General features: G+C 65.3%; 195 protein-coding genes, 4 tRNA genes and 1 pseudogene (1 of these 200 running past the window's edge). 118 read left to right on the forward strand and 82 right to left on the reverse strand.

The annotated features are described in order from the left end of the window. Together ACQ5BL_RS02695 and ACQ5BL_RS02700 are read right to left on the reverse strand one after the other, a co-directional pair. Positions 1-1,428, reverse strand: a 1,428-nt coding sequence (locus tag ACQ5BL_RS02695) for a VCBS domain-containing protein (RefSeq protein WP_430292775.1), incomplete at its 3' end; no start/stop codon positions are given. Positions 1,429-1,975: 547 nt separating this feature from the next. Next, entirely contained in the window at positions 1,976-3,004 is a 1,029-nt protein-coding gene (locus ACQ5BL_RS02700) for an AraC family transcriptional regulator (RefSeq protein WP_243805112.1), read from the reverse strand. A 128-nt stretch (positions 3,005-3,132) separates the two neighbouring features. Between ACQ5BL_RS02700 and ACQ5BL_RS02705 the strand changes: the two genes are divergently transcribed. The 6 genes from ACQ5BL_RS02705 to ACQ5BL_RS02730 all read left to right on the forward strand — a co-directional run bounded on the left by ACQ5BL_RS02705 (position 3,133) and on the right by ACQ5BL_RS02730 (position 10,964). Beyond that, on the forward strand, positions 3,133-4,728 hold the full coding sequence (locus ACQ5BL_RS02705) for an FAD-binding oxidoreductase (RefSeq protein WP_243805111.1): 1,596 nt from the start codon (positions 3,133-3,135) through the stop codon (positions 4,726-4,728). A gap of 4 nt (positions 4,729-4,732) precedes the next feature. Then, positions 4,733-6,316, forward strand: coding sequence for a glycerol-3-phosphate dehydrogenase/oxidase (locus tag ACQ5BL_RS02710; protein WP_243805110.1), 1,584 nt, complete (start codon positions 4,733-4,735; stop codon positions 6,314-6,316). A gap of 34 nt (positions 6,317-6,350) precedes the next feature. Beyond that, entirely contained in the window at positions 6,351-7,910 is a 1,560-nt protein-coding gene (locus tag ACQ5BL_RS02715) for an FGGY-family carbohydrate kinase (RefSeq protein ID WP_243805109.1), read from the forward strand. 81 nt (positions 7,911-7,991) lie between these two features. Then, positions 7,992-8,900 (forward strand): lipid kinase YegS, encoded by a 909-nt coding sequence (yegS, locus tag ACQ5BL_RS02720; RefSeq protein WP_243805108.1) that lies wholly within the window; start codon positions 7,992-7,994, stop codon positions 8,898-8,900. A 113-nt stretch (positions 8,901-9,013) separates the two neighbouring features. Further along, positions 9,014-9,943, forward strand: a complete 930-nt coding sequence (locus tag ACQ5BL_RS02725; RefSeq protein WP_243805107.1) for a chemotaxis protein CheV — start codon at positions 9,014-9,016, stop codon at positions 9,941-9,943. Between the two features lie 211 nt (positions 9,944-10,154). Then, entirely contained in the window at positions 10,155-10,964 is an 810-nt protein-coding gene (locus tag ACQ5BL_RS02730) for an MOSC domain-containing protein (RefSeq protein WP_243805106.1), read from the forward strand. Positions 10,965-11,199: 235 nt separating this feature from the next. Here ACQ5BL_RS02730 and ACQ5BL_RS02735 read toward each other — a convergent pair whose 3' ends face one another. Continuing rightward, positions 11,200-11,580, reverse strand: a complete 381-nt coding sequence (locus ACQ5BL_RS02735; protein WP_243805105.1) for a lysozyme inhibitor LprI family protein — start codon at positions 11,578-11,580, stop codon at positions 11,200-11,202. A 61-nt stretch (positions 11,581-11,641) separates the two neighbouring features. Continuing rightward, on the reverse strand, positions 11,642-13,567 hold the full coding sequence (locus tag ACQ5BL_RS02740) for a transglycosylase SLT domain-containing protein (RefSeq protein WP_243805104.1): 1,926 nt from the start codon (positions 13,565-13,567) through the stop codon (positions 11,642-11,644). A 185-nt stretch (positions 13,568-13,752) separates the two neighbouring features. On the opposite strand from ACQ5BL_RS02740, the gene ACQ5BL_RS02745 reads away from it, so the two are divergent. Together ACQ5BL_RS02745 and ACQ5BL_RS02750 are read left to right on the forward strand one after the other, a co-directional pair. After that, the gene (locus tag ACQ5BL_RS02745; RefSeq protein ID WP_243805103.1) at positions 13,753-15,669 is read left to right on the forward strand and encodes an ATP-binding cassette domain-containing protein; all 1,917 of its coding nucleotides are present in this window, start codon (positions 13,753-13,755) and stop codon (positions 15,667-15,669) included. Between the two features lie 320 nt (positions 15,670-15,989). After that, complete coding sequence (locus tag ACQ5BL_RS02750; protein WP_243805102.1) at positions 15,990-16,670, forward strand: DUF6901 family protein; 681 nt, start codon at positions 15,990-15,992, stop codon at positions 16,668-16,670. 37 nt (positions 16,671-16,707) lie between these two features. Here ACQ5BL_RS02750 and ACQ5BL_RS02755 read toward each other — a convergent pair whose 3' ends face one another. Then, positions 16,708-17,148: a universal stress protein gene (locus tag ACQ5BL_RS02755; protein WP_207884398.1), complete on the reverse strand. Its 441-nt coding sequence runs from the start codon at positions 17,146-17,148 to the stop codon at positions 16,708-16,710. Positions 17,149-17,219: 71 nt separating this feature from the next. Here ACQ5BL_RS02755 and ACQ5BL_RS02760 point away from each other — a divergent pair, with 71 nt between their 5' ends. Beyond that, on the forward strand, positions 17,220-17,654 hold the full coding sequence (locus ACQ5BL_RS02760; protein WP_243805101.1) for a hypothetical protein: 435 nt from the start codon (positions 17,220-17,222) through the stop codon (positions 17,652-17,654). A 5-nt stretch (positions 17,655-17,659) separates the two neighbouring features. Here the strand turns inward: ACQ5BL_RS02760 and ACQ5BL_RS02765 are convergent, their stop codons facing one another. Continuing rightward, on the reverse strand, positions 17,660-18,466 hold the full coding sequence (locus ACQ5BL_RS02765; RefSeq protein WP_243805100.1) for a hypothetical protein: 807 nt from the start codon (positions 18,464-18,466) through the stop codon (positions 17,660-17,662). Positions 18,467-18,976: 510 nt separating this feature from the next. On the opposite strand from ACQ5BL_RS02765, the gene fadB reads away from it, so the two are divergent. The 6 genes from fadB to ACQ5BL_RS02795 all read left to right on the forward strand — a co-directional run bounded on the left by fadB (position 18,977) and on the right by ACQ5BL_RS02795 (position 26,381). Then, complete coding sequence (fadB, locus tag ACQ5BL_RS02770) at positions 18,977-21,124, forward strand: fatty acid oxidation complex subunit alpha FadB (protein WP_243805099.1); 2,148 nt, start codon at positions 18,977-18,979, stop codon at positions 21,122-21,124. A 30-nt stretch (positions 21,125-21,154) separates the two neighbouring features. Further along, positions 21,155-22,330 carry an acetyl-CoA C-acyltransferase FadA gene (gene fadA / locus ACQ5BL_RS02775; RefSeq protein WP_207884402.1) on the forward strand — a complete coding sequence of 392 codons (1,176 nt, stop codon included), beginning with the start codon at positions 21,155-21,157 and terminating at the stop codon, positions 22,328-22,330. Positions 22,331-22,477: 147 nt separating this feature from the next. Next, positions 22,478-22,741, forward strand: a complete 264-nt coding sequence (locus tag ACQ5BL_RS02780) for a DUF1653 domain-containing protein (protein WP_207884403.1) — start codon at positions 22,478-22,480, stop codon at positions 22,739-22,741. A gap of 92 nt (positions 22,742-22,833) precedes the next feature. Then, complete coding sequence (topA, locus tag ACQ5BL_RS02785; protein WP_243805098.1) at positions 22,834-25,440, forward strand: type I DNA topoisomerase; 2,607 nt, start codon at positions 22,834-22,836, stop codon at positions 25,438-25,440. 68 nt (positions 25,441-25,508) lie between these two features. Then, positions 25,509-26,030, forward strand: coding sequence for a DUF6586 family protein (locus ACQ5BL_RS02790; RefSeq protein ID WP_243805097.1), 522 nt, complete (start codon positions 25,509-25,511; stop codon positions 26,028-26,030). Between the two features lie 111 nt (positions 26,031-26,141). Next, entirely contained in the window at positions 26,142-26,381 is a 240-nt protein-coding gene (locus tag ACQ5BL_RS02795) for a hypothetical protein (protein ID WP_207884406.1), read from the forward strand. A gap of 39 nt (positions 26,382-26,420) precedes the next feature. Here the strand turns inward: ACQ5BL_RS02795 and sulA are convergent, their stop codons facing one another. Then, entirely contained in the window at positions 26,421-26,894 is a 474-nt protein-coding gene (sulA, locus tag ACQ5BL_RS02800; protein WP_243805096.1) for an SOS-induced cell division inhibitor SulA, read from the reverse strand. Positions 26,895-26,907: 13 nt separating this feature from the next. Continuing rightward, positions 26,908-27,522, reverse strand: a complete 615-nt coding sequence (lexA, locus tag ACQ5BL_RS02805; protein WP_207884408.1) for a transcriptional repressor LexA — start codon at positions 27,520-27,522, stop codon at positions 26,908-26,910. A 253-nt stretch (positions 27,523-27,775) separates the two neighbouring features. Here lexA and ACQ5BL_RS02810 point away from each other — a divergent pair, with 253 nt between their 5' ends. The 4 genes from ACQ5BL_RS02810 (at position 27,776) to ACQ5BL_RS02825 (ending at position 30,962) form a co-directional block, all read left to right on the forward strand. After that, positions 27,776-28,486: a TetR/AcrR family transcriptional regulator gene (locus tag ACQ5BL_RS02810; protein ID WP_243805095.1), complete on the forward strand. Its 711-nt coding sequence runs from the start codon at positions 27,776-27,778 to the stop codon at positions 28,484-28,486. A gap of 56 nt (positions 28,487-28,542) precedes the next feature. Continuing rightward, positions 28,543-29,067, forward strand: coding sequence for a L,D-transpeptidase (locus tag ACQ5BL_RS02815; protein WP_243805094.1), 525 nt, complete (start codon positions 28,543-28,545; stop codon positions 29,065-29,067). An 11-nt stretch (positions 29,068-29,078) separates the two neighbouring features. Beyond that, the gene (gene nagZ / locus ACQ5BL_RS02820; protein ID WP_243805093.1) at positions 29,079-30,077 is read left to right on the forward strand and encodes a beta-N-acetylhexosaminidase; all 999 of its coding nucleotides are present in this window, start codon (positions 29,079-29,081) and stop codon (positions 30,075-30,077) included. A 147-nt stretch (positions 30,078-30,224) separates the two neighbouring features. Beyond that, the gene (locus ACQ5BL_RS02825; protein WP_243805092.1) at positions 30,225-30,962 is read left to right on the forward strand and encodes an S-methyl-5'-thioinosine phosphorylase; all 738 of its coding nucleotides are present in this window, start codon (positions 30,225-30,227) and stop codon (positions 30,960-30,962) included. Between the two features lie 125 nt (positions 30,963-31,087). Here the strand turns inward: ACQ5BL_RS02825 and ACQ5BL_RS02830 are convergent, their stop codons facing one another. The 3 genes from ACQ5BL_RS02830 to mfd are packed head-to-tail and all read right to left on the reverse strand — an operon-like array spanning position 31,088 to position 38,533. Further along, entirely contained in the window at positions 31,088-34,372 is a 3,285-nt protein-coding gene (locus ACQ5BL_RS02830; protein WP_243805091.1) for a DEAD/DEAH box helicase, read from the reverse strand. Positions 34,373-34,396: 24 nt separating this feature from the next. Then, positions 34,397-35,056 (reverse strand): CsiV family protein, encoded by a 660-nt coding sequence (locus tag ACQ5BL_RS02835; RefSeq protein WP_430292776.1) that lies wholly within the window; start codon positions 35,054-35,056, stop codon positions 34,397-34,399. A 12-nt stretch (positions 35,057-35,068) separates the two neighbouring features. Then, positions 35,069-38,533 (reverse strand): transcription-repair coupling factor, encoded by a 3,465-nt coding sequence (gene mfd, locus ACQ5BL_RS02840; RefSeq protein WP_243805089.1) that lies wholly within the window; start codon positions 38,531-38,533, stop codon positions 35,069-35,071. 140 nt (positions 38,534-38,673) lie between these two features. Between mfd and ACQ5BL_RS02845 the strand changes: the two genes are divergently transcribed. The 4 genes from ACQ5BL_RS02845 (at position 38,674) to sthA (ending at position 44,385) form a co-directional block, all read left to right on the forward strand. Beyond that, entirely contained in the window at positions 38,674-40,137 is a 1,464-nt protein-coding gene (locus tag ACQ5BL_RS02845) for a glyceraldehyde-3-phosphate dehydrogenase (RefSeq protein ID WP_243805088.1), read from the forward strand. A 106-nt stretch (positions 40,138-40,243) separates the two neighbouring features. After that, positions 40,244-41,641 carry an amino acid permease gene (locus ACQ5BL_RS02850; protein WP_207884417.1) on the forward strand — a complete coding sequence of 466 codons (1,398 nt, stop codon included), beginning with the start codon at positions 40,244-40,246 and terminating at the stop codon, positions 41,639-41,641. Between the two features lie 92 nt (positions 41,642-41,733). Further along, positions 41,734-42,780 (forward strand): FAD:protein FMN transferase, encoded by a 1,047-nt coding sequence (locus ACQ5BL_RS02855; protein WP_243805087.1) that lies wholly within the window; start codon positions 41,734-41,736, stop codon positions 42,778-42,780. Positions 42,781-42,990: 210 nt separating this feature from the next. Next, positions 42,991-44,385, forward strand: coding sequence for a Si-specific NAD(P)(+) transhydrogenase (gene sthA, locus ACQ5BL_RS02860; RefSeq protein ID WP_207884419.1), 1,395 nt, complete (start codon positions 42,991-42,993; stop codon positions 44,383-44,385). 42 nt (positions 44,386-44,427) lie between these two features. On the opposite strand, the gene ACQ5BL_RS02865 is transcribed toward sthA, so the two are convergent. Genes ACQ5BL_RS02865 through ACQ5BL_RS02875 form a run of 3 tightly spaced genes read right to left on the reverse strand, consistent with a single transcriptional unit; the run spans position 44,428 to position 46,051 of the window. After that, positions 44,428-45,150: a glycerophosphodiester phosphodiesterase gene (locus ACQ5BL_RS02865; RefSeq protein ID WP_207884420.1), complete on the reverse strand. Its 723-nt coding sequence runs from the start codon at positions 45,148-45,150 to the stop codon at positions 44,428-44,430. Continuing rightward, entirely contained in the window at positions 45,147-45,461 is a 315-nt protein-coding gene (locus tag ACQ5BL_RS02870) for a phosphodiesterase (RefSeq protein WP_243805086.1), read from the reverse strand. The genes ACQ5BL_RS02865 and ACQ5BL_RS02870 overlap by 4 nt, the downstream gene beginning before the upstream one ends. 14 nt (positions 45,462-45,475) lie before the next feature. Beyond that, entirely contained in the window at positions 45,476-46,051 is a 576-nt protein-coding gene (locus ACQ5BL_RS02875) for a PilZ domain-containing protein (RefSeq protein ID WP_243805085.1), read from the reverse strand. Between the two features lie 323 nt (positions 46,052-46,374). On the opposite strand from ACQ5BL_RS02875, the gene ACQ5BL_RS02880 reads away from it, so the two are divergent. From ACQ5BL_RS02880 to ACQ5BL_RS02890, 3 genes are read left to right on the forward strand one after another with little or no spacing between them, the layout of a single operon-like run. Next, positions 46,375-47,628 (forward strand): lipoprotein-releasing ABC transporter permease subunit, encoded by a 1,254-nt coding sequence (locus ACQ5BL_RS02880; protein ID WP_207884423.1) that lies wholly within the window; start codon positions 46,375-46,377, stop codon positions 47,626-47,628. Then, on the forward strand, positions 47,621-48,319 hold the full coding sequence (gene lolD, locus ACQ5BL_RS02885; RefSeq protein WP_207884424.1) for a lipoprotein-releasing ABC transporter ATP-binding protein LolD: 699 nt from the start codon (positions 47,621-47,623) through the stop codon (positions 48,317-48,319). The genes ACQ5BL_RS02880 and lolD overlap by 8 nt, the downstream gene beginning before the upstream one ends. 11 nt (positions 48,320-48,330) lie before the next feature. Further along, positions 48,331-49,578, forward strand: coding sequence for a lipoprotein-releasing ABC transporter permease subunit (locus ACQ5BL_RS02890; RefSeq protein ID WP_243805084.1), 1,248 nt, complete (start codon positions 48,331-48,333; stop codon positions 49,576-49,578). Positions 49,579-49,697: 119 nt separating this feature from the next. On the opposite strand, the gene ACQ5BL_RS02895 is transcribed toward ACQ5BL_RS02890, so the two are convergent. Further along, positions 49,698-50,228, reverse strand: coding sequence for a DUF2062 domain-containing protein (locus ACQ5BL_RS02895; RefSeq protein ID WP_243805083.1), 531 nt, complete (start codon positions 50,226-50,228; stop codon positions 49,698-49,700). A gap of 164 nt (positions 50,229-50,392) precedes the next feature. Here ACQ5BL_RS02895 and ACQ5BL_RS02900 point away from each other — a divergent pair, with 164 nt between their 5' ends. The 8 genes from ACQ5BL_RS02900 to murB all read left to right on the forward strand — a co-directional run bounded on the left by ACQ5BL_RS02900 (position 50,393) and on the right by murB (position 57,254). After that, the gene (locus ACQ5BL_RS02900) at positions 50,393-52,603 is read left to right on the forward strand and encodes a DNA internalization-related competence protein ComEC/Rec2 (RefSeq protein ID WP_243805123.1); all 2,211 of its coding nucleotides are present in this window, start codon (positions 50,393-50,395) and stop codon (positions 52,601-52,603) included. 71 nt (positions 52,604-52,674) lie between these two features. After that, entirely contained in the window at positions 52,675-53,310 is a 636-nt protein-coding gene (locus ACQ5BL_RS02905) for a MotA/TolQ/ExbB proton channel family protein (protein ID WP_207884427.1), read from the forward strand. Next, positions 53,307-53,756 (forward strand): ExbD/TolR family protein, encoded by a 450-nt coding sequence (locus ACQ5BL_RS02910; protein WP_207884428.1) that lies wholly within the window; start codon positions 53,307-53,309, stop codon positions 53,754-53,756. The genes ACQ5BL_RS02905 and ACQ5BL_RS02910 overlap by 4 nt, the downstream gene beginning before the upstream one ends. After that, complete coding sequence (gene lpxK, locus ACQ5BL_RS02915; RefSeq protein ID WP_243805082.1) at positions 53,756-54,754, forward strand: tetraacyldisaccharide 4'-kinase; 999 nt, start codon at positions 53,756-53,758, stop codon at positions 54,752-54,754. Before ACQ5BL_RS02910 ends, lpxK begins: the two co-directional genes overlap by 1 nt. Before the next feature lie 66 nt (positions 54,755-54,820). Then, positions 54,821-55,006, forward strand: a complete 186-nt coding sequence (locus ACQ5BL_RS02920; RefSeq protein ID WP_009621404.1) for a Trm112 family protein — start codon at positions 54,821-54,823, stop codon at positions 55,004-55,006. A 3-nt stretch (positions 55,007-55,009) separates the two neighbouring features. Further along, the gene (gene kdsB, locus ACQ5BL_RS02925; RefSeq protein ID WP_207884430.1) at positions 55,010-55,774 is read left to right on the forward strand and encodes a 3-deoxy-manno-octulosonate cytidylyltransferase; all 765 of its coding nucleotides are present in this window, start codon (positions 55,010-55,012) and stop codon (positions 55,772-55,774) included. Next, positions 55,774-56,238, forward strand: a complete 465-nt coding sequence (locus ACQ5BL_RS02930) for a low molecular weight protein-tyrosine-phosphatase (protein ID WP_243805081.1) — start codon at positions 55,774-55,776, stop codon at positions 56,236-56,238. The genes kdsB and ACQ5BL_RS02930 overlap by 1 nt, the downstream gene beginning before the upstream one ends. After that, the gene (gene murB, locus ACQ5BL_RS02935) at positions 56,235-57,254 is read left to right on the forward strand and encodes a UDP-N-acetylmuramate dehydrogenase (RefSeq protein ID WP_243805080.1); all 1,020 of its coding nucleotides are present in this window, start codon (positions 56,235-56,237) and stop codon (positions 57,252-57,254) included. Before ACQ5BL_RS02930 ends, murB begins: the two co-directional genes overlap by 4 nt. 462 nt (positions 57,255-57,716) lie before the next feature. On the opposite strand, the gene rne is transcribed toward murB, so the two are convergent. After that, positions 57,717-60,923, reverse strand: coding sequence for a ribonuclease E (gene rne, locus ACQ5BL_RS02940; protein ID WP_243805079.1), 3,207 nt, complete (start codon positions 60,921-60,923; stop codon positions 57,717-57,719). A 577-nt stretch (positions 60,924-61,500) separates the two neighbouring features. Between rne and rluC the strand changes: the two genes are divergently transcribed. Genes rluC through sppA form a run of 3 tightly spaced genes read left to right on the forward strand, consistent with a single transcriptional unit; the run spans position 61,501 to position 64,130 of the window. Further along, positions 61,501-62,457, forward strand: coding sequence for a 23S rRNA pseudouridine(955/2504/2580) synthase RluC (rluC, locus tag ACQ5BL_RS02945; protein ID WP_243805078.1), 957 nt, complete (start codon positions 61,501-61,503; stop codon positions 62,455-62,457). Beyond that, positions 62,450-63,145 (forward strand): HAD-IA family hydrolase, encoded by a 696-nt coding sequence (locus ACQ5BL_RS02950; protein ID WP_243805077.1) that lies wholly within the window; start codon positions 62,450-62,452, stop codon positions 63,143-63,145. Before rluC ends, ACQ5BL_RS02950 begins: the two co-directional genes overlap by 8 nt. After that, positions 63,135-64,130: a signal peptide peptidase SppA gene (gene sppA / locus ACQ5BL_RS02955; RefSeq protein WP_243805076.1), complete on the forward strand. Its 996-nt coding sequence runs from the start codon at positions 63,135-63,137 to the stop codon at positions 64,128-64,130. Before ACQ5BL_RS02950 ends, sppA begins: the two co-directional genes overlap by 11 nt. A gap of 64 nt (positions 64,131-64,194) precedes the next feature. Here the strand turns inward: sppA and ACQ5BL_RS02960 are convergent, their stop codons facing one another. After that, positions 64,195-64,773, reverse strand: coding sequence for a Maf family protein (locus ACQ5BL_RS02960; RefSeq protein ID WP_243805075.1), 579 nt, complete (start codon positions 64,771-64,773; stop codon positions 64,195-64,197). A gap of 112 nt (positions 64,774-64,885) precedes the next feature. On the opposite strand from ACQ5BL_RS02960, the gene ACQ5BL_RS02965 reads away from it, so the two are divergent. The 13 genes from ACQ5BL_RS02965 to ACQ5BL_RS03025 all read left to right on the forward strand — a co-directional run bounded on the left by ACQ5BL_RS02965 (position 64,886) and on the right by ACQ5BL_RS03025 (position 75,019). Beyond that, positions 64,886-65,416, forward strand: coding sequence for a YceD family protein (locus ACQ5BL_RS02965; protein WP_207884438.1), 531 nt, complete (start codon positions 64,886-64,888; stop codon positions 65,414-65,416). A 13-nt stretch (positions 65,417-65,429) separates the two neighbouring features. After that, positions 65,430-65,612 carry a 50S ribosomal protein L32 gene (gene rpmF / locus ACQ5BL_RS02970; protein ID WP_009621425.1) on the forward strand — a complete coding sequence of 61 codons (183 nt, stop codon included), beginning with the start codon at positions 65,430-65,432 and terminating at the stop codon, positions 65,610-65,612. A gap of 3 nt (positions 65,613-65,615) precedes the next feature. Next, positions 65,616-66,623, forward strand: coding sequence for a phosphate acyltransferase PlsX (gene plsX / locus ACQ5BL_RS02975; RefSeq protein WP_207884439.1), 1,008 nt, complete (start codon positions 65,616-65,618; stop codon positions 66,621-66,623). Positions 66,624-66,725: 102 nt separating this feature from the next. After that, positions 66,726-67,664 (forward strand): ACP S-malonyltransferase, encoded by a 939-nt coding sequence (gene fabD, locus ACQ5BL_RS02980; RefSeq protein ID WP_243805074.1) that lies wholly within the window; start codon positions 66,726-66,728, stop codon positions 67,662-67,664. 13 nt (positions 67,665-67,677) lie between these two features. Continuing rightward, a complete protein-coding gene (gene fabG, locus ACQ5BL_RS02985; protein ID WP_207884441.1) occupies positions 67,678-68,421 on the forward strand; it encodes a 3-oxoacyl-ACP reductase FabG in 744 nt (247 codons plus the stop codon). A gap of 192 nt (positions 68,422-68,613) precedes the next feature. Then, positions 68,614-68,850 (forward strand): acyl carrier protein, encoded by a 237-nt coding sequence (gene acpP, locus ACQ5BL_RS02990; protein WP_015477931.1) that lies wholly within the window; start codon positions 68,614-68,616, stop codon positions 68,848-68,850. Positions 68,851-68,968: 118 nt separating this feature from the next. After that, the gene (gene fabF, locus ACQ5BL_RS02995; RefSeq protein WP_243805073.1) at positions 68,969-70,213 is read left to right on the forward strand and encodes a beta-ketoacyl-ACP synthase II; all 1,245 of its coding nucleotides are present in this window, start codon (positions 68,969-68,971) and stop codon (positions 70,211-70,213) included. Then, positions 70,213-71,028 carry an aminodeoxychorismate lyase gene (gene pabC / locus ACQ5BL_RS03000; RefSeq protein ID WP_243805072.1) on the forward strand — a complete coding sequence of 272 codons (816 nt, stop codon included), beginning with the start codon at positions 70,213-70,215 and terminating at the stop codon, positions 71,026-71,028. Before fabF ends, pabC begins: the two co-directional genes overlap by 1 nt. Positions 71,029-71,034: 6 nt before the next feature. Continuing rightward, complete coding sequence (mltG, locus tag ACQ5BL_RS03005) at positions 71,035-72,111, forward strand: endolytic transglycosylase MltG (RefSeq protein ID WP_243805122.1); 1,077 nt, start codon at positions 71,035-71,037, stop codon at positions 72,109-72,111. Positions 72,112-72,150: 39 nt separating this feature from the next. After that, on the forward strand, positions 72,151-72,783 hold the full coding sequence (gene tmk, locus ACQ5BL_RS03010; protein ID WP_243805071.1) for a dTMP kinase: 633 nt from the start codon (positions 72,151-72,153) through the stop codon (positions 72,781-72,783). Beyond that, on the forward strand, positions 72,776-73,762 hold the full coding sequence (locus tag ACQ5BL_RS03015) for a DNA polymerase III subunit delta' (protein ID WP_243805070.1): 987 nt from the start codon (positions 72,776-72,778) through the stop codon (positions 73,760-73,762). The genes tmk and ACQ5BL_RS03015 overlap by 8 nt, the downstream gene beginning before the upstream one ends. Before the next feature lie 35 nt (positions 73,763-73,797). Next, complete coding sequence (locus ACQ5BL_RS03020; protein WP_009621447.1) at positions 73,798-74,154, forward strand: PilZ domain-containing protein; 357 nt, start codon at positions 73,798-73,800, stop codon at positions 74,152-74,154. Positions 74,155-74,242: 88 nt separating this feature from the next. Beyond that, positions 74,243-75,019, forward strand: a complete 777-nt coding sequence (locus ACQ5BL_RS03025) for a TatD family hydrolase (protein ID WP_243805069.1) — start codon at positions 74,243-74,245, stop codon at positions 75,017-75,019. Between the two features lie 279 nt (positions 75,020-75,298). Here the strand turns inward: ACQ5BL_RS03025 and ACQ5BL_RS03030 are convergent, their stop codons facing one another. Continuing rightward, positions 75,299-76,432, reverse strand: a complete 1,134-nt coding sequence (locus ACQ5BL_RS03030; protein WP_243805068.1) for an aminotransferase class V-fold PLP-dependent enzyme — start codon at positions 76,430-76,432, stop codon at positions 75,299-75,301. 84 nt (positions 76,433-76,516) lie between these two features. Between ACQ5BL_RS03030 and ACQ5BL_RS03035 the strand changes: the two genes are divergently transcribed. The 5 genes from ACQ5BL_RS03035 (at position 76,517) to ACQ5BL_RS03055 (ending at position 81,147) form a co-directional block, all read left to right on the forward strand. Beyond that, positions 76,517-77,155 (forward strand): TetR/AcrR family transcriptional regulator, encoded by a 639-nt coding sequence (locus ACQ5BL_RS03035; RefSeq protein WP_152224531.1) that lies wholly within the window; start codon positions 76,517-76,519, stop codon positions 77,153-77,155. Between the two features lie 93 nt (positions 77,156-77,248). Next, on the forward strand, positions 77,249-78,217 hold the full coding sequence (locus tag ACQ5BL_RS03040; RefSeq protein WP_243805067.1) for a GTP 3',8-cyclase MoaA: 969 nt from the start codon (positions 77,249-77,251) through the stop codon (positions 78,215-78,217). A 182-nt stretch (positions 78,218-78,399) separates the two neighbouring features. Beyond that, complete coding sequence (locus tag ACQ5BL_RS03045) at positions 78,400-79,860, forward strand: ArnT family glycosyltransferase (RefSeq protein WP_243805066.1); 1,461 nt, start codon at positions 78,400-78,402, stop codon at positions 79,858-79,860. 106 nt (positions 79,861-79,966) lie between these two features. Next, a complete protein-coding gene (locus ACQ5BL_RS03050; RefSeq protein ID WP_243805065.1) occupies positions 79,967-80,578 on the forward strand; it encodes a DUF4823 domain-containing protein in 612 nt (203 codons plus the stop codon). After that, positions 80,575-81,147 carry a DUF1285 domain-containing protein gene (locus ACQ5BL_RS03055; RefSeq protein ID WP_430292777.1) on the forward strand — a complete coding sequence of 191 codons (573 nt, stop codon included), beginning with the start codon at positions 80,575-80,577 and terminating at the stop codon, positions 81,145-81,147. The genes ACQ5BL_RS03050 and ACQ5BL_RS03055 overlap by 4 nt, the downstream gene beginning before the upstream one ends. Positions 81,148-81,266: 119 nt before the next feature. Here the strand turns inward: ACQ5BL_RS03055 and ACQ5BL_RS03060 are convergent, their stop codons facing one another. Next, complete coding sequence (locus tag ACQ5BL_RS03060; protein ID WP_279577196.1) at positions 81,267-82,955, reverse strand: electron transfer flavoprotein-ubiquinone oxidoreductase; 1,689 nt, start codon at positions 82,953-82,955, stop codon at positions 81,267-81,269. Between the two features lie 311 nt (positions 82,956-83,266). Between ACQ5BL_RS03060 and ACQ5BL_RS03065 the strand changes: the two genes are divergently transcribed. The 3 genes from ACQ5BL_RS03065 to fabV all read left to right on the forward strand — a co-directional run bounded on the left by ACQ5BL_RS03065 (position 83,267) and on the right by fabV (position 86,357). Then, positions 83,267-84,016, forward strand: coding sequence for an electron transfer flavoprotein subunit beta/FixA family protein (locus ACQ5BL_RS03065; RefSeq protein WP_243805063.1), 750 nt, complete (start codon positions 83,267-83,269; stop codon positions 84,014-84,016). Beyond that, a complete protein-coding gene (locus ACQ5BL_RS03070; RefSeq protein WP_243805062.1) occupies positions 84,016-84,945 on the forward strand; it encodes an electron transfer flavoprotein subunit alpha/FixB family protein in 930 nt (309 codons plus the stop codon). Before ACQ5BL_RS03065 ends, ACQ5BL_RS03070 begins: the two co-directional genes overlap by 1 nt. Positions 84,946-85,160: 215 nt before the next feature. Beyond that, complete coding sequence (gene fabV, locus ACQ5BL_RS03075; protein ID WP_207884455.1) at positions 85,161-86,357, forward strand: enoyl-ACP reductase FabV; 1,197 nt, start codon at positions 85,161-85,163, stop codon at positions 86,355-86,357. Positions 86,358-86,436: 79 nt separating this feature from the next. Here the strand turns inward: fabV and ACQ5BL_RS03080 are convergent, their stop codons facing one another. Then, positions 86,437-87,387, reverse strand: coding sequence for an alpha/beta fold hydrolase (locus ACQ5BL_RS03080; RefSeq protein ID WP_243805061.1), 951 nt, complete (start codon positions 87,385-87,387; stop codon positions 86,437-86,439). Between the two features lie 96 nt (positions 87,388-87,483). Here ACQ5BL_RS03080 and ACQ5BL_RS03085 point away from each other — a divergent pair, with 96 nt between their 5' ends. The 9 genes from ACQ5BL_RS03085 (at position 87,484) to ACQ5BL_RS03125 (ending at position 95,777) form a co-directional block, all read left to right on the forward strand. Next, the gene (locus tag ACQ5BL_RS03085) at positions 87,484-88,311 is read left to right on the forward strand and encodes a transporter substrate-binding domain-containing protein (protein ID WP_207884457.1); all 828 of its coding nucleotides are present in this window, start codon (positions 87,484-87,486) and stop codon (positions 88,309-88,311) included. A 28-nt stretch (positions 88,312-88,339) separates the two neighbouring features. Next, positions 88,340-88,684 (forward strand): DUF4398 domain-containing protein, encoded by a 345-nt coding sequence (locus tag ACQ5BL_RS03090; RefSeq protein ID WP_243434540.1) that lies wholly within the window; start codon positions 88,340-88,342, stop codon positions 88,682-88,684. After that, on the forward strand, positions 88,681-89,493 hold the full coding sequence (locus tag ACQ5BL_RS03095) for an OmpA family protein (protein ID WP_243805060.1): 813 nt from the start codon (positions 88,681-88,683) through the stop codon (positions 89,491-89,493). The genes ACQ5BL_RS03090 and ACQ5BL_RS03095 overlap by 4 nt, the downstream gene beginning before the upstream one ends. A gap of 156 nt (positions 89,494-89,649) precedes the next feature. Continuing rightward, the gene (locus ACQ5BL_RS03100) at positions 89,650-90,285 is read left to right on the forward strand and encodes a response regulator transcription factor (protein ID WP_207884460.1); all 636 of its coding nucleotides are present in this window, start codon (positions 89,650-89,652) and stop codon (positions 90,283-90,285) included. A gap of 123 nt (positions 90,286-90,408) precedes the next feature. Continuing rightward, positions 90,409-91,848 carry a PLP-dependent aminotransferase family protein gene (locus ACQ5BL_RS03105; protein WP_207884461.1) on the forward strand — a complete coding sequence of 480 codons (1,440 nt, stop codon included), beginning with the start codon at positions 90,409-90,411 and terminating at the stop codon, positions 91,846-91,848. Positions 91,849-92,103: 255 nt separating this feature from the next. After that, positions 92,104-93,840, forward strand: a complete 1,737-nt coding sequence (locus ACQ5BL_RS03110) for a vWA domain-containing protein (protein ID WP_243805059.1) — start codon at positions 92,104-92,106, stop codon at positions 93,838-93,840. 1 nt (position 93,841) lies between these two features. Further along, on the forward strand, positions 93,842-94,432 hold the full coding sequence (locus ACQ5BL_RS03115; RefSeq protein WP_243805058.1) for an RNA polymerase sigma factor: 591 nt from the start codon (positions 93,842-93,844) through the stop codon (positions 94,430-94,432). Further along, on the forward strand, positions 94,429-95,067 hold the full coding sequence (locus ACQ5BL_RS03120; protein ID WP_243805057.1) for a hypothetical protein: 639 nt from the start codon (positions 94,429-94,431) through the stop codon (positions 95,065-95,067). The genes ACQ5BL_RS03115 and ACQ5BL_RS03120 overlap by 4 nt, the downstream gene beginning before the upstream one ends. A gap of 80 nt (positions 95,068-95,147) precedes the next feature. After that, entirely contained in the window at positions 95,148-95,777 is a 630-nt protein-coding gene (locus tag ACQ5BL_RS03125) for a hypothetical protein (protein WP_243805124.1), read from the forward strand. Between the two features lie 247 nt (positions 95,778-96,024). Here the strand turns inward: ACQ5BL_RS03125 and ACQ5BL_RS03130 are convergent, their stop codons facing one another. The 8 genes from ACQ5BL_RS03130 to ACQ5BL_RS03165 form a co-directional block, all read right to left on the reverse strand. Continuing rightward, the gene (locus ACQ5BL_RS03130; protein ID WP_243805056.1) at positions 96,025-97,851 is read right to left on the reverse strand and encodes a long-chain-acyl-CoA synthetase; all 1,827 of its coding nucleotides are present in this window, start codon (positions 97,849-97,851) and stop codon (positions 96,025-96,027) included. 228 nt (positions 97,852-98,079) lie between these two features. After that, the gene (locus tag ACQ5BL_RS03135) at positions 98,080-98,901 is read right to left on the reverse strand and encodes an SDR family oxidoreductase (protein WP_243805055.1); all 822 of its coding nucleotides are present in this window, start codon (positions 98,899-98,901) and stop codon (positions 98,080-98,082) included. Between the two features lie 220 nt (positions 98,902-99,121). Continuing rightward, positions 99,122-101,113 (reverse strand): geranyl-CoA carboxylase subunit apha, encoded by a 1,992-nt coding sequence (gene atuF / locus ACQ5BL_RS03140; RefSeq protein ID WP_243805054.1) that lies wholly within the window; start codon positions 101,111-101,113, stop codon positions 99,122-99,124. 127 nt (positions 101,114-101,240) lie between these two features. Next, the gene (atuE, locus tag ACQ5BL_RS03145) at positions 101,241-102,035 is read right to left on the reverse strand and encodes an isohexenylglutaconyl-CoA hydratase (RefSeq protein WP_243805053.1); all 795 of its coding nucleotides are present in this window, start codon (positions 102,033-102,035) and stop codon (positions 101,241-101,243) included. 4 nt (positions 102,036-102,039) lie between these two features. Further along, positions 102,040-103,200, reverse strand: a complete 1,161-nt coding sequence (atuD, locus tag ACQ5BL_RS03150; RefSeq protein WP_243805052.1) for a citronellyl-CoA dehydrogenase — start codon at positions 103,198-103,200, stop codon at positions 102,040-102,042. Between the two features lie 40 nt (positions 103,201-103,240). Then, entirely contained in the window at positions 103,241-104,857 is a 1,617-nt protein-coding gene (gene atuC / locus ACQ5BL_RS03155; protein WP_243805051.1) for an acyl-CoA carboxylase subunit beta, read from the reverse strand. Between the two features lie 3 nt (positions 104,858-104,860). After that, a complete protein-coding gene (locus ACQ5BL_RS03160; protein ID WP_243805050.1) occupies positions 104,861-105,736 on the reverse strand; it encodes an SDR family oxidoreductase in 876 nt (291 codons plus the stop codon). Between the two features lie 107 nt (positions 105,737-105,843). Continuing rightward, positions 105,844-107,634, reverse strand: coding sequence for an acyclic terpene utilization AtuA family protein (locus ACQ5BL_RS03165; RefSeq protein WP_243805049.1), 1,791 nt, complete (start codon positions 107,632-107,634; stop codon positions 105,844-105,846). 209 nt (positions 107,635-107,843) lie between these two features. Here ACQ5BL_RS03165 and ACQ5BL_RS03170 point away from each other — a divergent pair, with 209 nt between their 5' ends. Continuing rightward, positions 107,844-108,464 (forward strand): TetR/AcrR family transcriptional regulator, encoded by a 621-nt coding sequence (locus tag ACQ5BL_RS03170; protein ID WP_243805048.1) that lies wholly within the window; start codon positions 107,844-107,846, stop codon positions 108,462-108,464. A 78-nt stretch (positions 108,465-108,542) separates the two neighbouring features. Here ACQ5BL_RS03170 and ACQ5BL_RS03175 read toward each other — a convergent pair whose 3' ends face one another. The 3 genes from ACQ5BL_RS03175 to ACQ5BL_RS03185 all read right to left on the reverse strand — a co-directional run bounded on the left by ACQ5BL_RS03175 (position 108,543) and on the right by ACQ5BL_RS03185 (position 110,584). Further along, positions 108,543-109,307: a CPBP family intramembrane glutamic endopeptidase gene (locus ACQ5BL_RS03175; protein WP_207884475.1), complete on the reverse strand. Its 765-nt coding sequence runs from the start codon at positions 109,305-109,307 to the stop codon at positions 108,543-108,545. Positions 109,308-109,407: 100 nt separating this feature from the next. Next, entirely contained in the window at positions 109,408-109,578 is a 171-nt protein-coding gene (locus tag ACQ5BL_RS03180; RefSeq protein WP_243805047.1) for a DUF2897 family protein, read from the reverse strand. Between the two features lie 82 nt (positions 109,579-109,660). After that, positions 109,661-110,584, reverse strand: coding sequence for a YeeE/YedE thiosulfate transporter family protein (locus ACQ5BL_RS03185; protein WP_243805046.1), 924 nt, complete (start codon positions 110,582-110,584; stop codon positions 109,661-109,663). A 296-nt stretch (positions 110,585-110,880) separates the two neighbouring features. On the opposite strand from ACQ5BL_RS03185, the gene pyrF reads away from it, so the two are divergent. Then, positions 110,881-111,579 (forward strand): orotidine-5'-phosphate decarboxylase, encoded by a 699-nt coding sequence (gene pyrF, locus ACQ5BL_RS03190; protein WP_243805045.1) that lies wholly within the window; start codon positions 110,881-110,883, stop codon positions 111,577-111,579. A 108-nt stretch (positions 111,580-111,687) separates the two neighbouring features. Here the strand turns inward: pyrF and ACQ5BL_RS03195 are convergent, their stop codons facing one another. Next, entirely contained in the window at positions 111,688-112,134 is a 447-nt protein-coding gene (locus tag ACQ5BL_RS03195; RefSeq protein WP_243805044.1) for a multidrug/biocide efflux PACE transporter, read from the reverse strand. A 119-nt stretch (positions 112,135-112,253) separates the two neighbouring features. Between ACQ5BL_RS03195 and ACQ5BL_RS03200 the strand changes: the two genes are divergently transcribed. The 6 genes from ACQ5BL_RS03200 (at position 112,254) to ACQ5BL_RS03225 (ending at position 118,855) form a co-directional block, all read left to right on the forward strand. Further along, positions 112,254-113,114: a LysR family transcriptional regulator gene (locus tag ACQ5BL_RS03200; RefSeq protein WP_243805043.1), complete on the forward strand. Its 861-nt coding sequence runs from the start codon at positions 112,254-112,256 to the stop codon at positions 113,112-113,114. Positions 113,115-113,232: 118 nt separating this feature from the next. Further along, on the forward strand, positions 113,233-114,150 hold the full coding sequence (locus ACQ5BL_RS03205) for an AAA family ATPase (protein WP_243805042.1): 918 nt from the start codon (positions 113,233-113,235) through the stop codon (positions 114,148-114,150). A 9-nt stretch (positions 114,151-114,159) separates the two neighbouring features. Further along, positions 114,160-115,113, forward strand: a complete 954-nt coding sequence (locus ACQ5BL_RS03210) for a DUF58 domain-containing protein (protein WP_243805041.1) — start codon at positions 114,160-114,162, stop codon at positions 115,111-115,113. Then, positions 115,110-117,098 (forward strand): transglutaminase TgpA family protein, encoded by a 1,989-nt coding sequence (locus ACQ5BL_RS03215; RefSeq protein ID WP_243805040.1) that lies wholly within the window; start codon positions 115,110-115,112, stop codon positions 117,096-117,098. The genes ACQ5BL_RS03210 and ACQ5BL_RS03215 overlap by 4 nt, the downstream gene beginning before the upstream one ends. A 75-nt stretch (positions 117,099-117,173) precedes the next feature. Next, positions 117,174-117,935, forward strand: coding sequence for a CHAD domain-containing protein (locus ACQ5BL_RS03220; protein ID WP_207884484.1), 762 nt, complete (start codon positions 117,174-117,176; stop codon positions 117,933-117,935). 119 nt (positions 117,936-118,054) lie between these two features. Then, complete coding sequence (locus tag ACQ5BL_RS03225; protein WP_243805039.1) at positions 118,055-118,855, forward strand: acyl-CoA thioesterase; 801 nt, start codon at positions 118,055-118,057, stop codon at positions 118,853-118,855. On the opposite strand, the gene ACQ5BL_RS03230 is transcribed toward ACQ5BL_RS03225, so the two are convergent. The 5 genes from ACQ5BL_RS03230 to ACQ5BL_RS03250 form a co-directional block, all read right to left on the reverse strand. Further along, entirely contained in the window at positions 118,852-120,423 is a 1,572-nt protein-coding gene (locus tag ACQ5BL_RS03230) for a diguanylate cyclase (RefSeq protein ID WP_430292872.1), read from the reverse strand. The two genes, ACQ5BL_RS03225 and ACQ5BL_RS03230, sit on opposite strands and share 4 nt — an antisense overlap. After that, positions 120,423-120,869, reverse strand: a complete 447-nt coding sequence (locus tag ACQ5BL_RS03235; RefSeq protein WP_243805037.1) for an oxidoreductase — start codon at positions 120,867-120,869, stop codon at positions 120,423-120,425. Before ACQ5BL_RS03235 ends, ACQ5BL_RS03230 begins: the two co-directional genes overlap by 1 nt. 138 nt (positions 120,870-121,007) lie before the next feature. Then, positions 121,008-121,367: an Mpo1-like protein gene (locus ACQ5BL_RS03240; protein WP_243805036.1), complete on the reverse strand. Its 360-nt coding sequence runs from the start codon at positions 121,365-121,367 to the stop codon at positions 121,008-121,010. Between the two features lie 112 nt (positions 121,368-121,479). Further along, the gene (locus ACQ5BL_RS03245; RefSeq protein ID WP_243805035.1) at positions 121,480-122,958 is read right to left on the reverse strand and encodes a methyl-accepting chemotaxis protein; all 1,479 of its coding nucleotides are present in this window, start codon (positions 122,956-122,958) and stop codon (positions 121,480-121,482) included. Between the two features lie 137 nt (positions 122,959-123,095). Next, complete coding sequence (locus ACQ5BL_RS03250; RefSeq protein WP_243805034.1) at positions 123,096-123,896, reverse strand: TatD family hydrolase; 801 nt, start codon at positions 123,894-123,896, stop codon at positions 123,096-123,098. Between the two features lie 224 nt (positions 123,897-124,120). Here ACQ5BL_RS03250 and ACQ5BL_RS03255 point away from each other — a divergent pair, with 224 nt between their 5' ends. Both ACQ5BL_RS03255 and ACQ5BL_RS03260 read left to right on the forward strand, forming a co-directional pair. Continuing rightward, on the forward strand, positions 124,121-125,545 hold the full coding sequence (locus ACQ5BL_RS03255) for a transglycosylase SLT domain-containing protein (RefSeq protein ID WP_243805033.1): 1,425 nt from the start codon (positions 124,121-124,123) through the stop codon (positions 125,543-125,545). A gap of 117 nt (positions 125,546-125,662) precedes the next feature. After that, positions 125,663-126,097, forward strand: a complete 435-nt coding sequence (locus tag ACQ5BL_RS03260) for a DoxX family protein (RefSeq protein ID WP_207884490.1) — start codon at positions 125,663-125,665, stop codon at positions 126,095-126,097. 67 nt (positions 126,098-126,164) lie between these two features. Here the strand turns inward: ACQ5BL_RS03260 and ACQ5BL_RS03265 are convergent, their stop codons facing one another. After that, positions 126,165-127,193, reverse strand: coding sequence for a YeiH family protein (locus ACQ5BL_RS03265; RefSeq protein WP_430292778.1), 1,029 nt, complete (start codon positions 127,191-127,193; stop codon positions 126,165-126,167). A 93-nt stretch (positions 127,194-127,286) separates the two neighbouring features. Here ACQ5BL_RS03265 and ACQ5BL_RS03270 point away from each other — a divergent pair, with 93 nt between their 5' ends. After that, positions 127,287-128,171, forward strand: coding sequence for a LysR family transcriptional regulator (locus tag ACQ5BL_RS03270; RefSeq protein ID WP_243805031.1), 885 nt, complete (start codon positions 127,287-127,289; stop codon positions 128,169-128,171). Here ACQ5BL_RS03270 and thpR read toward each other — a convergent pair. After that, positions 128,157-128,675 (reverse strand): RNA 2',3'-cyclic phosphodiesterase, encoded by a 519-nt coding sequence (gene thpR / locus ACQ5BL_RS03275; RefSeq protein ID WP_243805030.1) that lies wholly within the window; start codon positions 128,673-128,675, stop codon positions 128,157-128,159. The two genes, ACQ5BL_RS03270 and thpR, sit on opposite strands and share 15 nt — an antisense overlap. Positions 128,676-128,868: 193 nt before the next feature. Between thpR and ACQ5BL_RS03280 the strand changes: the two genes are divergently transcribed. Next, positions 128,869-129,189, forward strand: a complete 321-nt coding sequence (locus ACQ5BL_RS03280) for a hypothetical protein (protein WP_279577194.1) — start codon at positions 128,869-128,871, stop codon at positions 129,187-129,189. 84 nt (positions 129,190-129,273) lie between these two features. On the opposite strand, the gene greB is transcribed toward ACQ5BL_RS03280, so the two are convergent. The 3 genes from greB to ACQ5BL_RS03295 are packed head-to-tail and all read right to left on the reverse strand — an operon-like array spanning position 129,274 to position 133,012. Then, entirely contained in the window at positions 129,274-129,771 is a 498-nt protein-coding gene (greB, locus tag ACQ5BL_RS03285; RefSeq protein WP_243805029.1) for a transcription elongation factor GreB, read from the reverse strand. Between the two features lie 42 nt (positions 129,772-129,813). Next, positions 129,814-132,315, reverse strand: coding sequence for an ABC transporter permease (locus tag ACQ5BL_RS03290; protein WP_430292779.1), 2,502 nt, complete (start codon positions 132,313-132,315; stop codon positions 129,814-129,816). A gap of 13 nt (positions 132,316-132,328) precedes the next feature. Continuing rightward, on the reverse strand, positions 132,329-133,012 hold the full coding sequence (locus ACQ5BL_RS03295) for an ABC transporter ATP-binding protein (protein WP_243805027.1): 684 nt from the start codon (positions 133,010-133,012) through the stop codon (positions 132,329-132,331). 10 nt (positions 133,013-133,022) lie between these two features. Between ACQ5BL_RS03295 and ACQ5BL_RS03300 the strand changes: the two genes are divergently transcribed. The 3 genes from ACQ5BL_RS03300 (at position 133,023) to ACQ5BL_RS03310 (ending at position 135,033) form a co-directional block, all read left to right on the forward strand. Then, positions 133,023-133,628 (forward strand): arylesterase, encoded by a 606-nt coding sequence (locus ACQ5BL_RS03300; RefSeq protein WP_243805026.1) that lies wholly within the window; start codon positions 133,023-133,025, stop codon positions 133,626-133,628. A gap of 69 nt (positions 133,629-133,697) precedes the next feature. Continuing rightward, on the forward strand, positions 133,698-133,976 hold the full coding sequence (locus tag ACQ5BL_RS03305; RefSeq protein ID WP_207886418.1) for a hypothetical protein: 279 nt from the start codon (positions 133,698-133,700) through the stop codon (positions 133,974-133,976). Between the two features lie 73 nt (positions 133,977-134,049). Beyond that, positions 134,050-135,033 carry a L,D-transpeptidase family protein gene (locus ACQ5BL_RS03310; RefSeq protein WP_207886419.1) on the forward strand — a complete coding sequence of 328 codons (984 nt, stop codon included), beginning with the start codon at positions 134,050-134,052 and terminating at the stop codon, positions 135,031-135,033. 145 nt (positions 135,034-135,178) lie between these two features. On the opposite strand, the gene oprI is transcribed toward ACQ5BL_RS03310, so the two are convergent. Continuing rightward, positions 135,179-135,430: an outer membrane lipoprotei OprI gene (gene oprI / locus ACQ5BL_RS03315; RefSeq protein ID WP_017517003.1), complete on the reverse strand. Its 252-nt coding sequence runs from the start codon at positions 135,428-135,430 to the stop codon at positions 135,179-135,181. A gap of 403 nt (positions 135,431-135,833) precedes the next feature. Further along, positions 135,834-135,923, reverse strand: a tRNA-Ser gene (locus tag ACQ5BL_RS03320). A gap of 164 nt (positions 135,924-136,087) precedes the next feature. Between ACQ5BL_RS03320 and earP the strand changes: the two genes are divergently transcribed. Beyond that, positions 136,088-137,215, forward strand: a complete 1,128-nt coding sequence (gene earP, locus ACQ5BL_RS03325) for an elongation factor P maturation arginine rhamnosyltransferase EarP (protein WP_243805025.1) — start codon at positions 136,088-136,090, stop codon at positions 137,213-137,215. A gap of 42 nt (positions 137,216-137,257) precedes the next feature. Beyond that, entirely contained in the window at positions 137,258-137,824 is a 567-nt protein-coding gene (gene efp / locus ACQ5BL_RS03330) for an elongation factor P (RefSeq protein WP_017517001.1), read from the forward strand. Between the two features lie 71 nt (positions 137,825-137,895). Here efp and ACQ5BL_RS03335 read toward each other — a convergent pair whose 3' ends face one another. The 3 genes from ACQ5BL_RS03335 to ACQ5BL_RS03345 form a co-directional block, all read right to left on the reverse strand. Further along, positions 137,896-138,324 (reverse strand): organic hydroperoxide resistance protein, encoded by a 429-nt coding sequence (locus ACQ5BL_RS03335; protein ID WP_207886421.1) that lies wholly within the window; start codon positions 138,322-138,324, stop codon positions 137,896-137,898. Between the two features lie 147 nt (positions 138,325-138,471). After that, complete coding sequence (locus tag ACQ5BL_RS03340) at positions 138,472-138,921, reverse strand: MarR family winged helix-turn-helix transcriptional regulator (protein WP_207886422.1); 450 nt, start codon at positions 138,919-138,921, stop codon at positions 138,472-138,474. A gap of 151 nt (positions 138,922-139,072) precedes the next feature. Continuing rightward, positions 139,073-139,924 carry a LysR substrate-binding domain-containing protein gene (locus ACQ5BL_RS03345; protein ID WP_207886423.1) on the reverse strand — a complete coding sequence of 284 codons (852 nt, stop codon included), beginning with the start codon at positions 139,922-139,924 and terminating at the stop codon, positions 139,073-139,075. A 97-nt stretch (positions 139,925-140,021) separates the two neighbouring features. On the opposite strand from ACQ5BL_RS03345, the gene ACQ5BL_RS03350 reads away from it, so the two are divergent. The 3 genes from ACQ5BL_RS03350 (at position 140,022) to ACQ5BL_RS03360 (ending at position 142,078) form a co-directional block, all read left to right on the forward strand. After that, complete coding sequence (locus ACQ5BL_RS03350; RefSeq protein WP_347881008.1) at positions 140,022-140,252, forward strand: DUF1127 domain-containing protein; 231 nt, start codon at positions 140,022-140,024, stop codon at positions 140,250-140,252. Positions 140,253-140,326: 74 nt separating this feature from the next. Continuing rightward, positions 140,327-140,797 (forward strand): DUF3291 domain-containing protein, encoded by a 471-nt coding sequence (locus tag ACQ5BL_RS03355; RefSeq protein ID WP_207886425.1) that lies wholly within the window; start codon positions 140,327-140,329, stop codon positions 140,795-140,797. A gap of 60 nt (positions 140,798-140,857) precedes the next feature. After that, on the forward strand, positions 140,858-142,078 hold the full coding sequence (locus ACQ5BL_RS03360; protein ID WP_243805024.1) for a winged helix-turn-helix domain-containing protein: 1,221 nt from the start codon (positions 140,858-140,860) through the stop codon (positions 142,076-142,078). 36 nt (positions 142,079-142,114) lie between these two features. Here ACQ5BL_RS03360 and ACQ5BL_RS03365 read toward each other — a convergent pair whose 3' ends face one another. From ACQ5BL_RS03365 to ACQ5BL_RS03375, 3 genes are all read right to left on the reverse strand, one after another. Next, the gene (locus ACQ5BL_RS03365) at positions 142,115-142,876 is read right to left on the reverse strand and encodes a M48 family metalloprotease (RefSeq protein ID WP_430292780.1); all 762 of its coding nucleotides are present in this window, start codon (positions 142,874-142,876) and stop codon (positions 142,115-142,117) included. A gap of 133 nt (positions 142,877-143,009) precedes the next feature. After that, positions 143,010-144,356: a class II 3-deoxy-7-phosphoheptulonate synthase gene (locus tag ACQ5BL_RS03370; protein WP_207886427.1), complete on the reverse strand. Its 1,347-nt coding sequence runs from the start codon at positions 144,354-144,356 to the stop codon at positions 143,010-143,012. Positions 144,357-144,398: 42 nt separating this feature from the next. Then, entirely contained in the window at positions 144,399-145,739 is a 1,341-nt protein-coding gene (locus ACQ5BL_RS03375; RefSeq protein ID WP_207886428.1) for a flavin-containing monooxygenase, read from the reverse strand. A gap of 193 nt (positions 145,740-145,932) precedes the next feature. On the opposite strand from ACQ5BL_RS03375, the gene ACQ5BL_RS03380 reads away from it, so the two are divergent. After that, positions 145,933-146,679: a spermidine synthase gene (locus ACQ5BL_RS03380; RefSeq protein ID WP_243805023.1), complete on the forward strand. Its 747-nt coding sequence runs from the start codon at positions 145,933-145,935 to the stop codon at positions 146,677-146,679. A gap of 15 nt (positions 146,680-146,694) precedes the next feature. On the opposite strand, the gene ACQ5BL_RS03385 is transcribed toward ACQ5BL_RS03380, so the two are convergent. The 3 genes from ACQ5BL_RS03385 to ACQ5BL_RS03395 form a co-directional block, all read right to left on the reverse strand. Next, on the reverse strand, positions 146,695-148,362 hold the full coding sequence (locus tag ACQ5BL_RS03385) for a ShlB/FhaC/HecB family hemolysin secretion/activation protein (RefSeq protein ID WP_243805022.1): 1,668 nt from the start codon (positions 148,360-148,362) through the stop codon (positions 146,695-146,697). A gap of 80 nt (positions 148,363-148,442) precedes the next feature. Then, positions 148,443-150,122, reverse strand: coding sequence for a collagen-like triple helix repeat-containing protein (locus tag ACQ5BL_RS03390; RefSeq protein ID WP_430292781.1), 1,680 nt, complete (start codon positions 150,120-150,122; stop codon positions 148,443-148,445). Positions 150,123-150,377: 255 nt separating this feature from the next. After that, a complete protein-coding gene (locus ACQ5BL_RS03395) occupies positions 150,378-151,169 on the reverse strand; it encodes a crotonase/enoyl-CoA hydratase family protein (protein WP_207886432.1) in 792 nt (263 codons plus the stop codon). A gap of 303 nt (positions 151,170-151,472) precedes the next feature. Here ACQ5BL_RS03395 and ACQ5BL_RS03400 point away from each other — a divergent pair. Next, positions 151,473-153,205: pseudogene (locus ACQ5BL_RS03400) on the forward strand (DEAD/DEAH box helicase). Positions 153,206-153,339: 134 nt separating this feature from the next. Here ACQ5BL_RS03400 and ACQ5BL_RS03405 read toward each other — a convergent pair. Continuing rightward, positions 153,340-154,110, reverse strand: coding sequence for a DODA-type extradiol aromatic ring-opening family dioxygenase (locus ACQ5BL_RS03405; RefSeq protein WP_243805020.1), 771 nt, complete (start codon positions 154,108-154,110; stop codon positions 153,340-153,342). Positions 154,111-154,516: 406 nt separating this feature from the next. On the opposite strand from ACQ5BL_RS03405, the gene ACQ5BL_RS03410 reads away from it, so the two are divergent. Beyond that, entirely contained in the window at positions 154,517-155,173 is a 657-nt protein-coding gene (locus ACQ5BL_RS03410; RefSeq protein ID WP_243805019.1) for a thiopurine S-methyltransferase, read from the forward strand. Positions 155,174-155,231: 58 nt separating this feature from the next. Here the strand turns inward: ACQ5BL_RS03410 and htpX are convergent, their stop codons facing one another. The 3 genes from htpX to ACQ5BL_RS03425 form a co-directional block, all read right to left on the reverse strand. Beyond that, on the reverse strand, positions 155,232-156,107 hold the full coding sequence (htpX, locus tag ACQ5BL_RS03415; protein ID WP_207886436.1) for a protease HtpX: 876 nt from the start codon (positions 156,105-156,107) through the stop codon (positions 155,232-155,234). A gap of 150 nt (positions 156,108-156,257) precedes the next feature. Then, positions 156,258-156,710 carry a hypothetical protein gene (locus ACQ5BL_RS03420; protein ID WP_243805018.1) on the reverse strand — a complete coding sequence of 151 codons (453 nt, stop codon included), beginning with the start codon at positions 156,708-156,710 and terminating at the stop codon, positions 156,258-156,260. Between the two features lie 28 nt (positions 156,711-156,738). Continuing rightward, the gene (locus ACQ5BL_RS03425; protein WP_205336467.1) at positions 156,739-157,950 is read right to left on the reverse strand and encodes a pyridoxal phosphate-dependent aminotransferase; all 1,212 of its coding nucleotides are present in this window, start codon (positions 157,948-157,950) and stop codon (positions 156,739-156,741) included. A gap of 310 nt (positions 157,951-158,260) precedes the next feature. Between ACQ5BL_RS03425 and msrB the strand changes: the two genes are divergently transcribed. The 3 genes from msrB (at position 158,261) to ACQ5BL_RS03440 (ending at position 159,916) form a co-directional block, all read left to right on the forward strand. Next, a complete protein-coding gene (msrB, locus tag ACQ5BL_RS03430) occupies positions 158,261-158,656 on the forward strand; it encodes a peptide-methionine (R)-S-oxide reductase MsrB (protein ID WP_017516978.1) in 396 nt (131 codons plus the stop codon). Between the two features lie 307 nt (positions 158,657-158,963). Then, the gene (locus ACQ5BL_RS03435) at positions 158,964-159,446 is read left to right on the forward strand and encodes a glutathione peroxidase (protein WP_243805017.1); all 483 of its coding nucleotides are present in this window, start codon (positions 158,964-158,966) and stop codon (positions 159,444-159,446) included. Beyond that, positions 159,446-159,916 (forward strand): MarR family winged helix-turn-helix transcriptional regulator, encoded by a 471-nt coding sequence (locus tag ACQ5BL_RS03440; RefSeq protein ID WP_243805016.1) that lies wholly within the window; start codon positions 159,446-159,448, stop codon positions 159,914-159,916. Before ACQ5BL_RS03435 ends, ACQ5BL_RS03440 begins: the two co-directional genes overlap by 1 nt. Positions 159,917-159,918: 2 nt before the next feature. Here the strand turns inward: ACQ5BL_RS03440 and ACQ5BL_RS03445 are convergent, their stop codons facing one another. Then, a complete protein-coding gene (locus ACQ5BL_RS03445; RefSeq protein ID WP_243805015.1) occupies positions 159,919-162,240 on the reverse strand; it encodes an ATP-binding protein in 2,322 nt (773 codons plus the stop codon). A gap of 110 nt (positions 162,241-162,350) precedes the next feature. On the opposite strand from ACQ5BL_RS03445, the gene ACQ5BL_RS03450 reads away from it, so the two are divergent. Together ACQ5BL_RS03450 and ACQ5BL_RS03455 are read left to right on the forward strand one after the other, a co-directional pair. Then, positions 162,351-163,247: an ATP-binding protein gene (locus tag ACQ5BL_RS03450; RefSeq protein ID WP_243805014.1), complete on the forward strand. Its 897-nt coding sequence runs from the start codon at positions 162,351-162,353 to the stop codon at positions 163,245-163,247. Next, positions 163,244-163,726 (forward strand): GAF domain-containing protein, encoded by a 483-nt coding sequence (locus ACQ5BL_RS03455; protein WP_207886442.1) that lies wholly within the window; start codon positions 163,244-163,246, stop codon positions 163,724-163,726. The genes ACQ5BL_RS03450 and ACQ5BL_RS03455 overlap by 4 nt, the downstream gene beginning before the upstream one ends. A gap of 395 nt (positions 163,727-164,121) precedes the next feature. On the opposite strand, the gene ACQ5BL_RS03460 is transcribed toward ACQ5BL_RS03455, so the two are convergent. After that, positions 164,122-164,784, reverse strand: a complete 663-nt coding sequence (locus ACQ5BL_RS03460; RefSeq protein WP_243805013.1) for a glutathione S-transferase family protein — start codon at positions 164,782-164,784, stop codon at positions 164,122-164,124. Between the two features lie 46 nt (positions 164,785-164,830). Then, positions 164,831-165,604 (reverse strand): hypothetical protein, encoded by a 774-nt coding sequence (locus tag ACQ5BL_RS03465; RefSeq protein ID WP_243805012.1) that lies wholly within the window; start codon positions 165,602-165,604, stop codon positions 164,831-164,833. A 215-nt stretch (positions 165,605-165,819) separates the two neighbouring features. Here ACQ5BL_RS03465 and ACQ5BL_RS03470 point away from each other — a divergent pair. The 7 genes from ACQ5BL_RS03470 to ACQ5BL_RS03500 all read left to right on the forward strand — a co-directional run bounded on the left by ACQ5BL_RS03470 (position 165,820) and on the right by ACQ5BL_RS03500 (position 172,289). Beyond that, positions 165,820-165,895: transfer RNA gene (locus ACQ5BL_RS03470), tRNA-Glu, on the forward strand. A 2-nt stretch (positions 165,896-165,897) separates the two neighbouring features. After that, positions 165,898-165,973: transfer RNA gene (locus tag ACQ5BL_RS03475), tRNA-Gly, on the forward strand. A gap of 86 nt (positions 165,974-166,059) precedes the next feature. Further along, positions 166,060-166,135 (forward strand) — tRNA-Gly (locus ACQ5BL_RS03480). 260 nt (positions 166,136-166,395) lie between these two features. Continuing rightward, complete coding sequence (locus tag ACQ5BL_RS03485) at positions 166,396-168,213, forward strand: type I secretion system permease/ATPase (RefSeq protein ID WP_243805011.1); 1,818 nt, start codon at positions 166,396-166,398, stop codon at positions 168,211-168,213. Beyond that, on the forward strand, positions 168,194-169,507 hold the full coding sequence (locus ACQ5BL_RS03490; RefSeq protein ID WP_243805010.1) for an HlyD family type I secretion periplasmic adaptor subunit: 1,314 nt from the start codon (positions 168,194-168,196) through the stop codon (positions 169,505-169,507). The genes ACQ5BL_RS03485 and ACQ5BL_RS03490 overlap by 20 nt, the downstream gene beginning before the upstream one ends. Positions 169,508-169,509: 2 nt before the next feature. Continuing rightward, the gene (locus ACQ5BL_RS03495) at positions 169,510-170,889 is read left to right on the forward strand and encodes a TolC family protein (protein ID WP_243805009.1); all 1,380 of its coding nucleotides are present in this window, start codon (positions 169,510-169,512) and stop codon (positions 170,887-170,889) included. 626 nt (positions 170,890-171,515) lie between these two features. Next, complete coding sequence (locus ACQ5BL_RS03500) at positions 171,516-172,289, forward strand: response regulator transcription factor (RefSeq protein WP_207886448.1); 774 nt, start codon at positions 171,516-171,518, stop codon at positions 172,287-172,289. A 75-nt stretch (positions 172,290-172,364) separates the two neighbouring features. Here the strand turns inward: ACQ5BL_RS03500 and ACQ5BL_RS03505 are convergent, their stop codons facing one another. From ACQ5BL_RS03505 to ACQ5BL_RS03525, 5 genes are all read right to left on the reverse strand, one after another. Further along, the gene (locus ACQ5BL_RS03505; protein ID WP_243805008.1) at positions 172,365-178,700 is read right to left on the reverse strand and encodes a beta strand repeat-containing protein; all 6,336 of its coding nucleotides are present in this window, start codon (positions 178,698-178,700) and stop codon (positions 172,365-172,367) included. 280 nt (positions 178,701-178,980) lie between these two features. Continuing rightward, a complete protein-coding gene (locus tag ACQ5BL_RS03510) occupies positions 178,981-185,319 on the reverse strand; it encodes a beta strand repeat-containing protein (protein ID WP_243805007.1) in 6,339 nt (2,112 codons plus the stop codon). Between the two features lie 310 nt (positions 185,320-185,629). Beyond that, entirely contained in the window at positions 185,630-186,040 is a 411-nt protein-coding gene (locus ACQ5BL_RS03515; protein WP_243805006.1) for a PA2817 family protein, read from the reverse strand. Positions 186,041-186,105: 65 nt separating this feature from the next. Further along, positions 186,106-186,546, reverse strand: a complete 441-nt coding sequence (locus tag ACQ5BL_RS03520) for a PA2816 family glutamine-rich protein (RefSeq protein WP_243805005.1) — start codon at positions 186,544-186,546, stop codon at positions 186,106-186,108. 127 nt (positions 186,547-186,673) lie between these two features. Next, complete coding sequence (locus ACQ5BL_RS03525; protein WP_243805004.1) at positions 186,674-189,109, reverse strand: acyl-CoA dehydrogenase; 2,436 nt, start codon at positions 189,107-189,109, stop codon at positions 186,674-186,676. Positions 189,110-189,341: 232 nt separating this feature from the next. Between ACQ5BL_RS03525 and ACQ5BL_RS03530 the strand changes: the two genes are divergently transcribed. The 4 genes from ACQ5BL_RS03530 to ACQ5BL_RS03545 all read left to right on the forward strand — a co-directional run bounded on the left by ACQ5BL_RS03530 (position 189,342) and on the right by ACQ5BL_RS03545 (position 192,560). Further along, positions 189,342-190,013 (forward strand): transglutaminase-like domain-containing protein, encoded by a 672-nt coding sequence (locus ACQ5BL_RS03530; RefSeq protein WP_243805003.1) that lies wholly within the window; start codon positions 189,342-189,344, stop codon positions 190,011-190,013. A gap of 115 nt (positions 190,014-190,128) precedes the next feature. Then, a complete protein-coding gene (locus ACQ5BL_RS03535; protein ID WP_243805002.1) occupies positions 190,129-190,746 on the forward strand; it encodes a glutathione S-transferase in 618 nt (205 codons plus the stop codon). A 105-nt stretch (positions 190,747-190,851) separates the two neighbouring features. Beyond that, positions 190,852-191,784 (forward strand): ABC transporter ATP-binding protein, encoded by a 933-nt coding sequence (locus ACQ5BL_RS03540; protein ID WP_207886458.1) that lies wholly within the window; start codon positions 190,852-190,854, stop codon positions 191,782-191,784. Continuing rightward, complete coding sequence (locus tag ACQ5BL_RS03545) at positions 191,781-192,560, forward strand: ABC transporter permease (protein ID WP_207886459.1); 780 nt, start codon at positions 191,781-191,783, stop codon at positions 192,558-192,560. Before ACQ5BL_RS03540 ends, ACQ5BL_RS03545 begins: the two co-directional genes overlap by 4 nt. Before the next feature lie 265 nt (positions 192,561-192,825). Here ACQ5BL_RS03545 and ACQ5BL_RS03550 read toward each other — a convergent pair whose 3' ends face one another. Then, on the reverse strand, positions 192,826-194,142 hold the full coding sequence (locus ACQ5BL_RS03550; RefSeq protein ID WP_243805001.1) for a heavy metal sensor histidine kinase: 1,317 nt from the start codon (positions 194,140-194,142) through the stop codon (positions 192,826-192,828). Further along, a complete protein-coding gene (locus ACQ5BL_RS03555; RefSeq protein WP_243805000.1) occupies positions 194,136-194,819 on the reverse strand; it encodes a heavy metal response regulator transcription factor in 684 nt (227 codons plus the stop codon). Before ACQ5BL_RS03555 ends, ACQ5BL_RS03550 begins: the two co-directional genes overlap by 7 nt. A 262-nt stretch (positions 194,820-195,081) precedes the next feature. Here ACQ5BL_RS03555 and ACQ5BL_RS03560 point away from each other — a divergent pair, with 262 nt between their 5' ends. The 4 genes from ACQ5BL_RS03560 (at position 195,082) to queF (ending at position 199,400) form a co-directional block, all read left to right on the forward strand. Next, on the forward strand, positions 195,082-195,633 hold the full coding sequence (locus ACQ5BL_RS03560; RefSeq protein ID WP_243804999.1) for a cupredoxin domain-containing protein: 552 nt from the start codon (positions 195,082-195,084) through the stop codon (positions 195,631-195,633). A gap of 15 nt (positions 195,634-195,648) precedes the next feature. Then, a complete protein-coding gene (locus tag ACQ5BL_RS03565; RefSeq protein WP_243804998.1) occupies positions 195,649-197,358 on the forward strand; it encodes a copper resistance system multicopper oxidase in 1,710 nt (569 codons plus the stop codon). Positions 197,359-197,367: 9 nt separating this feature from the next. After that, a complete protein-coding gene (locus tag ACQ5BL_RS03570) occupies positions 197,368-198,075 on the forward strand; it encodes a copper resistance protein B (protein ID WP_243804997.1) in 708 nt (235 codons plus the stop codon). A gap of 494 nt (positions 198,076-198,569) precedes the next feature. Further along, positions 198,570-199,400: an NADPH-dependent 7-cyano-7-deazaguanine reductase QueF gene (queF, locus tag ACQ5BL_RS03575; RefSeq protein WP_207886465.1), complete on the forward strand. Its 831-nt coding sequence runs from the start codon at positions 198,570-198,572 to the stop codon at positions 199,398-199,400. A gap of 64 nt (positions 199,401-199,464) precedes the next feature. Here the strand turns inward: queF and ACQ5BL_RS03580 are convergent, their stop codons facing one another. The 3 genes from ACQ5BL_RS03580 to ACQ5BL_RS03590 form a co-directional block, all read right to left on the reverse strand. Further along, entirely contained in the window at positions 199,465-199,728 is a 264-nt protein-coding gene (locus ACQ5BL_RS03580) for a DUF4404 family protein (protein WP_207886466.1), read from the reverse strand. Between the two features lie 76 nt (positions 199,729-199,804). Further along, positions 199,805-200,386, reverse strand: a complete 582-nt coding sequence (locus ACQ5BL_RS03585) for a phosphonate degradation HD-domain oxygenase (RefSeq protein WP_243804996.1) — start codon at positions 200,384-200,386, stop codon at positions 199,805-199,807. After that, entirely contained in the window at positions 200,383-201,126 is a 744-nt protein-coding gene (locus ACQ5BL_RS03590; RefSeq protein WP_243804995.1) for an HAD family phosphatase, read from the reverse strand. Before ACQ5BL_RS03590 ends, ACQ5BL_RS03585 begins: the two co-directional genes overlap by 4 nt. A gap of 112 nt (positions 201,127-201,238) precedes the next feature. Here ACQ5BL_RS03590 and ACQ5BL_RS03595 point away from each other — a divergent pair, with 112 nt between their 5' ends. The 4 genes from ACQ5BL_RS03595 to rssC all read left to right on the forward strand — a co-directional run bounded on the left by ACQ5BL_RS03595 (position 201,239) and on the right by rssC (position 204,677). Next, complete coding sequence (locus ACQ5BL_RS03595; protein WP_243804994.1) at positions 201,239-201,955, forward strand: UTRA domain-containing protein; 717 nt, start codon at positions 201,239-201,241, stop codon at positions 201,953-201,955. Positions 201,956-202,126: 171 nt separating this feature from the next. Then, positions 202,127-202,831 carry an MlaA family lipoprotein gene (locus tag ACQ5BL_RS03600; RefSeq protein WP_207886470.1) on the forward strand — a complete coding sequence of 235 codons (705 nt, stop codon included), beginning with the start codon at positions 202,127-202,129 and terminating at the stop codon, positions 202,829-202,831. A 182-nt stretch (positions 202,832-203,013) separates the two neighbouring features. After that, positions 203,014-204,198: a two-component system response regulator RssB gene (gene rssB, locus ACQ5BL_RS03605; protein ID WP_207886471.1), complete on the forward strand. Its 1,185-nt coding sequence runs from the start codon at positions 203,014-203,016 to the stop codon at positions 204,196-204,198. Beyond that, complete coding sequence (gene rssC / locus ACQ5BL_RS03610; protein WP_243804993.1) at positions 204,195-204,677, forward strand: anti-sigma factor antagonist RssC; 483 nt, start codon at positions 204,195-204,197, stop codon at positions 204,675-204,677. The genes rssB and rssC overlap by 4 nt, the downstream gene beginning before the upstream one ends. A gap of 61 nt (positions 204,678-204,738) precedes the next feature. Here rssC and tal read toward each other — a convergent pair whose 3' ends face one another. Together tal and dusA are read right to left on the reverse strand one after the other, a co-directional pair. Further along, on the reverse strand, positions 204,739-205,659 hold the full coding sequence (gene tal / locus ACQ5BL_RS03615) for a transaldolase (protein WP_243804992.1): 921 nt from the start codon (positions 205,657-205,659) through the stop codon (positions 204,739-204,741). A 62-nt stretch (positions 205,660-205,721) separates the two neighbouring features. Continuing rightward, a complete protein-coding gene (gene dusA / locus ACQ5BL_RS03620) occupies positions 205,722-206,726 on the reverse strand; it encodes a tRNA dihydrouridine(20/20a) synthase DusA (protein ID WP_243804991.1) in 1,005 nt (334 codons plus the stop codon). 644 nt (positions 206,727-207,370) lie between these two features. On the opposite strand from dusA, the gene ACQ5BL_RS03625 reads away from it, so the two are divergent. Beyond that, the gene (locus ACQ5BL_RS03625) at positions 207,371-208,543 is read left to right on the forward strand and encodes a methyl-accepting chemotaxis protein (protein ID WP_430292873.1); all 1,173 of its coding nucleotides are present in this window, start codon (positions 207,371-207,373) and stop codon (positions 208,541-208,543) included. A gap of 308 nt (positions 208,544-208,851) precedes the next feature. Here the strand turns inward: ACQ5BL_RS03625 and ACQ5BL_RS03630 are convergent, their stop codons facing one another. The 5 genes from ACQ5BL_RS03630 to puuE form a co-directional block, all read right to left on the reverse strand. Further along, positions 208,852-210,198 carry a nucleobase:cation symporter-2 family protein gene (locus tag ACQ5BL_RS03630; protein ID WP_207886476.1) on the reverse strand — a complete coding sequence of 449 codons (1,347 nt, stop codon included), beginning with the start codon at positions 210,196-210,198 and terminating at the stop codon, positions 208,852-208,854. Positions 210,199-210,851: 653 nt separating this feature from the next. Next, on the reverse strand, positions 210,852-212,180 hold the full coding sequence (locus ACQ5BL_RS03635; RefSeq protein ID WP_243804990.1) for a urate hydroxylase PuuD: 1,329 nt from the start codon (positions 212,178-212,180) through the stop codon (positions 210,852-210,854). Between the two features lie 52 nt (positions 212,181-212,232). Next, positions 212,233-212,739, reverse strand: a complete 507-nt coding sequence (locus ACQ5BL_RS03640; protein WP_207886478.1) for an ureidoglycolate lyase — start codon at positions 212,737-212,739, stop codon at positions 212,233-212,235. Positions 212,740-212,819: 80 nt separating this feature from the next. Further along, positions 212,820-213,335, reverse strand: a complete 516-nt coding sequence (uraD, locus tag ACQ5BL_RS03645; protein WP_243804989.1) for a 2-oxo-4-hydroxy-4-carboxy-5-ureidoimidazoline decarboxylase — start codon at positions 213,333-213,335, stop codon at positions 212,820-212,822. Continuing rightward, the gene (puuE, locus tag ACQ5BL_RS03650) at positions 213,332-214,267 is read right to left on the reverse strand and encodes an allantoinase PuuE (RefSeq protein ID WP_207886480.1); all 936 of its coding nucleotides are present in this window, start codon (positions 214,265-214,267) and stop codon (positions 213,332-213,334) included. The genes uraD and puuE overlap by 4 nt, the downstream gene beginning before the upstream one ends. Before the next feature lie 410 nt (positions 214,268-214,677). On the opposite strand from puuE, the gene uraH reads away from it, so the two are divergent. Together uraH and ACQ5BL_RS03660 are read left to right on the forward strand one after the other, a co-directional pair. Further along, positions 214,678-215,031: a hydroxyisourate hydrolase gene (gene uraH, locus ACQ5BL_RS03655; RefSeq protein ID WP_152224418.1), complete on the forward strand. Its 354-nt coding sequence runs from the start codon at positions 214,678-214,680 to the stop codon at positions 215,029-215,031. Positions 215,032-215,193: 162 nt separating this feature from the next. Next, positions 215,194-216,987 carry an ATP-binding protein gene (locus ACQ5BL_RS03660; RefSeq protein ID WP_243804988.1) on the forward strand — a complete coding sequence of 598 codons (1,794 nt, stop codon included), beginning with the start codon at positions 215,194-215,196 and terminating at the stop codon, positions 216,985-216,987. A gap of 98 nt (positions 216,988-217,085) precedes the next feature. On the opposite strand, the gene ACQ5BL_RS03665 is transcribed toward ACQ5BL_RS03660, so the two are convergent. Then, on the reverse strand, positions 217,086-218,432 hold the full coding sequence (locus ACQ5BL_RS03665; protein WP_243804987.1) for an NCS2 family permease: 1,347 nt from the start codon (positions 218,430-218,432) through the stop codon (positions 217,086-217,088). A 398-nt stretch (positions 218,433-218,830) separates the two neighbouring features. On the opposite strand from ACQ5BL_RS03665, the gene ACQ5BL_RS03670 reads away from it, so the two are divergent. Further along, the gene (locus ACQ5BL_RS03670; protein ID WP_152224415.1) at positions 218,831-219,607 is read left to right on the forward strand and encodes a GntR family transcriptional regulator; all 777 of its coding nucleotides are present in this window, start codon (positions 218,831-218,833) and stop codon (positions 219,605-219,607) included. 303 nt (positions 219,608-219,910) lie between these two features. Here ACQ5BL_RS03670 and guaD read toward each other — a convergent pair whose 3' ends face one another. The 4 genes from guaD to xdhA form a co-directional block, all read right to left on the reverse strand. Further along, positions 219,911-221,215: a guanine deaminase gene (gene guaD / locus ACQ5BL_RS03675; RefSeq protein WP_430292782.1), complete on the reverse strand. Its 1,305-nt coding sequence runs from the start codon at positions 221,213-221,215 to the stop codon at positions 219,911-219,913. Positions 221,216-221,298: 83 nt separating this feature from the next. Continuing rightward, entirely contained in the window at positions 221,299-222,150 is an 852-nt protein-coding gene (xdhC, locus tag ACQ5BL_RS03680; protein ID WP_243804985.1) for a xanthine dehydrogenase accessory protein XdhC, read from the reverse strand. Positions 222,151-222,377: 227 nt separating this feature from the next. Next, a complete protein-coding gene (xdhB, locus tag ACQ5BL_RS03685; protein ID WP_243804984.1) occupies positions 222,378-224,768 on the reverse strand; it encodes a xanthine dehydrogenase molybdopterin binding subunit in 2,391 nt (796 codons plus the stop codon). After that, positions 224,761-225,211 carry the final stretch of a xanthine dehydrogenase small subunit gene (gene xdhA / locus ACQ5BL_RS03690; protein ID WP_243804983.1) on the reverse strand. 1,013 nt of this gene lie beyond the right edge of the window, so the window shows 451 of its 1,464 coding nt (coding positions 1,014-1,464); the start codon falls outside the window, past its right edge — the gene reads right to left on this strand; it ends in the stop codon at positions 224,761-224,763. Before xdhA ends, xdhB begins: the two co-directional genes overlap by 8 nt.

The following is a 225,211-nucleotide window of genomic DNA, read 5'->3' on the forward strand; positions in this document are numbered from 1 at the left end:
GCCGCTATTAGCCAGGTACAGGGTGCCGAAGCTGCCGACCAGTTTTTGCTGGTAGTTGGTTCCGTTGATATCGAAGGACCCGGTGGTCGCTCCGTCGATCGTATAGGTCGCACTGTCGCCGGCATCACGGTCCGCCGTCGTCAGCTGGCCGGTCACGCTGGTGAAGGTGTCATCGCCCGAGGTATCGAAATAAGTCTTGGCCGTCAGCGAGGCGGAAAGCTCGGGCGTGTCGTTGGCACCGGTCAGGCTGATGGTCAGGGTCTTGGTATCGGTCGCATTCGAGCCGTCGGTGACCTTGAGCGTGAAGTTCTCACTGGCGTTGGTCTTGAGCCCTTCGATGGCCCCGTCGTCGGGGACGTATTCGTAGGCACCGCTATTAGCCAGGTACAGCGTGCCGAAGCTGCCAACCAGTTTTTGCTGGTAGGCGGTTCCGTTGACATCGAAGGACCCGGTGGTCGCTCCGTCGATCGTATAGGTCGCACTGTCGCCGGCATCGCGGTCCGCCGTCGTCAGCTGGCCGGTCACGCTGGTGAAGGTGTCGTCTGCCGAGGTGTCGACATAAGTCTTGGCGGTCAGCGAGGCATTGAGCCCGGGCGTATCGTTGACGCCCTTCAGGCTGATGCTGATGGTCTGGGTGGCGCTGTCGGCCGTGTCGTCGGTTGCGCTGACCGTGAAGTCCACGGCCTGGGTGATCTTCAGGCCCTCCACCGCCGCATCGTTGGCGACGAACTTGTAGGCGCCGCTCGTGGTGTTCAGGTAGAAGGTGCCGTAGGCCGAACCCTTCTGCACGTCGAAGCCCAGGCTATCCCCCGTCCCGCTCGCGGCGACGGAGCCCGCTAGCTTGTAGCTCACCGTATTGCCGTCGGAATCGCTGCCGTGCAGGGTGCCGGTCACAGCGGCATAGGTGTCGTCGCCCGCCGTATCGGTCACCGTGCCGTTGCTGACGGTGTCCAGAGTCGGCGCATGGTTGACGCTGGTGATCAGCGTGCCGCTGGTGTCGACGTACTTTCCTTCGCCGCTGATCGAGCTGTCGCTGGTGACTCGCACACCAATGGTCAGGAGCGTCGGGTTGCTCGCTAGCAGCGCGGTGATGGCCGTCGGCAGGTCGAGCGTCGTCGCCGAGAATGACATCGACTCGCCGGCGGTGAGATAGCTGATCTTGTTGACGCCGTCCGATCCGAGCCCGGTGCTGGAAACCTTGTAGACGTCGTCCCAGGTAATGCCGGTGCCATTCATGTTGAGGCTGTTGTCGGACTTGGCCAGGGTGACCGTTCCTTCAACGAGCTTGTCGCCATCCGAGAACCAGAGCGCATTGAGGTCCAGGTGCCCGGTTGTACAGGTCACCGTGAAGGTGCCGGCGCTGTTGTAGACGACCTTGAACTGCAAACCGGACGCGGCAGAACCGAAGTCCCACTGATATTCGCTCATGATCCTTCCCTCACATCAAAGCTGAAATGCCTCGGACAACCTCTGTTTTGGAGCTCGCGGCCAATTAATCCCTGATTTGGGATCCTGCGGATTCGGGGTGGGGGAGTCTTTCGAGCCGCCAAGAGGGGGGCTGCAAGCGTGGTGAGTGCCGACGTCGGTGCAGGTCGATTCTTCGTCGTCCCGGAAAACTGCGCACTTTACGGTGGCAACGCTTATCGAAACCTCCCATCCATGCATCCGTCAGGTCATTGGTTTCTTGATTCTCCGCTCGGTACCAAACCCGCTCAGGTGCATGGAGCACTCGACGCAACCGATATAAGGAATACGGGCCCAATAACGCGGCTGCATACCTTTACGTTGCTTTGGCTTTACACCCAATTCAGGTTTGTACTGCCCTTGGACGGTAGCTCAATGCCATTAAAGTGTTCGTCGGTTCGACGGGGAATTGACGAAATGCAGGGGTTAATCCGATGAGTGGCGAAAAGCGTCAATATCCAAGCGTCAGCCGCAAGGGCGAATAGGTTGGCCGCAATGAAAAACGCCAGTCTCAGACCGGCGTTTTCTTTTGTTGCTGGCGGTATTCGCCGGGTGTCTGGTCGGTCCAGGCCTTGAAGCTGCGGTGGAATGAGCGCGACTCGGTGAAGCCCAGGTACTGGGCGATGTCCTGGATGGGCAAATCACTGTGCACCAGATAATGCTCGGCCAGTTCCTGGCGCAGTTCGTCGAGGATCTGCTGGTAGCTGGTGCCGGCCTGTTGCAGGTGGCGCTGCAGGGTGCGCACGGTCATCTCGAAGCGCTCGGCGACGCGCTCCTTGCGCGGCAGGCCGTCCTTGAGCAGCAGGCGCAGCGCGTTTTTCACCCGCAGCGGCAAGGGTTCGTCGTCGTCCAGTTCGGCCATCAGCGCCAGGGCGTGCTCTTCCAGCGTGCGCAGCAGGTTGGCGTCGGCCTGGCGCAGCGGGTAGCTGAGCAATTGCAGGGGCACCAGCAAGGCGCTGCAGGGTTGCCCGAAACGCACCGGGCAGCAGAACAGCTGCTCGTACTCGGCAACGTCGGTGCCTTGGGGTTGAGCGTGTTCGAACCAGACTTCCTGCGGTGAGCCATTGGTGTCGGCGATCCAGCGGGCATAGAGAAGCCATGAGGCAAGCACGTTCTCCACCATGTGCCGGCGGATCGGCGCTGCGTCGTGGCGGCAGTTCCAGATCAGCTTCACATGATCGTCCGCCGGCTCCAGCGCACTGGTGCCCATGTCGCCCACCAGTTTCTCGTACGGAATGATCCGGCCCATGGCTTCGCCGAGATTGGCGCAGTTCATGGTGATGTAGCCGAGTACGCTCCAGGAGCCGGGTTGGACGAAGCGCGCCGAGTGCAACCCGAACAGCGGGTCGCCGGAGTGTGTGCAGAGATACTGCAGCAGGCGCTCATGGGCCTCGCTGGGCAGGCGCTGGCTGTTGTCGCTCAGTTGCGAGCGTTCGAGGCCCGCGGCCTGCAAGGCAGCGTCCAGGTCCATGCCGAGGGATTCGGCGTGGCGCAGGTATTTCAGCAGGGCGGGGACGGAGGTGTAGCCGAGGGAATGCATGGCGCTCGTTCTTGTTCTGGTGTCTCGATCGGCAACTGCGCCTGTCTTGATCCGACAGTGACAGGGCAGGGCGGCTGGCTAGTATAGGCAGCCATCAGGCGCTATCGAAACAGTAAAAAGGAGCGGGCATGCGACGCTGGAACGGCTGGGGTGAGGAAACGACGGTAGTGGAACTGCCCGAGAACGGGCGCGGTTTTCTCGCCGAGCTGGTTGGCGCTGGCCAGCCATTGCCGGATGCCACGCTGGAGAGCGTGCTGGCGAAAGTACCGACTTCGCGTCTGCCGGAGCACCCGCTGGTGGTGCGTGATGCCCGTGATCGCCTCCTGCACGCCCGTGGCCAGAGCCTGCCGGACTGGCTGGCGATGCGCGAAGGCGAATTCGGCGTGTTCCCCGATGGTGTCGCCTACCCGCAGACCGCCGAGCAGATTCGCGAACTGTTGCGTTTCGCCGAACTCTGGGACTGCCTGGTGATCCCCTACGGCGGCGGCACCTCGGTGGCCGGCCACATCAATCCGCCGGCGTCCGACAAGGCGGTGCTCACCGTTTCCCTGGAACACATGAACCGCCTGCTGGAGCTGGACGAACAGAGCCTGATCGCCACCTTCGGCCCTGGTGCCAACGGCCCGCAGGTAGAAAGCCAGTTGCGCGCCCGTGGCTATACCCTCGGACACTTCCCGCAGTCGTGGGAACTCTCCACCCTCGGCGGCTGGGTCGTCAGCCGTTCCAGCGGCCAGCAGTCGCTGCGCTACGGACGCATCGAGCAACTCTTCGCCGGCGGCTCGCTGGAAACCTTCGCCGGCACACTGGAGATCCCCACTTTCCCGGCCTCCTCGGCAGGGCCTGATCTGCGCGAGGTGGTGATGGGCTCCGAAGGGCGCTTCGGTATCCTCTCCTCGGTGAAGGTACGTGTTACTCGCATCGCCGAGGACGAGCGTTTCTATGCCGTGTTCCTGCCGTCCTGGGAGCAGGCGCTGGAAGGCATCCGCACCCTGGTGCAAGCGCGGGTGCCGCTGTCGATGCTGCGCCTGTCCAACGCCATCGAGACCAAGACCCAGCTCGCGCTCGCCGGCCACCCCGGGCAGATCGCGTGGTTGGAGCGCTACCTGAAGATGCGCGGCGCGGCGGAGGGCAAGTGCATGCTGACCTTCGGCGTCACCGGCGACCGGGCGCAGAACGCCACCTCGCTGCGCGCTGCGCGCCGCCTGCTCAAGGGATTTGGCGGCGTGTTCACCGGCACCCTGCTGGGCAAGAAGTGGGCGCAGAACCGCTTCCGCTTCCCCTACCTGCGCGAGGCGTTGTGGGAGAACGGCTACGTGGTGGACACCCTGGAAACCGCCACCGACTGGTCCAACGTCGACAACCTGCTGAACCGCATCGAAGCCAGTCTGCGCGACGGCCTGGCCGCCGAGGGCGAGCGGGTGCACGTGTTCACCCACCTCTCCCACGTCTATGGCGAAGGGTCGAGCATCTACACCACCTACGTGTTCCGCCCGGCAGGCAGCTACGCGCAGACCCAGGAGCGCTGGCGCAAGCTCAAACACGCGGCGAGCCAGACCATCGTGCAGAACCGCGGCACCATCAGCCACCAGCACGGCGTGGGCAAGGATCACGCGCCCTACCTGCCGGTGGAGAAGGGCCCGCTGGGCATGGCGGCGATCAAGGCGCTGGCCGGGCATTTCGACCCGTCCGGCCGGATGAACCCCGGCACCCTGCTGCAGGACTGACGGCATGTCCGCCTGGAACGCAGCCTGGCGTGAAAAGGCGCTGTCTGAGCTGGCGACACGCGACTGGGACCTGATCGTGGTCGGCGGTGGCATCAGCGGTGCCGGCATCCTGAGGGAGGCCGCGCGGCGCGGCTGGAGCTGCCTGCTGATCGAGCAGCGCGACTTCGCCTGGGGCACTTCCAGTCGCTCGTCGAAGATGGTCCACGGCGGCCTGCGCTACATCGCCAAGGGCCAGTTCGGCCTGACCCGCGACTCGGTGCGCGAACGCCAGCGTCTGCTCGGCGAAGCGCCGGGGCTGGTCGATCCGTTGAGCTTCATCATGCCGCACTACCGGGGCGGCTTCCCCGGCCCGCGGGTGTTCGGCACGCTGCTGTCGCTGTACGACGCCCTGGCCGGGCGGCGCAATCATCTGTTCTACCGGCTCGAAGAGCTGCGTTACCTGGCGCCCGGGCTGAAGGAAGAGCACCTGCTGGGCGGCACTCGCTTCCAGGATGCGGTGACCGACGATGCGCGCCTGGTGATGCGCGTGATCGCTGAGGCGCGGGCTGAAGGTGCCGAGGCGCTGAACGGCCTGAAGGTGATTGAACTGGAACGCCGCGATGGCCGTGTGCAGGGCCTGCTCGCCGAGGACCGCGAGAGCGGCCGGCGCTTCGGCTTCCGCAGCCGCGCCGTGGCGTTGGCCACCGGCGCCTGGGCCGATGCGCTGCGGCAGAAGCAGGGCAGCGAACACATCCGTCCGCTGCGCGGCAGCCACCTATTGTTGCCGGCCTGGCGCTTGCCGGTGGCCCATGCCTTCAGCTTCATGCATGGCCAGGACAAGCGCCCGGTATTCGTCTTCCCCTGGGAGGGCGCGACGGTGGTTGGCACGACCGACCTCGATCACCGTGACAGCCTGGATGACGACGCGGCCATCAGTCGCGAAGAGCTGGACTACCTGCTGGCCGCCTGCGCCCAGCAGTTCCCGTCCGCACAGATTACCGCCACGGACGTGCGCTCCACTTGGTCCGGCGTGCGTCCGGTGGTCAGCGATGGCGCCCTGACGCTCAAGCCTTCGGATGAAAAGCGCGAACACGCACTGTGGGTCGAGCCCGGCTGCGTGACCCTGGCCGGCGGCAAGCTCACCACCTTCCGCCTGTTGGCGCTGGAGGTGCTGGAGGCCTGCGCGCCGATGCTGGAACGGCCGCTGGAAGCCGCGGGAGAGAGCGTCTTCAGCACCGGCGCCGCCGTGGTATTGCAGGGCCTGACACCGACCCAACGGCGCCGCCTGAGCGGCCGCCATGGACGTGCGTTGCCGGAGCTCGCACGCCTGCTGAAAAGCGTAGGCACCGGACGCATCGGCGACACCGACTGCCTCTGGGCCGAACTGGCCTGGGCGGCGGAGGGGGAAATGGTGCTGCACCTGGACGACCTGTTGCTGCGCCGCACCCGTATCGGCCTGCTGCTGGCCGACGGCGCCACCGCCGAGCTGCCGAAGGTCCGTGCACTGTGCCAGCCGCGCCTGGGTTGGGACGATGCCCGCTGGAAGCAGGAAGAACAGGATTACCTGGCGCTCTGGCGGCGTTGCTACAGCCTGCCGGACCCGCGCTGAGCGGGCGCCTGTCAAGAACAAGAAGGATCGCACCTTGAGCGAACAGAACTACCTGCTGGCCATCGACAACGGCACCCAGAGCGTGCGCGCACTGCTTTTCGACCTGGAGGGAAACCTTGTCGGCAAGGGCAAGGTGGAGCTGGAGGCCTATTTCTCCGACCACCCCGGCTGGGCCGAGCAGCACCCGGACTATTACTGGGAACAACTGGGCGAGGCGTGCAAGCGTTTGTGGGCCAGCGTGGACATCGATCGCAGCCGCATCCGTGGCGTGTCGCTCACCACCCAGCGTGGCACGGTGATCCACGTCGATGAAGCGGGGCAGGCCCTGCGCCCGGCGATCATCTGGCTGGACCAGCGCCGCGCCGAGCTGGGCGAGTCGATCAAGGGCCCCTGGGGCTGGCTGTTCAAGCTGGTGGGTGCGCAGGGCGCGGTGGACTACTTCCGCACCCAGGCCGAAGTGAACTGGGTGGCCCAGCAGCAGCCGGACATCCACCGCCGCACCCACAAGGTGCTGCTGCTCTCCGGCTTCCTCACCCAGCGCCTGTGCGGGCGCTATGTGGATTCGGTGGCGTGCAGCGTCGCCTACCTGCCATTCGACTACAAGAAACTGCAATGGGCCGCGCCGCGCGACTGGAAGTGGCAGGCGCTGGACGTGCGTCGCGAGCAACTGCCGGAGCTGCTCAAACCCGGCGAGCGGCTGGGCGAGATCAGCGCCGAAGCGAGCCGTCACACGGGGATTCCCGAGGGCCTGCCACTGATCGCCGCAGGTGCGGACAAGGCCTGCGAAGTGCTCGGCGCCGGCGCCATCGATCCCACCGTAGCCTGCCTGTCCTATGGCACCACGGCGACCATCAACACCACGCGCTCGTGCTACCTGGAAACCATCCCGCTGATCCCGCCGTACCCGGCAGCGATCCCCGACCACTTCAACACCGAGGTGATGATCTACCGGGGTTTCTGGATGGTCAGCTGGTTCAAGCGCGAGTTCGGCCTGCGCGAAATGCAGCGCGCCGCCGAGCTCGGCGTCGAGCCGGAGAAACTGTTCGACGAGCTGGTGAACAGCGTGCCCGCCGGCTCCATGGGCCTGATGCTGCAACCCTACTGGACCCCCGGCATCCGTGAGCCGGGGCTGGAGGCCAAGGGCTCGATCATCGGCTTCGGCGACGTGCATACCCGTGCGCACATCTACCGCGCCATCCTCGAAGGCCTGGCCTATGCGTTGCGCCAGGGCAAGGAGCGCATCGAGAAGCGCTCCGGCACCCGCATCCAGCGCCTGCGCGTGGCCGGTGGCGGCTCGCAGAGCGATGCGGCGATGCAGCTCACCGCCGATATCTTCGGTCTGCCGGCGGAGCGCCCGCACGTCTACGAGGCATCCGGCCTGGGCGCGGCCATCGACTGCGCGGTGGGGCTCGGACTCTACCCGGACTTTGCCAGCGCCATCGCCGCCATGACCCGCGTGGGCGAGGTCTTTCAGCCACGTCCCGAGGCGCAGCGCACCTACGAACGGCTGTACAACGAGGTCTACCAGCGCATGTACAAGCAGCTCAAGCCGCTGTACCAGAGCATCCGCGAGATCACTGGTTATCCGGCGTGAACCGGCTGGATTAAGGTTGGCGCAAGTCCTGTCCGCTACTCTGGGGTCACAGTTAGGGGAATTATCGGGAGACGGCCGACCATGACGAAACCCAGGGCCATGCTGATCCTGCATGGCAAGCAGGCAACCAATGACGCGGTGCGCGAGGCGGTGAAGACCACGCGCCGGGCCGGGCGCAAGCTGGATGTGCGGGTGACCTGGGAGGGTGGAGACGCCCGGCGTCTGGTCCAGGAAGCATTGGCGGCCGGTTACACGACCATAGTCGCCGGCGGGGGCGACGGTACCGTACGCGACGTGGCCGAAGCGCTGGTCCAGTGCGAGGGACGGGCCAGCCTGGCGATCCTGCCGCTGGGCACCGCCAACGATTTCGCCCGCGCCGCCGGGGTACCGCTGGAGCCGGCGGCTGCGCTGGCGCTGCTGGAAATCCCGCCGCGCCCGGTTGATATCGGTGAGATGGACGGCCATCTGTTCCTCAACATGGCCACCGGCGGCTTCGGCTCGAAGGTCACCGCCAACACGCCCGAGGAGTTGAAGAAGCTGCTGGGCGGCGCCGCCTACCTGCTGACCGGCCTGACGCGTTTCTCCGAGGTGCACACCGCACGCGGGAGCTTCCGTGGGCCGGGCTTCCACTGGGAAGGTGAGTTTCTCGCCCTGGGCATCGGCAACGGCCGGCAGGCCGGCGGCGGACATGCGCTGTGTCCGGAGGCGTGGGTGGATGACGGGCTGCTGGACGTCAGCATCCTGCCGGCGCCGCAGGACATGGTCGACGCGCTGGGCGCCTTGCTTGGCAGTGGGTTGGGTGGCCAGGAGGTGTTCGTCCGCGCGCGCCTGCCCTGGCTGGAAGTGGATGCCGCCGAGGGGCTGGACGTAAATCTCGACGGCGAGCCGCTCGGAGGACGACACCTGCGCTTCGCGGTGCGGCCGAACGCGCTGTCCATGCACCTGCCGGAGGACTCTGCGCTGCTGGCCAAGGCGCTGCCGTCCCGCTGAAGCGTACTGGCAGCCTGTGAGGGAGTCGGGCATGATGGCTTCGAGCCATTATCCTGGATCGGGATGACTGGCCGATAGCCTTTCGCACGATCCCTTTCGAAGCAGGAGCAGGCATGGCCGGTATTCTCGACAGCGTCGATTCACGCACCCAGCTGGTGGGACAGAACCGCCTGGAAATCCTCGTCTTCCGCCTGGCCGGACGGCAGCAGTTCGCGATCAACGTGTTCAAGGTGCAGGAAGTCCTGCAGCTGCCGCGCCTGACCCTGATCCCGCAGCGCCACCCGATGATCTGCGGGGTGATCAACCTGCGCGGCCAGACCCTGCCGGTGATCGACCTGTCCCGCGCCATCGGCATGCGCGCGCTGACTCCTGATGCGAACAGCACCATCATCGTCACCGAGTACAACCGCTCGGTGCAGGCCTTCCTGGTCGGCGGGGTGGAGCGCATCCTCAACCTCAACTGGGAGGCGGTACAGCCGCCGCCCGGTGGCGCCGGGCGGCAGCACTACCTCACCGCGATCACCAAGGTGGACGACCGCCTGGTGGAAATCATCGACGTGGAGAAGGTGCTGGCCGAGATCGTACCAATGAACACCCGCGTATCCGCCGATCGCCTGGACGACGAACTGCTCGAACGCACCCGTGGTCGCGAAGTGCTGGTGGTGGATGACTCCAGCGTGGCCATTACCCAGTTGCGCGACACCCTGACCCAGCTCGGCCTGCGCCTGCACGTGGCCACCGATGGCCTGCGTGCGCTGCAGCAGCTCAAGCGCTGGGCGGACGAGGGGCATGACATGGAAGAGAAGCTGCTGATGGTCTTCACCGATGCCGAGATGCCCGAGATGGACGGCTACCGGCTGACTACGGAGATCCGCAACGACCCGCGCCTGCGGGACCTCTACGTGGTACTGCACACCTCGCTGTCGGGCAGCTTCAACGACGCCATGGTGAAGAAGGTCGGCTGCGATGACTTCCTCTCCAAGTTCCAGCCGGATCAGCTAGTGGAGGTGATCCGCCGCCGGGTACAGAAAGTCCCCGCCTGACGTCGATCCTCCCTGTAGGAGCGGGCCATGCCCGCGATCGCGCCCATGGGGCGCTCCTACAGGGCGTAGGAGCGGACCTTGCCGCGAAGTCCCGCCGGGTAACTCCACTGCAACAGGCGCGCACCTGCCGCGCCTCCTTCCCCTACGCCATTGCTAGGCGCCCGCTCCACCCCGTATAAGGTCGCTTTCGCCCACGTGAAAGGACGCCCCGATGTACAGCCTCAGCGAACTCTACCGCTACCCGGTCAAATCCACCGCCAATGAACCCCTGCAGTCTATCCGCCTGGACGCGCTGGGGCTGGAAGGTGACCGCCGCTGGATGGTGGTCGAAGCCGCCAATGGTCGCTTCCTGACCCAGCGCCTGTTGCCGCAGATGGGGCGCATCGAGGCGCGCTGGCAGGATGACTTCCGGGCGCTGCGCTTGCGCGCGCCGGGCATGGATGACTTGCTGGTGGACGTTCCGGGCCGCGACGACAATCTGCGTGGCGTGGTCATCTGGCGCGACATGCTGCAGGTGCCGGATGCCGGCGATGCCGCCGCCCAGTGGCTGAGCACCGTCCTCGGTCGTGACGTGCGTCTGGTGCAGATGCCCAAGCAACGCGCGCGGCAGGTGGATACCGCCTATGCCGAGCCGGGCGAGCAGGTGCATTTCGCCGATGGCTTCCCGCTGCTGCTGATCGGTCAGGGCTCCCTGGATGATCTTTCCGCGAAGGTCGGCCGCCCGCTGGAGATGCTGCGCTTCCGTCCGAACCTGGTGGTGGCCGGTGCCGAGCCGTTTGCCGAGGACAGCTGGAAACGCATCCGCATTGGCGACGTCACCTTCAAGGTGGCCAAGCCTTGTGCGCGCTGCATTCTCACCACCATTGACCCACACACCGGCGAGCGCGATGCCAACCGTGAACCGCTGGCGACTCTGCTGGGTTACCGCAACGTCAATGGCGAGGCGCTGTTCGGGCAGAACCTGATTGCCCTGAATGGCGGCGAGCTGCGCGTGGGCATGGATGTGGAAGTTCTGGAGTAGGGCCAAGGCCAATCGGCGTATAACGCGGACGTCGTACGTCCTTGCTGCCAATACCGGGGTGGGCACCTTTTGTAGGAGCGAGCTTGCTCGCGAACCGCCCAACGCCAGAGCTGCCGGTGGGTTTGTTCGCGAGCAAGCTCGCTCCTACAGATAGCCTGCAACCGTTTGCGGCTGCTGGCCGTCGGACCGACGCCTTTGGCCACACCATCGTCAGGCGTGGCCAACGGCTCTCGTCTTACAGCTTGGCCTCGACGCAACCGGTGCTCTGGCACTCGCGCTCCCGCTCGCGCAGCACATCCAGGCGTTCGTTGGTCTTGTCCACCGCGCACTGCAGGTTCACGAAGTAGCCATCGTCGCGCTCATAGCTGCATTGCGCGTCGCGGTCCTTGATCCAGGCGATCTGGCTCTTTTTCAGCGCGGCCTTCTGGCCATCGTTGAGCAGCTTGCGCAGGGTGCCGAATTCCTGGTTCAGCTCGCGGTCGACCTGGGCGTACTCGGTGCTCAGGCAGTACACGCTGTCGAAGGCGTTGCGCGGCTTTTCACAGGCGGCCATTGCCAGGTTGGCGCCCAGCAGGCCGGCGGCGAGGGCGGTGAAAGACAGGAGGGGCTTGCGCATGGGAATTTCCTTTTCCTTGAGGGGATGAAAACCGCCCGGCGGGTGCCGGGCGGGGAGTGGATCAGAGTTCGTCGAAGAAGCGCTCGTGCCAGTCGACGATGGGCTGCGGGGCGTTGAGCTTCTGCCCGTAGATCACCGCGTAGGACAGCACGTTCTGCACGTAGGTGCGGGTCTCGTCGAACGGGATGGTCTCTACCCAGACGTCGAAGGCCAGGTGGCGCGCATCCTTCAGCCACTGGCGCACGCGTCCGGGGCCGGCGTTGTAGGCCGCGGTGGCCAATACGCGGTTGCCGTTGAACTGGGCGTGCACCTGGCTGAGGTAGGCGGCGCCGAGCTGGATGTTCACGTCCGGCAGGATCAGCTGTTGCGGCGAGGCCAGCGGGATGCCGAAGCGCTTCGCGGTTTCCTTGGCGGTGCCCGGCATCAGCTGCATCAGGCCGGTGGCGCCGACGCCCGAGCGCGCATCGGACATGAAGGCGCTCTCCTGGCGGGTGATGGCGAACACCCAGCTCGAATGCAGGCCGCGATTGCGCGCCTCGCGCACCAGGGTGTTGCGGTGCGCCATGGGGAAACGGATGTCCAGGTCGTCCCAGTACTTGGCCTGGCTGATCGCGCGGATCGCCGGGAAGTACCACTGCATGTCATAGGCGATCTTCGCCTGGGCCAGCAGTTCGTCGTGGCTCAGGTGGCGGGCGGCGTGGTACCACTCGCGACGGGCGTTGATGATCTCGCCACGGGCATAGAACTCCAGGGCGCGGCGCGTGCACGGGGCGTTGCGCACGCGCAGCAGGGTGCCGGCATCGGGTGAGACGGGGCGGTTGTTCAGGTGGTAGGGCGCATTGATCCGGTCGGCGGCGAGGAAGCCGTAGAAGTCGCGCTCATCGGCCACCGGCTTGTACAGGCTGATGGCCTGCTGGTTCTGCGGCTGCGCCAGTTGCAGGGCACGCGCCTTCCAGTACTTCCAGCGGTTGGTGTCGGCCAGTTCCGGCGGCAGCGCACGGGTCAGCTCGTAGGCGTCTTCCCAGCGGCCCAGGCGCAGCAGCAGGCGCAGGCGCCATTCGGTGACGGTGTTGTCGCGCAGTTGCGGGTCGTACTTCTCCATCAGCGGCAAGGCGCGCGAGTCGTAGCTGCGCGCCAGGCTCAGGCCGATCTCGCGGGCGATGGAAACTTTCTCGTCGCTGGAGAAGGGCAGTACCGAGCTGTAGTAGTCGAGCAGGCCGATGGCCCTTTCCGGGTCCTGCTTGGCCAGGCGGCGCAGACCCAGGCCAACCACGTCGGCGGTGGCATGGTCACGGGCAGTGAAGCGCGTGGTCTGGCTGACCTGGGAGGGGTTCTGCGCCACGCTGACCATCAGCGCGCCCTGGCTGCCCAGGGTCGGCAGGCGTTTCGACAGGGTGGTCGCCAGGCCATAGTTGCGGGCCTCGGCGGCGAGCTTCAGGCGCTTCCAGACCTTCTCTTCGGTGAGCTGCCCGTCGGCCTGCCACAGGGCGAAGGTGGTGTCGCAGGCGTCAGGCTGCGGCTTGCCCACCAGCCAGAGTTTTTCGGCGGTGGCGTAGCCTTCGGCCTTGTCGCCATGGCCGAGCTGGTACTGGCCGTAGAGGCAATCCAGCTCGGTGAAATTCATCTTCGGATCGTAATAGGTGACGAAGGTGGGCCAGTCGCCGCGGTCGGCCAATTGGCGCATCCAGCGCAGTTTCAGCCAGTTGATCTGCGGCAGGTCGCCGTGCTCGCTGATGAAGCGTTCGATCTCGGCGTTGCTGGCGCTTTTCAGACGGTTGGTCAGCTCGTCATAGGCCAGGTAGGGTTCCAGCGGATAATCGGCGAGCGCCGACTGGTAGCGGAAGTAGGGGCCGCTGTCATTGCGGGCGAGGGCTTTTTGCGCCTCGTCGTACATCTGGCGCTGCTGGGACAGGGACGCTGCGTTGGCCGTGTGGGCGGACAGGCTGAGGACGAAACAGGACAACAGTGTGAAAAGACGACCGCGCATGGCACTTCCGTGATGATGATCGGAGGGCGGGCGAAGGCTCGCGCCGCTGCCGGTAGCTTAGCCGTTGCGCCGGGGTGGTGAAAGCGCCATCCAAGGCTGCTGAGCGGCAGTCGATGATTGCGCGCAACCCTCTGACTTTTCCGCGCTTTCCCGTAAACTGCGCGCCCTGCTTGTGGAGATGCCCCATGACCCTGCTGAAGTTCACCGATGTGTCCCTTGCCTTTGGCACTACGCCCTTGTTGGACAAGGTGTCCTGGCAGATCGCCCGGGGCGAGCGGGTCTGCGTCATCGGCCGCAATGGCACCGGCAAGTCGAGCATGCTCAAGCTGGTCAAAGGCGAGCAGAAGCCCGACGACGGCGATATCTGGCGCGCGCCTTCGCTGAAGATCGGCGAGCTGCCCCAGGAACTGCCGCGCGCCGATGACCGTACCGTCTACGACGTGGTGGCCGAAGGCCTGGCCGAAGTCGGCGAGCTGCTGGCGCGTTATCACCACCTGAGCCTGCACATCGAGAACGAGGACGACCTGGCCAAGCTGGCCCGCGTCCAGCAGGAACTGGAAGCCCGCGATGGCTGGCGCCTGGGGCAACTGGTAGACACCACCCTGAGCCGCCTGCAGCTGCCGGCCGACAAGACTCTCGCCGAGCTGTCCGGTGGCTGGCGCCGCCGCGTGCTGCTGGCCCAGGCACTGGTCGCCGAGCCCGACCTGCTGCTGCTGGACGAGCCGACCAACCACCTGGACATCGGTGCCATCGCCTGGCTGGAAAACGCCCTGGCCGACTTCCCCGGCGCCGTGCTGTTCATCACCCACGACCGCGCCTTCCTGCAGGCCGTGGCCACCCGCATCCTCGAACTGGATCGCGGCCACCTGATCGACTGGAACGGCGACTACGCCAGCTTCCTGGTGCACAAGGAGCAGGAGCTGGCAGCGGAAGAGGCCGCCAACGCGCTGTTCGACAAACGCCTGGCCCAGGAAGAAGTGTGGATTCGCCAGGGCATCAAGGCCCGTCGTACCCGTAACGAAGGCCGCGTGCGCGCGCTCAAGGCGATGCGTAACGAGCGCGCCGAGCGCCGCGAGCGCCAGGGCAAGGCCAGCTTCCAGCTGGAGACGGCGGAGAAGTCCGGCAAGCAGGTGATCGTCGTCGAAAATGCCGGCTTCGCTCACCCGGGCGGCCCGGCGCTGATCCGTGATTTCTCCCTGGTGCTGCAGCGCGGCGACCGCATCGGCCTGCTGGGTGCCAACGGCACCGGCAAGACCACACTGCTCAAGCTGCTGCTGGGCGACCTGCAGCCGACCTCCGGCACCGTCAAGGAAGGTACCCGACTGGAAGTGGCCTATTTCGACCAGTTGCGTCACCAGCTGGAGCCGGAAAAGACCGTCATCGACAACATTTCCGAAGGTCGCGAATTCATCACCATCAATGGGCAGAACCGCCACGTACTCAGCTACCTGGGCGATTTCCTGTTCTCCCCGCAACGCGCCCGCACCCCGGTGAAAGCGCTGTCCGGTGGCGAACGGGCACGCCTGTTGCTGGCGAAGCTGTTCAGCAAGCCGGCCAACCTGCTGGTGCTGGATGAACCGACCAACGACCTGGACGTGGAAACCCTGGAACTGCTGGAAGAGGTGCTGCTGACCTTCGACGGCACCGTACTGATGGTCAGCCACGACCGGGCCTTCCTTGACAACGTGGTGACCAGCACGCTGGTGTTCGAAGGCGAGGGGCGTGTGCGCGAGTTCGTCGGTGGCTACCAGGACTGGCTGCGCCAGGGCGGCTCGCCCAAATTGCTGGGCGTGGGTGAGGAGAAGGGCGACAAGCCCGCTGCCGAACCTGCCCCGGTGCAACCGGCAGCGGCAGCCAGCGCCACGGCGGAAGCCGCCGCGCCGAAGAAAAAACTGAGCTACAAGCTGCAGCGCGAGCTGGAAGCCATCCCCGGGCAGATCGACGCCCTGGAGGCCGAAATGGCCGCGCTGCAGGAAGAAACCGCGTCGCCGGACTTCTACCAGCGCCCGCAGGGTGAAACCCAGGCTGCCCTGGCGCGCCTGAGCTCCCTGCAGGAAGAGCTGGACCGGTTGATCGAGCGCTGGGCCGAACTGGAGGAGTGATCCGTTCGGTCCGGCGATGTGCCCGTGCGTGTCGCTGATCAAAGACTGTTTAGAGCCTGTTCAAAATCTTGCGAGCTAGAGCAGAACAAGGCGCAACGACCAGCGGGAGTAACAGCCGAAGGCTGGCCCGAAGGGCGAGCGCCAGCGAGTCAAACAGGCGAGGAAGCGGAGTTTACGAGCTGTAAATGAGCATGACTCGCTACGCTCGCCCCTTCGGGGCCGCACTGACGTGCGTTAGCCGCAAGCGGCTTCCGAGCCTGTTTTTAACGCCGTTATGCCGACGTGCAGCAGATTTTGGATAGGTTCTTAGGGATGGCCGAATGGCAATCGATTACCGCATCACCCTGGATGATGAGCACGAGTTCAGTTACCGCATCGAAGTGGACCGCCGTTACGACCCGGAAGCTGCCGCCCAGGCCCCGCGCTGGACGCGCCTTGAGTACAACCAGTGCAGCAACTGCCCGCTGAGCGCGCAGCAGTGCAGCCATTGTCCCGCGGCAGTGGACCTGCACCAGGTGATCGAGGATTTTCGCGGCCTGCCGGCCTTCAAGAAAGCCTCGGTGCAGGTGCGTACGCCGGAGCGTGAGTACATCAAGCACGCGGGCCTGGAAGAGGGCCTGCGCGCGCTGCTCGGGGTGATCATGGCGACCAGCGCCTGCCCGCTGCTGAGCAAGCTCAAGCCCATGGCGCAGCAGCACCTGCCGTTTGCCAGCAACCAGGAGTTCATCCTGCGGGCAGTGTCGCTGTACCTGATGCGGCAGTACTTCAACTTCCGCGAAGGGCGGCATGCGGACTGGGAGCTGAAGGGGCTGGTGAAGCAGTTCCAGCAGTTGCAGCTGGTAAACCAGGCGTTCTGGCAGCGCATCCACGAAACCTGCGAGAGCGACTCGAACCTGAAGGCCTTCCTCAGCTTCTTCTCCATGGCGTCGAGCATGAGCTACTCGCTGGAGGCGCAGTTGCAGAAGGTGCGTCCGCTGCTGATGAGCGGCGATATGCTCTGAGGCGGGACGCGGCGGGCCCTGGGGCCCGCCGTATCGATCAGCTGGTTTTCTGCAGGCGGACGGCGAGGACGTCGCAGGGCGCACCGTGCAGCACGTCGTTGGCGGTGGAGCCCAGCAGCAGGGCGAGACCGTGACGGCCATGGCTGCCGACCACGATCAGGTCGCAGCCCTGCTCATCGGCTAGGCGGTGGATTTCCTGGCGTGGCTGGCCGTAGACCAGGTGGCACTGGGAGCTGGTGATTTCCGAGTAGGTGAGGGTGAACTGGTGCAGGCGTTCCTTGGCCTGGTCGAACTGCTGCTGTTGCAGCATCGACAGGTCCATCGGCACATCGCCGCCGAAGGCCATCGCCATGGGCTCGACGACATGCACCGCCGAGAGCCGGGCGTCGTTGGCCTTGGCCAGCGCAACGGCTCGCTTCATCACCGGATCGCATTCTTCAGTCAGGTCGACGGCGACCAGAATGTGTTGGTAGGGCATGAGCGTCTCCTCCGGGGGACTTGTTAGTATCAGTATGGCCCGATTGGCCATGTTTGACCGGTATACCCGATATGACCGTTTGGATGGTGATCCTGCTCATTGCGCTGGTGCTCAGCCCGCTGACCTGGCTGATTCCCTCGCGGGGCCAGCGTGGGCAGATGGACCTGCGCCTGCAGGCGCGGCGGCTTGGGCTGGCCATGCAGATCGCGCGCCAGGAATGGCCGCACTGGATGGAGCGGCAGCCGCCACGCCAGTGCGCGCAGTACCACCGCGCCCGTGGCAGGAACCGGGATGCCTGGTGTTACTGGCAGAGCGAGCCGGGCGTGTGGCTGGACCGCTGGCGCGAGGCGAGCGCCACGGGCGAGTTGGCCCAAGCGCTGGCCGGCCTGCCGAAGGATGTCTACATGGTCGAGGCGACGCCCCAGTTCCTGGCGCTGTACTGGGGCGAGCGGGGCGACAGCGGGGACCTGCAACGGGTCGCCGATTTCCTCAAGCAGCATGCCTGACGCGATCAGCTCTGCTGCGCCGCGTAGAGACTGGAGACGGCCTCCAGGTCTTCGATGATGCGGTCGGAATACTTGTTGATCAGGAAGGGCACGCTGTTCTTGTTGTAGTTCTGCAGCGACTTCTCGATGTAATGCCATTTGATTGCCACCGAGCGCAGCGTCTTGCCGATCTCCGGCGTGGTCTGCGGCGCCTGCTGCAGCTTCACCAGATTGATCGCGAAACGGTTGGCCAGGTCATCCAGCGGTCGCTCCTCGCCGCCGCCGAAGAAGCTCGCGCCGACCGAGGCGTTGCGCGAGGCGTAGTCTACGGCGATGTCCTGCATCAGCAGGCTCTGCTCACGGGTCTGCTGGGTCAGCGGCGGGACCTTGCTGCCGCTTTCATCCTGGATCTTCGTGTAGAGCTGGTCGGCGGTCTCCAGCAGCTTGCGGTTCTGCGTCGCGAGGTCGGCCACTGGCTGCAGGTCCGTATAGCCGCTCTTGTCCAGCGCGCCGGTCAGCGTCTGCAATTGGGCCGCATAGACTTTCCACTGGTCCTGGAGTTGCGCCTTGAGTTTCGTGGATTCGGTGCCGGGCATGGTCCCCAGCTTGCCCAGCGCTTCGCCGGCACTCTGTGAGGACGCCTCCACCAGCCGTGCGTACTTCTGGTCGCCTTCCATCGCATTGAACATGAAGAAGTCCCCCAGGCTGCGCTGGGCGGCCAGGCGCATCTGGTGGAGGCTGAGCAGGTCGCTGGCGGCATCCGCCATGGCGAAGAGGGGGAGGGCAGTAAGTGCGAATGCAGACAATAGACGTACAAGCGAACGGCTTGTCATCGTTCCATCTCCTTGGAGCCATGGGCTTCTTGTTGTTGTGTTCCACAGGTTCCAGGCGGTCCGGGCTGGCCGGCGGGCGATGTCCTTTCGTCCGACGGCAGCAGGCAGATCGCCATTGCCGTCGGACTCTAACGTGCGCTCCCGCGTTTGAACAGTTGTATACCGAGCTTTCCGGTACGCAGGTGCCAGATGCAAATTGTCACGATAGGTGTGGTGAATAGAGGTGGGTGAGCTTGCTGAATGCTCCGGCCCAGACGTTCCGGCCGCTTTGCGACTGTTGCGTCTCGCCGATTGACAAGCAACGGCTTTTCCTAGAAGGTGGGCACACCCAAATCAAACGGGCGTATGAATCGAGCGTTTGCATCATGCGATGACTCGGTCAGAACGCCCCGGCTATCGCGTCGGCGGGTGTGCCGCCAGCTTTGGGACTATCCTCGGCGACTGCCGGGCAGTCTCGATACACGGCGTCCGACGTGTGATTTCAAGCTTCCCTAGCGTGGAGATCAGTTGATGATTTACCAAGGTAAAGCCATCACGGTTAAGGCTCTTGAGAGCGGCATCGTCGAACTGAATTTCGACCTCAAGGGCGAGTCCGTCAACAAGTTCAACCGACTCACCCTGAATGAACTGCGCCAAGCAGTCGATACCATCAAGGCCGATGCGTCCGTCAAGGGCGTGATCGTGACCAGCGGCAAGGGCGTGTTCATCGTCGGCGCCGACATCACCGAGTTCGTCGACAACTTCAAGCTGCCCGACGAAGAGCTGCTGGCCGGCAACCTCGAAGCCAACAAGATCTTCAGCGACTTCGAAGACCTGAACGTTCCCACCGTGGCCGCGATCAACGGCATCGCCCTGGGCGGCGGTCTGGAAATGTGCCTGGCTGCCGACTTCCGTGTCATGAGCGCCACCGCCAAGGTCGGCCTGCCGGAAGTGAAGCTGGGCATCTACCCGGGCTTCGGCGGCACCGTGCGCCTGCCGCGCCTCATCGGCTGCGACAACGCGGTCGAGTGGATTGCCTCGGGCAAGGAAAACAAGGCTGAAGACGCGCTGAAAGTCGGCGCCGTCGACGCCGTCGTGGCTCCCGAGCAGCTGCAAGCCGCCGCCCTGGACCTGGTCAAGCGCGCCATTTCCGGCGAGCTGGATCACAAGGCCCGCCGTCAGCCGAAGCTGGAAAAGCTCAAGCTGAACGCCATCGAGCAGATGATGGCCTTCGAAACCGCCAAGGGCTTCGTCGCTGGCCAGGCCGGCCCGAACTACCCGGCTCCGGTCGAAGCCATCAAGTCGATCCAGAAAGCCGCCAACTTCGGCCGTGACAAGGCGCTGGAAATCGAAGCCCAGGGCTTCGTGAAACTGGCCAAGACCTCGGTTGCGCAGAGCCTGATCGGCTTGTTCCTGAACGACCAGGACCTGAAGAAGAAGGCCAAGCAGTACGACGAGATCGCCAAGGACGTGAAACTGGCCGCCGTACTGGGCGCCGGCATCATGGGTGGCGGCATCGCCTACCAGTCCGCTTCCAAGGGCACTCCGATCCTGATGAAGGATATCCGCGAAGAGGGTATCCAGATGGGGCTGAACGAAGCCTCGAAGCTGCTGGGCAAGCGCGTCGAAAAAGGCCGCATGACCCCGGCCAAGATGGCCGAGGCCCTGAATGCCATTCGCCCGACCATGTCCTACGGCGACTTCGGCAATGTCGACATCGTTGTCGAAGCCGTGGTCGAGAATCCGAAGGTCAAACAGATCGTTCTGGCTGAAGTTGAAGGCGTGGTGAAGGAAGATGCGGTGCTCGCATCCAACACCTCCACCATCTCCATCAACCTGCTGGCCAAGGCGCTCAAGCGCCCGGAAAACTTCGTCGGCATGCACTTCTTCAACCCGGTGCACATGATGCCGCTGGTCGAAGTCATCCGTGGCGAGAAGTCCAGCGACGTCGCCGTCGCCACCACCGTGGCCTACGCCAAGAAGATGGGCAAGAACCCCATCGTGGTGAATGACTGCCCCGGCTTCCTGGTCAACCGAGTGCTGTTCCCGTACTTCGGCGGCTTCTCCAAGCTGCTGGGCTTCGGCGTGGACTTCGTGCGCATCGACAAGGTCATGGAGAAGTTCGGCTGGCCCATGGGCCCGGCCTACCTGTCCGACGTGGTCGGCATCGACACCGGCCACCACGGCCGCGACGTGATGGCTGAAGGCTTCCCGGACCGCATGGCCGTGGAAGGCAAGACCGCTGTCGACGTGATGTACGACGCCAATCGCCTGGGCCAGAAGAACGGCAAGGGCTTCTACGCCTACGAGACCGACAAGCGCGGCAAGCCTAAGAAAGTCTCTGATCCGCAGGCTTATGAGCTGCTGAAGTCCATCGTTGTCGAAGAGCGCGAGCTGACCGACGAGGACATCATCAACTACATGATGATCCCGCTGTGCATGGAAACCGTGCGCTGCCTGGAAGACGGCATTGTCGAGACCGCTGCCGAGGCCGATATGGGCCTGATCTACGGCATCGGCTTCCCTCCCTTCCGTGGCGGTGCCCTGCGTTACATCGACTCCATCGGTGTGGCCGAATTCGTCGCACTGGCCGACAAGTACGCCGACCTGGGTGCGCTGTACCACCCGACCGCGAAGCTGCGTGAAATGGCCAAGAACGGCCAGAAGTTCTTCGGTTGAGTGCGCAACGAATAGAGCGAGAGTGAATTTATGAGCCTGAATCCGAGAGACGCCGTCATTGTCGACTTCGGCCGCACCCCGATGGGCCGTTCGAAGGGTGGCATGCACCGCAACACCCGCGCGGAGACCATGTCCGCGCACCTGATCAGCAAAGTCCTGGAGCGCAACCCGAAGATCGACCCGGCGGAAGTCGAGGACGTGATCTGGGGCTGCGTGAACCAGACCCTGGAGCAGGGCTGGAACATCGCGCGCATGGCGTCGCTGATGACCCAGATCCCGCACACCAGTGCCGGCCAGACCGTCAGCCGCCTGTGCGGTTCGTCCATGAGCGCCCTGCACACCGCCGTGCAGGCGATCCAGACCGGCAACGGTGACGTCTTCGTCATCGGCGGCGTGGAGCACATGGGCCACGTCGGCATGATGCACGGCGTCGACCCGAACCCGCACCTGTCGCTGTATGCCGCCAAGGCGTCCGGCATGATGGGCCTGACCGCCGAAATGCTGGGCAAGATGCATGGCATCACCCGCGAGGCGCAGGACAAGTTCGGTGTGCGTTCGCACCAGCTGGCCTGGAAAGCGACCCAGGAAGGCAAGTTCAAGGACGAAATCATCCCGATGGAAGGCTACGACGAAAACGGCTTCCTGAAGGTCTTCGACTTCGACGAAACCATCCGTCCGGACACCACCCTGGAAAGCCTGGCGGCCCTGAAGCCGGCGTTCAACCCGAAAGGCGGCACCGTGACCGCGGGTACTTCCTCGCAGATCACCGACGGCGCTTCCTGCATGATCGTGATGAGCGCCCAGCGCGCCCAGGACCTGGGCATCCAGCCGATGGCCGTGGTTCGCGCCATGGCCGTTGCTGGCGTCGATCCGGCGATCATGGGCTACGGTCCGGTTCCGTCGACCAACAAGGCGCTCAAGCGCGCCGGCCTGACCGTCAACGACATCGATTTCTTCGAGCTCAACGAAGCCTTCGCCGCACAGGCCCTGCCGGTGCTGAAGGACCTCAAGGTGCTCGACAAGATGGACGAGAAGGTCAACCTGCACGGCGGCGCCATCGCCCTGGGTCACCCGTTCGGCTGCTCCGGTGCGCGCATCTCCGGCACCCTGCTGAACGTGATGAAGCAGAACGGCGGTACCCTGGGCGTGTCCACCATGTGCGTGGGCCTCGGCCAGGGCATCACCACCGTCTTCGAACGCATCTGACGATCCCGTCTACGCTGTCGAAGATGGACGAGCCGGGGCCTTGTGCCCCGGCTTTTGTTTTTCGGCCCCGCCCGGTGGGGATTGCCGGGGACGAGGGCAACATGGACAATCGCGGCCTTTTTTCTGCCAGCCGCAAGAGGACGACCCATGCAACTGCAGACCGGACTGTATCGACACTACAAGGGGCAGCAGTACCGTGTGCTGGGTGTGGCACGGCATTCCGAGACCGAAGAGACGCTGGTGATCTACCAGGCGCTGTACGGTGAATTCGGCCTCTGGGTTCGTCCACTGAGCATGTTCACCGAGGCGGTGGAAGTGAACGGCGAGCGGGTTCCGCGCTTCGCCCTGGTCAGCGCGGAAAACGACCCGCTGGGTCTCCAGGAAGGCCCGTCCGGCGAAACCCAAGCTTGACCTTGGCGTGACCGCCACTATATATAGCGGTGCCGCTCCAAGCGCCTCCCTCCTTATTTATTCATCTTTTCGACGCAGGAATATTCCGATCCATGGGTAAATCGCTGGTCATCGTGGAATCACCGGCCAAGGCCAAGACCATCAACAAGTACCTGGGCAACCAGTACGTGGTGAAGTCGAGCATCGGCCACATCCGCGACCTGCCCACCAGCGGCTCTTCCGCTTCGAAGGAGCCTGCGGCCAAAGCGCGCAAGACGGCAGCTGAAGCGCCGGCCCTGTCGCCGAAGGAGAAGGCCAAGCGCCAGCTCTTCACCCGCATGGGCGTCGATCCGGAGCACGGCTGGAAGGCCAAGTACGAGATCCTGCCCGGCAAGGAAAAGGTGATCGACGAGCTGCGCCGCCTGGCCAAGGATGCCGACACCATCTATCTCGCAACCGACTTGGACCGCGAAGGGGAGGCCATTGCCTGGCACCTGCGCGAGGCCATCGGCGGCGATGACTCGCGCTACAAGCGCGTGGTCTTCAACGAAATCACCAAGAAGGCCATCCAGGAGGCCTTCTCCCAGCCCGGCGAGCTGGACATCAACCGCGTGAACGCCCAGCAGGCGCGCCGCTTCCTCGATCGCGTGGTGGGCTACATGGTCTCGCCGCTGCTGTGGGCGAAGATCGCCCGCGGCCTTTCCGCCGGCCGCGTGCAGTCGGTGGCGGTGAAGCTGGTGGTCGAGCGTGAGCGCGAGATCCGTGCCTTCGTCCCGGAAGAATACTGGGAAGTGCATGCCGATCTCGGCACGCCGAAGAACGACAAGGTCCGCTTCGAAGTGGTGCGCGAGAAGGGTGAAGCCTTCAAGCCGCTGAACGAAGCCCAGGCCATGGCCGCCCTGGAGAAGCTCAAGGCGTCCAGCTACAGCGTCTCCAAGCGCGAGGACAAGCCGACCTCCAGCAAGCCCTCGGCCCCGTTCATCACCTCCACCCTGCAGCAGGCCGCGAGCAACCGCCTGGGCTTCGGGGTGAAGAAGACCATGATGATGGCCCAGCGTCTCTACGAAGCCGGCTACATCACCTACATGCGTACCGACTCGACCAACCTGTCGGCCGACGCCATCGATATGGTGCGTGGCTTCATCGACAGCGAGTTCGGCAAGAAATACCTGCCGGCCAAGCCGAACTTCTATTCCAGCAAGGAAGGCGCCCAGGAAGCGCACGAAGCGATTCGTCCGTCCGACGTCAACCTGCGTCCGACCCAGCTGTCGGGCATGGAGCGCGATGCCGAGCGCCTGTACGACCTGATCTGGCGCCAGTTCGTGGCCTGCCAGATGCCGCCGGCCGAATACCTGTCCACCACCGTCAGCGTTGCCGCTGGTGACTTCGAGCTGCGCGCCAAGGGCCGCATCCTCAAGTTCGACGGTTACACCAAGGTGCTGCCGCAGCAGAGCAAGCCGGGCGAGGACGACGTCCTGCCGGAGATGAACCAGGGCGAAGCCATGAAGCTGCTCAAGCTCGACCCGAGCCAGCACTTCACCAAGCCGCCGGCGCGTTTCTCCGAAGCCAGCCTGGTCAAGGAACTGGAAAAGCGTGGCATCGGCCGTCCGTCCACCTACGCGGCGATCATCTCCACCATCCAGGAGCGCGGCTACGTCACCACCCACAACCGCCGTTTCTACGCGGAAAAGATGGGCGATATCGTCACCGACCGCCTCAACGAGAGCTTCTCCAACCTGATGGACTACGGCTTCACCGCCGGCATGGAAGAGCACCTCGATGACGTGGCGCAGGGCGAGCGCGACTGGAAACACCTGCTGGACGAATTCTACGGCGACTTCCGCAAGAAGCTCGACCTGGCCGAAGCCGCCAACGACGGCATGCGCGCCAACCAGCCGACCCTGACCGACATCCCCTGCCGCGAGTGCGGCCGGCCGATGATGATCCGTACCGCCTCCACCGGCGTGTTCCTCGGCTGCTCGGGCTACAGCCTGCCGCCGAAAGAGCGCTGCAAGGCCACGATCAACCTGATTCCGGGCGACGAAATCGCTGCGGATGACGAAGGCGAATCCGAATCCCGCGTACTGCGTGGCAAGCACCGCTGCCCGATCTGCAGCACCGCGATGGACGCCTACCTGGTCGACGAGAAGCGCAAGCTGCACATCTGCGGCAACAACCCGGACTGCGCCGGCTACGAGATCGAAGAAGGCCAGTACCGCATCAAGGGCTACGAAGGCCCGAGCCTGGAATGCGACAAGTGCGGCAGCGAGATGCAGCTCAAGACCGGCCGTTTCGGCAAGTTCTTCGGTTGCACCAATCCGACCTGCAAGAACACCCGCAAGCTGCTGAAGAACGGCGAGCCCGCCCCGCCGAAGATGGACGCCATCCGCATGCCGGAACTCAAGTGCGAGAAGGTGGACGACATCTACGTACTGCGTGACGGCGCTTCCGGCCTGTTCCTGGCCGCCAGCCAGTTCCCGAAGAACCGCGAGACCCGCGCTCCGCTGGTGGCCGAACTGGTGCCGCATAAGGATGAGCTGGATCCGAAGTACCACTTCCTGCTTGCCGCTCCCGCAAAGGACCCGGATGGCCGCCCGGCGGTGATCCGCTTCAGCCGCAAGACCAAGGAGCAGTACGTGCAGTCCGAGGTCGACGGCAAACCCACCGGCTGGCGTGCGTTCTTCGACGGCGGCAAGTGGAAGGTCGAAGACAAGCGCTGATGGAAGGCGCGCCCCGCTGAGGCGGGGCGTGCTTATACTGCCGACGTGGATTGCGAGAGGGCCTGGCCATGGCGCACGAACTCTATACCCGTACCAACCAGAAGCTGTTCTTCGCCGGCCTCGCCCTGGAAGCCTGGCGCACTGCCGAGTCGGCCCGCGCGATGAACGCCCAGGCGCGCATCCAGGCCGAGCGCGAAGCGGCACTGTTCCATCTCTATGGTGCGGTGCTGGGTGTGGCCCATGAGATCGCCGGTTACTACCGCCTGCCGCAGGCGGGCGCGCCGCGCGTCGACATGCTGCTGAACGCCGACGTGCTGGCCGCCGCCCCGAGCCCGGAGCTGGCGGAAATGGTCGAGCTGGCGCAATCGCCGGAAGCATGGTTGGGCCGCCTGCTGGCCGCCTACGCTGCGCTGTTCCAGCCGCCGAGCGAGCCGAAGAAGGCCAAGGTCGATCCGACCCAGCCGCTGATCCAGGCGGTGAATGTCGATGACGAAGCGCCGGTCGAGTTGAGCAACGACGAGCTAGAAGCCTGGCGGAAATCCCTGAAAGAGCTGGTGCTGCGCTTCCGCGCCTCGCTGACCGAGCTCTGATTGGTGCATTGATCCACAGCTGCGACCAGTCGGTCGGCTTGAGGAATGTTGCACTAGGGTGTAGCGAATGTGGCTGTTACACTACGGGTTCTGCTGTGGAGAACCTTCGCTATGCCAACCTCATTTCTGGAAATCGTAGAGCTGCCTGACGGGCGTATCGTGCTGCGTCGCGCGGATGATGAGGAGTCGCTGGTGACCCTGGAATTCTCCGCTGACGCCAAAGGCTTCCTGCAGGGTCAGCATATCGAAATCGCCAAGGCGATGTTCAATGTCGGCGTGCAGATGGCTGGCCGCCTTGCCGAAGGTGGCGACATGGGCATGGACGACGAAGGTCCACGCGTCCTGCACTGAATCCCGCTGCTTCGCCGCATTCGCGGCGAAGCTTCTGTTTCAACCCAGACGAATGTTCAGGCTCTGCGCCTTGCCGGTAACGGCTGCGCGGGACAGCTGCGTGCGCGCCTTGGCGTTTAGATTCAGCCAGCTCACCACGGTATGACTGTTGCCCAGGCGCAGCGCCTCGCAGGCCAGGGCTTGTGCGGCGGCCTGGTCGCGCGCCGGCAGCAGCAGGATGCGTTCGCGGTTCAGGCCGGCCTTGCGTAGCCAGTCCGGAGTCAGGCTGGAGGGCGGGGCGATCAGCGTCAGCCAGCGGGAGTCACTTTCCTCGCTCAGCTCGCGGAGCATCGGCGCCAGCAGTGTCAGGCACTGGCCGGGGAGGCCGCGCAGGGCGATTTCGCTGAAGGCGCGTTCGTCATCCGCGGGCTCGTCTTCCATCAGCTCCGGAAGCAGGGGAGCAGTACCGCTCGCCCAGAGTGCTTCCTGGAACAGCGGGAGTTGCGGCAGGTTCAGCGGCTGCGGGTACTGCATGGATATCTCCTGTTCAGCGACGGATCACGCCGACGCTCAAGCCTTCGATGATCAGTTCCTGTTCCTTGAGGTCGACCTCGATGGGGGCGAACTCGGGATTCTCGGCGATCAGCCAGACCTTGCTGCCTTCGCGCTTGAATCGCTTTACCGTCACTTCTTCACCCAGGCGAGCGACCACGATCTGGCCGTTGCGCGCTTCGCGGGTGACGTGCACGGCGAGCAGGTCGCCGTCCATGATGCCGACGTCTTTCATGCTCTGCCCGCGCACGCGCAGCAGGTAGTCGGCCGGCGGGTTGAAGAAGGTAGGGTTGATCCGGCAGGTGTCGTCGACGTTCTGCTCGGCGAGGATCGGCGCGCCGGCGGCGACGCGACCGATTATCGGCAGCTCGTCTTCGTTGGCGGCGGCCTTGGGTTCGAAGCCAGGGATGCGGATGCCACGGGAGGCGCCCGGGGTCATCTCGATGGCGCCTTTGCGGGCGAGGGCCTTCAGATGCTCCTCGGCGGCGTTGGGCGACTTGAAGCCGAGTTCCTGGGCGATTTCCGCACGGGTGGGCGGATAGCCGTTGTCTTCCAGGCAGCGTTTGATGAAGGCGAGGATTTCGGCTTGGCGCGGCGTCAGCTTCAGCATGTCCATACTCTGGCTTTTTATACAGTGACTGGAATTATATACAGTGAAGGCGCTCTGGCAATGCCTAATTTCGCGCGGCTGTCGGTGCTGCAACGGCAGATGTAACCTGTGCGGGCTGGCAAGCGTCTTGCTGAAGGTTGAAATCAGCTTGTCGCATTGCCCATGTTTTTGTTAACAATCGGTCGCACTTTGCTTGACAATACAAGAGGCTGAAACGTATGTTTCAAACAAGTGTTTGTCAGGCGGAGTAGCCATGGCCCAGTCGGAAACCGTCGAACGCATCCTGGATGCTGCGGAACAGCTGTTCGCGGAGAAAGGCTTCGCCGAAACCTCCTTGCGTCTGATCACCAGCAAGGCGGGGGTGAACCTCGCGGCGGTGAACTATCACTTCGGCTCGAAGAAGGCGCTGATCCAGGCGGTCTTCTCGCGCTTCCTCGGCCCGTTCTGCGCCAGTCTCGAAAAGGAGCTGGACCGCCGCCAGGCCAAGCCCGACGCGCCGCGCGCCACCCTGGAAGAGCTGCTGGAGCTGCTGGTCGTCCAGGCCATGGCGGTGAAGCCGCGCAGTGGCAACGACCTGTCCATCTTCATGCGCCTGCTCGGTCTGGCCTTCAGCCAGAGCCAGGGCCATCTGCGCAAGTATCTCGAAGAAGTCTACGGCAAGGTGTTCCGCCGCTACATGCTGCTGGTGCACGAAGCCGCACCGCGCCTGCCGCCGCTGGAGCTGTTCTGGCGCGTGCACTTCATGCTGGGTACCGCGGTGTTCAGCATGTCCGGCATCAAGGCGCTGCGCGCGATGGCCGAGAACGACTTCGGGGTGAACACCTCCATCGAGCAGGTGATGCGCCTGATGGTGCCGTTCCTCGCCGCCGGCATGCGCGCCGACAGCGGTGTCAGCGATCCTTCGCTGGCCGGGGCGCAGCTCAAGCCGCGCAGCAAGGCGAGCGCCGCACCCGCCAAGGTCTGAACGACGCCCGGCTTTGCGCTGGGCGGTGCAGGCCTGATCGGCTAAAGTAGCCGGCCATGGCTGATCTCGATCTCCTCCATATTTCCCTGTCCGACCAGATGCTCTATGGCTTTGCCGGGGAGCAGCTGTGCGTGCGCCTGCCGGTCTCCACGGCGGTCAATGGCGCCGGCGAGCGTAGTGGCTCCGGCTGCACGCCGCGCGGATTGCATCAGGTCCGCGCGCGCATCGGTGACGGGCTGCCCAAGGGCGCGGTGCTCAAGGGGCGGCGCTGGACAGGCGAGGTCTGGACCCAGGCGCTGCACGATGAGTCTCCCGGCCGCGACTGGATTCTCACCCGCATCCTCTGGCTCAGCGGCTGCGAGCCGGGGCGCAATAGAATGGGCGAGGTCGATACCTTCCGCCGCTACATCTATCTGCACGGCACGCCGGACTGCGAGCCCATGGGCACGCCGCTGTCCCATGGCTGTATCCGCCTGCGTAACGATGACCTGCTGGAACTCTTTCCCCGGGTTCCCCTCCATTGCCGGGTCCGAATCGAAGAGGCCGTCTGCCCCGACTGGCAGGCGCCACAACTGAACTGAAAGGAATGCACATGCAAGGCTCCCTGATGCTCGACATCGGCGGCACCTGGCTGACCGCCGAGGACCGTCAGATTCTGCGCCACCCGGAAGTCGGTGGCCTGATCATCTTCGCCCGCAATATCGAGTCACCGCGCCAGGTGCGCGAGCTCTGTGCGGCTATCCGCGCGGTGCGTCCGGACCTGCTGCTGGCGGTGGACCAGGAAGGCGGTCGTGTGCAGCGCCTGCGCCAGGGCTTCCTGCGCCTGCCGGCGATGCGCGCCATCGCTGATAACGACAATGCCGAGCGCCTGGCCGAGCAATGCGGCTGGCTGATGGCGACCGAGGTGCTGGCCGTGGGCCTGGACCTCAGCTTCGCCCCGGTGCTGGACCTGGATCACCAGCGCAGCGCCGTGGTCGGCAGTCGCGCCTTCGAGGGCAATCCCGAGCGCGCGGTTGCGCTGGCCGGCGCCTTCATCCGCGGTATGCACGCCGCCGGCATGGCGGCCACCGGCAAGCACTTCCCCGGCCATGGCTGGGCGGAGGCGGATTCCCACGTGGCGATCCCCGAGGACGAGCGCAGCCTTGAGCAGATCCGGGCCTGCGACCTGATCCCGTTCCAGCGCTTGTCCGGCGAGCTGGATGCGCTGATGCCGGCCCATGTGATCTACCCGCAGGTCGATCCGAATCCTGCCGGTTTTTCGCGTCGCTGGTTGCAGGACATCCTGCGCGGCGAGCTGGGCTTCGACGGCGTGATTTTCAGCGATGACCTGTCCATGGCTGGCGCCCACGTGGTGGGCGATGCCGCCAACCGCATCGAGGCCGCGCTGACGGCAGGCTGCGACATGGGGCTGGTGTGCAATGACCGCGCCTCCGCCGAGCTGGCTCTGAGCGCGCTGCAGCGCCTGAAGGTCACTGCGCCGCAGCGCCTGCAGCGCATGCGTGCCAAGGCTTGGCCGGGCACCGAATACAAGCAGCTTCCGCGCTGGCAGCAGGCGGTCGGTGAGCTGCGCGCTGCCCAACTGATCGATTGATTGCGATCTGCTGCGCGTCGGCATAACGGCGTTGGAAGGCTGGATCGGACTGCTCATTGACATGAAGTCAACTCCGCGTCCGATCCAGCCCTCCGCCTTGTTCTGCTCTAGCTCGCGAGATCGCAGGGACAATTTGAGGATAGAAGCATGACTGTCTACGCCATCATCGGCGGCACCGGCCTGACCCAGCTGGAAGGCCTGACCCTGAAGGATTCCATTGCTCTGGACACGCCCTACGGCGAGCCCTCGGCGGCCATCCAGCGCGGTGAGTTTGCCGGCCGCGAGGTGCTGTTCCTGGCTCGCCATGGCCATCCGCACCGCTTCCCGCCGCACCAGGTGAACTACCGCGCCAACCTCTGGGCGCTGCAGCAGGCCGGTGCCGAGGCAGTGCTGGCGGTGAACGCGGTGGGAGGTATCCATGCGGCGATGGGCAGCGGCCATCTTTGCGTGCCGCACCAGATCGTCGATTACACCTGGGGGCGTGAGCACACCTACTTCGCGGGGGACATCGACCACGTCACCCACGTCGATTTCAGCCATCCCTATGACGAAGCGCTGCGCCAGAAGCTGATCGCCGCGCTACAGGCGCTGGGCTATCCGTACAGCAGCCATGGTGTTTATGCCGCGACCCAGGGCCCGCGCCTGGAGACCGTGGCGGAAATCGCCAGGCTGGAGCGCGACGGCTGCGACATCGTCGGCATGACCGGTATGCCCGAAGCCGCCCTGGCCCGTGAGCTGGAGCTGCCCTATGCCTGCCTGTCACTGGTGGTGAACCCGGCGGCCGGCAAGTCCAGCGGAATCATCACCATGGCCGAGATCGAGCAGGCCCTGCACGAGGGCATCGGCAAGGTGCGCGAGGTGCTGGGGCGCGTGTTGGTGAGCTGAATACGCGCTGAGCAGTTTCATGGAGCAATTCCCGTAGGAGCGGACTCTGTCCGCGATCCAGCGGCGTGCCGTGTGGATCGCGGATGAATCCGCTCCTACAGGATCAAAAGCGCTTTATCCCGCCGTTACGGTTTCGGCAGCGGCGCGAAGAGTGCGTCGATATCGCTCTGCTGCAATTGCAGGCCGGTGTTCTTGCCGTCCTCCAGCACCCCAGCGGCCAGTGCCGCCTTGCGTGCCTGCAGTTGCTGGATCTTTTCTTCCAGGGTGCCGCGGGCGATCAGCTTGTAGACGAACACGGGCTTGTCCTGCCCGATGCGGTAGGCGCGGTCGGTGGCCTGCTGCTCTACCGCCGGGTTCCACCACGGATCGTAGTGGATCACGGTGTCGGCGGCGGTGAGATTGAGGCCGGTGCCACCGGCCTTCAGGCTAATGAGGAACAGCGGGACGCGTCCCTGCTGGAAGTCCTCCACCGGCTGGCGACGGTCGCGTGTTTCGCCGGTGAGGAGCGCATAGCGGATGTGCCGTGCCTGTAGCTGTTCCTGGATCAGATCGAGCACCGAAGTGAACTGCGAGAAGAGCAGGACGCGACGTCCCTCCGCGAGGAGTTCGTCGAGCATCTCCAGTAGGGCGCTGAGCTTGCCGGAATGCGTCGCCGGCAAGTCCGGCTGCAGCAGCCGTGGGTCGCAGCAGACCTGGCGAAGTTTGAGCAAGGCGTCGAGCACGACGATCTGGCTGCTCGCCAGGCCCTTCCGGCGTATTTCCTCGCGGACCTTGCGGTCCATGGTCAGGCGCACCGTCTCATAGAGGTCACGCTGACGCTCATCGAGCTCCACCCGGTGGGTGATTTCGCTCTTGGGTGGCAGTTCGGTGGCCACCTGGTCCTTGCGGCGCCGCAGCAGGAAGGGCTTGATGCGCGCGTTCAGGTGCGCCAGGCGCTGGTTGTCGCCGGCTTTTTCGATGGGATGGCGGTACAGTCGCGCGAAATGGCGCACATCGCCCAGCCAGCCCGGCATCACCAGGTTGAACAGCGCCCACAGCTCGCCCAGATGGTTTTCCAGCGGCGTGCCGGTGAGGCACAGGCGTTGCCGGGCCATGAGGCGGGTGGCGGCCTGGGCCGATTTGCTGCTGGCGTTCTTCAGGTATTGCGCTTCGTCGAACACCACCAGGTGCAGCGGTTGCCGGGACAGTGTTTCGATGTCCCGGGCGAGCAGGGCATAGGTGCTGATCACCAGGTCGTGTTGTGCGAGGTCGTCGAAGTGTTGGTGACGCGCACTGCCATGCAGGGTGAGTACGCTCAGCTCCGGGGCGAAGCGTGCGATCTCGTCCTGCCAGTTGGCCACCAGACTGGTGGGCATCACTACCAGGGCTGGGCGGTCCAGGCGACCGGCGCGCTTTTCCGCAAGGATGTGGGCCAGCACCTGCAGCGTCTTCCCCAGCCCCATGTCGTCCCCGAGAATGCCGCCGAGCTCCAGCTCGCGCAGTGCCTGCATCCAGGCGAGGCCCTGAAGTTGATAAGGGCGCAGCTCCGCCTGCAGGCCTTCCGGCGCGGCGCAGGGTTGCTGGTGATAGTGGCGCAGGCGCCGAGCGAGGTGCAGCAGGCGTTCGCCGCCTTGCCAGCGCAGCGGGTGCTCGTCGAGTTGGGTCAGCAGGTTGGCATCGGTGCTGGGGATCCGCAGGCGGCTTCCCTCACGCTGCAGGCTGCTCAGCAGCAGTCCTTCCAGCAATTGGAGCATTGTTCGTACCCGCGCCACGGGCAGGCTCACGGTCAGTGGCCGGCCATCCGCCTGGCGGCGGGCGTCGAGGCGGATGGGGAGTTCGGCATCGTCGGCGCCCTTGAACAGGGTCGGCGGAGTTTTCCGGATCAGCTCCAGAAGCGGTTGCAGCAGGCTGACCTGCTGGCCATCGACCACGATGCCCAGTTCCAGGTCGAACCAGGCCTGGCCGGGTTGTTCCTCGATATGTGCGTACCACTCTTCGACTTCGCTGACGTCGAACGGGAAGTCATCGTCGATCATGATCACCCAGCCTTGGGTGCGAAGGCTCCCTGACTGCTGGATGATCGGTGCCCACTGCGCGTCGTCGGATGGCCGATAGCATTCGTAGCGGTCCTCCAGATCGCGGGGTGTGGCGCGCTTGTCGAGTTTCCTCAGGCCCAGTTTCTGCAGCATCTTGCGCAAGGACTGCTCGGCCTTGGGTTGCCGTTCGATGACGACGAAGCTGCCGTCTTCCAGGTAGCGGATCGGCTGGCCGCCGCGCACAGGGCCGTGGACCTGTTGCTTGCCGTAGGCGAAGAGCAGGCAGGCCTGGTGGTGCTCGCTCTCATGGCCTCGAGTCTCGTCGCGCAGGGTGCTCAGTCGCAGGTGGGGTACCGGCTGGACGTCCAGCCGTCGCTCATTGGCTGCCAACGGTAGCGGAGCCTGTGGTGCCAGGGCCCTGAGTTGCAGGCTGAAGAGTGCGGCCTCCTGCTGCGGAATTGGCGGGGCGCTCGACAGATAGCTGGCCAGTTCATCCGGCAGCTCGTGGCGCAGAGGTCCGGCCCGCAGTCCCTGGCGATCGACGTACCAGGGGGGCGTCAGTTGGGTCAGCAATTGCGGATTGGAGATCGCGTCGGTCTCCCAGGCCGCGATGAAGCAGCCATCGTCACGGAGTTGCCAGGCGAGCCGGGCGGGCAGTTCCTCGCCGAGGCGCAGCGGGCTGGAAAGGACTTCGAACTCCAGGAGCAGTTGTCCGTTCCGCAGGATGAGCTCCAGCAGTTCGGCGCCGTCGCGGCCTTGCAGGTTCACTTCGTTGGCATGGGGAGGTACGCCTGCCATTCCGAGCACGTGCAGCAGGATGCGCTGATCCTGTTCGGTCACGCCCTGGCCCAGGGCGAGGGCGATGGAGGCGATTCGCGGGTAACCCTGGAGCTGGCCGTTCTCGCCGCGTTGGGTGAAGTGGATGAAGACCCGGCCGTTCCTGGTCAGTTGGTAACGCAAGGGGTCGTTGTGGGGCGCCCGGCTCTCGGGCTGAGCCTTGAGCGCTGCCGGGGCATTGTTCAGCCAGGCTTGCAGGCTGGGCGAAAGGCTGTCGACCGGAGCCGGGGCGTTTATCGCAGCGGGCTTGGGTGCGTTGCCGAGGTTGGCGGCCTGATCGCCCAGCAGGTGCAGCAACACGGCCACGCAATGCTTGCAGTCGAATCCGACCGGGCAGTCGCACTGGCAGTCGAGCGTGTCGCCGCTTCTGGAGAAGTTGATCCGCTGGCGATAGCGGTTGTTGTCCGAACCCCGACACAGGCCTTCCAGCGAACGCTCGGCAAGGCGCAGGACGCTCGCCCGGCCTTCCCGGGCATAGGCCTCGCCGCGTACCAGGGTGATCGCGGGGAAGAGGCGGCGCCAGGGGATGCGTTGCAATTGCTCGGCGAACGGGACCATGGCGCGGCCTTTTTCGGGGCCTGGTTACTGGGCGGGTTGCGCCGGCGGCGGTGCGTCGAAGCCGCCATCGGCCGGAGCGGCCGGCGCCGGCTGCTGCGGTGCGTCCGGGCCGGTGGGCGCTTCGTCTTCCATGCCGGGCGGCGTCGGGGAGGCGGGGCGGGCGTTGAGCGGGCTGACCTTGATCAGCATGCCCAGGCTCGGATGGTCCAGATAGGTCAGCACGCTGTTCTTCAGGCTGGCTTCCTGGACCATGTGTTGGCTGGCGGACAGCAGGCCGTCGGCGCTGAACTGGTTGATCCAGAAGTCGGTCTGGGTGTTCACGAAGCGCTGCTGGCTGAGGGTGACGGTACCTTCCACCGGGAAGTGGCCGTCTTGTTTCTGGCCCTCGGTCAGGGAAATCTTCACCGGGTTGGTGTCTATCTCCTGGCGCCAGGCCTTGTGCATCAGCACCTGGAAGCCTTCGTTCTGCTTGAGCTTGGCGACCTGCGCATCCATTGCCGTGGGGCGCGAGCTGTCCGGGCCCGGCGGTTGCGCACCCTTGGCCCAGTCATCGGGCGCGGGGCGGCTGGCGAAAACGGCATCGCCGGACTGCTGGAAGAGAATCAGCTCCACCTGGTAGGGCTCGGCGAAGGCTGCCGGCGAGAGCAGGGCCAGTGACAGCAGCAGGGGTTGGAACAGGCGCATTGCACGGGGTCCTTAGTGAGTCTGTGGCTGGAGGCGTTCGAGTAGCGCTTCCAGCGTGTTGAACCGTTCTTCCGGGCGCTCCATGGGCACCTGGAACTTGAAGAGGGTGGCCCCTTCGAATTTGTAGCGATTGGGCTGGCTCTGGATCATCTTGATCAGCACCAGCGGGTCGACGCAGGTATCGGCGGCGAATTCTACCCGGCCTCCCTGGGGGCCGGCATCTACCTTCACGATGCCGAGCTTTTCCGCCTGCAGTTTGAGAAGCGTCAGGCGTATCAGGTTTTTCGCCGGCTCCGGCAGCAGGCCGAAGCGGTCGATCATTTCCACCTGCAGCTCGCGCAGGCCGTCTTCGTCGAGGGCGTTGGCGATGCGCTTGTAGAGGATCAGGCGGCCATGGACGTCCGGCAGGTAGTCCTCGGGGATCAGCGCCGGCACCCGCAGGTTGATGTCCGGACCGCCGCCCAGCGGTTGTTCCAGGTTCGGCTGCTCGCCCTTGCGGATGGCCTTCACCGCGCGTTCGAGCATTTCCATGTAGAGGGTGAAGCCCACCGCCTGGATCTGCCCGCTCTGGCCTTCGCCGAGCAGTTCGCCGGCGCCGCGGATTTCCAGGTCGTGGGTGGCGAGCACGAAGCCGGCGCCCAGGTCCTGGGCGTTGGCGATGGCTTCTAGGCGCTTCTCGGCGTCCGGGGTCATCTGCTTGCGCGGCGGGGTGAGCAGGTAGGCGTAGGCCTGGTGGTGGCTGCGGCCGACGCGCCCGCGCAGCTGGTGCAGCTGGGCCAGGCCGAACTTGTCGGCGCGCTCGATGAGGATGGTGTTGGCGCTGGGCACGTCGATGCCGGTCTCGATGATGGTCGAGGCCACCAGCACGTTGAAGCGCTTGTGGTAGAAGTCGCTCATCACCCGTTCCAGTTCGCGCTCGTTCATCTGCCCGTGGCCGATGCCGATGCGCGCTTCCGGGACCAGCTCGGCCAGGTCGCGGGCGCACTTCTCGATGGTCTTCACTTCATTGTGCAGGAAGTACACCTGGCCGCCGCGCAGCAGTTCGCGCAGCAGGGCTTCCTTGATCACCGACTTCTGTTCTTCCATGACGAAGGTGCGCACGGAGAGGCGGCGCGCCGGCGGCGTGGCGATGATCGACAGGTCGCGCATGCCGGCCACGGCCATGTTGAGTGTGCGCGGGATCGGCGTGGCGGTGAGGGTGAGGATGTCCACCTCGCTGCGCAGCGCCTTGAGTTGCTCCTTCTGGCGCACGCCGAAGCGGTGTTCCTCGTCGATGATGACCAGACCCAGGTTCTTGAACTTGACGTCGTCCTGCAGCAGCTTGTGGGTGCCGATGACGATGTCCACCTTGCCTTCGGCCAGTTGCGCCACGGCGCCTTCGACTTCCTTGGCCGACTTGAAGCGGCTCATCACCTCCACCGTCACCGGCCAGTCGGCGAAGCGGTCGCGGAAGCTGTTGTAGTGCTGCTGGGCGAGGAGGGTGGTGGGCACCAGCACGGCGACCTGCTTGCCGCTGTGTACCGCGACGAAGGCAGCGCGCATGGCCACTTCGGTCTTGCCGAAGCCCACGTCGCCGCAGACCAGGCGGTCCATCGGCTTGTCGGCGAGCATGTCGGCCACCACCGCTTCGATGGCGGTCTGCTGGTCCGGGGTTTCCTCGAAGGGGAATCCGGCGGAGAAGGTGGCGTAGTCGGCCTGCGGGTCCTTGAACGCGTAACCCTTGCGCGCGGCGCGGCGGGCGTAGATGTCCAGCAGCTCGGCAGCGACGTCGCGGACCTGTTCGGCGGCCTTGCGCTTGGCCTTCTGCCAGGTTTCCGAGCCCAGCCGGTGCAGCGGCGCCAGGGCGTCGTCGCTGCCGGTGTAGCGGGCGATCAGGTGCAGGCTGGCCACCGGCACGTAGAGCTTGGCTTCGTCGGCATATTCCAGGGCGAGGAATTCGGCGTGCTGGCCGTCGATCTCCAACGTGATCAGGCCCATGTAGCGGCCGACACCGTGGTCGATGTGCACCACCGGTGCGCCTTCGCGCAGCTCGGTGAGGTTCTTGATGACGTTCTCGCCGCCGTCGCGGGTCTTCTCGCGGCGCCGGCGCTGCATGACGCGCTGGCCGAACAGCGGGCTCTCGGCCACCAGGGCGATGCCCGGCTGGCCTTTGTCGGCGTCCAGCAGCAGGCCTTCGTCCATCGGCGCGATGGTGATCGCCAGGCGGTCCTTGTGCGCCAGGAATCCCGGCCAGCCGTCGACTTCCACCGGGCGCAGCTTCAACCGCGCCAGCAGTTCCAGCAGCACTTCGCGGCGGCCGGCGGATTCGGCGGTGAAGAGGATGCGCCCGTCGAACTGCTCGATGAACTGGCGCAGGCGGGCCAGGGGCTCAGTGGCCTTGGCCTCGATGGCCAGTTCCGGCAGCGGCTCGGCGGCGAAGCGCTCGCGGCCGACGCCCGATTCGATGGGCTCGGGGCTGACGATGACGCGCGGCCAGTTCTTCAGGCGGGCGAAGCAGTCCTCCACCGGCAGGAACACTTCACCGGGCGGCAATAGCGGGCGCTCCGGATCGTAGCGGCGGTCTTCGTAGCGACTGCGCACGTCGGTCCAGAACTGCTCGGCGGCCGTCTCGATGCCCGGCAGGGAGAACACCTGGGTGTCCTGCGGCAGGTAGTCGAACAGCGTCGAAGTCTCGCCATCGTCGAAGAACAGCGGGATGTAGTACTCGATGCCGGCGGGTGTCAGGCCGCTGGCCAGGTCCTGGTAGATCGGGCAGCGGCGGTAGTCGACATCAAAGCGCTCGCGGAAACGGCCGCGGAAACCGGTCACCGCCTCCTTGCGCAGCGGGAACTCGCGGGCCGGCAGCAGGCGGATGCTTTCCACCTTGTCTATGGAGCGCTGGGTTTCCGGGTCGAAGGTGCGCAGCGTCTCGATTTCGTCGTCGAACAGGTCGATGCGATAGGGCAGTTCGCTGCCCATCGGGAACAGGTCGATCAGCGCACCGCGCACGGCGAATTCGCCGTGTTCGTAGACGGTGTCCACGCAACGGTAGCCGGCGGCCTCGAAGCGGCTGCGCATCTGCTCGACGTCGAGTTTCTGGCCGACATCCAGCACCAGGCTGCTGCCGAGCAGGAACTTGGCCGGCGCCAGGCGGTGCAGGGCGGTGGTGATGGGCACCACCAGCACGCCGCGGCGCAATTCGGGGAGCTGATAAAGGGTGGCGACACGCTGGGAAATGATGTCCTGGTGCGGCGAGAACACGTCGTAGGGCAGGGTTTCCCAGTCCGGCAGTTGCAGTACCGGCAGGTCCGGCGCGAAGAAGCGCAGTTCCTGCTCCAGGCGCTCTGCGCTCTGGCTGTCGGCGGTCAGCAACAGGGTGAAACGTTTCGCCGGCCCCGCCGCTTCAGCGATGGCAAGGCTCAGGGCTGCCCCGGGGAGGTTGCCCCAGGATTGCTTGCCGGCTGCGGTCGGCAATGTAGGAATACGCAATACGGACACGGGCAGTCTTGGCTCCGGTCGAGGAATTTGACCGGTCGGATTGTAACTATCCCGATTGACGGATGTCAGTCATACGACCGCTGCGGATTGCCGGCGAATGTTCACGCCGTCATAATGTAGCCCCTTTTTTCTTCTCCTACATGTGGAAGGTATTGCCCGTGACCCAGAAGCCCGACCAGTGTCTCGGTGAGTGGATCGATCGTGAAGCCCTCGCGGAAGCCATGATTCCGCTGATCGGCCAACTCTACCGTAACAACAACGTGGTGACCTCGATCTACGGCCGTGGCCTGATCAACCGTTCGGTGATCGCGATCCTCAAAGCGCACCGTTTCGCCCGTCACCGCCTGGCCGAAGGCGGCCTGTCGGTACACGACACCTTCCCGATCCTCAAGGCGATGAGCGAGCTCAAGCTGGGCGCCGCTTCCGTCGACCTGGGCAAGATGGTTGCCAAGTTCAAGGCCGAAGGTAACGGCCGCAGCATCGAGCAGTTCACCAAGGACGAACTGGCCGACGTGGTCGGCAAGCAGAACGGCGGCGACCGCGAAGGCACCGACGTCGTACTGTACGGCTTCGGCCGCATCGGCCGCCTGTTGGCGCGCATCCTCATCGAGAAGACCGGTGGCGGCGACGGCCTGCGCCTGCGCGCCATCGTCGTCCGCAAGGGCGCCGAGAACGACCTGGTCAAGCGCGCCAGCCTGCTGCGCCGCGACTCCGTGCATGGTCCGTTCGAAGGCACCATCACCATCGATGAAGAACACAACACGATCACTGCCAACGGCAACCTGATCCAGGTGATCTACTCCAACGACCCGGCGTCGATCGACTACACCCAGTACGGCATCAAGAACGCCCTGCTGGTCGACAACACCGGCAAATGGCGTGACGCCGAAGGCCTGGGCCAGCACCTGAAGTGCCCGGGCGTCGACCGCGTGATCCTGACCGCTCCGGGCAAGGGTGCGCTGAAGAACATCGTGCATGGCATCAACCATGGCGACATCACCGCTGACGACAAGATCGTTTCCGCCGCTTCCTGCACCACCAACGCCATCGTGCCGGTGCTGAAGGCTGTCAACGACCAGTACGGCATCGTCAACGGCCACGTCGAAACCGTTCACTCGTTCACCAACGACCAGAACCTGATCGACAACTTCCACAAGGGCAGCCGTCGTGGCCGCGCCGCGCCGCTGAACATGGTGATCACCGAGACCGGTGCCGCCACTGCAGCCGCCAAGGCTCTGCCGGTTCTGAAGGGCAAGCTGACCGGCAACGCCATCCGCGTTCCGACGCCGAACGTCTCCATGGCCATCCTGAACCTGAACCTGGAAAAGGCCACCAACCGCGAAGAGATCAACGAGTACCTGCGCCAGATGGCCATGCACTCGGACCTGCAGAAGCAGATCGACTTCGTCTCCTCCCAGGAAGTGGTTTCCACCGACTTCGTCGGCTCCCGCCATGCGGGTGTCGTCGATGCCGAGGCGACCATCGCCAACGACAACCGCGTCGTGCTGTACGTGTGGTACGACAACGAGTTCGGCTACAGCTGCCAGGTCGTCCGCGTGATGGAAGAGATGGCTGGCGTCAACCCGCCGGCTTTCCCGCGCTGATTCAGGCGGTTTAGGAAAACGGGAGCTCTCGGGCTCCCGTTTTTCGTTACTGGCTCCACCCTACAACGATAAAATCTGCCAATTCCTGATACTGGAAAGACTTCGAATGGATGGACATCATCTGCATGAAGGCGAGCTGAAGCGCGGCCTGAAGAACCGCCATATCCAGCTGATCGCCCTCGGCGGCGCCATCGGTACCGGCCTGTTCCTGGGCTCGGCCGGTGTCCTGCAATCGGCCGGCCCATCGATGATCCTCGGCTACGCCATCGGCGGCTTCATCGCCTTCCTGATCATGCGCCAACTGGGCGAGATGATCGTCGAGGAGCCCGTCGCCGGTTCCTTCAGCCATTTCGCGCACAAGTACTGGGGCGGCTTCGCCGGCTTCATGTCGGGCTGGAACTACTGGGTGCTGTACATCCTGGTGGGGATGTCGGAGCTGACGGCGGTCGGCAAGTACATCCAGTTCTGGTGGCCGGACTTCCCGACCTGGGCGACGGCGGCGGTGTTCTTCGTCCTGATCAACGCCATCAACCTGTTCAACGTGAAGGCCTTCGGCGAGACCGAGTTCTGGTTCGCGATCATCAAGGTCGTCGCCATCATCGGCATGATCCTGCTCGGCATCTGGCTGCTGGTCAGCGGCACCGGTGGTCCTCAGGCTTCGGTGAGCAACCTGTGGGCCCACGGCGGTTTCTTCCCCAATGGCTGGAAGGGGCTGGTGATGGTCCTGGCGATTATCATGTTCTCCTTCGGTGGCCTGGAGCTGGTGGGCATCACTGCCGCCGAGGCTTCCGAGCCGAAGAAGGTGATCCCCAAGGCGATCAACCAGGTCATCTACCGCATCCTGATCTTCTACATCGGCGCGCTGGCCGTGCTGCTTTCGCTGTACCCCTGGGATGCCCTGCTGCAGAGCATCAGCAGCGCTGGCGACCCCTACAGCGGCAGCCCGTTCGTGAAGGTCTTCTCGCTGCTGGGCAGCGATATCGCGGCCAACATCCTGAACTTCGTGGTGCTCACTGCCGCGTTGTCGGTCTACAACAGCTGCGTGTACTGCAACAGCCGCATGCTCTTCGGCCTGGCCGAGCAGGGCGACGCCCCGCGCGCCTTCGCCAAGGTCGATGACCGTGGCGTACCGCTGCTGGCCATCGGCGTCTCGGCCTTCATCACCCTGGCCTGCGTGGTGGTCAACTACGTGATCCCGCACCAGGCGCTGGAGCTGCTGATGTCCCTGGTGGTCGCCGCCCTGGTGATCAACTGGGCGATGATCAGTCTGGCGCACATGAAGTTCCGCAAGGCCATGCAGGCCAAAGGTGTGCAGCCGTTCTTCCGCGCGCTGTGGTACCCCTTCGGCAACTGGCTGTGCCTGGCCTTCGTGGTGTTCATCCTCGGCATCATGCTGCAGATCCCGGGCATCGACGTGTCGGTGTACGCGATCCCGGTGTGGATCGTGCTGATGGGTGCCTGCTACCTGTTCAAGCGCAAGTCCCCGGCCAAGGTCAACGCCTGAACCGGTTGAGAAACGGGAGCTTCGGCTCCCGTTTTCTTTGGTAATGCACCTTTGCCGGAGCGGAAACAGTGGCGCCGGGTGCTTGCGGTAGAATGCCCGGCGCCGCGCGCCTGGCAGCGAAGGAGAAAACCTTGTTCCGTGCAAGCCTGTTGATCGTTCTGCTGGTCGCCGCCGTGAGCGGCTGCGGGCAGTCCGTCGAACGCTTCGGCGGCCCGACCATGGGCAGCAGCTACACGGTGCAGTACGTGCCGACCGGCCAGTCGCCGGATGCCGCGAAGCTCAAGGCCGAGGTCGAGGCGATCCTCACCGGCCTGGACGAGCAGTTCTCCACCTACCGCGACGAATCCGTCGTGTCGCGCTTCAACGCCCTGCCGGCCGGCGACTGCATGGCCTTGCCGGCGGACATGCAGACGCTGTGGCGCTATGGCGAGACTCTCTCGCAGCAGAGCGGCGGCGCCTTCGATCTTACTGTCGAGCCGCTGATGAACCTCTGGGGCTTCGGACCGCAGTCGCGCACCGAGCAGGTGCCGGATGCCGCCGCCCTTGAGCGCGAGCGGACACGGGTCGGTCATCAGCACCTGCGCCTGGATGGCGAGCGGCTGTGCAAGGACGTCAACGCACAGCTGGACTTCGACAGCATCGTCGCCGGCTACGCAGTGGACAAGGTCAGCGCGCGCCTGGCCGAGCTGGGATTGAAGGATTACCTGGTGGAGATCACCGGCGAGCTCAAGGCCGTGGGCCGCAAACCGGACGGCACGCCCTGGCGCATTGCCCTGGAAGTGCCCAGCGGCGAGCGCGAGCGGCAGGTGGAGCGCTCGTTGGTGCTGGATGGCTTCGGGTTGTCCACCTCCGGCGACTACCGCAACTATTTCGAGGAAGGTGGGCAGCGCTATTCGCACACCTTCGATGCGCGCAGCGGCGCGCCGGTCAGGCACGCGCTGGCGGCGGTCACCGTGGCCGATGCGCAGGCGTTGCGCGCCGATGGCCTGTCGACCCTGTTGATGGTGCTGGGGCCGGAGGAGGGCTATACCTTTGCCGAGCGCAATGGTCTGGCGGCGTTCTTCATCGTGCGCCAGGGCGAAGGTTTCGTGACCCGCGCGACGCCGCGCTTCGAAGCGCTGTTTCCGAAGCCTGAATGAAAGCTTCAGCGGGCATGATGTCGCCCGGAAAGCCGGTAAAGGCATGTAGTGACGGCAAAATTCGCCTACCTGCCGACCAACCGCTAATGTGCAGCCTTTTGCCGCAGGGCTAAGCTGCGCCAATGATTTCGATCCGCCTCGGCGCATGTGGTGCCGGGGTTTTGCCGGGAGCGCCACGCGGGCGCCCCGGCCTGTTCTGAAGGAGTACGCATGGCTGTCTACAACTACGACGTGGTGATTCTCGGCACGGGCCCGGCAGGCGAGGGGGCGGCGATGAACGCCTCCAAGTACGGGCGCAAGCTGGCGGTGGTGGACAGCCGTCGCGTGGTCGGCGGCAACTGCACGCACCTGGGCACCATCCCGTCCAAGGCGCTGCGTCACTCGGTGAAGCAGATCATCGAGTTCAACACCAACCCGATGTTCCGCCAGATCGGCGAGCCGCGCTGGTTCTCCTTCCCGGACGTGCTGAAAAGCGCCGAGAAGGTCATCTCCAAGCAGGTTTCCTCGCGTACTGGCTACTACGCGCGCAACCGCATCGACATGTTCAACGGCACTGCCAGCTTCGTCGACGAGCGCACCGTTGAAGTGGTGACCCCTAGCGGCGCCGTGGAGCGCCTGGTGGCCGACCAGTTCGTCATCGCCACCGGCTCGCGTCCGTATCGTCCGTCGGACATCAACTTCAATCACCCGCGCGTCTACGACAGCGACACCATCCTGTCGCTGAGCCACACCCCGCGCCGCCTGATCATCTACGGAGCCGGTGTGATCGGCTGCGAGTACGCCTCGATCTTCAGCGGCCTGGGCGTGCTGGTGGACCTGGTCGATACCCGCGACCAGCTGCTGAGCTTCCTCGACGACGAAATCTCCGATGCGCTGAGCTACCACCTGCGCAACAACAACGTGCTGATCCGTCACAACGAGGAATACGAGCGCGTGGAAGGCCTGGACAACGGGGTGATCCTGCACCTGAAGTCGGGCAAGAAGATCAAGGCCGACGCCCTGCTGTGGTGCAACGGCCGTACCGGCAACACCGACCGCCTGGGCCTGGAGAACATCGGCATCAAGGTCAACAGCCGTGGCCAGATCGAGGTGGACGAGAACTACCGCACCTCGGTGTCGAACATCTACGCCGCGGGCGATGTGATCGGCTGGCCGAGCCTGGCCAGCGCCGCCTACGACCAGGGCCGTTCGGCCGCCGGCAACATCGTCGAGCACGACGGCTGGCGCTTCGTCAACGACGTGCCGACCGGCATCTACACCATTCCGGAGATCAGCTCCATCGGCCGCAACGAAAGCGAGCTGACCGCGGCGAAGATCCCCTACGAAGTGGGCAAGGCCTTCTTCAAGGGCATGGCCCGCGCACAGATCTCCAACGAGCCGGTGGGCATGCTGAAGATCCTGTTCCACCGCGAAACCCTGGAAATCCTCGGCGTGCACTGCTTCGGCGACCAGGCGTCGGAGATCGTCCACATCGGCCAGGCGATCATGAACCAGCCGGGCGAGCTGAACACCCTGAAGTACTTCGTCAACACCACCTTCAACTATCCGACCATGGCCGAAGCCTACCGCGTAGCGGCGTTCGACGGCCTGAACCGGATTTTTTGAAGTACCCCGACCGGCGGCCTGAGCCGGTCGGGGGGAACCTGCTCAGCGATTCCCGATCGTGGCAGTGGCCAAACCGGGAAAGTCTGTGATCAGGCTGTCCACGCCAAAATCGGCGAGCCGGCGCATCAGGGCCGGCTCGTTGACCGTCCAGACCGACACATGCAGCCCCTGTTTCTGCGCTTTCAGCAGGCGCTCCGGGGTGCACAGCGTCCAGTTCAGCGCCAGCAGATCGCAGCCGTAGTGCGCGGCGACCTTCAACGGGTCGAGCCAGGCGTACTCAGCCACCAGCCCGCGGGACAGTTCCGGCGCCAGTTCTTCCACCGCGCGCAGCACCGTGCGTGAACTCGAGGTCACGGTGATGCGGTCGCGCAGGCCGAAGCGACCGACCAGATGGTGGATCGCCTGCACGGTGCGGCTCGCACGCTCCTTCGAGGCACTCTTGACTTCCAGCTGCCAGTGTTCGAACTCGCAGCGCTCGAACAGCTCAGCCAGACGTGGGATGGGGCAGGGGCGCACCCAGCCCGGACCGCCCTGGCGGGCGTCCATGGTGACCAGGTCGTCCGCCAGTTGCTCGGAGACCTTGCCGCGCCGGCCGGTGGTGCGCTTGAGCGTCGGGTCGTGGATCACCATCAGCTCGCCGTCGCGGGACAGGTGCAGGTCCAGCTCGCAACGCTTCACGTTGTGTTCCAGGCAGCGCTGGAAGCTGGTCAGGGTGTTTTCCGGTGCTTCGCCTTTGGCGCCGCGATGTCCATAGATCAGAGTCACTGGGGCTCCTTGGGAGACGGATTCTGGGGCTTGAGGTATTGGGCGTGGTGCTGGCGCACCGCATCGACGACGCGGCCGCTCTCGAAATAGACACTGAATTCGCGATAGTCCCAGCGGGTGATCGGCGGCTTGCCTACCGGCGGGTGCTCGTCGTCCGGCAGGCCGAAGCGCTCCAGCACGGCGTTCTGGCTCTCGCCGCGGGCCGGCAGGACGATATGCGGATCGCCCTGGTCGCCCACCGGAATTTCTATCGTATCGGCCATCAGTGGCAGGGGTATGGCAAGGCAGAGCAGCAGGAGCAGGTGGCGCATGGAGTTCCCTTCGTTCATTCGCCGCGGGCCTTGGCCAGACGGCGTTCCAGTGCCTGGCGCTGGAGGATGTGGCGAGCCAGCAGCTGGCGCTGGGCATCGCTGAGCGTCTCGAATTCGGTGCCGATCTCGTAGCGGCCGTCGGCCTCCTGCTGGCAGTGGGTGACCTTCGCGCGCAGCAGCAGGCCCAGGCCCTGGGGCAGCAGGACGATCTTCAGCGCCAGGCCCAGGCCGACCGCAAGGGGCTGGTGGTCGCGAAAGTCGATGCCGCCTTCGGAGAGCGTCACCGGGCGCGCCGGGCCGATCTCGCGCAGCAGGCTCTGGGTCAGGGCCTGGGCGATCAGGTCGATGCGCTTGTTGATCACCTTCAGATAGCTGGCCAGCGGACGGTCGCGCTCGTTGATATGGCGCAGCAGGTGCTGCGACTCGAAGTCGGTCAGGTGCAGGTCGCTGAGCAGATTGAACAGCGCCGAATCATCCTGAAGCACTTCTTGCGACTGGATTTCGTCCTCGCGCAGCGGGCGAAATTCCAATGCGAGCGTGTCTTCAATACGATAGTATTCGCGGCGGTCATCCGCGTCTGGAGTGGACATGGCGAACCCACGGAGGCAGTGATGGTCTGAGTGTAAAGCCGCCTGCCGAGCCTCGCCACACGGAAGTCGAACGCCAGAGGGAACCTAGAGTCTGGTTACGATCACGCGAGCTAGAGCAGAACAAGGCGCAACGACCAACGGGAGTAACAGCCAAAGGCTGGCCCGAAGGGCGAGCGCCAGCGAGTCAAATAGGCGAGGACGCGCAGTTTACGTTTGGTAAATGAGCATCCGAGCCTGTTTTTAACGCAGTTATGCCGACGCGCAGCTGATCGTAAGTAGACTCTGGCGTTCGACGCACTCTTCATCTTCTAAATCGGCCCCACATGTTCAGACCCCTTTCCGTCTACATCGGAACGCGCTACACCCGCGCAAAACGCCGCAGTCACTTTGTCTCCTTCATTTCGCTCACTTCCATGATCGGCCTCGCGCTGGGCGTGGTGGTGATGATCGTCGTGCTCTCGGTCATGAACGGTTTCGACCATGAGATGCGCACCCGCGTGCTGGGCATGGTGCCCCACGCCACGGTCGAGTCCTACCAGCCCATCTCCGACTGGCAGGGCATCGCCGGGCAGATCAAGACCCAGCACCCCAACGTGCTGGAGGTCGCCCCCTTCATCCAGATGCAGGGCCTGCTCAGCGCCGGCGGCACGGTGCAGAAGGTGCTGATCAATGCCGTGGACCCGAACGAGGAGAGCAAGGTCTCGATCATCGACCAGTTCTTCACGCAGGGCTCGCTGCAGAGCCTGAAGCCCGGCGAGTTCGGCATCATCATCGGCGACAAGGCGGCGAAGAACCTCGGCGTGAAGCTGGGCGACAAGGTCACCTTCATCGCCCCGGAAGTCTCGGTCACTCCGGCCGGCGTGTTCCCGCGCATGAAGCGCTTCACCGTGGTCGGCACCTTCCACATTGGCGCCGGCGAGCTGGATGGCTACGTCGGCATGGTCCATATCGACGACGCCGCACGCATGCGCCGCCTCAAGGACGGCCAGGTGGAAGGCCTGCGCCTGAAGCTCGACGACCTGTTCCAGGCGCCGCGCACCGCCTGGGAAATCGCCCGTACCCTGAAGGGCAACGACTACTTCGCCCGCGACTGGACCCGCAGCCACGGCAACCTGTACCAGGCGATCCGCATGGAGAAATCCATGATCGGCCTGTTGCTGCTGCTGATCGTTGCGGTCGCCGCGTTCAACATCATTTCCACCCTGGTCATGGTCGTCACCGACAAGAAGGCCGACATCGCCATCCTGCGTACCCTGGGCGCCACGCCGGGGCAGATCATGGCCACCTTCATGGTCCAGGGCACGGTGATCGGGGTGATCGGCACCTTCATCGGCGGCGTGCTGGGCGTGCTCGCGGCGCTCAACGTCAGCTCCGCCATTGCCCTGCTGGAACGCCTGCTGGGCCACAAATTCCTCAACGCGGACGTCTACTTCATCGATTACCTGCCCTCGCAGCTGATGAGCGAGGACGTGATCCTGGTGTGCAGCGCCGCGCTGATCCTGAGTTTCTTCGCCACCCTGTATCCGGCCTGGCGTGCGGCCCGCACCCAGCCCGCGGAGGCCCTGCGTTATGAGTAAGCCGACCCCCAACGACCAGGCCGTCCTGAGCTGCCGCGACCTCGGCAAGCGCTACGAGGAGGGCCCGCAGTCGGTCGAGGTGCTCTCCGGCGTGCAGCTGGAGCTGCTCCCAGGGGAGCGCGTCGCCATCGTCGGCAGCTCCGGCTCGGGCAAGAGCACCCTGCTGAACATGCTCGGCGGCCTCGACACGCCCAGCACCGGCAGCGTCTGGCTGGCCGGCGAACAGCTGTCGGCGCTGAACGAGAAGCAGCGCGGCCTGCTGCGCAACCGCGCGCTGGGCTTCGTCTACCAGTTCCACCACCTGCTTCCTGAATTCACCGCCCTGGAGAACGTCTGCATGCCGCTGCTGATCGGCAAGACGCCGATCCCCGAGGCACGTCAGCGCGCGACCGCGTTGCTGGAGCGCGTGGGCCTGAAACACCGCCTGAGCCATAAGCCGGCCGAACTCTCCGGTGGTGAGCGCCAGCGCGTGGCGATCGCCCGCGCCCTGGTGAATACGCCGAAACTGGTGCTGCTCGACGAGCCCACCGGCAACCTCGACCAGCACACCGCCCACGGTATCCAGGAACTGATGCTGGAACTGTCGCAGTCCCTGCGCACCGCCTTCCTGGTGGTGACCCACGACACCCACCTTGCCCAGCAGATGGACCGCGTGCTGCGCCTGGAGGAGGGCCGGCTGGTCGCCGCCTGAGGGATAACGGAATGTTCAGACCCCTGTCCATCTTCATCGGCACCCGCTATACGCGGGCCAAGCGACGCAACCACTACATCTCGTTCATCTCCCTGACCTCGATGATCGGTCTCGCCCTGGGCGTGCTGGCCATGATCGTGGTGCTCTCGGTGATGAATGGCTTCCAGAAGGAAATGCGCTCGCGCATCCTCGGCATGGTTCCGCACGCCGTGCTGCAGCAGGCCAGCGGCCCGCTGGACGACTGGCAGCACGTGGCCGAGGCCGCGAAGAAAAATCCGCAGGTTGTCGGCGCGGTGCCCTATACCCAGGTCGACGGCATGCTCTCCTACAAGGGCCTGATGCAGCCCATCGAAGTGGACGGCGTCGACCCGGCGCTGGAAACCCAGGTGTCGATCATCGGCCAGCACATGGTCCAGGGGCGTCTCGAGGACCTCAAGGCCACCGAATTCGGCGTGGTCATTGGTGAGATCACCGCGCGGCGCTTCCACGTCGCCGTCGGTGACAGCCTGCTGCTGATCGTCCCCGAGCCCAGCACGGCGCCTGGCGGCATCACCCCGCGCATGCAGCGCCTGAATGTCGTTGGCGTGTTCAAGGTCGGTGCCGAGCTGGACAGCACCCTGGCGCTGATCCACGTCGATGACGCAGCGAGCCTGATGCGCTGGCAGCCCGGCCAGGTGCAGAGCGTGCGCATCGCCCTGAAGGACCTGTTCCAGGCGCCGGACATCGGCGCGGCCATCGCCAAACAGCTGGGCGACGGTTATCGCTCGGTGGACTGGACCCACACCCAGGGCAGCCTGTTCAGCGCGATGAAGATGGAAAAGACCATGATCGGCCTGCTGCTGTTGCTGATCGTCGCGGTCGCCGCCTTCAACATCATCGCCACCCTGATCATGGTGGTGGCCGACAAGCGCGCGGACATCGCCATCCTGCGTACCCTGGGCGCCACCCCGAAGCAGATCATGGCGATCTTCATGGTGCAGGGCACGGTGATCGGCCTGATCGGTACCGTCATCGGCTGCGTGCTGGGCGTGCTGGCGGCGTACAACGTCACCGCCATCGTCTCGACTCTGGAACGCATCGCCGGCACCCACGTGTTCAACTCGGACATTTACTTCATCAACTACCTGCCATCCGATCCGCAGATCACCGATATCGTGCTGATCTGCGTCGCAGCGCTGTCGATGAGCTTCCTCGCCACGCTGTACCCGGCCTGGCGCGCGGCGTCGACCCAGCCGGCGGAATCGCTGCGGTACGAGTGATGCTCCGGCCCATGAAAAAGCCGCCTCTCGGGGCGGCTTTTTTGTTTCAGGAAGAGCACCCTGTAGGAGCGGGCCATGCCCGCGATCGCGCGCATGGCGCGCTCCTACAAAGGCAGCAGCTACAGACCTTGCTGCACATTGCGCAGCGCCCGGCGACGCCGCCAGCTGCGGCCGATCCACCAGCGCCAGTAACCCTCGGTAGCCAGGTAGCCGAGGATGCCCACCAGAATCCCGCAGATCACCGAACCAAGCAGGAACGGCTGCCAGAGCATCGACAGTTCGCCGCTGATCCATTCCCAGGTCAGGTGGTCGGGGAGGGCGCGCGCCGGGATGCCCATGACCCAGGCGCCCATCTTGTAGGTGCAGTAGAACACCGGCGGCATGGTGATCGGGTTGGTCAGCCAGACCAGCCCGACCGAGATCGGCAGGTTGGCCCGCACCCATACGGCCAGGGAGGCGGCCAGCAGCATCTGCAACGGGATCGGGATGAAGGCGGCGAACAGCCCCATGCCCATGGCGCGGGACACGGAGCGGCGGTTCAGGTGCCAGAGGTTGGGCGATTGGATCAGCGGTCCGAGAAAGCGCAGGCCCTTATGGTTCCTGATGCTCTCCGGATCCGGCATGTAGCGCTTGAAAATTCGGCGCGGCATGGAGGAAATCTCTGGCAGACGGACGACGGCCCATTATGCCTAGCTAGGTGACAGTCATTGGTTGCCAAGTATGTCCGTGTGTAACCGCAGCGGCCTGATCGCGAATCGGCCAGACCAGCGGTCATGCGGTGGCTCCAGGGAGGAGTCCATTGCCTCGTTCAGGGATGTTCGCGCTGGCCTTCGGGCTGCTGGCGCTGCGCTGGTTATCGGCAATTCCACCCGGATGGGTGCTGTTGCTGCTGGTTGTGCTGGCGTTGCCGCTGCTGTTCACCCGTGGCTATTTCATTGGCCTGTTCCTGCTCGGGTTTGCCTGGGCCTGCCAGTCGGCGCAGTGGGCCCTGGATGACCGGCTGGCCAGGGACCTCGACGGCCGCACGCTTTGGTTGGAGGGAAGGGTAGAGGGGCTGCCGGATCGCTCCGGGCCTTCGGTGCGCTTCATGCTTTCCGATGTCTCCAGCCCGCGGGCGCGGGTGCCGGCCACCTTGCGCCTGTCCTGGTTCGATGGCCCGCCGGTGGAGGGGGGCGAACGCTGGCGCCTGGCGGTGAAGCTCAAGCGCCCCCATGGCATGGCCAATGGCGCGGGCTTCGACTACGAGGCCTGGCTTACCGCGCAGCGTATCGGCGCCACCGGCAGCGTGAAGGACGGGCAGCGGCTGGAGGCGGCCAGCGGTCCGCCGGCCTGGCGCGAAGCCTGGCGGCAACGCCTGCTGGCGGTCGATGCCCATGGTCGCTCCGGCGCGCTGGCGGCGCTGGTGCTGGGCGATGCGTCCGGCCTCACGACGTCGGACTGGCAGGTGCTGCAGGACACCGGAACCCTGCACCTGATGGTGATCTCCGGCTCGCACATTTCCCTGCTGGCGGGGCTGCTCTATGCCGTGGTCGCGGGATTGGCGCGTTTCGGCTGCTGGCCGTCGCGCCTGCCCTGGCTGCCCTGCGCTTGCCTGCTGGCTGCGGCCGGCGCCTGGTCCTACAGCCTGATGGCGGGGTTCGATGTGCCGCTGCAGCGGGCCTGCGTCATGGTCTCGATCGTCCTGCTCTGGCGCCTGCGCTATCGCCGCAGTGGTCTGTGGACGCCCTTGCTCGGCGCCTTGCTGGTGGTGCTCCTGGCCGAGCCCTTGGTCGTTCTGCTGCCGGGCTTCTGGTTGTCCTACGCGGCGGTGGCGCTGCTGATCTTTGGCTTCTCCGGCCGCCTGGGGCGCTGGACGGCCTGGCGCACCTGGCTACGCGCGCAATGGCTGATGGCGATCGGGCTGCTGCCGGCGTCCATTGCCCTCGGCCTGCCGCTGAGTATTTCCGGGGTGATCGCCAACCTGATCGCCGTGCCTTGGGTGGAAATGGTGGTCGTGCCGCTGGCCTTGCTGGGCAGTCTGGCGTTGGGCATCCCCTGGCTGGGCGAGGCGCTGCTCTGGGTGTCTGGCGGGTTGCTGGAACTGCTGTTCCGCCTGCTGGGCTGGATGGCCGGGCTGGCGCCTGCCTGGCAGCCCGTGGCGGCGCCGACCTGGTCGTTGTTGCTGGCGATGCTCGGGGCGTTATTGCTGCTGGCCCCGGCAGGTGTTCCATTGCGGGCGCTCGGGGTGGCGATGTTCCTGCCGGTGTTCTGGCCGTCGATTCCGCTATTGCCGCTGGGGCAGGCCGAAGTCCGGGTATTGGATGTGGGGCAGGGCCTGTCGGTGCTGATCCGTACCCGTAGCCAGGCCTGGCTTTATGACACCGGCGCGCGCAATGGCGACTTTGACATCGGCGAGCGGGTCGTCGTGCCGACCTTGCGTAGCCTGGGGGTCGGCCATCTCGACCTGCTGATGCTCAGCCACGCTGACAATGACCACGCTGGTGGCGCCCTGGCGGTGAAGAAGTCGCTGCGGCCGGCTCAGGTGATCAGCGGTGAGCCGGATCGCTTATCCCCTGAGTTGCGGGCAAGCCCTTGCCGGAACCAGCACTGGGACATCGATGGCGTGAGCTTCTCGTCCTGGACATGGACGGGCGCGCAGGAGAGCAACGACCGCTCCTGCGTACTGGAACTGGAAGCCGGTGGCGAGCGTTTATTGCTGACCGGCGACCTGCCGCAATCCGGCGAGCTGGCCTGGTTGGCCGGGCACCCGGACGTCCACGTCGACTGGCTGCTGGCCGGGCACCATGGCAGCCGCAGCTCTTCCGGGCCTGCCTTCCTGCGGGGCATTTCGCCATCCGCCGCGATCATTTCCCGCGGCGCCAACAACCCCTACGGCCATCCCCATCCGTCGGTCGTCGAGCGCTTCCATGCACTTGGCATCCGGATTCACGATACGGCGCAGGAGGGCGCTCTGTCGCTGGTGCTTGGCACCCACGGCGAGCTCCGGGGAGTGCGGGAAGGCGCACATTTCTGGCAGGAAAAATGAGACGGGGGCGGTCGGCTGGCACGGGCCCCTGTGCTAGAGTGGCGCCACTTTTTTTCAGGGGATTCACCACTGTGTGGGAACTGGTCAAAGCTGGCGGCTGGATGATGCTGCCGATCATGCTGAGCTCCGTCGCTGCCATGGCGATCATCGCCGAACGTCTCTGGACCCTGCGCTTGAGCCGCGTGGCCCCGCCGCAACTGCTCGGCCAGGTGTGGAAGCAGATCAAGGACAAGAAGATGAACAGCCAGGCCCTGAAGGACCTGCGCGCGTCGTCCCCGCTGGGTGAAATCCTCGCCGCCGGCCTGGCCAACTCCAAGCATGGTCGCGAGATCATGAAGGAGTGCATCGAGGAGGCCGCCTCCCGCGTCATCCACGAGCTGGAGCGCTACCTCAACGCGCTTGGCACCATCGCTGCCATGGCCCCGCTGCTCGGCCTGCTGGGTACCGTGTTCGGCATGATCCAGATCTTCAGCGCCTTCATGGGCGACGGCATGGCCAACGCGCCGATGCTCGCCGGCGGTATCTCCAAGGCCCTGATCACCACCGCTTCGGGCCTGATCGTGGCGATCCCGGCGGTCTTCTTCCACCGTTACCTGCTGCGCCGCGTCGATGAACTGGTCATCGCCATGGAGCAGGAAGCCATCAAGCTGGTGGAAGTGACCCAGGGCGATCGCGAAGTCGATTTCTCCATGGAAGGCAAAGCGTGAAGTTCCGCCGCAGAGCGGGTGGCGCGGCCCGCGAGGATGTCTTCATCAACCTCGCGTCGCTGATCGACGTGATCTTCGTGCTGCTGCTGTTCTTCGTGGTCAGCACCTCGTTCACCAAGCCGGCGCAACTCAAGGTCGAACTGCCCGAGGCGGTCAGCGGCACGCCGCCGGAAGCCACCGAGATCAAACAGCTGGAAATCTCCATCAGCGTCGAGGGGCACTACGCCCTGAACGGCCAGAGCCTGGCCCGTGACGACCTGGAGAATCTGATGAATGCCATGCAGCGCGAGTCCGCCGGCGACAACAGCCTGCCGGTAGTGATCACCGCCGACGGCAAGGTGAACTACCAGTCCGTGGTCACCGCGATGGATGCCGCAGGCAAGCTGGGCTTCACCCACCTGCGCATCACCACCATCGAGGCCCAGGCGGACAAGAAGACCCCCTGATGGCGCTCTCCGACCGCCTGCTCGACGCCTGGTACAAGGGCCACCCGGCCCTGGCCTTGCTCAAGCCCCTCGAACTGCTCTACCGGCGCGTCGCCCGTGGCCGCCGCGAAGGTTTCCTCTCCGGCGCCAGGCCGGCCTACCGCTCCCCCGTGCCGATCATCGTGGTCGGCAACATCACCGTGGGCGGCACCGGCAAGACGCCGATGATCCTCTGGTTGATCGAACACTGCCGCGCCCGTGGCCTGAAGGTTGGCGTGGTCAGCCGCGGTTACGGCGCCAGGCCGCCGCAGACGCCCTGGCGCGTGCGCTCCGAGCAGTCGGCGGCGGAGGCGGGGGACGAGCCGCTGATGATCGTGCGCCGCAGTGGCGTGCCGCTGATGATCGATCCGGACCGTTCCAGTGCCGTGCGCGCGCTGCTGGCCGAAGAGCCGCTGGACCTGATCCTCTGTGACGACGGCCTGCAGCACTACCGTTTGGCCCGCGACCTGGAGCTGGTGCTGATCGACGCTGCCCGAGGCCTGGGTAACGGCCGCTGCCTGCCCGCCGGGCCGCTGCGCGAGCCGGCCGAGCGCCTGCAGGAGGTGGATGCCGTGCTGCACAACGGCGCGCCGTCCGATCCGCCGGGCGCCTTCTCCTTCGTCCTGCGACCTTCCGCCCTGGTCAACCTGGCCAGCGGCGAACGCCGTGGCGTCGAGCATTTCCCCGCCGGTCAGCCGCTCCATGCCCTGGCCGGGATCGGCAACCCGCAGCGTTTCTTCACGACGCTCGAGGCGCTAAACTGGCGGCCGATTCCGCATCCCTTCCCCGACCATGCGGCCTATACCGCCGAGCAGCTGCGCTTCACGCCGGAACTGCCGCTGGTCATGACCGAGAAGGATGCGGTGAAATGCCGGTCCTTCGCCGCGCCCGACTGGTGGTACCTCGCCGTCGAAGCGCAGCCCTCGCCGGCCTTCGTCGCCTGGTTCGACGCCCAGCTCGAGCGCCTGGTCGCCCGCTGATCCATCGTCGCAATCCGGCGCCGCCCGCATTCACATTCTTCGCTGTTCAAGCTCAAGGAACGCACCATGGACCCGAAACTCCTCGATATCCTCGCCTGTCCGCTGTGCAAGGGCCCGCTCAAGCTCACCGACGACAAGTCCGAGCTGATCTGCAAGGCCGACGGCCTGGCCTACCCGGTGCGCGACGGCATCCCGGTGATGCTCGAAGGCGAGGCACGTACCCTGAACGTCGACGAGCGTCTGGACAAGTAACCCATGAGCCAGGCCTACACCGTCGTCATTCCCGCCCGCTACGCCTCTACCCGCCTGCCCGGCAAGCCGCTGCAGGACATCGCCGGCAAGCCGATGATCCAGCACGTCTGGGCGCAGGCCGGCAAAAGCTCGGCCACCCAGGTGGTGGTCGCCACCGACGATCAGCGCATCTTCGATGCCTGCCAGGGCTTCGGCGCCGAGGTGGTGCTGACCCGTGCCGACCACAACTCCGGCACCGACCGCCTGGCGGAAGTGGCGGACGCGCTGGGCCTGGCCGACGACGCCATCGTGGTCAACGTGCAGGGCGACGAGCCGCTGGTACCGCCGTCGATCATCGACCAGGTGGCCGCCAACCTCGCGGCGCACCCGGAAGCGGGCATCGCCACCCTGTGCGAGGAAATCCACGACCCGGCCGCGCTGTTCAACCCGAACATCGTCAAAGTGGTGAGCGACAAGAACGGCCTGGCCCTGACCTTCAGCCGCGCCACGCTGCCCTGGGCGCGCGACGCTTTTGCCGTGGATCGCGAAAGCCTCCCAGCCAACGTGCCATATCGCCGCCACATCGGCATCTACGCCTACCGCGCACGCTTCCTCCGCGACTTCGTGGCCTGGGGCCCGTGCTGGCTGGAAGACACCGAGTGCCTGGAGCAGCTGCGCGCGCTCTGGCACGGCGTACGTATCCACGTGGCTGACGCCCTGGAAGCACCGCAGGCTGGTGTCGATACCCCGGAAGACCTGGAGCGCGTACGGCGCATCCTGGGGGCCTGATGAAGGTCCTGTTCGTCTGCCTGGGCAACATCTGCCGCTCGCCCACCGCCGAGGGCGTATTCCGCCACAAGGTTCGCGCAGCGGGTCTTGAGGACCGCATCGAGATCGACTCCGCCGGCACCGGCGACTGGCACGTCGGCAAGGCGCCGGATGCGCGCACCCGCGCCGCAGCGTTGCGTCGCGGCTATGACCTGTCGAACCTGCGTGCGCGGCAGGTCAGTGTGGAGGATTTTTCCCGCTACGACCTGATCCTCGCCATGGATCACGCCAACCTGCGCGACCTGAAGCACCTGCGTGCCGGAAACGGGGCGGCCGAGCTGGACCTGTTCCTGCGCCGCTACGAGCTGGAAATCGATGAAGTCCCCGACCCGTACTACGGCGGCGACGACGGATTCGAGCAGGTGCTGGACCTGGTGGAGCAGGCCTGCGACGGTCTGCTCACGGAAGTGAAGAGGCGCCTGTGACGCTGCAACTGCAAGAAAACCTGTCCCTCAAGCCCTACAACACCTTTGGTGTCGAGGTTGCCGCCCGCTGGTTCGCCCAGGCGCATGACGACACCGAGGTGCGCGCAGGCATCGCCGCCGCCGCCGAAAAGAACCTGCCGCTGATGGTGATCGGTGGCGGCAGCAACCTGCTGCTGACCCGTGACGTCGAGGCGCTGGTACTGCGCATGGCGTCCCGTGGCGTTCGCATCCTCAGTGACGACGGCGACCGCGTGCTGGTCGAGGCGGAAGCCGGCGAGGTCTGGGACGACTTCGTGCGCTGGACCCTCGGGCAGGGCTTTGGCGGACTGGAAAACCTCAGCCTGATTCCCGGCACCGTGGGCGCCGCGCCCATGCAGAACATCGGTGCCTACGGCGTCGAGATCAAGGACGTCTTCGCCGGCCTGACCGCGCTGGATCGCCAAAGCGGCGAGCTGCGCGAGTTCGGCCTGGAAGACTGCGCCTTCGCCTATCGCGACAGCCGCTTCAAGCGTGAGCCGGGCCGCTGGCTGATCCTGCGGGTGCGCTTCGCCCTGACCCGTGCGGCGCAGCTGCATCTGGACTACGGCCCGGTACGCCAGCGCCTGGCAGAGGAGGGCGTTACCGCGCCGACGCCGGCTGATGTATCGCGGGTGATCTGCGCGATCCGCCGTGAAAAGCTGCCCGACCCGGCGGTACTCGGCAATGCCGGGAGCTTCTTCAAGAATCCTGTGGTGCCTGCCAGCCAGGCGGACCACCTGCGCGCGCGCTACAGCGACCTGGTGGCCTACCCGCAAGGCGACGGCCTGGTGAAGCTGGCGGCCGGCTGGCTGATCGACAAGGCGGGGTGGAAGGGCTTCCGTGACGGCGCGGCGGGCGTGCATGCACAGCAGGCGCTGGTGCTGGTCAATTACGGCGGAGCTACCGGCGCGCAGCTGTATGCGCTGGCGGAGCGCATCCGGGGCGACATCCAGCAGCGTTTTGGTGTTGAGCTGGAGATGGAGCCGAATCTCTATTGAGGTGGGTGCCGGGCTTCATAAAAAGGGGATGCAGATGCATCCCCTTTTTCATGTGTGGCTGTAGGAGCGAGCTTGCTCGCGAATCGCCCCGAGATGCAGGGCCAGGCCGGGCGTAGGAGCGGACTTCGTCCGCGATTGGCTTCCGGCGCGATGCGGACCCATCGCGGACAGAGTCCGCTCCTACGAAGGGCCTGTGCGCGTAGGGCGTATAACGTTCGACGTTATACGCCGTTTGACCTTGGCTCCCGAACGCTCCAGGGCTGGTCACGGAGCTGCCGCGTTACGGCACTCCGAATTCAGCCATACGCCGACAGTGAGTACGGTACAGCGGCGTACAACCGCGAACGATTGTACGCCCTACGGGTGTGAAGACAGTTGCTCCTACAAAGCCGACGGGCACCACAGTGCGAGGGCAATAAAAAAGGGGATGCGGCTGCATCCCCTTTTTCATGCCGGAAGCGATCAGCTGTGGTGTTTTTCTACCACGTTGCTTTCTTCTTCCTCGGTCTTCTCGGCGTTCTCGCCTTCAGCCTGCTCGGCAGCCGATTGCTCGGTCTGCTCAATGGCTTCGGCTTCGTTCACCACTTCGGCCACGACGGTCTCGGCGGCGACTTCAGCGGCCGGCTCGACCACGACTTCGGCTTCCACGGCAGCGGCTTCTTCAGCCACGGTTTCGACAGCCGGAGCCGCTTCGACCTGCGGGGCTGCCGCAGCGGCAGCAGCGGCTTCGCGAGCCAGGCGCTCCTGGCGACGACGCTCGCGCGGGTCGTTGGAGGCGCGGCCGGTAGCGTTGGCCGGAACGGCTGGAGCAGCGTCTTCGGCAGGAGCCGGAGCGGCAGCCGGAGCTTCTTCGGCAACCACCGGAGCTTCTACCTTGGGCTCTTCGACCGGTTGGGCGACGGCTTCGGTCACGGCTTCGGTCACGGCTTCAGCAGCCGGAACCGGCACTTCTTCTGCAGCGACCGGCTCGGCAGCCTGTTCGGCGGGCTTGGACAGGAACTCGATGGTCTGTTCCAGGGCGCTTTCGGTGCGTACGGCCTCGACGACGTTGGATTCGACCGGTTGAGCGGCTTCGGAAGCGGCTTCGGCGGCCGGCTGCTGTTCAGCGGCGATTTCGGCAACGACAGCGGCAGTAGCGGCAACCACGGCAGCAGCCGGCGCTTCGCCTGCGGCCTGTTCGCCGCCTTCTTCGGCACCTTCTACGCCATCGACGCCGGCTTCACGCTGACGCTCGCGGCGGTTGCTGCGGCGGCGCTGGCCACGGGAGCGGCGACGCGGACGCTCGCCATCGGCGCCTTCCTGGTCGTCCTGCTGGTCCAGCAGTTCCTCGTTCAGCAGCTCTTCGGCTTCCACGGCAGCGGCTTCGCTGGCCTGGCGTTCTTCGCGCGGCTGGCGCTCTTCACGGGGCTGACGCTCGGCGCGTTCGCCACGTTCAGCGCGCGGCTGGCGCTCTTCGCGGGCCGGACGCTCGCCACGCTCTTCACGGGGCTGGCGCTCTTCACGCGGTTGACGCTCGGCGCGTTCTTCGCGGGGCTGACGCTCCTCACGCGGCTGGCGCTCAGCGCGCTCTTCACGCGGTTGACGCTCCTCGCGCGGCTGGCGCTCGGCACGCTCTTCGCGCGGTTGACGCTCTTCACGGGGCTGACGTTCCTCGCGCGGTTGACGCTCGGCACGCTCTTCACGCGGCTGGCGTTCCTCGCGGGGCTGGCGCTCGGCGCGCTCTTCACGCGGCTGACGCTCTTCGCGGGCCGGACGCTCGGCGCGTTCGCCACGCTCACCGCGCTCGTCGCGACGACGCTCGCCACGCTCCTTGCGCTCGTCATCACGACGGCCACCTTCGCGACCGTCGCGGCGACGGTTCTGCTGACGGCCGTTGCGGCGTTCACCCTGGCCTTCGCTGCGCTCGGCAGCCGGCTTCTCGGCGGCGGCCGGTTGCGGCTGCTCCGGCTTGCTGCCGGCGAACAGGCTGACCAGCGACTTCACCAGGCCCTGGAACAGGCTCGGCTCCGGCATCGGCTTGGGCGCCTCGACAACCGGCGCGGGGGCGGCTGCGGCAGTCTGCTGCGGGGCAGGGGTCTGCGGGGAAACGGTCTTCACCGCGGCTTCCTGGCGGACCAGGGTGCGGGTGGAGCTGATCGGCTGGACTTCCTCGTGCTCGACGTGGGCCATCTCGTAGCTGGAGTGACCGGCCAGCAGCTCGGGGCTGTCGTCACGCAGGCGCTGAACTTCGAAGTGCGGAGTTTCCAGGTGGTCGTCCGGCAGGATGAAGATGCGCGCGCGGGTGCGCAGTTCGATCTTGGTGATGGCGTTGCGCTTCTCGTTGAGCAGGAAGGCGGCAACCTGGAACGGCACGCGCGCACGAACTTCGGCGGTGCGGTCCTTCAGGGCCTCTTCCTCGATCAGGCGCAGGATCGCCAGCGACAGGGATTCGACGTCGCGGATGATGCCTTGGCCGTTGCAGCGCGGGCAGACGATGCCGCTGGTCTCGCCCAGGGACGGACGCAGGCGCTGACGGGACATTTCCAGCAGGCCGAAGCGGGAGATACGGCCGACCTGAACGCGGGCGCGGTCGGCTTCCAGGGCTTCGCGCACACGCTCTTCCACGGCGCGCTGGTTCTTCGCCGGGGTCATGTCGATGAAGTCGATGACGATCAGACCACCGATGTCGCGCAGGCGCAGCTGACGGGCAATCTCTTCGGCTGCTTCCAGGTTGGTCTGCAGCGCGGTTTCCTCGATGTCGCCGCCCTTGGTGGCGCGCGCCGAGTTGATGTCGATGGAAACCAGGGCTTCGGTCGGGTCGATGACGATGGAACCGCCCGACGGCAGCTTCACTTCACGCTGGAAGGCGGTTTCGATCTGGCTCTCGATCTGGAAGCGGTTGAACAGCGGAACGCTGTCCTGGTACAGCTTCACCTTGCTCGCGTACTGCGGCATGACCTGGCGGATGAAGTTCAGGGCTTCTTCCTGAGCGTCGATGCTGTCGATCAGCACTTCGCCGATGTCCTGGCGCAGGTAGTCGCGGATGGCGCGGATAATGACGTTGCTTTCCTGATAGATCAGGAACGGACCGCTGCGCTCGCCCGAGGCTTCCTTGATGGCGCCCCACAGTTGCAGCAGGTAGTCGAGGTCCCACTGCAGTTCTTCGGAGCTGCGGCCCAGGCCTGCGGTGCGGACGATCAGGCCCATGTCGCCGGGAACGTTCAGGCCGTTCAGGGCTTCGCGCAGTTCATTGCGCTCTTCGCCTTCGATGCGGCGGGAGATGCCACCGGCACGCGGGTTGTTCGGCATCAGCACCAGGTAACGGCCGGCGAGGCTGATGAAGGTGGTCAGGGCTGCACCCTTGTTGCCACGCTCCTCTTTCTCGACCTGGACGATGACTTCCTGGCCCTCGCTGAGCACATCCTTGATGTTGATGCGGCCTTCGGGGTTCTTCTTGAAGTATTCGCGGGAGATTTCTTTGAGGGGGAGGAAGCCGTGGCGCTCGGCGCCGAAGTCGACGAAGGCGGCTTCGAGGCTGGGTTCGATGCGGGTGATGCGCCCTTTATAGATGTTGGCCTTCTTCTGTTCGCGCGCGCCGGACTCGATGTCCAGGTCGAACAGGCGTTGGCCGTCTACCAGCGCTACACGCAACTCTTCGGGTTGAGTTGCGTTGATCAGCATTCTTTTCATGTAGTACCAATGGTTTCCGGGGCCACCGGAAACGGCGATCGGCACACACGACTCTCACGGTCGGTGCTAAGGCACGTACTCAGGAATGGCGGACCATTCCCGTGTCCAGCGGCAGCAGGAGAAATCTGCTGTGCCGCGACTACGTTTCCTGCTTGTCGAGTAAGAACAAGCACTCATCAGGAGGAGGAATCGACTGTCAGATGCGGACGATGAAGGCGTCTACGTTCAAGGCATGAAAGCAACGCAATCCGACAGTTGTGCATCTCCGCCCTGCACATTTCCCTAAGAGCCGGGTGCCGCTCGCAGAATCCGGGAGCGGGGTTGGCTTTTATCACGGCTACCTTGGTGGCCGTGGTCATGTCTCAAGGCCTGGATTTCGAGGCGCTGTCGGCGGGCGAATCGCTCTTGCCGTTGCAACGCTTCAGGGGACTGCCTCGTGTCCGTTCAATGTGTTTGCAGGCGGTTGGGGACGGCGATTACGCGATCATCCGCGGGCCTGGCCACTTTTGGCGGCCTCCCGAATATAGCAGCAATGATTAAGTGCTTCAATTGAATGAAAAATTGTTATTATATCCGGATGACGAATCCCGCCCCTCCGACTTCCGGCGTTCAGCTGCTTGAAGTCGCGCCGGAGTATGCCGGCCAACGTATCGACAATTTCCTCCGCACCCAGCTCAAGGGCGTGCCCAAGACCCTGATCTACCGCATCCTTCGCAAGGGTGAGGTGCGGGTCAACAAAGGGCGCATCAAGCCCGAGTACAAATTGCAGGCCGGCGACGTGGTGCGCGTGCCGCCGCTGCGCCTGGCCGAGCGCGACGAGCCCGTGCCATTGGCCCAGGGCCTGCTGGAGCGCCTTGAGGCCGCCATCGTCTTCGAGGACAAGGCGCTGATCGTGGTGAACAAGCCCACCGGTATCGCCGTGCATGGCGGTAGCGGGCTGAACTACGGCGTCATCGAGGCGTTCCGCCAACTGCGTCCGGAATGCAAGGACCTGGAGCTGGTGCATCGCCTGGACCGTGATACGTCCGGTCTGCTGATGATCGCCAAGAAGCGCAGCATGCTGCGCCATCTGCACGACGCTCTGCGTGGCGAGCGCGTGGTGGACAAGCGCTACCATGCCCTGGTGCGTGGCAGCTGGCCGGCGGCGAAGAAGCAGATCGCCGTGCCGCTGCTGAAGAACAACCTGCGTTCCGGCGAGCGCGTGGTGGAAGTGAATCCCGAAGGCAAGGAAGCGCTGACCGAGTTCAAGGTGCTGCGCCGTTTCGGCGACTTCGCCACTCTGGTGGAGGCGCGTCCTATCACCGGGCGCACCCATCAGATTCGCGTTCACGCCAAGCACGCCGGTCATTCCATTGCTGGCGACCCCAAGTACGGCGACGAAGACTTCTCCCGCGAAATCCGCGAGCTGGGCGGCAAGCGCCTGTTCCTGCATTCCGCGTTCCTGCGCGTGCCGATGCCCGATGGCTCGGTGCTGGAGCTGGAGGCGCCGGTCGATGAGGTCTGGCTGCGTACCGTGGAGCGCCTGGATGCGTGAGTATTCCCTGCTGATCTTCGACTGGGATGGCACGCTGGTGGACTCCATCGGCCGTATCGTCGAGTCGATGCGCGTTGCGGCGCTCAATTCTGGTCTGCCTTCGCGCAGTGATGAGGCGATCAAGGGCATCATTGGTCTTGGTCTGCCCGAGGCGATCCAGACGCTCTACCCCGAAGTGGAGGAGGGTGAGCCGCTGGAGCGTTTCCGTCGCGACTACGGCGAGCACTATCTGAGCCTGGAAGTGCAGCCTTCGCCGCTGTTCCCCGGCGTTGCCGAGGCGATGGTCGAGTTTCGTGATGCGGGATACCAGTTGGCGGTTGCCACCGGCAAGAATCGCCGTGGGCTGGATCGCGTGCTGGCGGGGCAGGGCTGGACCGACTTCTTCGATATCACCCGTGCTGCCGACGAGTCGGCGAGCAAGCCTGATCCACGTATGCTGCATGAGATTCTCCGGCATTGCCGGGTCGATGCTCGCGATGCGCTGATGGTGGGCGATTCGCCCTTCGATCTGGAAATGGCACGCCGTGCCGGCATGGACTCGGTGGCGGTGGGCTATGGTGCGCAGTCGCTGGAGATTCTGCGGGAGTATGCTCCGGCGCTGGAAGTGGGGCATTTCAATGAATTTCGCGCCTGGCTGTCCGGGCGCTCGGTAAAACCGCTGCTTAAGGTGGGCAACGATGTCGGATGAATGGAAGGCTGACGAGAGCAAGGCTGCGCAAGCCACGGCAGGTGACGACAAGAGCTGGAAGCTGCTGGAGAAGGCCGTGCTGGCTGGAGTTCAGGAGCAGCGCCGCTCGCGCCGCTGGGGCATCTTCTTCAAGTTGCTGACCTTCCTTTATCTGTTCGTCGCCCTGGTGCTGTTCAGTCCGTTCGGTGGTCTGTCCAAGTCCGCCTCGCGCAGCGCCAGCCATACGGCGATGATCGAGGTGAAGGGCATGATCGCCGACGACGAGCCGGCCAGCGCCGACAACGTTGTTGGTGCGCTGCGCTCGGCGTTCGAGGATGCCGGCACCAAGGGTATCGTCCTGCGTATCAATAGTCCGGGCGGCAGCCCGGTGCAGTCCGGCTATATCTACGATGAAATCAAGCGCCTGCGCGGCGAGCATCCGGATATCAAGGTCTATGCCGTGATCAGTGATCTCGGCGCCTCCGGTGCTTATTACATCGCCAGTGCAGCCGACCAGATCTATGCCGACAAGGCCAGTCTGGTGGGCTCCATCGGTGTGACGGCGGCGACGTTCGGCTTCGTCGGTACCATGGAGAAGCTGGGGGTGGATCGCCGTGTCTACACCTCGGGCGAACACAAGGCGTTCCTCGATCCGTTCCAGCCGCAGAAGCCGGATGAAACCGCGTTCTGGCAGCAGGTGCTGGATACGACGCACAAGCAGTTCATCGACAGTGTGAAGAAAGGGCGTGGCGATCGTCTGAAGGACAAGGATCATCCCGAGCTGTTCTCTGGCCTGATCTGGTCCGGCGAGCAGGCGCTGCAGCTGGGTCTGATCGATGGCCTGGGCAGCACCAGCTACGTGGCGCGCGAAATCATCAAGGAGAAGGAAGTGGTGGACTACACCGTCCAGGAAACTCCCTTCGACCGCTTCGCCAAGAAGCTGGGTACCAGTGTCGCCGAACGCCTGGCGCTGTGGATGGGGTGGCAGGGGCCTGCTCTGCGCTGATTCCTTCCTCTATATAAAGGAAGGCCCGGCAATTGCCGGGCCTTCTGCGTTTCGGGTCCTGGCTTCAGGGAATGAGCACCTGCTCGGCCAGCAGCATGTCCACCAGGCGGATCAGCGGCAGGCCGATCAGGCTGGTGGCGTCTTCGCCTTCGGTGGAGCGGAACAGGCTGACGCCCAGGCCTTCGGCCTTGAAGCTGCCGGCGCAATCGAAGGGTTGCTCGGCTTCCAGGTAGCGGCGGATGCGCGCGTCGTCGAGATCGCGGAAGTGCACGGTGAAGGGTACGCAATCGACCTGGCTGCGGCCGCTCCGGCTGTTCAGCAGGCAGAGGCCGGTGAGGAAGCTGACGCTCTTGCCGCTGGCGGCCTTCAGTTGTTCGATGGCGCGCTCGATGTCGTGAGGTTTGCCGAGAATCCGGTTGCCGTTCACTGCGGCCTGGTCGGAGCCGATGATCAGGTGGTCGGGATAGCGCTGGGCGAGGGCGCGCGCTTTACTTTCCGCCAGGCGCCGGACCAGTTGCTTGGCGCTTTCGTCGGGCAGCGGGCTTTCGTCGATGTCGGGGCTTGCACATTCGAACGGCAGGCGCAGGCGCTGCAACAATTCGCGGCGGTAGGGTGAGCTGGAGGCAAGGATCAGGGGCAGCATGGAAGATTCCTTCGGAGCGTGGCTGCGATTCTAGCGAAAAGGGCTGTCCATACAGCGGTTTATGGCTAATTTCCTTTGACAGCTTCGGGTGCATCCCTATAATGGCGCGCTTATGTTGAATGGACCGATACCACCTCACGTTGATCCGCGCAAACTGGTAGAGCGCGCCGCCACCCTCGAAGGTGAGCTGCCGATCGCCAAGATGCCACGTCTCAACGAGCAACTGACCAGCAGTGATGGCAAGATTCACGCGAAGTTTTCCTTCTTCCGTGATGAGCAGAAGCTGGCGGTCATGCACGTCGAACTCGACGCCGAGGTGAGCATGGTATGCCAGCGCTGTCTCGAGCCGGCCAACTTCCATGTGGGTGGTGAGTACGATTACGTCATCATCCCGGAAGGCAAGTCGATCGATGATCTGCCCAATGGCTACGATGCGCTGGAAGTGGGGGATGACCCCATCGACCTGACCTCGCTGGCCGAGGACGAGTTGCTGCTCGCCTTGCCCATCGTGCCGGTCCATGACCCTGAGGATTGCCAGCAGCCGGTGGGATACGCTACAGCGCCCGAACCGAGCGAGAACGTCGAAGAGCGGCCCAATCCGTTCAGCGTACTGGCGCAGTTGAAGCGTGACCCAAACGTTTAGGAGTTAATCAATCATGGCTGTTCAGCAGAACAAAAAATCCCGTTCCGCTCGTGACATGCGTCGTTCCCACGATGCCCTGGACGCGAACGCTCTGTCCGTAGAGAAGAGCACCGGTGAAGTTCACCTGCGTCACCACGTCTCCCCGGACGGTTTCTATCGCGGCCGCAAGGTCGTAGACAAGGGCTCTGACGAGTAATCCTTGTCCGCACCAATCATCGCGATTGATGCAATGGGTGGGGACTACGGTCCCCACTGCATTGTTCCGGCCTGCATTTCCTTTCTGGCCGAGTACGCCTCTCTTCAACTGGTCCTTGTCGGCCAGGCGCCTCTGATCGAAGAACACCTGCGCGGCCTTTCCCCGGTCGATCGGCAGCGTCTTCACGTTCACCACGCCAGCGAAGTCGTCACGATGGACGAGCGTCCGTCCCAGGCGTTGCGTGGCAAGCCCGATTCCTCCATGCGTGTTGCCCTCGAACTGGTTCGGGATGGCAAGGCTCATGCCTGCGTCAGTGCCGGCAATACCGGTGCGCTGATGGCCCTGTCCCGTTACCTGTTGAAGACGTTGCCCGGTATCGATCGTCCGGCGATGGTCACTGCCGTGCCGACGCAGGGTGGTCACTGCCATCTGCTCGATCTGGGCGCCAACGTCGATTGCAGTGCCGAGCATCTGTACCAGTTCGCGGTCATGGGGGCTGTCGCGGCGGAAACGCTGGGCAAGCAGAATCCCAGGGTGGCGCTGCTCAACGTCGGCACCGAGGACATCAAGGGCAATCAGCAGGTGAAGCTGGCGGCCAGTCTGCTGCAGCAGGCGCGGGGCGTGAATTACATCGGCTACATCGAGGGTGACGGCCTGTATCGCGGGTTGGCCGATGTGGTGGTGTGCGACGGTTTCGTCGGCAACATCCTGCTCAAGTCCAGTGAGGGGTTGGCGGCGATGGTCGCGGCCCGCCTTGAGGAACTTTTCAACTCCAGTTTGCCGGCCAAGGCGGTGGGTCTGATGGCCATGCCGTTCCTCCGCCGGCTGCGCGCCGATCTCACCCCATCCCAGCACAATGGTGCGAGTTTCCTCGGTTTGCAGGGCATCGTGGTGAAGAGCCACGGCAGCGCGAAAGAGGAGGGCATCCAGAGCGCCTTGCGTCGTGCGTTGCTGGAAGTTCGCGAGAATCTGCCCCAGCGGCTGCATGGCCGGCTGGAACATCTGCTCTAATGTGACCGCGGTCGTCAGACCGTCATCCAACTGTCAGTTCAATACGCCAGGCTCTCGCCGGCGATATCCATTTGACGAATCAGACAAAAGGGACCTGTTGCAATGTCCGCATCCCTCGCCTTCGTATTTCCCGGTCAAGGCTCGCAGTCCCTCGGCATGCTCGCCGAGCTGGGCGGCCAGCACGCCATCGTGCGCGATACCTTTGCCGAAGCTTCCGCTGCTCTGGGGTATGACCTCTGGGCCCTGGTGCAGGAAGGGCCGGAAGAGCGCCTGAACCAGACCGACAAGACCCAGCCCGCCATCCTCACCGTCTCCATCGCCCTGTGGCGTCTGTGGCAGGCTGAAGGTGGTGCGCAGCCGGCATACGTTGCCGGTCACAGCCTGGGTGAATACTCCGCGCTGGTCGCCGCCGGCAGCCTGGCCTTTGCCGATGCGGTGAAGCTGGTCGAGCGCCGTGGCCAACTGATGCAGGAAGCCGTTCCCGCCGGTACCGGCGGCATGGCCGCCATCCTTGGCCTCGAAGACGCCGACGTACTCGCTGCCTGCGCCGAAGCGGCCCAGGGCGAAGTGGTCAGTGCCGTGAACTTCAATGCGCCGGGCCAGGTGGTGATCGCCGGTGCGGCCAAGGCCGTCGAGCGCGCCATCGAAGGCTGCAAGGCGCGTGGCGCCAAGCGCGCCGTTGCGCTGCCGGTCAGCGTGCCGTCGCACTGCGAACTGATGCGTCCGGCTGCCGAGCGTTTCGCCGAGGCCGTCGAAGCCATTCAATGGCAAATGCCGCAGATCGCCCTGGTGCAGAATGTTACCGCCCAGGTTCCGGCCGATCTGGCCGCGCTCAAGCGTGACTTGCTGGCCCAGCTGTACAGCCCGGTTCGCTGGGTGGAGAGCGTGCAGTTGCTGGCCGAGAAGGGCGTCACCGACCTGGTCGAATGCGGCCCGGGCAAGGTGCTGGCTGGTTTGAACAAGCGTTGCGCCAAGGGCGTGACCACCCACAATCTGGATTCCGCGGACGCCTTCGGGGCGGCACGCGCGGCGCTGGTCTGACAGGAGATAAAGCATGAGTCTGCAAGGTAAGGTTGCACTGGTTACCGGCGCGAGCCGTGGTATCGGCCAGGCCATCGCCCTGGAACTGGGGCGCATGGGCGCCACCGTGATCGGCACCGCCACCAGCGAGTCCGGCGCGCAGAAGATTTCCGAATATCTGAAGGCCAATGGCATTCAGGGTTCGGGCATGGTGCTGGATGTCTCCAATGACGAGTCCGTGACCAGCACCCTGGAAACTATTCAGAAAGAGGCCGGCGCGCCGGCTATCGTCGTCAATAACGCCGGCATCACTCGCGATAACCTGCTGATGCGCATGAAAGACGACGAGTGGTTCGATGTGGTCAACACCAACCTCAACAGCCTCTACCGCCTGTCGAAAGCTGTCCTGCGTGGCATGACCAAAGCACGCTGGGGCCGCATCATCAACATCGGTTCGGTAGTTGGCGCCATGGGCAATGCCGGGCAGACCAACTACGCTGCTGCGAAGGCTGGTCTGGAGGGCTTCACCCGCGCCCTGGCGCGCGAAGTCGGTTCCCGTGCTATCACTGTCAACGCGGTCGCGCCGGGCTTCATCGACACCGATATGACCCGCGAACTGCCCGAGGCGCAGCGTGAAGCTCTGCTCGGCCAGATTCCGCTGGGTCGACTTGGGCAAGCGGAAGAGATCGCCAAAGTGGTAGCATTCCTCGCTTCCGAGGGCGCAGCTTACGTTACGGGTGCCACGGTACCGGTGAATGGCGGAATGTACATGAGTTGATGTGACGTGTTTCTTCGTGGCGATGTCCTATGCGCTGTCTAAAATTCCCCGAACATTGCGAACGGGATTAGGCAGAGCATCTGGGTTGGCCGCGAAGGGGCGTCAGCGTTCAGCTTGAAATGCAGAAAACCCTTTCTATACACTTACCCGCAGCCCAGCTGTACGGATTGTCCATAGGAGTGAAAACAAGGTATGAGCACCATCGAAGAACGCGTCAAGAAGATCGTTGCTGAGCAACTCGGCGTTAAGGAAGAAGAAGTCACCAACAGCGCTTCCTTCGTTGAAGACCTGGGCGCCGACTCCCTTGACACCGTTGAGCTGGTGATGGCTCTGGAAGAGGAATTCGAGACCGAAATCCCCGACGAGCAAGCCGAAAAGATCACCACCGTTCAGGAAGCCATCGACTACATCGTTGCCCACCAGGCATAAGACGTAGTCGTCGGTTCCCCGACGAAAGAAGCCGCACGGCCTGCAAAGGCGTGCGGCTTTTCTTTAACGCCGGCATCAGCCGGCGTTATTGCCGTGAAACGTATGAGAGGAAGTCACAGTGTCGCGTAGACGCGTAGTCATCACCGGCATGGGTATGCTGTCGCCCCTGGGTGTGGATGTGCCGAGCAGTTGGGAAGGCATTCTCGCCGGGCGCAGTGGTATCGCCCCGATCGAACACATGGACCTGTCCGCCTTCTCCACCCGCTTCGGCGGTTCGGTGAAGGGGTTCGACGTCGAGCAGTACATGTCCGCCAAGGAAGCTCGCAAACTCGACCTGTTCATCCAGTACGGCCTGGCCGCCAGTTATCAGGCGGTGCGCGACTCCGGCCTGGAAGTCACCGACGCCAACCGCGAACGCATCGGCGTTGCCATCGGTTCGGGTATCGGCGGTCTGACCAACATCGAAAATACGTGCCGTTCGCTGTTCGAGCAGGGCCCGCGGCGCATCTCGCCGTTCTTCGTGCCCGGCTCGGTCATCAACATGGTTTCCGGGTTCCTGTCGATCAACCTCGGTCTTCAGGGTCCCAATTACGCCATCACCACTGCCTGCACCACCGGCACCCATAACATCGGCATGGCCGCGCGCAACATCGCCTATGGCGAGGCTGACGTGATGGTCGCCGGCGGCTCGGAAATGGCCGCCTGTGGTCTGGGCCTGGGCGGCTTCGGCGCGGCCCGCGCGCTGTCCACCCGCAATGACGAGCCGGCCAAGGCCAGCCGCCCGTGGGACAAGGATCGTGACGGCTTCGTGCTTTCCGACGGCGCCGGTGCACTGGTGCTGGAAGAGTTGGAGCATGCCAAGGCCCGTGGCGCGCGCATCTATGCCGAAGTCGTCGGCTTTGGCATGAGCGGCGATGCCTACCACATGACCGCTCCGCCGGAAAACGGCGCGGGCGCCGCGCGCTGCATGAAGGCGGCGCTGCGCGATGCCGGGCTGAATCCGGAGCAGGTCGACTACATCAACGCCCACGGCACCTCCACGCCGGCCGGCGACATCGCGGAAATCGCCGCGGTGAAGTCGATCTTCGGCGAGCATGCCTATGGGCTGTCGATGAGCTCCACCAAGTCCATGACCGGCCACCTGCTGGGTGCCGCCGGCGCGGTCGAAGCGATCTTCTGCGTGCTCGCCCTGCGCGACCAGGTGGCGCCGCCGACCATCAATCTGGACAACCCCGACGAAGGCTGTGACCTGGACCTGGTGGCGCACCAGCCCAAGGAGCGTCCAATCGAGATCGCCCTGTCGAACTCCTTCGGCTTTGGCGGCACCAACGGTTCCCTGGTGTTCCGCCGGTTCCACGGCTGATGCTGAGCTGGGTCGACGGCCGAAGCGCCGAGGTCCTGTCCGTGAGAGATCGCGGGCTGGCCTACGGCGACGGCCTGTTCGAGACCATCCGCGTGTCGGCGGGCCGTCCGCGCCTGCTGGTACGCCACCTGGCGAGACTGGAGGAAGGCGTGCAACGCCTGTCCCTGCCGGTCTCGCTGGATCGCGTCGAAGATGAACTGCTGCGCTTCAGTACGGCGTTGGGCGACGGCGTCGCCAAGCTGATGCTGACCCGTGGCGAAGGCGCGCGCGGCTATGCGCCGCAGGCGAACGCCGATGTGCGCCGCCTGTTGCTCGGTTCCCCGGCGCCGGCCTATCCGGCGAAGCACCAGGAGGAGGGTGTGCAGCTCTTCCCCTGTGCCACGCGCCTGGCCGAGCAGCCGCTGCTGGCGGGGCTCAAGCATCTCAATCGCCTGGAGCAGGTGCTGGCCCGCGCCGAGTGGGATGACCCGACCTTCGCCGAAGGGCTGATGCGCGACGTCTCCGGCCGGATCGTCGAAGGCGTGTTCAGCAACCTGTTCATGGTTCGCGATGGCGAACTGCTCACCGCCGAGCTCAGCCGTTGCGGCGTTGCGGGGGTGATGCGCGCCGAAGTGATCGAGCGTGCCGGCGACCTCGGGCTACCGGTCATCGTACGGGACATCGACTTCGCCGAACTGGCGCAGGCCGACGAGGTCTTTCTCTGCAACAGCCTCTACGGCATCTGGCCGGTGCGTGGCTTTGCTGGCCATGCTTGGCCGGTCGGGTCGCTGACCCGTAAACTGCAAGGCCAACTTCGCGAACTTCTGGATTCCTGACACGTGATGCGCAAATTGCTGGTGCTGCTGGAAGGCGGCCTGCTGCTGGCCGGGCTTGTGCTGGGCCTGGCGGCCTGGGAGCAGCATCGCGCGCTGCAACAGCCGCTCCAGCTCACCGAAGAGCGACTGCTCGATGCGCCTTCCGGGGCGACGCCGGGCGGGCTGCTGACTCGACTGCAGGACGAGGACGTGCTGCACGGCGCGTTCTGGCTGCGCCTGTACTGGCGCTTCAATCTTTCTGGCGAGGCGCTGCACAGCGGCGAATACCGCCTCAAGCCCGGCATGACCGCCGCCGAACTGCTCGACCAGTGGCGTGACGGCGACGTGGTGCAGTACGGCCTGACCCTGGTCGAAGGCTGGACCTTCCATCAGGTACGGGAACTGCTCGCCCGCCAGCCCAAGCTCGGCCAGACCCTGGCCGGCCTCAGCGACGCCGAGGTGATGGCCAGGCTGGGCAAGCCGGGTGTATTTCCCGAGGGTCGTTTCTTCCCTGACACCTACCGCTTCGTTCGCGGCACCAAGGACGTCGACCTGCTGAAACAGGCCTACCAGCGCATGGACAACATCCTTGCCGAGGAGTGGGACAAGCGCGAGTCGGACCTGCCGTACAAGGACTCCTACCAGGCGCTGATCATGGCTTCGCTGGTGGAGAAGGAAACCGGTGTGCCGCAGGAGCGCGGGCAGATCGCCGGGGTCTTCGTGCGTCGCCTGGAAAAGAACATGCTGCTGCAGACCGACCCGACCGTCATCTACGGCATGGGCGAGCGCTATGTCGGCAAGATCACCCGTGCCGACCTGCGCGAACCGACCCCCTATAACACCTATGTGATCGCCGGCCTTCCGCCGACACCCATCGCCTTGCCGGGGCGTGAGGCCATCCACGCGGCGCTCAACCCGGTGCCGGGTGACAGTCTGTATTTCGTTGCGCGCGGCGATGGCAGCCATGCCTTCTCCGACAATCTCGACGATCACAACAAGGCGGTGCAGGAGTTCCAGCTCAAGCGTCGTGCCGACTACCGTTCCAGTCCGGCGCCGGTTTCCGCGCCGAACGCGCCCGCCGGCGATGCTCCGGCGGCGCAGTAGCCCGACAGACCTGGGCCCGAAATAGTTAAGGAGAGCCGAGTGACCGGCCTGTTCATCACCCTGGAAGGCCCCGAAGGCGCGGGCAAGAGCACCAACCGCGAATACCTGGCCGAACGCCTGCGCGAGCGCGGCATCGAAGTCCAGTTGACCCGCGAGCCCGGTGGCACCCCGCTGGCCGAGCGCATCCGCGAACTGCTGCTCTCGCCCAGCGATGAAGCGATGGCGGTGGACACCGAATTGCTGCTGGTCTTCGCCGCCCGTGCCCAGCACATCGCCGAGGTGATCCGCCCGGCACTCGCGCGCGGCGCCGTGGTGCTCTGCGACCGCTTCACCGACGCCACCTACGCCTACCAGGGCGGCGGTCGTGGCCTGCCGGTGGAACGTATTGCGCAACTGGAAAGCTTCGTCCAGGGCGATCTGCGCCCGGACCTGACCCTGGTATTCGACCTGCCGGTGGAAATCGGCCTGTCCCGCGCTGCCGCCCGTGGCCGGCTTGACCGCTTCGAGCAGGAAGGCCGCGCCTTCTTCGAGGCGGTGCGCAGCACCTATCTGGATCGCGCCCGCGCCGAGCCTGCGCGCTACCGCATTGTCGATGCCGCCCAGCCGTTGGCCGATGTCCAGCGCAGCCTGGATACACTGCTGCCGACCCTGCTGGAGCGCCTGCATGGCTGACATCTATCCCTGGCAACAGGGGCTCTGGCAGCAACTGAGCGGCCGCGAGCGGCATGCTCACGCCTACCTGCTGCATGGCCCGGCCGGTATCGGCAAGCGCGTGCTGGCCGATAACCTGGTGCACCTGTTGCTCTGCCAGAAACCGACGGACGGCAAGGCATGCGGCCATTGCAAGGCCTGCCAGCTGCTCGCCGCCGGCACCCACCCGGATTTCTTCCTGCTGGAGCCGGAGGAGCCGGAGAAGCCCATCCGCGTCGACCAGGTGCGCGAGCTGGTGGATTTCGTGGTGCAGACCGCCCAGCTGGGCGGGCGCAAGGTGGTGCTGCTGGAGCCCGCCGAGGCGATGAACCTCAACGCCGCCAACGCCCTGCTGAAAAGCCTGGAAGAGCCGTCCGGCAACACGGTGCTGCTGCTCATCAGCCACCAGCCCAGCCGGCTGCTGCCGACCATCAAGAGCCGCTGTGTGCAGCAGGCCTGCCCGCAACCGACCGGGGAGCAGAGCCGCGCCTGGCTGGCCGGTGCCTTGCCGGAGGAATCGGCGGAAGGGCTCGACGAGTTGCTGGTGCTGGCCGGTGGCTCGCCGCTCACCGCGCTGCGCCTGCATGGGCAGGGCGTCCGCGAACAACGTGCGCTGGTGGTGGACGGGGTGAAGAAGTTGCTCAAGCAGCAGGCTGCCCCCAGCCAGTTGGCGGAGAGCTGGAACGCGCTGCCCCTGCCGCTGCTGTTCGACTGGTTCTGCGACTGGGCCCTGTTGACCCTGCGCTACCAGTTGGCGCGCGACGAAGCCGGCCTCGGTCTGAGCGATATGCGCAAGGTGGTGCAGTACCTCGCCGAGAAGTCGGCACAGCACAAGGTGCTGGCGATGCAGGACTGGTTGCTCGCGCAGCGGCAGAAAGTCCTGAACAAAGCCAACCTCAATCGTGCCTTGCTTCTCGAAGCCTTGCTCGTACAGTGGGCAAGCCTTCCCGGGGCGGGCTAGAATTCGCCCATGGATACAACTGCCAGGACAGCTGAATGAGCTTGCCACCGAATCTGGGTCCGCGGAACGGAATCCTGTCCCTGACGATCAAGGACAAGTCCGTACTGTATGCCGCCTATATGCCGTTCATTCGCAACGGTGGTCTGTTCATCCCGACCAACAAGACCTACAAGCTGGGCGATGAGGTCTTCATGCTGCTCAACCTGATGGATGAGCCGGAGAAGATCCCGGTGGCCGGCAAGGTGGTCTGGATCACCCCCAAGGGCGCCCAGGGCAACCGTGCGGCTGGGATCGGCGTGCAGTTCAACGATGGCGACAACACGGCGCGCAACAAGATCGAGACCTACCTGGCCGGCGCGCTGAAGTCGGACCGTCCGACCCACACCATGTAGTTCATACCATTTAGAATTGGCAGGCTTTACCGTCTGCAGACACGAAGCGCCCGAATGGGCGCTTCGTCATTTTCCGGAGAGTGTTTTCATGCTGGTCGATTCCCACTGCCACCTCGATCGCCTCGATCTCGCCGCCCACGGCGGTTCGCTGGATGCCGCGCTGGACGCCGCACGCGCGCGTGGTGTGAGCCAGTTCCTGTGCATCGGCGTCAGCGCGGACAATGCCAGGGCGGTCAAGGACCTGGCCGAGCGCTATACCGATGTGCACTGCTCGGTAGGCGTGCACCCGCTGGACCTGGAGCCGGGCGCCGCACCGGCACTGGACTGGCTGCTGGGCGAGCTGAACCACCCGCGTGTGGTCGCTATCGGCGAGACCGGCCTGGACTACCACTACGAGCCCGAAGCCGCCGAACTGCAGCAGGAAGCCTTCCGCCTGCACCTGGAAGCGGCCAAGGTCACCGGCAAGCCGGTCATCGTGCATACCCGCGAAGCCCGTGCCGACACCCTGGCGCTGTTGCGCGAGGCCGCGCTGCCGCAGGCCGGTGTGCTGCACTGCTTCACCGAGGACTGGGAGATGGCCCGGGCGGCGCTGGATATCGGCTTCTACATCTCGCTGTCGGGCATCGTCACCTTCCGCAATGCCGAGCAGCTGCGCGAGGTGGCGCGCCAGGTGCCGGCCGACCGCCTGCTGGTGGAAACCGATTCGCCTTATCTCGCTCCGGTGCCGCACCGTGGCAAGCCGAACCTGCCGGAATACGTGCGCGAGGTGGCCGAGTACCTGGCCGTGCTGCGCGGCGTGAACTTCGAGACCCTGGCCGAGCAGACCACCGCCAACTTCCGCCGGCTGTTCCCGCTGGCCGCCTGATGGCCGCCGGTCCGATGACGGCTGACGGGCTATAAAAATCGCGGACAAAAAAAACCCGGGTTCTGGGGGATGAATCCGGGTCAAGACCATTAGGAGTGTAACAATAAGGTACGCGATCCTCGGTACCTTCACCGGCGGGGCACTTGGGGGGAGATGCCGCGCACCGGTATCTACAAGTATTGGTCAAGATGACGCGGCTGCCACACAGGGCCGGGTGTTTTTTAAACGGATTTGGAATACATCACACTGGGCTGAGTCGCTTTCTCCGCCCTGCCTGCCTCAAGCCCGCGCCAGGGCTTCGATCAGGCCCAGCGTTTCCTCGATCACCGCGTCGCTGGTGTAGAAATGCGGCGAGAAGCGAATGCCGGCGCCGCGCTGGATGCAGACCACCTGTTCCGCACGCAGGCGCTCCAGCAACCGGGCGTTGTCCCAGCCGGCCAGGCTGAAGGTCAGGATGCCCGCGCGGCGCGCCGGATTCAGCGGACTGTGCAGGGCCGCACCGGAAATCCGTGCCAGACCCTCCTGCAACTGCTGCACGCGTTCCTCGACCAGGACCCCCACTTTGGCCATGCCCACTTCTTCCAGCAGGCTCAGGCTGGCCTCCAGCACCACCGCGCCGAGCATGTTCGGGCTGCCGCACTCGAAGCGCCGCGCGCTGCGCGCCGGCTGCCAGTCGGCCGAGTCGTAGTTGCCGGCGTTTTCCAGCATGTGCCAGCCGTACTCCTGCAGCGCCAGTTGTTCCCGTTCGGCGGCGCGGCAATAGAACACGCCCAGGCCTTCCGGGCCGAGCATCCACTTGTGGCCGTCGGCCATGGCGAAGGCGCAGTCGTAGGCCTGGACGTCGAAGGGCAGGGCGCCGAGCTGCTGGATGGCGTCGATGCAGAACAGCACGCCGCGCTGGCGGCAGCCGGCGCCGAGGCGCTCCAGGTCCATGCGCAGCCCGCTGGCGTACTGCACGGCGCTGATCGACAGCAGGCGCGTGCGCGGGCCGCAGGCGGTGAGCAGATCACCCTCGGGGTCGGTACCGTTCAGGCTGACCTGGATGACCTCGACCCCCCTGGGCTTGAGCGCTTCCCAGACGACCCGGTTGGAGGGGAACTCCTGGTCGCTGATCACCACCTGGTCGCCGGCGCGCCAGTCCAGGCCGAAGGCGACGAACGACAGGGCTTCGGAGGTGTTCTTCACCAGTGCGATATCGCCGGTGGTCTGGGCGTTGAGCAGGCGTGCCAGACGCTCGCGCAGGCGCTTCTCGATGGTCAGCCACTGCGGGTAGTCGCGGGCGCCGATCAGGACGTTCTCCTGGGCAAAGGCGGCTACGGCGTCAGCCGCACGCTTGGGCCAGGGCGCTACAGCTGCGTGATTCAGGTAGCGCAGGCCGAACTGTTGGGGAAACTCGTGGGAAAAGCTAATCATGTCGGATGATCCGTGCAATTTGGCGCTGAATAGGCATAATACGCGGCTTCGAATTTTGACTATTTTTGACCGAACAGTCTTTTTATGCAGAAAGAGCCGCGCAAGGTTCGCGAATTCCGTCGTCGCGAACAGGAAATCCTCGACACCGCCCTCAAGCTGTTCCTGGAGCAGGGCGAAGACAGTGTCACGGTCGAAATGATCGCCGATGCCGTGGGTATCGGCAAAGGCACCATCTACAAACATTTCAAGTCCAAGGCGGAGATCTACCTGCGCCTGATGCTGGACTATGAGCGCGACCTGGCGGCGCTGTTCCATTCCGAAGACGTGGCGCGGGACAAAGAGCGCCTGTCGCGCGCGTACTTCGAGTTCCGCATGCGCGACCCGCAGCGCTACCGCCTGTTCGACCGCCTGGAAGAAAAGGTGGTGAAGACCAGCCAGGTCCCGGAGATGGTTGAGGAGCTGCACAAGATCCGCGAGTCCAACTTCGAGCGCCTGAGCCAACTGATCAAGGAACGCATCGCGGCGGGCAAGCTGGAAGACGTGCCGGCCTACTTCCACTACTGCGCGGCCTGGGCGCTGGTGCACGGCGCCGTGGCGTTGTACCACTCGCCGTTCTGGCGCGAAGTGCTGGAGGACCAGGAAGGCTTCTTCCAGTTCCTCATGGACATCGGCGTGCGCATGGGCAACAAGCGCAAGCGCGACGGCGATACGCCGGCCGCCTGAGTCGATATTCGCGCTGCCGATCGTCGCTTGTGCGACAGGGTGGCGGGTGAGGGTGGGGATATACTCAATGGGTAATCCCCACCGGAGCCGAGCATGATCGTCGACCGCCAGGGCAGGCGCTTCCGCAACCTTCGGGTCAGCCTGACCGCCGCGTGCAACTATGCCTGCACCTATTGCGTGCCGGACGGCAAGCGTCTGGTCGCCGCCCAGGACGAGCTGTCGGCCGAATCCCTGGTCCGGGGCGTTGCCTACCTGATCGAAGCCGCCGGCATCGAGCGCCTGCGGGTCACCGGCGGCGAGCCGCTGGTCAGTCCCAAGCTGGATGCCTTTCTCCACGGTGTCAGCCGCCTCGGTCTGCAGGACATCGCCATCACCACCAACGGCCAGCTGCTGTCGAAGAAGCTGCCGCTGCTGCTGGACTGCGGCATCCGCCGCCTCAACGTTTCCCTCGATACCCTGGATGCCGACGCCTTCCGCCGCATCGCCCGTGGCGGCGACCTGGCGACCGTGCTCAAGGGGCTCGACGAGGCCCGTGCGGCGGGGCTGAAGATCAAGCTCAACATGGTGCCGCTGCGTGGGCAGAACCTCGATCAGGTGGTACCGCTGCTGGACTACTGCCTGGAACATGGCTTCGAGCTGCGCTTCATCGAGCTGATGCGCATGGGGCACCTGGCTCGCGATCCGAATGCCTTCAACCAGCAGTTCATCGCTATGCAGGAACTGCTGGAGCTGATCGGCGAACGTCATCCCTACATCCAGGCCAACGCGCCCGTGGATGCCACCGCGCTGCGCTACGAAGTGCCGGGGCAGGGCTTCTTCGGCGTGATCGCCAACGAAAGTGTGCCGTTCTGCCGGACCTGCTCGCGCCTGCGCCTGTCGTCCACCGGCTGGCTGCATGGCTGCCTGTCGTCGAGCAATCGCCATTACGTCGGCGACCTGCTCGACAAACCCCGTCACCAGGCCCTGCCGGCCCTGCAGCGCCTGCTGGTGCGCGCCCTGGCGGACAAGCAGGAAGTCGCCTTCTCCGGCGGTGTCACCGTCATGAAGATCATCGGCGGCTGATCCGCTAGTTCCCGTCGGCCCTCGGCTCAAGCAGAATGGGCGCCGCGCTGTAGCGGCGCATGGCTATCTGGCCGGGCACCGCTTCCTCGAGTCGCATTCCGGCCCGCGAAACCTCGCGGGCTGGGCGTTTTTCTCGCTCCTATCCTTTGTCCTTGTCCGTTGCACCGCGGGAGGTTGCATTGATGCAGGCACGTATCGAACTGGAACAGGGATTCTGGTTCCTGGTGGTTGTAGCGCTGCTGTTGATTCTGTGCCTGTGGGGGAACGGCGATATCGCCTTCCTCAGCGTCAATGAGGCGCGGAGGGCGGTCACGGTTCGCGAGATGTACCAGGCGAACGACTGGCTGCTGCCGCACATGAACGGCGACCTTTATCTGGCCAAGCCGCCGCTCTTCTACTGGCTGGCATTGCTTCCGGTGTACCTGGCGGGTGGCGTGTCGGAGTGGGCCGTGCGCCTGCCGTCGGCGCTTCTCGCACTCGCCACGCTAGCAGGGACCTTCTATTGGGGGCGCCGTATCGGCGGGCGCGGCGTCGGCATCTTCGCCTGCATCTTCCTGGCGGCCAATGCGGGGTTCGCCCAGTTCGCACGCCGCGCGGAAATCGAGATGGCCCTGACGGCGTTCTGCTTCCTGTCGCTGCTCAGCGCTTACGTCTACCTGTTCGTCGATGGCCGCCGCCGCTGGAGCATCCTGAGCTACGCCCTGCTTGGTTGCGCCCTGCTGACCAAGGGGCCGGTCAGCCTGCTGCTGGTCACCCTGCCGGTGCTGGTCTTCGCCCTGATCCAGCGCCAGGAGCGCGCGCGCGCCTACCTGTGCGACATCCCCGGCTGGCTGATCGCCCTGTCGCTGGGGGCGTCCTGGTATGCCGCCGTGACCCTGCATGAGGGCATGGATGTCTGGAAGGCGATCTTCCAGCAGGACATCGTCGACAAGGTCAGCGGCAGCGTCGGCAGCGACCCCTGGTATGCCTATCTGCTGTACCTCGCCGGTGATTTTGCTCCGTTCTGTCTGTTGCTGCTGGTGGGGCCGCGGCAACTCTGGCGGCAGATCCGGCAGAGTCCGCCGCTGCTCCTGGCGCTTTGCGCGACTCTCGTGCCGCTGGTGGTGTTCTCCCTGTTCAGCGACAAGCACGCCAAGTACCTCCTGCCGACCTACCCCTGTGTCGCCTTGCTGCTGGGCTATCACTGGGTGCAGGTCTTCGCCCGGCAGGACGGCTGGCGACGCAAGGCCATGGTCTGGGCGCCCCTGGTGGTGCTGTTCGGTTTTGTCAGCTTCTATACCGTCCTCGAGCGCACGGTCTTCGCCTATCGCTACCAGGCGTTGCCGGAAGTCACCCGGATTGCTGCCGCACATCCCAGCCTGCCGCTCTACAGTCTCGAGGTTCCGGACATGCGCCTGGTGTATTACGCCGGGCGCCCCGTCACCCGCCTGTCGGCCGACTCCGCAGCAGCGACCGCTGCCGGTCTGCTGTTCGTTCCTGGCAAGCTGCCAGACGCGCTGCAGGCGTCATCGCATTGCGTCAGCGACACGGTTCCGAAGTACCTCAGTCGTCGCAAGGAGCTGCAGGTCGTTCTGCTGGGCGGTGCCTGCGGTGGCGGGGGCGATACCGCCACGCAGCCGGCCGTGGGAAACACCCATGGCTGAACAGCCGTTGCGCTGTGCGAGCGGGGCGCTTGTGCCGGTGGGTGGCGCGGAATCTGCATCCGACGGTCGAATGCCGGTTTCTCGACGCCGGCCGTGGAGACAAGACATGCGCACCCTTCTGGCGATTCTCGCCATGGCAGCCCTGGCGGGCTGCATGACGCCCAGCGACATGGCGGAACGCACCGGCTATTACGCGGGTGATGCCGGCTTCCTCGATCACAGTCAGGCACGCCGCACGGGGAACTGGCGCCTGCAGCCGGACTCCTTCATCTACATCGCCCAAGGCCCGTTCGTGCCGCCCGGTCACCCCTATGCGCGGCCGAACGTGGTGGCGGAGGAGGCGTTCAAGGGCTTCGTCGAGTATTTCCCGATGGTGCGCCGTGCCCAGGGGCCGTTGGGCCTTGAGGGCGCGATGAAGGAGGCGCGGGCGGTGGGGGCCAACTACCTGCTCTACACCCGCTTCGCGCACGGGGAAGACAACGCCGGCAGCCACGAGCAGTATGAAGACACCGACAACGCGGTCGGTCGCGACCGCAGCGTGATTCAGGTGATGCTGATCGAAACCGGCAACCGCTATCTGGTGGACAGTGCCACCATCCGCAGCCGCGGCGGTTTTCTGACATTCCTGGATGCCAGCCCCGATGACCTGATCGGACCGCCGCTGGAAGATTACGCCCGCAGTCTTCTGGGGGTGAAGACGCACGAGGAGTACCAATGAGCGACCCGCTGAACCCTCCGGAGCGCGCCGGCAACCTGCTGGCGCAGATTCCTGCCACCAAGGGCCTGCCGCCCGTACATCTGTGGAACCCGGATTGTTGCGGTGACATCGATATGCGCATTGCCCGCGACGGCACCTGGTATTACCTGGGCACGCCGATCGGGCGCAAGCCGATGGTGCGGTTGTTCTCCACCATCATCCGCCGGGATGGCGACGACTATTTCCTGGTCACGCCGGTGGAAAAGTGCGGAATCACCGTCGATGACGCGCCGTTCGTCGCAATCAGCCTGGTTGTAGAGGGGGAAGGGGAGCAGCAGGTGCTGCGCTTTTCGACCAATGTCGAGGACGAGGTGGTGGCCGATGCCGAGCATCCGATCCGCGTGGAGCTCGACCCGCAGACGCAGGAGCCGTCGCCCTACGTGCTGGTGCGGGTGAACCTGGAGGCGCTGATCCATCGCAACGTGTTCTACCAGTTGGTCGAATTGGCTGTCAGCCGCGAGATCGATGGGCAGGAGTGGCTTGGCGTATGGAGTTCGGGCGAGTTCTTCCCCATCGCGCCGCAACCATGACTCCATAGTCTGAATGGGTCTGGTAGTTCTTTTTTTAGTCTGCTACACGCTCTCTGAAACAGGTTTCCGGCCAAAAAAAGGCTCCCGAAGGGGGAGCCTTTTTCGTTATCGCCAACGCATTACATGTTGGGGTAGTTCGGACCGCCGGTACCTTCCGGTGCCACCCAGGTGATGTTCTGGGCCGGGTCCTTGATGTCGCAGGTCTTGCAGTGCACGCAGTTCTGCGCGTTGATCTGGAAGCGCTTGCTGCCGTCGTCGTTGCTCACCACTTCGTACACGCCGGCCGGGCAGTAACGCTGCGCAGGCTCGTCGTAGAGCGGCAGGTTCTTCTGTACCGGGACGCTCGGGTCGGTCAGGCGCAGGTGGATCGGCTGGTCTTCCTCGTGGTTGGTGTTGGAGAGGAACACCGAGGAGAGCTTGTCGAAGCTGATCTTGCCGTCGGGCTTGGGGTAGTCGATCTTCGGTGCTTCGCTGGCCTTCTTCAGGGTCGCGTAGTCCGGCGTCGTGTCGTGCAGGGTGAACGGGATCTTGCCGCCGAAGATGTTCTGGTCGATGAAGTTGAACGCACCGCCACCGATGGCGCCGAACTTGTGGATGGCCGCGCCGAAGTTACGGCTGCGGAACAGCTCGTCGTACAGCCAGCTGCCCTTGAACGCATCGACGTAGTTGGTCAGCTCGTCGCCGCCTTCACGGCCGGCGGCCAGGGCTTCGGCAACGGCGTCAGCAGCCAGCATGCCGGACTTCATGGCGGTGTGGCTGCCCTTGATCTTGGCGAAGTTCAGGGTGCCCAGGTCGCAACCGATCAGTGCGCCGCCCGGGAAGACCATCTTCGGCAGCGAGTTCAGGCCGCCCTTGCAGATGGCACGAGCGCCGTAGGCCACGCGCTTGCCGCCTTCCAGGTACTGCTTGATCACCGGGTGGTGCTTGTAGCGCTGGAATTCGTCGAACGGCGACAGGTGCGGGTTGGTGTAGGACAGGTCGATGATCAGGCCGACCACCACCTGGTTGTTCTCCAGGTGATAGAGGAAGGAACCGCCCGGGTTCTCGTCGTTCAGCGGCCAGCCGGCGGTGTGCACCACCAGGCCCTGCTCGTGCTTGGCCGGGTCGATGTCCCAGATTTCCTTGATACCGATGCCGTAGTGCTGGGCGTCGGCTTCGCTGTCGAGCTTGTACTTCTTGATCAGCTGCTTGCCGATGTGGCCACGGCAGCCTTCGGCGAACAGGGTGTACTTGGCGCGCAGTTCCATGCCGGGGGTGTAGTAACCCTCTTTCGGATTGCCTTCGCGGTCGACGCCCAGGTCGCCGGTGACGATGCCGCGCACCACGCCATTTTCGTCGATCAGCGCTTCCTGGGCGGCGAAGCCCGGGTAGATCTCGACGCCCAGGCCTTCGGCCTGCTGGGCCAGCCAGCGGCAAAGGTTGCCCAGGGAGATGATGTAGTTGCCTTCGTTGTGCATGGTCTTGGGCACGAAGAAGTTCGGCACCTTGGACGCCGCTTCCGGGCTCTTCAGCACATAGATGTCGTCACGCTTGACCGGGGTGTTCAGCGGCGCTTCGAGCTCTTTCCAGTTGGGGAACAGCTCGTTGAGCGCGCGGGGCTCGAACACGGCGCCGGAGAGGATGTGGGCGCCCACTTCGGAACCCTTCTCGACCACACAGACGCTGATTTCCTGACCGGCGTCGGCGGCCTTCTGCTTCAGTCGGCAAGCGGCGGACAGACCGGCAGGGCCGGCGCCGACGATGACGACGTCGAATTCCATAAATTCGCGTTCCACTATCGATCTCTCCTGAATCAAGGCTCTGGGCATTTTGTAGGTATTGGGTTGGGCGTGCCCCCACCCGGTAAGAGCGGGGCGCATTATAGCTAGACCTGTTGCTATATCTAAACCCTTTATCGAGCGCAATACAAACGTTTGTTTGAATCGCATGTAACCCTGATAGAATCGGGGTCCGCGGCTTATGAAGGGGTATTTTCGCGTATTGACCCGCCAGGGCGATGCGGTCAAGATACCTGCGGTTTTGCGGTCGCGGTCTCGCTGGATGTAGTCGCAGATGGCGTGCACTACCAGCCAGGCCTGTCTGGCGACATTCCTATTCACCGGAGAATAACGAGGAATCCATGAAGGTTCTTGTAGCTGTCAAACGAGTGGTTGACTATAACGTCAAGGTCCGCGTCAAGGCGGACAACTCCGGCGTCGATCTCGCCAACGTCAAGATGTCCATGAACCCCTTCTGCGAAATCGCCGTGGAAGAAGCCGTTCGCCTGAAAGAGAAAGGCGTCGCCACCGAGATCGTTGCGGTCTCCGTCGGCCCGACCGCCGCCCAGGAGCAACTGCGTACCGCGCTGGCTCTGGGTGCCGATCGCGCCATCCTCGTCGAATCCAACGACGAACTGAATTCCCTGGCTGTCGCCAAGGCCCTGAAAGCCATCGTGGACAAGGAGCTGCCGCAGCTGGTCATCCTCGGCAAACAGGCCATCGACAGCGACAACAACCAGACCGGCCAGATGCTGGCTGCGCTGTCCGGCTACGCCCAAGGCACCTTCGCCTCCAAGGTCGAGGTCGCTGGCGACAAGGTCAACGTCACCCGTGAAATCGACGGCGGCCTGCAGACCGTTGCCCTGAACCTGCCGGCGATCGTCACCACCGACCTGCGCCTGAACGAGCCGCGCTACGCGTCGCTGCCGAACATCATGAAGGCGAAGAAGAAGCCGCTGGACGTGGTGACCCCGGACGCCCTGGGCGTTTCCACCGCTTCCACCGTGAAGACCGTGAAAGTCGAAGCGCCGGCTGCCCGCAGCGCTGGCGTCAAGGTCAAGTCCGTTGCCGAACTGGTCGAGAAACTGAAGAACGAGGCGAAAGTAATCTGATGGCTATCCTGGTAATCGCTGAGCACAACAACGGCGCTCTGGGCGCTGCCACCCTGAACACCGTCGCTGCCGCGCAGAAGATCGGTGGCGACGTCGTAGTCCTGGTCGCTGGCCAGAACGTTGGCGGCGTGGCCGAAGCCGCTGCCAAGATCGCAGGCGTTTCCAAGGTGCTGGTCGCCGACAACGCCGCCTACGCTCACCAGCTGCCGGAGAACGTTGCTCCGCTGATCGCTGAGCTGGGCAAGGGCTACAGCCACGTGCTGGCCGCCGCCACCACCAACGGCAAGAACTTCCTGCCGCGCGTTGCCGCCCTGCTGGACGTCGACCAGATCTCCGAGATCATCGAAGTAGTCAGCGCCGACACCTTCAAGCGCCCGATCTATGCCGGTAACGCCATCGCGACCGTGCAGTCCTCGGCTGCCGTCAAGGTCATCACCGTGCGTGGCACCGGCTTCGACGCCGTTGCTGCCGAAGGTGGTTCGGCCGCTGTCGAAGCCGTTTCCGGCCCGGCCGATGCCGGCAAGTCCGCCTTCGTCGGCGAAGAGCTGGCCAAGTCCGACCGTCCGGAACTGACCGCTGCCAAGATCGTCGTTTCCGGCGGCCGCGGCATGGGCAACGGCGACAACTTCAAAATCCTCTACGCCCTGGCCGACAAGCTGGGCGCCGCTGTTGGTGCTTCCCGTGCCGCGGTCGACGCCGGCTTCGTGCCGAACGACATGCAGGTCGGCCAGACCGGCAAGATCGTTGCTCCGCAGCTGTACATCGCGGTCGGCATCTCCGGTGCCATCCAGCACCTGGCGGGCATGAAGGATTCGAAAGTGATCGTTGCGATCAACAAGGACGAAGAGGCGCCGATCTTCCAGGTTGCCGACTACGGCCTGGTCGCCGACCTGTTCGAAGCCGTACCGGAGCTGGAAAAGGCCGTCTGAGCCTGATCCGCTTGCGTCAAGGAACCCGCCCCATGTGGCGGGTTCTTTCATTTCAGGTCCTTGATTCTGCTCTGAAAAGGCCTGTTTTCCGCGCGCATGACCCATTGGTCACGAAACTTCGCCGATAAGTCCCCGGACGAAGGTGTCTCATCTACAATGCGCGACGTCTCCAGTTCCTGAATGTGTTCAATCGACACCTGGCTACCGAGGTTTTCATGATCATCAAACCGCGCGTGCGTGGCTTCATCTGCGTCACTACCCACCCGACCGGCTGTGAAGCCAACGTCAAGGAACAGATCGAGTACGTCGAGGCGCATGGCCCCATCGCCAACGGTCCGAAGAAGGTCCTGGTCATCGGTTCCTCTACCGGCTACGGCCTGGCCGCGCGCATCAGCGCCGCCTTTGGCGCCGGCGCCGACACCCTGGGCGTGTTCTTCGAGCGTCCGGGCAGCGAAACCAAGGCAGGCACCGCCGGTTGGTACAACTCGGCCGCCTTCGAGAAGTTCGCCCACGCCAAGGGCCTGTATGCGCGCAGCATCAATGGCGACGCCTTCTCCGACGAAGTGAAGAAGGTCACCATCGAGACCATCAAGCAGGACCTGGGCAAGGTCGACCTGGTGGTCTACAGCCTAGCCGCGCCGCGCCGGACCCACCCGAAGACCGGCGAGGTCTTCAACTCCGTGCTCAAGCCGGTCGGCAAGACCGTCAACTTCCGTGGTCTGGATACCGACAAGGAAGTGATCAAGGAAAGCGTGATGGAGCCGGCCACTGCCGAGGAAATCGCCAACACCGTGGCGGTGATGGGCGGTGAAGACTGGCAGATGTGGATGGACGCGCTGCAGGAAGCCGGCGTGCTGGCCGATGGCGTGAAGACCACCGCCTTCACCTACCTGGGCGAAGAGATCACCCACGACCTGTACTGGAACGGCTCCATCGGCGCCGCCAAGAAGGACCTGGACCAGAAGGTCCTGGGCATTCGCGAGAAGCTGGCCGCCACCGGCGGTGACGCCCGCGTTTCCGTGCTCAAGGCCGTGGTCACCCAGGCCAGCTCGGCTATCCCGATGATGCCGCTGTACCTGTCGCTGCTGTTCAAGGTGATGAAGGAGAAGGGCACCCACGAAGGCTGCATCGAGCAGGTCGACGGTCTGTTCCGCGAAAGCCTGTACGGCGCCGAACCGCACCTGGACGCCGACGGCCGCCTGCGCGCCGACTACAAGGAGCTGCAGCCGGACGTGCAGAACACCGTGAAGGACCTGTGGGACAAGGTGACCAACGAAAACCTGTACCAGCTGACCGACTTCACCGGCTACAAGACCGAGTTCCTGCGCCTGTTCGGCTTCGAGATCGCCGGTGTGGACTACGAGCAGGACGTCAATCCGGACGTGCAGATTCCCAATCTGATCCAGCTCTGAGGTTGAAGCCCGGCCACTGGTCGGGCATCGGCTCAAACAGAAACGGCGCCCTGGGCGCCGTTTCTGCTTTTCGGGTCTGTCAGTTGGCTGCGGTGGCCGGTGCCTGGCTCTGCTTGAGGAAATCCAGATACAGCTGGGCGGTTTCCTCCGGCCGTTCGATCATCGGTACATGGCCGCAATCGCGCAGGATGGCTACGCTGGGTTTCTTCAGCAGGGGTTTCATCACGTCGATGCTGGACACGTCCAGCACCCGGTCACGGTCGCCCCACAGCAGCAGGGTCGGCGCGGTGATCTTCGGCAGTTCCGGCTCCAGCGGGATGTAGCGTTCACGCAGTTGCTGGAAGATCCTGCTGTTGAAGGCGCTGCGCTCCAGCGAACGCTCCGCCAGGTAGTGCTCCAGCCGCGAGGGCATTGGCGGCCGCTGCACGAAGACGAAGTCGAGCAGGGCAGGGAAGTCGTCCACCGAACGCAGCAGCAGCGGGTTGTCCTCGCCCTTGCTCAGGCGCTGGAACAGTTCGCTCTGACGGGGCGCCATGACTCCGGCGTTGTCGAACAGGCCGGCCGACAGCACTTCGTTCGGGTGGCGCGCGGCAAGCAGGGCGGCGATGTGACCGCCCATGGAGTTGCCGACCACGTGGTAGCGGCCGATGCCCAGTTCGCGCATGAAGTCCGCCAGGCGTTCGGCCTGGGTGCCGACGTCGTAGCTGATGTTGGAAGGTTTGCTGCTGTCGCCGAAGCCCGGAAGGTCCACGGCGATGACGTGGTAGCGGTCGGTGAGGAAGCGGGCGAAGCGCAGCCAGTTGCTCTTGTCGGCGCCGAAACCGTGGACCAGCAGGATGGTCTGGGCCTTGTCCGGACCGCCCTCGTAGTAGCGAATGTCGAGGTTATCCGCCGTCACGCTGCGTTCGCTGAGGCCCGCGCGGCTGCTTTCGGCGAACTGCGCGGTGGCCAGCAGCGTGGAGGGGAAGGCATAGAGGATGCCCCCCGAGGCGGCGAGCAGCAGGACGAGGAACAGAAGGGCTTTCTTCATGAGAAGTCCTTATTACCAAATCGGATGGTGTGCTTTACGCTAGCATTTTGCAGGTCTAAGCATGACCGTTCTTACTTCCGGTAAGCGAGATTAACCATGCTCCATTACTCGATGATGCTGCGTGCAGCTCTTCTGCTGGTGACCTTTTCGGCTCCCCTGGTGGGGCTCGCCGCGGGCAAGTGCGAGCGCCTGGTCGCCACGGGCAACCCCGAATACCCGCCCTACCTGTGGCGCGACCCGATGAAGCCCGAGCGCCTGATCGGCGCCAATGCCGACCTGCTGCAGGAAATCGGCAAGGCCATTGGCGTCGACATCCGGGTGATTTATACCGGCTCCTGGGCACGGGCGCAGGAGGAAGCGCGACTGGGGCGCGTCGACCTGATCGCCGGCGCCTTCCTGACGCCGGCGCGGATGGAAACCATGGACTACGTCCATCCCGCCTTCCTCACCACCGACAGCGTGGTCTGGACCCGCAAGGACGCCACCATCCCCTATGCGCACTGGGAGGACCTGCGCGGCCTGAAGGGCGGCACCCTGGTGAACAACAGTTTTGGCGCAGATTTCGACGCCTTCGCCAAGCAGCAACTGACCCTGGAGGAGGTACCCAGCCTGACCCAGGCCTTCCAGAAGCTGCTGCTCAAGCGCTCCGATTATGTGATCTACGAGCACTATCCCGGCCTGGCCGTGGCCGCTACCCTCGGCATGCTGGATGACCTCCAGCCGCTGGAACCGGCAGTATCCAGCGAGGGTCTGTACCTGACCCTGGCGCACAACTCGGCCTGCAACGACCCGTGGCTGCGCGGACAACTGGCGAAAAAAATGACAGAATTGACGGCCGCCGGAGTCCCGCAGCGCCTGCTGCAGGACAACCTGGCCCGCTGGAAGGGGCAGCAGTTGCAGCCCGCCAGCACTCCCACCCAGTAGGACAACAGATTTCGTGATCAATCGACGGATGATGGCCGCCGGTCTGGCTCTTTTTGCCCTGGCCGGTTGTGCAACGAACGACCCGGCACCCACCGAGCAGATGCGCCTCACCGAGCAGGCGCTAGAGCAGGCCAAGGCCGTGGGCGCAACGGATGATGTAGCGGAGCTCAAGCTCGCCGAGGACAAGTACCAGGCCGCCAAGGGCGCCCTGGCGGTGGAGTCGAACAAGAAGGCACGGCAGCTCGCCGAGCAGGCCGAACTCGATGCCCGCCTGGCCGAGGCCAAGGAGCTGACGCGCAAGAGCGCGAATCAGTTGGCCGAGCAGAGCAAGAGCATCAATCGTCTGCGCAAACAGTTGGGAGAAGCACAATGACTTCACTGCAACTGTTGCGTCTCGCGACACTGGGCTCCGTGGTCGCGCTGGCGGGTTGCGCCAACAGCCAGCTGAGCGAGAAGTCCCTGGAGCAGGCGCGTAGCCAGTTCCAGTCCGTGAAGGAAGATTCCGCGGTGCTGCGCAGTGCGCCCAAGGACGTGATCCGCGCGGGCGAGTCCCTGGCGCGTGCCGAGCGCCTGTCCAACTACTGGGGTAGCAGCGATGACGTGCTGCAGTACTCCTACCTCAGCCAGCGTTACAGCGAGATCGCCCGCGAGCACAGCAACTACGCGCTGAACCAGGAGCGCCTGGCCAAGCAGCAGCTCGAGCGCGAGCGCCTGCAACTGGCCATGCGTGAAGCGCGCCTGGCCAACGTGCAGGAGCAGAACAAGTGGCTGGAGCAGCAGATGGTCAGCCTGGCCACCAACGAAACCGAGCGCGGCCTGGTACTGACCCTGGGTGACGTGCTGTTCGACAGCGGCGAGGCGGACCTCAAACCCGCCGCCAACCGTACCGTGCTCAAGGTGGTGCAGTTCCTCCAGCTCAACCCGCGGCGGGTGATCCGCATCGAAGGCTATACCGACAGCGACGGCGACCAGCAGCTGAACCAGCAGCTGTCGAAGGACCGCGCGCAGGCGGTGGCGGACGCACTGTCCGACCTGGGCGTCGACCCCAAGCGCATCCAGGTGCAGGGCTACGGCGAGGCCTATCCGGTGTCGGACAATGCGTCGTCGCTGGGCCGTGCACAGAACCGCCGGGTCGAGATCGTCTTCTCCGACGAAAAGGGCCAGCTGGGCGCCGAGCGCTGAGCGCACACGGTTACATCGGGTTGCAAATGAAGCCCCGGAGCAGCCTGCTCCGGGGCTTTTTGCTGGGGTATCTCGAAATTGTTCGAGGTCTGCGTTGGCGAAAATAATCCCCAGCGACTAATCCCCATGCTGGGGAGCCACCAGCGAGAGACGTAAATGCTGTCCGAAAAAAAGACCTTGAACGTGATTGTGGCCGATGCCCAGCCGATGATCGGCTGGGGGCTGGAGCATTATCTGGCCGACCACTGCGACGCTCAGGTGAAAGCCTATGTCAGCGACACGGAGAGTCTGCTGACCGCTTTGAGCGAATGGACCGATACCGACCTGCTGATCATGGAAATGGCGTTGCCGGGAGAGCGTGGGCGCGACGGCGTACACCTCATCGAATGGCTGCGCCGCCACTATCCCAACGTACAGATCCTGGTGTACTCGCTGCTCGGCGCCCCGCTGATGGCGGCGTCGGTGGTGAAGTGCGGTGCGCTGGGCTACGTTTGCAAGCGCAGTGCACTGAGCGTGCTCACCGATGCCATACAGCGCGTTCGCCGTGGCGAAACCTACATCGACCCGACCCTGCGCCAGCCGCGCCATACCGGACGACCGCTGAGCCCCACCGAGATGGACATCATCCGGCGCCTGGCCCACGGCGCCACCGTTGGCGAGATCGCCGAGCGCACCAACCGCAGCGTCTCGACCATCAGTACCCACAAACGCAACGCCATGCAGAAGCTGGGCCTGACCAGTGATGCGCAACTGGTCGCCTTCGGCGTGCTGGACTGGCTCGGCGAGGTCTGACGCCTCGCACCCCACGCGGCGCTGGTCAGCGGTAACTGTAACGCGCACAATCCCTGTCACTGTTCTGGAACAGTTGCGGCTTTTTAGCTACTGTTTCGGTCCAATGACCGAGGGATGGCCGTCATGTCCAATCTGCTTCTGTACCAGCGCATCGCCCAGCAACTGGCCGAAGACATCCGCCGGGGTGTCTACCAGCCGGGCGAGCGCGTGCCGTCCGTGCGCAAGCTGAGCACCCAGCTCAACGTCAGCCATGCCACGGTGTTGCAGGCCTATGCCACCCTCGAAGACCAGGGGCTGATCCGCGCGCGTCCGCAATCGGGCTACTACGTGCATCGCACGCCGGCGCTGACCGCGTCGACCCCGGATATCGCCCGGGTCGAGCGTCCCGGCCTGGTCACCCGCAGCAGCATCATCAACCAGGTGCTCGCCGAGGCGCGCCGCGAAGGCGTGTTCCCGCTGGGCGCCGCGGTGCCGCATGTGGACTACCTCCCGGTCCGGGCGCTGCACCAGCAGTTGGCCAAGGTCACCCGCTTCTCCAGCCCGCGCGCCTTCAGCTACATGTTCAGCCCCGGCTATGAGCCGCTGCGCCGCCAGGTGGCGATCCGCATGCGCGATGCCGGCGTGGTGGTCGACCCGACTCAGGTGACCATCACCCATGGCTGCGTGGATGCCATCCACATGGCGCTGCGGGTGATGACCCGCCCGGGCGACCTGATCGCCACCGAGTCGCCGAGCTACTACGGCCTGCTGCAACTGGCCGACATCCTCGGCCTCAAGGTCATCGAGATTCCCAGCGACCCGCTCACCGGCATCAGCCTGGAGGCGCTGCAACTGGCCGCCAACCAGTGGCCGATCAAGGCGCTGGTGCTGACTCCGCGCCTGAGCAACCCACTGGGCGGCACCATCCCCGAGGAGCGCCAGAAGCAGCTGCTCAAGCTCACCGCCGAACACAACATCGGGGTGATCGAGGACGACATCTACGGCGAGTTGATGTTCGACCAGGGCCAGACCAAGGCGCTCAAGGCCCATGATCGCGATGGCCGAGTGGTGTACTGCTCCAGCTTCTCCAAGACCATTTCCCCCGGCGTGCGCATCGGCTGGATCATCACCGAGCGCTACCAGGAGGAAATCCGCCGCCTGCAGACCTTCACCACCCATTCGGCGTGCACCGTCACCCAGATGGGCGTGGCGGCCTACCTGGAGAACGGTGGCTACGACCGGCACCTGCGCTATATCCGCCAGGAGTACCGCAAGAACATGACCGCCTACCAGCTGGCGGTGCAGCAGTACTTCCCCGAAGGCACGCAGATGACCCGGCCCAAGGGTGGTTTCATCCTCTGGGTCAGCCTGCCGGCCAAGGTGAATACCAAGGAGCTGCACGTGCGCGCGCTGGAGCAGGGCATCAGCATCGCGCCGGGGCTGATCTTCAGTAACACCGAGCAGTTCAATAACTGCCTGCGCCTGACCTGCGGCATTCCGTGGGACCGCGAGGCCGAGCGGGCGATCATGACCCTCGGCATGCTGGCCTGCCAGCTGTGCCAGGAAGGGCTGATCGCGGCGTAATCGCTTTGCTTTCGTGGGAGCGGACCTTGTCCGCGTTCCTGCGCGATTCGCGGATAAGATCCGCTCCTACGAGAGCCAGCCTGAGGTCCGCCGTTGAACACCTGTAGGAGCGGACTCCGTCCGCGATCAGCGCCACAGCGGAGCCTATCGCGGACGGAGTCCGCTCCCACGAAAAGCTCCCGCTTCACACTGCGTTAACCCGTTTCCCCACACGGTCTCGTCTGAGAAGTTGAATCCCTCCACGAGGCCGCCGCCATGTCGCTTCCCGTTCACTTCCTTCGCCCTGCCGCCCAGGGCTTTGCCATTGGCCTGCTGATCGCCGTCGCCGGCTGCGGTATCTCCCGCGAGGGCGAGCCGAAGCAGAAGGCCGCCGCGAACACCGATGCCATCCAGGTCGAGCCGCTCGCCAAGCCGGCCAGCCCTCCGCCCGCGCCTCGTCTGGAGGAGAGTGCAAAGGTGCAGCGCGCCGCCGGCTACGTCGCCCAGGCTCCGGTCGCGAGCATCATGCCCGCGCCCATGGCGGACATGCAGCAGCCCGGCTACGTGGACGTGCCCCGCGAGCAATACCAGACGCTGCCGGATAACCCGATCCACGCCGTCGCCCAGGACCCGGTCTCCACCTTCAGCATCGACGTGGACACCGGCAGCTATGCCAACGTCCGGCGCATCCTCAATGAAGGCCGGCTGCCGCCCAAGGGAGCGGTTCGGCTGGAGGAGATGGTCAACTACTTCCCCTACGACTACGCGCTGCCCGGCGATGCCGCATCGCCCTTTGGCATCACCACCGAACTTGCGCCCACGCCATGGAACCCGAATACCCGCCTGCTGCGAGTGGGCATCAAGGCGTCGGATCGCAGCGTGGCCGAGCTGCCGCCGGCCAACCTGGTGTTCCTGGTGGACGTCTCCGGCTCCATGGATCGCCGCGAGGGCCTGCCGCTGGTGAAAAGCACGCTGAAGTTGCTGGTGGACCAGTTGCGCGACCAGGACAAGGTGTCCCTGGTGGTCTATGCCGGCGAATCGCGGGTGGTGCTGGAGCCGACTTCCGGACGTGACAAGGCGACCATCCGCAATGCCATCGAACAGCTCCAGGCGGGCGGTTCCACCGCCGGCGCCTCGGGCATCGAACTGGCCTACCGGATGGCGCAGAAGGGCTATCTGGACAAGGGCATCAACCGCATCCTGCTGGCCACTGACGGCGACTTCAACGTCGGCATCAGCGACTTCGAGACGCTCAAGCAGATGGCCGCCGAGAAGCGCCGCAGCGGCGTGTCGCTGACCACCCTCGGTTACGGCGTGGACAACTACAACGAGCAGCTCATGGAGCAGCTGGCCGATGCCGGCGACGGCAACTACGCCTACATCGACAACCTGCGCGAGGCGCGCAAGGTGTTGGTGGAGCAGCTCAGTTCGACCCTGGCGGTAGTGGCCAAGGATGTGAAGATCCAGCTGGAATTCAACCCGGCCCAGGTCAGCGAATACCGTTTGCTGGGCTACGAGAACCGTGCCCTCAAGCGCGAGGATTTCAGCAACGACAAGGTGGATGCCGGCGAGATCGGCGCCGGGCATACGGTCACCGCGCTCTACGAGATAGTCCCCGCCGGCGGCAAGGGCTGGCTGGAGCCGTTGCGTTACCAGAACAGTGCCGCGAAAGCCGATGCCAAGGGCGACGAACTGGCCCTGCTGCGGGTGCGCTACAAGGGCCCGCAGGGCGGCGCCAGTCAACTGATCGAGCGCCCGATCCGCGCCGCCGAGCAGCGCGCCGACATTGCCCAGGCCAGCGACGACCTGCGTTTCGCTGCCGCCGTTGCCGCCTTTGCCCAGCAACTGGAGGGCGGTCGCTACACCAGTGCCTTCGACATCGGCGATACTGTGCAGCTGGCTCGCGCCGCGCGGGGCGAGGATCGCTTCGGCCTGCGTGCGGAGTTCGTCCAGCTCGCCGAGCTGGCGCAGAGCCTGCAGACCCCGGTACCCGAACAGGCACGGATCGAGTGATGTGAACATACCCCTCAGGGACGACAGTGACGCCGCACTGCTGCGGCGTTATCGACAAGGTGACGCCGAGGCCTTCGCCGAGCTCTACGCTCGCCATCGCCTCGGCCTGTTCCGCTTTCTCTGCGGCCTGTGCGGCGACAACACACAGGCCGAGGAAGTCTTCCAGGAAACCTGGCTGAGCCTGGTGCGCAGCGACAGCCAGCCGGGATCGGCCAGCTTCAAGACCTGGCTGTATCAGATCGGCCGTAACCGGCTGATCGACCACTGGCGCAAGCTCGGTCGGCACCAGGGGCGCCAGGAGACCTTCGATGAGCAATTGCACGGCGAAGCGCTGTCCGGCGAAAGCGAGGACCCCGAGCGCGAGCTGGTCCTGAGCCGTGATCAACAGCGCCTGCAGGGCGCGCTGGAGGCGCTGCCGGAGGAACAGCGCGAAGTGTTCCTGCTGCGCGCCCACGGCGACCTGGAACTGAACGAGATTGCCGAGCTGACGCGAACCCCGGCCGAGACGGTGAAGAGCCGGCTGCGCTACGCGATGCAGAAACTGCGCCGGTTGCTGTCCGACCCGGCGGCGACCGAGGAGGTGAGCCCATGAACCGCGATCCGCACGAGCAGGAGCTGCTCGAGCACTACCGCCGGCACAGCGATGAGCAGCCGTCGGCGCAGCTGGACGCGCGCATCCTGGCCGCTGCCCGCGCCGCCGTGGAGGCGCGCAAACCAAGCCTCGCCGAGCGTCTGCGTCACTGGCTGTTGGGCTCCGGCAGCCGCCAGCGCTGGGGTGTCGCCGTGGCCGGTCTGGCGACCCTGGGAATTGGTCTGAGCCTGACGATGCGCACCTTCGAGGACGCGCCGCAGCGGTTCGACGCCCCCGTCGCCCCGGCGATGATGCAAGCGGCGCCACCGGCTCCGAAGCCTGCCATGGCCCCTGCGGCGCCCCCCGCCGCCGAGCCGGCGGAGGCCAAGCGCAAGGCCGAGTCCGTCGCCCGTGGCATCGCCAACCAGCAGCCTGCGGCGAAGGTGTCCGGTGCGCTGGCGGAGGAGGCGGCGTCCGTCACCGCGATGGCAGATGCCATGGCGCCGGATGAGCCCCAGGCCAGTCTGCTGCGCCTGCGCGTGTTGCAGGAGCAGGGGAGGGAGGATGACGCTCGTGCGCTGCGCCAAACCCTGCAGCGGCAGTTCCCGAAGCTGGATATCGACGCCGCGCTGCGCGCTCTTCCGCCCAAGCCTTGACCGATGACAGGCCGCCGCAAGGCGGCCTTTGACAGACTCAGGGGGTAGCAGTAAATCCTTGTGATAACTGGCCTCTTGCCATGGCCTTCGACTCGCGCCAGCATTGCGCGTTTTTTCCCGCTTGCCCGATCATGAAGTACAGCCGAATCCTCCTTGCCGCCTGCCTGACACTGCTACTCGCCGCCTGTGGCGACGAGCACAAGGACAAGGCGCCCAGCCCGCCGCCCGCGCAGTCCACAGCAGCGCCCGTCGCCGCGCCGGCACCGAAGCCGGCCGCTGAACAGCCGCGCGAGTCGGAAGCCGCGCCGTCCGCGGCCGAGCCGGTGGCATCGGCCAACGCGCCAGCGATTGAAGCGTCGACCAGGCCCGAAGCGAAAGCGCCTGCCAGGCATGAGGGAGAGGCGGCCCCCAAGGCGAGGACGGCGAAGAAGCCGGAGGTTGATCCCGCCATCAAGCATCCGCTGCCACCGGTGACACTGGATCTGCGTCTGCCCAGGGACCTGGTGAAGCAGTTGCAGCCGGACGAGCCGGTGCTGGAAGCGGAAGAGAAACCGATCCTGCCGCCGATGTTCGGTGAGAAGACCGGACAGAGTCCGTTCGAAGTGGGTGGCCGGCTGATCCAGCGCGAACGCAACGAACGCGAGACCAACGACGACAGCTGGCACTCGGAAATCCGCGGCGCGGAGCTGCAGTTCCAGTTCCGCAACTGATCTGCCGCTGTAGCAGCGAGGGGGACGCCTGGTTCTTGCTCGCGCACCGTACGCTGCCGGGACTTCAGGGCGAGCATCGATGTAGATCGCGGACAGAGTCCGCTCCTACGAAACGCTGTCCAGTACGCGCGCCAGTCTGCTTGTGTAGGAGCGGACTCCGTCCGCGATGGAACTCCAATCAGGCACCGCGATACCCGTGGCGTAGGGCATACAACCGCGAACGGTTGTACGCCCTACGGGGCGAATCTCAGAACCGATACTCGCCGCGCCGGATCGCCTCGAACAGCCCGCCATCCAGTGCACGATAGCTCGCCTCGCCGGGAAGGCGGACGAACAGGGCTTCGCTGACCTGCTGAGGGTCGTAGGCGCTGCGTTTGAGGTCGGTCTTCTTGTACTTGAAGGTCCCGGTGGTCTCGACCTGCTGCAGCAGGCGCAGGAACAGCGGCACGGCGTAGGCCGGCAGCGCGCGGTCCAGGTGCTCGGCCAGTTGCGTGCCGTCGAGGCTGGCGCCATCGCGCAGGCGCAGCGCGGCCATCCCGCAGCGGCCGTTGGTGCCGGGAATTTCCACGCCATAGACCACCGCATCCTCGACGGCCGGGAAGGCGCCCAGGGCGTTCTCCACCTCGGTGGTCGAGACGTTCTCGCCTTTCCAGCGGAAGGTGTCGCCCAGGCGGTCGACGAACTGGGTGTGCTTGAAGCCGATGTCGCGCATCAGGTCGCCGGTGTTGAACCAGGCATCGCCCTTCTTGAACACGTCGCGGTAGATCACCGCCTCGCTCTTGGACGGGTCGGTGTAGCCGTCGAACGGCCACTTGTCGCTGATCTCGCTGATCAGCAGACCCGCCTCGCCCTTGTCGACCTTCTCCATGAAGCCCTTGGCGCCGCGCACCGGCTGGTCGTTCTCCAGGTCGTAGCGGACGATGGCGTAGGTGGCGGGGGAGAAGCCCACGGTATTGTCGAAGTTGAAGACGTTGGTGAAGCCGATGTTGCCTTCGCTGGAAGCGTAGAACTCGGTGATCCGCTCGATGCCGAAGCGCGCCTTGAACTCGTTCCAGATCGACGGACGCAGGCCGTTGCCGATCATGCAGGTCAGGCTGTTGCCGCGTTCCTCCGGGCATTCCGGCTGGTTGAGCAGGTAGCGGCAAAGCTCGCCGATGTAGCCGAAGCAGGTCGCCTGGTAGGTCTTCACGTCCTTCCAGAAGGCGCTGGCGGAGAAACGACGGCGCAGGGCGATGGCCGCGCCGCCGGCCAGCGCCGCGCTCCAGCACACGGTCACGGCATTGTTGTGGTAGCAGGGCAGGGTCAGGTAGATCACGTCGCTGTGCGTAAGGCCCAATCCTGAATGGCCGAAGCCGCCGTAGGCCTTGATCCACTTGCCGTGGCTCATGATCGAGGCTTTCGGCAGGCCGGTGGTGCCGGAGGTGTAGATGTAGAAGCAGGCGTCCTTCAGGCGGACCTGGGCGGTTTCCGCCAGGTTGGTCGAGTTCTGCTCCTGGGCCATGCGCATCAGGTTGTGCCAGCCCACCGGCGGCTGGCTGGGTTCGCTCAGGGTGTCGCCGTCGGCCACCCAGTAGCAGCGTCCGCCGCTGTTTTCAAGCACCGGACGGACATCCTCGAAGGCTTCGCGCAGTTCCTCGCCGACCACGAAGTGGCTGGGCTTGACCAGGTTGAGGCTATGGCTGAGCACCTGGCCGCGCTGGGTGGTGTTGACCAGTGCGCCGATGGCGCCGAGCTTGGCCAGCGCGGCGAGCACCACCATCAGCTCGGCGCGGTTCTCCAGCATCACGGCGACTACGCTGCCATGGCCCACGCCCTCGGCCTGGAAGGCTCGCGCCAGGCGGTTGGCCCAGCCGTTGAAAAGGGCGTAGGACAGGCGTCGGCGTTCATCGATCAGCGCTGGATTGTCCGGATACAGGCGTGCGGCGCGCTCCAGCGCCCAGCCCAGGGAGAGATTTTTCTCGCGGTTGCGGATGCCGGTGTAGTACAGCCCGCGCAACATGCGCGGCACGCGGCCGAGGGTGGCTGGCAGGTGGGCGAGGAAGCGGGTCGGGGTAATCAGGTCGGCGTGGGTCATGGCTCTCGCGCTTTGTCGTTGTTCTGCGGGAACTGGCGTCCCATCACTCTAGGAGGTGTTTGCGCATCGAGGCTATGACCCGGACGCGCGGTGCGTCAGGCAGTTCGGCAAATGGGGCGCCGAAGGGACAGCGGCACGCCGTAGGATGGGTGGAGCGGAGCGATACCCATGCCGCAAGAGATGGGTATCGCAGGCTCCACCCATCCTACGGGGTGCGAGGTCATGGATTCAGTCGAGGAACAGGTCCGGCACCAGCGAGCCGCCGTTCGGGTCGTAGCGGTAATGCTCGAAATCGGTCTGGCCCTGTTCGCGCAGGATTTCCTCGTCGATCAGCAGGCGCCCGCTGATGGCGCGCTCGCTGCTGGAGAGAATCGCGTAGGCGGCGTCGGCCATGATCGCCGGCGTACGCGCGCGCTTGAAGGCGTCGCGGCTGCCCAGTTCGAACTCGATGGCGGCGGTGGCGATCATGGTCTGCGGCCACAGCGAGTTGACGCTGATGCCGTAACGCTTGAACTCCTCGTGCATGCCCAGGGTGAGCATGCTCATGCCGTACTTGGTGACGGTGTAGGGGCCGTGCTGGGCGAACCATTTGTTGGCGATGTTCAGCGGTGGCGACAGGCTGAGGATGTGGCCCTGGCTCTGCTTCAGGTAGGGCAGCGCGGCCTGGCTGCAGACCATCACGGCGCGGGTGTTGATCTGGTACATCAGGTCGAAGCGCTTGGGCTCCAGGCGCTCCACGCCGACCAGCTTGATGGCACCGGCGTTGTTCACCACGGCGTCGATGCCGCCGAAGTGTTCGGCGGCACGGGCCATGGCCTCGCGCACGGCGTTCTCGTCGCGTACGTCCAGCTGCAGGGCCAGCGCCTTGCCGCCGGCGGCCTCGACTTCCCCGGCGACGCTGAAGATGGTGCCTTCGAGTTTCGGATGGGGCTCGGCGCTCTTGGCGGCGATGACGATGTTGGCGCCATCGCGGGCGGCGCGCAGGGCGATCTCGCGGCCGATGCCACGGCTGGCGCCGGTGATGAAGAGGGTTTTGCCGGAAAGGGACATGTGGGGGCTCCGTGTTCTTGTTGTTTGTCGGACGGCATCGCGGATGAATCCGCTCCTAAGAAATGTGCTTCCTGATGTCGGGTGCGCTCGGGCCTGCCCTCACCCTAACCCTCTCCCAGAGGGAGAGGGGACTGTTCGGAGCAGGATGAAACTGTGCATTCAGCCGGCACAATCGGCCCCCTCTCCTAGGGGAGAGGGCTGGGGTGAGGGGATGAGAGGTTCAGGCGGACTCCAGCGCCTCGACCTCCACCAGCAACTGCCGGGATTTCACCTGCTCGCCCTTGCTCACCTGCACGCGGCGGATCACGCCGTCGACGCCGGCCTTGAGTGGGTGCTCCATCTTCATCGCTTCCAGCACCAGCAGCAGCTGGCCCTTGCTCACGCGCGTGCCCTCGGCCACCAGCACGTCGACGATGGCGCCATCCATCGGTGCCTTCACCGTGCCGGAGCCCGCGCCAGCGGCGACGCCGGCCGGTTCGTGGGTGACGTCCTGCAGCTCCAGGTTGCCGTCCGCGCCATACAGCCACAGACGCGCACCCTCTCGGTGGAACGGCAGGCGGCGGCGGATGCCGTCGGCTTCGAGGATTGCATCGCCGTGTTCTTCTCCCAGAAGACGCAGCGCAATCCGCACCTCGCCGATACGTGCCAGCAGCGCGGGCTGCGCCCCGTGTTCGCGAACCTCCAGTTCGACGACGAACTTCTCCTCGCCCTGCTTGAGGGCGAAGCGCCACGGCGCGCTGCCCGCGCTGCGCCAGCCGGAAAGGCCCGGCTGGTGCGCGCGGTCGCTGGCCGAGGCCTGGTAGAGCAGGGCGGCGGCACAGGCCAGTTCCAGCGCCTGCGGCTGGCGCGGGGCCAGGCTCGGGTCGCCGGCGAACTGCTCGCCGATGAACGCGGTGGTGGCCTTGCCGGCGGCGAATTCCGGGTGCCTGAGCAGGTTGGCGAGGAAGCGCTGGTTGCCGGTCACGCCCAGCAGCACGCAATCCTCGACGGCGCGCACCAGCTTGCGCCGGGCCTCGTCGCGGGTGGCGCCGTAGGCGATGACCTTGGCCAGCATCGGGTCGTAGAACGGCGTGACCGGCTGGCCTTCGCGCAGGCCGTGGTCGACGCGGATGCCGTCCAGTTGCGGCGGCGTCCAGCGCAGTACCTGGCCGGTCTGCGGGAGGAAGCCGTTACCTGCGTCCTCGGCGTACAGGCGCACTTCGATGGCGTGGCCCTTGAGCTGGATCTGTTCCTGGGTCAGCGGCAGCGGATGACCCTCGGCGACGCGGATCTGCCAGGCCACCAGGTCCTGGCCGGTGACCAGCTCGGTGACCGGGTGCTCCACCTGCAGGCGGGTGTTCATCTCCAGGAAGTAGAAGGCGCCGCGGGAGTCCAGCAGGAACTCCACGGTGCCGGCGCCGACGTAGTTCACCGACGCGGCGGCCTTCACCGCGGCCTCGCCCATGGCGGAGCGCAGTTCCTCGGTCAGCACCGGGCAGGGCGCTTCCTCGATGACCTTCTGGTGGCGGCGCTGCACCGAGCAGTCGCGCTCGCCGAGGTAGACGATGTGGCCGTGGCGGTCGCCGAACACCTGGATTTCCACGTGGCGCGGCTGCACCACGGCTTTCTCCAGGATCAGCTCGCCGCTGCCGAAGGCGTTCTGCGCTTCCGAGCGCGCGGTGCGCAGCTGTTCGGCGAGGTCTTCGCTGCGGATCACCAGGCGCATGCCGCGCCCGCCGCCGCCTGCGCTGGCCTTGATCATCAGCGGGTAGCCGATGCGCTGCGCTTCGCGGGTCAGCGTGGCGTCGTCCTGCTCCGCGCCTTCGTAGCCGGGGATGCAGGGCACACCGGCTTCGAGCATGGCGATCTTCGACAGGCGCTTGCTGCCCATCAGGTGGATGGCTTCCACGCCGGGACCGATGAAGACGATGCCGGCGGTCTCGCAGGCGCGGGCGAAGTCGGCGTTCTCCGAGAGGAAACCGTAGCCGGGGTGGACGGCGCTGGCGCCGGTGCGTTTCGCCGCGTCGAGAATCGCTTCCGGCTTCAGATAGGACTGGCCCACCGGCGCCGGGCCGATGCATACGGCTTCGTCGGCCAGTTGCACATGGCGAGCGTTGGCGTCGGCCTCGCTGTACACGGCGACGGTGCGGTAGCCCAGGTCGTGGGCAGTGCGGATCACCCGGCAGGCGATCTCGCCACGGTTGGCGATGAGGATCTTGTCGAAGGCGGGCATCTGGGGGCTCCTGCTTGTCTGGCGGCGTCTGGGGTGTTTCTGGATTCCCGCGTTCGCGGGAATGACGTGTGGGGGAGCGGTGTCTCTCGCCGTCATCCCCGCGAACGCGGGGACCCAATAAACAGCCTCACTGCGCCCAGTTCGGTTTGCGTTTCTGCACGAAGGCCAGCGTCCCTTCGGCACCTTCCTCGCCGGTCACCGCGGCGGCGAACTGGCGGGCGGCGGCGTCCAGCAGCGGACCGAGGGCTTCGGTCTCGGTGGCGAGCAGCAGCGCCTTGGTGGCGGCGTTGGCGCCAGGGGCGCAGCGGCGCACCTGGTCGAGCGTCTGCGCCAGTTGCTCACCGAGGCTCTCGGCGCTGTCCGCGCAGGCATGCACCAGGCCCAGGCGCAGCGCCTCGCGGCCATCGAAGCGGGCGGCGGTGAGGGCCAGGCGGCGCGCCTGGGTAAGGCCGATGCGCTTCACCACGAAGGGGGCGATCTGCGCTGGCAGGATGCCGAGGCTGGTTTCCGGCAGGCCGAATTGCGCGTCCGCCGCCGCGATGGCGATGTCCGAGACGCAGGCGAGGCCGAAGCCGCCGCCGAGCACCGCGCCTTCCAGCACGGCGACCAGCACCTGCGGTTGTGCCTGGGCTTCTTCCAGCAGACCGCCGAAGGCGCGGTTCAGCGCGGTGTAGGCATCCGGACCGGCGGCGCGGGCGCCGGCCATGTCCTTGATGTCGCCGCCAGCGCAGAAGTGCCCACCGGCGCCGCGCAGTACGATGGCGCGCACGGCGCGGTCGTCGCGCACGGCGGCGAGCACTGCACGCAGTTCGCCGACCATCGCCAGGCTCATGGCGTTGCGGCTGTCCGGGCGATTCAGGGTGACGTGCAGCACGCCGCCGTCACGTTCCAGCAGCAGGGTTTCGCAGTTCGGCAGGGTCATGGCGTCAGCCCTTCTTCTTGCCCGGCAGGGTGCCCATCAGCTTGCAGATGATGCCCAGCATGATTTCGTCCGCGCCGCCGCCGATGGAGACCAGGCGGGTGTCGCGGTAGGCGCGGGCAATCGGGTTCTCCCACATGAAGCCCTGGCCGCCCCAGTACTGCAGGCAGGCGTCGGTGACTTCGCGGGCCAGGCGGCCGACCTTGAGCTTGGCCATGGAGGCCAGGCGGGTCACGTCCTTGCCTCGGACGTACTGCTCGGTGGCCTGGTAGGTGAGGGCGCGCAGGCACTCGATCTCGGTCATAAGCTCAGCCATGCGGAAGTGGATGACCTGGTTGTCGATCAGCGCCTGGCCGAAGGTCTTGCGCTCCTTGCAGTAGTCGATGGTGGCGTTGACGCAATACTCCAGGCCCTTGATCCCGCTGGCGGCGCCGAACAGGCGTTCTTCCTGGAACTGCAGCATCTGCATCATGAAGCCCGCGCCCTCGGCACCGATGCGGTTGCGCTGCGGCACGCGCACGTCGTCGAAGAACACCTGGGCGGTCTCCGAGCTGCGCATGCCGAGCTTGTCCAGGTGCGGGCTGACGCTGATGCCCTTGGACTTCATCGGCACCATGATCAGCGACTTGTTGACGTGGGGCTTGTCGTCGGAGGTGTTGGCCAGCAGGCAGATGAAGTCGGCGGACGGCGAGTTGGTGATCCACATCTTGCTGCCGTTGATGACGTAGTCGTCGCCATCCTTGCGTGCGGTGGTCTTCAGGCCCGCCACGTCGGAGCCGGCGCCGACCTCGGAGACGCCGATGCAGCCGACCATCTCGCCGGTAATCGCCGGGCGCAGGAACTCCTCGCGCAGCTCGTCGGAGCCGAAACGCGCCAGGGCCGGGGTACACATGTCGGTCTGCACGCCCAGGGCCATCGGCACGCCGCCGCAATGGATGGTGCCGAACTCTTCGGCGGCGACCACCGAGTAGCTGTAGTCCAGGCCCATGCCGCCGAATTTCTCCGGCTTGGAGATGCCCAGCAGACCCAGGTCGCCGGCCTTCTTGAAGACTTCGTGGATCGGGAAACGCCCGGCCTTTTCCCACTCGTCGACGTAGGGGTTGATTTCCTTCTCGACGAAGTTGCGGACGGTGCGGCGGAGTTCTTCGTGTTCCTGGGTGAAGATCATTGTTGTTGTTCTCCTTGAGCCTGAATGTCGTGAAGGCGCGTCAGAACCGCGCGACGCCGAAACTGTTGTGCTTCAGCGGCCGCACGGCCGCTTCCGCGCAGATGTCCAGCAGGTAGCCGAGCAGCGCGCGGGTGTCGCGCGGGTCGATCAGCCCGTCGTCCCACAGGCTCGCCGTGCCATAGAGCGCTGTGGACTGGGCGTCGAGCTTCTGCGCGGTCATCTGTTCGAGCATGTCGAGCATCTTCGGGTCGGGCTCCTTGCCCTCCTTGGCGTGCTTTTCCTCGGTGACGATGCGCAGCACCTTGCCGGCCTGGGCGCTGCCCATCACGGCGGTGCGGCTGTTGGGCCAGGCGAAGATGAAGCGCGGGTCCAGCCCGCGGCCGCACATGGCGTAGTTGCCGGCGCCGTAGGAACCGCCGACCACCAAGGTGAGCTTGGGCACTGTGGCGTTGGCCACCGCCTGGATCATCTTCGAGCCGTGCTTGATCACGCCCAGGCGCTCGGACTCGGTGCCGACCATGAAGCCGGTGGTGTTGTGCAGGAACAGGATCGGCGTGTTGCTCTGCTCGCACAGCTGGATGAATTGCGCCGCCTTGGCCGCGCCCTGCGGGGTGATCGGGCCGTTGTTGCCGATCAGGCCGCAGGCGTGGCCTTCGATGTGCAGGTGGCCGCAGACGGTCTGGCTGTCGAACTCGTTCTTGAAGTCGAGGAAGCGCGAGCCGTCGGCGATGCGCGCGATGATCTCGCGCACGTCATAGGGCTTCTTCGCGTCCGCTGGGACCACGCCGAGAAGTTCCTCGGCCGGGTACAGCGGGGCATCCCATGCCTGTTTCGGGCGGGCCGGCAACTGGGCATTCCACGGCAGCGAAGCGAGGATTTCGCGGGCCAGGCGCACGCCGTCGGCGTCGTTCTCGGCCAGGTATTCGGCGGTGCCGGCGACCTGGGCATGCAGTTCGGCGCCGCCGAGTTCTTCATCGGTAGCGACTTCGCCTGTGGCAGCCTTGAGCAGCGGTGGGCCGGCGAGGAACATCTTGGCCTTGCCGCGCACCACCACCACGTAGTCCGACAAGCCCGGCTGGTAGGCGCCGCCGGCGGTGGACGAGCCGTGCACCACGGTGATCTGCGGAATGCCCGCCGCCGACATGCGCGCTTGGTTGGCGAAACCGCGCGCGCCCTCGACGAAGATGTCCGCGGCGTAGTTCAGGTTGGCGCCGCCGCTCTCGGTCAGCGCCACCACCGGCAGCTTGTTCTCCAGGGCGATCTGCTGCAGGCGCAGGGTCTTCTTCAGCCCGGTGGGGGAGATGGTGCCGCCCTTGATCGCGCTGTTGCTGGCGGTCACCAGGCAGCGCACCCCGGCGATGTAGCCGATGCCGGAGATGATGCCGCCGCCGGCCTGGGTGCCGTCCTTGTCGTCATGCAGCTTGTAGCCGGCCAGCGAGGAAATCTCGAGGAACGGCGCGCCGGGGTCCAGCAGCAGGTTCAGGCGCTCGCGCGGCAGCAGCTGGCCGCGCTTGTCGAACTTGGGCTTGGCCTCGGCGGCCTTGTCCAGCACCTTCTGTTCGACCTCGCGGAAGCTCGCCACGGCGGCCAGCATGGCCTCGCGGTTGCGGGCGAAGTCGTCGCCCTGGGCGTCGATTTCCGACTGGATCACCGGCATGGCTTACTCCTGATCCTTCAAGACATCGGGTAGATAGGCACGGTGGAAGCCATTGTAGGAGCGGCTCTGCCCCGGCTTTGCCTTGGACAGCGGGAAGGCGCGGCTGCCCTGGCTGGCGGCGCCGTCGATGCGGATGGTGTTGCCGCTGACGAACGCCGCGCCGGGGGAGAGCAGGAAGACGATGGCGGCAGAAACTTCCGACTCGGTGCCGATGCGCTTGAGCGGCACGTGCTCGCGCAGGGTCGGGATCACCGCCTTGAACGCGCCTTCGTAGGTGTCCATGCCGCTGGAAGCGATCCAGCCCGGCGCTACGGCGTTGACCCGCACCCCGGCGTGGCCCCACTCGATGGCGGCGGTCTTGGTGAAGTTCTCCATGCCGGCGCGGGCGGCGCCGGAGTGGCCCATGCCGGGCATGCCGCCCCACATGTCGGCGAGCATGTTGACGATGCTGCCGCCGGTCTTGCTCAGGCTCTGGTTGAACACTTCGCGGGCCATCAGGAAGCCGCCCACGAGGTTGGTGCGGACTACGGCCTCGAAACCCTTCAGGTTTATCGAGGCCAGCGGCGCGGGGTACTGGCCGCCAGCGTTGTTGACCAGGTGATGGATCGGCCCGCGCTCGGCGATGATTTGCGCCACCAGCGCCTTCACCGCTTCCTCGTCGCGAATGTCGCAGCTGTGCCAGCTGGCGCTGCCGCCGTCCTCGAGGATTTCGCCGGCGGTCTTCTCCAGCTTCTCGGCTTTGCGCCCGACCAGCACCACATGGGCGCCGAGGGCCGCCAGCTCATGGGCGGTGCAGCGGCCGATGCCGCTGCCGCCGCCGGTGACGATGATGGTCTGGCCGTCGAACAGGCCTGCCTTGAAGATCGAGTCGTAGCTCATGGTTGTTTTCGTCCTGCTCAATCGTTCGTCGTGCGTGCTTTTCGTAGGAGCGAGCTTGCTCGCGAACAGACTCCGCTGCGGGGTTGGGTTCGCGAGCAAGCTCGCTCCTACAGGAACTGATCGGCGATGTGCTGCGGCACCGCCACCGGGAATTCCAGCAACTGCTGGGCGAAGGCCTTGCCCTGCGGGTCGATACGCAGGCTGGCGACGCCACCGCCGCCCAGGGCGTTCTCCAACAGGAAGTTCAGGCTGTGCGTGCCCGGCAGGTGCCAGCGGCTGACTCGGCCGAGCTGCGGGTCGAGCACGTGCTGCATCCACTCGGCTACCGCGCCTTCGCTCAGCGCCTCGGCGATCCACGGCAGGTATTCGGGCCGGCGCGCCATGACGCCGATGTTGCTGTGGTTGCCCTTGTCTCCGGAGCGCGCCACGGCCAGCTTCACCAGCGGCACGCTGGCCTGGGCCGGGCCCTTCGCGGCGGCAACCGGGATGTCGTCGGTCAGCGCCGAGGGGTCGAAGTGCTCGATGTGCGGCAGGGCGACCGGCTGGCGCTGGCCGTCGATCTCCACCGCCAGTTCGCAGGCGTCCTTGTCGATCAGGAAGGAGAACAGGCGGATCACCGGGTACACGGTGGGGCGGCCGCCGACGATACCAGTCAGGCCCGGCGCCATGCCGGTGGCGGCCTGGGCGATCTCGCGGGAGAACAGCACCAGGGCTTCCTTGCGGCTGTGGCGCACGGCCAGCTTCACCACGATCTCGCGGTTGTCGCTGCGACGCCCGTGCGGGCCGTAGGTGGCCTCGCTGCCGAGGAGTTCCACACTGACCTCACGGTACGGGCCCCAGCCGCGCTCCATGAGGATTTCCTCGGTCTTGGCAATGATCGCCTGGCTGACCCGCTCGGCCTTCTTCACCGCGTCGATGCCGGCGATCAGGCAACTGGCGGTGCAGCGGAAACCATCCGGGTAGGTGGCGCTGACCTTGTATTGCCCGGTCGGCGGCAAGCCGCGCGCGCCGCTGACGGCCACGCGGTTTTCGCCGACCTGGGCGAGCTGTACCTGGGTGAAATCGCAGACCACATCGGGCAGCAGGTAGGCGCGCGGGTCGCCGATCTCGTAGAGCATCTGCTCGCCCACCGACAGCGGCGTCACCAGCCCGCCAGTGCCCTGCGGCTTGGTCACCACGAACTCGCCGCTGGCCTGTACTTCGACGAGGGGGAAGCCGATGTGCTCGTAGTCCGGCACGCTTTCCCAGTCGGTGAAGTTGCCGCCGGTGCATTGCGCGCCGCATTCGATGATGTGCCCGGCCAGGGCGGCCTGGGCCAGCTTGTCATAGTCGTTCCAGGCCCAGCCGAATTCGTGCACCAGGGCGGCGCTGACCACCGCGCTGTCCACCACGCGGCCGGTGATGACGATATCGGCGCCGGCCTTCAGCGCCTCGACGATGCCGGGGGCGCCGAGGTAGGCGTTGACCGACACGCACATCGGCGGCAGCGGCGCGCCTGAGAACATCTCGCGAATGCCGGCCTTGGCCAGTTCGCCCAGGCGCGGCTGCAGGTTGTCGCCGTGCACCACGGCGATCTTCAGCGCCACGCCGGCCTTCTCGCAGGCGGCGGCCAGGGCGCTGGCGCAGGCCTGCGGGTTCACCCCGCCGGCATTGCTGATCACGCGTATCCGTTTTGCGGCGATATCGCCCAGCAGGGGTGTCATCACTTCGACGAAATCGGTGGCGTAGCCTGCCTCGGGATTCTTCAGGCGGGCGCCGGCCATGATCGACATGGTGATTTCGGCGAGGTAGTCGAAGACCAGGTAATCCATTTCCGCCCCGCGCACCAGCTGGGCAGCGGCGGTGGAGGTGTCGCCCCAGAAGGCGGAGGCGCAGCCGATACGTACGGTTTTAGTCATTGTTCTGCCCGTGACGTTGGGTGATGGAACGACATTACCAAGCAAGCGCTTGGTTGAAAAGAGTGAGATTTACGACAACCCCAACCAATGGATGGCCAAGCGCTTGCTTGGTAGGTCTCCGCGGGCTTACATTTCGTCAGACAACACAAGCACTTGCGGGCGTTTCAATGAATCGCCGAGAACAGATGAGCCGGATGGGGAGAGACAGCGTGGATGACCGCAAAGCCCGCGAAGTGATGCTGGAGCTGATCGGGACCGGGCAGATCACCGACCCGGAGAGCGCCCGTGGCAAGCTGCTGCAGACCGCCGCGCACCTGTTCCGCAGCAAGGGCTACGAGCGCACCACAGTGCGTGACCTGGCCGGCGCGGTGGGTATCCAGTCCGGCAGCATCTTCCATCACTTCAAGAGCAAGGATGAAATCCTCCGCTCGGTGATGGAGGAAACCATCCTCTACAACACCGCCCTGATGCGCGCCGCCCTGGCCGATGCGACGACCCTGCGCGAACGCCTGCTGGCGCTGATCCGCTGCGAACTGCAGTCGATCACCGGCGGCACCGGCGAGGCGATGGCGGTGCTGGTCTACGAATGGCGCTCGCTGTCGGACGAGGGCCAGGCCTATATCCTCAGCCTGCGCGACATCTACGAGCAGATGTGGCTGGAAGTGCTGGAAGAGGCGCGCATGGCGGGCTACAGCCAGGGCGACCCGTTCATCCTGCGGCGCTTCCTCACCGGGGCGCTGTCCTGGTCGATCACCTGGTACCGTCCCGACGGCAGCCTGACGCTGGATGAGCTGGCGGAGCAGGCGCTGTTGCTGGTCATGCGCGAGTAAGGAACATTGTAGGAGCGGGCCATGCCCGCGATCGCGCGCATGGCGCGCTCCTACCATGAGTGAGTTGGTGCAGCGGGCTCAGAGAATCCGCAACGGATAGCTGAACAGCAGCAGGTGCAGGCTGTTCACCGCCGCATGCAGCAGCACCGCCACCAGCAGGCGGCCGCTGAAGTGGAAGGCCAGGCCATAGCCCAGCCCCGCGATGCCCGCGACTACCGCGAACAGTGGATTGATCGGCCAGTGCACCAGACCGAACAGCACGCTCGACACCGCCACCCCGAACAGCGCGCCGAAGCGCCGCACCAGCTCGCTTTGCAGCAGGCCACGGAAGAAGGCTTCCTCGGTGAGCGAGATCACGCAGACGTTGACCAGCATCCACAGCCAGAAGCCCGGCGGCCATTTCGGGTTCCACACCACCAGCCCGCCGGCCACGGCCACCAGCGGTACGGCGAAGAGGGTGGTGACAATGGCGATGGCGGCGAAGTCCGGCGAGCGTTTTTCTGTCGCCACCGGCTCGCGGCGCAACCACCAGGCGAGCAGGGTGATACCGACCAGGGCCTTGTCCCAGGACAGGCGCAGGGCGTAGACAGGAGCGTCAGGGCTGAGCTGGCGCACCGGCCAGAGTGTCCATGAGATGTTGCCGGGCAACAGGTGCGCGGCCAGCGCGACGCTGACCGCCAGGCACACCAGCCACCAGAGCAGGCGTGGCATGAAATGCTCGCCGTAGAGTGTCCATACGACGTAGACGGCACCGATTAGCAACCCCACCGGCTGGACATAACCCAGCGCGAATCCGCAGAGCAACAACACGACGGGCAGCAGCGGCAGGAGCTTCCTGAGCATTCTTTCCTCCATCCAGGAGGCGCAGTCTAGGCAATTTCCACTGTCGCTGGCCATCTTTGACGTCCGTTTTTGGCCGGCCGGTCAGCTACTTGCAGAGGATTTAACGCTTATCGTCGTCGTCCTTGGCGTCCATTTCGGCGTTGCGCTCATGGATGCGGCGCAACTGTTCCTCGGTGAGCGGAAGCTTCTTCGCCGTATCGCGCAGCATCAGCAGCGCCCCGACAATGGAGCCCAGGGCGAGGGCAATGATCAACCAGGCATACCAGGGCATGGTTCCGTCTCCGACAGTGGCTGTAGGTCTTAACGATACGCTGGCGGGGTGGGGTTGTCAGGCGCGGGCCGGTCGCAGATGTCTATTTCATCCACTGCATCAGCCGGAGCGCGAGGACGATGCTCAGGCACATAAAGCCGAAGGCCAGCCAGGCGTTCGGCCAGAGCAGCGGCATGCCGAACAGGATCAGGCTGTCGTTGCCGCCCGGTACCAGCCTGGCGCCGGCGCCCATCAGCAGTCCGCCTGCGAGGCAACGCGCGATGTCGGGCCCGTGCGGCCAGCGCCGTTGCCAATTCCCGGAAAGCCAGCCGCCGAGCAACGCGCCGGCGAACAGGGTCGGCAACAGCAGGCCGCGAATGCCCAGGTGCATGAAGCGGCCATCGGCCAGTTCTTTCAGCAGATCGGTGTAGTTCCATGGGCCAACCGTGACGAAGAGCCCCAGAAAGCACATGGCGATGACCAGGGTCGCCAGGTGCGCGGGCCATGGCGCGCTGCCCAGGCGCCGCGCGCCGTGGACGAGCCAGCTGGCGCGTAGCGCCAGTGGCAGCAGGACCAGTGCCGGCAGGGTCGCTGGAAGGTTCCACAGCCAGCTCGAAAGCGGCATGGGTTGGCTCGCCATCCCCGCCTCCCAACTGCGCAGTAGCAGGCAGCCGCCAAGAAATCCGAGCGGTGTGGCCAGCCAGGCCCATTGTCCGGAACCGAGCCGGGCGAGGGTGCCTAGCACGCAGCCACCGTTGAGGGCCGCGCCCAGGCCGAGGAGAACGCCGCCGGCTACAGCGCTCCAGTGCAGGGGAATGCCCATTGGCACCTGCTGCAGCAGGCCCAGCGAACGCAGGGCCACCAATCCGGCCGTCACCCAGAGCGTGGCCTCCAGCAAGGCGGCGAAGCGGGTCCAGCGGCGCTTGTGCAACACTTCCTCGATGGCGGCGACCAGGCAGGTGCCGCCACGCTGGATGGCGAACCCCATGAGCAGGGCCAGTGTCAGGCTGGCTAGTAGTGTCGGCATGGCGTCGGCGCCTGCGTTGTGCAAAGCCGGTTGTGCCGCCGTCCGAATGCGGCAGGCGGTTTCTGAAGAGTAGATGCCGCGTCTGGCGGTTTGTGACACGCCAATGAAGCTCCGATGAAAATTGAGCTGACCAAAGCCTGTTCGCGCCTGCCCGGCCTGGTGGTCACGCGGCTCCGCGACAACCGGGAACGCCTGGACGCTTGGGCCGGCAGAGCATTCCTGCCGGGCGGGCTACGGAAGTCGGAGTGTTTCTGCGACAATATGCGCCGATTTTTTCGCAACCTCCGAGAGAGCCCATGTCCGCCTGCCAGTCCCCGATCATCGTCGCCCTGGATTTCCCCACCCGCGAAGCCGCGCTGGCGCTGGCTGACCAGCTCGATCCCACGCTGTGCCGGGTGAAGGTGGGCAAGGAGCTGTTCACCAGCTGCGCCGCCGGTATCGTCGAGACGCTGAACAGCCGTGGCTTCGAAGTCTTCCTCGATCTGAAATTCCACGACATCCCCAACACCACGGCGATGGCCGTGCGTGCCGCCGCCGAGATGGGCGTGTGGATGGTCAACGTGCACTGCTCCGGCGGCCTGCGCATGATGAGCGCCTGCCGCGAGACCCTCGAAGCCTTCAACGGCCCGAAACCCTTGCTGATCGGCGTGACCGTGCTGACCAGCATGGAGCGCGAGGACCTGGCCGGTATCGGCCTGGACGTCGAGCCCCAGGAGCAGGTGCTGCGCCTGGCGGCGTTGGCGCAGAAGGCCGGCATGGACGGGCTGGTGTGTTCGGCCCAGGAAGCGCCAGCGCTGAAGGCCGCACACCCGTCGCTGCAACTGGTCACCCCCGGCATCCGCCCGGCTGGCAGCGCCCAGGACGACCAGCGCCGTATCCTCACCCCGCGCCAGGCGCTGGACAATGGCTCCGACTACCTGGTGATCGGTCGCCCGATCAGTCAGGCCGCCGATCCGGGCAAGGCCCTGCGCGATATCGTCGCCAACCTGGCCTGAATCTTTCTCCATGCATGAAAAAGCCCGCATCAATGCGGGCTTTTTCGTTTCTGCGTAATGGCTCTTGTAGGAGCGGGCCATGCCCGCGATCGCGCGCGTGGCGCGCTCCTACAGGTTGGCTTCGGCGATCTGCGCACGGCCGACCCAGCGCTCGCGCACCACGTCGTACACCCAGTTGAAGACGATGGCGTAGGGCAGGAAGAACAGGATCAGGCCGATATCCAGGATGAAGGCTTCCAGCAGGCTCACCGACAGCCACCAGGCGGCCAGCGGCACCAGCAGGAAGATCAGCCCCAGTTCGAACAGCGAGGCGTGCAGCACGCGCACCGGCAGGGTGCGGGTGAAGCCCATGCGCTGCTGGGCGCGGTCGAAGCCGGCGTTGAACAGCATGTTCCACAGGGTGGCGATGGCCGAGAACATCAGGGTCAGGGCGCCCATGTGGCCCAGGGGACGATCCATCAGCCAGGCCAGGATCGGCGCGCAGAGGGCGACCGCCAGCAGTTCGAAAAGCACGGCATGGAACAGCCGTTCTTTCAGGGTTTTGTTCGGGCTCATGGGATTCTCCAGATAACAGTTGCAGGCCGACTCCGTCGGTCCGGCGCCATTATCATCGGTCGACCGGCTGGATCTAAGTTGGATACCATCGGTGAAACCGATGGAAGAGGGCGCCTCCGATGCAATATTCCCCCGAATCCCTGCAAGCCTTCGCCGAGGCCGCCTGCCTCGGCTCCTTCAGCGCCGCCGCGCGCAAGCTGGGCAAGAGCCAGTCCACCGTCAGCGAGGCCATCGCCCGCCTGGAGATCGACCTCGGCCTCGGCCTGTTCGACCGCAGCTCACGCCAGCCGCAACTGACCGAGGCCGGCCACGCGTTGCTCGGACGGGTGGAGGAGGTGCTGATGGCCAACGACCGGCTCGGCCAACTCGCCCAGCAACTCGTCGGCGGGCTGGAGTCGCGGGTGACGCTGGCCATGTCCGATACCTATCCCTCGGCACAGTTCGAGGCCCGGTTGGCGGAGATCGATGCGCGCTATCCGGATCTGGAATTCGAATGGCTGATCGCCGAGCACAGCGATGTGCTCGACCTGGTCGTCCAGGGCCGCGCCAGCCTGGGGCTGCTGGCGGCGCAGCGGGAGTATCCGCCGGACATCGGCTCGGCAACCTTGAACGAACAGGCCGAGTTCGGCCTGTTCGTCAGTCGCGACCATCCGCTGGCAGGCCGCGAGCGGGTGGAGCGGGAGGACTTGCTGGCTTACCGGGCGCTGCGCCTGAACACCTACCTGGATGATGCCGCGCCGATGCTCGGCGGCCGTTGCTGGAGCGCGCCGAACTACCTGCTGTTGCTGGACATGGCCGTGCTGGGCTTCGGCTGGATCGAATTGCCCAGCTGGATGGTGGGGCGCTTCGCCGGGGGGCGTATGCACGAGCTGAAGGTTGCCGGCTGGCCACGCCGGGTGGCGGTGGACGTGATCTGGTCGCGACAGCGCCCGACCGGGCCAGCGGCCAGTTGGCTGGTCGAGCGGCTGCTGGGACGCTAGCGTCAGTGGCAGTGGAATCACGTGCTGCTTCACAGGAATGCGGACGAAATGTGTCCGGACCTATGACGGCTGGCGCGGGGCCAGTAGGATCGGAGTTTTCCTAGAGCGAGAGGTCAGGATGCGCGCCAAGCTGGAGAATTGCCTGAAGGCAGTGGATGACGTTCTGCTCGGCAAGGAGATTCAGGTCCGGCTGGCGCTCACCTGTCTCCTGGCCCGTGGCCATCTGCTCATCGAAGACCTGCCCGGCATGGGCAAGACCACCTTGAGCCATGCTCTCGCGCGGGTGCTGGGCCTGAGCTTCCAGCGCATCCAGTTCACCTCCGACCTGCTGCCCGGCGACGTGCTGGGGACCTCGGTGTTCAACCGCGAGAGCGGGCAGTTCGTCTTCCATCCGGGCCCGATCTTCGCCGAGCTGGTGCTGGCCGACGAGATCAACCGCGCCACGCCGAAGAGCCAGAGCGCGTTGCTCGAAGCGATGGAGGAAGGCCAGGTGACCATCGAGGGCGCGACCCGTCCGCTGCCCGAACCCTTCTTCGTCATCGCCACGCAGAACCCGGTGACCCAGGGTGGCACCTTCGCGCTGCCGGAGTCCCAGCTGGACCGCTTCCTCATGCGCCTGTCGCTGGGCTACCCCGGCCGCGCGGCGGAGAAGGCCTTGCTGCTGGGCGAGGCGCGCCGCGATCTGTTGCCGCGCCTGGAGCCGATGCTCGACCCGAAGGAGTTGCTGGCATTGCAGAGCGAGGTGCTGGAGGTTCGCGCCAGCGATGCGCTGGTGGACTACGTGCTGCGTCTGGTCGAGGCCACCCGCAGCCAGCCGGCGTTCGCCCTCGGCCTGTCGCCGCGCGGCAGCCTGGGGCTGCTCGCCGCCGCGCGTGCCTGGGCGCTGCTCGCCGGCCGTGACTACGCCATCCCCGAGGATGTGCAGGCGGTGCTGCCGTCGGTGGCCGGCCACCGCCTGCGCGACCAGGCCGACCCCACCGGGCACGGCGGCGGCGCGCTGGTGCAGTGGCTGCTGCGCGAAGTGCCGGCGCTCTGAGGGCTGGCCATGCTGGTCAAGGTCAGGCCGCTGTGGCAGAGCTGGATCGCCCGGCGGATTCCGCCGGCGTCATCGTTGCAACTCAACCAGCGGCGCATCTTCATCATTCCCACTCGCCAGGGCGTGGCGTTCGGCGTTGCGCTGCTGCTGATGCTGCTGACGGCGATCAATTACCAGAACAGCCTGGCCTACGGGCTGACCTTCCTGCTGCTGTCGCTGTTCATCGTCGCCATCCTGCACACCTACCGTAACCTGGGCGGACTGCGCCTGACCGCGCTGGGCGCGACGCCGGTATTCGTCGGCGAACAGCTGGGCTTCCGGGTGCGGCTGGACGCGGAAGGGCGTGCGCGCCAGGCCGTCGCCATCGGCTGGACGGCGGAGCAGTTGCACTTCGCCGACGTGCCGGCCGAGGGCGCCGAGGAGCTTCGCCTGGATGTATCGGCGCAGCGGCGCGGCTGGTTGCGGCCGGGCCGCCTGCGGGTGGAAAGCCGCTTCCCGCTCGGCCTGCTGGTGGCCTGGAGCTGGCTCGACCTGGACCAGGCCGGCCTGGTCTACCCGACTCCGCTCGCCAGCGACCTGCCGCTCGAAGGCGGCGCGGCGACAGACGAGGAGGAGGGCGTGAGGCCCAGTGGCCAGGGTGTCGATGACTTCCAGGGGCTGCGCCCGTACCAGCCCGGCGATTCGCGCCGGCGCCTGCACTGGAAGGCCTATTCCCGCGGCCAGGGCCTGTTGGTGAAGGACTTCTCCGCGCTGGCCGGGCGCAATCTGTGGCTGGACTTCACGCTGCTGGGTGGCGATATCGAAGGCCGCCTTTCGCGGCTGTGCTACTGGGTGCTGCAGCTGTCGCTGCGCCAGCAGCCGTTCGGCCTGCGCCTGCCGGGCATGCAATTGACGGTGGCGACCGGCGACGCCCATCGCGAGGCCTGCCTGCGCGCACTCGCCCTGTTCGGGGAGCGCGCATGAGCACGCAGCCCATTCCACGGGTCGCGCTGACCTGGCTGCTGGTGGCCCAGGCGGTGGTGATCATCCCGCACCTGGAGCACCTGCCGCTGTGGATCGTCGGGCTGTGGCTGGGCTGCGCGTTTTGGCGCGTCCAGGTGTTCCGCATGCGCGCCAACTACCCCAGCGGCCTGGCCAAGCTGGCGCTGGTCGGCGCCGCCGGGCTCGGCGTGTGGTTCTCGCGCGGCTCGCTGATCGGCCTGGACGCCGGCGTGGTGCTGCTGATCGCCGCGTTCATCATCAAGCTGGTGGAGCTCAAGACCCGGCGCGATGCCTGGGTGCTGATCCTGCTGGGGTTCTTCGCTGTGGTGACCAGCTACCTGTTCCAGGACGACATCCTCGCCGCCGCCTTCAGCCTGTTGCCGGTGACCGCGCTGCTAGCGGCGCTGATCGGCCTGCAGCAGAGCAACTTCGCCGCCCGTCCCGGCTCGACCCTGCGCCTGGCCGGTGGCCTGCTGTTGCAGGCGCTGCCACTGATGCTCCTGCTGTTCATGCTGTTCCCGCGCCTGGGGCCGCTGTGGTCGCTGCCGATGCCGGGCGGCAAGGCCACCACCGGCCTGAGCGATTCGATGATGCCGGGGGACATGGTGGAACTCAGCCAGTCGCCGGAACTGGCCTTCCGCGTCCGCTTCAAGGGCGAGCCACCGCCGCGCTCGCAGCTGTACTGGCGCGCGTTGACCCTGGAGAGCTTCGATGGCGAGCGCTGGACCCAGGCCTTCCAGCGTCGCGATGCGCCGACGCCGCAGTGGCAGCGCCAGGGGGTGGCACTGGAATATCAGGTAGTCATGGAGCCGAGCGACCATCCGTGGCTGTTCGTGCTCGATGTTGCGGAGAACGGAGCGAGCGACGCCCAGCTTATGAGCGACTTCCGCCTCCAGCGCCGATCCCCGGTACGCCAGAGCCTGCTCTACAACGCCATGTCCTGGCCCGGTGCTCTGCTCGAGCCCAACGACAACCGCCGCGCCCTGCGCCTCAACCTGGGCTTGCCGGCCACTGGCAATCCACGGGCACGGGCCTGGGCCCGCGAGCTGCACGAGCGCTATCCGCAGCCCCGTGAGCTGGCGCAGGCGATGCTCCGGCACTTCCGCGAGCAGCCCTTCGCCTACACGCTCAAGCCGCCCGCGACCGGGCCGGAGCGTATCGACGGCTTCCTCTTCGACACCCGCGCCGGCTTCTGCGAGCACTATGCCGGCGCCATGACCTTCGTCCTGCGCGCGGCGGGGATTCCTGCGCGGGTGGTGACCGGCTACCAGGGCGGCGAGCTGAACCCCGCCGGCAACTACCTGCTGGTGCATCAGTTCGATGCCCATGCCTGGGTGGAGTACTGGCAGGCGGGCAGCGGCTGGACGCGGGTCGACCCCACCGGGGCGGTATCGCCCGAACGCATCGAACTGGGGCTGGAGCAGGCGATGAGCCGCGAGGGCAGTTTCCTCGCCGGCGATCCGTTCTCGCCGCTGCGTTACCGGGGTTTCAGCCTGCTCAATGAGCTGCGCCTGAGCTGGGATCAGATCAACTATGGCTGGCAGCGTTGGGTGCTGGGTTACCAGGGCGAGCAGCAGGGCGAACTGCTCCGCCGCTGGTTCGGCGCGCCGGACAGTCTCTGGCTGGCGCTGTCCACGGTCGGCGGCGGAGCGTTGCTGCTGGCGGCGCTGGCACTGTGGCTGTTCAAGCCCTGGCGGCGGCAGCGAGATATCCAGCTGCGCAGTTTCGAGCGTTTCGAGCAATTGCTCGCACCCCACGGGCTGCGCCGCGAAGCGGGGGAGGGGCAGCGTGATTTCAGCGGTCGCGCCATGCGCGCGCTGCCGGGGCAGGCCGAGACGATCCGTGCCTACAGCGAAGCGTTCGAGGCGCAGTGTTATGCCGGCGCCAGCGCCGACCCCGCGGTGTTGCGCAGGCACCTGGTGCGGCTGCGCAAGGCGTTGCCGTGGCGCTGGCGGCGACAGCCATGAGGCATGACACCGGTCACTTGCTGGCGGCGGTGCGCCAACTAACCTGATAATTCATTCCACCCTGCGGAGCGTGCCGTGTCCTCTTTCAGCGACTACCTGGTGACCCATCTGATCGAGCAGGAGGTCGCGCTGTTCTCCGCCTCTGCCCGTCTGAGCGCCGGTTCCGATCCCGAAGCCCTGCACGATCTGCGCATCGCCGTGCGCCGTCTGCGCAGCCTGCTGCATCCGGTGCGCGGGATGCCGGGCATCGATGAGCTGGAAGAATCGCTGGGTGAAGTGGGACGGCTGAGCGGACCGCTGCGCGATCTGGAAGTGTTGCTGCCGGTGCTGGAGGCCGAAGGTTACGAGCAGGCCGCGGCCCTGCGCCGTCCGGCCCTGCTCTCGGGCTACATCGCGCTGCTCGCCAGCCCGCAATGGGATCGCCTGCTGATGCGTCTCGATGGCTGGCCGCAACTGTGGCGCACAGCGGACCGCCATGGCGTGCTGGGTGGCCTGCACGGCAAGGTGCGCAAACGCCTGGGCAAGGAGTGGCAGAAGCTGCGCCTGGCATTGAAGGACCCCGCGCACGACCGTCATCGCCTGCGCCTGCTGATCAAGCGGGTGCGCTATTCGCTGGAGGCCTATCCGGAGGAGTCGGCGGTGCCACAGCGCCTGCTCGCTCCGCTGAAGGATGCGCAGACGGCCCTGGGCGAGTGGCACGACTATGAGCAGTGGCTGATCCGCAGCGAACGGGAGCTGGATTTGATGCCGTTGCAACCGCACTGGAATGCCCGCCACGATCTCGCCGAGCGCGACGCCGACGAGAGTCTCGATGCGCTGCTGAAGGCGCTCGGCTGACACCATAGAGCGCATTGATGGCGCGCCATTTGTTCCGGAGCGAACAACGCTTTGGATGGTGTGCTCGCGCCGGCTGCCGGCCTAAGATCGCGGCCGAATCCTGGTAATGGAAGCGATCCATGACATTCACCGAAATGCTACAGGCGGTGCGTGCCGCACCGCGCAGCGTGGTCATCCCGACGAGTTGGGCACAGGGGCGGGCGAGCTTCGGCGGACTGGTGGCCGCGGCGGCCTATGAGGCGATGCGTGCTGTGACCCGCGAAGGGCGGCCGGTGCGCTCGTTGGCGATCACCTTCGTGGGGCCGGTCGAGGTGGAAACGCCGGTGAGTTTCGAGGCCGAGGCGCTGCGCGAGGGCAAGTCGGTGAGCCAGGTGTTTTGCCGCGCGGTGCAGGACGGTCAGGTGGTGGCGCTGGTGCAGGGCAGCTTCGGCGAGTCGCGCAGTTCCAGCGTCGAGGTGGAAAATCTGCCGGCGCCGGAGTTCCGCGAGCCCGAGCACTGCCAGGAATTGCCGTTCATTCGCAAGCTGATGCCGGCCTTCACCCAGTACATCGCGATGCGCTGGGCGCGCGGGCACATGCCGTTCTCGTCCAGTCGCGAGGTCGAAATGGGCGGCTGGATGCGTTTTCGCGGTGACGGCAAGGGCGATGCTTCACTGGAGGTGTCGCACCTGCTGGCGCTGATCGACGCCTGGCCACCAGCGACCTTGCCTCACCTGAAGAGCCCGGCGCCGTCCAGCTCGCTGACCTGGACTGTGGAATTCATCCAGCCGCAGCCGGACTTGCCGGTCGATGGCTGGTGCCAGTACCGGGCGACCATCGAACACGCGCGCGACGGCTACGGCCACATCGCCGCGCATTGCTGGGGACCGGACGGCCGCCTGCTGGCGATCAGCCGGCAGACAGCGACCATCTTCGGCTAGCCCGGCGCCTGCTCGGTGCGGTTGCGGCCGCCGGCCTTGGCCCGGTAGAGGGCACGGTCGGCGCGGGCCAGCAGGTCCTCCAGGCGCACTTCGCCGGGCAGGCACTCGGCCACGCCGATGCTCATCGTCAAGCGCAGGCGGCTGTTGTCTTCGGTGCTGAAGGACAGCGCCTGCACGGCATTGCGCAACCGTTCGGCGACTTGCAGTGCCTGCTCTGGAGCGGTTTCCGGGAGGATCGCGGCGAACTCCTCGCCGCCCAGCCGGCCGAGCAGGTCGATCTCGCGCAGGCCCTGGCTCAGTTCGCCGGCCACGGCCTTGAGCACCGCATCGCCGAAGGCGTGGCCGTAGGTGTCGTTGATCCGCTTGAAGTGATCGATGTCGAGCATCAGCGCCGAGCACCGGCGCTGATGGCGCTGGGCGCTCTTGAGCAGGCTGACGCCACGTTTGACGAAGGCATGGCGGTTCTGCAGACCGGTCAGCGGGTCGGTGCTGGCGAGCAGGCGCAGCTCCTGTTCCAGCGTCTTGCGCTGCTGGATGTCGAAGCTCCACACCAGTGAGGCGGCCTGTCCGTCGATATCCAGCCGCCTTGCCCAGACCACCGCCCAGTAAGGGGGATTGCCGGCCAGCCGGGTTTCCCAGCCATTGAGTTGCCCGAACTCGTCCAGTGCGAGGCGGAAGCGACTTTCTTCGTCGGGGTCGTCGAACAGCCGGGCGAGGTTGAAGCGCTCGTCGTCCGTGCCCGTGCGTTGCAGCAGGCCGGGGCTGACGTAGTGGGCGTGGCCGTCATGGTCGTTGAGCAGCGCTACGTCGCTGGGGCTGGTGTCGAGGATGTAGCGCAGCAGCGCCTTGCGTTCGCTCAGCTCCTGGGTGCGTTCTTCCACGCGCCTTTCCAGGGAATGGTTGAGTTCGTTGAGGCGCTGGGTGAGCCGTTGCCGGCGCCGGGAATTGGCAATGACCTGCCGGGTCAACAGCACGCAGCACAGGCCCAGGCCGGCGAGCACCCAGGCGAGCAGGTTGAAGGCGTGTTGCAGATCCTGGCGCTCTTCGTCGAGCTGGTTGGTCAGGGCAATGTGGGTGGCGACGATGAGGTCGTGAGTGGGGCCGAGCAGCGCTGGCAACTGGCGCTGCATCTCCTGCGCGATCGTCCGCGCCGCTGCGGGTTGCCCCCAGGGCGCGCGCCTGGCCCAGTCGGCGCTGAGCCGGTCGAGCTGCCCGAGTGTTTCGCCGACTTCCGGGCGCGGCTCGGCGAGGTGCTGGAAGACCTGGGTCGTGCGCAGCGGCACCAGCAGGCTGACCAGGACTTCGATGCGGGTGGCGAGGGCGTCGCTGTCCGCGCGTCCGTCCAGCAGCGCTTGGGCGGTGTCCAGCGAGCGTTCCAGTTCGGCGCGCACCTGATAGGCCTGCCACAGCTCGCTGTGCGCATCAGGATGCGCCAGTTGCCGGGCGTGCTGGTTGACCAGCAGGAGGGCGGCAAAGGCACCCAGGGTGAGGACTGCGATCAGGCTGCAGAGGACGACGAAAGTCAGGCGGCGCCAGCGACGCCCGGGAGGCTGAGGGGGCAAGGCGATCACTCCAGGGTAATGCGGCTGACCTGCCAGACGGTTCGGTTGAAGTAGACCTGGGTGCGCAGCTCCGGATGCTTCACCAGCGGATAGATGATGAACAGGGGGCCGCGCTCGCTGATGCCGATGTAATGGTCATCGCGGCGATAGGCGAGGATCGGCTGGTAGGTGTCCAGGTCGCTCAGGGGGATCAGCGCGGAGTAGTCGTTCAGGGCATCGACGCGCAGGCGTTTCGATCGGCCGAGCTCGGCGCCATCGAACAGCTGGTTGAGCGGGACGCCTTGCCAGCGGGAAATGCGCTCTTCCGCGGGAAGCATGGCGGCGTAGGTCTGCGGTGGGAGGCGTTGCAGATCCGCCAGGCTCAGGCGCCGGGCGGCCTCGGGGCGGTCGGCAATCGCCAGGGTAAGGACGTTACGCTCGAGGGGCGGGGATGCGGGCGGACTCGCCGCCACCTGGCTGCCAATAAATAGGCAGGCTAAAAAGCCAAAAAAATGACGAACAACCGACATTCCGACCGCTCACGACGTAATTTCGACGATTATAGCGGCGAATACCCCTATGACTTGAATGGCCGAAATGCCGCGCCTTCGTCAGCGCCTACGATTTTTCCAGGCACGCCACCAGGCGCCGCTGAGAACGAAGCGGGGAAAGGTGATGAATTGTTCGGCGAGCAGCCGGCCAATGGCGTCCTGGCGGTCCGCAAAGGGTTCCGGCGGTTGCTCTTCGAGCTTGTGGCCGCGCCCCTGGATTGCGAGCGAGGCGACGATGCCGATCACGCCCAGTGCGACGCCGCTCAGGTGCAGGCGCAGCAGGGCGCTGACCAGAATCACCGCGGCGAGGATGAACAGCGGAACGGCGAGGATGTGCAGTGCCAGGTTGGTGGGGTTGCGGTGGTTGGCCGCATAGCCCCGCCATTGCCAGGCGAGCAGGTTGGGATGACGTTTGGCCATGGACGGACTCCTGTGCGATACGGGCCCGCCGCGGGCGGCGGGCATCTACCGGAAGTCTAGGTCGTGGCCGAAAAGGGCAGCCAATGGGCGCTGGCTATGCGCCTGATAGGGCTTACAGGCGCAGTTGGCGGATCGCGCGGCTGAGTTCGCCGGCCAGGTCCGCCAACTGATGGCTGGTGCCGGCGGAGTCCACGGTCTGCTGCACGGTGAGCTCGGTAACGTCGCGGATGCCCACCACCGAGCGGGTCATCTCCTCGGCGACCTGGCTCTGCTGCTCGGCGGCCACGGCGATCTGCGTATTGCTCTCGCGCATCTGCGCCACGGCGGCGGCGATGGCGGCCAGGGCTTCACCGGCTTCGCGGGCTTCCTCGACGCAGCCGTCGGCCTTGATCGAGCTTTCCTGCATGAACTCCACGGCGTCGCGGGTGCCGGACTGCAAGGCGGTGATCATCTGGGTGATCTCGTCGGTGGAGTCCTGCACGCGTTTGGCCAGGTTGCGCACTTCATCGGCCACCACGGCGAAGCCGCGGCCCATCTCGCCGGCGCGGGCGGCTTCGATGGCGGCGTTCAGGGCGAGCAGGTTGGTCTGCTCGGCGATGCCGTGGATCACGCTGACCACGCTGCTGATCTTGTGGCTGTCCTGTGCCAGCTGCTGGATCATCTCGGCGGTCTGCTGCACGCCCTGGGACAGGCCGGCGATGGACTGGCCGACGCGGCCGACCACCTGTTGGCCGTTGCCCGCCAGGCGATCGGCTTCCTGCGACTGGTCTCGGGTGTCGGCGGCGTGCTGGGCGATGTGGTGGACGGTGGTGGACATCTCGTTGATGGCGGTGGCGGCCTGGTCGGTCTCGCTCTGCTGGCCGAGCATGCCCTGGCGCACCTGGCCCATGGTGTTGGCGAGGCTGCGCGCGCCTTCGTCGAGACGTCCGGCAGCCTGGGCGACGGTGCCGACCACGCGCTGGTAGCCGCCCTGCATGGCATTGAAGGCAGTGGCCATCTGCCCGACCTCGTCGCGGCTTTCCAGCGGCACGCGGGCGGACAGGTCGCCGCTCTTTTCCACATGCAGCATCACGTCGCGCAGGGTCAGCAGGTGGGTAAGGATGAAGCGGATCAGCAACTGCGAGGCGGCCAGCAGCGCGAGCATCAGAATCAGCACGGCGCCGGCGTAGGGCAGGGCGCGAACCTCGAAGACATCCCAGAAGTCGGCGCCGGTTGCCAGTACGGCGACCCGTTGGCCATTGCCGAGGTCCTGCACGTAGGCGCCGGCCAGTGCACCGGCACGGCTCCGGGCGCCCTGCAGGTCGACCCAGCCGTTGGCGTGGGAGAGGGCGGAGCCGTCGATACCGGCGATCTGCGGTGCGCTGCCGGCGGCAAAGCCGACGAGGTTGGCGGAAGACGGCAGCGGCGTACCCGCCGGCCAGCTCTTGAGCAACTGGGCCTGGGCCTCGGCACCCTGGCGTGCCTGCTGGTTGCGGGCGTCGAGTTCCTGGTGCATGGCGAACAGCACCAGCAGCAGGGTAGTGACGAAGGCGACCGCGTTTACGGCCCAGAATTTGTACTTGAGGGAAATGTCGCGGATCCAGGCGGCCATGGTTGTCTTCTTGTCGGTCGAATGGTGGCAAGGTGCCGCCATTGTCATGAAAAGGATGAAGGCTGGCCATTGATGGGGATCAAGCCGCCTTCCACACCCGGGTTAGCGGCCGATGGACGGTTATCTTGAGAGCGCCTTCAGACTGTGGGCAGGTTGAAGAAGCGTCGTGCGCAATCGGTGGTGTGGGCGGCGACCTCCTCGGGGCTTTCGCTGCGATGCTGCGCCACGCACGCCAGCACCTCCGGCAGGAAGGCCGGCTCGTTGTGGCCGTGCTTGGGCCTGGGCCGCAGCGTGCGCGGCAGCAGGTAGGGCGCATCGCTTTCCAGCATCAGGCGGCCGGCGGGAATCTCCTTCACCAGCTCTTGCAGGTGGGTGCCCCGGCGTTCGTCGCAGATCCAGCCGGTGATACCGATGTGCAGGTCCAGGTCGAGGTAGCCGTAGAGCGCGCGGCGCTCGCCGGTGAAGCAATGCACCACGGCGGCGGGCAGCCTGTCGCGGAAATCCCTGAGGATCGCCAGCAGGCGTTCGGCGGCGTCGCGTTCGTGGATGAACACCGGGCGCTGCAGCTCCACCGCCAGGGCCAGCTGTTCCTCGAAGGCCTTCTCTTGCATCGGACGCGGCGAAAAGTCGCGGTTGAAGTCCAGCCCGCACTCGCCGACGGCGCGCACCCGGTCTTCCTGCAACAAGCCGCGCAGCACCTTGGCACTGCCGCTGTCCCAGTGGCTGGCCTCGTGCGGGTGGACGCCCGCGGTGCAGTAAAGACGCTGGCTTTCGTCCAGTTGCCGGCACAGTTCCAGGGCTTGTTCGCTGTCGTCCAGGCTCGTGCCGGTCAGCACCATCTGCACGACGCCAGCCTCGGCGGCGCGGGCGAGGACTGCTTCACGTTCTGCGGCAAAGCTGGGGTGAGTGAGGTTGACGCCGATGTCGATCAGTTGCATTTTTCTTCCTTTTGTCCGGAAACGGAGCATAGCAAACGCCGCTTTTCAGACGAAAATTCATCAAAAACAGCAGGTTGAGGGTTTTTCCGAAGATATATCGGAAGTTTCGGGTTGGTACTGAGCCCTTCCTGTGAGAGTCTTGCGCGCCCTTGGCGGCCGGGAACTACCGGCCGAAACCGCACTCTAACCGGCCCCTCGCCGAGTGCGAGCCCCCGGAGAGCTGGATGACCCGACTGTTGCTGCTACTGCTGTGCCTCGTGGCTTTGACGCCACTGCCGGCGGCTGCGCGCCTGACGACCCAGCCGGAAAACTGGGAGCAGGACAGCGGTAGCCTCCACGACCTGGCCAGCATTCGCTCCGGTGGTGTGCTCCGCGTTCTGGTCAACCAGAGCCGCAACAGCTCCGGCGAGATCAAGGGCGAGCCCATTGGCGTCGAATATCGCCGCCTGCGCGCCTTCGAACAGTACCTGAACGACACCGCCCCGGGGCGCAAGCCGCTCACCATCAAATTCATTCCCAAGGCCAAGGATCAACTGCTCGGTGCGCTGCAGCGCGGCGAGGGTGACCTGGTCGCTCCCGGCGAAGTACTGCTGGCCCGCGACGGGCAGAATGTCAGCGCCAGCCTGCCGTGGAAGGAAGATGTCCCGCTGGTGCTGGTGACCAAACAGGGCAACCGCCGTTTCGTACGCCTGGAGCAGCTTGCCGGCCGCACTGTCACCTTGCCGGCGGGCAGCGCGGCAGGGGATGCCATCCAGCGGGTCAACGAACGCCTGGCGCAGCGGCGGATGGCGCCGATGGTGCTGGAGTGGACCGACTCCTCGCTGGCCGTGGAGGACGTACTGGAGATGGTCCAGGCCGGTATCTTCAATTACACCGTGGTCGAGCAGCCCATTGCCGAGCGTTGGGCCAAGGTCTTCACCAAGCTGCGCATCGACCGGCACCTGGTGCTGGACAATACCGAGAGCATGACCTGGTACGTGCGCCGCGATGCGCCGATGCTGCGCGCCAGCGTCAACGGCTTCCTCAAGGGCTATCGTGCGCCGGCGGACCAGGACAGCGCCTTCCAGCGCCTCTATCGCCGCGCCTACCAGGTGCGCAATCCGCTGGTGGCACCCGATCGCAAGCGTCTGGAAGCGGTACGTCCGACCCTGCAGCGTTTCGCCGAGCAGAGCAGCCTCGACTGGCTGGCGCTGGCGGCGGTGGCCTTCAAGGAATCCAACCTTGATGCCGGCGCGCGTGGCAGCGGTGGCGCAACCGGCCTGATGCAGATCACGCCGGCGGCCGCCCGTGCCGTGGGCGTGGACTCCGTGCACCACAAGGAGAGCAACGTGCAGGCCGCCAGCCGCTACATGGCGATGCTGCGCAAGCGCTTCTTCTCCAGCCCGCGCATCAGCGAGCGCGATCGCATGGCCTTCGTGCTGGCGGCGTACAACGCTGGCCCCGAGCGAATCCAGAGCCTGCGCGCGGAAGCCAAGCGCCAGGGGCTCAACCCGAACCAGTGGTTCTTCCAGGTCGAGCGGGTGGCGGCCGAGCAGCTGGGCATAGGCGTGGTGAACTATGTCAGCAGCGTCAACAAGTACTATCTTGCATATCAGCGCGAACGTGATGGCCTGGAGCCACGAGAGAGCGTGGCAGCGATCAAGAAGTAATTAATTAATTCGATAGTTATCAGTGCAATTTTGCGCTTTTTGTATCGGAATAATTGGCTATATTGGTCCCCAAGCAACCACGGTTGTGGCCCACTCTCCTCTGCACAAGGAATCACCATGAACTCGCTGATCAAATCCATCCTGTCCACCAATGCTGGCGCCGGTCTTGCTGTCCTGCGCATCACCACTGGCCTGACCTTCATGGCCCACGGCTCGCAGAAACTCTTCGGCGCCTTCGGCGGCCCCGGTCTGCAGGGCATGGCGGGCTGGCTGGAGTCCATCGGCGTGACCCCGGGTTACCTGATGGCCACCCTGGCCGGCAGCGCCGAGTTCTTCGGTGGTCTGGCTCTGGTACTGGGCCTGCTGGTGCGTCTGGCGAGCATCCCGCTGATCATTGCGATGCTGGTGGCGGTGTTCAGCGTGCATGCGGCCAATGGCTTCTTCATCCAGGCGAATGGCTACGAATACGCCTTTACCCTGATCATGATCAGCGTTGCCCTGTTGATCAGCGGCGCCGGCCCGTTCTCCCTGGACCGCAAGCTGTCCAGCTGATCGCGAATGCAGTAACGAAAAAGGGCGGACACCTGTGGGTGTCCGCCCTTTTTTGTGTCTGCCCGAATCAGTGGAACAGGTACTGCACGCCGCCATTGATCAGGCCGCCGCCAACCAGCAGGAAGACGAACAACCCGGCGCCCAGCAGCAGCGGCTTCGACCCTTCCTTGCGCAGGTCGCCCAGGCGGGTGGCCAGGCCCAGGGCGGCCATGGCCATGCCCAGCATCACATCATCCAGTTGTTGCAGCGGTGCCAGCCAGCTTTCGGATACCCAGCCCAGCGAACGCAGCCCGGTAACCAGCAGGAAGCCCACGGCGAAGCCGGGGATGTGCAGCTTGCGGCGCTGGCCCGGCTCGGCGGCTTCGGCGCAGCCGACGCGGCCGAGAATCAGCAGCGCCGGAGCCAACAGCAGCACCCGCAGCATCTTGCTGATCAGCGCGGCGTCGGCGGCGGCCGGGTCCATGGCGCGGCCGGCGGCGACCACCTGGGCCACTTCATGGATGGTCGAGCCGGTGAACACGCCGAATGCCTGCTCGCTGCCGAACAGGTTCGGCAGGGCCGCATAGATCAGCGGGTGCAGCAGCATGGCCAGGGTACCGAACAGAACCACGGTGGCCACGGCGACGGCGGTGTGCTCGGCGCGCGCCTTGAGTACCGGGCTGCTCGCCATCACCGCTGCGGCACCGCAGATGGCGCTGCCGGCGCCGATCAGCAGGGCGCTCTCGCGCGGCAGCTTCAGCCAGCGTTCACCGATCCACCAGGCCATGCCAAGCGTGCTGGCGACCATCAGTACATCGATCACCAGCGCGGCCGGACCGAGGGCGGCGATGTCCTGGAAGGTCAGGCGCAGGCCGTAGAGCACCACGCCCAGTCGCAGCAGTTGCTGGCGGGACAGGTCCACTCCTGGACGGATGCCGCCGAAACGGGCGAGCCCGAGGTTGCCCGCCAGCAAGCCGATCAGGATGGCCAGCGTCAGGCTACCGAGGCCAAGGTGCTGCAGCGTGGGAATTTCCATCAGTTGGCGCGAGCCGAAGGCGATGGCCAGGCAGAGCAGGGCACCGGGCAGGTAGTAGGGCAGGCGGCGTAAAGCGTCCATGAAAGGCTCCTTGTGTAAGGTGAAGCCATGGTGCCGCGCTCCTGCTTAGTGTAAAAACGGATTGTTCTTATTGGGTTAACCGGTTTTTTCGATATGGGGCCTCGCATCACCCTTCGCCAACTGGCGACCTTCACTGCCATCGCCGAGCTGGGCAATGTCACCCAGGCGGCCGCCCGCATAGCGCTTTCGCAGTCGGCAGCGAGCCAGGCGTTGCAGGAGCTGGAGCGAGCCCTGGGGACGCGGCTGTTCGATCGCAGTGGCAAGCGCCTGGCGCTAAACGACAACGGCCGTGCCTTCTATCCCAAGGCCAGTGCGCTGCTGGCCCAGGGCGAGGAGCTGGAAAACCTGTTCGAGTCCGCGCCGGTACAGCTCAGCCTGGGAGCGAGCCGCAGCATCGGGGGCTATGTGTTGCCGCAGGTGATGGCAGGCTTTCTCGCCGAACTGCCGGACAGCCGCCTGCAACTGCAGGTTGCCAACAGCCGCGATGTGATCGAGGCGCTGGCCGAGTTTCGTCTGGATGTCGCCTTCATCGAGGCGCCGATCCAGCATCCGCAGATCCAGCTCACGCCCTGGGCCGGCGACGAGCTGGTGCTGGTGGTCGCGCCGGATCACCCACTGGCACAAGCCCCTCAAGTCACCCTCAAGGATCTGGCGGCCGCACGCTGGGTCCTGCGCGAGGCCGGCTCGGGCACCCGCGTCACCTTCGAGCAGCAGGTGCTGCCGCGCCTGGGCAGCGTCAACGCGCCGCTGGAAATCAGCAACGCCGAGGCGATCAAGCATCTGGTCGGGCGCGGGGCGGGGATCGGCTGCCTGTCGGAGCGTGTGGTGCAGGCGGAACTGGCACGGGGTGAGCTGGTGCGCCTGGACAACCCGTTGGGGCCGCTGCGCCGCACGTTCTTCCTGGCACTGCATATCGACAAGTTCCCCACGGCAGGACTGCGGTGCTTCCTCGATTACGCGCAGTCAGGGGTGGTCTAACGGCCATTCGCCGAGCGGGCGATAGCGCACGCCGGTCGGGCTGTTTTCCGAGCTGTACAGGGTGATCGCGCGGGCCGGCAACTCGAAGGCGGGCTGTGCCGCCGGCAGGCTGTGGGCGTGGCGTGCCAGGGTGAGGTGCGGGTGGAAGGGGCGTTGCTCGATCTCGAAGGCGTGGGCCTGCAATGCTTCGCGCAGGGCTTGCACCAGTTCGTGGAGCTCGCTGGGAATCTGGCTTGGCGCCAGGTGCAGGATGCCGTTCTTCCAGCGTGCCAGCTGGTCCAGTTGCAAAGTGAAACCGCGGCGCGGCAGGCTCGCGCCGAGCGTCAGCAGTTCCGCCTTGCGGCCACGAGGGGTGGCGCCGAGGAAGGCGAGGGTCAGGTGCAGGTTGGCCTGCGTGACGCTCTGGCCGTCCAGGTGCAGGCCATCGCGCCAGGCGCAGATTGCCTGCGCCAGCTCCGGTGGGCAGGGCAGGGCGAAGAACAGCCGCAGCGGGGGTGTGCTCATCGTGGGTTTCCTTGACTGAAGTCGCCTTGACAGTATCGCCGGGGCTTATCTAGGATGCCGCTCAGCGCCGATTTAAGTAGCAACTTGCGGGGCGCGGATGCAGCGATGGCTGACATCGAAATACCGCTAAAGCGCTGGTTCGGTGTGCCTCTCGCCGCGTCCAGCAGGACCCCTGAGGCGGAGACGTGACACCATGACCTGTCCCAACCCGCATGTGCGCCTGACCCCGATCACCACCGGCCTGGTGCGCCGCAATCCGAAGATTCTTCTGGGCGGCAATCACCAGCCCACCCTCGTCCGTTACCTCGATGGCTGGCCCAAGCGCTGGAACGGCTCGCGCACCTTCCTGATCCAGTTCGCCGAAACCGTCGCCGACATCGCCCGCTTCGCTTCCGACAGCTTCGACTTCGCCGTGGTCCAGGCGCCCCCAGCCGAGCAACTGGAGTCCACTGTTCGCGAACTGACCCGCGTCGCCCGCCAGGGGCTGATCACCCGGCGGCCGCAGCCGCTCTGAGCGCTGAAGCTCCCTGTAGGAGCGCCCCATGGGCGCGATCGCGGGCATGGCCCGCTCCTACAGGGGCACGGTGCTTTCCCAGTTTCAGGGATACTCGATTTCCACCACGAACCACATCTTCTCGCCGGACGGGCTGCGCACCATCACCTCGGCGTCCAGCTCTTTGCCGATCAAGGCGCGGGCGAGCGGTGAGTCGATGCTGATGTGGTTGTTGCGCAGGTCGAGTTCGTCCGGGCCGACGATGCGATAGCGTGCCTGCTCGCCGTCCTCGTCCTCCAGCGTGACCCAGGCGCCGAAGTACACCTTGTTCGGGTCGGCCGGGCGTTCGCTCACCACCTTGCAGTTTTCCAGGCGCTTGCGCAGGAAGCGCACGCGGCTGTCGATCTCGCGCAGCATCTTCTTGCCGTAGGTGTACTCGGCGTTTTCCGAGCGGTCGCCTTGCGCCGCCGCTTCACTGACCGACTGGGTGACCTGCGGCCTGCGCACGTTCCATAGTTCGTGCAGCTCGGCGCGCAGGCGCGCTTCGCCTTCGGGGGTGATCAACGGGGTGCCGGCGGGGCGGGGAGGGCGATAACGGCTCATGGCTTCCGGGGTGACGGGAATGATGAAGGGAAGTCTACCCGATCAGCCTTCGCGCAGCAGGCGCAACGGGCTCACGCTCAGGGCTCGCCGCGTGCCGAGCAGGCCCGCGCCGCCGACCAGCAGTGCACCGAGCACGGGCAGCGTGAGCAGCCAGGGATGCGGGCTCCACGGCAGGTCGAAGACCAGCCGGTAGAGCAGGTAGCTGATCAGCTCGCAGCCCAGCGCCGCCAGCAGTCCGCTGACTGCGCCGAGCAAGGCGAACTCGCTGCGCCGGGTGCGCATCAGCAGCTGGCGTTCGGCACCCAGCGCACGGAGCAGGGCGCCCTGGCGCAGGCGCTCGTCGAGGGTGGCCTGCAGGCCGGCGAAGAGCACCACGAAGCCGGCGGCGAGAACGAACACCAGCACGTACTCCACCGCCAGCGTCACCTGGTCGAGGATGCTGCGCAGTTGCGCGAGCAGTGCGTCCACCGGCAGCAGGGTGACGGTGGGGAAGGCGCGCGCCAGTTCGATCAGGTCGCGCTCCTGGCTGATCGGCAGGTAGAAGCTGGTCAGGTAGGTCACCGGCAGGTCGGTCAGGGTGCCGGGTTCGAAGACCATGAAGAAGTTCGGCTGGAAGTTGTCCCACTTCACCGAGCGCAGGCTGCGCACCTGTGCCTCGCGCGTTTGGCCGGCGACGCTGAAGCTCAGGCGGTCGCCGACCTTCAGGCTGAGATTGCCGGCGAGCTTTTCTTCCACCGAGACGCCGGGCAGCGCGCTCTTTTCACCGGCTTGCCACCACTGGCCGGCGACGATCCGATTGCCGGCCGGCAAGCGAGCCGACCAGGTCAATCCGAGGTCGCGTTGCAGGGCGCGCTCGCTGCGTACGTCCTCGCTCAGCGCGTGGACCGGCTGGCCGTTCACCGCTACCAGGCGGCCGGGCACCATGGGGTAGAGGTCTTCGGCATTGGGCGAGAGTTGCTTCACGCGCCGCTCGAAGCTGTTCTTCTCGGCGGGCAGGATGTTCAGCGCAAAATGGTTCGGTGCATTGGGCGGTAGTTGCGCGTGCCAGGTGTCCAGCAGTTCGCCGCGCAGCAGGGCGATGAGCGCCATGGCCAGCAGGATCAGGCCGAAGGCCAGGCTCTGCCCGGCGGCCGCCAATGGGTAGCGCAGCAGTTGGCCGACGCCCAGGCGCCAGGGTAGGCTGGCCCCCTGGAGAGCGCTGCGCAGGCCGCGCAGGGCGAGCAGCAGGATGAAGCCAAGGACCACCGCGGCGATGGCGCCGCCGCCGAGCAGGGCGAGGGTCAGTTTCAGGTCCAGGCTCAGTCGCCACATGATCAGGCCCAGGGCGAACAGCGCGCAGGCGTAGGCCATCCAGGTGCGCATCGGTACCGGCAACAGGTCGCTGCGCAGCACCCGCAGCGGTGGCACGCGGCCGAGCGCGGCCAGCGGCGGCAGGGCGAAGCCGGCGAGCGCGACCAGGCCGGTGGCCATGCCCGCCAGTGCGGGAACTATCCCGGCTTCGGGAATCTGCGGCGGCAGCAGGTCCCCCAGCAGGCGCATCAGGCCAAGCTGGGCGAGCCAGCCGAGGAAGGCGCCGCAGAGGCTGGCAAGCAGTCCCAGCGTGAGCAGTTGGGTGCCGTATAGAAGCAGGGCTTCCCGGCGCGACAGGCCGAGGCAGCGCAGCAGTGCGCTGGCGTCGAAGCGGCGGGTGGCGAAGCGGTTGGCCGAGAGCGCCACGGCGACGCCGGCGAGCAGCACGGCGGCGAGGCTGGCGAGGTTCAGGTAGCGTTCGGCGCGGCCGAGGGCGTCGCCGATCTGCCGGTTGCCGTGGTGGGCGTCCTGCAGTTGCTGGTTGGCGGCGAGGCCGTCCTGAGTTGCCTTTCTATAGGTTTGCAGCGCCTCGGGCGAGCCGCCCCAGAGGTCGCGGTAGCGGACGCGGCTGCCGGGTTGGACGACACCGGTGGCGTCCAGGTCCTGCAGGTTCATCAGTACCCGGGGCGTCAGGCTGTAGAAGTCGCCGGCGCGGTCGGGCTCGTAGGTCAGCACGCGGGCGATGCGCAGGGACTTGCGGCCGACGTCGACGCTGTCGCCGATCTTCAGTTCAAGGCTTGCCAGCAGGCGCGACTCGACCCAGATTTCCCCCGGCTGCGGCCGTCCGCCTTCGACTTCGGGTTGCAAGGGCGCGGGCGCGCTCTTGAGTTCGCCGCGCAGGGGATAGCTGTCGCCTACTGCCTTGACGCTGCTGAGCTGGATGCCCTGGTCGGTGGCAATCACGCTGGAGAACTCGACGCTGCGCGCATGCTGCAGGCCCAGCTGGAGGCCGCTGTCGATCTGCTCGTCGGTAGCGGGCTGGGTGCCGCTCAGCACCAGGTCGGCGCCGAGGAATTCGGCGGCGCGCACCAGCATCGCCGCATTCAGCCGGGCGCTGAAATAGCCGATGGCGGAGCTGGCCGCCACCGCCACCAGCAGGGCGAAGAACAGCACGCGCAATTCGCCGCTGCGCCCTTCGCGCCACAGCTGGCGCAGGGACAGGCGGAACAGGTTAGGCAGCGACAATGACTTCATCGGCTCTCGTCCGTCAGGGTTCGGCGTGGTCGATCAGGTGGCCGCTTTCCAGGCGGATCAGGCGCTGGCAGCGATGGGCCAGGCGCTCGTCGTGGGTTACCAGCACCAGGGTGGTGCCGCGTTCGCGGTTGAGCTCGAACAGCAGGTCGCTGATGCGCTCGCCTGTGTGCGTATCGAGGTTGCCGGTGGGCTCATCGGCGAACAGTACGTCCGGCTCGGCGGCGAAGGCGCGGGCAATGGCGACACGCTGCTGCTCGCCGCCGGAGAGCTGGCGCGGGTAGTGGGTCAGGCGCTGGCCGAGTCCGACCCGTTCCAGCAGCTCGCGGGCGCGTTGGCGGGCGTCGGCGCGGCCATCGAGCTCCAGCGGCAGCATGACGTTCTCCAGGGCGGTCAGGCTGTCGAGCAACTGGAACGACTGGAACACGAAGCCGACATGGGCGGCGCGCACGCGGGCGCGCTGGTCCTCGTCGAGGCTGTCCAGGGCATGGCCGAGCAGGACGATGTCGCCGCCGGAGGGCAGGTCGAGCCCGGCGAGCAGGCCGAGGAGGGTGGATTTGCCCGAGCCCGAGCTGCCGACGATGGCCAGGCTGTCACCGCGGGAGAGGTCGAGGGAGAGGTCGTGGAGGATCGTCAGCTTGCCTTCCGCGCTGGAAACAACCTTGCTAAGGTTCCGCGCGGTGAGAATGCGTTCGCTCATGGAGAATCCGATGCGTGCATGGCTAATGGGCGGCTGCCTGGCGTTGCTTCTGATTGCGCAGCAGGCCGCGGCGCAGACGCTGTTGGTCGTCGGCGATAGTATCAGCGCCGGTTTGGGGCTGGATACCAGCCAGGGTTGGGTGAGCCTGCTGGACAAGCGCCTGAAGGAGCAGGGTTTCGCCTACAAGGTGGTCAATGCATCCATCAGCGGCGACACCAGCGCAGGCGGCCTCGCGCGCCTGCCGGCGCTGCTTTCGGAGCAGAAGCCGAAGCTGGTGGTGATCGAGCTGGGCGGCAACGACGGCCTGCGCGGAATGGCGCCGGCGCAATTGCAACAGAATCTTAGCGGCATGGTTGAACAGTCGCGGAAGGCGGGTGCCCAGGTGCTGCTGCTGGGCATGAAGCTGCCGCCCAACTATGGGCAGCGCTACACTGATGCGTTCGCCAGGGTGTTCGAGGCTGTCGCCCAGGAACAGAAAATCGTCCTGGTGCCGTTCTTCCTCGATGGCGTTGGCGGGGTGCCGGGGATGATGCAGGCGGACGGTATTCACCCGGCCGTCGCCGCGCAGCCTAAACTGCTCGACAACCTGTGGCCGGCGCTCAAGCCGCTACTCTGAATTCCGCTGTATCAAGGCTTCCCCGCGAACGGCCTTTCGGCTATGTTTGCGCACCCTTCTGGAGCCCCTATGCCGCGCCCCGCCTGGACCCACTTCGCCTACCAGCTGATCGAACCCGACGAGCAGCTGGATCTGTTCGCCTGCCGCGAGGTCCGGGTGCATCTTGTCGCGCGCCAGCTGGAGCTTGGGACCCCGGCCGACCGCACGCTCTGCGGCAGCCTGCTGCCTGCCCAGCCGCTCTGGCGCGGGCTTGAGAAGCCGCTGCTGCGCGACCGCCGCGTGTGCAGCGCCTGCCTGAAACAACTCGAACAGGAAAAGCGCGGCGCGCGGGCTTCCTGGCTCGTCTGATATCTCCCAGTGATCCGGCTGGCAGTGGTAAACTGTTACCCCTTTGCCCATTGCCCTTGTCAAGGATTCTCGGATGTTGTCGCGCGTTATTGCCGCCTGCTCGCTGTCCTTAGCCGCGTTGCTCTCGGCCGGCCCCGTTTCCGCCATTGAATTGCCACTGCCGGCGCCGGGCGACGATATCGTCGGTCAGGTCCAGGTGATCAAGGCCAAGTACGAAGACACCTTCGCCGACCTCGGCGAGAAATATGGCCTCGGTTACTCCGAAATGATCGCTGCCAACCCGGGCGTCGATGCCTGGCTGCCGGGCGTGGGCACCGAAGTGATCATTCCGACCCGCTTCATCCTCCCGGCGGGCCCGCGTGAAGGCGTAGTGATCAACCTCGCCGAATACCGCCTGTACTACTTCCCCAAGGACAAGAACGTCGTCTACACCTATGCCCTGGGTATCGGTCGTGAGGGTTGGGGCTCGCCGGTCGGCAGTACCACCGTGATTGCCAAGACCAAGGACCCGGCCTGGTATCCGCCGGCGTCGATCCGTGCCGAGCATGCCGCCGACGGCGATCCGCTGCCCACCGTGGTGCCGCCGGGTCCGGACAACCCGCTGGGTCCGTACAAGATGAGCCTGGGCTTCCATGGCTACCTGATCCATGGTTCGAACAAGAAGTTCGGTATCGGTACCCGTACCAGCCACGGTTGCTTCCGCATGTACAACTGGGACGTGACCCAGTTGTTCTCGATGCTTCCGGTCGGCACCAAGGTGCGCATCATCAACGAGCCTTACAAGTTCGGTCGCAGCGAAGGCAAGATCTATCTCGAAGCCCACGCGCCGATCGACGACAACGGTAATCCGTCGGTGGTCGACAAGCACACGGCAGTGATCAATGCGCTGCTCAAGCGCGAAGACATCGCCAGCCAGATGCAGATGGACTGGAACGTGGTGCGTGAAGTCGTGGCCGCCGAAGATGGTCTGCCGGTCGCCATTGCCCAGCCTCAGACGCAAGGCGAGGGTGCCCCGGTTACCGCTACGGTCGACCAGGACGCCATGCAGTTGCAGTAACTCGTACTGCTTCGAAAGAGCCCGCTTCGAGCGGGCTTTTTCTTGCGCGCGCTTTCTCCAGGCATCCCTTCGCGTGGGGCAAGAAATCGCGGGCATAAAAAAACCGACCCCGAAGGGTCGGTTTTTTAACAGATCCGAAGATCTATTACTTGCGGCTGGCTTTGTCCAGCATGCGCAGAGCGCGCTCGTTAGCCTCGTCAGCGGTCTGCTGGGCTTTCTGAGCGGCGGCCAGAGCTTCGTCAGCCTTGCGATAGGCTTCGTCAGCACGGGCTTGAGCGCGAGCAGCGGCGTCTTCAGTAGCGGTCAGACGTGCTTCGGTTTCTTTCGAGTGGCTGCTGCAACCGGTGGCCAGAACAGCAGCCAGAGCCAGAGCAGAGAATTTCAGAACGTTGTTCATCGTGTTCCCCTTAAGGTGGACATTTCCATTAAAAGCAATCTCCCATGACTGGGAAATTAGCCGGACTACATAGTACCCATTACTTGTAGTAAGTAAACTGACCAGACGCAAGTACGGCACTTTTTTTTCATGTTGAGCCTGTATTTGCAGTTGTGCGAGGCGGAATTGAGCAAAAACTGTCCAATTTGGCAAAGGAGTGTTGCCAATGGGTGTCAGGCGGGAGGGAGTCCGTTTCCGAAGAAGGGGAGTCGGGCTGTCAGATGAGTGTCGACAATGCTCGAACAACTGTGTAAGCGTCGTAATGCAGTTGACCAACTAGTGGCAACTTGCAAGAGGTGACGAAAGTGTTAACGCATAACGAAAAAAGCCCGGCTAATTGCTTAGCCGGGCTTCTTTCATGATCTGGCGGTGAGGGAGGGATTCGAACCCTCGATACGATTTCTCGTATACACACTTTCCAGGCGTGCTCCTTCAACCGCTCGGACACCTCACCAGATTTCTCGACAGCGCTGTGTCTGTCGAGGCGCGCACTTTACTCAAAGGTTTGCCCGAACGCAAATGTTTTTTTCATGTTTTTTCCAACGGATTCATCGGCTTAAGGAGAATGGGCCGGATCGCGGGTACACTGGCGCCTTCTAAAGAGCTGGGCGCAGGCGTATGGCGAGCTGGGATATCTTCTGCAGTGTGGTCGACAACTATGGCGACATCGGTGTTACCTGGCGCCTGGCTCGCCAGCTGGCGACCGAGCATGGGCAAGCGGTGCGCCTGTGGGTGGATGACCTGGCCGCGTTCGTGCGCATCTGTCCCCAGGCCGATGTGCAGGCGCAATCGCAGCAGCAGTCCGGCGTGGAGGTTCGGCATTGGTCGCAGGCCTGGCTCGATACCGAGGCGGCGGATGTGGTGATCGAAGCCTTCGCCTGTGCCATGCCGCCTGCCTATATAGAAGCCATGGCGCGACGGCCGAAGCCGTCGTTGTGGCTGAACCTGGAGTATCTCAGCGCCGAGTCCTGGGTGGAGTCCTGCCATGGCCTGCCGTCGCTGCAGCCCAATGGCCTGCAGAAGTACTTCTATTTCCCCGGTTTCACGCCGCTCACCGGCGGGCTGCTGCGCGAAGGCGACCTGATCCTGCGTCGGGATGCCTTCCAGGCCGATCCCGGCAACAGTGCCCGTTTCCTCGAAAGCCTCGGCGTTCAGGTGCGCGACGGGGAGCGGCGCATTTCCCTGTTCGCCTACGAGAACCCCGGGCTCGCCGGCTGGCTGGATACCCTGGCCGAGGGGGGGACGCCAACCCTGTTGCTGGTGCCTGAAGGTCGCGTGCTGGGCGATGTCCAGCACTGGGCGCAGCAGTCGTTGGGGGTGGGGCAGGGCTGCGAGCGCGGCGCACTGCGGGTGCAGGTGTTGCCGTTCGTCCGCCAGGAGGATTACGACCCGCTGCTGTGGAGCTGCGACATCAATGCGGTGCGCGGCGAGGATTCCTTCGTTCGCGCGCAATGGGCCGGGCGCCCCTTCGTCTGGCACATCTACCAGCAGGACGAGGAAGTCCACCTGGAGAAACTGGAAGCGTTCCTGGCACTGTTCGCCCAGGATATGGACGATGCGCTGCGACAGGCGCTGAGCGATTTCTGGCTGGCCTGGAACGGGCGCGGCGACACCGGCGAGGCCTGGCGGCGGCTGGAAACGCGGCTCCCGGAGTGGTCTGCCTGGATTGGCAATTGGCAGCGGCGTTTGACCGAGCAAACCGATCTTGCGACGGGGCTGGTGCGTTTTTATACAAATTGGCTATGATATGGCCCCTGTTTTTTGTCTCCAATCCAATCGGATAATCGTATGAAAACCGCACAAGAGTTCCGCGCTGGCCAGGTTGCCAACATCAATGGCGCCCCCTGGGTCATCCAGAAGGCCGAGTTCAACAAATCCGGCCGTAACTCCGCGGTCGTCAAGATGAAGCTGAAGAACCTGCTGACCGGTGCTGGCACCGAGACCGTGTTCAAGGCCGACGACAAGCTGGAGCCGATCATCCTCGACCGTAAGGAAGTGACCTACTCCTACTTCGCGGACCCGCTGTATGTCTTCATGGACACCGAGTTCAACCAGTACGAGATCGAGAAAGACGATCTGGAAGGCGTGCTGACCTTCATCGAAGACGGCATGACCGACGTCTGCGAAGCGGTCTTCTACAACGAGAAAGTCATCTCCGTTGAACTGCCGACCACCATCGTTCGCGAAATCGTCTACACCGAGCCGGCTGTCCGTGGCGACACCTCCGGTAAAGTGATGAAGACCGCTCGCCTGAAGAACGGTGCTGAAGTCCAGGTTTCCGCCTTCTGCGAAATCGGCGACTCGATCGAAATCGATACCCGCACTGGCGAGTACAAGTCCCGCGTCAAGGCCTGAGCCTGAACCGAGACAAGAAAAAGCCCGGCTGATGCCGGGCTTTTTCGTTTCTGCCGTCTGGCTGCGGGCTATCACACGCTCACGTTCAGGCGCACGTCGATGTTGCCGCGGGTGGCGTTGGAGTAGGGGCAGACCTGGTGGGCCTTGGCGACCAGATCCTGTGCCTCGGCCAGGTCCAGGCCCGGCAGGTTGATGTTCAGTTCCACTTCCAGGCCGAACCCGCCGGGGATCTGGCCGATACCGACCTTGCCGGTGATCGAGGCATCTGCCGGGATCTGCTTCTTGCTCTGGCTGGCGACGAACTTGATGGCACCGATGAAGCAGGCGGAGTAGCCGGCCGCGAACAGCTGTTCCGGGTTGGTGGCTTCGCCGCCCGCACCGCCCAGCTCGCGCGGGGTGCTCAGTTTCACGTCGAGGATACCGTCGGAGGAAACGGCGCGGCCGTCGCGGCCTCCGGTGGCGGTAGCGGTGGCGGTGTAGAGGGCTTTGATGGTTTGCATGGCGGTGTCTCCGATTGTCTTGCTGGTTAATATCTTGTGCACTAATCAGTGCGTTAGGTGAAAGTTAGTTCGATTTAATTTAGTGCGCAAGATAAATTTCGGAAGATTTCGCGCTAAAGAGCGGTGCGTTCAGGCATAAGCCCCGGATTACGGGGCTTGCAGCTGTTCGCGCAGCTCCACCAATTCCTGTTGAAGTCGCTGGAGCTTTTCCAACGTTAGACGGCTGCTGGCGAGGATGCAGCCCGGAATGCTCTCCGCCTGTCGGCGCAGCTCGCGGCCCTTGTCGGTCAGGCGCAGCTGCACCACGCGCTCGTCGGCCTGGCTGCGGGTGCGGGTGATCAGGCCTTCGGCCTCCAGGCGCTTGAGCAGGGGGGTGAGGGAGCCGGGGTCGGTGAGCATTCGCGAGCTGATCTCACCGACGGTGATGCCGTCGCCCTCCCACAGCACCAGCATGGCGATGTATTGCGGATAGGTGAGTCCCAGCGCCTGCAGCAGCGGCTTGTAGACCTTGGTCATCTGCAGGGAGGTGGAATAGAGGGCGAAGCACAGCTGGTTGTCGAGCTTGAGGGCTTCGCAGGTAGGGTCTGGCTGGGCCATCGCACATCTCCTGGATGAGTGCCGGGATAGAGAGCCTGGGTAGACGCCCTGGGAGAGCGTCCGGGATGAACAGGCAATTGCGCATTAATTTAGCGCGATGGCTATTTGTTGAACAGCGTCTCCTGGCTACGAGCGCCGCTCTGGCCTGCCGTCAGGCCTGGAAGCCTTCGACGATGTACTCCGCCAGCTTGTCGGTGACCGGCGTCATCTTCGCCCCCCGTAACAGCACGATGCTGGCGTTGGGCAGCTGCGGCAGCCCTTCTTCCTCGCCCAGGATGCGCAGGTTGCCGGTGAGCAGGCTGCGCAGTTGCGCGGTCACCGCAAGCCCCGCGCTGGCCACGGCGAACAGGGCTGACAGGCTCGGGCTGCTGTAGGCAATGCGGTAATCCACTTCCATGGCTTCCAGCGCGTTGCAGGCCCAGGCGCGGCAGAAGCAGGCGGTGTTGAACATCGCCAGCGGCAGTGGGCGCTGGTCCTGCGGGCAGAAACTCTCGGCGGCCATCCAGACGAAGGGTTCCTGGCGCAGCAACTGGCCGATCTCGGTGCCAGGTTCGCGGGTCACGATGGACAGGTCCAGATCGTTGCGCAGCAGCAGTTGCGCCGAGGATTCGCAGTGCACTTCCACCTGGACCAGCGGATAGGCCTCGGCGAAGCGCGAGAGAATCTCCGGCAGGAAGCGCATCACGTAGTCATCCGGCGTGCCGATCTTCACCGCGCCTACCATGTGCGGCTGGCGGAAGGTATTGAACACCTCGCCCTGCAGGCGAAGGATGCGCCGGGCAAAGCCCAGCAGCACCTGGCCCTCCGGCGTCAGGCGCACCTGGCGTCCATCGCGCTCGAACAGTGCGCGCTCCAGTACGTCCTCTTCCAGGCGCTTCATCTGCATGCTCACCGCCGACTGGGTGCGGTTGACCACCTCGGCGGCGCGGGTGAAGCCGCCGTGATCGGCGATGGCGACAAAGGTGCGCAGCAGTTCGCTGTCGATACTCGGGAAGCTGCTCATTCATCAATCTCCGAGATGGGTCGCATAAGAATGATTCGTTGGATTGATCTTAGCGCCGGCGCGAGACTGCATCCAGGCCCACACGGAGGGAATCACGATGAAAGGTCAACTGGGTTTCGTATCGATGTCCTATCACACCCACAAGACGCCGGCCGCACCGCTGTGGAAACGAGCCCTGCAGCGGTTGCTACAGTGGCAGGAGCTGGCCCGCCAGCGCCGCGTGCTGGCCAGCATGAGCGATGAGGCGCTCAAGGATATCGGCTTGAGCCGTGCCGATATCCAGGAGGAAATCGAGCGTCCGTTCTGGATCGATCACCTCAGGCGCTAATCTGCACGGGCGGCACGCGGGAGCGTGCCGCCCGCCGTTGTACCGGACACATCACCTTGCCAGGGAATGCCCCCATGTCTTCGAACTACCATCTCGCCCAGGTCAATATCGCCAAGGCCCGCGCACCGCTGGATCACCCCGTGATGAAAGGCTTCGTCGATCAGCTGGATCACATCAACCGGCTGGCCGAGTCCAGCCCCGGGTTCGTCTGGCGCCTGCAGACCGACGAGGGCGATGCCACCGCCATTCGCGCCTTCGATGACCCGCTGATCATCGTCAACCTGTCGCTATGGGAGTCCGTCGAGGCGCTGCGCGAGTACGTCTATGGCGGTGAGCACCTGGCCGTGCTGCGCCAGAAGCGCGACTGGATGGAGAAGCTGCCGACGCCAAGCCTGGCGCTGTGGTGGCTGCCGGCGGGGGAGTTGCCCGACGTGCGCATGGCGCGGCGCAAGCTGGAGCTGTTGCAGGCACAGGGGGCGTCGCCGGAGGTGTTCACCTTTGCCCGGCCGTTCCCGATGCCCGGCCGCGTGGGCGAACCGGCTTGATGCGGTCAAGGCGCGTGTTTGGCGCTAGGCTCTAGGACTCTTCAGTCCTGGAGTCCACCGATGCCGATAGCCGACTCGCTGTCCCTGAGGCAGGCCCGCCGCCTGGCCCTGGCCGCCCAGGGCTTCACCCTGCGCAGGCCGAGTGGGGAGGTGCAGCGACGCCATGTGCGTGGCCTGCTGGAGCGCCTGGGTGTACTGCAGATCGACTCTGTGAATGCGTTGGTGCGCTCGCACTACCTGCCGTTGTTCTCGCGCCTGGGCAATTACTCGCAAACCCTGCTGGAAGAAGCGGCCTGGAGCACCGGGCGCCATCGGCGGTTGTTCGAGTACTGGGGCCATGAAGCCTCGCTCCTGCCACTGGAACTCTATCCGCTGATGCGCTGGCGCATGCGCCGCGCCGCCGAAGGTCGCGGCATCTACCAGCAACTGGCGCGCTTCGGTCGAGAGCAGCAGCCGGTGATCCAGCGCGTGTTGAGCTCCGTGCGCGAGCAGGGCGCGCTGGGCGCCGGCAGCCTCACCACCCGCGAGGAACGCGCCGGCCCCTGGTGGGACTGGAGCGATGAAAAGCATGCGCTGGAATGGCTGTTCGCCGCAGGCGAGGTGACGGTGGCCGGACGCCGTGGCTTCGAGCGGCTGTACGACCTGCCGGAGCGGGTCCTGCCGTCCGCCGTCCTCGATCAACCCGACCTCGAGGAAGCCGAGGCACAGCGCCGGTTGCTGCTGCATTCGGCGCAGGCATTGGGCGTTGCCACCGAGAAGGACCTGCGCGATTACTTCCGCCTGGAGCCGGCCGACAGCAAGGCGCGCCTGGCCGAGCTGGTGGAGGCGGGCGACCTGATGGCGGTGCAGGTGCAGGGCTGGCAGGCGCCGGGTTACTGCCCGGCCGATGCGGTCATTCCGCGCAAGGTGCGCGCCAGCGCCTTGCTCTCGCCCTTCGATTCGCTGGTCTGGGAGCGCGCGCGCACCGAGCGCCTGTTCGATTTCCGCTATCGTCTGGAGATCTACACGCCGCAGCACAAGCGCGTCTACGGCTACTACGTGCTGCCTTTCCTGTTCGACGAGCACCTGGCGGCACGGGTCGACCTGCGCTCCGATCGCGCGGCAGGAAAACTGGTGGTGCACGCCGTTCACGAGGAGGCGAAGGGGCCGGGCGAGGAGGGCTGGATCGCACTGGCACGGCAGCTGGACGAGATGGCGAACTGGCTTGGGCTGGAGCGCGTGGAGGTGAACTGCCGGCGGCCGTCGGGCGTGCGTTTGCAGGCTCTGCTGGCTGAGGTGTGAAAAAGGGCGAGCCTCGAAAGGAGGCTCGCCGGGACATCACTTGCCGCTGGCGATGCGCTGGCGGATGTGAGCGGCGCGGTCTTTCGAACCGGGGTGGGAGTCGAACATGCTGCTATCGGCGCCGCCATCCAGTGTGGCGAGCTTGTCGAAGGCGCTGGCCAGGCCATCGAGCTTGATACCGCGCTTTTTCAGCAGGTCGAAGGAGTAGTCGTCGGCCGCCGATTCCTGGGACTGCGAGAACTGTGCATTGATCAGCGCTTCGCCGATTTCGCCAAGCTGCGACTGCGACAGGGCGGCAACCGTGCTGTTGCCCGCGGAGGCTGCAGCGGTGCGCGCGGCGGCGGCTGCGTAAGCGGTCTGGGTAGCCTTCTTCACGTGGCCGAGGGCGACGTGGCCGATCTCATGACCGAGCACGCCTTCCACTTCGTTGTCGCTCATCAGGTCCATCAGGCCGGAGTACACGCGGACGCAGCCGTTGGCCATGGCGAAGGCGTTGACGTCCTTGGCGATGTAGACCTTGTAGTTGATCGAAATGCCGGTGAGCGGGTTGCCCAGGGCGGCGGCGATCTTGTTCAGGCGCTGGGTGTAGGGACTGGAGGCCGGCGCGATCTTCGCTTCGGAATCCATCTTGGCGCAGGCTTCGTCGGCCACCTGCTTGATTTCGGCGTCACTCAGGGTGGCGGCTTTCATCGCCATCATGCCCGACTGCACGAGGCCGTCGGTGGACATGTTCTGGCAGCCGGAGAGCGCGGCGCTGGCGCCGATGAGCAGGGCGAGGAGGGAGCGTTGCAGGTACATCGGAGGCTTCCTTGGATTGACGGGGATTCCATGGGTGCGGGGAGCACACGAAGGGCGCCCACTCTAGGTAGGCGCCCCTATGGGATCAATTCAGGGAAGGGGGTTTAGGATTTTTCGCGGGCCCGTATCGGCCTCAGCGACGTACCTGCTTCAGGGTTTCCGCAATCAGGAAGGCCAGTTCCAGGGACTGGTCGGCATTCAGGCGTGGGTCGCAGTGGGTGTGGTAGCGATCGCTCAGCCCGGCCTCGGTGATCGGGCGGGCGCCGCCAATGCATTCGGTGACGTTCTGCCCGGTCATCTCGATGTGGATGCCGCCGGCATAGCTGCCCTCGGCCTGGTGCACTTCGAAGAACTGCCGCACCTCGGTGAGCACGCGCGCGAAGTCGCGGGTCTTGTAGCCGCTGGAAGCCTTGATGGTGTTGCCATGCATGGGGTCGGAGCTCCACAGCACCTGCTTGCCTTCGCGCTGCACGGTCTGGATCAGGCGGGGCAGGCCGTCACCGACCTTGTCGGCACCCATGCGCACGATGAGATTGAGGCGGCCGGGGTCGTTGTCCGGGTTGAGAATGTCGATCAGGCGGATCAGCTCCTCGCTGTCCATGCTTGGGCCGACCTTCACGCCGATGGGGTTGCCGACGCCGCGCAGCATTTCCACGTGGGCGCCGTCGAGTTGGCGGGTGCGGTCGCCGATCCACAGCATGTGCGCCGAGCAGTCGTACCAGTCGCCGGTCAGGCTGTCGCGGCGGATGAAGGCTTCCTCATAGTTCAGCAGCAGCGCTTCGTGGGCGGTGAAGAAGCTGGTTTCGCGCAGCTGCGGTGCGGTGTCCAGGCCGCAGGCGCGCATGAAGGCGAGGGTTTCGTCGATGCGGTCGGCGAGCTGCTGGTAGCGCTCGGACAGCGCCGAGTTGGCGATGAAGTCCAGGTTCCACTGGTGCACCTGGTGCAGGTCGGCGAAGCCGCCGCCGGCGAAGGCGCGCAGCAGGTTCAGCGAGGCGGTGGACTGGTGGTAGGCCTGCAGCAGGCGCTCCGGGTCTGGCACGCGGCTTTTCTCGTCGAAGCCGATGCCGTTGACGATGTCGCCGCGGTAGGCGGGCAGGGTCACGCCGTCGAGGGTTTCCTCGCCGGAGGAGCGCGGCTTGGCGAACTGGCCGGCCATGCGCCCGACTTTCACCACCGGGCAGCCGGCGGCGAAGGTCATCACCACGGCCATCTGCAGCAGCACCTTGAAGGTGTCGCGGATCTTCGCCGCCGAGAATTCGGCGAAGCTCTCGGCGCAGTCGCCGCCCTGCAGCAGGAAGGCGCGTCCGGCGGTGACCTCGGCGAACTGCCGGCGCAGCTCACGGGCCTCGCCGGCGAACACCAGCGGCGGGAAACCGGCCAGGGTGCGCTCGACGTCGCTCAGGCGCGCGGCGTCCGGGTAGACGGGTTGTTGCTGGATCGGCTTGCTTCTCCAGCTGTCGGGACTCCAGGGCAGGCTCATCGGTGGCTCGTTCGCGGCTATGGGCGGTGAGGGGCCATGGTATCAGCTCGCCCCGTGCGCCGGCAGCGGTTGCAACGGGGCGGTGCGCGGCAGGTCGCGGCGCAGCTCGGCGATGTGCTCGCGCACGCTGCGCCGATAGCTGGCCTTGTCCACGTAATGGGCCATGCGTTCCAGCGGCAGGTACCGGTAGCCGCCATCGATGCGCTGTCCGGCGAGCATCCGTTTCAACTGGCGGAATCGCTCGGCGGCCGGGTTGCCCGCCGCCAACTGGCGGATATACAGGGCGACCAGCTCGGCCTGCTCGGCGCGTCCCTGCCAGCCCAGGCCGGAGGCTTCGAGCATACCGAGCACGAACAGGTCGTCGTACTGCGGGTGGAAGGCATTGAGGTAAAGCTGCGGGGCGGCGCAGTCCCGTGGCCAGTTGAGCAGCGCCCGGTCGATGAAGGGGTAGTCCAGGTGATAGCCGGTGGCGAGCAGGATCAGGTCGTAGTCCTGGCGCTCGCCATCGCTGAACACCACGCGCAGCCCTTCCAGGTTGCGCACGTCGCGGCGGGCGCGGATGTCGCCGTGGGCGAGGTGGTGCAGCACCAGCGAGTTCACTACCGGATGCGATTCGTACAGGCGGTGGTCGGGATCGGGCAGGCCGTAGTCCGACGGGCGCCCGATCAGCAGGCGCAGCAGTGCCGCATCGAGCCGCTGCTTGAGCGGGCGCGGCAGGCGCACCCGGTTGCCGAAGGTGTCGATCGGCCGGCCCAGGCAGAACTTGGGCAGGAAGTGGTAGCCGCGGCGCACCGAGAGGTCCACCGAGCGTGCGCGGTGCACGGCGTCCACCGCGATGTCGCAGGCGGAGTTGCCGCAGCCGACGATCAGTACCCGCTTGCCTTCGAAGCAGTCGGCGCTGCGGTACTGGCTGGCGTGGAGGATTTCGCCGCTGAACTCGCCGGGCAGTTCCGGCCGGTTGGGCGTGTGCAGGGTGCCGTTGGCGATCAGCACGCCATCGAACAGCCCTTCCTGCACTTCGCCGTTGCGCTCGCAGCGCAGCCGCCAGCCGCGCTCCTGGCGGAGCAGGGCGGTGACCCGGGTGTTGAAGCGGTAGTGCCGGTGCAGGCCGAACTGCCGTGCGTAGGCCTGGAGATAGCTCAGCACCTGGGTGTGATGCGGATAAGGGGGGACGTCCATGTCCATGGGGAAATCGTCGAACTGGGTCGTGCCCTTGGAGGAAATCAGGTGGGCGGAGTGGTACAGGGTGCTGTGGGGGTTGTCTATGTCCCACAGGCCGCCAACGTCGCCGTGCAGTTCGAAACCGGTGAAGGGGATGCCGTACTTCTGCAGTTGGCGGGCGGCGGCGAGGCCGGCCGGACCCGCGCCGATAATGGCATACATGCTCGGTTGTGCCTCTTGGGCTGTTATTCTTGCGGCTTTCGAGCCTGGCAGCCGGTTCCTGGCTGCTCGGCGATCCACGCCTGTTTTTGAAGGATTATCACGTGCTTCAGCCCTCGCAGTTCAATGGCAAACCGCGCCGTCTGTGCATCCTGGCGGACCGCAATGTCACAGTCGCCTTCCGGGGGGAGCGCGCATGAGCGAGGAGCGCCTGATCGTCGAGGAGCGCGATGCCTTCGGCGTGATCCGCGTCGTGGAGAGCGGCGACTTCCGCTACCTGGAGTTCGGTGACGAGGTCGAGCAGAGCTGCGTGCTGATGCAGGACCCCAGCTGGCTGGAGTACGACTACTCGCGGGCCATGCTGCTCGGCGCGCTGTGCCACGCGAGTCCGCGTCGGGCCCTGTTCCTGGGCTTTGGTGCCGGCAGCCTGACCCAGGCCTGCCTGAAATACCTGCCGCTGGAGGAGGTGGAGGCCATCGAGCTGCGCCCGTCGATTCCCCGTTTGGCCCGCGAGCACCTGGGGCTGGGCGATGATCCGCGCCTGAACCTGCGTGTCGGCGATGCGGTGGAGGAGCTGGAGGGCTGCGAGCCGGCGGACCTGATCTTCCTCGACCTCTACACAGATACCGGTCCCGCGCCGGCGCACATCGCCTGGGATTTCCTCGGCGCCTGCCGCGAGCGCCTGCGTCCCGGCGGCTGGCTGGTGATCAACCAGTGGAGCACCGACGATGGCCGGCCGCTGGGGGCGGCGCTGTTGCGCGGGCGCTTCCATCGCCACTACTGGGAGTGCTCGGTGCCGGAGGGCAACGTGATCGTCTTCGTGCCCGCCGAACTGGACCAGGAGCTCGACCTGCGGGCGCTGAAGAAGCGCGTGGCGAGCCTCGAACCGAAGCTCGGTTACTCGCTGCGCGGCTACATCGATTCGCTGTGCCCGGCGCAGTGAGCCGGGCAAGCGTTCTCAAGGGATCTGGTAGCTGAAGGCGAAGTTCAGGCGCGGGGTGCGCTCGTTGTTGTCCAGCGCGCGGTCACCGAAGGGCTTGGCGACTTCCATCGATACCAGGTAATGCTTGCGGTTGGTCAGACGCACGCCGACGGCCGCCGAGCCGAGATTGGCGTCGGGCAGCCCATCGAGGGTGTAGTGGGTGCGGGCGGTATCCACCACCGCGTAGGGCTGGATCTGGTTGAGCACCACGCTCTGGCGCCGGAACGAGTAGTTCACTTCGTAGGCCGCACCCCAGCCCTTGTCACCGCTGGCCTGGTCGTCAGGATAGCCGCGGCCGAAGTTGCCGCCGCCGTAGGTGACCTGCTCCGAGTCGGGCAGCACATCGTCGGTCCACTGGAAGCCGGCGCTGGCCACGCCTTGCCAGGCGTCGGTGAACTGATCCTGCTGGGCGCCGTAGCCCAGCACGCGGGTGAAGTCCTTGCGCACCGGTTTCTCGGTCTGCGCGCCCAGGCCGTTCAGGCCCTGGTAGATCGCCAGGCTCCCGGCACGCACGCGCTTGGCGGCGAACTGCTGGACCGAGGTGTCCACGCCGACGACACGCAGCTTGCTTTTCTGCTCGACGCTGTAGGGGATGTTCGGTTTTACCAGGTCATAACGGCTGGTGTCGTTCACCGTGTAGCCGCGCAGGTTCAGGTCCCAGGTCAGGTCGCGGCGTAGAACCAGCGGAATGCCGAGCCCCGCATTGACCCGTTCATTCTCCCGCTTGCGGGCAAACACCAGGCCGTTGGCCAGATACAGATTCTCTTCCGGGCTGGAGTGGTAGTGGCTGTAGCCGGTGGTCAGCTGCAGGCCGTTGTCGCCCAGCAACTGGCTGTAGTTCCAGGCGCGGTAGTACTCCTGGTCGTCGCCCGGTGGGTAGAGGTAGCTGAATTGCAGTTGTTCGCCCCAGCCGAGCAGCGACTTCATGTCGGCGGAGAGCAGGCCGCGCTTGTCGCCATGGCGCGTGTCCAGGTTGGCCCCGGTATTGAAGCGCTTGCTCTGGCCGGCCAGTTCCAGCACCGCGCCGCCGTCACGGGTGGTGGGTGGATTGAGCGCCATTGCCAGTTGCAGCCCTGGAACACGGCTCATCAGCACGCTGAAGCGCTCGAAGCTTTCGCGGGTCAGCGGCCTCTCGCTTTTCAGGCGGGCTATCCAGCGGTCCACGCGCGCCTGGTGCACGCCCAGGTCGCCGTTGCTGCGCACTTCCTTGATATGGCCTTCGACCAGCACGATGCGCGCCACGCCGCCACGGAAATCCTGGTTCGGCACGTAGGCGAAGGAAATAAAGAAGCCGTCACTCTGGTAGCGCTGGGTGATGGCCTTGGCTGCCGCCACCAGTTCGCTCACCTGGATCGGCTTGCGGGTCAGCGGTTCCAGCAGCGGGCGCCAGGTGCTGAGTGGGTAGTGGCCACCGCCGGCGATCTCGATGCGCTTGAGCTGGATGCGTTTCTGCAGGATCTGGCCGGGTTGTTCGGCCTCTGGCGCGGGCGCGCTGACCTTGGGGGCCATCGGCCGCAGCTCTCCGCCAGGCAGGTTGGGACGGGGCAGGGTCTGTTCGATATCGGAGCCGGGGAGCTGGATCGGACGTTCAGCCCAGACGAGGGGGCTGGCCAACAACAGGGTCAAGGTGGCGAGTTTGCGCATCTGGCTCCTCCATGGGCCGACTTCAGCGAGGGCCAGGAGCCGTCAAGGGCTCCTGGCTACTACCGTTTGGGCGGGGCTGTTTATTGCTTCGGAGCCACCACGCCAACTCCCAGCCCGGCGCCCAGGCCGCCGAGCGTGCTGCCGACCGTACCCAGCAGGCCGCTCTGGGTAGTGGTGCCGCTGGTGGTGCCGACACCGGCGCCCGCGGCAACCTCGGTACTCCCGCTGGTGCTGCCGGTGCTGACCCCGGCGCCTGCTACCAGCCCGCCGGTACCCGTCACCCCGCTGACCGTGTTGGTGACCCCGCTGAGCAGGCCGCCCGTCGGGCTGGGAGTGCCTGTCGTGCCACCCAGATCGCCGGTAACGGTGCCCACCGTGCTGGTGACGCCGCCGACCAGTCCACCCACCGGATTGCTGGTGCCCGTGGCGCTGCCCAGCGTGCCGGTAACGGTGCCTACCGTGCTGGTGACGCCGCCGACCAGTCCGCCCACCGGGTCGCTGGTACCGGTGGTGCCGCCCAGGGTGCCGGTAACGGTGCCCGCTGTGCTGGTGACGCCGCCGACCAGCCCACCCACCGGATTGTTGGTGCCCGTCGTGCTGCCGCTGACCAGGCCGCCGGCATCGGTGACGATCTGCCCGGTATTGCTGACGACATCGCCGACCGGAGCCAGCGCCGGACTCTGGCTGGTCAGTTGATCACCGCTCTGGGTCACTGCGGTGCCGACCGTGGTCAACAGATTGTTCGTCGGTGCTCCGAGGCCGGTGGTTGTTCCGACGGTCCTGGTAGTGTTCTCCACCGTACCCACCAGGTTGGCGGTGGTGCCGCTGAGTTGGGTGGTCAGCTGGCTCAGCGGGCCGGTAGTGACTGCGCCGGTGAGAGAGTCACCGAGCATGGTGATCTGGCCGCCGACGCCGTCCACTGCCGCACCCACCTGATTCGTGACGCCGTTGAGCGGGGTACTGGCCAGCACTGGGGCGTCGCCGACGGCGGCTACCGTTCCGCCGAGACTGCTGACTGCCTCGCCGGTGTGGCTGACCAGGTTGGTCGGGCCCGCCAGGGTCGTGCCGATGGCGTTGGGGTTGTTGGCCAGGTTGCCCAGGCCGTCGGTAATACCGTCGCCGACGTGGTCCACGCCCGCTGCAACCTGCTGGATGACACCGCCGGTACCCTCGGTTACGCCGCTGCCGGCCAGCGGAACATCGACATTCTGGACCACACCGCCCACGGTGCCCAAGGTACCGCCGACGCCGGAAACGACCTGGCCGGTTTCGCTCAGGATATTGCTGGTGGTGGGGTTGGGAAGGGTCGAACCGCCACCGGTGCCGCCGTCGCCGCCTCCCGTGCCGCCGGTACCACCGCCAGTCCCACCGGTGCCGCCGCCCGTGCCGCCGGTGCCGCCGCCAGTCCCGCCGGTGCCGCCGCCAGTCCCGCCGGTACCACCGCCAGTCCCGCCGGTACCACCGCCAGTCCCGCCGGTACCACCGCCAGTCCCGCCGGTGCCGCCGCCCGTGCCGCCGGTACCACCGCCCGTTCCACCGGTGCCGCCGCCCGTCCCACCGGTGCCGCCACCCGTGCCGCCGGTGCCGCCATCGGTACCGCCGTCGCCGCTGCCGCCCGAGCCTCCGTCGCCAGTACCTGTGGCGCTGTCGCCGCTGCTGCCGGAACTATGATGACTGCCGCCGCCGTGGCTGCTGCATCCCTGCAGCGACAGGGCAACGACCAGAAGGGAAAGTGCGAAGACACGAATCGGGCCTGACATGCGAGTTCCTCCATGAAGGACTAAATCCAGCGCGGCTCGAACGGCATGTCCGGCGAGTCACTGCGCTGCGCTCGATGTCAGTTGTAGAGATTTGTTTCCAGGCGCGTAATTGGAACTTGTATATAGTCGTTTTGTTGTATTTAACTACATGATTTAAAAGGAAAATCTTTGTAGTTATATCGCTGCTCGAAGCGTTTTTAATACCTTGGATATAGCGCTTTCTACGCGCGCCCCAGCGCGAATTTCAGCGCTCGTTCATTTTCCACGGAAGTTGCCTTCGCGCTTTTCCTGCATGGCCCTGAAGCCTTCCTGGGCGTCTTCGCTGGACAACAGGCGGCTGGCCATCGCCGGCAGTTCGCGTGCGGCGGCCCGTTCCCCCTCGTCCAGGCACTGGCGCGCCGACGCCAGGGTGGCGCGAATGCCCAGTGGCGCCTGGGCGGCGACCCGCTGGGCCATCCACAGCGCGCGGGGCATCAGTTCCTCGGGGGCGGTGACTTCCTGCACCAGGCCCAGGCGGCAAGCTTCGTGGGCATCGAACTGGTCGCCGGTGAGCAGCCAGCGCATGGCGTTACCCCAGCCAGCCACCTGATGCAGGCGCAGCGTTGCACCGCCGAAGGGGAAGATGCCGCGCTGCACCTCCAGTTGGGCGAAGCGTGCGTTGCTGGCGCAGAGGTTGATATCCGCCGCCAGCATCAACTCGATGCCGAGGGTGAAGCAGTAGCCCTGGGCAGCGACCATCAGCGGCTTGGTCAGGCGTGGCCCGCCGAAGGTGCCCCAGGGATCCACCGCGCCCTTGGGCAGTTGCCAGCCGGTGCGGAAGGTTTCGCTGACATCGCCCAGGTCCAGCCCGGCGGTGAAATGGTCGCCGTGGGCGAACACCAGGGCACAGCGCAGTTCATCGTCACGCTCGTACTCGCCCAGGGCGAGCACCAGCTGGTTGAGCATGTCCAGGTCGAAGGCATTGCGCTTGTCGACCCGGTTCAGGCCAAGCAGCAGGACATGATCGTGGCGTTCGCGGGTGATGCGGGGCTCGCTGCTGGGCTTCATCGATGTCATCCGGCGGGGAGGGGCCAGCTCGGTATAGTCGGCCTTGCCGGGCTCGTCCAGGCGCGACCGTTCGCCGGTCCTTGTCCGAAAAGACGCACATGACGGACGATTTTCCGGTATGATGCGCGCCGGCCAAGCTAAGGCCCCGTTTCGGATCCCGCATTTTTCGGTGCATTCACGCGCTGTCTGTGCGTCCGCTGTGCGGACTTCCTTGACGTATTCTTCCAATCTTCATTTCGCAAATCCCCGCTTCCAGCTGCCTGGGTGACTTCATTGTCGTACAGGGCATGCGCAGCTCGGCTATTGGGTCTTTGCGGATGTACTTAGAGGCAAAACCCATGACCCAGGAAACCGCCGGCTTCGCCGCGCTCGGTATTCACCCCAGTATTCTCGCTGCCATCGCCGCTGTCGGTTATGAAGAGCCGTCGCCGATCCAGGCCCAGTCGATCCCGGTGATCCTCGAAGGCCACGACATGATCGGCCAGGCCCAGACCGGTACCGGCAAGACCGCCGCCTTCGCGCTGCCGCTGCTGTCGAAGATCGACCCGGCGCGCCGCGTGCCGCAGGTACTGGTACTGGTACCGACCCGCGAGCTGGCTCTGCAGGTCGCTACCGCGTGCGAAACCTACTCCAAGCAGATGCCGGGCGTCGGTGTCGTGGCCGTCTACGGCGGTGCCCCCATGGGCCCGCAGCTGAAGGCCCTGCGCCAGGGCGCCCAGGTTCTGGTCGCCACTCCCGGCCGTCTGTGCGACCACCTGCGTCGCGACGAGAACCTGCTGTCCACCGTCGAGCGCCTGGTCCTCGACGAAGCGGACGAGATGCTCAAGCTCGGCTTCATGGATGACCTCGAAGTGATCTTCGAAGCCATGCCGGCCAGCCGCCAGACCGTGCTGTTCTCCGCGACCCTGCCGGCCTCGATCCGCAGCATCGCCGAGCGTCACCTGAAAGAGCCCAAGCACGTCCGTATCGCCGCCAAGACCCAGACCGTCGCCCGCATCGAGCAGGTACACCTGATGGTCCACGCCGACCAGAAGCCGGCCTCGATCCTGCGTCTGCTGGAGGTCGAGCAGTTCGACGCGCTGATCGGCTTCGTCCGCACCAAGCAGGCCACCCTGGACATCGCCGAGCTGCTCGAGCGCCAGGGCTACCGTGCCGCCGCGCTGAACGGCGACATGCCGCAGGCCCAGCGTGAGCGCGTGATCGAGTCCCTGAAGGACGGCTCGCTGGACATCGTCATCGCCACCGACGTCGCCGCCCGCGGCCTCGACGTGGCGCGCATCACCCACGTTCTGAACGTGGACATGCCCTACGATCCGGAATCCTACGTGCACCGTATCGGCCGTACCGGCCGTGCCGGTCGCGAAGGCCGCGCCCTGCTGCTGGTGACTCCGCGTGAGCGCCGCATGCTGCAGGTGATCGAACGCGTGACCGGTCAGAAGGTCGGCGAAGTTCGCCTGCCGGACGCCGACACCGTGCTGGAAGCGCGCCTGAACCGCCTGGCCACCGGCCTGCAGCCGCTGCTGGCCAACGCCGTTGCCAGCCGTGGTGCCGTGCGTGACGAGCTGTGCCGTCGCCTGGGTACGGACATGGACACCCTGGCCGCCGTGCTGCTGGCCAAGCTGACCGAAGGCAAGGCGCTGGACCTGGAATCGGTCCGCCGCGAACAGCCGCTGACCCCGGCCGCCCCGCGTGAGCGCAGCGACCGTTACGAGCGCAGCGAACGTGGCGATCGCCCCGAGCGCGGCGACCGTCCGGAGCGCAGTGGCGAGCGTCGCCCGATGGCTCCGCCGTCGGAAGGCAAGTCCCGCTGCCGTACTGCCCTGGGCGCCCGTGACGGCGTGCAGGCGAAGAACCTGCTGGGTGCCATCCTCAACGAGGGCGGCCTGTCCCGCGAGGCGATCGGCCGCATCCAGATCCGCGAGACCTTCAGCCTGATCGAGCTGCCGGAAGAGAACCTCGACCGCCTGCTGACCAAGCTCAAGGACACCCGCGTCGCCGGCAAGGCCCTGCGCCTGCGCCGTTACCGCGAAGACTGATCCGTCAGTCTCCCGCGCATGAAAAAGCCCCGCCATTGGCGGGGCTTTTTCGTTTCCAGTGTCTGGGAGATTTTCCCCTGTAGGAGCGGGCCGTGCCCGCGATCGCGCGCATGGCGCGCTCCTACGGATTGCACTCAGCCGAAGCGGTAGATGTCCATCCCTAGCGCGCCCAGTGTGAAGCCGGCGTGCTCCACGGTCATCGGCGTGCCACCGGCGCCACGGGCAAAGTACAGCGGCAACAGGTGCTCATCGCTGGGATGATTGCGCGCGGCCGAGGGTGCCTGCCGACGGTAGTCGAACAGTGCGGCCTCATCGTCGGCGGCCAGGTGTTCGGCCATCCAGTCGCGGAAGGCCTTGGCCCAGGGCTCGATGACTTCCGGCCCGGCGCGCCAGTTCAGCTCGCCCAGGTTGTGGGTGATGCTGCCCGAACCGATCAGCAGGATGCCTTCCTCGCGCAGTGCGTGCAGCGCCTTGCCAACGCGGTCCTGCATCTGCGGCCCGAGTCGGCTGGGCAGCGACAGCTGCACCACCGGAATGTCGGCCTGCGGGTACATCAGGCTCAGGGGCACCCAGGTGCCGTGGTCCAGTGGGCGTTCCGCATCGAGGGTGGCGGGCAGGCCATCCATCGCCAGCAGCTCGACGACGCGTGCCGCCAGTTCCGGCGAGCCGGGGGCGGGGTACTGCACGGCGTAGAGCTCGGCCGGGAAGCCGTAGAAGTCGTGCCAGGTCTCCGGCTGGGTGGCGGCGGTGACGCGCAGGTCCGGGGTTTCCCAGTGGGCTGAGACCACCAGGATCGCCTTCGGCCTGGGCAGCTCGCGGGCCAGGCGCTTGAGCGGAGCGTCGCTGGCGCCGGGGTCCAGGGCCAGCATGGGGGAGCCGTGGGAGATGAACAGGGTAGGCAGCATGGTGAACCTCGCTACAGGAATGACACTATCTTCTCGCTGGGACAGATCGAAAACCAGTATGGGTTTTTGACCGAAATGATCGACTCCAGAGATGTTTTTACCGTTCCTGCCAGCCATCCGTGGAGAGGTTTGAAATGCCAACTAAGTTGCAGATCGGTTGGAAGGGCTGTCGATGGGTGCTTTAAAGGGATGTCTGTCGGTCAATGCGGTAGAGTTTGTGGAAATTTCCGAAGTGGAGACGTTTTCGGTCGTACAGCAGGTAGGCCAGGTCCTTGCGTCCAATCGTGTCGAACCTGGGGGGGCCGTACGGCCGAGTGCGTCGAAACTGAGGGCAGGGCGCGAGAGGCGCGGCGCCGGTCGGCGCGGCTGGTCTCCTCGCGTGGCGCAGCATTAGAGCAGGTGCTTCATGCAACATGAATTCTGGCAGGCGCGCTGGGCGCGCAACGAAATCGGTTTCCACCAGCAGAAGGTAAATCCGGGTCTGGATCGTCAGTGGGGCACCCTGGGGATCCCGGAGGAATCGCAGGTGCTGGTGCCGATGTGTGGCAAGAGTCTGGACATGCTCTGGCTGGCGCAATGGGGCTATCGCGTGCTGGGCGTCGAGCTGGCGGAGCGCGCGGCCGTCGACTTCTTCGCCGAGCTGGGCGTCGAGCCGGAAATTACCCAGGAAGGCCCGCTGCGCCGCTATCGCTGTGAGCGCCTGGAGATTCTCCAGGGCGACATCTTCGATGTCACCGCCGAGCAGGTAGCCGACTGCTGTGCCCTGTACGATCGCGCGGCGCTGATCGCGTTACCGGAGGACATGCGCTTCGACTACTCGGCCCATCTGCAACGCATCCTGCCGAATCAGGTGCGTGGGCTGCTGGTGACCCTGGAGTATCCGCAGGACGAGATGGACGGGCCGCCCTTTGCAGTGCTGGGCGACGAGGTGCGCCGGCACTTCGCCGAAGGTTGGCAGGTCGAGGAACTGGAGCGCGTCGATGTGCTGGCGGAGAGCCCCAAGTTCCTCAAGAGCGGCGTCACCCAACTGGACGAGGTGGTGTTCGCGCTGCGTCGCGGCTGATTCGCCGGCATGAAAAAGGGCGACCCGAGGGTCGCCCTTTTTCGTTTCGTGTCGAACCTTAGCGAGCGGCGGCGCGCAGGGCTTCGATGCGGTCTTCCAGCGGCGGGTGGCTCATGAGCAGGCCGGCGAGGCCATTCTTGAGGTTGCCGTTGATGCCGAAGGCCTGCAGCGTGTCGGGCATCTGCACTGGCACGCCCTGTTCGGCGCGCAGGCGTTGCAGGGCGGCGATCATCGCACCAGTGCTGGCCAGGCGGGCGCCGGCTTCGTCTGCGCGGTACTCGCGTTTGCGCGAGAACCACATGACGATGATGCTGGCGAGGATGCCCAGGACCAGTTCGGCGAAGATGGTCGCGACGAAGTAGCCGATGCCCGGGCCGTCTTCGTTCTTCAGGATGGCCTTGTCGACGAAGTTGCCGAAGATGCGCGCGAAGAACATCACGAAGGTGTTCACCACGCCCTGGATCAGCGCCAGGGTGACCATGTCGCCGTTGGCTACGTGGCCGATTTCGTGGGCCAGCACGGCTTTCACTTCTTCAGGCGAGAAGCGCTCCAGCAGGCCCTGGCTGACCGCGACCAGTGCGTCGTTGCGGTTCCAGCCGGTGGCAAAGGCGTTGGCTTCATAGGCGGGGAAGATGCCCACTTCCGGCATCTTGATGCCGGCTTCGCGGGAGAGTTCTTCCACGGTCTGCAGCAGCCACTGTTCGTGGCGGGTGCGCGGCTGGCTGATGATCTCGGTGCCGGTGCTCATCTTCGCCATCCACTTGGAGATGAACAGCGAAACGAGCGAACCGGCGAAGCCGAAGACGGCACAGAAGATCAGAAGGCTACCGTAATTCTGGCCGGTGAATCGGTCCACGCCGAGCAGTTTCAGGGTGATGCTGGCGATCACCAGAACTGCCAGGTTGGTGGCCAGGAACAACAGGATGCGCATCATGGCGTAAAGCTTCTCCTCACGGCTGGATTAGGGGAAAACCGCTTGGGAGCGCGGCTTTCCGGATCGCCGGGCACAGCAGGACCCGGGATCGCTGAATAGTATGCGGGGTATATACGGTTGCCCCCGAGGTGATTCAACTCGGGGACTATTTCAAACTGTGTCGCTTGGGCGTCCGAGGTCACTCTCGAAGAGTAGACGGGTCAGGCGTGCAATGCGGTCACTATGACGGCTGGCCAGCGCTTCGCGCAGCTGGTTGGCCAGGGAAGCCTGCTCGCGGCGCACGCTGGGTGGCAGGTCGCCGCCGTCGCGCACCGCGTGGGGGATGATGCGGGTCAGGCGCAGGAAGGCCTTTTCGCTGAGCACCGCCTGGTCCAGCGCTTCGTAACGAATGGTGGTCTCGAAGCGCAGGTAGCCTTCATCGGCCAGCCACAGCAGCGCCCCGAGGCAACTCTGGTGGCGGGTGCTGGGCAGGCCGAACTCGTCAGGCTCTTCCCGGCCGATCAGGTCCTCGACGTAGAGGGCGATCTTGCGCGGGAAGGCCTGGTAGAGCGTCAGCAGGCCAGATGCGGCATCCTTGTAGAAGTCGTCGATCTGCAGGTCCATTTATGCGCTGGGATTCGCTGGCGATGATTTATTGGCGATAGGTTTTCAGGAAATTGCCGATGCGCCCGATGGCCTGTTCCAGGTCATCGAGACGGGGCAGGGTAACCACCCGGAAGTGATCCGGCCAGGGCCAGTTGAAGGCGGTGCCCTGAACGATGAGCAGCTTCTCGGACAGCAGCAGGTCGAGGACGAATTTCTCGTCGTTGTGGATCGGGCAGACCTTCGGATCGATGCGCGGGAAGGCATAGAGCGCGCCCATGGGCTTCACGCAGCTGACGCCGGGAATGTCGTTGAGCAGTTCCCAGGCGCGGTTGCGCTGCTCCAGCAGGCGCCCGCCCGGCAGGACCAGGTCGTTGATGCTCTGGTAGCCGCCCAGCGCGGTCTGGATCGCGTGCTGGCTCGGCACGTTGGCGCACAGGCGCATGTTGGCCAGGATATCCAGGCCCTCGATGTAGCTCTGCGCCTTGTGCTTGGGACCGGAAATGGCGATCCAGCCGGAACGGAAGCCGGCCACGCGATAGGACTTGGACAGGCCGTTGAAGGTCAGGCAGAGCACGTCCGGCGCCAGCGATGCGGTGGAGATGTGCTGGGCCTCGTCGTAGAGGATCTTGTCGTAGATCTCGTCGGAGAAGATCACCAGGTTGTGCTGGCGAGCCAGTTCGACGATGTCCAGCAGCACTTCCTTCGAGTAGACCGCGCCGGTGGGGTTGTTCGGGTTGATCAGCACCAGGGCCTTGGTGTTGCTGGTGATCTTCGCCTTCATGTCGGCGACGTCGGGGAACCAGCCGGCCTGCTCGTCGCACAGGTAATGCACCGGCTTGCCGCCGGAGAGGGCGACCGAGGCGGTCCACAGCGGGTAGTCGGGCGCCGGGATCAGCACCTCGTCACCGTTGTTGAGCAGCGCCTGCAGCGCCATGACGATCAGCTCGGAGACGCCGTTGCCCAGGTAGATGTCCTCGATGCCGACGCCTTCCACCTGCTTCTGCTGGTAGTACTGCATCACCGCCTTGCGCGCGCTGAACAGGCCCTTGGAGTCGCTGTAGCCCTGGGCGGTGGGCAGGTTGCGGATGACGTCCTGGAGAATCTCGTCCGGCGCTTCGAAACCGAACGGCGCCGGGTTGCCGATGTTCAGCTTGAGGATGCGGTGGCCTTCCTCTTCCAGGCGTTTGGCGTGCTTGAGCACGGGCCCGCGAATGTCGTAGCAGACGTTGGCGAGCTTGTTCGATTTGGTGACCTGCATGATCTGGATTCCGAAATAGTCCGCGGCCGGGGGAGGAGCGCGTCGGCGCTCGACTTGGCAGGCTGTAACGCGGGTGACAGACTGGCGTCAAATGATCGGTTCGGAAGTGCTTTTCCCTGGTGTCGATCCTGAAAATCGACAGGAAAACAGTGGATTGCTCGAAAAAACAGCGATTTTAAGGCTTTTTTATCGCGGCAAAGGCTCTGTGCGGCAGATTCTGAACCTGATGTTAACCACGCGCATCATACGTGCGGCCCGATTCGCGGAAAAGAGCGGGATTGGGCATTTTTTCGTTTATGGAGGCAGATCGATGGAAAAGCTGGAAAAGCCCCTGGATTCCTGGCGTGACGAACTCACCGACGAGCAGTTCCACATCTGCCGTCTGGGCGGCACCGAGCGTGCCTTCACCGGCGAATACCACGACACCAAGACTCCCGGCATCTACCACTGCGTATGCTGCGGCACCGCGCTGTTCGACTCCGACGCCAAGTACGACTCGGGCAGCGGCTGGCCGAGCTACTTCCAGCCGGTGAACGGCGAGGTGGTCAAGGAACTGGAAGACTTCAGCCACGGCATGCACCGCATCGAAGTGCGCTGCGGCAAGTGCGACGCGCACCTGGGCCACGTCTTCCCCGACGGCCCACGGCCGACCGGGCTGCGCTACTGCATCAATTCGGCGTCGTTGAAGCTGGTGCCGAAAGAGTGACCTCAAGGCCCGCCACCGAGCGGGCCTTTTCTTTTGGGTTGCACGCCATTCCACTGTAGGAGCGGGCCATGCCCGCGATCAGCGGACAAAGTCCGCTGTTGTCGCTGAACTCCATGGTCGACGTCTGTCGCCAACGGATGATTCCGGCCTTCCGACCGGTTCGCGGGCATGGGCTAGGCGCCCCCGCCCGTCCTACGGGAAGCGTGATGCTCCGTCATTTCATTGGTTGATTCGTGATCAATTGAATTGCGCGCAATTTGATTGATCACTATTCTTTGATTTCCCACTTTCCGCCGGAGCCATACCGATGAGCGACGCACTGCTGAACATCCCCGTGACCACCATCAAGGGCGAACAGAAGACCCTCGCCGACTTCGGCGGCAAGGCGCTGCTGGTGGTGAACACCGCCAGCCAGTGCGGCTTCACCCCGCAGTACAAGGGACTGGAAACGCTCTGGCGGCAGTACAAGGACAAGGGGCTGGTGGTGCTCGGCTTCCCCTGCAACCAGTTCGGCAAGCAGGAACCGGGCAACGAAGGGGAGATCACCCAGTTCTGCGAGCTGAATTTCGGCGTCAGCTTTCCGCTGTTCAAGAAGATCGACGTCAATGGCGCCGAGGCGCATCCGCTCTACGTGCAGCTGAAGAAGCGCGCACCGGGCCTGCTGGGCAGCCAGGGCATCAAGTGGAACTTCACCAAGTTCCTGATCGGCCAGGACGGCAAGGTGGTCAAGCGCTTCGCCCCGACCACCAAGCCCGAGCAACTCTCCGCCGAGATCGAAGCGCTGCTGTGATGAATGACGCTCTGTCCCTGCCGGCGGAGCTGCAACTGGACAACCAGCTGTGCTTTCGCCTGTATGCCGTGTCCCGCGCGGTGATCCGTGGTTACCGGCCGATGCTCGATGCGCTCGGCCTGACCTACCCGCAGTACCTGGCGATGCTGGTGCTCTGGGAGTGGCAGGCCGAACCGCCGGAGCAGCCGTCGGTGAAGGCGCTGGGTGAGCGGCTGATGCTCGACTCCGGCACCCTGACGCCGTTGCTCAAGCGCCTGGAACAGCTGGGGCTGGTCGAGCGCTGGCGGGCGCGGCATGACGAGCGGGAAGTACACCTCGGGTTGACCCCGTCGGGCCTCGCGCTGCGCGACAGGGTGCTGCCGTTGCGCGAGGACCTGCTGTGCCGCAGCGGCCTGGACCTGAGCGTCACCGATGGCCTGCGTGAGCAACTGGATTCGCTGCTGTCGCAGCTGAGGAGACTGGAAGGCTGAGCTCAGCCGCGCGGGCGGTGATCCACCCAGCGCTCCAGGATCGCCGCCAGTTCGTCGCGGTGGAAGGGTTTGGCCAGGTAGTCGTCCATGCCGGCGGAGCGGCAGCGCTCGCGTTCGTCCGGCAGCACGTTGGCGGTCAGGGCGATGACCGGAAGGCCCGGCCAGCGCCCGCTTTCACGGATCGCCTGGGTGGCCTGGTAGCCGTCCATCACCGGCATGTTGCAGTCCATCAGCACCAGGTCGAAGGCGCCGTCGCCCAGCTGCGCGAGGGCTTCTTCTCCGTTGGCGGCGACGGCCACGATGCAGCCGAGTTTCTGCAGCAGCCCCTTGGCCACCAGTTGGTTGACCGGGTTGTCCTCCACCAGCAACACCCGCGCCGAGAAACGCTCTGCCTGCGCACTGCCGGCGTCGGCGGGGGCCGGCTGCGGTTGGTGCTCGAACGCTTGCTTGAGCGCCTGGTACAGCACCGCCCGTGACAGCGGCCGGGCCAGCTGGCGCAAGGGCGCCAGGTGCTGGGCCAGCGGCGGTTCGAGGAAGTTGCCGTAGGCGGTGACCAGCAGGACGGGCTTGGCCAAATGCCGGCGCAGGGTGATCAGGCAGTCCGGGCAGTCCGAGAGCAGCGCATCCAGCTCCACGCCGGCCAGGCTCGCGTCGATGTCCAGGCGTCGGTAGTCGACACTCCAGTGCGGCAGCCACTGTTCCAGCAGGGCCGCCAGACCGCTGCTGGCGGCGCATTGCACGATCAGCCGGCCGTTGAGCGGCACCGGCGTCGGTGCCGGCTCCAGCGCGGGGAGGGGCAGGGTGGCGACGAATTCGCTGCCGAATCCGGGTTCGGACTTGACCACCAGCTCGCCCTTCATCGCCTCGCACAGCTTGCGCGTCAGTGCCAGGCCCAACCCGGTGCCGCCGTACTGGCGGGCGATGCCGGCGTCGGCCTGGGTGAAGGGCTGGAAGATTTTCTGCAGGGCCTCGGGTGCGATGCCAATACCGGTGTCGCGCACGCTGATGCGCACGCCATTGCCTTGCGGCTCGACGCGGACATCGACGCGCCCCAGGCGGGTGAACTTCAGGGCGTTGGACAGCAGGTTGCTCACCACCTGGCGCACCCGCGTCGGGTCCCCGGAGTGCTGCGCCGGCAACTGCGGGCTGATCAGGCAGGTGAGCTCCACCGCGGGCGCGGCGTTCTGCGACAGCAGGCTGGCGGTATCTTCCACCAGGGTGCCGAGGTCGAAGGGGATCTGCTCAAGCTCCAATTGGCCGGCCTCGAACTTGGAGAGGTCGAGCACATCGTTGAGCAATTCCAGCAGCACCTTGCCCGAGTCATGGGCGATGGACAGTTGCTGGCGCTGCTCGGTGGTCAGCGGACCGTCCAGGGCCAGGCCGAGCATCCCCAGCAGGCCGTTGAGCGGGGTGCGGATCTCGTGGCTCATGTTGGCCAGGAAGCTGCCGCGTGCCTGGGCCATGGCCAGGGCGGTCTGCCGGGCGAGTTCCAGCTCCTGGTTGGACAGGGTGAGGCGCGCGTTCGCCGCCTTCAGCTCGGCGGTGCGGGCGGCGACGATGCTTTCCAGTTCTTCCAGGTACTGGGTCAGCCGGTCCTCGGCTTCGCGGCGCTGCTCCATTTCCACCGAGATGCGGTTCAGCTGGCGGTTGGTGACATCCACCAGCACACCGATTTCGTCGCGCTCGTGACCGTCCGGGCAGGGCAGGCGCAGGCGCGAGGGCGAGCGCGGGTCGTGGCGGCTGAGGGCGTCGATCAGGCTCACCAGCGGCTTGGTCAGCAGCCCGTAGAACAGCACCAGCAGGATCAGCGACAGCAACAGGCTGCGGATGAATCCGGAGATGAAGGTCACGCCGGCGCGGCGCAGGAAGTCGTTGCCGAAGACGAAGGTGTCGATTTCCAGGCGCAGCACGCCGAGGGATTCGCTGGGGGCGTGATCGACGAATAGCGGCTCTTCGTAACTGCGCTGCTCGCCGAAGAGGAAGTCGCTGAGGCGGCGCATATGGCTTTCCGCCGGTGGCCGGTTGGCGCTGGCCAGCGGCGTGCCGGCGTTGTCGATGATCTCGGCACGGATCACCGCCGGCGAGCGCAGCAGGCCGACCACCAGCTCCTGGGCCAGTTCGGCGTCGATGTTGTAGGCGATACGCGCGGCGGGGTTGTGGCTGACGTCCAGCAGGGCGCGCACTTCGCGGTTGATGGAGGCGTCCTGGCTGGCATAATCGACGGCAACCTGGATGAGGCTGAGCAGCGTCCCCAGCAGGAACGCCACCAGTACGGTGAGGCTGGCCTGCTTGAACGAGAGGCGATGGGTGAGCGCAATATCCATGGAGTGCGTAGCATCGCCTCGCGAAAGCTTTTCTGCGGCGTAGCATAGCCCATCAGAACCGCCTGTCGGCATAGCCCGAAGCCGAACCCGAACGATCCGTGGAGACCCGCATGGATTCCCGTCTGAATGATTTTCTCGCGCGCGCCGAGTCGGTACTGGCGCGCCTGGAGCCTTTGCTGCCGGCATTGCGTGCGCCCGTCGACTGGCAGCGCAGCCTGGCCGCGCGCTGGCATCGCGATGGGCGCAGCGGTTACCTGCAGGCGCTGGAGGTCAACCTCGACCTGCGCCTGGACGACCTGCTGGGTGTCGACACCCAGCGTGACCAGTTGGCACGCAATACCCGCCAGTTCGTTGCCGGCAAGCCGGCCAACCACGCCTTGCTCTGGGGCGCGCGGGGCACCGGCAAATCCTCGCTGGTGCGTGCGCTGCTGGCCGAGCTGGCCGGTGAGGGGCTGCGCCTGATCGAGATCGAGCGCGACCACCTGGCCGACCTGCCACGCGTGGTCGAGCAACTGCACGGCCTGCCGCAGCGCTTCGTGCTGTTCTGCGACGACCTCTCGTTCGATGCGGGCGAGGGCGACTACCGCGTGCTCAAGAGCGTGCTCGATGGCTCGCTGGAGCAGGCGCCGGACAACGTGCTGCTGTATGCCACTTCCAATCGCCGCCATCTGGTCTCGGAAAGGCAGAGCGACAACGAGAACTGGCAGATGGTGGACGGTGAACTGCATCCCAACGAAGCGGTGGAGGACAAGATCGCCCTGTCCGACCGCTTCGGACTTTGGCTGTCTTTCTATCCCTTTACCCAGGAACATTTCCTCAGCGTGGTTCGCCACTGGATCGAGGCGCTGGCGCGCAGATCCGGCCTGACCCGCTGGAGCTGGGACGAAGCGCTGGAGAAAGAGGCCATTCGCTGGGCTCTCGGGCGCGGCAATCGCAATGGCCGCTGCGCCTACCAATTCGCCCGCTACTGGGTGGGCCGCCAACTGCTGGAAGGAGAAACCCCATGATCGATCTGCAACAGGCCGGTGCCGGCCTGGATGGCTATGCCCTGCTGGCCGCGCAGGCGGAGTCGCTGTTCGCCGACGAGCGCGACTTCATCGCCAACGCCGCACAGTTCTCGGCATTCCTGTTCAACGAGCTGCCGGACCTGAACTGGGCCGGCTTCTATCTCAATCGCAACGAGGAGCTGGTGCTCGGCCCGTTCCAGGGCAAGGTCGCCTGCGTGCGCATTCCCTTCACCAAGGGGGTGTGCGGTGCGGCGGCGCGTACCCGTGAAACGCAGCGGGTCGAAGACGTGCATGCCTTCCCCGGCCACATCGCCTGTGACAGCGCTTCCAATAGCGAGCTGGTGGTGCCGCTGGTGAAGGAAGGCCGCCTGATCGGCGTGCTGGACCTGGACAGCCCCAGCGTCGGTCGCTTCAGCGAAGTCGACCAGGCTGGCATCGAGCGGCTGGTGGCGATCTTCCTGCGCCTGACTGACTGCTGATTCGTAGCTCATGAAAAAGCCCCGCAGATGCGGGGCTTTTTATGGTTCATTACAGGAGCCTGCAAGAGCTTCGGGCGTAGGATGACGTGGAGCGAAGCGATACCCATCGATAATCGTGAGGGCAACGTTGATGGGTATCGCAGGCTCCACCCATCCTACGGGCTGATCCGCAGCTCCATGAAAAAGCCCCGCCAATGCGGGGCTTTTTCGTTTCTGGCGACCGGGTTCGCGAGCAAGCTCGCTCCTACGAAGAGCGCTGCAGGCATTCCCCTGTAGGAGCGAGCTTGCTCGCGAATCGATCCAGCGCCGGCCTGACCGGCGAATAGCGCGAGGAGTCATTCGCGGCGATGGGTATCACTTCGCTCCACGCCATCCTGCGGACCTGCCTGGCCGGATCAGCGTTTGGAGAGAATCTTGGCAATGATCTGCTGCTCGCCCTCGAGAATGGCGGCCAGGGTGGGGCGGTTGGCGATGCGTTCGAAGTGAGCGGCGAGCGATGGCCAACGCTGCTTGTCCAGCGCTTCACCGCCGTGGCGCATGTTCACCAGTTGGCTGGCAATGGCGATGTCGGCGAGGCTGAAGCGGTTGTCGACGAAGTAGTGGTTCGCGCCCAGGCATTTCTCCAGGTAGTCGAAATGCTCCGGAAGTTTTTCCTGCATGGCACCTTTTACTGCGTCTTCATCGCAGAGCTTGCCCATCAGCGGCTTGAGCAGGCGGTTGCGGAACACGGTGAAGGTGGCCAGTGGCGCAACTTCGTAGTCGGCGTACTTTTCCAGCCAGCGGATGCGCGCCTTCGCCTGGGGAGTCTCGCCGCACAGGGGCGCACGTTGCGGATCGCGCTCTTCCAGGTAATGGCAGATGACGCTGGAGTCGGCGAGGGTGAAGTCACCGTCGCGGATCGCCGGCACGCGGCGCAGCGGGTTGAGTTCGCGGTACCAGTCGGGCTGGTTGAACGGATTGACGTTCTCCAACTGGTAGTCCAGGCCTTTCTCGGCGCAGAACAGGCGGACCTTGCGGACGAACGGGGAGAGCGGGGCGCCGAAGACTACGAGGCTCATGGAGGGCTCCTGGGGCGTAGGTGGCCGGATATGCAGGTTCGACGCGTCAATCGTCGTAAAGGTTCTTCTTCTTCCACAGATCGTCGTCATCGAGGGCCTTGAGGCCCTCGTTCAACGCGCTGTTCTCGTCGGCGACGGGCTGGGCGTTCTCCAGCACCATTGCATTGGCGCGGGCCAGTTGGTTCTCAAGCTGCTGCAATTGCGCCTGGTAGCGGCCGGCGTCCTGCTGCTTGTGCAGGTACTGCACGCCGCGCTCGAAGGCCAGTCGCGCCTGCCCCGGCTGCCCCTGCTGCAGGGCCTGCTGGCCGAGGTTGCCGAAGAACTCAATATGCAGAAGGGTGAGCAGGTGGCGGATTTCCTTCACCCACTGCTGGGCTTCGTTGCGTGGCAGCAGGCCGTCCTGGGCGCAGCGGGTGATTTGCGCGTGGAGGGCTTCGAAGAGGAAGCGCACGTCCTTGGCCTTGGCCTCGGTGACGATGGGCTGCGGCGCATTGCGAACCGGAATGGACTCGCCCTGGGCAATGAGCGGACGCAGCTCGGCGATGCGTTCCTTTATCTGGGTATTCTGCTTGTCGACCGCCAGCAGGCGTTCGCCCAGGGCGAGCTCGATACGGCCGAGCAGCAGTTTCAGCGCCGGGGACATGAACTGGCCGGGCATCGACTCGGAAATGTCGGAGCAGCGCCGGGAACGGTCGAGCAGGTCGGCCTTCTGGCGGGCCCGTTCCAGCTTGCGGTTCTCGACCGAATGGTTGATGTAGCCGATGGCAATCACCAGGGCGATGCCGACGAGAACCAGAACGGTAATGACGAGTGGCGACACCTGAACGCTCCCGAAGGTTTTTTCGCGAGTGTAATGTCTTAGTGATACCGCTGATAGCGGCAGCTCGGTTTTTACCCAGAAGTCTTTGATTTAAAAAAATTTTCTCTGAAGGGTTGACGACCCCTCAAAGGGTCCATAGAATGCGCGCCACTTCGACGCGAAACGCAGAAATGCAAAGCGAAGAAGTCGGAAAGATGTTGTAAGTTCCGGGCCGCGTCCCCTTCGTCTAGTGGCCTAGGACACCGCCCTTTCACGGCGGTAACAGGGGTTCGAGTCCCCTAGGGGACGCCATTGCGGGAATAGCTCAGTTGGTAGAGCACGACCTTGCCAAGGTCGGGGTCGCGAGTTCGAGTCTCGTTTCCCGCTCCAAATTCTCGATTATCGCCGAACGGCGGTAAGCGAAAGATGAAATGGCGTTACCCTTTGGCGAAAGCTGAAGGTTGCAACAAGTTGATGCGGGAATAGCTCAGTTGGTAGAGCACGACCTTGCCAAGGTCGGGGTCGCGAGTTCGAGTCTCGTTTCCCGCTCCAAAATCGAAACACCGCCCCCATGGGGCGGTGTTTTCGTTTGTGCGTTCGAAAAATATCTGCACCCGCCCCATGAAAAGCCCGCCTCCTGCGGGCTTTTTTCGTTTCCGCTCGTCGCTGCCGATGCGCCTTCCCTGCGGCCGTTCGAGTCCTTGGCGATGCCGGGACGTCCACGTAATTCCTGGCAAATGGCCATTTGCTACACGGAGCCTTTCGGCGTGATCTAAGCTCCAGAAAAGTCGGCCTATCGAGCCGAGGTTCCCATGCGAATCACCCCCGAGGAAAACCTCAAGAGCGCGTTGAAAGCTTGCCGCGAGAGCTTCCTGTCCGTCGGCTTTTTCAGCTTATTCATCAACGCGCTTATGCTTGTTCCCACCTTCTATATGCTTCAGGTGTATGGGCGGGTGATTACCAGTGGCAGCCTGACGACCCTGGCCATGCTGACGCTGATCATGACCGTGCTGGTGATCACGCTCGGCTCCCTGGAATGGGTTCGCTCGCGGATCATGGTGCGGGTCAGTACCCGGCTGGACGTGCTGCTCAGTCGCCAGGTGTACAAGGCCAGTTTCAGGCGGGCCCTGGACAGCGGCGGCATGGATGCCTCGGCCCAGTCGCTCAATGACCTGACCGGCTTGCGGCAGTTCCTCACCGGCAGCGGCCTGTTCGCTTTTTTCGACGCGCCCTGGCTGCCTATCTATGTTGCGGTGATGTTCCTGTTCCACCCCTGGTTCGGCTGGGTGGCAACGGGTAGTGCCCTGTTGTTGCTGCTGCTGGCCTACGTCAACGAGAAGCTGACCGCCCCGGCACTGGCCCAGGCCAACAAGGAACATATCGGGGCGACGCTCTATACCACCAAGAACCTGCGCAACGCTGAAGTCATCGAGTCCATGGGCATGCTGGAAACCCTGATGGACCGTTGGGGGCATCGGCAAAGGAACGTGCTGCTGCTGCAGTCCCTGGCGAGCGACAAGGGCGCCATGGTCAGTACGCTTTCCCGCACCTTCCGGCTCCTGGTGCAATCCCTGGTGCTGGGGTTGGGGGCGTACCTGGCGGTGGATCACCAGGTCGGGGCGGGCATGGTGTTCGCCGGGGCCGTATTGCTGGGGCGTGCGCTGGCCCCGATCGATCTGCTCATCGGCAGTTGGAAGGGCTTCATCTCGGCCCGTTCGCAGTACAGCCGCCTGAATGGCGTCCTCGAAAAACTGCAGTCGCAACCCGAGCGGATGCCGTTGCCGGCGCCGCAGGGCCATGTGCAGGTGGAGAATCTGGTGGTCACGGCGCCCGGCTCGAAGACGCCGATCCTCAAGAACATCAGCTTCAGTGTGCCCGCCGGCTGCGTGGTGGGCATCATCGGTCCCAGTGCCGCCGGCAAGTCGACCCTGGTCAGGGCGCTGATGGGCGTGTGGGCGGCACAGCATGGCGTGGTCCGGCTGGACGGCGCGGACATCAGCACCTGGGACAAACATGCGCTCGGGCCGCATATCGGTTACCTGCCCCAGGACATCGAGCTGTTCGAAGGCAGCGTTGGCGAGAACATCGCCCGCTTCACCGACGTCGATTCGGAAAAGGTCATCCAGGCAGCCAGGATGGCGGGCGTCCACGAAATGATCCTGCTGCTGCCCGACGGCTACGACACCGTTATCGGCAGCGAGGGCGTCATGCTCTCGGGAGGGCAGCGCCAGCGCATCGGGCTTGCCCGCGCCCTGTACGGCAATCCGCGGCTAATCGTGCTCGACGAGCCCAATTCCAATCTCGACGATGTCGGTGACCGCGCCCTGGCGGCGGCGATCCAGCAGCTCAAGCAGACCGGCGCGACGCTGTTCATCATTACCCATCGCACCAACCTGGTCTCGCAACTTGACCGGCTCATGCTGATGAACGACGGGATCATCACGCTCTACGGGCCGCGCGATCAGGTGCTGGCCGAACTCAATGCCAAGCAGTTGCAGGCGCAGCAGCAAGCCCAACAGCAGGCACAGCAACAGGTTCAGCAGGTACACCAGCGTGTCATGCCCGCAGGCGCCAGCATTGCTCCGGTGGATACCGGCAAGGACGACCACGATGCCCAGTCGTCAAATTGAAAGCTTCGCTGACCTGCCGGTATCGGATCGCAAGATTCGCCGCCTGGGCCTCGCCATCGTCGGGGTGACCTTCGGCCTGTTCGGCACCTGGGCGGCCTTCGCGCCGCTCGACGGGGCCGTTTACGCGCCGGGGGTGGTCACCGTGCAGACCTACCGCAAGACGGTCCAGCACCTGGAAGGCGGCATCGTCAAGGAGGTCCTGGTGCACGACGGCGACATCGTCAAACGGGATGATCCGCTGATCGTTCTCGATGACGCCCAGTTGCGCTTCGAGTACGAGATGACGCGCAGCCAGCTGATTGCGGCCAAGGCCATGGAGGCCAGGCTCAAGGCCGAACGCGATTCTCTGTCTGCAATCGACTTTGGCGAGATGACCGGGAGCACCAGCCCGCGAGTCGTGGAGGCGCGCCAGAACGAAACCCAGGTATTCAGCGCCCGCCAGGGCTCACGGCAGGGGCAGATTGCGGTGCTGCGCGAGCGCATCGGCCAGTTGAATCAGCAGATCGGCGGGCTCGAATCGGTGATCGACGCCAAGCTGCAGCTGGCGAAATCCTACAGTGGTGAAATCGGCGAGCTGTCCGACCTGCTCAAGCAGGGCTTCGTCGACAAGCAGCGCCTGGTCGAGCAGGAGCGCAAGCTGGGGATGCTCAAGTCCGAGGTGGCGGACCACCGCGCCACGATCAACCGGGCGCGCCTGCAGATCAACGAAACGCAGCTGCAGATCCTGCAGGTCGACAAGGACTTCAATTCCGAGGTCGCCAAGCAGTTGGCCGAAGTCCAGACCAAGATCTACGACCTGCGGGAGAAGACCTCGTCCCTGGAGGACCGGCTCAACCGCATCGTCATCCGCGCACCCGATGCGGGCATGGTGATCGGCATGACGATGCACACCGTGGGCGGTGTGGTGCATCCGGGGACGCCGCTGCTGGACATCGTTCCCTCGGTTTCCGAGCTGATCATCGAGGCGCAGGTGCCGCCCGTGGATATCGACCGCATCGCCATCGGCAAGCGCGCCGATATCCGTTTCAGTGCGTTCAATTCCGCGACCACGCCGGTAATCGAAGGCGAGGTCAGCAGTGTGTCGGCAGACCGCCTGGTCAATGAAAAGAACGGGACACCCTACTACCTGGCGCGGGTCCGGGTAACCGAGCACGGTGTGCATACCCTGGGCGAGCGCAAGCTGGTGCCGGGGATGCCGGCGGACGTGTTGATCATCACGGGGCAGCGCACGCTGCTGCAGTACCTGATGCAGCCGGCCCGCAACGCCCTGGCGCAATCGATGATCGAGGAATGACCATGGACACGTCGGCAGTTCTGTTGGCGGGGATGTTCATGCTGGCGGCGGGCGGCGCCCTTGCGCAAACGGCCGCGACAACCTCGGCCGGGGCCAGCGCGTCGACGCTTTCCAGCGACCTGATGCAGTTGTATCGCGAGGCGCGGCTGGAGGACCCGAAGGTCCTGGCCTCCTTCGCCCAGGCCAAGGCGGGGCAGGAGCATCAGCGCGAAGCCCTGGGCACGCTGTTGCCACAGGTGTCGCTGAACGCCGGGGTGAACCAGATTCGCCAGGAAAACGACATCATCCAGGACAGTTACGACGCCGAAACCTACAGCCTGGTGTTGCGTCAGTACCTCTACAACAAGGCCGCGTGGGAGAACTACAAGAAGTTCCAGAGCCTTGCCAAGCAGACCGAATCCGCGGCCCAGGACGCCCAGGCGGAGGCCACCGTGGAGCTGGCGCGGCGGTATTTCACCGCCCTGGCGGCCGAGGATGAACTGGAGCTGGTGAAGGCGGAGCGTCGAACCACGCAGGAAAGCCTGGACCGGGTCACTGCGCTCTACGAAAAGCAGTTGGCACTGGTGACCGATCAACTCGACCTCAAGGCCCGGGTGGACCTGCTCGCGGCGCAGGAACTGGAGGCCAGCAACCAGGCCACCATCAGCCGGGAGTCGCTGGCGGAGATTGTCGGCCGGCCGGTGAAGGAGCGGCTCAGCCGGGTTCGCGACGACGTGCACATGCAGGTATCGGGGCAGAGCCTGGAGAACTGGGTCCGCGAGGGGATAGCGCAGAACCCGGCACTCAAGGCCAGCGAGAGCGGTGTCGAAGCCGCGGAAGCGGCGTTGCGCAGTGGCAAGGGCGGGCACTATCCGACCGTGAGCCTGAGCCTCAGCGCACAACAGACCAACGAGGGCTACAACAACTCCCTGGCGCCTCGCACCGACAGCTACGTGGCCGGCGTCGGCGTTCAGGTGCCGATCTACAGCGGCGGGTCGACCTCGGCGCGGGTCCGTGGGCTCTACCAGGATCAGGTGGTCGCCGAGGAGCAACGGGAGGAGATTCGGCGTCGGGTGGTCAAGGAGATCACCAGCGCCTACCTGACCGCCAATTCGAATGGCGAGAAGATCGAGGCGAGCCGGGTGGCGCTGTCGTCGGCGCAGCTGTCCCGGGTGGCGGCAGAGAAAGGGCTGACCTACGGCATGGTCAACGCCGTCGATGTGCTGGCCGCGGTGCGCAACGAATTCCGCGCCCGGCGTGATCTGCTCAAGACGCAATATGAATTCCTCAGCAATGTGTTCACGCTCAATCGCTGGGCGGGGAAAGCGCCGGTTGAAAGCGTCCAGAGCGTGAATGGCTGGCTGAGTGCCGACCGCTCTGCCACCGACATCATGCGCCCCTGACCCGCCGATAGCTGCCTGTTCGACTGGCCGAGCAATCCTCCGGTCGTGACTCAAGGCGGGCGCCGCCGGGGTACCCGGGCGATTCGCATCGCTGGCCGTGCGCCGCCCGAATGGGGCTTCGACGATAATTTGACGTAATTATCATTTTTCCGTTTTTTGTGCGCCTTTTGTCGGCAAATTGACGCTTTGGTCCGCGCAAGAATGGGGCCGTCAGTTGCCTGGCACTGATTTAACTCATTGATTAAGTACAGCTATTTACGATTTCTGGGGGATATCCGGCGGACTTGTCACCGTTGCCTTGGCTCTGCGATGGACGCAAAGGCTGACCTAGACTCTGTTGACCAGTCGAGGAGAACGAGATCCTGGGCTTGCGGTAGCTATTCCCCATCTGTGTCATCTCGACGGCCCCCCGGTTCCTGGATGCGTCCGCAACTGCTACTGATGCAGCGAATGGACGGCTACCCAGAGCCAGTCCCCCCTTGTTGTCCACACCCGAGCGAGCCCCGCCAAGGCTTGTCGGTTCTCGCATCCGTCTGCCAAGCGCGGTGGACGGGTGGACGAATCGCTGATTCCGAAAAGTCCGTGGGTGTAGGCCATGGTTCATCCTTCAGGAGGTCAGAAAGAAAATGCCTGACCGTACAAAGACCATACGTGTGATGCTGATTGACTGCCGTCCCCTGGTTCTCATGGGGCTTCACGACCTCATCGACGGCAGACGGCCGCAGATGGAAGTGGGTGGCCAGGCCAGTACCTATGCCTACGCGCTGGATCTCGCCGACCAGTTGAGTCCCGATGTGATCTTCTTCAGTTTCTTTCCGGATGCGCTGAGCCCGCTGGAGGTTGTAGCGGAGCTCGCTCGTAGCGCCGCAATGAAAGTGCTGGTGCTCAAGGGGCTGTATGAATCGGTCCCGGTTGCCCAGGCGATACAGGCGGGCGCACGTGGCGTGGTGCTGGCGGAAGACCCGACGGAGTCGATCGTGCAGGCCATCATCAATGTCCATCATCGCGACATCGGGCTGGACAGGGCCTGGGCTGGCGGGCTGTCCAGCTATGCCGCGAACGGGCATATGCACCTGAAATGCAATCCGGAACAGCCGAGGCAGGCGCGCCTGACGGTGCGCGAGAAGGAGCTGATCCGCGCCATCGTGGAAGACCCGTCCGCCAAATACATGAGCATCGCCGAGCACCTGGGCATCAGCGAACACACCGTGCATAACCACCTCAGCAGCATTTATCAGAAGCTGCATCTGATCAATCGCATGGACTTGCTGATGTATGCGCTCAAGCACGGGCTCACCGACAGCGAGTTGCCGCCCGAGTCATCCTGGGTGGAGCTGGATCGTGGTTCATCACGGCCGGATGCCCAGCCTCTTCAAGGCGCCCAGGGCGTCTCTCGTTGAATCTCGCTCCTGCGAGCGGCAAAGAAAAAGCGAGGGTGGTTTCCACACCACCCTCGCTTTTTTATGCGCGAACGGTCAGGCGCTGCCGTGCACGATGTCGGTATTCAGCAGGTCGACCCCGACCACGGTGATGGTGGTGGTTTGTCCGCCCGTCTCATGAACCGCGACGATGCTGTTGGCGCCGGTATTGTCGATCGTGAAGGTGGACGCCAGGTCGCCATTGAGCACGATTGCGTCCCGGTGGCCCACGGTCACATCGAAGCCGGTGACCTGGTAGGTGTTTTCCGGGCGTACCAGGTCGACGTTGAAGGCGTCGCGCGCCCCGGCAGTGCCCGCCAGCGTGTACTGGAAGGTCGCACCGGCCCCATCGTTGGCAAACAGGTTGGCAGCGAACGAGCTGCTCGCCGGGTCCCCGTCCTTGTCCGTGACCGTGGCGTTGAACGTCAGCTTGACGTCGCTGGCCAGGCTTTCGACCTGCTTGATGAACTCGATCGTCGGCACCTTGATCGTGCCCTTGCCCATGATGAGCTGGACGGCATCGATCAGCTTGCTGCCGACCGTCTGCACGGTGAAGGACTTCTGTCCCCCCGCTTCCGCGTGCAGATCGGCGGCTTGCACCTTGATGGGGGCGCCGGACGTCGTGCCGTCGTTGTAGTAGGCCGTGTAATACAGCTCTTCCGTGGTGGGGTCGTAGCCCTGCACCGAGTTGTCGATATAGACCTTCATGGCTGTCAGCAAGGTCTTGGGATTGACGACAAAGCTCTCGTCACCGGCATTGATGCCCGCCGTGTTGTTGCCCTCCAGGTTGTTGTTGGCGATACCGATGCCGGAGGTGCTGACGTTCATGGCTGCCGAGCCGATGTACGACGGCAGGGGGTTGGTTTGCAGTTGCGCTTCGGTGGGATCGGTCGCCCCGAGTCCGATACCGGTCAGGATACTGTTGGCCCCTGTCTGCGGAGCCAGCGGGTTGGCGCCGAAGAAGACGACCTGTTCGGTGCCGATCGTCAGCGTGCGCACCGGGTCCGGCCCACCGGCATCCAGCGAGCCGTTGGCACTGCTGAGCACCAGCGTCGAGATGAAGCCCTGTACCAGGTCCAGTGTGTAATGGCCATCGGCAAAGGCGGTCAGCGTGTAGTCGACGCTGGTGTTCGCGGTGGCGGCGTTATTGTCGAAGTCACCGGTCAGCTTCCCTGCAAAGTGGAACGCGCCATTGGCGTCAGGCGACGGCGACTGCTCGGTGAGCGTGCCGGTCCCGGTGGTGGTCGAGTTATCCGGCCTGACCAGGGTGAACCCGGTCAACGCAATATCCAGACCGGCCGCGCCCAGCCCGTCGGCGCCATATGCCTTGTCCCAGTACCCGGTCTGCGGAAGGATGCTGCCGGTGCCGATCAGGTTGCCGAAGGCGAGAGTCGGCGTGTCGTCATCGACGGTGATGACCAGTTTCTCGGCCGCGGCGGTAACCGTGTCGCCATCCTTGTCAGTGGCTTGCAGCAGGGTGCCGAGGTTGATGTTGATGTCGTTCTCGTTGTTGCCGCTCGGGTGATCCAGCGGCTTGAGCAGGGTGAAGGTGTAGGCACCCGCTGCGGTCAGGCTCAGCGTGAACACATTGATCGCGCCGGCCTTGGCGGTGAGGGTGCTGCCCGAGACGCTGTAGGTCAGCGCCGTGCCACCGGAGCTCAGCGCCTGCAGGGCACTGGTGTCGCTGGACAGGCCATAGGTCAGCGGCACGTCGGCACCGGACTGGAAGATCCCGGTCACGCTGCCGCTGGCCACGGTAGCCTGGCCGGCCACGTCGCCGATGCCGCCGGGGATGCCACCGGGCAGGCCGTCTTCGTCGACGATGCCGGTCACCGGGGTGCCGGTCGCGGTCGGGGTGTCGTCATCGACGGTGATGACCAGTTTCTCGGCTGCGGCGGTGACCTTGTCACCGTCCTTGTCGGTGGCTTGCAGCAGGGTGCCGAGGTTGATGTTGATGTCGTTCTCGTTGTTGCCGGCCGGGTGATCCAGCGGCTTGAGCAGGGTGAAGGTGTAGGCGCCTGCCGTGGTGAGGCTGAAGGTGAACACCGTGGCACCGCCCACCCCAGCCGTGGCGGTGAGGGTGTTGCCTACGACGCCGTAGACCAGCGCCGTGCCGCCCGAGCTCAAGGCCTGCAGAGCACTGGTATCGCTGGCCATGGAGTAGGTCAGCGGCACATCGGCGCCGGAGTGGAAGATGCCGGTCACGCTGCCGCTGGCGACTGTGGCCACGCCAGGGACGTCGCCGATGCCGCCGGCAATGCCGTTGGGCAGGCCGTCTTCATCGACGGTGCCGGTCGCAGCAGTTCCTGTGGCGTCCGGCGTGTCGTCATCGACGGTGATGACCAGTTTTCCACCTGCGGCCGTTACCGTGTCACCGTCCTTGTCGGTGGCTTGCAGCAGCGAGCCGAGGTTGATGTTGATGTCGTTCTCATTGTTGCCGGCGGGGTGATCCAGTGGCTTGAGCAGGGTGAAGGTATAGGCGCCTGCCGAGCTGAGGCTGAAGGTGAAGACGCTGGCGCCGCCCACACCGGCGGTGGCGGTGAGGGTGTTGCCCACGACGCTATAGACCAGAGCGGTACCGCCTGAACTCAGTGCCTGCAGGCCGCTGGTATCGCTGGACATGCTGTAGGTCAGCGGCACATCGGCGCCAGAGTGGAAGATGCCGGCCACGCTGCCGCTGGCGACTGTGGCCTCGCCGGGAACATCGCCAACTCCGCCGGCGATGCCGTTGGGCAAGCCGTCTTCGTCAACGGTGCCGGTCGCAGCGGCTCCCGTGGCGTTCGGCGTGTCGTCGTCGACGGTGATGGCCAGTTTCTCCGCTGCGGCCGTCACCGTGTCGCCGTCCTTGTCGGTGGCCTGCAGAAGTGTGCCCAGGTTGAGGGTGAGGTCGTTTTCATTGTTGCCGGCCGGATGATCCAGTGGGCCGAGCAGGGTGAAGGTATAGGCGCCCGCCGAGGTCAGGCTGAAGGTAAACACGGTGGCACCGCCGACCCCTGCGGTGGCGGTGAGGGTGTTGCCCGCGACGCCGTAGACCAGCGCCGTGCCGCCGGAACTCAATGCCTGCAGTCCGCTGGTATCGCTGGACAGGCTGTAGGTCAGCGGCACGTCGGCGCCGGAGTGGAAGATACCGGTCACGCTGCCGCTGGCGACGGTAGCCTCGCCGGGAACATCGCCAACTCCGCCGGCGATGCCATTGGGCAAGCCGTCTTCGTCGACGGTGCCGGTCGCAGCGGCTCCCGTGGCGTTCGGCGTGTCGTCGTCGACGGTGATGGCCAGTTTCTCGGCTGCGGCCGTCACCGTGTCGCCGTCCTTGTCGGTGGCCTGCAGCAGCGTGCCGAGATTGATGATGATGTCGTTTTCATTGTTGCCGGCCGGATGATCCAGCGGGCCGAGCAGGGTGAAGGTATAGGCGCCTGCCGAGGTCAGGCTGAAGGTAAATACGGTGGCACCGCCCACCCCTGCGGTGGCGGTGAGGGTATTGCCCACGACGCCGTAGACCAGCGCCGTGCCGCCGGAGCTCAATGCCGGCAAGCCGCTGGTATCACTGGCCATGGAGTAGGTCAGCGGCACGTCGGCGCCCGAGTGGAAGATGCCAGCCACGCTGCCGCTGGCGACGGTAGCCTCGCCGGGAACGTCGCCAACACCTCCGGCGATACCATTGGGCAAGCCGTCTTCATCGACCGTTCCGGTCGCGGGTGTACCCGTTGCCGTCGGGGTATCGTCATCGACGGTGATGACCAGCTTCTCGGCTGCGGCCGTCACCGTGTCGCCGTCCTTGTCGGTGGCCTGCAGTAGCGTGCCCAGGTTGAGGGTGAGGTCGTTCTCGTCATTGCCAGCTGGGTGATCCAGTGGGCCGAGCAGGGTGAAGGTATAGGCGCCCGCCGAGGTCAGGCTGAAGGTGAACACGGTGGCGCCGCCGACCCCCGCCGTGGCGGTGAGGGTGTTGCCCACGACGCCGTAGACCAGCGCCGTGCCGCCGGAGCTCAATGCCGGCAAGCCGCTGGTATCACTGGCCATGGAGTAGGTCAGCGGCACGTCGGCGCCGGAGTGGAAGATACCGGTCACGCTGCCGCTGGCGACGGTGGCCTCGCCGGGAACGTCGCCAACACCGCCGGCGATACCATTGGGCAAGCCGTCTTCGTCGACGGTGCCGGTCGCAGCGGCCCCCGTGGCGTTCGGCGTGTCGTCATCGACGGTGATGGCCAGTTTCTCGGCTGCGGCCGTCACCGTGTCACCGTCCTTGTCGGTGGCTTGCAGCAGGGTGCCCAGGTTGAGCGTGAGGTCGTTTTCATTGTTGCCGGCCGGATGATCCAGCGGGCCGAGCAGGGTGAAGGTATAGGCGCCTGCCGAGGTCAGGCTGAAGGTGAACACGGTGGCGCCGCCCACCCCTGCGGTGGCGGTGAGGGTGTTGCCCACGACGCTGTAGACCAGCGCGGTACCGCCGGAGCTCATCGCCTGCAGGCCGCTGGTATCGCTGGACATGCTGTAGGTCAGCGGAGCATCGGCCCCAGACTGGAAGATGCCGGTCACGCTGCCGCTGGCGACGGTAGCCTCGCCGGGAACGTCGCCGACGCCACCGGGAATACCACTGGGCAAGCCGTCTTCGTCGACAGTGCCGATTGTCGGGGTGCCGGCTGCTGTCGGGCCATCGTCCTCGAAGCTCATCTTCGAGCCGATTTCGCCGGTCGCCGTGGCGACCTGGAGCAGCCGGAAGCCGCCGACGTCGAAGTCGGCGTGGTCATTGCCCGAGGCGTCGACGGGGGCCCCGTTCTGCACCAGCACGCGGTTGTGATCCAGCAGCGTGGTGTATTCGATCGAGTAGCCGGCCAGGACGCCGGTGACTGTTGCAACCCCGCCGTTGAAGCTGATGGCAATGCTCGGATCATTCACCGAACCATCCGAGTTCTCGATGACCTGCCCGGTGCTGATGTTGATGACACGCACATTGCTGATGGCGATCGCGGTGTCGTTGCCATAGCCGTTGATGAAATTCACGCCCGATTCCACCGCGGTGCTGAACGCGCTGATGGTGACCACCGCACTCTTGCCGCCCTGCAACTGCACGATGTCGAAGGCGGCCTTCTTCGTATTGAGCATGTCGGTGAAGTCGATGTTGGCCTCAACGTCCGCTTCGTTCTGGTCCAGGTTGGGGACGGTCACGTCCTGCCGGGCACCGGTGACGAACGAAAACCGTATGCCTTCCTGTTCCACGATCATCTGGTTGTTGGTGCCGAAGGTGGTGGGGCCGCCGCCCTGGCTGGTATTGATGGTGTCACCGGTATTGATGTTGGCGCCGGACGACTGGTCCGCCGGATCCTCGCCGGTGGCGATGATGGTCGGTGTCGATATGCGCACGACGTTACTGGCGTCGGTATAGGTGGCCGGGTTGGCCGCGGTGAACATCAGGAACAGGTTCTGTCCGGAGGGCGCGTTCTCCAGGCTGAAGGTCAGGTCCTGGCTGGTGCCGATGAAGACCTTGTTCAGCAGGTTGACGGCATCGTCGGGATTAGAGGCGTCCGGATGCTTGAGCGGCTGGTATTCCACGGTCCAGATCTTGCCGCCGGTGGGTGGCGATCCGGTTTCCTCGATGTAGGCCGCCAGCACGATCGCGCCGCTTGCGCTACCGGCCCGCCCGATGAGGATGTTGTTATTGTCCGTATCCGTATAGAGAAGGATGTGCGTGCCATCGAGTGTCTGCAGCCCGCTGTCCAGGCCATTGAGGGCCGCGCCAGTGCTGTCGGTGAAGCGGACATCGGTAATGCTGCCGCCGGGCAGAGGGTTGAGGGTGAAGGCATCGCTGCCGGTGTCGCCGACGGCACCGGTATAACCACTCAGGGCGGCGCCCATGGCGGTGGCTGCTCCCAGTGCGGTCAGCCGGTCGGAGAAGACCGTGGGCAGGGCGGCCAGCAGGATGTCGTTGTCGTCCGCATCGCTCGGAGGAGCTGGCGTGGCTGTGGCGTTCTGCAGCCCGTCGGTTTCGTCCTCGGTAACGGTCACGCCGGTGGCCACAACCACCGGGGAGTCGGTGAAGGAGGCTGTCGCCACGGCCCCGTCAGCGGCGGCCGCGGTGAGCAGGAAGGTCGCGCCGGCCGAGTCGTCGGGGTTCACGTACCACGAGGTGGTGACGCTGCCGTTGGCCTGGCCGTCGAGATCGTCGGGGCCGCCGTCGGTCACGTACCAGGGATCGTGGCCCGCGCCGGAGGTGATGACGATCACGTCGTCGGGCGTACCCCAGATGCCATCCGCACCCGCGCCTGAGGCATGTTGCACCTGGAACCTCAGCGTGCTGCCGGCAGCGAAGCCGCTGGCCGTGATGGTGGCGGTGCTACCGGGTGGGTAGTCCTGCTGGTCGGTGGTGACGGTGGGCGACGCGTGTTTCGTGCGGGTGGTCATGGCGCTCTCCTGGGCAGTAGTACCAACAGGCAGGCCAAGACGGTGGCCCTTCACTGCCACATACCACCACTATGGCGAAGTGCCGGAGATTGGGCAGAGGCCGATACTCCCAGGCGGGATGGGAGATTCGGCCTATCTGGAGGGCGAGCGAAGGCGTCGCTCCAAAGGCCGCGCGGCGCGGGAGCGTTCATTGCGGATGGGGCGTGCGGACTTTGTCCTGCTGCGGAAAAGGCGAGGGTGGTTTTCCATACCACCCTCGTTCTTTCAGGCTCGCGATGAATCAGGCTGCGCCATGCACGATGTCAGTATTGAGCAGATCGACGCCGACCACGGTGATGGTCGTGACCTGCCCGCCGCTTTCGTTGACCGTCACGACGCTGTCGTTGGTGCTGTTGTTGATCGAGAACGTGGAGGCCGGGTCGCCATTGAGCACGATGGCGTCGTGGTGGCCGGCGGTCACATCGAAGCCGGTGACCTGGTACTTGTTCTCGGGCCGCGACAGATCGACGTTGAAGGCATCGTGCGCACCGGTCACGCCAACCAGCTGGTAGTCGAAGGTCGAGCCGGCGGCCTTGTTGGCGAACAGGTTGGCGGTAAATGCACTGGTCGCCGAGTCACCATCCTTGTCGGTCACCGTGGCGTTGAACGACAGCTGGACGTCGCTGGCCAGGTTTTCAGTCTGCTTGATGAACTCGATTACCGGGATCTTGACCGTGCCCTTGCCCATCGTGAGCTGGACCGCGTCAATCAGATGCGTGCCGTCCCAGTTGACGGTGAAGGACTTCTGCCCCCCTGCTTCCGCGTGCAGGTCGGAGGCCAGCACTTTGGTGGGCGCGCCCGAGGTCGTGCCATTGTCGTAGTAGATCGTGAAGTACAGCTCTTCCGAGGCGGGGTCGTAGCCGCCCACCGAGTTATCGATATAGACCTTCATGCCCGTCAACAAGGTCTTGGGATTGATGACGAAGCTCTCATCACCGGTATTGATCCCCGCCGTGGTATTGCCATCCAGGTTGTTGTTGTTGACGCCGATGCCCGAGGTGCTGACGTTCAAGGCACCCGTACCGATATACGACGGCAGAGGATTGGTCTGCAGTTGCGCTTCGGTGGGATCAGGCGCCCCGATCCCTACGCCGCTCAGAATGGAGGTCGGGTCCGGATTCGGATTCGGGGGGGTACCGATCTGCGGAGCTGTCGGAACTGCGTTGAAGAAGACGATCTGCTCGGTACCGATCGTCAGGGTACGTACCGGGTCCGGGCCACCGGCATCCAGCGAGCCGTTGGCACTGCTGAGGACGATGGTCGAGCTGAAGCCCTGTACCAGGTCCAGCGTGTAGCTGCCGTCGGCGAAGGCGGTCAGGGTGTAGTCGACGCTGGTATTGGCCGTTGCGGCGTTGTTGTCGAAGTCACCGGTCAGGGTCCCGGCGAAGTGGAACGCGCCATTGGCATCCGGTGAAGGCGACTGCTCGGTGAGCGTGCCGGTTCCGGTGGTGGTCGTGTTGTCCGGTCTGACCAGGGTGAACTGGCCATTCACCAGCGTGATGTCCAGGCCGGTTGCGCCCAGTCCGTCCGCACCGTACGCCTTGTCCCAGTACCCGGTCTGCGGAAGGATGCTGCCGGTGCCAATCAGGTTGCCGAAGGCCAGGGTCGGGGTGTCGTCATCGACCGTGATGACCAGTTTCTCGGCCGAGGCGGTCACGGTGTCGCCATCCTTGTCGGTGGCTTGCAGTAGCGTGCCGAGGTTGAGGGTGAGGTCGTTCTCGTTGTTGCCGCTCGCATGATCCAGCGGGCCGAGCAGGGTGAAGGTGTAGGCTCCCGCCGCGGTGAGGCTCAGCGTGAACACGTTGGCGCCGCCTGCACCGGCCTTGGCGGTGAGGGTGTTATTGAGGACGCTGTAGACCAGCGCCGTACCACCGGAGCTCAGTGCCTGCAAGGCGCTGGTGTCGCTGGACAGACCATAGGTCAACGGCACGTCGGCGCCGGACTGGAAGATGCCCGTCACGCTGCCGCTGGCGACGATGGCCTCGCCCGCCACGTCGCCGACACCGCCGGCAATGCCACCCGGCAGGCCGTCTTCGTCCACGGTGCCGGTGACCGGAGTACCGGTGGCCGTCGGGGTGTCGTCATCGACGGTGATGACCAGTTTCTCGGCTGCGGCGGTCACCGTGTCGCCGTCCTTGTCAGTCGCCTGCAGCAAGGTGCCGAGATTGATGTTGATGTCGTTCTCGTTGTTGCCGGCCGGGTGATCCAGCGGTTTGAGCAGGGTGAAGGTGTAGTCCCCGGCCGAGGTCAGGCTGAAGGTGAACACGGACGCGCCACCCACGCCGGCGGTGGCGGTGAGGGTGTTGCCGACGACGCTGTAGACCAGGGCCGTACCGCCGGAATTCAGGGCCTGCAAGCCACTGGTGTCACTGGACATCGAATAGCTCAGCGGTACATCGGCGCCGGAGTGGAAGATGCCGGTCACGCTGCCGCTGGCGACCGTGGCCGTGCCGGCGACGTCGCCGACCCCTCCGGCGATGCCGTTGGCCAGACCATCCTCGTCGACGGTGCCGGTCGCAGCGGTGCCGGTCGCGTTGGGGGTGTCGTCATCGACGGTGATGACCAGTTTCTCGGCCGCAGCCGTCACCGTGTCGCCGTCCTTGTCGGTGGCTTGCAGCAGGGTGCCGAGGTTGATGTTGATGTCGTTCTCGTCATTGCCGGCCGGGTGATCCAGCGGCCCCAGCAGGGTGAAGGTGTAGGCACCGGCCGAGGTCAGGCTGAAGGTGAACACGGTCGCGCCACCCACGCCCGCCGTGGCGGTGAGGGTGTTGCCGACGACGCTGTAGACCAGGGCCGTGCCGCCGGAATTCAGAGCCTGCAAGCCGCTGGTGTCACTGGACATCGAATAGCTCAACGGCACGTCGGCGCCGGAGTGGAAGATGCCGGTCACGCTGCCGGTGGCCACGGTGTTTTCGCCGGCCACGTCGCCGACGCCACCGGCAATGCCATTGGTCAGGCCGTCTTCGTCGACCGTGCCGGTCGCAGCGGTGCCGGTCGCATTGGGTGTGTCGTCATCGACGGTGATGACCAGTTTCTCGGCCGCAGCCGTCACCGTGTCGCCGTCCTTGTCGGTGGCTTGCAGCAAGGTGCCGAGGTTGATGTTGATGTCGTTTTCGTCATTGCCGGCCGGGTGATCCAGCGGCCCCAGCAGGGTGAAGGTGTAGGCACCGGCAGAGGTCAGGCTGAAGGTGAACACGGTCGCGCCGCCCACGCCCGCCGTAGCGGTGAGGGTGTTGTTCAGGACGCTGTAGACCAGCGTCGTGCCGCCGGAGCTCAGTGCCTGCAAGGCGCTGGTGTCGCTGGACAAACCATAGGTCAACGGCACGTCGGCACCGGAGTGGAAGATGCCGGTCACGCTGCCGGTGGCGACGGTGTTTTCGCCGGCCACGTCGCCGACGCCACCGGCGATGCCATTGGCCAGGCCGTCTTCGTCAACCGTTCCGGTCGCAGCAGTACCGGTCGCGTTGGGTGTGTCGTCATCGACGGTGATGACCAGTTTCTCGGCCGCAGCCGTCACCGTGTCGCCGTCCTTGTCGGTGGCCTGCAGCAGGCTGCCGAGGTTGATGTTGATGTCGTTCTCGTCATTGCCGGCCGGGTGGTCCAGCGGTTTGAGCAGGGTGAAGGTGTAGGCACCGGCCGAGGTCAAGCTGAAGGTGAACACGGTCGCGCCACCCACGCCGGCGGTGGCGGTGAGGGTGTTGCCGACGACGCTGTAGACGAGGGCCGTACCGCCGGAATTCAGGGCCTGCAAGCCGCTGGTGTCACTGGACATCGAATAGCTCAACGGCACGTCGGCGCCGGAGTGGAAGATGCCGGTCACGCTGCCGGTGGCCACGGTGTTCTCGCCGGCCACGTCGCCGACGCCACCGGCAATGCCATTGGTCAGGCCGTCTTCGTCGACGGTGCCGGTCGCGGCGGTCCCGGTCGCGTCGGGCGTGTCGTCATCGACGGTGATCACCAGTTTCTCGGCCGAAGCCGTCACCGTGTCACCGTCCTTGTCGGTGGCTTGCAGCAAGGTGCCGAGATTGATGTTGATATCGTTCTCGTTGTTGCCGGCCGGGTGATCCAGCGGCTTGAGCAGGGTGAAGGTGTAATCCCCGGCCGAAGTCAGGCTGAAGGTGAACACGGTGGCGCCGCCCACGCCGGCGGTGGCGGTGAGGGTGTTGCCGACGACGCTGTAGACCAGGGTCGTGCCGCCGGAACTCAGGGTTTGCAAGCCACTGGTGTCACTGGACATCGAATAGCTCAGCGGCACGTCGGCGCCGGAGTGGAAGATGCCGGTCACGCTGCCGGTGGCGACGGTGTTTTCGCCGGCCACGTCGCCGACCCCGCCGGGTATGCCATTGGCCAGGCCGTCCTCGTCGACGGTGCCGGTCGCAGCGGTACCCGTCGCGTTGGGTGTGTCGTCATCGATGGTGATGACCAGTTTCTCCGCGGCAGCCGTTACCGTATCGCCGTCCTTGTCGGAGGCCTTGAGCAGCGAGCCGAGGTTGAGGGTGATGTCGTTTTCATTGTTGCCGGCCGGGTGATCCAGCGGCCCCAGCAGGGTGAAGGTATAAGCACCTGCCGAGGTCAGGCTGAAGGTGAACACGGTGGCGCCGCCCACGCCGGCCGTGGCAGTGAGGGTGTTGCCGACGACGCTGTAGACCAGCGCCGTGCCGCCGGAGCTCAAGGCCGGCAGGCCGCTGGTGTCGCTGGACATGGAGTAGGTCAGCGGCGCATCGGCGCCGGACTGGAAGATGCCGGTCACGCTGCCGGTGGCGACGGTGTTTTCGCCGGCCACGTCGCCGACGCCACCGGGTATGCCATTGGTCAGGCCGTCTTCGTCGACGGTGCCGGTCACCGGGGTGCCGGCGGCTGATGGCCCGTCATCCTCGAAGATCATCTTGGAGCCGATTTCGGCGGTTGCCACAGAGACCTGGAGCAGCTTGAAACCACCGATATCGAAATCAGCGTGGTTGTTGCCCTTGGCGTCGACGGCCGCGCCGTTCTCGACGAGCACGCGGTTGTGATCCTGGCTCGTGGTGTATTCGATCCTGTAGCCAGCCAACACGCCGGTGACGGTGGCAACCCCGCCATTAATGCTTATGACCAGGCTTGGATCAGTAACCGTGGCGCCGGTACTGATGTTGACGACTTTTACACTGGTGATGGTGACGGCCGTGTCTCCGGTATAGCCGTTGATGAAGTTCACGCCCGTTTCTGCAGCGGTGCTGAACGCGCTGATCTTCACGACTGCACTCTTGCCGCTCTGCAGCTGCACGACATCGAAACTGGCCGACCTCGCACCGAACATGGCGGTAAAGTCGATATTGGATTCCAGATCCGCTTCGTTCTGGTCCAGGTTGGGGATGGTCAGGTCCTGCCGGGCACCGGTGACGAACGTAAAGCGGATGCCCTCCTGTTCCACGATCATCTGGTTGTTGGTGCCAAAGGTGGTCGGGCCACCCGCCTGGCTGGTATTGATCGTGTCGCCCGTCGTGATATTGGCGCCGCTCGACTGGTCCGCGGGGTCCTTACCGGTGGCGATGATGGTCGGGCTCGATATCCGCACGACATTACTGGCATCGGTGAAGGTCGACGGATTCTCCGTGGTGAACATCAGGAACAGGTTCTGCCCGGAGGGGGCGTTGGCCAGGCTGAAGGTCAGGTCCTGGCTGACGCCGATGAAGACCTTGTTCAGCAGGTTGAGGGCATCGTCGGGATTAGTGGCATCCGGATGCTTGAACGGTTGGTATTCCACCATCCAGATCTTGCCACCCGCGGGCTGCTGCGGTGTGGGGGGCAGTTGTTCGATATAGGCCGCGAATACGATTGCGCCGCTTGCGCTCCCGGCCCGGCCCACGAGGATGTTGTTGTCGGTCGTATCCGTGTAGAGAAGGATGTGGGTGCCGTCGAGGGTCTGCAGTCCGCTGTCCAGGCCGTTGAGCGCCGCGCCAGCGCTATCGGTGAAGCTGACATCCTGAACAGTTCCTCCGGGGGCCGCGTTGATGGTGAACGCATTGCTGCCGGTATTGCCTGCCGCGCCCGTATAGCCACTCAGGGCAGCACCCGTGGCTGTGCCGGCGCCCAGGGTGGTCAGCCGGCCAGAGAAGGCCGTGGGCAGGGAGGTCAGCAGAATGTCATTGTCGTCAGCGTCTCCCGCCGGGCTTGGCGTGGCCGTGGCGTTCTGCAACCCGGCGGTTTCGTCCTCGGTAACGGTCACACCGGTCGCCACGACGAGCGGACTGTCGGTGAAGGAGGCCGTCGCCATGACGTCTCCGGATGCCGCGGTGAGCAGGAATGTCGCGCCTTCGGAGTCATCGGGGTTCACGTACCACGAGGTGGTGATGCTGCCGTTGACCTCGCCGTCGAGGTCGCCGGGGCCGCCGTCGGTCACGGACCACGGATCGTGACCCGCGCCAGTGGTGATTTCGATCACGTCGTCGGGCGTGCCCCAGATGCCATCCGGGCCGGCGTCCGTGACGTGCTGCACCTGGAACGTCACGGTGCTGCCGGCTGCAAAGCCGGTGGCCGTGATGGTGGCGGTGCTACCGGGTGCATAGTCTTGCTGATCGGTGCTGACAGATGCGTCGCTCATGGGCGATGCATTTTTCTTATGGGTACTCATGGTGTTCTCCCGCGCAGTTTCCATCGTTGGGGCGGGCCGTCGGCCCTGTACGGCTAGATGCCATCACTATGGGGAAGCGCAGGGGGGATACGCATCGGCGGATACTCCCAGGCGGGATAGGAGTTTCGGACTAGGCGGGGCAGGAGGACGCGTAGGGACGAGGCTGGTTATTTCGATTGTGAATCAGAACAGGGCACCGGAGGCCATGGTTACCGGAAGCGTCTTATCGTCGCCCATAAAAAAGCCCGCATCGTGCGGGCTTTTTTATATCCGGTCGGCGTCAGTGCTTGGGCGTATCGTCCGGCAGGGCGAGCAGCTGCTTCTCGCGGTTCCAGTCGAAGGGCTCGCCGTTCTCTTCGGCTTCGAAGCGGCGCTCGTCGAGCTGCTGGTACATCTGCAGTTCTTCGTCGGGCATGAAGTGCAGGCAGTCGCCACCGAAGAACCACAGCAGGTCGCGCGGGACCAGGTGGGCGATCTGCGGGTAGCGGTGGAAGACCTGGCTGATCAGGTCCTGACCCAGGTACTGGGCGCCTTCCGGGTCGCGCGGCAGTTCGGCCATCAGCTCGTCGAAGCGCTCGAGGAACAGGCCGTGGTTGTCTTCCGGCACCTGCTCGGCTTCGCCCAGGGCGCCGAGGATCATGCGCAGGTGGTTGAGCAGGGCAAGGTGGTGGTCGAGATAGGCGTTGGCCATGGTGCTTCCTCTGGAACAGCGTTGAAACGGTTGCGGAGTATATCGGGTTTCACCGGCTCGCCGCGCTAGGGGCGGAACGGTCGCGACTGGATCTGCCGGCGGCGGTTGTCGATCTGCATCTGCTGCTGGTCGAGCAGGCGTTGCTGTTGCTGCAATTGTTGTTGCTGAAGCTCGATCTTCTGCCGCTGGATCATCTGGTCGCTCTGCTGGCGTTGCATGTCGCGCAGGCGCTGGCTGTCCTTCTGGCGCTGGAGGTCGTCCTGCTGGCGCTGGAGACTGTCCTGCTGGATTTCCAGGCGCTGGCTTTCGTACTGCAGGCGCTGGCGGTCCTGCTCGTATTGGCGCATCTCGCGTTGCAGGCGCAGGTCGTTCTGCTGTTGCTGGATGGGGTCGATGACCGGCGTGGGGGGCGCAACCGGCTGCGGCCGGCTGGGGTAGAGCCAGGGGTCTGCCTGGGCGGCGCTGGCGAGCAGTAGCGTCAGCAGCAGGGGAAGGCTTGGGTGCATGGGGCGTTCTCCATGACGGGAATAGGTCCAGTGTGCACCCTGTGATCACAGGTGGCACTGCTGTGCGTCGGCAAAGCCGCAAAAGGAAAGGGCGCCCGCAGGCGCCCTCGAACCCGTGGCGGGTGCTTCAGCCGGCCTTGTTGCCCAGCTCCTCCTGGGCGAAGTCGTCCACGTCGATCACGGCGCGGCGTGCCCGCTCGGCTTCATGCAGGGCTTCGGCCTCGCTGCCTTCGAGCACACCGGCATCGCGTGCGGCGTCGATGGGCGACTGGCCGGCGGCAGGGCTGACCCGGCCATCGCGCAGCGCCTGGCGCAGTTTTTCCTGCAGCGGGGCCACTGCGGTGAGGTGCTCGTAGGCAACGCCGAGCTTGCCGACCGGGTCCTGCGGGTCGCCGGGCAGGAAGGCGCCAGCGAGGATGGCTTGCAGCGCCGGGTCCTGCAGCGGAGCGCCAAGGATGGCGGCGATCTCGGCGTCGAGCTTGTCGCCCGGGCCGCGATGGCGGCGGCCCAGCGGCAGCACCAGCACACGCAGCAGGCAGGCGAAGGGGCGGTTGGGGAAGTTGTCGATCAGGCCGGCCAGCGCCGCCTCGGCTTTCTCCAGGTTTTCCTCCAGCGCCCAGCGCAGCAGCGGTTGCAGGTATTCGGGATTGTCCAGGTCGTGGTAGCGCTTGAGCGCCGCGGAACCCAGATAGAGATGGCTGAGCGCATCGCCCAGGCGCGCCGACAGGCGTTCGCGGCGTTTCAGCTCGCCGCCGAGCAGCATCATGCTGACGTCGGCCAGCAGGGCGAAGGCCGCGGCCAGGCGATTGAGCGCGCGGTAGTACGGGCGGCTGACGCGGTCGCCCGGCACCGGGTCGAAGCTGCCCAGGCCAAGGCCCAGCAGCAGGCTGCTGGCGGCGTTGCTGACGGCGAAGCCGACATGGCTCAGCAGCAGCTCATCGAATTCGCGCTCGGCCTGATCCTGGTCATCACGGCGTGCCAGCTCCATTTCCCTGAGCACGTATGGATGGCAGCGGATCGCGCCCTGGCCGAAGATCATCAGGTTGCGCGAGAGGATGTTGGCGCCCTCGACGGTGATGAAGATCGGCGCCGACTGCCAGGCGCGCCCCAGGTAGTTGTTCGGGCCCATGATGATGCCCTTGCCGCCATGGATATCCATGGCATGACCAATGCACTCGCGGCCGCGCTCGGTGAGGTGGTATTTGAGGATGGCTGAGAGCACCGAGGGTTTCTGGCCCAGGTCCACCGCACTGGCGGTGAGGATGCGCGCGCTGTCCATCATCCAGGCGTTGCCGCCGAGGCGCGCCAGGGCTTCCTGGATGCCCTCGAAGGCTGCCAGCGGCACGTTGAACTGCTCGCGGATGTGCGCGTAGCGGCCGCTGACGTAGCTGCCGGTCTTGGCCACGCTGGTGCCCACCGCCGGCAGGGAGATGGAGCGGCCCACCGACAGGCAGTTCATCAGCATCATCCAGCCTTTGCCGATCATCGATTCCCCGCCAATGATGGCGTCCAGCGGCACGAACACGTCCTTGCCCGAATTCGGCCCGTTCATGAAGGCCGCACCCAGCGGCACGTGGCGGCGGCCGATCTGCACACCGGGGGTGTCGGTGGGGATCAGCGCCAGGGTGATGCCCAGGTCCTCTTCCTCGCCCAGCAGGTGGTCCGGGTCATGGCACTTGAAGGCCAGACCGAGGAGCGTGGCCACCGGGCCGAGGGTGATGTAGCGCTTTTCCCAGTTCAGGCGCAGGCCGAGCACTTCCTCGCCGTTCCACTGGCCCTTGCAGACGATGCCGGTGTCGGTCATGCCGCCGGCGTCGGAACCGGCCTGCGGGCTGGTGAGGGCGAAGCAGGGGATTTCCTCGCCGGTCGCCAGGCGCGGCAGGTAGCGCTGGCGCTGCTCGTCGGTGCCGTAGTGCAGCAGCAGTTCGGCCGGGCCCAGGGAGTTGGGCACCATCACGGTGGAGGCGAGGTCGCCGCTGCGGCTGGCGAGCTTCATCACCACCTGGGAGTGGGCGAGGGCGGAGAAGCCCTTGCCGCCATATTCCTTCGGGATGATCAGGCCGAAGAAACCCTGTGCCTTGATGAAGGCCCAGGCTTCGGGCGGCAGGTCCATGCGCTGGGCGATGTCATGGTCGCTGACCATGGCGCAGAGCTGCTCGGTGGGGCCGTCGACGAAGGCCTGTTCCTCCTCGGTCAATTGCGCCCGGGGATAGCCGAGCAGGGTGCTCCAGTCCGGGCGGCCGCTGAACAGCTGGCCGTCCCACCACACGGTGCCGGCTTCGATGGCTTCGCGCTCGGTGTCCGACATCGGCGGCAGGGTCTGCTTGAACCAGGCGAACAGCCGCGAGGTGAACAGGCTGCGGCGCAGGTCGGCGGCGAGCACGGTCATCGCCACCACCGCCCAGAGCAGCCAGAACAGCACCATCCAGCCGTGGGCATGGCTGAACAGGCTCATCAGCACCAGGTAGACGGCGGTGATTCCGAGCGCCTTGAGCGGCGCGGCACGGCGGTGCGCGAGCCAGGCGACGCCGAGAATCAGGACGAGCAACCAGATGAACAGCATGGGGATTCCTCCATGACAGTCCGCCGCGACGGCAACAGGCCGCGGCGGGCTTGGTGACGAAAGGGGCGCGGGCAGGGGAGCCGGCCTGCCGCAATGTTCCGCAAGCTTAGACCGCCGAGCATGACCATTGGCCGCATGGCCGGACAGCTTGGCCGGATCGCCGTGCCTGCCGGGCGCGCCCGCTGGTTAGACTGGCCGGGCCATCAACGACAGGGATCGCGGAGACAGCGCCATGCAGGATTACTTGAAGCCCAGCCGCTTCGTGGATAGTGACCACCCTGGGGTGATCGAGTTCGCGGAAAATCACCGGGGCCAGGGCGGCACCCCGCTGGAGCAGGCGGTGGCGCTCTACTACGCGGTGCGTGACGGGATTCGCTACAACCCCTACGTGTTCAGCCTCGACCCACAGACGCTCAAGGGCAGCCACGCACTGCAGGCCGGGCAGTCCTACTGCGTACCCAAGGCCACGCTGCTGGCGGCCTGTGCCCGGCATTGCGGGATTCCCGCGCGGATCGGCCTGGCCGACGTGAAGAATCACCTGGCCACGCCGCGCCTGCTGGAGATGCTGCGCAGCGAGGTGTTCGCCATGCACGGCTACACCGAACTCTTCCTCGAAGGGCGCTGGGTCAAGGCCACGCCGGCCTTCGATATCGGCCTGTGCGAGGCGTTCGGCGTGTTGCCGCTGGAGTTCGACGGCCGCACCGACAGCGTGTTCCACCCGTTCAATCGTGACGGCGAACGGCACATGGAATACCTGCGCGACCACGGTCAGTTCGCCGACGTGCCGGAGGAATTCTTCTTCGGCTACCTGCAGCAGTGCTACCCGCACTTGTTCGCTGGCGGCGAGACCCCGCTGGCCGGCGATCTGCGCGCCGAAGCGGCGAAGCATGAACGCAGTCGATAGTCATCATCAGTGCAGACGCCTTTTTTCCTGGCGCCCAAGCCGGTAGGGTGCCGTCATCCGAAATCGCGCCCGGACGGCGCGTGACAAACGATGACGACAACAAGAGAGGCGCAGCATGCTCAAGATCTGGGGCCGGAAGAATTCCTCCAACGTGCGCAAGGCGCTCTGGTGCGCGGAGGAGGCGGGCCTGGCGTACGAACGGATCGACGCCGGTGGCGCCTTCGGCCTGGTCAACGAGGCACCGTACCGCGCCCTGAACCCCAATGGCGTGGTGCCGACCCTGGACGACGACGGCTTCATCCTCTGGGAGTCCAACACCATCGTCCGCTACCTGGCCGCGCGCTACGCGCCGGACCTGTACCCGCAGGACCTGCAGGTCCGCGCCAGCGCGGAAAAGTGGATGGACTGGGCCACCTCGTCCTTCGCCGCGCCGTTCCGCACCGTGTTCTGGGGCACCCTGCGCACCCCGCCGGAGCAGCGCGACGCCGCCGCCATCCAGACCGCCATCGATACCTGCGTGAGCCTTCTGGCGATCCCCGAGGCGACGCTGGCGAAACAGCCGTACCTCACCGGCGAACAATTCGGCATGGGTGACATTCCGCTGGGCAGCTTCATCTATGCTTGGTTCGAAATGCCCATCGAGCGCCCGGCGCAGCCGCATCTCAAAGCCTGGTACGAACGCCTGAAGGCGCGCCCGGCCTACCGCGACGCCGTGATGACCGACCTGACCTGAACGCTTGCGCGTGCCCCGGAGGTTGCAATCCTCGCCGCGTGCCCTTATCAAGCAGGCCTTTTTCAAAGACATGCGTCTTTCCACCGACTTGCAACGGGAATACCCATGAGTTCCGCGCTGTCCATCCGTCAACTGACGAAGACCTACGGCAACGGCTTCCAGGCCCTCAAGGGCATCGATCTGGACGTCGCCGAAGGCGATTTCTTCGCCCTGCTGGGCCCCAACGGCGCCGGCAAATCCACCACCATCGGCATCCTCTCCACCCTGGTGAACAAGACCAGCGGTACGGTCAACGTGTTCGGCCATGATCTGGACAAGGACCCCTACGGTTTGAAGCGCTGCCTGGGCGTGGTGCCCCAGGAATTCAACTTCAACCAGTTCGAGAAGGTGTTCGACATCGTCGTCACCCAGGCCGGCTACTACGGCATCCCGATGAGCGTGGCCAAGGGGCGCGCCGAGAAGTACCTGACCCAGCTGGGCCTGTGGGACAAGCGCAATTCCGCCTCCCGCGAACTCTCCGGCGGCATGAAGCGCCGCCTGATGATCGCCCGCGCGCTGGTGCACGAGCCGCGCCTGTTGATCCTCGACGAACCCACCGCCGGTGTGGACATCGAACTGCGCCGCTCGATGTGGAACTTCCTCACCGAACTCAACGGCGAAGGCATCAGCATCATCCTCACCACGCACTACCTGGAGGAGGCCGAGCAGCTGTGCCGCAACATCGCGATCATCGACCACGGCACCATCGTGGAGAACACCAGCATGCGCAAGCTGCTGAACAAGCTGCACGTGGAAACCTTCTACCTCGACCTGAAGGCCACGCTGGCCGAAGCGCCGAAGCTCGACGGCTACCCCGTGCGCCTGGTGGATGACCACACCCTGGAAGTGCAGGTGGACAAGGCCATGGGCATCAACGGCCTGTTCGCCCAGCTCAACGCCCAGGGCCTGGAAGTGCTGAGCCTGCGCAACAAGAGCAATCGCCTGGAGGAGCTGTTCGTGTCGCTGGTGGAGAAGAATCTGTCGAAGGTGGCCGTATGAGCAGCGAACTGCGCGCCAACTGGGTCGCCCTCAACACCATCGTCTACCGCGAAGTCCGCCGTTTCCTGCGCATCTGGCCACAGACCCTGCTGCCGCCGGCGATCACCATGGTTCTGTACTTCGTCATCTTCGGCAACTTGATCGGCCGGCAGATCGGCGACATGGGCGGCTTCACCTACATGCAGTACATCGTGCCCGGCCTGATCATGATGTCGGTGATCACCAACTCCTACGGCAACGTGGTGTCGAGCTTCTTCGGCAGCAAGTTCCAGCGCAACATCGAGGAGCTGCTGGTGTCGCCGGTGTCGCCGCACACCATCCTCCTGGGCTTCGTCGCCGGCGGCGTGCTGCGCGGGCTGGCGGTGGGCCTGATCGTCACCCTGCTGTCGCTGTTCTTCACCGACCTGCAGGTCCACCACATCGGCATCACCGTGCTGGTGGTGCTGCTGACGGCGGCGATCTTCTCCATGGGCGGCTTCGTCAACGCGGTATTCGCGCGCAACTTCGACGACATCTCGATCATCCCGACCTTCGTGCTGACGCCGTTGACCTACCTGGGCGGGGTGTTCTACTCGATCACCCTGTTGCCGCCGTTCTGGCAGACCGTGTCGCTGGCCAACCCGATCCTGCATATGGTCAATGCCTTCCGTTACGGCATCCTTGGCGTGTCCGACATCCGCATCGGTACGGCGGTGGTCTTCATGCTGGTGGCGACGGTGGTGCTGTATTTCTTCTGCGTGCGCCTGTTGGTGAGCGGGCGGGGGATGCGGCAGTGATGGCCGCGTTCTGCTGATGAAAAAGGCCCCGGTTGGGGCCTTTTTCGTTTCTGACGAACGATGGGGGATCTTGTAGGAGCGGGCCATGCCCGCGATCGCGCGCATGGCGCGCTCCTACAGGTGGAGCATCGTGTGCAGGGGCGGACCTTGTCCGCGAAATCCATGGCCGCGCAATCCGGCGGTCCCGGTGACGGTTGTGAATGGCGCCAACGCCGGCCCTGCCGGCGGATCGCGGGCATGGCCCGCTCCTACAGGGTGATGTCGGTTATTGCGGAAACTCGATGATGAACCGCGTCCACCCATCCGCCGACTCGCAACGAATCTCCCCGCCGTGGGCCCGCACGATCGACCTGCAGATCGCCAGCCCCAACCCGGCATGTTCGCCCTGGCCTTCGCGGCGGGCCGGGTCGGCGCGGTAGAAACGATCGAAAAGGCGCGACAGGCGCTCGGCGGGAATTTCCCGGCCGGGGTTTTCCACGCTCAGGCGCCCAGGCTCCAGACGCACGCGAATCTGCCCGCCCTCCGGCGTAAAGCGTAGGGCGTTGTCCAGCAGATTGGCCAGTACCCGCCGCAGCAGGGCGCGGTCGCCTTGCACCCGCAGTTCGCCGCTGCGCTCCAGGCGAATCGCGTTTTCCTCCGCCAGCGGCCCGTAGAACTCCAGCAACTGGTCCACTTCGGCGGCCAGCTCCAGCGGCTGGCTGCTGGGGGTGAGCAGGCCGTGGTCGGACTTGGCCAGGAACAGCATGTCGTTGACCATGGTCGTCAGTCGTTCCAGTTCCTCCAGATTGCCGTGCAGCGCCTCGCGGTAATCCTCCAGGCCGCGTGAGCGCGACAGCACCACCTGGGTCTGGGTCAGCAGCCCGGTGAGCGGGGTGCGCAGCTCGTGGGCGATATCGGCGGAAAACGCCGACAGCCGCTGGAAGGCTTCCTCCAGCCGCGCCAGCATGGCGTTCAGCTCGCCGGCCAGGCCGCGCAGCTCCTGGGGCATCTGCTCGGCATCCAGGCGGGTGGTCAGTGAGTGCGCCGAGACTTTCGCGGCCACTTCACTCATGCGCCGCAGCGGACGCAGGCTGCTGCGCGCCGCCCAGGCACCGAGCAGCGCGGTGGCCAGCGCCGAGAGGCTCATGGTCAGCCAGATCAGCTGCTGCATGCGTTGCAGGAAGTGCTGGTGGTGGGTGATGTCCAGCACCAGGGTCAGCTGCGGGCCGTTCGGCAGCCGGGCGTCCAGCGGCGCCTGAAGTTCGCGGAAGGCGGGCGGGCTCTCGGGCATGACCATCGCCGGCATCTGCTCGAACCACGGCTGGCCGTCGGCGCCCTTCAGGCGCAGGCCCAGGTCGGGGTGGCGCTCCAGTTCCCGGCGCAGCTCGGCGACATGCGGCTGCAACTGCGTGGGGCTGGTCACGTCGGCGAGGGTGTCGCGGAAGATCGCCAGCTTGCCGGACATTACCTGGAGGTCCAGCTCGACGAAGTGCGCCTCGCTGGCGCGACTGAAAACGATCCCCGCCAGCAGCGAGACGGCGGCGGTGCAGGCGGCGAACAGCAGGCTCAGGCGTACGCCCAGGGAGAGGTGGGCGCTCAGCATGGGTCGCGCTCTTCCAGTACGTAGCCCATGCCGCGCACGGTGTGGATCAGGCGCTGCGGAAACTCGTCGTCGACCTTGGCGCGCAGGCGGCGGATGGCGACCTCGATGACGTTGGTGTCGCTGTCGAAGTTCATGTCCCACACCTGGGAGGCGATCAGCGACTTGGGCAGCACCTCGCCGCTGCGGCGCAGCAGCAGCTCCAGCAGGGCGAACTCCTTGGCGGTCAGGTCGATGCGCTTGCCGGCTCGCTGGACGCGGCGACGCAGCAGGTCCAGCTCCAGGTCGGCCAGTTGCAGGGTGGTTTCCTGCAACTGCTGGCCGCCGCGGCGCAGCAGCGTGCGTACGCGGGCCAGCAGTTCGACGAAGGCGAAGGGCTTCACCAGGTAGTCGTCGGCGCCTTGCTCCAGGCCGCGCACGCGGTCTTCCACCGAGTCGCGCGCGGTGAGGAACAGCACCGGCACCGCGCTGCCGGTCTGGCGCACGGCCTGGAGGATCTGCCAGCCATCGCGGCCGGGCAGCATCACATCGAGGATCAGCAGGTCATGCTCGCCGGAAAGCGCCAGTTGCAGGCCGTCGTCGCCGTCCTGGCAGAGGTCCACGGCGAAGCCGGCTTCGCTCAGGCCCTGCTGCAGGTACTGGCCGATGCGGGGTTCGTCTTCGACGATCAGGAGTTTCATCTCGGGGTATCCATTCATGCGCCAATGGCGCCGCTGTCGACAGGGTAATCACTGTGTCCGCGCGCTGACAGCCGGGGCCGCGCTGACTGCGGGTTCATTCACCGCCCGCCGCCGTTGCCGCCGCCCGGCGGGCTTTCTTCGTCGCCTTTATAAACCGGCCAGCCGGAAAGGGTGCGAAGCTGACAGAACTGTAATCTTCCCGACAGCCAGGCGGCAGGCGCGGAAAGCGAGGATGCGTAAAACCCAATCGAGGAATTGCGATATGTCCCTGCGTCATCTGTTCTGCGCTTCCGCCCTGGCCCTCGCCGCGAGCTTCAGCCTGCCGGTCCTGGCCGACGCCGCACATGGCTTCGACTTCGGCAAGCCAGCCAAGGCCGCCCAGGCCAGCCGTACCGTTGAGATCAAGCTGGGGGACATGTACTTCGAGCCGGACAGCGTCGAGGTCAAGGCCGGCGAAACCGTGCGCTTCGTCATCCGCAACACGGGCAACCTGCTGCACGAATTCAACCTGGGCAGCGCGGCGATGCATGCTGCCCACCAGAAGGAAATGCAGCAGATGATGGACTCCGGGATGCTCACCCCCACCGGCATGCAGCACGACATGAGCAAGATGGACCACAGCAAGATGGGCCACGGCGACATGCCGATGGGCCAGATGATGAAGCACGACGACCCCAACACCGTGCTGGTCGAGCCGGGCAAGACCGCCGAACTGACCTGGACCTTCAGCAAGGCCACCAGCCTGGAGTTCGCCTGCAACATTCCGGGCCACTACCAGGCCGGCATGGTCGGCAAGCTGACCGTCAAGCCCTGAGCCGGGAGAGTTGCGATGATCCGCGCAAGGAGTTGGGCGCTGGGGGCGCTGCTGCTCGCACCACTGGCGGTGCAGGCGGGCGTGTATGAACTGACCATTGGCGAGGGCGAGCTGAAGCTTTCCGACGGGGCGCGCAAGGCGCTCACGGTGAATGGCCGGACGCCCGCGCCGGAGTTGCGCTTCAAGGAGGGCGAGGACGTCGAGCTGCGCGTCACCAACACCCTCGACCGCGATACCTCGCTGCACTGGCACGGGCTGATCCTGCCCTATACCCAGGATGGCGTGCCGGGCATCAGCTTCCCCGGCATCAAGCCCGGCCAGACCTTCACCTACCGCTTCACGGTGAAGCAGTCCGGCACCTACTGGTACCACGCCCACAGCGATTTCCAGGAAATCGAAGGGCTCTACGGACCGCTGGTGATCGAACCGAAAGCGCGCGAGCCGTACCGCTATGATCGCGAGTACACCCTGCTGCTGGCCGACTGGCACGATACGAAGCCGGAAACCGTGTTCGCCAACCTGAAGAAGCAGAGCGACTACTACAACCGCAACCAGCGCACCCTTGGCGACTTCATCGCCGACTCCAGCGCCAATGGATTCATGGCGACCCTGCGCGACCGGCTGGACTGGGGCGGTATGCGTATGGCGCCGACGGATATCGCCGACATCGCCGGCTTCCGCTTCCTGGTCAACGGCCAGGACCCCGAGCAGAACTGGAGCGGGCTGTTCAAGCCGGGCGAGCGGGTGCGCCTGCGCATCATCAACGGTTCGGGCATGAGCTACTTCGACCTGCGCATCCCCGGCCTGAAGATGACCGTGGTGCAGGCTGACGGCAACGACGTGCAGCCGGTGACGGTGGACGAGTTGCGCATCGCGGTGGCCGAGACCTACGACGTGATCGTGCAGCCGCAGGAAGACCGCGCCTACACCTTCTTCGCCGAGGCCATGGACCGCAGCGGCTACGCCCGTGCCACCCTGGCGCCGCGTGCCGGCATGCAGGGCGAGATTCCGCCGCTGCGCGAACGGCCGCTGCTGACCATGGCGGACATGGGCATGAATCATGAAGGCATGGATCACAGCGGCATGGCGATGCCGGGGCAGGGGGCTGATTCGAAAGCGTCGGGCATGGCCGGGATGGATCACTCCAGCATGGCGGGAATGGATCACTCGAAGATGCAGGGTATGGACCATTCGCAGATGGCTGGCATGGATCATTCGGCCATGGCCGCGCCGAAGTCCGACTACGCTCCCGGCAGCGGCCTGACGCCGCAACCGGCCGAGCCGGGCAACCGCCTGCTGGTCTACGCGGACCTGAAAGCCATGCGCCCCTACGCCGACTACCGCGCCCCTGACCGCACCATCGAGTTCCGCCTGACCGGCAACATGGAGCGCTACTTCTGGTCCATCGACGGCAAGAAGTACTCCGAGGCCGAGCCGGTCCGCCTGACCTACGGCGAGCGGGTACGCATCCGCTTCGTCAACGACACCATGATGACCCACCCCATGCACCTGCACGGCATGTGGATGCAGCTGGACAAGGGCAATGGCCGCTTCAACCCGCTCAAGCACGTGGTCAGCGTGGCGCCGGGCAGCACCCTGGACGTCGATGTGCCCGCCGACGCGCTGGGGGAGTGGGCCTTCCACTGCCACCTGATCTACCACATGGCCGCCGGCATGATGCGCAAGGTCATCGTCGAGCCGGCCCCCGCCAGCGCCAGCCTCTGAGGAACCGCCATGAAACGCATAGCAACGGTGGCCTGCGCGGCGACCCTGGGCCTGGCCTTGCCCGCTGAAAGTGCCGAGATGGACGACATGCCCATGGGCTCGCTGCTGATCCAGCGCCTGGAAAGCCGCTTCCACGGCAACGACCAGGCGCTGGGCTGGGAGGCCCAGGGCTGGTACGGCACCGACTACCAGAAGTTGCGCCTGAAGCTGGAGGGCGAGCGAGACGCTGGTGGCCCGACCACCGACAACGAAATGCAGCTGGTCTACCAGCGCCTGATCGGCGACTTCTGGGACTGGCAGGCGGGCGTGCGCTACGACGACCAGCCAGGGCCGTCGCGTACCTACGCGGTCCTCGGGTTCCAGGGGCTGGCGCCGCAGTGGTTCGAGGTGGACGCCAACCTGTTCCTCAGCGAGCGCGGTGATCCATCGCTGCGGCTGGAGACCGAGTACGAGCTGCTGCTTACCCAGCGGCTGATCCTGCAGCCGTCGCTGGAGTACAACCTGGCGCTGGCCGATGACCGGGACATCGGCGTGGGAGCCGGCGGCAGCGAGTTGGAAGCCGGATTGCGCCTGCGTTACGAGGTGCGCCGGGAGTTCGCGCCCTATGTCGGCTACGTCTGGAACAAGACCTACGGCCGCAGCGGCGACATCGCCCGCGCGGAAGGCGAGGTCGACGAGGAGGGCTACTGGGTCGCGGGTGTGCGGATGTGGTTCTGATGCGCGGTCTCGCTCCCTTAGGAAGGACGGGGGCGCCTCGCCCTTGTCCGCGAAATCCATCGTGCAGAAATCTGATTCCACAGGTGTATACCGAAGCTCAACGCCCCTTGTAGGAGCGAGCTTGCTCGCGAACTGGACTTCCCGGCCGCATCGGAGTTGGGCGGTTCGCGAGCAAGCTCGCTCCTACAGATGCTCATCCTGTCGTGTGGATGCGGTGGCGAGACTTCGCGGACAAGGTCTGCCCCTGCAGGGACATGGAGCACGCTTGCTCTTGTAGGAGCGGACTCTGTCCGCGATTGGCTGGCCGTGCTCCCTGGTTGGCTGGAGCGGCGGTTAAACGATCGCGGACGGAGTCCGCTCCTACGGGAAATCACCTGACGCGGCGGCAGGTGCGGCACCCGGCTCGTCCGCCGCCTGCTGAAAGGACCGGCGAATTTGTATACACTCGCCGCCTCGCGCCACTGCCCGCATCGCCGATCCAGCAGGTCCCTCACATGCACCATCCCGCCGAACACTCGCCGCTGGGCAAATCCAGCGAATACGTCTCCACCTATGCGCCGGAGCTGCTGTTCCCGATCTCCCGCACCACCAAGTGGGCGGAACTGGGCCTGACCGCAGACACCCTGCCGTACCAGGGGGTTGACCTATGGAACTGCTACGAGCTGTCCTGGCTGACGGCCTCGGGCAAGCCGGTGGTGGCCATCGGCGAGTTCGCCATTCCGGCGCAGTCGCCGAACATCATCGAATCCAAGTCCTTCAAGCTCTACCTCAACTCGCTGAACCAGACCGCCTTCGACAGCGCCGATGCCGTGCGCGCGGTGATGGAGCGCGACCTGTCCGCCGCCGCTGGCGCGCAGGTGGGTGTGCGTGTGCGTAGCCTGGATGAGGTGGCGAACGAGGGCGTGGCCGTCATCGAAGGCACCTGCGTCGACGATCTGGACGTCGCGGTAGAGAGCTACGACCATCCGCGCCCGGAGCTGCTGCGCTGCGACGACACCCGCCGTGTCGACGAAGTGCTCTACAGTCACCTGCTGAAATCCAACTGCCCGGTCACCGGCCAGCCGGACTGGGGCACGCTGGTGGTCGAGTACAGCGGCCCGGCGCTGGATGCCGCGAGCCTGCTGGCCTACGTGGTTTCCTTCCGCCAGCACCAGGACTTCCACGAGCAGTGCGTCGAGCGCATCTACCTCGACCTGCAGCGCCTGCTGCAGCCGGCCCATCTGACCGTCTACGCGCGCTATGTGCGCCGTGGTGGATTGGACATCAATCCCTACCGCAGCAGCGCCGCCGTGCAGCCGGACAACCGCCGGCTGGTGCGTCAGTAAAACGCAGATACGAAAAACCCGGCCTTGGCCGGGTTTTTCGTATCTGGAGCTGGGGAAGCAGGACTCAGATGCCCATGTTCGCCAGGCTCTGCATGATCGAGCGCAGCGCCCCGGCCAGGGTCGGGTGGCGCGTCTCGAAGCGCTCCACGGCCAGGTTGATGCTGTCGGTCAGGGTCTCGTCCGCCAGCGCCTCTTCGTTGGCCAGCTGCATCTCGATGTCCTTGATCAGCGCCCGCAGTGCGACGCGGTCTTCCTCGGTCAACGGCGACTGGCGCTCCAGTTGCTCGCGCAGGGCCTGGAGTTCTTGCTGGAGGCGTTGTGTCGGCATGGTGGTGTCCTTCTGCAATACGTACCCAAGATGGACCTTGCCGCTGGGCTGAAGATCCATCGCCATGCCCTTGAGCTTAACTCGCCGCGCGTATGCTTGCCTGATGCCGATCAACCCGCAACAGGCGCTCGAGCAGCGGGAAGAAGTGTTCCAGCTCCGGGGTGCGCATGGACGGGTCCTTGCCCAGGTCGTCCAGGCGACGCAGGGTGACGGCGTCCTGCGCGTGGGGCGCGGCGATGAACGCCCTGGCGGCGCGCTCGTCGAAGGCGCCGCCCTGCAATGCCAGGCTCTGCCGCGAGGCCCAGGACAGGCTGGCCTGGTAGGCCGGGTCCACGGCGCACAGGTAGCGCTTGGCGGCGACGTGCAGGCGCACCGGTTGCCAGACCGATTCGGGCAGCAGCTCGCGCAGCAGGTTGGCGCCGAACTCCTCGTGGCGCAGGTCGCGGGTCTCCAGCACGGCCGGGTCTTCGTAGAGATGGCCGATATCGTGGAGCAGGGCGGCGATCACCAGGCTGTCGGCGCAACCGGCGCGTTCTGCCAGGGTCGCGCATTGCAGAGCGTGCTCGGCCTGGCTGATGGCCTCGCCGTAGGGCTCGGCGCCATGGCTGGCGAAGCGTTCGGCCAGATCGTCGATGAAGCGGTGGCGGGCGTGCCTCATGGTTTCTCTCCTTTCAGACGGCGGCTGGCGATGTCCTGCAGGCAGGAGTCCAGCTCGCCCAGGTGATCGATGACCGAATGCACGCCAAGGCGGTACAGGCCGAGGGTCGCCTGGGCCCGCAGGCGGTCGCGCGCAAGGTTCGCCAGGGCATCCCAGTCGCCCGGCGCCTGGCCGCACAGGGGGCCGCTGGCGGCCAGGCCAATGGTCCACAGTCCCGCGTTCAGGCCGGCCTGCAACAGTCTCGGCTGGCCGCTGACCAGCACGCAGCCGTCCAGGGATTGACGGCCAAGCTGCATCAGCGCCTGCCAGCAGGCATCCGGCGCCGGCCAGTGGCGGCCGCCGACTTCCAGGCCGGTGACCATTTGACTGTCGAGCGCGGTGGCCAGTTGCAGCGCGGTGGGCGATGGCAGTTCGTCGAGCCAGGCGCAGGGCACGCCGTGCTTGTGCAGCGTGTGCAGGGCGTCCAGGGCGCCGGGCGTGGCTTCGGCGTGGGCCAGGGCGGCTTCGTCCAGGGCGGACTGGAACTGGCTGCGCGCCTGCGCGTCGGCACAGTAGCCCAGTGCGTGGTCGAGGGCCTGCTGCGGCGGCAGGGCGAGGGCGTCGGTCAGGCGCTCGGGTGGGCAGTCGGGACAGGTGCGCTGCAATGCAACCGGCAGCGTCCTTGCGCCGAAGTCCACCAGATCGCCGGACAGTCCGAACAGCAGGGTCGTGAAGCGTGGAAGGTCGGCAGTGGCAGGCATGGCGAGGTTTTCTAATAATTGGTCTAGGCCACGCTAGCGGAGCAATGTGACGCTCCGATGAAGTCGCCACCGCTGCCGTTATAATCGCCGCGCATTTTTCGGAGACAGCCGCATGCCGGTCGAACCCATTCCCCACTACCTGCGTATCCGCGACCAACTGGCACGGGACGTTGCCGGGTCGGCCCTGGGCCCGCGCCTGCCGCCCGAGCGCGAGCTGGCCGAACGCTTCGGCTGCACCCGGGTGACCTTGCGCGAGGCGCTGCAGCAGTTGGAAACCGAGGGCGTGCTGTACCGCGAGAATCGCCGTGGCTGGTTCGTCTCGCCGCCGCGGATTCGCTACAACCCGACCCGCACCACGGGGTTCATGGATTACGTCCAGGCCCAGGGGCGCACGCCACGCACCGAGGTGCTGTCCGCCGAATGCTGCGTGGCCGGCCCGGCGCTGGCCCTGCGCATGGGGCTGGCGGATGACGCCGAGGTGTTCCGGGTGCGTCGCCGTCGCTGGGTCGATGAGCGCCCGGTGATGCTGGAGGAGATCACGCTGGACGCCAGCTGGTGTCCCGGCCTGCTCGACGAGGCGCTGGACAGATCGTTGACCCAGGTCCTGCGCGAGCGCCTGGGGCTGGCACTGTCGCGCTGCGAACTGGCGATGCACCCCACGGCGCTGGTCGAGTCCCAGGCCGTGCCGCTGCAACTCACGCCGGGTTCGCCTGGCCTGTATGTGGAGCGCTGCAACTATGTCGCGGATGGGCGGCTGGTGGAGTGGGACCAGGAGTTCTGGCGTTCCGATGCGCTGGAAATTGTCATCGACGCACGCTTCCCGGACTGAAGTGGCATTATGCTTTCGGTACAAAGGGAGGAATCAATCGGCGAAGGTGAATATTTCGAAGTCCGCCGATCCCTCCTGCTTGTCATCAAAATGCTCGTCGTTCTATATAATCCGCCCGCATAGCGGGTCTGTTCAGGTCAGCCCGGAATGTCATTTACTGGAGAATCATCGATGCGCCCATCAGGCGTCCAATGGACGAAACGCTGCCTTGGCCTGCTCGCCGCTACCTGCCTGGCGACTGTTCCCTTCCTGGCCCAGGCCGAGAGCGAGGATGACCCCTGGGAGAGCGTCAACCGCCCGATCTTCACCTTCAACGACACCCTCGACACCTATGCGCTCAAGCCGCTGGCGCAGGGTTACCAGTACGTCACGCCGAACTTCGTGCAGGATGGTGTGCACAACTTCTTCGGCAACATCGGTGATGTGAAGAACCTGGTCAACGACCTGCTGCAGCTGAAGTTCCAGAGTGCTGGCGTCGACACCAGCCGCCTGCTGTTCAACACCACCTTCGGCCTGGCCGGTTTCATCGACGTCGCCACCCACATGGGCCTGCGCCGCAACGACGAAGACTTCGGCCAGACCCTCGGCCATTACGGCGTGGGCAGCGGCCCCTACGTGATGCTGCCGCTGCTCGGCCCGAGCACCCTGCGCGACGCGCCGTCGCTGATCCCGGACTCCTACACCGGTCCCTATCCGTACATCGACAACGTACCGGTGCGTAACAGCATCCACGGCCTGGACATCGTCGATACCCGCGCCGACCTGCTGAAGTCCGAGAAGCTGATCAGCGGCGACAAGTACACCTTTATCCGTAACGCCTACCTGCAGAACCGCGAGTTCAAGGTCAAGGACGGCCAGGTCGAAGACGACTTCTGATCTGCCCTGGCGCCCCGCAGGCACAGGCCCCCGCGTCCGGCAGCCCCGGTCGCGGGCGGCGCCCGCTTGAACCCTCGGGCAGATGGGAGTAGTGTCTGCGCCTTGTCGCACCCGACCCGCGCCGTTGTTCCCTTGAATGGGCGCCCCACCACCACCTCCGGCGCCGTTTGCCTGGATGACCCATGCACAAACCCAGTGCCTCGCTGCTGATCATCGATGACGACGACGTCGTTCGCGAAAGCCTCGCCGCCTACCTGGAAGACAGCGGATTCACCGTCCGGCAGGCCACCAATGGCCAGCAGGGCCTGCAAGTATTCGAGCACGAACTGCCCGATCTTGTGATCTGCGACCTGCGCATGCCGCAGATGGACGGCCTGGAGCTGATCCGTCGCGTCACCGAAATGGCAGTGGAAACCCCGGTGATCGTGCTTTCCGGGGCCGGTGTCATGAGCGATGCGGTCGAAGCCCTGCGCCTGGGTGCCGCCGACTACCTGATCAAGCCGCTGGAAGACCTCGCCGTCCTGGAGCATTCGGTTCGCCGTGCCCTGGACCGGGCCTACCTGCGCTCGGAAAACCGCCGCTATCGCGAGAAGCTGGAAACGGCCAACCGCGAGCTGCAGGCCAGCCTGAACCTGCTCCAGGAAGACCAGAACGCCGGTCGCCAGGTGCAGATGAACATGCTGCCGGAAACGCCGTGGGAGTCCGACGGCCTGGTGTTTTCCCACCAGATCATCCCGTCGCTGTACCTGTCGGGTGATTTCGTCGACTACTTCCGCGTCGATGCCCGCCGCATCGGCTTCTACCTGGCCGACGTATCCGGCCATGGAGCCTCCTCGGCGTTCGTCACCGTGCTGCTGAAGTTCATGACCACGCGCCTGCTCTATGAGTCGCGGCGCAATGGCAAGCTGCCGGCGTTCAGGCCATCCGACGTGCTCGCGCACATCAACCGTGGCCTGATCAACTGCAAGCTGGGCAAGCACGTGACCATGCTTGGCGGTGTCATCGACCTGGATACCGATCGCCTGACCTACAGCATCGGCGGCCACTTGCCGCTGCCGGTACTCTATGTCGATGGCGAAGCCCGCTACCTGGAAGGCCGTGGCCTGCCGGTAGGGCTGTTTGACGAAGCGACCTACGAGGATCATGTCCTCGATCTGCCCAAGTCCTTCAGCCTTTCGCTGTTCTCCGACGGCATCCTCGATGTGCTGCCGGGAGCTACCCTGAAAGAAAAGGAGACGGCCCTGCCACAGCAGGTCGTCGCCGCCGGCGGAACGCTGGATGGCCTGCGCCAGGTCTTCGGACTGGCCAAGTTGTCCGAGATGCCGGATGATATTGCCTTGCTGGTGTTGAGCAGGAACCTTGCATGAGTACCGGTAAAATCCAGTTCGCCGAGCAGGATGGCTCATTTGTCCTGAAGTTCGTGGGCGAAGTCCGACTGACCCTGTGTTCGGCGCTGGATGCCACCATTGAAAAAATCTTCGCCGCGCTGAATTTCTCGGCGATCATCATCGATCTCACGGAAACCCAGAGCATCGACAGCACCACGCTGGGCCTGTTGGCCAAGCTGTCGATCCTGTCGCGGCAGAAGGTCGGGTTGTTGCCCACGCTGGTGACCACCAACCCGGACATCACCCGTCTGCTGCAGTCGATGGGCTTCGATCAGGTGTTCAACATCGTCGATCGTCCGATTCCGTGCACCGATTGCCTCACCGATCTGCCGCCGCAGGACCAGTCCGAGGACGTGGTGCGCAGCAAGGTGCTGGAAGCCCACCGCATCCTGATGGGGCTCAACGAGTCCAATCGCGAGGCCTTCCGCGACCTGGTGAGCGCCCTCGAGCGCCACTGATTCAGCGATCCGCAAATGAAAACCGGCGCCCTGGGCGCCGGTTTGCGTTTGCGCGCGTGGCTCACCGGCCGGAGAGCAGCGCTTCGAGCTTTTCCTGGTCGCGGGCGAACAGGCGGATGCCTTCGGCCAGCTTTTCGGTGCCCATGGCGTCTTCGTTCATCTGCCAGCGGAAGGCGCTTTCGTCCAGCACCTGGCGCGCTTCGCCGCCGCCGGGTTGCAGCACGCGGGGCAGTTCGCCCTGGGCGTCGGCCAATTGCTGCAGCAGGTCCGGGCTGATGGTCAGGCGATCGCAGCCGGCGAGCTGTTCGATCTGGCCGAGGTTGCGGAAGCTCGCGCCCATGACCACGGTTTCATAGCCATTGGCCTTGTAGTAGCGGTAGATGCGCGAGACGGACTGCACGCCGGGGTCCTCGGCGCCTACATAGTCGCGGCCGTTGGCCTTCTTGTACCAGTCGTAGATGCGGCCGACGAAGGGCGAGATCAGGAATACGCCGGCATCGGCGCAGGCGGCGGCCTGGGCGAAGGAGAACAGCAACGTCAGGTTGGTCTGGATGCCTTCGCGCTCCAACTGCTCGGCGGCGCGGATGCCTTCCCAGGTGGAAGCGATCTTGATCAGCACGCGTTCGCGGCCCACGCCGTGCTCGTCGTACAGGCCGATCAGGCGGCGGGCGCGTTCCAGGGTGGCTTCGGTATCGAAGGACAGGCGGGCGTCCACTTCGGTGGAGATGCGCCCCGGAATGACCCCGAGAATGTCCTTGCCGACGGCGACGGCGAAGCGATCGCAGGCCAGGCCGGCGTCGCCACGGGCGCCTTCGGTGGCGCGGGCCAGGTGCTCGGCATAGCGGGGCAGGGCGGCGGCTTTCAGCAGCAGGGACGGGTTGGTGGTGGCATCCACCGGCTTCAGGCGGGCAATGGCGTCGAAGTCGCCAGTATCGGCAACGACCGTGGTGTATTGCTTGAGTTGTTCGAGCTTGGAGGTCATGGCGAGTTTTCCGTGGACGATGCATCGACCTTACCCGAGGCCGATGCGCCGCTCAACGGGACTCAATGACCAGCGAGAAGTTCTCCGGCCTGATCGAGCAGCCCGAGGGAATCCTTGGTCTTGTGGACGTCGACCGAGAGCAATTGGCGGAAGCGCCGTGCCCCCGGGAAACCTTGGGCCAGGCCGAGGACGTGGCGGGTCACGTGGTGCATCGCGCCGCCCTCGGCGATGTGTCGCTCGATGTAGGGGCGCATCCGCGCCAGGGCGTCGGCGCGGGTAATGGCCGGCTCTTGCGAGCCATACAGCGCGGCATCCACCTGGGCCAGCAGATAGGGGTTGTGGTACGCCTCGCGGCCGAGCATCACGCCGTCGAACACCTGCAGATGCGCGCGGCACTCTTCCAGGGTCTTGATGCCGCCGTTGAGGATGATTTCCAGGTCCGGGAAATCACGTTTGACCTGCGCGGCGATGTCGTAGCGCAGCGGCGGAATCTCGCGGTTCTCCTTGGGCGAGAGGCCTTCGAGAATGGCGATGCGCGCGTGCACGGTGAAGCTGCGGCAGCCGGCGTCGCGTACCTGGCCGACGAAGTCGCAGAGTTCCTCGTAGCTGTCGCGGCCGTTGATGCCGATGCGGTGCTTGACCGTCACCGGGATCGATACCGCGTCGCGCATGGCCTTCACGCAGTCGGCCACCAGCGCCGGGTGGCCCATCAGGCAGGCGCCGATCATGTTGTTCTGCACGCGGTCGCTGGGGCAGCCGACGTTCAGGTTGACCTCGTCGTAGCCGGCGGCCTCGGCGAGTTTCGCCGCCGCTGCCAGGTCCGCCGGATTGCTCCCGCCCAGTTGCAGCGCCAGCGGGTGCTCGCACGCGTCATGGCGCAGGAAGCGCGCGGCATCGCCGTGCAGCAGCGCGCCGGTGGTGACCATTTCCGTGTAGAGCAGGGCATGGCTGGACAGCTGGCGCAGGAAGTACCGACAGTGGCGGTCCGTCCAATCCATCATCGGCGCCACAGAGAAACGGCGGGAGGGCTCGGGGCGGGGTGTGGTGGTGCTTGCGGCAGTGGTCATCGGTACGTCGTATCTGGCTTCGCGAGGGGCGCGAAATCGCTCGCGCCGGCGGAAAGGGCGAAGATTTTACCGGTCTTGCCGGTCGAGCGCACGGAAACCGGCGGACGGTCGCTGTCTTTAGTACGGCCCTCTACCACTAAGGAACGATAGCCGCGGCCCAATGCAGACGGCCTAATGGCCCTGACAAGAACAATCAGGGCTCCCGGCCTGTCCTCGCGACATCCCGGCCGAGGGCCCGCCAGAAGAGAGTTGCCGCCATGGATATCGCGCGTCCGCGTATCGTCCTCATCCTTACTCTGCAGACTTGCGGCCTGGTGCTGCTGTTCATTGCGCAGGCGCTGGGCGGCTGGCCGCTCTCACTGTGCCTGTTGCTCGCCGCGGCCTTGCTCTGGGGGCCATGGTTCATCCGTCGGGGCGCCGCGCCGGCCAGCGCGCTGGCGGTGTTGCCGGATGTCGCCGAGCTGACCCGGGAGCTGTCGCGGGGGACCAGTCGCAACGCCTTGTCTGCTGCGGGCGTGTCCTACTCGGTGCAGCGTCTGGTGGAGAAGCTCGAGTCCCAGGTGGTGGCCGCCGAGCAGATCGTCGGCAGTGCCGAGGTGATGATCCATACCGAGCGCGCCACCTCCAACCTGGCTCGCCAGGCGATGGATGCCGCGACCCGTGCGCGGGCCGGCAGCGACCTGGGGCGTGGCGAGTTGCAGTCGGCCATCAATTGCATGCACCAGCTCAGCGAGCGCGCCAATGCCAGCCGGGCGCTGATCGAGACGCTGAATGCACGCAGCGAGGAGATTGCGCGGGTAACCCAGGTGATCCAGTCCATCGCCAGCCAGACCAACCTGCTGGCGCTCAATGCGGCCATCGAGGCGGCGCGCGCCGGTGAGCACGGGCGCGGCTTCGCGGTGGTGGCGGAGGAGGTGCGCGGGCTCGCCGGGCGCACCGCCGAGGCGACCGATGAGGTGGGGCAGATGGTCGAGGACATCCAGCGCCAGACCAGCGAGGTGGTAGAGCAGATCCGCCAGTTGGCCGACGATCTGGTGCAGGGTGTCGGCCAGGTGGAAGGCACCGGGCGGCAACTGCAGGACATCGCCGGCCTGGCCGCCACCGTGGAAACCCAGATCACCGAGATCGCCGAGGGCGCCGAGATCAACCGCAACCAGCTGGATAGCCTGTTCGCCGCCGTCGAGCAGGTGCGTGGCGACCTGCGCGCGAGCGACGAGCAGACCCATCGCCTGGCGGAAGCGGCGCTGCAACTGGAAACCCAGGCCGAGACGGTCAGCGAGCGCCTGGCCCAGGTCGCCCTGGACGACTATCACCAGCGCGTCTATGACCTGGCCCGGGAAGGCGCACAGGCCATTGCCGCGCGTTTCGAGGCGGACCTGGAGGCCGGTCGCATCGCCCTGGGCGATCTGTTCGACCGTGACTACCAACCGGTGCCGGGTACTCGCCCGCAGAAGTACCGCACGCGCTTCGACCGTTATACCGACGAGGTCCTGCCGCGCATTCAGGAGGATCTGCTGCAGCGCCACGAGGGGCTGGTCTTCGCGATTGCCTGCACCGCCGAAGGCTACGTGCCGACCCACAACCAGGCCTTCAATCATCCGCCCAGCGGGGATGTCCAGGTCGACATGCTCAAGAGTCGCAGCAAACGCCTGTTCAACGACCGCACCGGTCTGCGTTGCGGCAGCCACAGCCAGCCGATGCTGCTGCAGACCTATTGCCGCGATACCGGCGAACTGATGCATGACCTGTCGGTGCCGATCGTCATTGGCGGCCGGCAGTGGGGTGGACTGCGTCTGGGCTATCGCCCGGAGGCCTGAGCGGCTTGTCCACGATGTGCAGCGCTTTGGCAGGACTGCGTCAAGGCGGGCGCCCCCGGGGCCTGTGGCAGATAGCGGGGCCTGTGCCAGGCTGAACTGCCGAGTTAGAGGCCCGTGCGGGAGTCGGCTTGTCGTGTAGGAGCGAGCTTGCTCGCGAACCGCCCGAACATCGGAGTCATTGGTAAACACCGTTCGCAAGCAAGCTCGCTCCTACAAGACGGAGAGGGTCCTGCGCAGACGAAAAAAAGCCGCGCAGGAGTGGGGCGCGGCTGGGAAGCGGGCGCCCGGGAAGCGCCCGCGAAAGGGACTCAGTGATGCCCGCAGAGGGCATCCCGGCCATGTTCGCCGAGGATGTTGAACAGGATGTTCAGCACCACGGCCCAGATCGACGTCATGGCGATGCCGCTGTGGGTGATCGGCTCCATCCACTGGGGCAGGGCGGCGAAGAAGTCCGGACGCACCACCGGCACCATGCCCATACCGATGCTCACCGCCACCAGCAACTGGTTGCGGCGGTCGACGATGTCCGCTTCGTGCAGGATGCGGATGCCGCTGGCGGCGACCATGCCGAACATGGCGATGCCGGCGCCGCCCAGCACGGCCGGCGGGATCGAGGCGACCACGAAGGCGGCCTTGGGCAGCAGGCTCAGGATGATCAGGAACACGGCGGCGGCAGCGGTGACGTAGCGGCTGCGCACACCGGTCATCTGCACCAGGCCGATGTTCTGGGCGAACGAGGAGTGGGTGAAGGTGTTCATGAAGCCGGCAAAGAACGACGCGCTGGCGTCGCACAGCAGGCCGCGGCGCAGGCGGTTGGGGCAGATCTCGGTCTCGGTGACCTTGCCCAGGGCGAGGAACATGCCGGTGGACTCGACGAAGATGATCACCACCACCAGGCACATGGAGAGCACCGGGGCCAGGTGGAACTCCGGTACGCCGAAGTGCAGCGGGGTGACCACGTCGAACCAGGGGCGCTGTTCCATGCCATCCAGGCTGACCATGCCCATGCTGGCGCCGATGATGTAGCCCAGCAGCATGCCGATCAGCACCGAGACGTTGACCCAGAAGCCTTTCAGGAAACGGTTGATCAGCAGGATGACGGCCAGCACGAAGGAGGACAGGGCGAGGTATTCGACGGCGCCGAAGTTGGCCGCGCCTTCGCCGCCACCGGCCCAGTTGATCGCCACCGGGAACAGGCACATGCCGATCGAAGTGATCACGGTGCCGGTCACCAGCGGCGGGAAGAAGCGCACGATGCGGCTCATGAAGGGCGCAATGAGCATGCCGAAGAAGCCGCCGGCGATGGTGGCGCCGAAGATGCCGTTGAGGCCCACTCCGGGCATGCCGGCCATGGCGACCATGCTGCCGACGGCGGCGAAGCTGGCGCCCATCATCACCGGCATGCGAATGCCCACCGGGCCGATGCCCAGCGATTGCACGAGCGTGGCGATACCGGCGACCAGCAGGTCGGCGTTGATCAGGAAGGCGATTTCCTCGCGGGAGAGACCGGCGGCCTGGCCGACGATCAGGGGGACGGCGACGGCGCCGCCATACATCAGGAGAACGTGCTGGAACCCGACCAGCAGCAGCTGCAGCAAGGGCAGACGCTGATCGACAGGCGAGCCGGGAATGCGGCGTTCAGATACCACGGACATGCAACACCTCGGTTTTTATTGTTGTCAGTCACAGGCTGCCGGACGGGCGCGGCAGCCGGGAGATACTGGCCATCATTCACCCCCGGGGCCGAGCGGGTGAAGCGGTGCGGGACTTTATACTTGCGATATGTATTAGGTTCAATCGATTTTTGTATACAACTCGTCGGTCACGTTTCGTCTCGACGGTGTCGGAAGGCTCTAGGCTGCGTGTGTACTGGCCTGTAGGAAAATGTAGCCATACGTCGAATGGACTACATTTTTGTTGCGTTTGTGCCGGTGGAAAGCAATCGCGGACGGAGTCCGCTCCTACGCAAATGCGCGAACCTGGCGTAGGAGCAACTGTCTTTTGGGCTATTCGCTGCGCTCACCCTTCGGGCCGCACTGAAGTGCGTTCAGCGCAAGCGCTGTCCCGCGTTCGCGGGAGTGACGGTGTCGTGCATCGTTCCCAGCACACGTCATCCCCGCGAACGCGGGACGCGGCTCCATCGCGAACAGCGCTTGCGCTGGCCCGAAGGGGTATCACCCAGAAAATAACGTAGGAGCGGACTCCGTCCGCGATCGATCTGATGCATGCGCCGAGGTGGGCGGAAGGCATTTCGCGCGCATAAAAAAACCGCACCCGAAGGTGCGGTTCTTCTGGCCGTGCCGCAGGCTCAATTAACCTGGGCACCCTTGGCGATCCAGTCGCCAACGAGCTTGCGCTCTTCCGGGGTCATCTGGGTGATGTTGCCCAGCGGCATGACCTGCGAGGCTACGGCCTGCGCCTGGATGCGCGGGGCGAGCTGCTGGATCTGCTGCGGGGTATCGAACATCACGCCAGCCGGAGCGGTGCTGAACATGTTGCTGGTCGGCTTGGCCGAGTGGCAGACGGCGCAGCGTTCCTGGATCACGTGATGCACCTTGTCGAAACCAGCGTCGCTGCCAGCTGCAGAGGCCTGCGCCTGTGCCGGGGTCTGTTCGGCCGCGGCGGGCTTGGCCGCTTCTTCCTTGGCGCGCTCGGCCGGGGTCTTGCCGCCGATGGCGGTTTCCGGCAGCGGCTGGTACTCCACCTTCGCAGGCTGGGCGCTGGCGGCGCTGTCGCTGCTGGGGAAGTTCGGGCCGGTGACGAAGGCCAGGGCGATCATGCCGACAGCGCCGGCGGGCAGGGCCCAGGCCATGCCGTTGCCTTCGTGGCGGGTGTTGAAGTAGTGACGCACGATCACTGCCAGGCCCGCGATGCACGCCAGGATCAGCCAGTTGTAGTGGCTGCCGTAGGTGCTCGGGAAGTGGTTGCTGATCATGATGAACAGCACCGGCAGGGTGAAGTAGTTGTTGTGGCGCGAACGCAGCAGGCCCTTGGCCGGCAGCACCGGATCGGGCTCGCGGTTTTCCTCGATGGCCTTAACCAGTGCGCGCTGGGCCGGCATGATCACGCGGAATACGTTACCCACCATGATGGTGCCGATGATGGCGCCAACGTGCAGGTACGCACCGCGGCCGCTGAACACCTGGCTCAGCAGGTAGGCGGCGAGGACGATCAGGGCGAACAGGATGGCGCCGAGCAGGGCAGGGGTCTTGCCCAGCGGGGAGTCGCACAGGGTGCTGTAGATGAACCAGCCTGCGACCAGCGAGCCGATGCCGATGGCGATGGCGGCGGCCGGGGCCAGGTCACTGCCCGGAGCGATCAGGTACAGGGTCGGGTTCAGGTAGAACACGATGGTCAGCAGGCAGACGCCCGACAGCCAGGTGGAGTAGGCCTCCCATTTGAACCAGTGCAGGTTGTCCGGCATTTTCGGCGGGGCGAGCTTGTACTTCTCCAGGTGGTAGATGCCGCCACCGTGGATCGCCCAGAGATCACCGGAGAGGCCCTCGCGCGGGTTGGCGCGGTTCAGGTTGTTCTCCAGCCAGACGAAGTAGAACGAGGCACCGATCCAGGCGATGCCGACGATCATGTGTACCCAGCGAACCAGCAGGTTCGCCCATTCGATGAGATGTGCTTCCACTGTCATTACCTCTTGCCCGGACGCCGCTTTCGCGGTGCATGGGCCTCTCTTATTAGTTTAGTTGGGGGTCGAGGAGGAGCTGTTCGTCCTCGGTGAAGAAATGCTCGTCGCAGTTGTTGCCAGAACCGCTGCGATCGACCACCAGGAAGTCATCCCGCTTTTCGATCGTCAGCACCGGGTGGTGCCAGACGCCGCGGTGGTAATTGACGCCCTGCTTGCCGTTGGACAGGAAAGCGCGGACGAGGCCCGATACAGGTACATCGCCAACTGGCGCGACCACGATCAGAAAGGGGTTGCCGAGCAGCGGAATGAACGCCTGGCTGCCCAGCGGATGGCGCTCCAGCATGCGGATGCGCAAGGGCATCTCCAGGGATTCGGCGCTGAAGATGCTGATGATCGCCTTGTCATCGGGCTGCGCCGTTTCGACGGTGGCGAGCTTGTGATAACGGCGGGTGGAGCCGTTGTTGATCATGAAGAAGTCGCTGCCTTCGGTTTCGATGACATCACCGAACGGTGCGAAGGCTTCCTTTGTCAGCGGCTCGATCTTCAGGGTACGCATGGCTGGCCTACTTATTCGTTGTTCGCATGGGGCCCTTCACCTGGATTGCGTCGCAGGGAAGGGTGTGAAGGTCCGCTCGCTCAGAGCTGCTGCAGGCGGAACATCGCGATCTTGTTGATCTCCGCCAGGGCGGTCTGGAATTCCTGCTCCGGCGTGTTGTGGATGCGCTCTTCGAACGCAGCCAGGATCTGGTGGCGATTGCTGCCCTTCACCGCCTTGATGAAGGGGAAGCCGAACTTGGCCTTGTAGGCGTCGTTGAGTTCAGTGAAGCGGGCGAACTCCTCGGCGGTGCAATCCTGGATGCCGGCGCCGGCCTGTTCGGCGGTGCTGGATGCGGTCAGCTCGCCACGGATGGCGGCCTTGCCGGCGAGGTCCGGGTGCGCGTTGATCAGGGCCAGCTGCGCTTCGTGGCTGGCGGACAGGAGGATGTCGGCCATGCGCTGCTGCAGCAGTTCGATGTCGTTCAGGCTGTCGTCGACGCCCAGGTCATAAGCCTTTTCGGCGACCCACGGGGAGTGCTCGTAGATATCGGCGAAGGCAGCGACGAAGGCAGCGCGGTCGAGGCTGGCCGGAGTCAGGGTCTGGAAGCGGCTCATGCCTTGTTCTCCTGGGCTTTGAACGGATGTTTTTCGTGCCAGTGCTTGGCGATGTCGACGCGGCGGGTGATCCACACCTTCTCGTGGCCCTTCACGTACTGGATGAAGCGCTCCAGCGAGGCCATGCGTGCCGGACGACCGAGCAGGCGGCAATGCATGCCGATGGAGAGCATCTTCGGCGCGCCTTCGGCACCTTCGGCGTAGAGCACGTCGAACGCGTCCTTGAGGTATTCGAAGAAGTCGTCGCCCTTGTTGAAGCCCTGGACCTGGGTGAAGCGCATGTCGTTGGTGTCCAGGGTGTAGGGGATCACCAGGTGCGGCTTCTCGGCGGTGCTCGCCGGGTCCCAGTAGGGCAGGTCGTCATCGTAGGTGTCGGAGTCGTATAGGAAGTTGCCTTCCTCGCGCACGATGCGGCGGGTGTTCGGGCCCAGACGGCCGGTGTACCAGCCCTGCGGGCGCTGGCCGGTCAGCTCGGTGAGGATGCGGATGGCTTCGAGCATGTGCTCGCGCTCCTGCGCCTCGTCCATGTACTGATAGTCGATCCAGCGGTAGCCGTGGCTGCAGATCTCGTGGCCGTCGGCGACCATCTGGCGGATCGCCTCGGGGTGGCGCTGGGCGGCCATGGCCACGGCAAAGATGGTCATCGGCAGGTCGTACTTCTTGAACAGCTTGAGCAAGCGCCATACGCCCGCGCGGCTACCGTACTCGTACAGCGATTCCATGCACATGTTGCGCTCGCCCTTGAGCGGCTGTGCGGCCACCATCTCGGAGAGGAAGGCCTCGGACTCCTTGTCTCCGTGCAGGATGCAACGCTCGCCGCCTTCCTCGTAGTTGAGGACGAAGGACAGGGCGATGCGGGCATCGTTCGGCCATTGGGGGTGGGGAATGTTGTTGCCGTAACCGATCAGGTCGCGTGGGTAGTCGGCGCTCACTGCAGTGTTCCTTCTTGTGGTTGGCGGTCTGCGCGGAGTCGATGGACCAGGCGCTGCCGATGATGGGTGCATTGTATACAAAATGTTTGGTGATCTGTAAATACAATCTGCACAACAGTCGTTTCATTTTCCTATAGATGCACGAATCGCCGGGGTAACCCCATCTGACCGCGTCTTTCGGTGTCTGCAGCCCGGTCGGCAGGCGTCTGGCGCCCGTGTACAGGGGTTGCCGAGAGAGGGCTTTTGCAAGGATGGATCACTTTTTTGTATACAATTGATTGCGTTGCTGGGTATATTCGATTCCGCGCAAACGCACTTGCCGGCTGTCCGTGCGACAGCCCGCCGAATTCGAATCAACAAGACAGAGGAGGAAGGTGTCCGCCGGCGACGCCGGAGACATCGAGAAGCCCATGGGACGCTTGACCACTCACGTACTGGATTCCGCCCACGGCTGCCCCGGCCATGGCATCAAGATCGAGCTGTACCGCGTCGAAGGCCAGCAGCTGGAGCTGATCGCCACCCGCGTGACCAATGATGACGGCCGTTGCGACGAGCCGCTGCTGCAGGGCGAGGACTTCCGCGCCGGCGTCTACCAGCTGCTGTTCAACGCCGGCGACTACTACCGCGCCCGTGGTGTCGAGCTGCCCAAGCCGGCATTCCTCGACCAGGTCGTGCTGCGTTTCGGCATCGCCTCCGAAGCCGACCATTACCACGTGCCGCTGCTGATTTCCCCCTACAGCTACTCCACTTATCGCGGTAGCTAGTCGTTCGAAAGACCTTCCCGGACTCTTCGTGGAGTCTTCCTCAGCCCGCCCACACTGCGGGCTTTTTTTTGCCCGCCGTTTAGGGAAATGCGTAGGAATCCCGGGCGTACCGAGAGTAATTGGACTAGAAGGAGTGGGGAAAAATCTGTTTCGAGGAGTGGTATGAGCAGGATTCTTATCGTCGATGAGCAACCGGTGACCCGTCATGCGCTGCGGCTGATGATGGAGGCCGACCGGCACGAGGTGGTCGGCGAGGCGGACAACGGCCCCGATGCCTTGCTCCAGGTGCGCCAGTGCAAGCCGGACCTGATGATCCTCGAGCTGTCGATTCCGCGCCTGGGTGGGCTGGAAGTCCTGCAGCGCCTGGTGGCGCAGGAATCGCCGGTGAAGGTGCTGGTACTGACCTCGCAGGACTCCGAATACTTCGCCGGGCGCTGCCTGACTGCCGGCGCGGCTGGCTTCGTCAGCAAGCAGGAAGACCCGCAGGCCGTCCGCGAAGCGGTGCGCGCCATCGCCCAGGGCCACAGCTATTTCCCCAGTCATGCGTTGGGCAGCGTCAGTGCGGCCGAAGAGGCGGGGCATGGCGAGCTGATCAAGGGGCTGTCGGTGCGCGAGTTGAGCGTCCTGCAACTGCTGGCCCGAGGCCTGAGCAACATCGCCATCGCCGACCAGTTGGCGATCAGCGACAAGACGGTGAGCACCTACAAGGTGCGCCTGATGCAGAAGCTGCACGCCAAGTCGCTGGTGGAGCTGATCGACATCGGCCGCCGACATGGCCTGGTTGAGGGGGGCGCGAAGAATGAGGAGGCGCAGGCGCCGGGGTTTGGGGAGGAAGAGCGCGTCGAGTTCGATCTGCTGCGCAGCATGCTGGAGGCGCTGCCGCACCCGATCAGCATGCGTGGCCTGGACGGACGGATCCGTTATTGCAATAAGGCCGCCTACACCATCCCCGGCAAAACCCGGGAGGAAGTGATCGGCAGCACCCTGACTGACATGGGAGTCTTCGCCAGCAGCCATGAAGGCAAGATGCTTGGGGAGCGGTTCCTTGCCGTCATTGGTCGTGGCGAGCCGATCGATAAGGATGTGGAGTTCCAGACGAGCAATGGGCGACGGGTCGTGCACTTCTGGTCGCGGCCCTACCACAGCAGTCAAGGAGAGTTGGTTGGCGCCATCACAGGTGCCGTGGACATCTCCCAGCGCGACGACCTGATTCGCATGCTGCGCAACACGAATGCGCGCGTAGAGTCGATCAGTCGGGGCAAGAGCCAGTTTCTTGCCAGCATGGGCAGTGAACTGCAGGGGCCATTGCAGAATATTATGGCAATGCTCGATCTGGCCCTGAATCAAGGTGACCCGGAGCGTCGGCGCGAGCCTTTGACGGTGGCGCGCACATTGACCGAGAACCTGCTGCACATGCTGGGTGATCTACAGATGCTCAGCCGCGCGGAGTCGGGCCGGCTGCAACTGACTCCGGAAGTCGTCGACCTGCGCGCACTGCTGGAGCAGACGCTGGAGAGTGTGCGTGAGCCAGCCGAGGCCAAGGGCCTGGCGCTGGAGGCCGACTTCGAGCTGGCTTTGCATGATCGCGTCTGGTGCGATCCCCAGCCGCTGCGACTGGCCCTGGGCAACCTGCTGGACAACGCTCTGAAGTTCACCGCACAGGGGCGGATCCTGTTGCGTCTTCAGGCGCGAGGACAGGGGCAGGGCATGGTCGGTGTCCGGATCGACGTGGTCGACACGGGGGTCGGTATTGCATTGGAAGACCAGCCCGGACTGTTCGATCCCTTCACCCAACCGTTGGACGGCCAGCAGATTCGACGGGGTGGGAGCAGTCTGGGGTTGGCGTTGTCGCGCAAGCTGATCTGGGCAATGGGGGGCGAGCTCGATGTCAGCAGCAGCCCGGGCGTTGGCAGCGAATTCAGCATTCAGCTGGAATTGCCTGCCGCCGACGCGTGAGAGGCAGCCAGCGCATTCTTGTCGGTCTCCCAGCAGCCGATGGAAACGAAAGGCCCCGGCGATGCCGGGGCCTTGTTTTTACAGCTTGCGCAGCCTGATCAGAGGAAGATGAACTTGGCCACGAAGATGGCGCACAGCGCATACAGGCTGACGGTCACGTCCTTGTGGCGGCCGGTGAAGACCTTCATCGCCACGTAGGTCACGAAGCCCAGGGCGATACCGTCGGCGACCGAGAAGGTCAGCGGCATCATGATCACGGTGACGATGGCCGGGATGGTCTCGGTGTGCTCGTTCCAGTCGATGTGGGCCATGCCGCCCATCATCAGCATGGCGACGTAGATCAGCGCGCCGGCGGTGGCGTAGGCGGGGATCATGCCGGCCAGCGGGGCGAAGAACATCGCGGCGACGAACAGGATGCCCACCACCACGGCGGTCAGGCCGGTACGGCCGCCGGCGGCGACGCCCGCGGCACTTTCCACGTAGCTGGTCACCGGCGGCACGCCGAGCACCGCGCCGAAGGCGCTGGAGGTGCTGTCGGCCTTCATGGCCTTGGACAGGTTCTCGATGCGGCCGTCCTCACGCACCAGGTGGGCGCGCTGGGCAACGCCCATCAGGGTGCCGGCGGTGTCGAACATGTGCACGAAGAGGAAGGCCAGGATCACGCTGATCATGGTCACGTTGAACGCGCCGGAGATGTCCATCGCCAGGAAGGTCGGTGCCAGGCTCGGCGGCATGGAGAACACACCGCCGAACTGGACGATGCCCAGGGCGATGCCGGCCACGGTGACGGTGAGAATGCTGATCAGGATGCCGCCGAACACGCGGCGGTATTCCAGGACCGCGATCATCAGGAAGCAGATGGCGGCAAGCAGCGGGCCGGGGCTGGTCAGGTCACCCAGGTGGACCAGGGTGGCGGGGCTGGCGACCACGATGCCGGCGGTCTTCAGGCCGATCAGGCCGAGGAACAGGCCGACGCCGGCGCCCATGGCGAAGCGCAGGCTCACCGGAATGCTGTTGAGCAGCCATTCGCGGATGCGCGAGAAGGTCAGGATCATGAAGGCGATGCCGGAGATGAACACCGCGCCCAGCGCGATCTCCCAGCTGTAGTTCATGGTCTTGACCACGGTGTAGGTGAAGAAGGCGTTGAGGCCCATGCCCGGCGCCAGGCCCACCGGCCAGTTGGCATACAGGCCCATCAGGAAGCAACCCAGCGCCGCGGCAAGGCAAGTCGCGACGAAGGCGGCGCCGTGGTCGATACCGGCGTCGGCCATGATGTTGGGGTTGACGAAGATGATGTACGCCATGGTGATGAAGGTCGTGAGGCCCGCGGCGAGTTCGGTCTTCACGGTGGTGCCATGCTGGCTGAGCTTGAACAGACGTTCGAGCAGGCCACTGGCTGGCGGGCTTGATACAAAGGCTTGTTGTTCTTGTTTGGTGCTTTCCACAGCGGTACTCCTCAACGCTCTTGTTGTTGGTCCCTTGCCGTCGGCTGGTTCACCTGCGTCCCTTGCGCTAACGGAAAGAGTTGTGAGGGTGTGATTAGTTGACCCTTGAGTCAGGAAGTCACGCCGCGATTATGCAGTTGTGTACAAAAACTTCAAATAATGTTTAGTGCCTGAGTGAAAGTTTTTTACAAGCAAAGGCTCGGAATGGTCGCAGGACGATGTCGGACGTGTTCGCCGGGCAGCGCGCCATTGGCGTCAATCACGACTCGCTCGGGATGGCTGCACGATAGTGGCCATTTTGTGTACACTGTTGCCCAATACCTGGCCGACGCCAGCTCTTCGCCAGCCCCCTCGGATTTCGCGCCGGTCCTACTCCGGCTGATCAAGGTTCGACACCCATGACCGACCAGTTGCAACAGATCAGGAAGCAGCCGCGCAATGGCAAGAGCCGCAGCGGCACTCAGGACGAGATCGTCTACGCGCACATCTTCGACGCGATCCTTGAGCAGCGCCTCGCACCCGGCACCAAGCTGAGCGAAGAGGCACTCGGCGAAATCTTCGGCGTCAGCCGCACCATCATCCGTCGTGCGCTGTCGCGCCTGGCCCATGAGCAGGTCGTCCTGCTGCGCCCGAACCGTGGCGCGGTGGTGGCCAGCCCGAGCATCGACGAGGCCCGGCAGATTCTCTTCGCCCGCCGCACCGTCGAGCGCGCGATCACCGAACTGGCCGTGGACAACGCCAGCGGCGAAACCCTTGCCGAACTGCGCGACATGGTGAAGCAGGAGCAGTCCAGCTTCGCCCGTGGCGACCGTGGCGCCGGCATCCGCCTCTCCGGCGAGTTCCACCTGAAGCTCGCGGAGATGGCGAAGAATGCGCCGCTGGTGGTCTTCCAGCGCAGCCTGGTGTCGCAGACCTCGCTGATCATCGCCCAATACGAAAGCGGCGGCCGCTCGCACTGCTCGTTCGACGAGCACAACGAGATCCTCGATGCCATCGAGAAGGGCGACAAGGAAAAGGCCGTGACCCTGATGATGCACCACATGGCGCACATCGATGACAAGCTGAACCTGGATGTGGACGGCGCCTCCGGCGACCTGCACGCGGTGTTCTCGCACCTGCTGGCCGGCAAGAAGAAGCCGCGCCGCAGCAAGGCGGATGCCGACTCGGCGGCCTGATCGCCGAAGCAGAAAAAAGCCCCGCAGTTGCGGGGCTTTTTCGTTTTCGCAGGAACAGCTCTTTTGGGTCCCCGCGTTCGCGGGGATGACGCAGAGGGGCGCGAATCTCCCGCGAACGCGGGACAGCGCTTGCGCTGAACGCACTTCAGTGCGGCCCGAAGGGTGAGCGCAGCGAATAGCCCAAAGACAGTTGCTCCTGCAGAAGGGTATTCGCGCGAGATGCGCCGGGGTGAGGCAGAAAGAAAAGCGGCCCCGGCGCCGGGTTGGTCCTGAGCGAGGACCCGGCGCCGGAACCGTAAGGGGTCAACCGCGACGATGCACGTTGCGGCCGTGCGCGAAGGTTTCCTTCACGGTACGGTCGTCGCCGAGGATGACCAGTGCGAAGAGTTTTTCCTCCAGGGTCTTGGCCTGCTGCAGGCGGTAGTCCAGCAGTGGGGTGGCCTTGTAGTCGAGGACCACGAAGTCGGCCTCGTTGCCTTGGGCGAAGCTGCCGACCTTGTCTTCCAGTTCCAGTGCACGGGCGCCGCCGAGGGTGGCCAGGTACAGCGACTTGAACGGGTCGAGCTTGATGCCCTGCAGCTGCATGACCTTGTAGGCCTCGTTCAGCGATTGCAGCTGAGAGAAGCTGGTGCCGGCGCCGACGTCGGTGCCCAGGCCAACCTTGACCTTGTGCTTTTCCAGCTTGGCCAGGTCGAACAGGCCGCTACCGAGGAACAGGTTGGAGGTCGGGCAGAAGGCCACGGCCGAACCGGTTTCCGAGAGGCGCTGGCACTCGCCGTCGCACAGGTGCACGCCGTGGGCGAACACCGAGCGCGGGCCGAGCAGGCCGTGGTGGTCGTAGACGTCCAGGTAGCCCTTGCGCTCCGGGAACAGTTCCTTGACCCACTCGATTTCCTTGAGGTTTTCCGACAGGTGAGTGTGCATGTACACGCCCGGGTGCTCCTTGAGCAGGCGACCGGCGGCGTCCAGTTGTTCCGGGGTACTGGTGGGAGCGAAACGCGGGGTCACCGCGTAGAGCAGGCGGCCCTTGCCATGCCAGCGTTCGATCAGCGCCTTGCTCTCGGCGTAGCTGCTCTCGGCGGTGTCGGTCAGGTAGTCCGGCGCGTTGCGGTCCATCATCACCTTGCCGGCGATCAGGCGCAGGTCGAGCTTCTCGGCTGCGCCGAACAGCGCGTCCACCGACTGCGGGTGCACGGTGCCGAACACCAGGGCGGTGGTGGTGCCGGCGCGCAGCAGTTCCTTGAGGAAGATGCCGGCGACGTCGGCGGCATGGGCCGGGTCGGCGAACTGCTTCTCGGTGGGGAAGGTGTAGGTGTTCAGCCAGTCCAGCAGCTGCTCGCCGTAGGAGGCGATCATGCCGGTCTGCGGGTAGTGGATGTGGGTGTCGATGAAGCCGGGGGTGATCAGCGCGTCGCGGTACTCCACCACGTCGACGCCGCCCAGTTGCGGCAGCAGTTCGGGCGCGTGGCCGAGGCGGACGACCTTGCCGTCTTCCACCAGCAGGATGCCGTCCTCGAAGTACTGGTAGGACTTCTCCACACCGACTTCGGCCGGGTCGGCGACGCTGTGCAGGATGCTGGCGCGGTAGGCTTTGGCTTGAGTGCTCATCGATCTCTCTTCAGTCGTGTTTCGGGGCCGGGGCGCGCGCAGGCGCCGGGGCTGGATGGGCATGCGCCCATGCTACGGAAATTTCAGGCGCCGCTTTCGGCGGTGCGCGCGCGGCGGCTCGTGGGTAACAGTTTGGCCACGGTGTTCTCGCCCTTGGCGGTCTCCTGACCGAAGGTGGCGTTGTAGGTGGCGATGACTTCGCCGGCGATGGACACGGCAATCTCCACCGGCAGCTTGCCCTTCACTTCGCTGATGCCCATGGGGCAGCGCATGCGCTGCACGGTGTCGGCGGCGAAACCGCGGTCGCGCAGGCGGTGTTCGAACTTCGCGCGCTTGGTGTCCGAGCCGATCAGGCCGAAGTAAGTGAAGTCGTTGCGCTCGAGGATCTTCGCGGTCAGTTCCAGGTCCAGCGCGTGGTTGTGGGTCATGACGATGAAGTAGCTGCCGGCGGGCATTTCGTCGATTTCGTCGATCACGTCCTCGTTGATCACGCGGGTCACGCCGTCGGGGATGTAGCCGGGGAATTCGGCCTCCCGCGAGTCGATCCAGCGCACCTTGCACGGCAGGCTGGCGAGCAGCGGCACCAGGGCGCGGCCGACGTGGCCGGCACCGAACACGGCGATGTGCGCCTGGGGCTGGCCCATGGGTTCGAACAGCAGCACGGTGGCGCCGCCGCAGCACTGACCGAGGCTGGCGCCAAGGCTGAAGCGCTCGAGCTTCGGTTCGCGCTCGCGGTTCTGCAGCATCTCGCGGGCGATGGCCATGGCCTTGAATTCGAGGTGGCCGCCGCCGATGGTGTCGTAGGCCCTGTCGGCGCTGACCACCATCTTCGAGCCGGCGTTGCGCGGGGTCGAGCCGCGCTCTTCGATGATGGTCACCAGCACGCTGGCTTCGGCGCGCTGTTGCAGGTCGGCGAGGGCACTGATCCAGTTCATCGTTGCGAACCTCAAGGGTGGGCTTCTCGTAGGAGCGGACTCTGTCCGCGATGGCATCCGGCGCGATGCGGACCTATCGCGGACGGAGTCCGCTCCTACGGTTGTCTGTCATTTCGTGGGGCGCATTCGGCGTTCCACGGTTCTTGAAAGGGTGGGGCGCCGCTGGCCCGGGGGAGGACGGGATTGGGGACGTCTTCCCGTGCCAGCGGCTCCCCATGGTCACTGCATCACGCCGGCTCGACCTGAGCCTGCGCCTTGTCCGCCTGGGCCAGCTTCAGCTTGCGCATCTGCTCCACGCCCCAGAGTACGCGCTCGGGGGTGGCCGGGGCGTCGATCTGCGGTTGGGCGCAGTAGTCGGCCAGGCTGGCCACGGCGTCCTTGATCGCGCAGAACACCGAAATGCCCAGCATGAACGGCGGCTCGCCGACGGCCTTGGAGTGGAACACCGTCTGCTCCGGGTTCTTGCGGTTTTCCACCAGCTTCACCCGCAGGTCGATCGGCATGTCGGCAACCGCCGGAATCTTGTAGCTCGCCGGGCCATTGGTCATCAGCTTGCCCTTGGCGTTCCAGACCAGCTCTTCCATGGTCAGCCAGCCCATGCCCTGGACGAAGCCGCCTTCCACCTGGCCGATGTCGATGGCCGGGTTCAGCGAGGCGCCGACGTCATGGAGGATGTCGCTGCGCAGCATCTTGTACTCGCCGGTGAGGGTGTCGACGATCACCTCCGAGCAGGACACGCCATAGGCGAAGTAGTAGAACGGCCGGCCACGCGCCTGGCTGCGGTCGTAGTAGATCTTCGGCGTGCGGTAGAAGCCGGTGGAGGAGAGCGACACCTGGCCGAAGTAGGCCTGCTGCACCAGTTCCTCGAAGGGCACGATCAGATCGCGCACGCGCACCTGGTTGTTGCGGAACTCGATGTCTTCCTCGGTCACTTTCCAGTGCTTGGCGGCGAACTCCACCAGGCGCTGCTTGAGGGTTTCGGCGGCGTTCTGCGCGGCCTTGCCGTTCAGGTCGGCACCGGAAGAGGCTGCGGTCGGCGAGGTGTTGGGCACCTTGTCGGTGTTGGTCGCGGTGATCTGCACGCGGTCGATGTCGACCTGGAAGACCTCGGCGACCACCTGGGCGACCTTGGTGTTCAGGCCCTGGCCCATCTCGGTGCCGCCATGGTTCAGGTGGATGCTGCCGTCGGTGTAGATGTGGATCAGCGCGCCGGCCTGGTTGAGGAAGGTGGCGGTGAAGCTGATGCCGAACTTCACCGGGGTCAGCGCCAGGCCTTTCTTCAGCACCGGACTGCTGGCGTTGAACTCGCGGATCTCGGCGCGGCGCTTGGCGTACTCGGCGCTGGCCTCCAGCTCCTCGGTCATTTCCTGCAGCAGGTTGTGTTCCACCTGCTGGTAGTAGTGGGTGACGTTGCGCTCGTCCTTGCCGTAGTAGTTGCGCTTGCGCACCTCCAGCGGGTCCTTGCCGAGGTGGCGCGCGACCGCATCCATGATCTCCTCGATGGCGACCATGCCCTGCGGGCCGCCGAAGCCGCGGTAGGCGGTGTTCGACGCGGTGTTGGTCTTGCAGCGGTGACCGTTCACCGTGGCGTTGCCGAGGAAGTAGGCGTTGTCCGAGTGGAACATCGCGCGGTCGACGATGGAGCCGGAGAGGTCCGGCGAGTACCCGCAGTTGCCGGCCAGGTCGATGTTGATGCCATGCAGCAGGCCGTCGTCGTCGAAGCCCACGTCGTATTCGACATAGAAGGGGTGGCGCTTGCCGGTCATCTGCATGTCTTCGACGCGCGGCAGGCGCATCTTCGCCGGGCGGCCGGTGAGGCGCGCGATTACTGCGCACAGGCATGCCGGAGCGGCCGCCTGGGTTTCCTTGCCGCCGAAGCCGCCGCCCATGCGGCGCATGTCGATGACCACCTTGTTGAAGGAGATGCCCAGCACTTCGGCCACCAGCTTCTGCACTTCGGTGGGGTTCTGCGTCGAGGTGTAGACGATCACGCCGCCGTCTTCGGTGGGCATCACCGAGGAGATCTGCGTCTCCAGGTAGAAGTGCTCCTGGCCACCGATGTGCAGGGTGCCCTGGATGCGGTTCGGCGCGGTGGCGAGCTTGCCTGCGGAGTCGCCGATCTTGTGCTGGTGGCTGTCGAGCACGAAGTGCTTCTTGCGCAGCGCTTCGACCACGTCGAGCACCGGCTCCAGGTCTTCGTATTCGATGATCGCGGCCATGGCCGCCTTGCGGGCGGTTTCCAGGCTGTCGGCGGCTACTGCGATGACCATCTGGCCGACGTACTCGACTTTGCCGTCCGCCAGCAGCGGGTCACCGGCGACCACCGGGCCGATGTCCAGCTGGCCGGGTACGTCGTCCTTGGTGATAGCGATTGCCACGCCGGGGAACTGGTAGCAGGGGCTCACGTCCAGCTTGGTGATGCGCGCATGGGCGCGGTCGCTCATGCGGGCATAGACGTGCAGCTGGTTGGGGAACTCGAGGCGGTCGTCGATGTAGATCGCCTCGCCGCTGACGTGCTTGGGCGCGCTCTCGTGCTTGACGCTGCGGCCCACGCCAGTGGTCAGGTCGGCGCGGAACAGTTCGGCGAGTTCTTCCTGGCTCTTCTGAGGCTTATGCATAGTGGGTCACCCGGGTTACGGCCTGAGGGGCTTCCAGTTCCAGGAAGCACTTGCGCAGCAGGTTCTGTGCGGTGAGCAGGCGGTATTCCTTGCTCGCACGGAAGTCGGTGAGCGGGGTGAAGTCCTCGCTCAGTGCTTGCGCGGCACGCTCGAAGGTGGCGCTGTTGAAGGGCTGGCCCAGCAGCGCGGCTTCGCAGGCGGTGGCGCGTTTCGGGATGGCGGCCATACCGCCGAAACCGGTGCGCACGGCGGAGATCCGGCCGTCTTCCACGGTGAGCTGAAACGCGGCGCAGACAGCGGAAATGTCGTCGTCCAGGCGCTTGGAGACCTTGTAGGCGCGGAACGCCTGGTTGGCCTGCGGACGCGGGATGATCACCTGCTCGATGAACTCGCCCTCCTGGCGCGCGGTGACCTTGTAGTCGATGAAGTATTCATCGATCGGC

The organism is Pseudomonas sp. B1-22 (genome assembly GCF_050474425.1).
In the GTDB taxonomy this organism is placed as follows: Bacteria; Pseudomonadota; Gammaproteobacteria; order Pseudomonadales; family Pseudomonadaceae; genus Pseudomonas.

Bases quoted from the DNA above. Each gene is read 5' to 3' on its own strand.
- ACQ5BL_RS02825 (WP_243805092.1), top strand. From the start codon at position 30,225: ATGACTGTCTACGCCATCATCGGCGGCACCGGCCTGACCCAGCTGGAA.
- lexA (WP_207884408.1), bottom strand. From the start codon at position 27,522: ATGCTGAAGCTGACGCCGCGCCAAGCCGAAATCCTCGCCTTCATCAAA.
- sulA (WP_243805096.1), bottom strand. From the start codon at position 26,894: ATGCAGTACCCGCAGCCGCTGAACCTGCCGCAACTCCCGCTGTTCCAG.
- ACQ5BL_RS03200 (WP_243805043.1), top strand. From the start codon at position 112,254: ATGCAATATTCCCCCGAATCCCTGCAAGCCTTCGCCGAGGCCGCCTGC.
- fadB (WP_243805099.1), top strand. From the start codon at position 18,977: ATGATTTACCAAGGTAAAGCCATCACGGTTAAGGCTCTTGAGAGCGGC.
- ACQ5BL_RS03640 (WP_207886478.1), bottom strand. From the start codon at position 212,739: ATGCGTACCCTGAAGATCGAGCCGCTGACAAAGGAAGCCTTCGCACCG.
- ACQ5BL_RS02920 (WP_009621404.1), top strand. From the start codon at position 54,821: ATGGACCCGAAACTCCTCGATATCCTCGCCTGTCCGCTGTGCAAGGGC.
- ACQ5BL_RS03100 (WP_207884460.1), top strand. From the start codon at position 89,650: ATGCTGTCCGAAAAAAAGACCTTGAACGTGATTGTGGCCGATGCCCAG.
- topA (WP_243805098.1), top strand. From the start codon at position 22,834: ATGGGTAAATCGCTGGTCATCGTGGAATCACCGGCCAAGGCCAAGACC.
- ACQ5BL_RS03035 (WP_152224531.1), top strand. From the start codon at position 76,517: ATGCAGAAAGAGCCGCGCAAGGTTCGCGAATTCCGTCGTCGCGAACAG.
- ACQ5BL_RS03250 (WP_243805034.1), bottom strand. From the start codon at position 123,896: ATGCAACTGATCGACATCGGCGTCAACCTCACTCACCCCAGCTTTGCC.
- ACQ5BL_RS03420 (WP_243805018.1), bottom strand. From the start codon at position 156,710: ATGGACCTGCAGATCGACGACTTCTACAAGGATGCCGCATCTGGCCTG.
- ACQ5BL_RS02875 (WP_243805085.1), bottom strand. From the start codon at position 46,051: ATGTCCACTCCAGACGCGGATGACCGCCGCGAATACTATCGTATTGAA.
- ACQ5BL_RS02830 (WP_243805091.1), bottom strand. From the start codon at position 34,372: ATGGTCCCGTTCGCCGAGCAATTGCAACGCATCCCCTGGCGCCGCCTC.
- rssB (WP_207886471.1), top strand. From the start codon at position 203,014: ATGCACAAACCCAGTGCCTCGCTGCTGATCATCGATGACGACGACGTC.
- ACQ5BL_RS03445 (WP_243805015.1), bottom strand. From the start codon at position 162,240: ATGGATATTGCGCTCACCCATCGCCTCTCGTTCAAGCAGGCCAGCCTC.
- ACQ5BL_RS03580 (WP_207886466.1), bottom strand. From the start codon at position 199,728: ATGCCGACACAACGCCTCCAGCAAGAACTCCAGGCCCTGCGCGAGCAA.
- ACQ5BL_RS03460 (WP_243805013.1), bottom strand. From the start codon at position 164,784: ATGAGCCTCGTAGTCTTCGGCGCCCCGCTCTCCCCGTTCGTCCGCAAG.
- ACQ5BL_RS03255 (WP_243805033.1), top strand. From the start codon at position 124,121: ATGACCCGACTGTTGCTGCTACTGCTGTGCCTCGTGGCTTTGACGCCA.
- mltG (WP_243805122.1), top strand. From the start codon at position 71,035: ATGCGCAAATTGCTGGTGCTGCTGGAAGGCGGCCTGCTGCTGGCCGGG.
- ACQ5BL_RS03070 (WP_243805062.1), top strand. From the start codon at position 84,016: ATGGCTATCCTGGTAATCGCTGAGCACAACAACGGCGCTCTGGGCGCT.
- ACQ5BL_RS03510 (WP_243805007.1), bottom strand. From the start codon at position 185,319: ATGAGCGACGCATCTGTCAGCACCGATCAGCAAGACTATGCACCCGGT.
- ACQ5BL_RS03495 (WP_243805009.1), top strand. From the start codon at position 169,510: ATGGACACGTCGGCAGTTCTGTTGGCGGGGATGTTCATGCTGGCGGCG.
- ACQ5BL_RS03205 (WP_243805042.1), top strand. From the start codon at position 113,233: ATGCGCGCCAAGCTGGAGAATTGCCTGAAGGCAGTGGATGACGTTCTG.
- acpP (WP_015477931.1), top strand. From the start codon at position 68,614: ATGAGCACCATCGAAGAACGCGTCAAGAAGATCGTTGCTGAGCAACTC.
- dusA (WP_243804991.1), bottom strand. From the start codon at position 206,726: ATGACCACTGCCGCAAGCACCACCACACCCCGCCCCGAGCCCTCCCGC.
- ACQ5BL_RS03355 (WP_207886425.1), top strand. From the start codon at position 140,327: ATGTCTTCGAACTACCATCTCGCCCAGGTCAATATCGCCAAGGCCCGC.
- ACQ5BL_RS03180 (WP_243805047.1), bottom strand. From the start codon at position 109,578: ATGCCCTGGTATGCCTGGTTGATCATTGCCCTCGCCCTGGGCTCCATT.
- ACQ5BL_RS03365 (WP_430292780.1), bottom strand. From the start codon at position 142,876: ATGTACCTGCAACGCTCCCTCCTCGCCCTGCTCATCGGCGCCAGCGCC.
- ACQ5BL_RS03590 (WP_243804995.1), bottom strand. From the start codon at position 201,126: ATGCCTGCCACTGCCGACCTTCCACGCTTCACGACCCTGCTGTTCGGA.
- lolD (WP_207884424.1), top strand. From the start codon at position 47,621: ATGAGTAAGCCGACCCCCAACGACCAGGCCGTCCTGAGCTGCCGCGAC.
- lpxK (WP_243805082.1), top strand. From the start codon at position 53,756: ATGGCGCTCTCCGACCGCCTGCTCGACGCCTGGTACAAGGGCCACCCG.
- greB (WP_243805029.1), bottom strand. From the start codon at position 129,771: ATGAGCCGTTATCGCCCTCCCCGCCCCGCCGGCACCCCGTTGATCACC.
- ACQ5BL_RS03215 (WP_243805040.1), top strand. From the start codon at position 115,110: ATGAGCACGCAGCCCATTCCACGGGTCGCGCTGACCTGGCTGCTGGTG.
- ACQ5BL_RS03110 (WP_243805059.1), top strand. From the start codon at position 92,104: ATGTCGCTTCCCGTTCACTTCCTTCGCCCTGCCGCCCAGGGCTTTGCC.
- ACQ5BL_RS02850 (WP_207884417.1), top strand. From the start codon at position 40,244: ATGGATGGACATCATCTGCATGAAGGCGAGCTGAAGCGCGGCCTGAAG.
- rne (WP_243805079.1), bottom strand. From the start codon at position 60,923: ATGAAAAGAATGCTGATCAACGCAACTCAACCCGAAGAGTTGCGTGTA.
- atuE (WP_243805053.1), bottom strand. From the start codon at position 102,035: ATGACCCTGCCGAACTGCGAAACCCTGCTGCTGGAACGTGACGGCGGC.
- fabD (WP_243805074.1), top strand. From the start codon at position 66,726: ATGTCCGCATCCCTCGCCTTCGTATTTCCCGGTCAAGGCTCGCAGTCC.
- ACQ5BL_RS03440 (WP_243805016.1), top strand. From the start codon at position 159,446: ATGAATGACGCTCTGTCCCTGCCGGCGGAGCTGCAACTGGACAACCAG.
- ACQ5BL_RS03165 (WP_243805049.1), bottom strand. From the start codon at position 107,634: ATGACTAAAACCGTACGTATCGGCTGCGCCTCCGCCTTCTGGGGCGAC.
- ACQ5BL_RS03090 (WP_243434540.1), top strand. From the start codon at position 88,340: ATGATGGCCGCCGGTCTGGCTCTTTTTGCCCTGGCCGGTTGTGCAACG.
- ACQ5BL_RS02880 (WP_207884423.1), top strand. From the start codon at position 46,375: ATGTTCAGACCCCTTTCCGTCTACATCGGAACGCGCTACACCCGCGCA.
- ACQ5BL_RS03260 (WP_207884490.1), top strand. From the start codon at position 125,663: ATGAACTCGCTGATCAAATCCATCCTGTCCACCAATGCTGGCGCCGGT.
- ACQ5BL_RS03435 (WP_243805017.1), top strand. From the start codon at position 158,964: ATGAGCGACGCACTGCTGAACATCCCCGTGACCACCATCAAGGGCGAA.
- ACQ5BL_RS03290 (WP_430292779.1), bottom strand. From the start codon at position 132,315: ATGAAGTCATTGTCGCTGCCTAACCTGTTCCGCCTGTCCCTGCGCCAG.
- ACQ5BL_RS02845 (WP_243805088.1), top strand. From the start codon at position 38,674: ATGTGGAAGGTATTGCCCGTGACCCAGAAGCCCGACCAGTGTCTCGGT.
- ACQ5BL_RS03425 (WP_205336467.1), bottom strand. From the start codon at position 157,950: ATGCAGGTCACCAAATCGAACAAGCTCGCCAACGTCTGCTACGACATT.
- ACQ5BL_RS03660 (WP_243804988.1), top strand. From the start codon at position 215,194: ATGAGCAGGATTCTTATCGTCGATGAGCAACCGGTGACCCGTCATGCG.
- ACQ5BL_RS03025 (WP_243805069.1), top strand. From the start codon at position 74,243: ATGCTGGTCGATTCCCACTGCCACCTCGATCGCCTCGATCTCGCCGCC.
- kdsB (WP_207884430.1), top strand. From the start codon at position 55,010: ATGAGCCAGGCCTACACCGTCGTCATTCCCGCCCGCTACGCCTCTACC.
- ACQ5BL_RS02900 (WP_243805123.1), top strand. From the start codon at position 50,393: ATGTTCGCGCTGGCCTTCGGGCTGCTGGCGCTGCGCTGGTTATCGGCA.
- ACQ5BL_RS02835 (WP_430292776.1), bottom strand. From the start codon at position 35,056: ATGCGCCTGTTCCAACCCCTGCTGCTGTCACTGGCCCTGCTCTCGCCG.
- ACQ5BL_RS03670 (WP_152224415.1), top strand. From the start codon at position 218,831: ATGACCGACCAGTTGCAACAGATCAGGAAGCAGCCGCGCAATGGCAAG.
- ACQ5BL_RS02760 (WP_243805101.1), top strand. From the start codon at position 17,220: ATGACCGTTTGGATGGTGATCCTGCTCATTGCGCTGGTGCTCAGCCCG.
- ACQ5BL_RS02740 (WP_243805104.1), bottom strand. From the start codon at position 13,567: ATGCGCGGTCGTCTTTTCACACTGTTGTCCTGTTTCGTCCTCAGCCTG.
- ACQ5BL_RS02855 (WP_243805087.1), top strand. From the start codon at position 41,734: ATGCCCGGCGCCGCGCGCCTGGCAGCGAAGGAGAAAACCTTGTTCCGT.
- queF (WP_207886465.1), top strand. From the start codon at position 198,570: ATGCACCATCCCGCCGAACACTCGCCGCTGGGCAAATCCAGCGAATAC.
- ACQ5BL_RS03490 (WP_243805010.1), top strand. From the start codon at position 168,194: ATGCCCAGTCGTCAAATTGAAAGCTTCGCTGACCTGCCGGTATCGGAT.
- ACQ5BL_RS03020 (WP_009621447.1), top strand. From the start codon at position 73,798: ATGAGCTTGCCACCGAATCTGGGTCCGCGGAACGGAATCCTGTCCCTG.
- ACQ5BL_RS02815 (WP_243805094.1), top strand. From the start codon at position 28,543: ATGGCTGATCTCGATCTCCTCCATATTTCCCTGTCCGACCAGATGCTC.
- pyrF (WP_243805045.1), top strand. From the start codon at position 110,881: ATGTCCGCCTGCCAGTCCCCGATCATCGTCGCCCTGGATTTCCCCACC.
- ACQ5BL_RS03050 (WP_243805065.1), top strand. From the start codon at position 79,967: ATGCGCACCCTTCTGGCGATTCTCGCCATGGCAGCCCTGGCGGGCTGC.
- ACQ5BL_RS03175 (WP_207884475.1), bottom strand. From the start codon at position 109,307: ATGCTCAGGAAGCTCCTGCCGCTGCTGCCCGTCGTGTTGTTGCTCTGC.
- ACQ5BL_RS02950 (WP_243805077.1), top strand. From the start codon at position 62,450: ATGCGTGAGTATTCCCTGCTGATCTTCGACTGGGATGGCACGCTGGTG.
- ACQ5BL_RS03595 (WP_243804994.1), top strand. From the start codon at position 201,239: ATGCCGGTCGAACCCATTCCCCACTACCTGCGTATCCGCGACCAACTG.
- ACQ5BL_RS02930 (WP_243805081.1), top strand. From the start codon at position 55,774: ATGAAGGTCCTGTTCGTCTGCCTGGGCAACATCTGCCGCTCGCCCACC.
- ACQ5BL_RS03390 (WP_430292781.1), bottom strand. From the start codon at position 150,122: ATGTCAGGCCCGATTCGTGTCTTCGCACTTTCCCTTCTGGTCGTTGCC.
- ACQ5BL_RS03545 (WP_207886459.1), top strand. From the start codon at position 191,781: ATGAGCAGCGAACTGCGCGCCAACTGGGTCGCCCTCAACACCATCGTC.
- uraH (WP_152224418.1), top strand. From the start codon at position 214,678: ATGGGACGCTTGACCACTCACGTACTGGATTCCGCCCACGGCTGCCCC.
- yegS (WP_243805108.1), top strand. From the start codon at position 7,992: ATGACGAAACCCAGGGCCATGCTGATCCTGCATGGCAAGCAGGCAACC.
- msrB (WP_017516978.1), top strand. From the start codon at position 158,261: ATGGAAAAGCTGGAAAAGCCCCTGGATTCCTGGCGTGACGAACTCACC.
- xdhC (WP_243804985.1), bottom strand. From the start codon at position 222,150: ATGAACTGGATCAGTGCCCTCGCCGACCTGCAACAGCGCGCCGAAGCC.
- ACQ5BL_RS02780 (WP_207884403.1), top strand. From the start codon at position 22,478: ATGCAACTGCAGACCGGACTGTATCGACACTACAAGGGGCAGCAGTAC.
- ACQ5BL_RS03060 (WP_279577196.1), bottom strand. From the start codon at position 82,955: ATGCCCAGAGCCTTGATTCAGGAGAGATCGATAGTGGAACGCGAATTT.
- ACQ5BL_RS02710 (WP_243805110.1), top strand. From the start codon at position 4,733: ATGTCCGCCTGGAACGCAGCCTGGCGTGAAAAGGCGCTGTCTGAGCTG.
- earP (WP_243805025.1), top strand. From the start codon at position 136,088: ATGGCGAGCTGGGATATCTTCTGCAGTGTGGTCGACAACTATGGCGAC.
- sppA (WP_243805076.1), top strand. From the start codon at position 63,135: ATGTCGGATGAATGGAAGGCTGACGAGAGCAAGGCTGCGCAAGCCACG.
- ACQ5BL_RS03455 (WP_207886442.1), top strand. From the start codon at position 163,244: ATGATCGATCTGCAACAGGCCGGTGCCGGCCTGGATGGCTATGCCCTG.
- ACQ5BL_RS03245 (WP_243805035.1), bottom strand. From the start codon at position 122,958: ATGGCCGCCTGGATCCGCGACATTTCCCTCAAGTACAAATTCTGGGCC.
- ACQ5BL_RS02810 (WP_243805095.1), top strand. From the start codon at position 27,776: ATGGCCCAGTCGGAAACCGTCGAACGCATCCTGGATGCTGCGGAACAG.
- ACQ5BL_RS02755 (WP_207884398.1), bottom strand. From the start codon at position 17,148: ATGCCCTACCAACACATTCTGGTCGCCGTCGACCTGACTGAAGAATGC.
- atuD (WP_243805052.1), bottom strand. From the start codon at position 103,200: ATGATCTTCACCCAGGAACACGAAGAACTCCGCCGCACCGTCCGCAAC.
- ACQ5BL_RS02890 (WP_243805084.1), top strand. From the start codon at position 48,331: ATGTTCAGACCCCTGTCCATCTTCATCGGCACCCGCTATACGCGGGCC.
- ACQ5BL_RS03280 (WP_279577194.1), top strand. From the start codon at position 128,869: ATGACCTGTCCCAACCCGCATGTGCGCCTGACCCCGATCACCACCGGC.
- ACQ5BL_RS03265 (WP_430292778.1), bottom strand. From the start codon at position 127,193: ATGGACGCTTTACGCCGCCTGCCCTACTACCTGCCCGGTGCCCTGCTC.
- oprI (WP_017517003.1), bottom strand. From the start codon at position 135,430: ATGAACAACGTTCTGAAATTCTCTGCTCTGGCTCTGGCTGCTGTTCTG.
- ACQ5BL_RS03535 (WP_243805002.1), top strand. From the start codon at position 190,129: ATGCTCAAGATCTGGGGCCGGAAGAATTCCTCCAACGTGCGCAAGGCG.
- ACQ5BL_RS02700 (WP_243805112.1), bottom strand. From the start codon at position 3,004: ATGCATTCCCTCGGCTACACCTCCGTCCCCGCCCTGCTGAAATACCTG.
- ACQ5BL_RS03340 (WP_207886422.1), bottom strand. From the start codon at position 138,921: ATGGCCCAGCCAGACCCTACCTGCGAAGCCCTCAAGCTCGACAACCAG.
- ACQ5BL_RS03555 (WP_243805000.1), bottom strand. From the start codon at position 194,819: ATGAAACTCCTGATCGTCGAAGACGAACCCCGCATCGGCCAGTACCTG.
- atuC (WP_243805051.1), bottom strand. From the start codon at position 104,857: ATGCCGGTGATCCAGTCGGAAATCGACGCCCAGGGCGACGACTTCGCC.
- ACQ5BL_RS03395 (WP_207886432.1), bottom strand. From the start codon at position 151,169: ATGAAGCCCAGCAGCGAGCCCCGCATCACCCGCGAACGCCACGATCAT.
- htpX (WP_207886436.1), bottom strand. From the start codon at position 156,107: ATGATGCGCATCCTGTTGTTCCTGGCCACCAACCTGGCAGTTCTGGTG.
- ACQ5BL_RS03055 (WP_430292777.1), top strand. From the start codon at position 80,575: ATGAGCGACCCGCTGAACCCTCCGGAGCGCGCCGGCAACCTGCTGGCG.
- efp (WP_017517001.1), top strand. From the start codon at position 137,258: ATGAAAACCGCACAAGAGTTCCGCGCTGGCCAGGTTGCCAACATCAAT.
- ACQ5BL_RS03450 (WP_243805014.1), top strand. From the start codon at position 162,351: ATGGATTCCCGTCTGAATGATTTTCTCGCGCGCGCCGAGTCGGTACTG.
- sthA (WP_207884419.1), top strand. From the start codon at position 42,991: ATGGCTGTCTACAACTACGACGTGGTGATTCTCGGCACGGGCCCGGCA.
- nagZ (WP_243805093.1), top strand. From the start codon at position 29,079: ATGCAAGGCTCCCTGATGCTCGACATCGGCGGCACCTGGCTGACCGCC.
- ACQ5BL_RS03335 (WP_207886421.1), bottom strand. From the start codon at position 138,324: ATGCAAACCATCAAAGCCCTCTACACCGCCACCGCTACCGCCACCGGA.
- ACQ5BL_RS02750 (WP_243805102.1), top strand. From the start codon at position 15,990: ATGGCAATCGATTACCGCATCACCCTGGATGATGAGCACGAGTTCAGT.
- fabV (WP_207884455.1), top strand. From the start codon at position 85,161: ATGATCATCAAACCGCGCGTGCGTGGCTTCATCTGCGTCACTACCCAC.
- thpR (WP_243805030.1), bottom strand. From the start codon at position 128,675: ATGAGCACACCCCCGCTGCGGCTGTTCTTCGCCCTGCCCTGCCCACCG.
- ACQ5BL_RS03305 (WP_207886418.1), top strand. From the start codon at position 133,698: ATGCCGCGCCCCGCCTGGACCCACTTCGCCTACCAGCTGATCGAACCC.
- ACQ5BL_RS03600 (WP_207886470.1), top strand. From the start codon at position 202,127: ATGCGCCCATCAGGCGTCCAATGGACGAAACGCTGCCTTGGCCTGCTC.
- ACQ5BL_RS03505 (WP_243805008.1), bottom strand. From the start codon at position 178,700: ATGACCACCCGCACGAAACACGCGTCGCCCACCGTCACCACCGACCAG.
- ACQ5BL_RS02960 (WP_243805075.1), bottom strand. From the start codon at position 64,773: ATGCTGCCCCTGATCCTTGCCTCCAGCTCACCCTACCGCCGCGAATTG.
- ACQ5BL_RS03585 (WP_243804996.1), bottom strand. From the start codon at position 200,386: ATGAGGCACGCCCGCCACCGCTTCATCGACGATCTGGCCGAACGCTTC.
- ACQ5BL_RS03370 (WP_207886427.1), bottom strand. From the start codon at position 144,356: ATGAGCCTGCCCTGGAGTCCCGACAGCTGGAGAAGCAAGCCGATCCAG.
- ACQ5BL_RS02895 (WP_243805083.1), bottom strand. From the start codon at position 50,228: ATGCCGCGCCGAATTTTCAAGCGCTACATGCCGGATCCGGAGAGCATC.
- ACQ5BL_RS03105 (WP_207884461.1), top strand. From the start codon at position 90,409: ATGTCCAATCTGCTTCTGTACCAGCGCATCGCCCAGCAACTGGCCGAA.
- ACQ5BL_RS03350 (WP_347881008.1), top strand. From the start codon at position 140,022: ATGAAAGGTCAACTGGGTTTCGTATCGATGTCCTATCACACCCACAAG.
- ACQ5BL_RS03240 (WP_243805036.1), bottom strand. From the start codon at position 121,367: ATGGCCAAACGTCATCCCAACCTGCTCGCCTGGCAATGGCGGGGCTAT.
- ACQ5BL_RS03405 (WP_243805020.1), bottom strand. From the start codon at position 154,110: ATGCTGCCTACCCTGTTCATCTCCCACGGCTCCCCCATGCTGGCCCTG.
- ACQ5BL_RS03310 (WP_207886419.1), top strand. From the start codon at position 134,050: ATGTTGTCGCGCGTTATTGCCGCCTGCTCGCTGTCCTTAGCCGCGTTG.
- ACQ5BL_RS03485 (WP_243805011.1), top strand. From the start codon at position 166,396: ATGCGAATCACCCCCGAGGAAAACCTCAAGAGCGCGTTGAAAGCTTGC.
- rssC (WP_243804993.1), top strand. From the start codon at position 204,195: ATGAGTACCGGTAAAATCCAGTTCGCCGAGCAGGATGGCTCATTTGTC.
- rluC (WP_243805078.1), top strand. From the start codon at position 61,501: ATGACGAATCCCGCCCCTCCGACTTCCGGCGTTCAGCTGCTTGAAGTC.
- ACQ5BL_RS03160 (WP_243805050.1), bottom strand. From the start codon at position 105,736: ATGAGCTACGACTCGATCTTCAAGGCAGGCCTGTTCGACGGCCAGACC.
- ACQ5BL_RS03085 (WP_207884457.1), top strand. From the start codon at position 87,484: ATGCTCCATTACTCGATGATGCTGCGTGCAGCTCTTCTGCTGGTGACC.
- ACQ5BL_RS03570 (WP_243804997.1), top strand. From the start codon at position 197,368: ATGAAACGCATAGCAACGGTGGCCTGCGCGGCGACCCTGGGCCTGGCC.
- ACQ5BL_RS03080 (WP_243805061.1), bottom strand. From the start codon at position 87,387: ATGAAGAAAGCCCTTCTGTTCCTCGTCCTGCTGCTCGCCGCCTCGGGG.
- ACQ5BL_RS03185 (WP_243805046.1), bottom strand. From the start codon at position 110,584: ATGCCGACACTACTAGCCAGCCTGACACTGGCCCTGCTCATGGGGTTC.
- ACQ5BL_RS03345 (WP_207886423.1), bottom strand. From the start codon at position 139,924: ATGAGCAGCTTCCCGAGTATCGACAGCGAACTGCTGCGCACCTTTGTC.
- ACQ5BL_RS02735 (WP_243805105.1), bottom strand. From the start codon at position 11,580: ATGCGCAAGCCCCTCCTGTCTTTCACCGCCCTCGCCGCCGGCCTGCTG.
- ACQ5BL_RS03560 (WP_243804999.1), top strand. From the start codon at position 195,082: ATGTCCCTGCGTCATCTGTTCTGCGCTTCCGCCCTGGCCCTCGCCGCG.
- xdhB (WP_243804984.1), bottom strand. From the start codon at position 224,768: ATGCATAAGCCTCAGAAGAGCCAGGAAGAACTCGCCGAACTGTTCCGC.
- ACQ5BL_RS03500 (WP_207886448.1), top strand. From the start codon at position 171,516: ATGCCTGACCGTACAAAGACCATACGTGTGATGCTGATTGACTGCCGT.
- ACQ5BL_RS03015 (WP_243805070.1), top strand. From the start codon at position 72,776: ATGGCTGACATCTATCCCTGGCAACAGGGGCTCTGGCAGCAACTGAGC.
- ACQ5BL_RS03385 (WP_243805022.1), bottom strand. From the start codon at position 148,362: ATGCGCAAACTCGCCACCTTGACCCTGTTGTTGGCCAGCCCCCTCGTC.
- ACQ5BL_RS02870 (WP_243805086.1), bottom strand. From the start codon at position 45,461: ATGCGCCACCTGCTCCTGCTGCTCTGCCTTGCCATACCCCTGCCACTG.
- ACQ5BL_RS03045 (WP_243805066.1), top strand. From the start codon at position 78,400: ATGCAGGCACGTATCGAACTGGAACAGGGATTCTGGTTCCTGGTGGTT.
- ACQ5BL_RS03625 (WP_430292873.1), top strand. From the start codon at position 207,371: ATGGATGCCGCGACCCGTGCGCGGGCCGGCAGCGACCTGGGGCGTGGC.
- ACQ5BL_RS03530 (WP_243805003.1), top strand. From the start codon at position 189,342: ATGCAGGATTACTTGAAGCCCAGCCGCTTCGTGGATAGTGACCACCCT.
- pabC (WP_243805072.1), top strand. From the start codon at position 70,213: ATGCTGAGCTGGGTCGACGGCCGAAGCGCCGAGGTCCTGTCCGTGAGA.
- uraD (WP_243804989.1), bottom strand. From the start codon at position 213,335: ATGAGCCGCTTCCAGACCCTGACTCCGGCCAGCCTCGACCGCGCTGCC.
- ACQ5BL_RS03065 (WP_243805063.1), top strand. From the start codon at position 83,267: ATGAAGGTTCTTGTAGCTGTCAAACGAGTGGTTGACTATAACGTCAAG.
- ACQ5BL_RS02725 (WP_243805107.1), top strand. From the start codon at position 9,014: ATGGCCGGTATTCTCGACAGCGTCGATTCACGCACCCAGCTGGTGGGA.
- ACQ5BL_RS03565 (WP_243804998.1), top strand. From the start codon at position 195,649: ATGATCCGCGCAAGGAGTTGGGCGCTGGGGGCGCTGCTGCTCGCACCA.
- ACQ5BL_RS03525 (WP_243805004.1), bottom strand. From the start codon at position 189,109: ATGCTGTTCATCTGGTTGCTCGTCCTGATTCTCGGCGTCGCCTGGCTC.
- ACQ5BL_RS03360 (WP_243805024.1), top strand. From the start codon at position 140,858: ATGCCGATAGCCGACTCGCTGTCCCTGAGGCAGGCCCGCCGCCTGGCC.
- ACQ5BL_RS03210 (WP_243805041.1), top strand. From the start codon at position 114,160: ATGCTGGTCAAGGTCAGGCCGCTGTGGCAGAGCTGGATCGCCCGGCGG.
- ACQ5BL_RS03410 (WP_243805019.1), top strand. From the start codon at position 154,517: ATGCAACATGAATTCTGGCAGGCGCGCTGGGCGCGCAACGAAATCGGT.
- atuF (WP_243805054.1), bottom strand. From the start codon at position 101,113: ATGCCCGCCTTCGACAAGATCCTCATCGCCAACCGTGGCGAGATCGCC.
- ACQ5BL_RS03540 (WP_207886458.1), top strand. From the start codon at position 190,852: ATGAGTTCCGCGCTGTCCATCCGTCAACTGACGAAGACCTACGGCAAC.
- ACQ5BL_RS02765 (WP_243805100.1), bottom strand. From the start codon at position 18,466: ATGACAAGCCGTTCGCTTGTACGTCTATTGTCTGCATTCGCACTTACT.
- ACQ5BL_RS03030 (WP_243805068.1), bottom strand. From the start codon at position 76,432: ATGATTAGCTTTTCCCACGAGTTTCCCCAACAGTTCGGCCTGCGCTAC.
- guaD (WP_430292782.1), bottom strand. From the start codon at position 221,215: ATGAGCACTCAAGCCAAAGCCTACCGCGCCAGCATCCTGCACAGCGTC.
- ACQ5BL_RS03130 (WP_243805056.1), bottom strand. From the start codon at position 97,851: ATGACCCACGCCGACCTGATTACCCCGACCCGCTTCCTCGCCCACCTG.
- ACQ5BL_RS03375 (WP_207886428.1), bottom strand. From the start codon at position 145,739: ATGTATGCCATTATCGGCGCGGGTCCGGCCGGCCTCGCCGCCGCCCGC.
- ACQ5BL_RS03270 (WP_243805031.1), top strand. From the start codon at position 127,287: ATGGGGCCTCGCATCACCCTTCGCCAACTGGCGACCTTCACTGCCATC.
- ACQ5BL_RS02730 (WP_243805106.1), top strand. From the start codon at position 10,155: ATGTACAGCCTCAGCGAACTCTACCGCTACCCGGTCAAATCCACCGCC.
- ACQ5BL_RS03225 (WP_243805039.1), top strand. From the start codon at position 118,055: ATGACATTCACCGAAATGCTACAGGCGGTGCGTGCCGCACCGCGCAGC.
- ACQ5BL_RS03380 (WP_243805023.1), top strand. From the start codon at position 145,933: ATGAGCGAGGAGCGCCTGATCGTCGAGGAGCGCGATGCCTTCGGCGTG.
- fadA (WP_207884402.1), top strand. From the start codon at position 21,155: ATGAGCCTGAATCCGAGAGACGCCGTCATTGTCGACTTCGGCCGCACC.
- ACQ5BL_RS03295 (WP_243805027.1), bottom strand. From the start codon at position 133,012: ATGAGCGAACGCATTCTCACCGCGCGGAACCTTAGCAAGGTTGTTTCC.
- tal (WP_243804992.1), bottom strand. From the start codon at position 205,659: ATGACCTCCAAGCTCGAACAACTCAAGCAATACACCACGGTCGTTGCC.
- ACQ5BL_RS02745 (WP_243805103.1), top strand. From the start codon at position 13,753: ATGACCCTGCTGAAGTTCACCGATGTGTCCCTTGCCTTTGGCACTACG.
- ACQ5BL_RS02705 (WP_243805111.1), top strand. From the start codon at position 3,133: ATGCGACGCTGGAACGGCTGGGGTGAGGAAACGACGGTAGTGGAACTG.
- ACQ5BL_RS03515 (WP_243805006.1), bottom strand. From the start codon at position 186,040: ATGGCCAACGCCTATCTCGACCACCACCTTGCCCTGCTCAACCACCTG.
- ACQ5BL_RS03135 (WP_243805055.1), bottom strand. From the start codon at position 98,901: ATGTCCCTTTCCGGCAAAACCCTCTTCATCACCGGCGCCAGCCGTGGC.
- ACQ5BL_RS02965 (WP_207884438.1), top strand. From the start codon at position 64,886: ATGTTGAATGGACCGATACCACCTCACGTTGATCCGCGCAAACTGGTA.
- fabG (WP_207884441.1), top strand. From the start codon at position 67,678: ATGAGTCTGCAAGGTAAGGTTGCACTGGTTACCGGCGCGAGCCGTGGT.
- ACQ5BL_RS03300 (WP_243805026.1), top strand. From the start codon at position 133,023: ATGCGTGCATGGCTAATGGGCGGCTGCCTGGCGTTGCTTCTGATTGCG.
- ACQ5BL_RS03125 (WP_243805124.1), top strand. From the start codon at position 95,148: ATGGCCTTCGACTCGCGCCAGCATTGCGCGTTTTTTCCCGCTTGCCCG.
- ACQ5BL_RS03630 (WP_207886476.1), bottom strand. From the start codon at position 210,198: ATGTCCGTGGTATCTGAACGCCGCATTCCCGGCTCGCCTGTCGATCAG.
- ACQ5BL_RS03195 (WP_243805044.1), bottom strand. From the start codon at position 112,134: ATGAGCCCGAACAAAACCCTGAAAGAACGGCTGTTCCATGCCGTGCTT.
- ACQ5BL_RS03040 (WP_243805067.1), top strand. From the start codon at position 77,249: ATGATCGTCGACCGCCAGGGCAGGCGCTTCCGCAACCTTCGGGTCAGC.
- ACQ5BL_RS02790 (WP_243805097.1), top strand. From the start codon at position 25,509: ATGGCGCACGAACTCTATACCCGTACCAACCAGAAGCTGTTCTTCGCC.
- ACQ5BL_RS03520 (WP_243805005.1), bottom strand. From the start codon at position 186,546: ATGCACCCAAGCCTTCCCCTGCTGCTGACGCTACTGCTCGCCAGCGCC.
- rpmF (WP_009621425.1), top strand. From the start codon at position 65,430: ATGGCTGTTCAGCAGAACAAAAAATCCCGTTCCGCTCGTGACATGCGT.
- ACQ5BL_RS03550 (WP_243805001.1), bottom strand. From the start codon at position 194,142: ATGCTGAGCGCCCACCTCTCCCTGGGCGTACGCCTGAGCCTGCTGTTC.
- ACQ5BL_RS02795 (WP_207884406.1), top strand. From the start codon at position 26,142: ATGCCAACCTCATTTCTGGAAATCGTAGAGCTGCCTGACGGGCGTATC.
- ACQ5BL_RS03120 (WP_243805057.1), top strand. From the start codon at position 94,429: ATGAACCGCGATCCGCACGAGCAGGAGCTGCTCGAGCACTACCGCCGG.
- ACQ5BL_RS03095 (WP_243805060.1), top strand. From the start codon at position 88,681: ATGACTTCACTGCAACTGTTGCGTCTCGCGACACTGGGCTCCGTGGTC.